Genomic DNA, 230,686 nt, shown 5'->3' on the forward strand with positions numbered 1-230,686 from the left:
TACCTTCAGAAGCGGAAATTACTTATCTTCCTGGGCATATTGTTACCTATTCAAAAGATGGTCAGCAACTTGATAAATTCAAAGTAGATGCTCATGGATTTAATCTAGATTTTATTTCCGAGGACAGGGCTATTGTTCATTTTGCTTCTGATAGAGGGGAGAAGTCTGTTTCTGGTATGTTCGAGATCAACGGCAAAGGAAAGTGGAGACTAAAGATATCTGAATCCGATGTCGAAAGTGAAAAACGGAATGTGTTCGGCGCAGGATTAAACGATGTAAGTCTACCTAACTTCAGATTAAAAAGAACAGACAAGAAAAAATATGAATTGGAAAATCGAAATAGTAAAATAGAATTAAAGTTTTCGGCGGCTATTTATGAAGCTTATGAAACACCGGAACATAATTTGGTATTGCGAATAGGAACAAGATTGGTATCGTTCTATAACATGAATTTAGAGAAAACCCTTGAAGTTAAAGAACAAGAAAGTATTCAATCTATGACATTGGGATCGAGTAGCTTAGTGGTTGTCACAAAAACAGAAGTAAAAAGTTACAATTATCAAGGTGAAGTCTTGTGGAGGTATAGCCCTCTTCCAAAAGCGTTTGAATCGAGGGTAATATGGATTCCGAATAAGAACATTTACCTATGGGTAGTATCAAATAATTTGGAAACGATAGTCGCGGCTATACATGAGAATGGGAACGTGCTAAAAAGTCATTCTTTTAACAAGAATAGCTATCATCATTCTATCTTGGTCTATCCTGAAGAGTGTTGTTTTGTAGCTCAAACAAATGAAGTTATTAAAGGATACAGTATTTAATAATTAATATGGATACATCACTTGTTTAATTTTTTGGTTCTGTTATTGTTGGATATTGATTTATTGAGGTAACAGGCAGGGTAATTAAGAAAAGTCAATTTACCATAATTTACATTTGAGTTAAAATAAGAATTGTTGAAACAAGGGCACTACTTATATTTAGAACTAGAATTTTAAAATTAGGAAAATGGAGGGCTGGTTATGCAAATTAATGAAGAAGGTAAATTAGCGGATTGGAACTTAATCGTCCAGGGTAATATAAGTTTATTATGGATACAAGAATGTTTGAAACCAGAAAATCAGAATAAGAAAGTGAATGAATTACTTAGAGAATTTCTAAAAAAAAATGAGAATATTAATTTACTTAACCCTAGTGTTTTACTCATGGCATCTTATTTATTATTTGTATACACAAAAGAAAAAGATTTTAATGATGGGGATTATTCGTTTGTTGATATATCAAAGTTCAATGTAATTGCTAGCAGAAAAAGAAGACCTGACGGCAATTATATTTGTAGAAGGGTAAGAAATGCTTTAGCACATTCGAGAGTTCATATTGATGAAAGTCTGCAAATCACTTTTGAAGACAGCAAACCTGATGGAACGGATTACTTCAAGTGCGTAATTTCATGTGTCGATTTTGGGAATTTTATTAATAACTTTATGTTTACCCTTAAAGATAGTTATTTCAGCAATAGGGTTTAATGCAAAAGAAAAGTTATTTAGATAACGGGACTCGATAGTTCAATAAAATAAAAAAATCACAATTTGTTATGTGGGTTTTTTGGTGAGAAGAGTAGGAAGAAATGTGATTTCTGTTTGCAATCACTACACATCTCAAACGCAATGCAAAAGCTAGGGGTTAAAGGACGTTCACAAGCAGTTGTTGAGCTTCTTCGTATGGGAGAGCTCGAGTTATAAAAAGAAAGCCGACTTATATAAAAGAGTCGGCTATTTTTTTGTTTCATGCGTTATATGAATGATAAGAACACTCCATACATAAATAAGTAGTAAGGAGGGGATATGTTGAAAAGGATATTGTTAGTTTCAACAAGCGCTCATGATATGAATGGACACCCGACTGGTTTGTGGCTGGAAGAGCTCGCAGCTCCTTATAACTTGTTTAAAAAGGCTAAGTTTGATGTTGATATTGTGTCGATACAGGGCGGTAGAGTGCCGATTGATAGAGTTTCTATTCCGAACGGGATACCTCGTGAATTTAAGCATGTCGCTTCTTTATTGCAAAATACGAAACCAATCTCAAATGTTCATTTTTCGGATTATGATGCGGTTTTATTTGGTGGTGGACACGGGGCGATTGTAGATTTTCCAGGTAATCCATATGTTGCAAATTTAATTGTGAATATGTACAACAACAACCGAATTGTAGCGGCTGTTTGTCACGGAGTAAGTTCTTTAGTCGGTGTGAAAAATAAGGACGGCTCGTTTTTTAGTGCGGGTAAGCATATAACAGGTTATACAAATGATGAGGAAAAAGCTGTGCATTTAGAAAAGCGAGTGCCGTTTTTGTTAGAAAATAAATTGAAAGAAGAAGGGGCTTTGTTTTATGTTGCTCCAAATTTTACGCCGCACGTCGTAGTAGATGGGCGTTTAATTACAGGGCAAAATCCGCAGTCTAGTATGGAAATAGGGAAAGCTATAAGAAGAGCTGTAAATAAAGTATAGAAAAAGTGCTCGTTACTCATAAAGGTAGCGGGCACTTTTTTTATAGGATAAATGACCCCTTAAACTAAAAAGATGTATTGAGTATAGTGACTTCATTTATAATTAATCGTGAATTTGCTATACTATTTTGTATGGACAAAAGGGGAGGCTCTTTTAATGAGAAAAGTTGCGTGTGCAAATACTTATATTAATAAAATAAAGCCCGTTATTAGAAAAACGAGTTTTAGTCAATTGAAAATAGATGAAATTGCGAAGTATATGGATATTAGTAAAGCTACTTTATATAAACGTTTTTCTTCAAAAGATGAGATTATTGAAGCTGTGGTAGAAGATTTTATGAACTATCTTCTTGAAGGGGATGCGGATAATCAAGATGAAAGTATGTCTTTTGCAGAACGTTTCCAAAAGACGTTTATTCACTCTTTAAAATGTGTGACATACATTTCAGATGTCTTTTTACAAGATTTGAAAGAGGCATATCCGCACTTATCTGATCGGTTAGTCGCTGCACAACAAAATCGTAATCATAATTTGCAAATGTTTTTTGAAGCTGGTATGGAACAAGGTTACTTTAATAAAATGAACGCACAATTATTTATGGTGCAAGATGATGTGATGTTAAGACGTATAATAGATCATTCTTTTTGTATTCAGTACGATATTACGTTAAAGAAAGCGATACTTGATTTTTATCAACTAAAGAAGTATCAACTGTTTAAACCGGAGTATATAGAAGCAATTGATGATTCGGAAATTGAAAAAGAAGTTATGGCTATTTTGCAAATGATTTCGTAAAAAAAGCAGATTTTCCTATAGTAATGGAAAATCTGCTTTTTTTATTACATGTTATTTGTTTATGTGTTGTAATACTAATTCAGCTACTAGACCGCCTGAAGCTGGGTTTTGACCAGTGATAACACGATTATCTTCTACAGCAAAAGCTTCCCAAGGCTGTGCAGCTTTTTCGTAAAGTCCTCCATTTTTAATGAGTTCATCTTCTGTTAAAAATGGAACGAATTGATCTAATTCAGCTAGTTTTTCCTCTTCATTTGAGAATCCTGTTACTTTTTTACCGCTAATTAAGCGTTCCCCATTACTTAATGTGATATGAAATAAACCGGCAGCTCCGTGACAAACAGAGGAAACAATTCCGCCATTTTCATAAATGCTACGGCTAATCATTTGGAGTTCTTTATTTTCAGGGAAGTCCCAAATTACACCGTGACCGCCTGCGTAATAAATCGCAGCGTAGTCTTCCTGATTTACTTCACTCGGTTTCATTGTAGAACCGAGACGATTCATAAATTCTTTCTTTTGATACCATTCCCAATCGATGTTCTCCGCCATTGCTAAACTATGCGGATCAATCGGTGTATAACCACCTTGTGGGCTAACATAATCTACTTCGTAACCAGCTTCTTCAACTTTTTTAACGAAATGAACAGCTTCACCAAGCCAAAGGCCAGTAGCTCGATTTAAATTTGGATATTTTTCAACGCTCGTTAATACAACTAACATTTTTTTCTTCATCATAATCCTCCTGTAATGTTTCTTCCGTATACAAGTTCATTATTTTATTAAGTTAGAAATTGCAAATTTGAATAACCGTGTTAGTCCTCCTTATATCGGATTCGAAATTAGTGTATAACAATTTTTGAACAAAGTAAACTAAAAACACTAAATTAGTTTACTTTGTATATTTTTCGTTGACAAACTGTAATGCTGAAACTATGATAGTTCCATGAATATCGAACAACGTACATGTTTCGTTTCGAATTCAATTTGTCGCGCGATAAATGTATACATTTGATGAAGTTGTCTAGTGATAATAGAAGAGCTAAACAACTTCATTTTTCGTTTTCAATTACTACAATCAGGAGAGGTGTTACACATGGGGGAAGATATAAACAATCATTCAAAATGGTTTGTTTTCACATTATGTTTTATCGTTTTATTAGGACCGATGAATGCGGTTTTATTTAATGTTGCGTTAGAGGATATTGCTCATGATTTATCTATTAGTCAATCGAAAGTAAGTTGGGTTGTAGTAGGTTATTCTTTAGTTGTCGGTATTGGTTCAATGATATATGGGAAGCTTGCTGATCGTTACAGTGTAAAAAAACTATTAATTATTTCGATTATCATATTTGTAGTGGGTTCTATTATTGGATTTATGAATCAATCTTATGTGATTACCATTCTTGCAAGATTAGTGCAAGCGAGCGGGGGTGCAGCGTTTATTGCGCTTAGTATGATTGCAGTGGCCAAATTAGTTATTCCTCATAAGAAGCCTGGTGCGTTAGCGATGATTAGTTCTTCTATTGCATTAGCGGTAGGTATTGGCCCTTTAGTTGGCGGGGCTATTACAAATACACTAGGGTGGCCATATTTATTTTTATTTATGGTTATTTCAGTGGTGGGGATTTTCTTGCTTATAAAATTTATGCCAGAAGAAATGCAGCATACGGATGAAACGTTTCATTTTGATTATATTGGAGCGGCGTTACTATTTGCATTCATTACGACTGTTTTACTAGGTATCGATATGAATCGTTGGCTATTTGTGTTATCGATAATTTCTTTATTTTTATTCACGGTTCGTATGAAGAAAGCGGAGCATCCATTTATCGATATTGAGTTGTTTTCGAACAAAGCATTTCTTCGTTTAATAACAGTCGGATTTATAATTAATGTGGCGTTATGTGCTAATTTATTATTGTTGCCATTACTGTTAGGAAGAGAGCACGGATTGTCTCCATTTGTTATCGGAATTGTATTATTTGTTGCATCACTCTTTGGTATTGTGTCTAGTTTTATTACTGGAAAGATTGTCCCTTCGTTTGGAAATGTGAATATGATTTATGTAGCGTCTGTCATTATGATTGTTGGCTTTTTAATTTTAGGGTTTATTCCGAATGGAAGTATAGTCGTTATTGTATTGGCGATTATTTTGACATTTATGAGTTATTCTGCCATTCAAGTATCATTGAACACATTTATACCGAAAACATTACATGCAGCTAAAGTTGGAGTCGGTCTTGGCTTATATAATTTAATTAACTTTTTCGGTATGGCATTTGGACCAGCTGTTGCGAGCAAAATTATGGAATCTACAAATAGTTATCGTTTCAATTTTATTTTAATCGTCATGTTAATTTCTGCTCATTTCTTCTTATTAATAGGAATGTCTTCTTTCCAAAAAAAGATGGAGCATTAAAGATGTACTTTATTATAGAAGAAACCGACTTTCATATAGAAGGTCGGTTGTTTTTCTGTCTTGCAAATTATGAAAAAAAGGAGCAAAATAAAAAAGGTCCTAGTCTATACAGGTACAAATGAAAATTTTCATATAGAAGCAGTTTAAGTGAGCGAACTTAAAGTGTGAAAAATATAATGATAAAATAAGATGATGAATGAGAAAACGGGTGATGAAGTTGAATAGAGCAATCGGTGTTATCGATTCAGGAGTTGGCGGTTTAACAGTGGCGAAGGAATTAATTCGTCAGTTGCCGAAAGAGCGCATTATATATTTAGGGGATACAGCACGTTGCCCTTATGGTCCACGTTCTCGAGAAGAAGTGCGTCAATTTACGTGGGAAATGACGGAGCATTTACTAGATTTAAATATCAAAATGTTAGTTATTGCATGTAATACAGCAACTGCAGTTGTATTAGAAGAGATGCAGAAACAATTACCAATTCCAGTGGTAGGAGTTATTCACCCAGGATCACGTACAGCTTTAAAAATGACAAACACGTATCATGTTGGGATTATTGGAACGATTGGAACGGTGAAAAGTGGTGCATACGAAGAAGCGTTAAAGTCTATTAATAATCGTGTTATGGTAGAAAGTTTAGCGTGTCCACCTTTTGTTGAGCTTGTAGAGAGCGGTAATTTCGAAAGTGAAATGGCGTATGAAGTTGTAAGAGAAACGTTGCAACCGCTGAAAAACACTGATATTGATACGCTTATTTTAGGCTGTACACATTATCCAATTTTAGGTCCTGTTATTAAACAAGTAATGGGAGATAAAGTGCAACTCATTAGTTCTGGTGATGAAACGGCACGTGAAGTAAGTACCATTTTATACCATAGTAAAATGTTGAATGAGGGAGAGGAACAAAGTGATCATCTCTTCTTAACAACAGGAAAAATAGGCCTATTTAAAGAAATTGCATCAAAATGGTTCGGTCAACCGATTGAAAATGTAAAACATATTTATTTAGAAAAAGAATAATAATAGAATTCATATAAGTGAACTCCTGAGAAATCAGGAGTTTTTTTGTTTATAGGGAGCACAGCTTGTTCTAAAACATGAAACAGCTCGTATACATAATAGTACAAACTTAGATTTTAGGGGGGAATGGCATGCCTAAATCCACTTTTAAATGGGTTGTTGGTGCTACTGTGAGCGCTGTTTTACTAACAGGGTGTGGCTTTATAAATCAAGAGAAAGCAACGGAGCAAATTGATCCGCCAAAACAAGTTACGTATACAGAGGGTGGAAAGAAAGAAGTATCTAAGAAAGATAAGCAAGGACAAACGGTGAATAGAGAACTATACCTTGTTGATAAAAATGGCTATGTTGTACCGCAAACGTTAGCTATACCTACTCCGAAAGCAAATGAGGTTATTCAGCAAACGTTAGAGTACCTTGTGAAAGATGGACCGGTAACGAATTTGTTACCGAATGGGTTCCGTGCAGTCATTCCGGCGAATACATCGATGACCCTAAACTTGAAAAAAGATGGGACGGCAGTCATTGATTTTTCTAAAGAAATGAAAAACTATGCAAAAGAGGAAGAACGTCAAATCGTTGAATCTATTGCATGGACGTTGACGCAATTTAAAGAAATAAAACAAGTGCAGTTCCAAATAAATGGTGAAAAATTAGCGAAGATGCCTGTTGGTGGTACACCGCTTGGTGAAGGGGTGAGCCGTGCGAACGGTATTAACTTCGATGATGAGCAAGTAGCGGATGTAACAAATACAAAACCAGTAACACTTTATTTTATGGCACAAAATAATAATAAACAGCAATACTACGTACCAGTAACACGCCGAGTTGTAGAAGGAAAAGAAAATGATTATGCAGCAATTGTAGATGAACTTGTAAAAGGGCCGATTCATCAATCTCTTCTGAACGATTTCAATCCAGGAGTTAAGCTCATTACGAATCCGAAATTACAAGATGGAAATCTTACATTAAACTTTAATGAAAATATATTTATAAACCCAGATAAAAATATGATTTCAAATTACGTATTGAAGTCATTAGTTTTATCTTTAACAGAAAAGAAAGGCGTGAAAAGCGTTTCTATTGAAGTAAATGGTAAAGCAAATCTTATAGATGAAAAGGGCGGAAAGTTAATAAAACCTGTAGATCGTCCAGAAAACGTGAATACAGGTAGTTTTTAATCGCCAATAATTTGATATACTTAAGTAAGAAAGGGGAATTGCTTTTTGGGTTCCTCTTCTTTTATTGTATACATATCATACATTTAAATTTGGCTATACTAACAAGTAGTTATGAGGAGGTTATTTTTATGCGAGTAGATGGTAGAGAAAAAACAGAATTACGCCATATACATATTCATACGAATTATTTAAAACATCCAGAAGGATCAGTGTTAATTGAGGTTGGGGATACAAAGGTAATTTGCTCAGCGACAATTGAAGAGCGCGTCCCGCCATTTATGCGTGGAGAAGGAAAGGGCTGGGTAACAGCTGAATATGCGATGATTCCACGTGCGACAGAACAACGTACAATTAGGGAGTCAAGTAAAGGGAAAGTAACAGGACGTACAATGGAAATCCAGCGCTTAATTGGACGAGCATTACGTGCGGTAGTTGACTTAGAAGCGCTTGGTGAGAGAACGGTTTGGATTGATTGTGATGTTATTCAAGCGGATGGTGGAACGCGAACTGCTTCTATTACAGGTGCATACGTAGCGATGGTATTAGCGTTTGAGAAGTTATTACAAGCAGAAAAAGTATCTAAAATTCCAGTAAAAGATTATTTAGCAGCAACGTCAGTAGGGATTGTTGAAGAGCAAGGTGTTGTTTTAGATTTGAACTATGCAGAAGATTCTAAAGCAGACGTTGATATGAACGTAATTATGACTGGAAAAGGTCAGTTCGTTGAAGTGCAAGGAACTGGAGAAGAAGCGACGTTTAGTAGAGCGCAGTTAAATGAATTACTTGATGCTGCAGAACAAGGCATTTTCCAACTGATCGATATGCAAAAAGAAGCGTTAGGTGACATCGTATCTCATATAGAGTAGAGGTGGAAAAAATGAAACAAGTTGTTGTAGCGACAAAAAATATGGGGAAAGTACGTGAATTTGCTGAGTTATTTGAGCGATTTGATTTAGAAGTGAAATCATTACACGATTTTCCTCATATTGAAGAAGTCGAAGAAACTGGTGAAACATTTGAAGAAAATGCAATCTTAAAAGCGGACAGTTTGAGTAGACAATTGAATGCAATTGTAATTGCGGATGATTCAGGTCTTATTGTAGATGCTTTAAACGGGAAACCAGGCGTGTATTCAGCACGTTTTGCTGGAGAGCCGAAAGATGATCAAGCAAATATTGATAAAGTTTTACAAGAATTAAATGACGTAGCGTTTGAAAAGCGTAAAGCTCGTTTCTACTGTGCATTAGCAGTGGCTTTCCCTGAAGGGGATAAAAAGCCTGTCATTGTAAATGGGACGTGCGAAGGTTTTATTTTAGAACAACGCCGCGGGGAAAACGGTTTTGGATATGATCCGATTTTTTATGTGGAAGAATATAAAAAAGCGATGGCGGAACTAAGTTCAGATGAGAAAAATGCTATTAGTCACCGCGGACGTGCTCTACGTAAGCTAGAAGAAAAAATCCCTGAATGGTTTTTAGGAGAATAAGGGAGAGAGATTGATGAAAGCTTTAATCGTAAGCGATAGTCATAGCTCTGTGAAGGAATTACAGCAGTTAAAAGAGAAGTATGAAGGGAAAGTAGATATCATGATTCATTGCGGTGATTCAGAGCTAACGCCTGCTCATGAAGAGTTGCAAGGTTTCCATGTTGTAAAAGGGAATTGTGATTATGCTAACTTTCAAGACGAAATTGTAACTGATGTAGATGGTGTTCGTTTCATAGTTGTGCACGGACATCGTCATAACGTGAAAATGACGTTACAAACATTAGCGTACCATGCTGAAGAGGTAGGGGCGCAAGTTGCATGCTTCGGACACTCTCACGTATTAGGTGCGGAATTAATCGACGGCGTTTTATTTATTAATCCAGGCAGTATTTTATTACCGCGTCAGCGTGTAGAAAAAACATTTGCTTTATTAGAAATGGATGAAAATCAAATGGAAGTTCGTTTTGAAACACTAGACGGACAGCTAGTTGAACAAGCAGTTTTTAAAAGAGGATAAGAAAAATTATCCTCTTTTAAAAAAGGTGTTGACTTTATGTATGGTTATACATATAATAAATATTGTCGATAGGGAAACGGCGCTAACGAATAAAAATAAAATAACATATGCGGGTGTAGTTTAGTGGTAAAACAAGAGCCTTCCAAGCTCTGGTCGAGAGTTCGATTCTCTTCACCCGCTCCATGTCCCAGTAGCTCAGCAGGATAGAGCAACGGCCTTCAAGAAAAATAGGAGCCTTTATAGGGAAACAAGAACCTATAAAGTGGACGACACTATATCGGTGAAGCCTTAACAGTTCGGCTGATGGTAATACCGAGGAAACTTACGATCTTGAAAAAGATTAAGGAGTTTTGAATGATTAAGTGAAACTTAATGGTAAAGACTCTGAAGTATGATGAAAATCATCGTGAGGTTCCGTAGAGACTACACGTGTCGCACCTGAAATGGTGAAGATATAGTCCAGACTACAAACAGTAATTGCTGGTAGCGAAAGCTATGGTGGTAAGCTAAGCCGTCGGTCGGGAGTTCGAATCTCTCCTGGGACGCTAAAAAAAACCTTGTTATCTTTTGATAACAAGGTTTTTTGTTTGTCTACAAATTGATGTATGTGCAAAAGGTGTAAAAAATATGACGTAATATATGGTAATTATTATGTGTAACGGATTAAAGTGCATGAAGAAAAGAGCGCCATTTATGCGCCCTATTCCTCTTATTTCATTTCAAGAATCAATAGGTTTATGATGGAACTCAAATCCATATCCAGATTCTCCTAACTGTTCACTTACAATATTATAAAACTTTTTACCGCCCTCGTACGATTGAGCAACCGTTATCGAAACTTATCCCCGTTAGTGTGTTACAATGAATAGAAGCGGAAAACGAGAATCTCCAATTGACTAGACCTGTGATTGGTTAGACAGTTTAAGAAGGTTGTATAAAAAAGGGAGATGGCGCAAAGATGGCGAGATCAAATGAGAACGATTTAACGGAGAAATTGGCAGAAGGTCACCGAAAATATGGTGATGGCAACTTTACAGTACAGAACATCGGTGATGAAACCAACCCGGATTGGACTATCGTAAAAAATGTGAGGAAAGGATCGGCAGGTATTCGAGAAGAGGAAGATATATTAAGACTGCGATCAAAATATATAAAATAGTACGGAAATGGGCAGGCCGAGAGTTTGAACATCTTCTAGGACGCTGAAAAACCCTTGTTATCTTTTGATAACAAGGGTTTCTTGTTTAGTTATTAATAAACTTCTCAAATACAAAACCATAATCTTTCACATTATATTGTTTCTTCGTATCAACAAGCCAGTTAAAGGCAATCTCATTCATTTCTTTAAACTGCTCTGCTAAATTTACTTGTGCGTTTGAAATACGGCTAAAAGCGTTAGATGCCATATCTAAACTTTTATGTGCATACTGCAATGTAATGTCGTTGTCGTATGAAATTTCTTCGATTTTAAGTAAAGCTTTATATAAATCTTTTAATTCCTCGATATGTTTTTTATGAACATCAATTGAATAATGTTCATCTCCCATTTGAAATTTAATTTCTACATCTAAATCAATCGTTCCCGCAGTTTCAAGCAATACGTTTTTAATTTGATATTTACTATAGCTAAAGCGGCGTAGTGTACGTTTTTTGCTTGTCGCACTTGTACCATCTAGGTGAAGTAATCCTTTGTTTGTGAAGCAATATTCATCTGATTTCGATTTAATTAGAAAATAAATTTTCTCTCCATCTTCATGCATTACGTAATCATCAGCATCAACCTTGTCATAATCTTTTGGTGTAATGACAGAACCTACATCACTTAACCCTAAAACATCAGCAGCTACTTTTTTGAACATATATAATCCCCCTTGTAAATTAAATTCTTAATTATACAAAAATATATTAACATGGTTTTAACAAAGAGTTTTCTTTTAATGAGAAAATGTTGGGAGGTAAGTTAAGAAAAGGAACGAATATTATTTTGAAAATATGTAAAAAGGTGCTGAGAAAAAGTGTACCATCATACAAAAACAAAAGGAGATTTAGCTGTTTTAAAGGCACAAGTTGATTTGTATGAAAAAGGATATATGATTTTAATACCACAAACAGAGCATTCGCCCTTTGATCTTGTAGTATATAAGGGCGGGGGATTTAAAAGGGTGCAAGTGAAATATAGAGAGTTGAATGCAAGAGGGATACTGGAAGTAAGATTCCGATCTAGTTATTCTACAGCAAGCGGAGTCGCTACAAAAGAAGTGAATAAAGAAGAAATAGATGTGTATTGTGTATATTGTCCTCAAACGGATTTTTGCTATTATTTCAATCCGAAATTATTTAGTAAATCTATTAGTTTAAGAGTGGATTCTCCGAAAAATAAACAAGAGAAAAAAAGTTAATTTTGCAAGTGATTATAGAGAAATTCCGTGAAAGCACCTCAAGCGATATGGGGTGTTTTTCAATCTCTCTTTGAAATCTTACAATTCTGTAAGGTAACTGTAAGGTAGTTCGATGGTAACAAATTGTTAATCCTCTATAATGAAGGTAACAACGATAAAACGAGGAGGAAGAAATAATGAAGGGATTAATCGTAACGGGTTTAACAGTTGCTTTTGGATTTGTAGCGTATGAGAAATTAACGTATGTAGTTGATGTTGTAAAACATTTAATCGCTTAGAGGAAACTACCATGAGAGGGAAAGGGAATGAGTGAATGAATGGAATGGTTATTTGGAATTATAGGTACTTGTAGTGTAGTGTTATTGTTCTTTGTCCCGAGTGGTATACTTAGTTCGACAACGAGTTTGTTCTTCTTAAGTTTGTTTGCTTGTACGATGCTTATCATTATGTTTTTAATGAAGCGAAGTAAACCAATCTTCTACTTTAGCATGATTGTTATGGCAATTATTGTTCTCCAAATTATTACCCTTGTTATATACCCCACTATTATAAAAGCTTTCCATTAATGATGAATCCTCTGCTTGAATTGCTGAGGGTTTTTATTTGCATATTTTTAATTTTGAGTAGGAATTCACTTGTATTGAAATATAAAAATTAAATATTTCTATATTTCAAACAAAGGGTTTCGGGATGTTGTGTTCTCATTACTCATTTGATATATTTACTTTAAAGATAATTAAAATCTAGAAAAAGAGGCGGACGTATGGATAAAAAAGAAAATACGGTCGTATTGTTTCCGCAACTATCAGAGCGCTATATTGATGAAGGTTTTTTAGCGCTGAAAGAGCGGAAATTCGAAGATGCATTGCGCTGCTTTGAAATATTACGTCAGTATAATGCAGAAACGGAACAAACGGAACTAGCTTCGGTTATTTGTTTGTTAGAATTAAAACATATGGAAGAAGCGAAAGAGAAATGTGAACAGTTACTGGAAACAGGAGCGGTCTTATTTGGTGATATTCTTGAAACGTATGTGACAATTTTAGTTCAAACAAATGATTATGAAGGCGTTATTGAAACTGTTGAAAAAGTTTTGCAAACGAAAGATGTAATGCCTGAGCAAAAGGAAAAATTAGCACAGCTCGCTTTATTTGCAGAAGGTATGTTACATGAAGTAGATACATCACGAGTTGATTCGAATTTTGAGTTAGATGAATTTACTAATGAAATATTTGGAGAAAACTTTGGGCAAAAGCTAAGAGCGATTCAGCAACTTTCGTTAAAAGACTTGGATCTTGCATTACCTATTTTAAAGAAATTTTTAATAGACGAAAAACAGCACCCTTATTTGAAAACTTCTATTTTATATAAAATGATAGAAAATCAAATAGAAGAAGAGATAGAGGTAGAAAAGTTTGGGAATACGATCAAGGTAATTCCGGCATTTACAGGTCATAATGAGGAGCAATCCGATAACATTATACATAGATTATCAAGTCGATTAGAGCAAAATTATCCTGATATATTTGATGCGATGGTTACATATTGGAAAGAATTGCAAATTAGCATTTTCCCATTCGCTCTATTAATGGATAAAGTGGAGATTTGGGCTGCTGTTTTAGAGAGAATTGGTAGAAAGCGTTTCGGGTTGACTATTGATGAAGAAGAGCTTATGACAGCGTATAATATTGAATTAGAAGAGTTTCATATTGCCTATCAATGGTTATTACGTGTCGAAAGAGAAGGATATTTGCCCGTATAATTATGAAAAAGAATCGTTCGGTTCTTGAAACGAGCATATTCTATGTTATAATGTAAGGGTTGCAAAAGGCAGAAATCTGCCTGTTTGTAAGAGAAGAGAAGTGTAATTCTCTTACTTAATATGTTTCATATTATTCTCGAACAAAATATACCGTAGTTGTCTTTTAGGCAATTAGTAGATTGGAACATTATATCTGAAAGCTTTTGCTAGAGGATTATTTGTACTTTTGTTATTTCAAAAAAGAGATAATGAAGATCTTAATCTATAGAGGTATGTGCATACATTATTATAGTTGGAGGGAAAGAATAAATGGCTGCAAAATGGGAAAAATTAGAAGGTAACGTAGGCGTTTTAACAATCGAAGTTGATGCTAAAGAAGTAAACAACTCTATCGACGCTGCGTTCAAAAAAGTAGTAAAAACAATCAACGTACCAGGTTTCCGTAAAGGAAAAATGCCTCGTCCGTTATTCGAACAACGCTTTGGTGTTGAATCTTTATACCAAGATGCTTTAGATATCATCTTACCAAAAGCATACGGTGAAGCAATCGATGAAGCTGGTATCTTCCCAGTTGCTCATCCTGAAATCGACATTGAGAAGTTCGAAAAAAATGCTAACCTTATCTTCACTGCAAAAGTTACAGTGAAACCTGAAGTTAAATTAGGTGAGTACAAAGGTTTAGCAGTAGAAAAAGTTGAAACAACTGTAACTGACGAAGATGTAGAGAACGAATTAAAATCTTTACAAGAGCGTCAAGCTGAGCTAGTTGTTAAAGAAGAAGGAACTGTTGAAAACGGTGATACAGCTGTAATCGACTTCGAAGGTTTCGTTGATGGCGAAGCATTTGAAGGCGGAAAAGGCGAAAACTACTCTCTAGCAATCGGTTCTGGTACATTCATCCCAGGTTTCGAAGAGCAATTAATTGGTCTTAAATCTGGTGAGTCTAAAGACGTTGAAGTATCATTCCCAGAAGAGTACCATGCTGCTGAATTAGCTGGCAAACCAGCAACATTCAAAGTAACAGTTCACGAAATCAAAACAAAAGAACTTCCTGAGTTAAACGACGAGTTCGCTAAAGAAGCTGACGAAGCGGTTGCAACTCTTGATGAATTAAAAGCAAAACTTCGCACAAACTTAGAAGAAGGCAAAAAGCACGAAGCTGAGCACAAAGTACGTGACGAAGTAGTAGAATTAGCTGCTGCTAACGCTGAAATCGACATTCCAGAAGCTATGATCGACACTGAGTTAGATCGTATGGTTCGTGAATTCGAGCAACGTTTAAGCCAACAAGGTATGAACCTTGAGCTTTACTACCAATTCACAGGTACTGATGCTGACAAGTTAAAAGAGCAAATGAAAGAAGACGCTCAAAAACGCGTAAGAATCAACCTTGTTCTTGAAGCTATCATTGAAGCTGAAAACATCGAAGTTACTGAAGAAGAAGTAACTGCAGAAGTTGAAAAAATGGCTGAAATGTACGGTATGCCAGTAGACGCTATCAAGCAAGCTCTTGGAAGCGTAGACGCTTTAGCTGAAGATCTTAAAGTTCGTAAAGCTGTAGACTTCTTAGTAGAAAACGCTGCATAATAAAATAACAAGGCGCGATTTTAATCGTGCCTTGTTTTATAAATATAGAAATATATTTATAAAACTTTTCGATGAAGAAGGAAAACTTCCTTAATAAGTCGAATATACATATTTCAAAAGTTTTAAAAACTTTTTATTTGTACATAACTAGTCATATTATTTGTATTTCTCGCCACGTAGTGACATAATATGTATTTACATACGATACATTTATCGTGTACATACGAAGGCAAGAGGTTAGCACTTTGTAAGGGGTGTGAAAATATGTTTAAATTTAATGATGAAAAAGGGCAATTAAAATGTTCTTTCTGTGGTAAAACACAAACGCAAGTCCGAAAGTTAGTTGCAGGTCCAGGTGTTTACATTTGTGACGAGTGTATCGAACTTTGTACTGAAATTGTACAAGAGGAGCTTGCGAAAGACGAAGAAGTAGAATTCAAAGATGTACCGAAACCGGTAGAAATTCGTGAAATTTTAGATGAGTATGTCATCGGACAAGATAACGCGAAAAAAGCACTAGCGGTAGCGGTATATAACCATTACAAACGCATTAATTCTAACAGCAAAATTGATGATGTAGAATTAGCGAAGAGTAATATCGCACTTATCGGGCCAACAGGTAGTGGTAAAACATTACTGGCACAAACGTTAGCGCGTATTTTAAATGTTCCATTTGCAATCGCGGACGCAACATCTTTAACTGAAGCTGGGTACGTTGGGGAAGATGTAGAAAACATCTTACTTAAATTAATCCAAGCAGCTGATTATGATGTAGAGAAAGCGGAAAAAGGAATCATTTATATTGATGAGATTGATAAAGTGGCACGTAAGTCCGAAAATCCATCAATTACACGTGATGTATCTGGTGAAGGTGTGCAGCAGGCACTTCTGAAAATTTTAGAAGGTACTGTAGCAAGCGTTCCACCTCAAGGTGGCCGTAAGCATCCGCATCAAGAGTTTATTCAAATTGATACAACGAATATCTTATTCATTTGTGGTGGAGCGTTTGATGGCATCGAGCCAATTATTAAACGTCGTCTTGGTGAAAAAGTAATTGGATTTGGTTCTGAGAAGAAAAATGCTGATGTAAATGAGAAGCATGTTTTATCTCACGTATTACCAGAGGACCTTTTAAGATTTGGTTTAATTCCAGAGTTTATCGGTCGTCTTCCAGTTATTGCGAACCTAGAGCCGCTTGATGAAGATGCTCTTGTTGATATTTTAACGAAACCGAAAAATGCACTTGTTAAGCAATTCCAAAAACTATTGGAGCTTGACGATGTTGAGTTAGAGTTTGAAGAAGGCGCACTAATTGAGATTGCGAAAAAAGCAATTGAACGTAAAACAGGTGCTCGTGGACTTCGTTCTATTATTGAAGGCTTAATGCTTGAGGTAATGTTCGAGCTACCATCTCGCAAAGATATCGAGAAGTGTATTCTTACAAAAGAAACAGTAGCTGATAATGCAGCACCAAAATTGGTGTTACAAGACGGTACTGTACTTGATACAAAAACATCTGCATAATGCGAAGGAGAAACAGCAATTTTTATAATTGCTGTTTTTCTTTATGTTTAGCTATGTTCCTCCGCGGAAATACTAAGAGATAAAACATTGCGGGAGGAAATAAATGATGAGCTGGACAAATATATTTTTACTTGTTCAACTTGTTTTTGGTGTAATTGTCGGATTGTATTTTTGGCATTTACTTCGAAATCAGCGAACACAAAAAGTTTCAATTGATCGAGAATCGAAAAAAGAATTAGAACAGCTTCGTAAAATGCGCGAGATTTCTTTAACAGAGCCGCTTGCGGAAAAGGTGCGTCCTACATCCTTTTTAGATATTGTAGGGCAAGAGGACGGGATTAAGTCGTTAAAAGCGGCTCTTTGTGGTCCAAACCCGCAACATGTGATTATATATGGTCCGCCAGGTGTCGGAAAGACAGCGGCAGCGCGTCTCGTATTAGAAGAAGCAAAACGAAATCCAAAATCTCCATTTCGCACAAATGCAACATTTATTGAACTGGATGCGACGACAGCTCGGTTTGATGAACGTGGTATTGCAGACCCTTTAATTGGTTCGGTGCATGATCCAATTTATCAAGGTGCTGGTGCGATGGGGCAAGCAGGTATTCCGCAACCGAAAAAAGGTGCGGTAACAGATGCTCACGGTGGTATTTTGTTTATTGATGAGATAGGTGAACTACATCCGATTCAAATGAACAAAATGTTAAAGGTGCTAGAAGATCGAAAAGTGTTTTTGGAAAGTGCATACTACAGTGAAGAAAATACGATGATTCCAACGTATATACATGATATTTTTCAAAAAGGTTTACCAGCCGATTTTCGCTTAGTTGGAGCGACGACACGTTCGCCAGATGAGATACCTCCTGCTATTCGGTCGCGCTGTTTAGAAGTGTTCTTCCGTGAGTTAGATACAGAAGAAATTCAAAAAGTAGCGAAGAATGCGGCTGACAAAGTGGAAATGCAAATCGGTGAAAATGGTATTGAAATGATCGGGATGTATGCAAGAAATGGGCGAGAAGCGATTAATCTTGTACAAATTTCTGCTGGAATGGCAATAAATGAAGAACGTCCTTTCATTAAAGATGAAGATATAGAGTGGGTTGTTCACTCTAGTCAACTTACACCGAAGTATGAAAAACGCATTTACCCTATTCCGAGAATCGGTCTTGTAAATGGACTTGCTGTATACGGACCAAATACAGGCGCGTTATTAGAAATTGAAGTAACAGCAATCAAGGCGAAAGATAAAGGATCGGTAAATGTTACTGGAATTGTTGAAGAGGAAAGTATTGGTAGTCAAACGAAATCCATTCGTCGTAAAAGTATGGCGAAAGGTTCTGTAGATAATGTATTAACAGTGCTTCGATCTCTAGATGTATTGCCAGAAGGGTACGATATACATATTAATTTTCCAGGTGGTATCCCGATTGATGGGCCTTCGGCGGGAATTGCTATGGCAACAGGTGTGTATTCAGCAGTGCATCATACGTATGTGAATAATGAAGTAGCGATGACTGGTGAGGTAAGTATACACGGGGAAGTGAAACCTATCGGTGGTGTGTACGCAAAAATAAAAGCTGCGAAAAAGGCAGGAGCTAAGAAAGTTATCATTCCTGCTGAAAACATGCAACCATTTTTGTATACAATAAAAGGAATTGAAATTATTCCTGTTCGGAAGTTGAAGGAAGTATTTGAGCTAACGTTTATACAGGAAAATATACATCGAGAGCTCGATGTACATACTACGATAGACGAAACAGATGCACAATCAATGTGAGAATGAACGATAATAGTATTTGCCAGACTTCGTTTAAGTTTGTATGCTTAAGCGGAGTCTTTTTTCTTTTATAAGGGAGAAAAAACGAGGGATTTACAGTTGCGGAGAATCTCTGCAATTGCATCTAGATGTATTGTAATATAAAATAGTTGAACAGGAGTTTAATTTATTATGGAGGTGCTATGTCTAGTATGAATACGAATGAAAGAATCGTGCCCCTCCTACCATTAAGAGGCGTTCTCGTATATCCAACGATGGTTCTGCATCTTGATGTAGGACGTGATAAATCGATACAAGCACTAGAGCAGGCGGCAATGGATGAAAATATCATCTTTTTAGCAATGCAAAAAGAAATGAATATCGATGATCCGAAAGAAGATGACATATATAGTGTAGGTACAGTGGCGAAAGTGAAGCAAATGTTAAAATTGCCGAACGGTACGCTTCGTGTCCTTGTAGAAGGTTTACATAGAGCAGAAGTAGTAGAGTTTATCGAAGAAGAAAATGTAGTGCAAGTTTCTATTAAAACGATAACGGAAGAAGTGGAAGCTGATTTAGAAGAGAAAGCTCTTATGCGCACATTACTGGAGCATTTCGAACAATATATTAAAGTTTCGAAAAAAGTTTCAAATGAAACATTTGCAACGGTAGCTGATGTAGAAGAGCCAGGAAGATTAGCGGATTTAATTGCTTCTCACTTGCCAATTAAAACGAAGCAGAAACAAGAGATTTTAGAAATCATATCTGTGAAAGAACGATTACATACACTTATTTCAATTATTCAAGATGAACAAGAATTACTTAGTTTAGAAAAGAAAATTGGACAAAAAGTGAAACGTTCAATGGAGCGCACGCAAAAAGAATATTTTTTACGTGAGCAAATGAAGGCGATTCAAACTGAACTTGGCGATAAAGAAGGTAAGGGCGGGGAAGTTGAAGAACTTCGTGAGAAAATTGAACAGTCAGGAATGCCTGAAGAAACAATGAAGGCCGCACTGAAAGAATTAGATCGTTATGAAAAGTTACCAGCAAGTTCTGCGGAGAGCGGTGTTATTCGCAATTATATCGATTGGTTATTAGCACTTCCGTGGACAGAGGCAACAGAAGATATGATTGATCTTGCTCATTCTGAAGAGATTTTAAACAAAGATCATTACGGTCTTGAGAAAGTGAAAGAGCGCGTACTTGAATATTTAGCGGTACAGAAGTTAACGAATTCATTAAAAGGGCCTATCCTTTGTTTAGTAGGACCACCTGGGGTCGGAAAAACTTCGTTAGCGCGTTCTATTGCAACATCATTAAATCGTAATTTTGTCCGTGTATCCCTTGGTGGTGTGCGTGATGAATCTGAAATTCGTGGTCACCGTCGTACGTACGTTGGAGCAATGCCAGGACGTATTATTCAAGGTATGAAAAAGGCGAAATCAGTTAATCCAGTCTTCTTATTAGATGAAATTGATAAAATGTCTAACGATTTCCGTGGAGATCCTTCAGCAGCATTACTTGAAGTGTTAGACCCAGAACAAAACCATAACTTCAGTGATCATTATATTGAAGAACCATATGATCTATCGAAAGTTATGTTTGTAGCAACTGCGAATACACTTTCCAGTATTCCAGGTCCGTTACTTGACCGTATGGAAATTATTTCGATTGCTGGCTATACAGAGCTTGAAAAGGTTCACATTGCTCGTGAACATTTATTGCCGAAACAATTAAAAGAGCATGGCTTACGAAAAGGTAATTTACAAGTACGTGATGAAGCGCTTCTTGAAATTATCCGCTATTATACACGTGAGGCTGGTGTTCGTACATTAGAGCGCCAAATTGCAAAGGTTTGTCGTAAAGCAGCAAAGATTATCGTTACAGCAGAACGTAAGCGTATTGTAGTAACAGAGAAAAACGTTGTTGATTCACTTGGTAAGCACATATTCCGTTATGGGCAAGCTGAAAAAACAGACCAAGTTGGTATGGCGACAGGTTTAGCGTATACGGCAGCAGGTGGCGATACACTGGCGATCGAAGTGTCCGTAGCGCCAGGTAAAGGGAAATTAATTTTAACAGGGAAACTTGGGGATGTTATGAAAGAATCCGCACAAGCAGCGTTTAGCTATATTCGTTCTCGTGCAGAAGAGCTTCAGATTGATCCTGATTTCCATGAGAAAAATGATATTCATATTCATGTTCCAGAAGGAGCAGTTCCAAAGGATGGACCGTCAGCAGGTATTACGATGGCAACGGCACTTATTTCTGCGCTAACAGGTATTCCTGTAAGTAAAGAAGTGGGGATGACAGGTGAAATTACACTTCGTGGTCGTGTATTACCGATTGGTGGTTTAAAAGAAAAAACATTAAGTGCTCACCGCGCAGGTTTAACAAAGATTATTTTACCAGCGGAAAATGAGAAAGATTTAGATGATATTCCAGAGAGCGTAAAAGAAAACCTTACGTTTGTGCTTGCATCTCATTTAGATGAAGTATTGGAGCACGCATTAGTAGGAGTGAAACAATGAAAGTAACAAAAGCAGACATTGTAATTAGTGCTGTTAAACCAGAACAATATCCAGACGGTGACTTACCAGAAATTGCATTAGCAGGTCGTTCAAATGTCGGGAAGTCTTCCTTTATTAATAAAATTTTAAATCGTAAAAAGTTAGTACGTATTTCTTCTAAACCAGGAAAAACACAAACATTAAACTTCTTCTTAATTAATGAGATGATGCACTTTGTGGACGTTCCAGGTTACGGATATGCGAAAGTATCTAAAACAGAGCGCGCGGCTTGGGGTAAAATGATTGAAACGTATTTTACAACACGTGAGCAATTAGATGCAGCTGTATTAGTAGTTGATTTACGTCACAAACCAACAAATGATGATGTAATGATGTATGATTTCTTAAAGCATTATGACATTCCAACCATTATTATTGCAACGAAAGCCGATAAAATTCCGAAAGGGAAATGGCAAAAGCATTTAAAAGTTGTAAAAGAAACGCTTGATATTGAAAGTGGCGATGAAGTCGTTCTATTCTCTTCTGAAACAGGACTTGGGAAAGAAGAAGCATGGAAAGCAATTCATAAATTTACAAAAACAAAAAACGCGTGACGAATGTCGCGCGTTTTTTTCTTTATACACTTTTAGCGTACGTTTAATGTAACCTCAATATTTCCTCGTGTTGCTTTAGAGTAAGGACATACACCGTGAGCGGCTTCTACAAGTTCTTGTGCTTCGCTATGTGAAACGCCAGCGACATGTACATCAAGTACAGCAGATAGGCCGAAACCACCATCTGTATCTTTTCCGATAGAAACGTGAGCAGTTACTTCTGTACTTTCTACTTTCACACGTTTCGTACGAATGACAAGTTGTAATGCACTATCAAAACAAGCAGCGTAACCAGCAGCAAATAGTTGTTCTGGATTTGTTGCCTCTCCGCCTGCACCACCTAGTGCTTTCGGCATTTTCACATCAAGATTTAATATGCCATCATCTGATACTACTTTCCCATTTCTTCCACCTGTAGCAGTTACTGAAGCAGTATATAATTTATCCATGTTTATTCCCCTTTTCTATCATTAATTGTTTTCATTGTTTCAATTAGTTTATTTAATTGAATTAATAAAGAACGATATTCTTGTTCTGTAATTCCTAAATTTGTTGCCATCGTTGTCGGCAATGAACAAGCCTTATCTTGTAAATCTTTTCCTTGTTCTGTTAATTCAATACACACTTTTCGCTCATCTTCTTTGGAACGAACGCGTTTTACAAGGTTTAATGATTCCATTCGTTTTAACATAGGTGTTAACGTACCGGAATCTAAAAATAGACGTTCTCCAATTTCTTTTACTGTTAATCCATCTTGCTCCCATAGTACGAGTAAAGTAATGTACTGTGGATACGTAATGCCCATTTCTTCTAAATATGGTCGGTAAAAGCGTGTAACCTCTCTAGAACAAGCATAAATAGAAAAACAAAGTTGATTATCTAGATGCAAAGAATCTTCTGTCATGAATGACTCCTTTCTAATTAAGTTGTGCACAATTTAATTTTGTAAAATCAATATAACGAAAAAGAAATACAATGTCAAATACATTGTATTGAGAAAGTTTGTGCTACAATTTGGAACAATCATACATATTTTCCTTCATGATGAAAGAAGATAGGAAAGATGATGTTATAATTTATATGGAATAGTTTCCATCACTTGATTATGAGGGCTTTTTTTGGTAACGTACAAATAGAGTTATTAATTTATAATCATTATAAAGTAGAAAAATTTTATTCATTTTACTGAATCTCCTTTCTTACATATGGAGAATAAATAAAAAAATAATCGGTTGTTCACACGATTGTCAGATTCATAAGAGGAAAGTTGTATTATGATAGTAGATAAAGTGATAAAACGGGTGAAGGGGGACATGCTGCGTGCATATTCTTGTTGTTAGTGTAAATTATCGAACAGCCCCTGTAGAATTTCGTGAGAAACTCACATTTCAGGCAGCAGAGCTAGAGCAAGCAATGACTACATTACAAAATCAAAAGAGCGTGTTAGAGAATGTTATTGTATCAACTTGTAATCGCACTGAGGTTTATGCTGTTGTCGATCAATTACACACGGGACGGTATTATATTAAGAAGTTTTTAGCTGATTGGTTTCAGCTTGAAATAGAAGAAGTCGCACCATATTTAACTATTTTTGAACAAGATGGTGCAATCGATCATTTATTCCGCGTAACGTGCGGTTTAGATTCTATGGTAGTTGGAGAGACGCAAATTTTAGGTCAAATAAAAGATAGCTTTTTAGAAGCGCAACAAGTAAAAGCAACAGGGACAATTTTTAATGAATTGTTTAAGCAAGTTATTACATTGGCGAAACGTGCTCACTCAGAAACGACAATTGGTGAAAGCGCGATGTCTGTTAGTTATGCTGCTGTTGAGCTTGGGAAGAAAATATTTGGCGAGTTAACAGATTGTCACGTACTTATTCTTGGTGCTGGTAAAATGGGTGAACTTGCACTACAAAACTTATATGGAAGTGGTGCTCGTAAAGTAACAGTCATGAATAGAACGCTTTCAAAAGCAGAAATAATGGCTGAGAAATATATGGGACACGCAAAACCTTTAAGTGAATTACAATGTGCATTATTAGAAGCTGATATTTTAATTAGTTCAACTGGTGCATCGGATTATGTCATTACGAAAGAGATGATGACAAAGGTAGAGAAAATGCGCTCTGGTCGTCCATTATTTATGGTTGATATTGCAGTGCCGCGTGATATTGATCCAGCAATTGATGAGCTAGAAGGTTCTTTCTTGTATGACATTGATGATTTGCAAGGAGTAGTGGAAGCGAACCGTGCTGAGCGTTTGAAAGAAGCAGAGAAAATTCAATTTATGATTGAAGAGGAAATTGTTGTATTTAAAACGTGGTTAAGTACACTTGGTGTCGTTCCGTTAATATCAGCCCTTCGTGATAAGGCACTTGCTATCCAAAGTGAAACGATGGAAAGTCTGGAACGAAAAATACCGAATCTTAGTGATCGTGAGAGAAAAGTAATTAGTAAGCATACGAAAAGTATTATTAATCAATTATTAAAAGACCCAATTTTAGTAGCGAAAGAAATAGCTGCTGAAGAGGGAGCAGACGAAAAATTAGCGTTATTTGCAAAGATTTTCGATTTAGAAATGGAAGACGTAGAGAGTCGTGCGGAAGAAGTAGAACATAAAAGAGCGTGGACACCATCCGTTCCATCTTTATAATTTGGAAGGATGATCGGATGAGTTTTTTAAATAACAGTATTATTTATCATATTGCAATTATTTTATATGCTTGTAGCATTAGTTTATATTTTATAGATTATTTCCAAAGTAACCGAAAGGCGAACCGATTTGCTTTTTGGTTACTTTCGATTGTATGGGTTCTGCATTCTATTTTTATGTTGCTTAGAGCTACAGATTCAGAAACGAACCCCCTTTTAACCTTATTATCAGGTATTTATTTTTATGTTTGGCTATTGATTACGATGTCGTTAGTCATTAATCGATTTATGAGAATCGATTTTTTAGTCTTTTTTACAAATGTTGTTGCATTTGGCGTAAGCGCTTTTTCTATTTTTACGCCGCTTGGAAAGATGTCGCCGATACTTGCAGAGCAATTAGTTTCGGAGCTTGTATATGTACATGTCGGTATGGCTATTATTTCTTATGCAACTTTTACTGTATCGTTCATTTTTTCTATTATGTATTTATTGCAATATCGCCTATTAAAAAAGAAAAAATGGAATGCCAGATTAAGAAGGTTAGGGAATTTACCGAAGCTAGAATCGATGTCTTACGGATTAAATTTATTTTCTGTTCCATTTTTCTTACTAGCTATTTTATTAGGATGCATATGGGGATATACAAAATTGGACAATTTCCATTGGTATGATACGAAAGTAATCGGGTCCTTTGTCGTTCTATTTGTATATTGTGCTGGCCTATATTTACGAGCGGCAGATGTGTTGCAAGGGAAGAAAATCGTGCAGTGGAACATCGGAGCATTTCTCGTAATGCTAATTAATATTTTTCTATTAAGCAGTTTATCCAACTTCCACTTTTGGTATTTATAATGAGGAGAGAAAATTATGCGCAAAATTATTGTAGGGTCACGAAAGAGTAAATTAGCATTAACGCAAACAAATTGGTTTATTGATCAGTTAAAAGCGCTAGGTTTACCATATGAATTTGAAGTGAAAGAAATCGTCACAAAAGGCGATGTAATTTTAGATGTTACTCTTTCAAAAGTAGGTGGCAAAGGCTTGTTTGTGAAGGAGATTGAACATGCGCTACTTACGAAAGAAATTGATATGGCTGTACATAGTATGAAAGATATGCCGGCCGTACTTCCAGAAGGATTAATGATTGGTTGTACACCAAAGCGTGTTGACCCTCGTGATGCTTTTATCTCAAAAAACGGAGCGTCGTTTAAAGAGTTAGCAGAAGGCGCTATTTTAGGTACGAGTAGTTTAAGACGTAGTGCACAGCTACTCGCTGCGAGACCAGACTTACAAGTGAAGTGGATTCGCGGAAATATCGACACACGTTTACGCAAATTAAAAGAAGAAGATTACGATGCAATTATTTTAGCGACAGCGGGATTACAAAGAATGGGCTGGGATAATGAAGTTATTACAGAACATTTAGATGAGACGTTATGTGTACCTGCTGTAGGACAAGGTGCATTAGCGATTGAGTGTCGTGAGGATGATAAAGATTTACTGCAGTTGTTAGCTCATATGAATGATGGAGTAACAGAAAAAACAGTGGCAGCAGAACGCGTATTTCTTCATAAACTTGAAGGTGGATGCCAAGTTCCAATCGCTGGATATGCAACTCTTACGGAAAACGATGCAATCGAATTAACAGCTCTTGTCGGGTCTATGGACGGTTCGGTTTTATTGAAAGAGACAGTAGTAGGAACTGATCCAGAGAAAGTAGGATTAGAGGCTGCGGACCGTTTAATTAACCAAGGCGCAAAAGAACTCATTCTTGCTGCAAATAAGGGGCAACAATAAATATGAACGCTCTCGCTGGCAAAACGGTATTGATTACACGTGCCCAGCATCAAGCAAAACAAATGAGTGTAGCGGTGAAAAAAAAGAGCGGAATTCCATTGGAAATTCCGCTTTTGCGTATGGAAGGTATGTCTCATAGGCAAATTCAACATATAGCAGGGCAGTTACATTCGTATGACTGGGTTATTTTTACGAGTAAAAATGGGGTAGCTTTTTTTCTAGATCGTTTGAGACAGAAGCTACCTGTAACGACTAAAATTGCTGCAGTAGGTGTGAAAACAAAGTTAGAGTTAGAAAAGCGAGGCTATCGAGTGGATTTTGTTCCAACTTCATTTGTTGCAGAAGTATTTGCAGAAGAGTTTGTAAAAAGATTAAGTGGAAACGAACGTATTTTATTTCCGAAAGGGAATTTAGCAAGAGACGTAATTCCAGTTGCGCTTCGTGAAATGGGTGTTTCTCTAGATGAGCTTATCGTATATGGTACGAAAGAAAATGTAGAGAAAAAGCAAGAGCTTATAGAAGCGTTAGAAGTAGGGAAAGTAGATATTATTACATTTACGAGCCCTTCCACTGTTACTAGTTTTGTTCGTTTACTTGAGGATACAAACTGGAGAGAATGGACAAAAAAATGTACAATTGCTTGTATAGGGCCTATTACGGAAAAAGAGGCGAGCCTTTATTTTCCGCATATTATTATGCCGAAAGAGTACACTGTAGAAGCATTACTACAATGTGTTTGTGAATCTATAAAATAAAAGAATGGGGATAGAAATCTATGAACTCTTTACAATTTAATCGTCATCGTCGCTTAAGACAAAGTGGAGGCATGCGTGCGCTTGTGCGTGAAACGTTTTTACATACGGAAGATTTTATTTACCCTATTTTTGTATTAGAAGGAGAGAATGTTCGTAATGAAGTGCCTTCTATGCCAGGCGTATATCAAATATCTTTAGATTTATTGCAAGCTGAAATGCAAGAAGTTGTTGATTTAGGTATTCGTTCTGTTATTGTATTTGGTTTACCTGCTGAAAAAGATGAAGTTGGATCATCAGCATATTGTGATCATGGAATTGTGCAACGTGCGATTCAGCAAATTAAAGGTGAATTCCCTGATCTAGTAGTAGTTGCGGATACATGTTTATGCCAATTCACAAGCCATGGTCATTGCGGTGTAATTGAAGATGGTATTATTTTAAATGACGAGTCTCTTGCAGTTCTTGCAAAAACAGCTGTAAGCCAAGCGAAAGCAGGAGCGGACATTATTGCGCCATCAAACATGATGGATGGATTCGTAACAGCAATTCGCCACGCATTAGATGAAAATGGTTTTGGACATGTACCAGTTATGTCGTACGCTGTTAAATATTCATCAGCATTTTACGGACCATTCCGTGATGCGGCGCATGGTGCACCGCAATTTGGTGATCGTAAAACATATCAAATGGACCCAGCGAACCGCATGGAAGCATTCCGTGAAGCAGAATCAGATGTAATGGAAGGGGCAGATTTCTTAATTGTAAAGCCAGCTCTTTCTTACTTAGATATCGTTCGTGATGTGAAAAATAACTTTAATTTACCAGTCGTTGCTTATAACGTAAGCGGTGAATATTCAATGATTAAAGCGGCAGCGCAAAATGGCTGGATTAATGAAAAAGAAGTTGTACTTGAAAAATTAATTAGTATGAAACGCGCAGGAGCAGATTTAATTATTACGTATCATGCGAAAGATGCAGCAAGATGGTTACAAGAAGGAGGCGCTAAATAATGAAAAAGTTTGATAAGTCGATTGCAGCGTTTGAAGAGGCTCAAGATTTAATGCCTGGTGGCGTAAATAGCCCAGTTCGTGCTTTTAAGTCTGTCGGTATGAATCCGTTGTTTATGGAGCGTGGAAAAGGCTCTAAAGTATATGATATCGATGGAAATGAATACATCGATTACGTATTATCATGGGGTCCATTAATTCATGGTCATGCAAATGATCGTGTTGTTGAGGCTTTAAAAGCTGTTGCTGAAAAAGGTACGAGCTTCGGTGCTCCAACGGAAATTGAAAATAAATTAGCGAAACTTGTTATTGAGCGTGTTCCATCAATTGAGATTGTGCGTATGGTTAACTCTGGAACAGAAGCGACAATGAGTGCGCTACGTTTAGCTCGTGGTTATACAGGGCGTAACAAAATTTTGAAATTTATCGGTTGTTATCACGGTCATGGTGACTCGTTATTAATTAAAGCGGGTTCTGGTGTAGCAACGCTAGGTTTACCAGATAGCCCTGGTGTACCAGAAGGTGTAGCGAAAAATACGATTACAGTAGCGTATAACGATTTAGAAAGTGTGAAATACGCTTTCGAACAATTCGGTGATGATATTGCTTGTGTCATTGTAGAACCAGTAGCAGGGAATATGGGTGTTGTTCCTCCGCAACCAGGATTTTTAGAAGGTCTTCGTGAAGTAACAGAGCAAAATGGCGCATTGCTTATTTTTGATGAAGTAATGACAGGATTCCGTGTTGCTTATAATTGTGGACAAGGTTATTACGGTGTAACACCTGATTTAACTTGTTTAGGTAAAGTAATCGGTGGTGGATTACCGGTAGGAGCATACGGTGGTAAAGCAGAAATTATGCGCCAAGTTGCACCGAGCGGACCGATTTATCAAGCAGGTACTTTATCAGGTAACCCACTAGCAATGGCAGCAGGTTATGAAACGTTAGTACAGTTAACGCCAGAATCGTATGTAGAATTTGAGCGTAAAGCTGAAATGTTAGAAGCTGGCTTACGTAAAGCGGCTGAAAAACATGGCATTCCACATCATATCAATCGTGCGGGTTCTATGATTGGTATCTTCTTTACAGATGAACCAGTTATTAATTACGATGCAGCAAAATCTTCAAACTTAGAGTTCTTTGCGGCTTACTATCGTGAAATGGTAGAACAAGGGGTATTTTTACCGCCATCTCAATTCGAAGGTTTATTCTTATCGACAGCACATGGTGATGCTGATATTGAAGCGACGATTGCAGCGGCTGAAATTGCAATGTCAAAATTAAAAGCTTAATTGAATAAAGAAAATCGCTCTCCGTAAGGAGAGCGATTTTTTTTTATTCATAAAGTCAGCTTTCCGTACATAAATCTGTAATGACATATAGTTTGGGAGGGGGAAAAGAAGTGGCAACAGATCATTCATTACGTTTTTCATTAAAAGAATCTGTTTGGTTCCAAAAAGGACAGGAAGTCGAAGAACTTTTGTCAATTTCGTTAGATCCAGACGTTGAGATAGAAGAGCTTGATCATGAGGTTATTGTGAGAGGGCAATTAGATTTAACGGGAGAGTATGTTGCAAGGCAAGATGATTCAGCTTATTCATTAAGAGATTTATCGCCAGCGAAGTCAATTGATTATGTAGAAACGAGAGAAGATGGGGTTAATGAACTTGTTCATTCCTTTCCGCTTGAAATATCGATCCCAAGAAACCGTGTGAAAGTAATTGAAGAACTATATGTATCCATCGAGGAATTTGATTATGAATTAAAGGAAAATGGTTGCTTACAATTATTAGCGGATATATCTATTACAGGATTATGTGATGAAGAACGCATCGAGGATGAAGAGGAAGAGAAAGAAACGGCGTATGCTGAGTTGGAAGTTGATTCAGCGCAAGAGGATGAAAATAGACCGACGCCGCAAGTAGAAGAACCAGCTTATAAGGAATCAGATGAGTGGGAAGATTACGCGTTTGAACCGTTCCAACTAGAAGAAAGAAAAGAGCAGGAAGTAGAAGAAGAGGAAATAGAAGAACATGAATTTGTAGAGCGTGAAGAGGAGAAAGAAACAACGCCGCAATTTGAATTGTTCGGACGAAAAGATTTCAAGAAAGAAAAAGCGAAAAAACAAGAAGAGCAAGAAGAAGAAACGTATTCACAGCGAGATGAAAATGCGCTTTATTTAACGAAATTATTTACGAAAGAACCGGAAGAAGAATTTACAAAGTTAAGAATGTATTTCGTGCAAGAAGGAGATACGATCGAATCTGTTGCAGAACGTTATGAAACATCTGTACAAAACTTATACCGTGTCAATCAAACAGAAGATATATATTTAACTACAGGACAAATTATTTATATTCCTGTTTCAAGAGCAAAAGCGAAATAAGTGAGTGTTTTCACTCACTTATTTTTCTAAAGGCTATGTTTTGAATAGAAAGGGTTATTCGTATGGATATGGAATTACGAAATCGTTATGAACCCATTGTAAGGCAATATAGATTGGATACGCAGCATATGGAAGAGCACGGAAGTGTGACGAAAATTTATACGAATCAAGGTCCATATGCGCTCAAGAAAATAGAAGGCAGGAAGTTAGAGCGGAATAACTTTTTGCATCATATTCAATATTTAAAGGAGAAAGGTTTTTCAAATTATGTACCTATATATCATGCGACGGACGGAAATTATATTTTAAGTGACGGTACGTATAATTATTATTTAATGCCTTGGTTAGAGCGTGCGGAAGGGAACGGCGAGGATAATGATCAATACCATAAAATGTTTCAGACTCTCGGAACGTTGCATCAAAAAACGGTAAAAGAAGAAACGTATACAGAAGAGGATTTAGAAAAACATTATACAAATATATCCGATCGCTGGGAAAGTGATGGAGAGATGTTAGAAGAGTTTCTTGTAGAATCGGAAGCGAAGTGGTATATGTCTCCGTTTGAATTGCAATATTGTACGTACTATCATCATGTAATGAGGGCGCGTGAGTTTGCGACGAAGCAATTAAATGAGTGGAACGATGCAATGAAAGAAAAAGAAACAACGCGCATTACTTTTGTACATGGTAACGTATCGCTTAATCATTTTTTATTTGATTATGAACGGAATGGCTATTTTATTAGTTTAGAAAAATCGAAGTTTGCAACACCTGTGCAAGATATTGTAGGGTTTTATTCTCGGTCTTTAAACACATATCCAATTGCGCGAAGTGATCGGTTTGAATGGTATCAAATGTATCAAAAAAATTTCCCTTTTACGAAAGAAGAGCAACTACTCATGTTTGCGTATATGACGTATCCATCGCAATTTATTCGGCAAATCCAGTCTTATAAGAAAAGAAGAGAGCGTCGTAATGAGGAAAATGAACTTCTCGGAGTAAAGAGTTTGCAACAAGCGCATTGGCTCGTTAGTAATATAGAATATTTCCTTTCGCAATTACAAGCTGCCCAGCAAGGGAACGGATAAAGAAGGTAAGTAGAGGATGTTACTTATCTTCTTTTTTTTACTCAAAAAGCTGTAGTATTAAATTTATCTTGACGAATAAGGTTTCGTTTTTTACACTATTGTATATAATAATTAACAATCATATAAATGCCTTGAAGGGGAAGAGTATAACAAGAAACGTCTTCAGAGAGGAGAATCATTAGCTGGGAGATTCTCTAGATAGTTATGTTAGAAGGTAGCCCTGGAGCATCTTTTCTGAACGGAATAGTTCTCATTAGGAAAAGACGGATTTGTCCGTTATCAAATTAAGAGTATAAGCAAATTCCTGAATTTGTTTGTAAATAAAGGTGGTACCGCGATGTCCCTCGTCCTTTTTTGGATGAGGGGCATTTTTTATTTTAAGGAGGGAAAATAATGTCAAACACGGAAAAGAATTTACCAACTAAATATGATCATATGTCCGTTGAAGAAGGCCTTTATCAGTGGTGGTTAGAAGGCAAATATTTTGAAGCAACAGGAGACGAGAAGAAACAACCGTATACAATTGTAATTCCACCTCCGAACGTAACTGGTAAGTTACACTTAGGTCATGCTTGGGATACAACTCTTCAAGATATTTTAACTCGTACGAAGCGTATGCAAGGTTACGATGTATTGTGGCTTCCAGGAATGGACCATGCGGGTATCGCAACACAAGCGAAAGTAGAAGGAAAACTTCGTGAAGAAGGTATTTCACGTTACGATCTTGGCCGTGAGAAATTCCTTGAAAAGGCTTGGGAATGGAAAGAAGAATACGCTTCTCACATTCGTCAACAATGGGGGAAAGTTGGTTTAGGACTAGACTATTCTCGCGAACGTTTCACATTAGACGAAGGTTTATCTGATGCGGTTAATAAAGTATTCGTTCAATTATACGAAAAAGGCTTAATTTACCGCGGTGAATATATTATCAACTGGGACCCGGCAACACGCACAGCTCTTTCTGATATTGAAGTAATTCATAAAGAAGTTCAAGGTGCATTCTACCATATGAACTATCCGTTAACAGATGGATCTGGCCACATTCGTCTTGCAACAACTCGTCCAGAAACGATGCTTGGTGATACAGCGGTAGCGGTTCATCCAGAAGACGATCGTTACAAGCATTTAATCGGAAAAACAGTTACACTTCCAATCGTAGGCCGTGAGATTCCGATTATTGCTGATGAGTATGTAGAAAAAGATTTCGGAACAGGTGTTGTAAAAATTACGCCAGCTCATGACCCGAATGACTTTGAAGTAGGTAACCGTCATGACTTACCACGTATCTTAGTAATGAACGAAGATGGAACGATGAACGAAAAAGCTGGTAAGTATAACGGTATGGATCGTTTCGAGTGCCGTAAAGCGTTAGTAAAAGATTTACAAGAAGCGGGCGTATTAGTAGAAATCGAGCCTCATATGCATTCAGTAGGTCATAGTGAGCGTAGTGGTGCAGTTGTTGAGCCTTACTTATCAACACAATGGTTCGTAAAAATGGCTCCACTTGCTGAGAAGGCAGTAGCGCTTCAGCAAAAAGAAGAAGAGAAAGTAACGTTCGTACCAGAGCGTTTCGAAAACACATATTTACGTTGGATGGAAAATATTCACGACTGGTGTATTTCTCGTCAATTATGGTGGGGACACCGCATTCCAGCTTGGTATCATAAAGAAACTGGTGAAGTATACGTAGGTACAGAAGCACCAGCAGATATTGAAAACTGGAATCAAGATAACGACGTACTTGATACATGGTTCAGTTCAGCACTATGGCCATTCTCAACACTTGGTTGGCCAAATGAAGATGCAGCAGACTTCAAGCGTTACTATTCAACAGATGCACTAGTAACTGGTTATGACATCATCTTCTTCTGGGTATCTCGTATGATTTTCCAAGGTTTAGAGTTTACAGGCGAGCGTCCATTTAAAGATGTATTAATTCACGGTTTAGTTCGTGATGAGCAAGGACGTAAAATGAGTAAATCTCTTGGTAACGGTATTGACCCAATGGAAGTTATCGAGAAGTACGGTGCAGATGCAATGCGTTTCTTCTTATCAACGGGAAGTGCACCAGGTCAAGATTTACGCTTCAGCATGGAGAAAGTAGAATCTACTTGGAACTTCATTAATAAAATTTGGAATGCATCACGTTTCGTATTAATGAACATGGATGACATGAAATATGAAGAAATCGATTTAACTGGTGAAAAATCAGTTGCAGATAAGTGGATTTTAACTCGCTTAAATGAAACAATCGAAAGCGTAACACGTAACATGGATAAATATGAGTTCGGTGAAGCTGGTCGCTCATTATACAACTTTATTTGGGATGATTTCTGTGACTGGTACATTGAAATGGCGAAACTTCCTCTATACGGTGAAGATGAAGCAGCTAAGAAAACAACTCGTTCTATTTTAGCTTACGTATTAGACCAAACAATGCGTCTATTACACCCATTCATGCCATTCGTAACAGAGAAGATTTGGCAACATTTACCGCACGAAGGCGAATCTATTACAGTAGCAGCGTGGCCAACAGTACGCGAAGATTTACAAGATGCAGAAGCTGCAGCAGAAATGCACCTTCTAGTTGATATCATTCGTTCTGTTCGTAATATCCGTGCAGAAGTTAATACGCCAATGAGCAAAAAAGTTCAAATGCAAATTAAAGCAAAAGACGAGGCTGTACTTGCTCAACTTACGAAAAACAGCTCTTACATTGAGCGTTTCTGTAACCCAAGCGAATTAACAATTCAAACGGACTTACAAGCGCCAGAAAAAGCAATGACTGCAATCGTAACAGGTGCAGAGTTATTCTTACCGTTAGCTGATCTTATCAATCTTGATGAAGAGAGAGCGCGTCTTGAGAAAGAGCTTGAGAAGTTCGACAAAGAAGTAGAACGTGTACAGAAGAAACTTTCAAACCAAGGTTTCGTAGCGAAAGCTCCTGCAGCAGTTATTGAAGGAGAGCGTGCGAAAGAGCAAGATTACCTAGAAAAACGCGAAGCAGTTCGCCAACGTCTAGCAGATCTTGAGAAATAAAATGCTTTTTAGAGACTCACTATATTGGTGAGTCTCTTTTCTTTGCGTATAATAGGGTTATGAAGGTTGTTTTTTGAAAGGGGAAAGCATACGTGATACATACATACGAAGAAGCGATAGGGTGGATTCATAGCCGATTGAAGTTTGGTATTAAACCGGGATTAGAAAGAATGAGATGGATGCTAGAAGAGCTCGGAAATCCGGAGCGTCACATAAAATGTGTTCACCTTGCTGGTACAAATGGAAAAGGTTCAACGTTAACATATATGCGCTACATGTTAGAAAATGCAAAATATAAGGTAGGAACATTTACCTCCCCTTATATTGAAACATTTAACGAGCGTATTAGTGTGAATGGAACACCAATTGCAGATGAAGAGATTACTGAACTTGTAAAGATGGTAAAGCCAGTCGTTGAAAAACTAGATGAAACGGATTTAGGGGAAGCGACTGAGTTTGAAATTATTACTGTTATGGCAATTTGTTACTTCGGTAAAGTTAATTTCTGTGATGTTGTTTTATTTGAAACAGGGCTTGGAGGGCGCTTTGATTCTACGAATGTGATTCATCCAGTTCTCACGATTATTACGAATATCGGTCACGATCATATGCATATTTTAGGTAATACATTAGGAGAAATTGCATATGAAAAGGCGGGAATTATTAAGTCTGGTGTTCCGGTTATTACTGGTGTGCAAGATGAGGAAGCGTTGCAAGTCATTCAAAAAGTTGCAAAGGAAAATCAGGCAAACTTATACGAGATGGGCAACCATTTTACAGCGTTACATAAACAGTCTAGTGAAGATGGAGAACAGTTCGATTTCACTTGTCCTTTCGCCTCTTTTGAAGATGTGCGAATCACAATGAAAGGCAGCCATCAAGTAGGAAACGCAGCACTTGCACTTATGGCAGTCATGTATGTAAAAACATACTTATCATTTTTAATTGAGGAAGAAGAAATAAGAACGGGATTACAGGAAGCGTATTGGGTGGGGCGCTTTGAAAAACTGCAAAGTAATCCGGATATTATTATAGATGGTGCTCATAACCCAGAAGGTATTGAAAGTCTTGTGAAAACGGTAGAATCACATTACAAAGATAAAAATGTAATAGTTTTATTTACTGCCCTTGGTGATAAACAATTGCACAATATGGTAGGTCAATTAGAAAGCATCGCCGATGAAATTATTTTTACAACATTCGCCTTTGATCGTGCTATTTCAGCAGGCGAGCTTGCATCGTATGCAAAGGAAGAGTCAAAATTAGTTTTTGAAAATTGGAAAGAGGCAATTGATACGAAGGTTGAAATGCTTGGAGAAAATGATGTTTTTATCATAACAGGTTCTCTTTATTTCATTTCGGAAGTTCGAAAATATATTCGCGAAAAAAACTAGATAGTCTGTACTATCTAGTTTTTTTGTTCTACAAATGAAGTCAAATGCATACATATAAGATAAATATATAGGGTTATTTGGCGAATTCCTCTGACAAATATCTCGTTTTTTTGTGAAATGAATATGATATGATGCGGACAACGATAAGAGGTGAGGTGTGAGTGTATGGACAAGCAATCACGAACGATCTCAGTGAAAGTGAATGGAACAGAAGCGAAGTATGAGGAGAAGAAGAAAGATGAATTTGACTGGATGGTAGTAGAAAGTGAAAGGCCAAAAAACGTTGTTCCGTTTCAAAAATCAAAAGTAGCGTCTACGGAAAAAAATCGAAAGAAGTGGAGCAATACGTTAATTGCAATCGTTGCAACTGCAATTATTATTGGTACGGCGTTTGGGATGGGGATGCTACAGTTACTGAAAGGACAAGGTGCGACAGGAGGAAGTGAAGTAACAGCTTCGAAGCAGATGCGAAAGGAAGAATCAAAGGTGGGTGGAACGGCAGAACAAACACCAGCACCAAAAGAGGGAAAAACAAAAGCACAGACAGGAACGTCATTAGATCCAATGAAATTATTTTTTGTTCAAGGAGGAATCTATTCTTCTGAAGAAAAGGGACAGGCCGCTCTTGAAGAGTGGAAAGGTAATGGAGGTGTAGCAGCCTTAAAACCGAGCGGTGATAAGTATGCATTAGTTGTTGGTATTGCTAGCGATGAACAAGGCATAAACCAATTAATGACGCAGTATAAAAAAGATAATGTCTCCGTATTGAAAAAGGACTGGAATATAACAGATAAAGCGTTACTTAAAGATGATAAAGAAATCGGGGCGTTTTTAACAAAAGTACAGCCATTATATACTCATTTAGCAAAATATGCTTCTAGCGTACAAGCTAGTGAAAAAAGTAATGCAAAAGATATAAGTGCAATCGAAAAAGAGTGGAAAGCGATTGAAAAAGAAGGGAAAAGTATGAAGCAGGAAGAAGCGAAGAAATTGTATATGTATACGTCGGTAGCTGTGCAAACAGTGAAGGATGGAAAAGATGATAAGGAATCATTAGCGAAATTAAATCAAGTTATCATTGATGGTATACTTTCATACGAAAAAATTGTTTCACAAAAGGTGAAATAATAGGATAATGAAATGACGAAGGAAGAAGTGTAGAGGCTTCTTTCTTTTCTTTTGAATTTAGAGTAAAGTGCTTTCTCTATGACAGGAATATAATCGTGTTTTGGTAAGGAAGTATTATTTTGTTTAGAGAAAATAATATTTCTTTTATTTGTGGACAAACTATTCCTTTGATACGATTGATATAAATGATTCTGCTTCATGTGAGAAAGGAAGGAGAAAATATGAAAAAAATTATTTTAGCTTCAGGATCACCTCGCAGGAAGGAATTGCTTGAGTTAGCGGGTGTACCATTTGAAATTGTTGTAAGTGAAGTAGAAGAAACGATTGGTGCGTATTCATCGCCTTCTGATATTGTTATGTCCCTTGCCCTGCAAAAAGCATCTGCGGTAGCAGAAAATAACAGTGATTATATTGTGTTAGGTGCAGACACAATTGTTACATATGAGTCGCGTATTCTTGGAAAGCCATCTAATGGGGCTGAGGCGAAAGAAATGTTGCAATTATTATCAGGGAAAACACATGAGGTGTATACAGGTGTTGCAATTATAGCAAAGGACAAAACAGTCACTTTTTACGAGCGTACAGAAGTTACGTTTTGGGAATTAACAGAAGAGGAAATTGACACATACATTGCATCAAAAGAGCCTTTGGATAAAGCAGGAAGTTATGGGATTCAAGGTAAAGGATCTATTTTTGTTCAACATATTCAAGGGGACTACTATAGTGTAGTTGGGTTACCAATTTCACGTCTTGTTCGGGAATTAAAACAATTTAATATTGATGTAACCCATGCGTAAAACTGCATGGGATTTTCTTTGAGAGAACAAATAAAGGGGTGGAGAAATGAACGGTATTCGTGATGTTGTCAAAGAAGAACAGCCACGGGAGCGTTTATTGTTAGAAGGGGCTGGAAGTTTATCCAATCGGGAGCTTCTTGCAGTGTTACTCAGAACAGGTTCTAAAGAAGAAACAGTTTTAAAGTTATCGGATAAAATTTTGCATCATTTTGATGGTTTACGTATGTTGAAAGACGCAACGCTAGAAGAGTTAGTGAGTATACATGGTGTTGGAGTTGCGAAGGCATCACAGCTCATCGCTGCTTTTGAACTCGGTAGAAGAATGGTGCGTTTAGAATATCAAAATAGATACAGCATTCGAAGCCCGGAAGATTGCGCCAGATATATGATGGAAGAAATGCGCTTCTTGCAACAGGAGCATTTTGTATGTCTCTATTTGAACACAAAGAATCAAGTTATACATAGGCAAACGATTTTTATTGGAAGTTTAAACTCTTCAATTGTACATCCCAGGGAAGTTTTTAAAGAAGCATTTCGCCGTGCAGCAGCCTCTATCATATGTCTTCATAACCATCCCTCAGGAGACCCTGCGCCGAGCCGAGAAGATATTGAAGTAACAAAACGCTTAGTAGAATGCGGTCGGATTATCGGAATTGAAGTGCTCGATCATATTATAATAGGTGACCATAAATTCGTGAGTTTAAAGGAAAAAGGTCATATTTAAGACTATGCTTTTTACTTATTTTGTTTTATAATGTGATTTATGAGTTTTTTGTAGAAAATTATCTACAAAAAGGATAAAGATATAAAAAACGTACTGTTTTTATAATATAAAGTAAGAAAAAATGAGTCCGTGAAAACAAGAAAGGAAGATAAATAATATGTTTGGATTTGGTGGCTTTACTCGCGATCTTGGAATAGACTTAGGAACTGCGAACACGCTTGTATATGTAAAGGGAAAAGGTGTAGTTTTACGTGAACCTTCAGTAGTAGCGTTACAAACTGATACGAAACAAATCGTTGCTGTAGGTAGCGATGCAAAACAAATGATTGGTCGTACACCAGGAAACGTTGTGGCACTTCGCCCGATGAAAGACGGTGTAATTGCTGATTACGAAACAACAGCAACAATGATGAAATATTACATTCAACAAGCTCAAAAATCAAATGGATTCTTCTCACGTAAGCCTTATGTAATGGTATGTGTACCATCTGGTATTACAGCTGTAGAAAGACGTGCAGTAATCGATGCGACTCGTCAAGCTGGTGCTCGTGATGCTTATCCTATCGAAGAACCATTTGCAGCAGCAATTGGTGCAAACTTACCTGTTTGGGAACCAACTGGTAGCATGGTTGTTGATATTGGTGGCGGTACAACAGAAGTTGCAATCATTTCTTTAGGTGGTATTGTAACAAGTCAATCAGTTCGTGTTGCTGGTGATGATATGGATGATTCAATCATTCAGTACATTAAGAAAAGCTACAACTTAATGATCGGTGAAAGAACAGCTGAAGCATTAAAATTAGAAATCGGTTCTGCAGGCGAGCCAGAAGGTATCGAGCCTATGGAAATTCGCGGTCGTGATTTAGTAAGTGGTTTACCAAAAACAGTACTAATTCAGCCAGAAGAAATTGCAGATGCATTAAAAGATACAGTAGATGCCATTGTAGAATCTGTTAAAAATACGTTAGAGAAAACTCCACCTGAATTAGCGGCAGACATTATGGACCGTGGTATCGTATTAACAGGTGGCGGAGCATTACTACGTAACTTAGATAAAGTAATTAGTGAAGAAACAAATATGCCAGTTCTTGTTGCAGAAGACCCATTAGATTGCGTAGCAATTGGAACGGGTAAAGCATTAGACAATATCGATCTTTTCAAAACTGCTGCTCGATAATATTGCAAAATAAAAATCAATGAAATTAAGAGGGTGTGAACGTGCCACAGTTTTTCTTAAACAAAAGATTAATTGTTTTGTTAGTTAGTATTATTCTTCTCGTGGCATTGATTGGAATCTCATTGAAAGAACGGAACAGTTTAACATGGCCAGAGCAGTTTGTTAAAGACACTGTCGGTGTTGTAGAACGTGTATTCCAAAAGCCAGCGAAATACGTAGCTGGATTCTTCGAAAATGTAGAGGATGTAAAGCGCACGTATGAAGAGAATAAAGAATTAAAAGCAAAATTAGACAATTATGCAGGTCTATCAGGGAAAGTAAAACAATTAGAAGATGATAACAAGAAGTTACAAGAGTTAACGGGTAAAGATAAGTTAAATAGCGGTTATACTGAAATTCCAGCGACTGTTGTTTCTCGTAATCCAGATAAATGGTACGATTTAGTTGGACTTGATAAAGGGGCACAGCAAGGAATAAAAAAAGATATGGCTGTATTAACTCCACAAGGTTTAGTGGGACGAGTGAAAAGTGTATCTCAGTTTACATCATCAGTAGAATTGTTAAGTTCTATGAGCCGAACAAATCGTGTTTCTGCTATCGTACAAGGGAATGAGAAAATCTTTGGATTGATTGAAGGTTACGATAAAGAAAAGCACTTACTTCTTTTCACAAAGATTGGTTCTGATGCACCGGTAGATAAGGATCAACTAGTTGTAACATCTGGGCTCGGTGATATTTTCCCGAAAGGTCTTGTAATTGGAAAAATCGTTGAAGTTCAGCAGGATCCATACGGTTTAACAAAAACAGCTTATGTAAAGCCAGCCGCTGATTTAAATGACGTAGAGCATGTTGTAGTTGCGAAACGTGAAACGCCTTCAGCGCCATTAGAATAGGAGGGGGAGAAGAGATGATGAAGATTTTAAAAAGAGCAGCTCTTCCTCTTTTGCTCCTTTTTGCTTTTTTATTTGAAAATATGTTTGCTACTATTGTTCCAACAGAGGTTTTTTGGAAAGACAGTATAGCATCACCTCATTTCTTTATCATTGTGTTATGTTTTATTACTGTGTACTATAGTCCGGTCCAAGGGATTTATTACGGACTATTATTTGGTTTCTTATTTGATACCGTATACACGGAACTTGTTGGTATATATATTTTTGCGTATCCGATTTTAGTTTATTTAGTTTATAGTGTGATGAAGGTACTACAATTGAATTTATTTATTGTTACTTCTATCGTACTAGCTAGCATAGTAGCATTAGAGTATTATGTGTATGGATTTTTAACTTTGTTAGGACGTACTCATATGTCGGCGTATGTCTTTTTCACAGATCGTCTCCTGTCTACTTTATTGCTAAATGCAATTTTCTTATTGATAGTTTGTTTCCCACTGAGACGATATTTAGTGCGTCTTTCAAAAGCGATGGAAGAAAAAGAAAAAAGGATTTTCTAATTTTATGTCGAATTGAATCGGTGGGGTGAACTTTAGTGGAAGAAAAAAAGCAACAAAATGTAACAATAAAAGGGACAAAAGACGGAATAACCCTTCATTTAGATGATTGTTGTTCATTCTCTGAATTATTGAAGGAATTGGATGAAAAGCTTTCTACACATTACTATGATGGTGATGGACGCTCTTTAATTGAAGTGCATGTGAAAGTAGGAAACCGTTATTTAACAGAAGTCCAACAAGAAGAGATTCGTACGTTAATTCGTAATAAAAAGAATCTCGTTGTGGATTCGATTGAAAGTGATGTTATAACGAAAGAGGAAGCAATAGCTTGGAAAGAAGAAACAGAAATCGTCCCTATTTCCAAAATTGTTCGCTCTGGACAAGTTTTACATGTAAAAGGAAATTTATTGTTAATTGGTGATGTTAATCCAGGCGGAACGGTTATCGCTGGGGGGAATATTTTTGTCGTAGGATCATTAAGAGGAATTGCACATGCGGGCTATTATGGGGATTCAGATGCTGTAATCGCTGCATCTGTTATGAACCCGATGCAACTTCGAATTAGTGATGTGGCAATGCGGGCTCCGGAAGAGAAAGAAGACGGAGCGGAGGCGGCAGAATGTGCGTATATTAATGAGAACAATCACATTGTTGTCGATCGACTGCAACTTCTCACTCATCTTAGACCTAATTTAACAAAGTTAGAAAGGGGAATTGTATAGCTGTGGGAGAGGCAATAGTAATTACATCTGGAAAAGGCGGTGTAGGTAAAACTACAACGTCTGCGAACATTGGGACAGCCCTAGCGTTATCTGGAAAGAAAGTGTGCTTAATTGACACAGATATCGGTCTTCGAAACTTAGACGTAGTAATGGGGCTGGAAAATCGTATTGTATTTGATCTTGTTGATGTCGTTGAAGGGCGTTGCCGTTTACCTCAGGCTCTTATTAAAGATAAACGTTTTGATGATCTTTATTTATTACCTGCAGCACAAACGAGTGATAAATCAGCGGTAACACCTGAACAAATGGATGAATTAATACAAGTATTACGTCAAGATTATGATTACATATTAATTGATTGTCCTGCGGGGATTGAGCAGGGATTTAAAAACGCGGTAGCTGGTGCGGATAAAGCAATTGTTGTTACGACGCCAGAAGTATCCTCAATGCGCGATGCGGATCGTATTATCGGGCTTTTAGAAAAAGAGGATATTGAACCACCGAAACTTGTTATTAATCGTGTGCGTAGTCATATGCTTCATGAACAGGATATGTTAGATGTTGATGAAATCGTACGTACATTGTCAATCGAGCTTCTTGGTGTTGTCGAAGATGATGATGAAGTTATTCGTGCTACAAATACAGGTGAGCCTGTAGCGTTGCAACCGAGCGGAAAAGCAGCGTTAGCTTATCGTAATATTGCAAGACGTTTGTTGGGTGAGAATGTCCCATTACAAGCATTTGAACAAGAAAAGGTATCGGTATTTACAAAGGTGAAAAACTTCTTTGGAATCCGTTAAAAGCACTTCGCATATTTGCGGAGTGCTTTCTTTTTTCTTCACACGAATATCTTCCATACCTAGCTCATACATATGTACAAACTGTATACAACTGTTTCTATGTACATTAGCTTAACGAAAGAAAGGAGACAGTATGAAGAATAGACGTGTAGAAGAAATTAAAAAACGGATTGCGAAGAGGAAGGCAGAGCAAGAAAGGATGGAGGAAGAGCAGTATTTTGCTGGAGGGAATTTTGATAGTGAAACAGTATTTATTGAAGATGGAGAAAAGGAAATTCATCCTTTATTTCGAAAAGAAGTGTTTTTCTTCAAAGTATTGTTATCAGTAATATTAGTTCTTTCTGTCGCTATTTTATATAAGAATGCACCAGCTTCTTTTGACGGTGCTAAAGCTGTTACAGAAAAAGTGATGAAAGAAGAATTTCAGTTTGCTACTGTAGCGAAATGGTACGAAAAACAGTTTGGAAAACCGCTCGTGTTCTATTCGCCTAATGAGAAAAAAGAAGAAAAGATTCAGCAAAAAGATTATGCCATTCCTGCTTCCGGAAAGGTAATGCAAGGGTTTCAAAAAAATGGCCAAGGTGTATTTGTACAAACAGCTACAAATGCAACTGTTGAGTCAGTGAATGAAGGGCTAGTAGTTTTTGCGGGCAAGAAAGAGGAACTTGGTAATACAGTTCAAATTCAGCATGCAGATGGTACGGAGTCATGGTATGCAAATTTAAATGATATGTCAGTGAAATTATATGATTACGTTTCAAAGAAACAAAAAATTGGAACAGTGAATAATGATGCGAATAATAAAAATGGTAAGTTTTATTTCGCAATAAAAAAGGATGAAAAATTTATTGATCCGATTCAGGTGATTTCATTTGATTAAATATAGAGATGTTTTAACAAAGATTTCAGTACATCCGTTGTTTTGGGTTATTATTGTCATTGGTATTTTCACGGCACGTTTTAAAGAGTTACTACTGTTATTTTGTATCGTTCTCATCCATGAACTTGGGCATGCTTTTGCAGCGGCACATTATAATTGGCGTATTAAGAAGATTCAACTTTTGCCGTTTGGTGGTGTGGCTGAGCTTGAGGAACATGGGAATAAATCATTGAAAGAGGAACTAGTTGTTGTAATTGCAGGACCTATTCAACATATTTGGATGATGGCGGTAGGCTATATGTTGTTTGAAGCTGGTTGGCTTCATGCGGAATTATATTATTTCTTTATGTGGAATAATATAATTATTTTAGCGTTTAATTTACTACCTATTTGGCCTCTTGATGGTGGAAAAGTATTGTTTAACGTACTATCATATCGTTTTCCTTATTTACAAGCACATGAAAAGATGATGAAATTATCATGTGTTTTTTTTAGTGTCATACTAGGATGGCAGTTACTTTGGAATAGTAACAATATTATGATGTGGGTACTACTCATATTTTTAGCGGTGTCGTTATATCAAGAATGGAAGCAAAGACGGTATGCCTTTATGCGTTTTTTATTAGAACGTTATTATGGGAACAAAAGAGGAATTGAAAAGATTGCACCGATTGAGGTGCAATCAGAAGATCATTTATATAAGATATTCACAAAATTTCGTAGAGGCTATAAGCATTCTATTATCGTCCGCGGAAAATATAAAGAACATTACACATTGGATGAAAATGAATTGCTTTATGCGTATTTTACTGAAAAACGAACAACTTCATCTGTTGAAGAATTAATCGGTTAGTGTTGACGTTAGCACTAACCTTTTATTATTGTAAAAGCAAAGAAGATTATAAAGTGAGGAAAGTATTTTGAAAACGTTATATATGAACTACGCTGGATCGGAAAAACGCGTTGCAATTGAAGAGAATAAGAAAATTGTTGAGTTTTTATGGAAACGAAATGAAGAACAAGAGATTGTTGGGCATATTTATGTTGGACGTATCGTAAGAACGATTGCTGGAATGAACGCAGCTTTTGTAAATATCGGTTTAGAAAAACATGCGTATCTTTCGTACGATGATGTACCATCTTCTTATCGAATACATGAAGGACAAGCGGTACTCGTACAAGTTGTGAAAGAGGCAATTGATACGAAAGGGCCAAAATTGACAGCGAACATAGAATTTACCGGGAAATATGTCGTTTATATGCCATATGATGAAATGCGCGCGGTTTCTCGGAAAATAAAAAACAATAAAAGAAGGCAACAACTACTCCAAATTGAAGTGGAAGGGACAGGAGGTTATATTTTCCGCTCTGCTTCTGAAAAAGGAGAAATTGAAGAAATACAAGCTGAAATGCAAAGGTTACAGCAGTTATATGAAGAGTTAAAAAGAAAAGAGGGCCAAGGAAAGGCACCGTTACTACTTCATCGACCGGCGACTTTTTTAGATCGTGTATTTCAAGAGAATCCGATTGAAACGATTGAAAAAGTAATTGTAGATACAAGAAGTATAGTAAAAGAGTTAGAAGAAAAAGTTGGTAAAGAGAAAGTGTCCTTTTATAATGAAAAATCTTCAATGTTTAACCATTTTGGAATAGAGCGTGAAATTGAGAAAGCACTTCAAAAAATTGTGTGGCTCCCGAATGGCGCTTATTTAATTGTGGAGCAAATGGAGACGATGACTGTAATTGATGTGAATACGGGTAAGTTTACTGGAAAACAGAATTTACAAGATACAGTCCTTCGTACAAATGAAGTGGCAGCTGAAGAGATAGCGCGTCAATTAAGACTGCGTGATATTGGTGGTATGATATTAATTGACTTTATTAATATGAAAAGAAGAGAAGATAAAGAAAAAATAAGAGAATGTCTCATCGCTGCTATGCAACATGATCGTACATATACAAGGGTGCTTGGGTTTACAGAGTTAGGGATTTTAGAGATGACGCGTAAACGTAAAAAACATTCTTTACGTGACGTATTACTTGAAGAGTGTGCACCGTGTAAAGCGACAGGGTATGTGATGTCATATGAAACGATTGCGTATGAGCTAGAGAGAGAGCTAATTACATATGGAAATATAGAAGATGAGGCGGTATTAATCTCTGCACCTAAAGAACTGCAAAAACAATTTTTGCAAAAAGAATTACAAAAAAATATTCCATTTGAAATTTATTTCAAAGATGATATGATCGAAAAGTACGCTATTATCCGTTTTGGAAGTAAAAAAGAAATTATAGAACGGAAAAAATAGTTATTAGAACTTTCATTGACAATAGTCTATGATTCATGATAACATCTTTATGTTATAGTTTATAGCACCTAAACGGCTATATGCTACAACCGCACAAGACAGGTTCCTTAAAGGCATTTATGTCTACCTCGTTTTTGGCGAGTCTTAGTAATTAAGAGGAGGTGCAAGTATGTACGCAATTATCGAAACAGGTGGAAAACAAATCAAAGTTGAAGCTGGTCAAGAAATCTACATTGAAAAATTAGATGTTGAAGCTGGTGAAACTGTTACTTTTGACAAAGTTCTTTTCGTTGGTGGCGAAAACGTGAAAGTTGGTAGCCCAGTTGTAGAAGGTGCAACAGTTACTGCGAAAGTTGAAAAACACGGTCGCGCTAAGAAAATCATCGTTTTCAAATACAAAGCGAAAAAGAACAATCGTAAGAAACAAGGTCATCGTCAACCTTACACTAAGCTAGTTGTTGAAGCTATCAACGCTTAATTCTGGTTAACATGATTAAAATTACGATAAGTCGCACGAAATTAGGAAGTATCCAATCATTTAAAATGACTGGACATGCCGATTATGCGCCACATGGACAAGATCTTGTCTGTGCTGGAACTACAGCGGTTGTGTTTGGTTCCATAAATGCTGTGGAAGAACTTTGTAATGTGCAGGCAACTATTGAACTCGGAAGTGATGGTGGATTCTTAACGTATGAATTGCCTAATGATTTAGACGTTCATACAGCAGAAAAAGCACAGATACTTTTAGAAGGATTGGTTGTTTCGCTTAAGACGATCGAACTTGATTACGGAAAGTATATCCGTTTAATAGAAAAAGTGCAGGAGGTGTAACGTATGTTAAGATTAGATCTTCAGTTTTTCGCATCTAAGAAAGGTGTAGGTAGTACAAAGAACGGTCGTGACTCTCAGTCAAAACGTCTTGGTGCTAAACGCGCAGATGGTCAAACGGTTACAGGTGGTTCAATTCTTTACCGTCAACGCGGTACAAAAATTTATCCAGGTGTTAACGTTGGTCGTGGTGGCGATGACACTTTATACGCGAAAGTTGACGGCGTAGTACGCTTCGAGCGTCTTGGCCGTGACCGCAAACAAGTGAGCGTATATCCTGTTGCTCAAGAAGCATAAGAACTCACGGAAAACTCTAACCTGAGTGCAGGTTAGAGTTTTTCTATATTAAGGAGTATCTAAATGAATAAAAAATGGACAATTATAGATGCATTGCGCCATTCAAGACATGATTGGCTCAATCGTATGCAGATGGTGAAAGGAAACCTTTCCCTTGGAAAAGTGGAAGAAATTCATAGTCTCATCGATCGTTTTGTCCAAGAAGCGAGACAAGAATCCAATCTGATGGGGCTATCAATGCCTTTATTTTCAGAGTGGATTTTAACATATAATTGGAAACAGCAGCCGTGCTTATTGGAGTACGAAGTATTAGGGAATTTACATAACTTATCTCACTTAGATGAGACTGTATGTACATGGACGAATCAATTTTTCTCAATGCTTCAGCATAGTTTAGACGTATATGTTGAAAATTATGTTTGTATCACAATTGAATGTGACGCGGAGAATGCTCGTTTCTTTTTTGATTTTCGTGGTAAGCTAACGAGTGTAGAAGAACTACAGAATTGGCTTGCGAACCAAAACAATAAATGGTATTCCATTTCTTATACAGTAAGAGACGAAGAAGTCTCAGTTATATTACAACCAATTGAAAAAAGTGTGGTGAAATAATGTTTGTAGATCAGGTCAAGATATATGTAAAAGGCGGCGACGGTGGTAACGGAATGGTTGCGTATCGTCGTGAGAAGTATGTTCCAAAAGGTGGTCCAGCAGGTGGCGACGGTGGTAAAGGTGCAGATGTTGTTTTCGTTGTTGAAGAAGGCTTACGTACATTAATGGACTTCCGCTACCAACGTCATTTCAAAGCTGATCGTGGTCAGCACGGAATGAGTAAAGGGCAGCACGGTCGTAAAGCTGAAGATTTAATCGTTAAAGTTCCGCCAGGAACGGTAGTAAAAGATGAAAAAACAGGTCAAATTCTTGCGGATTTAGTAACACATGGACAAACAGCTGTAATTGCAAAAGGTGGCCGCGGTGGCCGTGGTAACTCACGTTTCGCAACAGCTACGAACCCAGCGCCAGAAATTGCTGAGAATGGGGAACCAGGTCAAGAACGTGATGTCATTCTAGAACTTAAAGTACTAGCAGACGTTGGACTTGTTGGATTCCCAAGTGTAGGTAAATCTACATTATTATCTGTCGTATCATCAGCACGTCCGAAAATTGCAGAGTATCACTTTACAACAATCGTTCCAAACCTTGGTGTTGTTGAAACAGGTGATAACCGCAGCTTCGTTATGGCTGATCTTCCTGGACTAATTGAAGGCGCACATGCCGGCGTTGGACTTGGTCATCAATTCCTGCGTCATATTGAGCGTACACGTGTAATCGTGCATGTAATTGATATGTCTGGTTTAGAAGGCCGTGATCCATATGAAGATTACGTAACGATTAATAATGAATTAAAAGAATACAATCTTCGCTTAACGGAGCGTCCACAAGTTGTTGTTGCAAACAAAATGGATATGCCAGATGCAGAAGAAAACTTACAAGCATTTAAAGAGAAAGTGGGAGACGAAGTAAAAATCTTCCCAATCTCAGCTGTAACGAAACAAGGTGTTCGTGATTTATTATTTGAAGTAGCGAACTTATTAGAAACAACACCTGAATTCCCAATACATGAAGTTGCGGATGAGTCTGATACAAGTGTAATGTACAAACTTGAGACTGAAGGTGTTAAATTTGACATTACACGTGAAAGTGATGGCACGTTTGTTATCTCTGGTTACGATATCGAGAAAACATTTAAGATGACAGACTTCTCACGTGATGAATCTGTACGTCGTTTCGCTCGCCAAATGCGCGGAATGGGTATTGATGAAGCGCTTCGTGCACGTGGTGCAAAAGACGGAGATATTGTAAAAATTCTTGAATATGAATTTGAATTTATCGACTAAGACTGCCGAAATATGGCAGTCTTTTTTTATATCGTAAAAGTCTGATTTATACAGGAAAAAATCCCCACTAATTAAATTTTCAATTTATAATAGAAAAAGAAGTGGTTTTATAAGAACTTTTTATGGGGAGAAAGTGAACATGTATAAAATATTAATTGTAGAAGACGATGAAAAAATCGCGGGGATATTAGAGGAGCATTTAGAAAGGTATGGCTATCAGTCATTTCGAGCAAGTGATTTACGACATATAAAAGATGAGTTTGTAAAAGTAAATCCACATCTCGTGTTACTTGATATTAATTTACCGTATTTTGATGGTTTCTATTGGTGTCGTCAAATCCGCACTGTATCGAATGCACCAATTATTTTTGTTTCTGCAAGAACGGGGGAAATGGATCAAGTAATGGCAATTGAAAATGGCGGAGATGATTACATTACGAAGCCATTCCATTTAGACATTGTAATGGCTAAGGTAAAAAGTGCACTTCGTCGTGGGTATGGTGAATATGCTTCCACGGCAGAAAGCGATTGTTTAGGTGTAAATGGACTGTTGTTATTCCCATCTCAGCACGTTGTTGAGTGGCAAGGGCAACAAACAGAACTGACAAAAAATGAATTTTACTTATTAGAGTGTTTAATGAAACAAGCAGATCAATATGTAACGCGCGAAGAATTGTTAGAAGCCCTCTGGGATGAGGTAGCTTTTGTTGATGATAATACATTAACCGTAAATGTAAAACGTGTAAGAAAGAAACTAGAGGAGCTAGGCATTAAAAATGCAATTGTAACGAAACGTGGATACGGTTATGCGCTTCTTACAGAGTGGGGAGAAGGACATGAAGGTTAAAGATTACCTCATGGACCGCTTTTCTTTAATTCTTTCTTACATTGTTAGCCTCTGTTTATTTGGGCTCGTTTTGCAGTTGCAAAGTCTTTTAGAAAAGCGATCTATTGATTGGAATACGTGGTTATACGGACTTTTATTAGGGACAGTTGTTTTTACTGTATATCTCATTTACGATTACCGAAAACGGAGTGTGTTTTTAAAGAGGATTAAAAAGTATGTTACTGGCGGAAATACATTACATGATTCCTTACTTATTGATACTTCTTATACGGCAGAGCAAGAGATGGTCGTTGAATCGTTTACGCTATTAAGACAGCAATATATGAATGAAGTTCATAAACAACATGCAAAAGAACAACAGCAAATGATATTTATGAACCAATGGATTCATCAAATGAAAACACCGGTATCTGTTATTGAGTTACTATTACAGAAGTTTGGTAAAGAGCATCGTGAAGCAAGGGCAACAGTTGAAAGTATTCGTGAAGAAAATAATCGCATACTAAATGGTTTAGATTTAGCGTTACATATGGCAAGGTTAGAGCAGTTTGCGAAAGATTATAAAGTAGAAGTAGTAAATGTGATAGATATTATTAGAGGTATTATTAATGAAAATAGAAAGTCCTTCATTCAATCGTCTGTATTTCCGAAAGTGATGTTTGAGGAAGATACTTGTATGGTTGCCTCTGATAGAAAATGGCTCAGTATTGCTATAGGACAAATTGTTGTAAATGCAATTAAGTATACAAAAATTTCGGAAGCAGAGAAAAAGGAAATTCAATTTCGAATTGAAGAGAAAGATCAAAAGGTGTTATTACATATTAAGGACAATGGAATCGGTATTCCAGAGCAAGATGTAAAGCGTATATTTGATCCATTCTTTACAGGGGTAAATGGCCGGAAAACGAGAGAAGCGACTGGAATGGGTTTATATATTACGAAGGAAATTTGTGATAATTTACATCACGGTATGTATGTGCAATCGGCTGAAGGGGAAGGGACAACATTCACGTTCCAATTTGCAAAAGATGAAGAATATCATACATTAATGAGAAAAATGACAAAACTGTAAGATAACAAAACGTTTTGTAAGGGAAATCACTCGTTTCTTTTTCTTATTTTTCTTATAGTAAATGTAAGAAGAAAACACATAGGGGGATTAGAAATGAGTGTTCTTGAAGTAAAAGGATTAACGAAGGTGTACCAATCGAAAGGTTCAGTAGCAACGACTGCTTTAAATGATATAAATTTTAAAATAGAAGAAGGCGAATTTGTAGGGATTATGGGTCCTTCAGGGAGCGGAAAAACAACGCTTTTAAATTTATTAGCAACAATTGATAAGCAAACTTCAGGTCATGTGCTTGTAAATGGGGAAGAAATTAATCAAATGCGTGCTGCAAAATTGGCGGAGTTTCGCCGTACACATTTAGGATTCATTTTCCAAGATTTTAACTTACTTGATACGTTATCGATTAAAGAAAATATCATTTTACCACTTGTAATGGCGAAGAAATCTGTAAATGAAATCGATGCAAAAGTGCTTGAGATTGCAAAGTTTTTAAATATCGAGGGCATTTTAAATAAAAAGGTATATGAAGTATCCGGTGGCCAACAACAACGTGCAGCAGCTGCGAGAGCGATTATTCATGAACCGACGCTAATTTTAGCAGATGAGCCAACTGGAAACTTAGATTCTAAGTCGGCAAAATCATTAATGAGCGCGTTGCAAGATTTGCATGAACAAAAGAAAGTAACAATTGCAATGGTAACGCATGATCCAGTAGCGGCGAGTTATTGCGAACGTATTCTTTTCATACGTGATGGAGAGATTTTCTCAGAAATACATAAGGGAAGAACGAAACAAGCCTTTTTCCAAGAAATTCTGGACGTACTTGCGATGCTAGGAGGGGAATATCATGAACTTTCGCCAGCTCGCGCTTAATAATGTAAAAGGAAATTGGCGTAATTATAAAGCGTTTCTTATAAGTAGTTGTTTATCGATAGTCGTATTTTTCATGTATGCTTCCTTCATTTATCATCCAGATGTTGTAGGCGGTAATATTAGTATGAGGGAGATGATTTCAAAAGGGTTAGAATCGATGAATTATATTGTCGTCATCTTCTCAGCACTCTTTATTTTATATGCAAATTCAACGTTTTTACGAGCAAGAAAAAAAGAGTTTGGTCTACTAACATTAATAGGCGGAACGAAATCGCAGCTCGGCCGAATGATTATATTAGAGCAGCTTATGTTAGGTAGTATTGCAATTGTAGTAGGTATTGGACTTGGTATGCTTTGTTCAAAATTATTCTTCCAAGCATTAAGCGTAATATTGAAAATAGATAAAACACTTCCACTCGTATGGAATAGTAAAGCGGTTTTGATTACAGCAGGTGTATACTTTATTCTATTTTTAATCCTATCATTGTTTAGCGTTTGGACAGTAGGACGCTTGCAAATTATCGATTTATTAAGAGAAGCAAGAAAACAAAAAGTAGAGCCTTTTGCATTTACATGGTTATGCGTAGTTGGTATAGGATGTATTATTGTTGCATATGTACTTAGCTTCCAAGTAACATTTATGAATTTTATCATTCTGTTTTTACCGATTGTAGGGCTGACGATAGGCGGAACTTATTTGCTGTTTACACAAGGTAGTACAGTTGTATTAAAGGCGTTACAAAAACGAAAAAAATCTTTTTATACATATCCAAATATGTTTGTACTTAGCAATCTTATTTATAAAATGAAAGATAATGCTCGTTTTTTATTTGTAATTTCTATCATTACGGCGGTAGTATCTTCAGCAGTTGGTACGCTGTACGTATTTTTTGAGGATATGAGTTATAAGGCAGTAACTAGTACCCCGCATGCTATTTCGTATGAGGAAAAGGGAATATATACGCATAATGTCATCAAAGAAGGAAAAGCAAAACAATTAATAAAAAAACACGGATTTGAAGAAGCGCGAGAAGTAACGTACGTAAAACTTCCTGGAACTCAAAAAATCACGATGTTTAACAGTGAACATGAAATGCCAATGGCGATTGTTTCAGAAAAAGAATATAACGCTGAAGTACGTAAACAAAAAAGAGAGCAAGTTAGAGAAGTTCATAATGCACCAGGTAGTGCAACGATGGTCATAACGGATATGGCGAACGATATGATGAAGATAGATCGTACGAAACCGCATGAAATTAAAATTAACGGACAAACGCAGTCTGTTCAATTAAATAAGCCAACTCCTTTTTCTGTTTTTAATGATAGTGAATATCTCATTGTAAATGATCAAGATTTTGAGAAATACGCAAAGCTCGTACCGGATGAAGAAAAGACGAAATATTACGGTTATTATATAGAAGACTGGAAAAGTACAGAAGATCTTGTGTTAGATTTGAAAAAGGAAATTGTACCAGATAAACAAGGAGAACTAAACAACTCGGTGCTCGCTTATAAAAATATAAGGGAATCAGGGGCAATTACAATGTTTATCGGTTTCTTCGTAGTAGTACTATTCTTCTTCTTCGCTTGTAGTATGACATACTTTAAATGGTTTAACGATAAAGAACAAGATCGTATTCAATTTAAATCGTTAAAGAGAATCGGTATGACAGATAAAGAAATTCGTAAAATTGCAATTCGACAAATGGGCGTTATCTTCTTTATCCCAATTGTCATCGGCGCTATTCATAGTGGATTTGCTCTTCATACGTTAGGAAAAATGCTTTATCTCGATTTATGGAAATCAGGTGCGCTTGTAATTGGAGCATACATTTTAGCTTCTGCGATTTACTTTATGATCGCGCAAAGAGGATATTTAAAACACGTAAAAAGCTAGGGGAACCTCTAGCTTTTTGCCTATGTAGTAAGTTACAGGAGGACGATAGATGAACATTCGGCAACTAGCGCTGCAAAATATAAAAGGAAATTGGCGTAATTATAAAGTATTTTTCTTAAGTAGTTGTTTTGCGATATTTGCGTCTTTTGCATACATGTCCGTCATTGTACATCCGTATATGCAAGAGACGATGTGGTATCAAAACGTACGCTGGGGACTGATCATATGTAATGTTATTATCATTTCTTTTTTCGTCATATTTATTTTGTATTCTACTTCTATTTTCATAGAGGCACGTAAGAAAGAATTAGGATTATATATGTTAATGGGAGCAACGAAATCTAACGTAATTGGCGTAATTATGACCGAGCAAATGTTGATCGGGGTATTTGCTAATATTTTTGGTATTGGGCTTGGCATGATTTTTTTAAAGCTCTTCTTTATGGTGTTTAGTATGTTACTGGGGCTTCCGAAAGAACTCCCTGTCATATTTGACTTGAGAGCAATTGGGGGAACATTTATTGCGTATATGGTCGTATTTGTTGTCTTATCATTTATAAGTGCTTTACGTATATGGAATATAAAAATCATTCGGTTATTGAAAGAATTTCGAGCAGATAAAAAAGAGAAGAAAACATCAATGTGGCTTTGTATATTTGGATTTATTTGTTTAGGTATAGGATATACGTTAGCGTTACAAGCGACCATACTAACGATAGCGGTCTATTTTTTCCCTGTGTCTATACTTGTCTCTTTCGGAACGTATTTTTCTTTTACACACGGCACTGCTCAAATATTAGAAATAATAAAACGAAATAAAAAGATTATGTATACATATCCGTATTTATTTATAGTGAATCAATTGTCACATCGAATGAAGGAAAATGGTCGCTTTTTCTTTCTGATGTCTATGGCAACGAGGTTTGTAGTTACAGCAACAGGTACGGTGTTTTTATATTTTTCTAGCATGCAAGATATGTGGCGAGATGGGGGCGCACACTCATTTTCATACATAGAAAAAGGTGTTTCTACCCATGAAGTCTTTGAGGAAGGTACGGTTGAACAATTACTGCACCAATATAGATATGATGACTTTCAATCTATGAGTTTTGTTGGAGTGTATGCATCTTTTCAGACCAATAAGGGAGAAACAGAAGTAGCGCCACTCATTAAACAAAGTGAATACAATCAAGAGGCGAGAAAACAAAAACAGAAAACGTATCATCCTAAAAAAGGAACAGTCACACTTGTTTATTATAATAAATACAATCATCCGAATGTATATGATCAAAAAGAGATTCAACTACAAGTAATGAATCAAACTTATTCCTTCGTATTTAACGGTCAAAAGGAAGGGGTCCAATTTAACTATCATCCTTCGCACATTAACGGTCTGTTCTTCGTCATGAATGATAAAGACTTTGACAGTATAGCAAATCAGGTTCCTGATTCTGAAAAAATGATATATAGAGGCTATACATTACCAAGTATCGAAAATACGAAAGAATTAAATGAAGATTTACGGAAACATATGAAACAAGATAAAGATCATGCATTTCGAAGTAATATGGAATTTTATGTAACTATGAAAAAGGGCGGCGATATTACTCTATTTGTAGGCTCATTCATTAGTATATTATTTTTCCTTACATCGTGTAGTATCGTATACTTTAAATGGTTTCATAATATTGCATCGGATCGAAAGCAGTACGGGGCGCTTTCTAAGCTTGGAATGACGAAAGAAGAAGTGTGGAAGATTTCTCGCTGGCAATTATGTATGCTATTTTTTGCGCCAATTATAGTAGGAAGTATGCATAGTGCGGTTGCGTTATATACATTTCATAATACAATCTTTATGGATGGTTCATTACGAAAAGTAGGCTTGTTTATTCTATTTTATATTGTTGCATGCATCGTTTATTTCTTTTTTGCTCAAAGAGAATATAGGAAACATTTAGACTAGCAAATGCTAGTCTTTTTTTAATATTCGAAATTTACATAGAAGAATATAAAAAAGTATGGTATAACAGTAAGAAAACGAAAAAGAGGGGAAAAGACGATGATTCGAGTAGGATATTTAGGACCAGAAGCAACATTTACAAATATGGCGGTGAGTCGTTTTTTTCCGGAAGCAGAGCATGTACCGTATCGAACGATCCCAGATTGTATGGATGCAGCTGCAAATGGAAATGTAGATTATGCAGTGGTACCACTAGAAAATGCCATAGAAGGTTCAGTGAATATAACGGTTGATTATCTTGTACATGAGCAACCACTTTCTATTGTAGGAGAAATTACAGTGCCCATTCAGCAACATTTACTTGTACATCCGCAGTATGCAGAAGTGTGGGAAGAAGTATATGCAGTGCATTCTCATCCACACGCTATTGCCCAATGTCATAAGTTTTTAAATGAAGAATTAAAAGGGATAACTGCTCGAGATATGACATCAACAAGTGCTGCTGCGCAATATGTGAAAGAACATCCTGAAGAAAAAATTGCTGCCATTGCAAATGAAGCAGCTGCAGAGAAATACGGATTAACGATTGTAAGACGAAGCATTCATACACATAAAAATAATCATACACGTTTCCTAGTGCTCCATAAGAAAAAGAAAGCAATACTCTCAAATAATGGAGAAAACCGCGGAGAGAAAACGACGCTTATGATAACGTTACCTGCTGATTATGCAGGGGCACTATATCAAGTGTTATCAGCTTTCGCATGGAGAAAATTAAACTTATCAAAAATTGAATCGCGCCCGATGAAAACAGGACTTGGAAATTACTTTTTCTTGATTGATGTCGATAAAGCATATGATGATGTATTATTGCCAGGCGTAACGATGGAACTTGAAGCACTCGGTTTTTCTGTTACGGTACTGGGGAGTTATTCTTCTTATTGGTTATAAGGGGGAGTTAGGTTATACCGTGTGATAGATCAATAAAATCCCACCTATAAATGGTGGGATTCTTTATTTTAACTTCGCAAGACGCTCTTCTAATTGACCACGCCAAACGTCAGCTAGTTCTGGAACAGCAAGAATCTTTTCGATGCCATCTCTATCTTTTCTATTATGAAAATAAATTTCGTTAGAGAACAAGACAGAAAAATTGCTCGGTTGACGTTTTAGTAATGTGATTTTTGAATCTTTACGTACAGTACCTTCTTGAAGAACGCGGCATAGATAGCCAGTAAATCCAGTTGCTACAATGCGCGGCAGTATGCCAGGAATACCGAGGCGTTTTGAAATCGTGCTACAAGGTACTCTTGCTTGTGTCACCTGAATGATTGCTTCACCTAATTTGTATGTATCTCCGATGCAAACATCACGCTCTAACATATTTGTTACGGTAATGTTTTCGCCAAATGCAGAAGTGGGGAGTGTTGTTTGGAATTCTTCTTCCCATAGTGCGTAATGCTCGTGTGGGTACACACAAACTGCACGATCAGGTCCCCCATGGTGTTTTAAATCAGCTACGTCATCACCAAGGAAGCCATCTTTTGAGAGAAAAGCTTCTTCCGTAGAATCTTTACATATACCTGTTATCATTTCTTTATCTTCGCCATATTTCATTTGTTTCGGTTTGCCAATGCTAAAGTGAACGAGTTCAATTCTCATATTTGATCTCCTTTACAATTGATTACAATATTATAGCATTAAAAAAGCACAGAGAATTATAAAAACTCTGTGCTTTACATTAATAAACGAGAAATCCTGCTTTATCTAAAGCCTCGCAAGCAGCATCTAATTTTTCTTTTGAATCTGCCTCAATAGTATGTAAGTGAATACCGTCTGTTAATTGCGATAGATAGGAAGCATTTGTGTTTTCGATTTTTTGTAAATATTGCTCTACATCAAAGCGATTGCTTACCATGATAGATGCTGTTAAGTCACCGTATACAGGATGCTCAACTTTTACATCTTTAATTGTAACGCCGTGGTCAACAAGCATTGTAAGTTCTTGACGTACTTCTGCTGGCTTATGTTGGCATACAATTACGCGTTCGAAAGCTTGCTGTTTTTCTTGTGGTTTTAAATATAAATAGCCTTGAGCAGTCGCAATGATCGGTTCGTTTCGTGCTTTAAGCAAGGAAATATCTTGCACGATAACTTGTCTACTTACGTTTGTCTTTTTCGATAGTTCATTTCCGGATAACGGTTCATTTGCAGCGAGAAGCCACTGAAGGATAAGCTGTCGTCTTTCTTCACCTAAAATCTTTTTTTGTTCATTTTGTTTCATTATGATTTAACACCTCTATAAAATTGATTTCCAATTGTGTGTAGTGCATGAATAGTAGTATCAATTTGATCTTTCGTTGTTTGTTGTCCGAAAGAGAAGCGGACATATTGTTTTGCCTCTTCATACGTTTTTCCAATTGCAAGCATTGTTTTCGAAGGTTCTTGTTTACCAACTTGGCAAGCACTTCCGGTAGAAATGGCAATACCGCGGCGATTACATTCTAGCATTGTATATTGGCCTTCTATTCCTTTTATTGTAACCCCAATAATATGTGGTAAACAAGAAGTAGAATGACCTTCTACTTCAATTTTTAGCGGAAGTGTTCGTATTTGCTCTAAAAAGTAAGATCGTAACCCTTTAAAACGTAAACTTTCTTCTTGTTGATTTTTTAATATATTCTCAGCAGCTGTTAAAAAAGCTGCGATGCCAGGAACGTTCACTGTACCTGGACGAAATCCTTTTTCGTGAGAAGTCCCCGGAAATATTTGTGTCCAGCGAACTTGCGGATTGATATAGCAAGCGCCAACACCCTTCGGTCCGTATATCTTATGTGCTGAAACAGAAAGACTATCAATCCCCATCTCAAAAACATGGATAGGAAGTTTACCAAAGGTTTGTACACAATCTGAATGAAATAAAACGTTATATTTTTTTAAAAGTGCCCCAATCTCTGCGATATTTTGAACGGTTCCGATTTCAGAGTTTCCGTGCTGTATACTTGCTAGAATAGTATCTTCTGTAATAGCTTCTTCTAAATCTATTAAACGAATGAGTCCATTTTTATCAACAGGAATTTCAGTAATTGTATACCCTTTTGATTGTAAGGATTGAAAATAACTTCGAATGGATGCATGTTCCATAGGTGTCGTAATAATATGCTTCTTATTTTGGGCATTGAGAAGGGACTGAATCGCAAGGTAGTTCGATTCTGACCCACCGCTCGTGAAGAATATCCCTTGTTCCTTTCCGCCAATCATTTCGGCAAATGTTTTTCTACAAACTTGTAGTAAAGAAGAGGCCGTTCCTCCAATATCGTGTAAACTTTGTTCATTTCCGAAGTATTGCGATGCTGCTTTCGTATATGTTTGTAATGCTTCCGCGCTCATAGGTGTAGTAGCTGCATAATCAAGATATATCATCATGTAAGTTCCTCTCTCTAGTAAGAGTTACATTTCTTTTATTTTTTTAAATGGTAGTGAAAATAAGAATTATAAAAAAACTCTTGTCATTATTTTAAAACTATGTAAATATAGGTGTCAAGACAGTTGAAAAGTGTAAAGTAGGAGGCAACAATTATGCCAAGTGCAGATGTCTTAATTATTGGAAGTGGCGTTGCGGCACTTCGTGTTGCAAAAGAGATTTGTCACGAAAAGAATGTGATTATTATCACAAAGGAAACAAATCGTAATAATAATACATATTTAGCACAAGGTGGAATTGCCGCAGCCGTAGCTACATATGACAATCCAAATGATCATTTTGAAGATACGTTAGTAGCAGGATGTCATTATAACAATGAAGATACGGTTCGTTATTTAGTTGAAGAAGGGCCGAAAGAAATGAATCATCTCATTGAAAATGGAATGAAATTTGATGGAGATGAAACGGGCCCTCACCTTGGAAAAGAAGGTGCACATCGGAAGCGGCGTATTTTACATGCAGGTGGCGATGCAACAGGAAAGAATTTATTAGAGCATTTCATTCAAGAAGTAGTTCCGCATGTTACGGTAGTGGAACAGGAAATGGTGCTTGATTTTATTATAGAAAACGAAAAATGTGCTGGAGTTTTAACGCGAGATAGTGAAGGGAAGTTGAAGCGTTATGATGCAGATTATACGGTGTTAGCCTCAGGCGGGATTGGTGGTTTGTATGCTTTTACTTCTAATGACAAAACAATTACGGGTGATGGACTTGCGATGGTGTACCGCGCGGGTGGGGAGCTTGTAGATTTAGAATTTGTACAATTCCATCCAACGATGTTATATGCGGGCGGGCGATGCTGCGGTCTCGTCTCTGAAGCAGTCCGCGGTGAAGGAGCTGTCCTTATAAACGGAAAAGGGCAGCGTTTTATGATGGATATACATCCAGATCATGATCTCGCACCGCGTGATGTAGTGGCAAGAGCGATTCATGAACAGCTTTTGGCGGGTGAAAAAGTGTATTTGAATATCGAGTCTATTCAAAATTTCGAAGAACGTTTTCCAACTGTATCAGCATTGTGTAAAAAGAATGGTGTTGATATTACTAAAAAACGCATTCCAGTCGTACCCGGTGCTCATTTTCATATGGGTGGCGTGAAAACAAACATTGATGGGGAGACGTCTATTCCAAATTTATATGCAGTCGGTGAAGTAGCTTGTAACGGTGTTCATGGAGCAAATAGATTAGCGAGTAATTCATTATTAGAAGGTCTTGTGTTTGGAAAAAGAATAGGACAGCATCTTTTAACGAAAGCGACAAAAGACAGATTGAACAACTTTGCTGAGAAGGAAAAGAAGTTTATCGTTTTGAATCATTTGCCGACGAAAGAAGAAATACAAGAATGCATGATGAAATATGTTGGGATTGTGCGAACAGAGCAAAGTTTATCTTATGCAAAGAGATGGCTTAGTAAGTACGGTGTTCGAAATATGATATTACAACATGATGTTCTTACAAATGAAGAGATAACGCTTATGAATATGTTAACAGTTTGTGAGCTTATCGTCGTATCAGCTTTGCAAAGAGAAGAAAGCATTGGTGGCCATTATCGAAGTGATTACCCACATAGAAATAGCGTAAAAAAAGAAATCGTTCGAGTGAAAAGAAAACTACAACTTGTGTAATGAGGGGAAGAGGGGCTTTATGAATACGATAAAGGTTAAAGAAGCATTAAATCGATTTTTTCTAGAAGATATAGGAGAAAGAGATGTAACATCTCAGCTTATTTTTCCAGATAATTTACTTTCAAAAGGAACGTTTCTTGCAAAGGATACAGGAGTCTTTGCGGGACGTTTAGTCATTGAAGAAGGGTTTAAATTAATTGATGAGAGAATTAAAGTGGAGCTTCATAAAAAAGATGGAGATCTTGTAGAAAAAGGCGAAATAATTGCAACTGTCCAAGGACCAATCGCATCGTTATTAACGGCAGAGCGCGTTATATTAAACGTTATCCAGCGTATGAGTGGGATAGCGACAATGACATACGAGGCTGTTCGTGCCTTAGATAGCAGCCATACACGCATTTGTGATACGCGAAAAACGATGCCAGGGCTACGTATGTTTGATAAGTATGCAGTTGTATGCGGAGGCGGATTTAATCACCGTTTCGGCTTATATGACGGTGTCATGATCAAAGACAATCATATTGCTTTTGCTGGTTCTATTACGAAAGCTGTTACATCGGTGAAAGAAAAATTAGGACATATGGTGAAAGTAGAAGTAGAAACAGAAACTGAGGAACAAGTGAGAGAGGCTGTAGCTGCTGGTGCGGATATTATTATGTTTGATAACCGTACGCCAGATGAGATTCGAGAGTTTTCAAAGATTGTACCAAGTGCCATTGTTACAGAAGCTTCAGGAGGTATTACCATTGAAGATTTATCGAAATACGGAAAAACAGGGGTAGATTATATTTCACTTGGAGCGTTAACACATTCAGTGAAAGCACTTGATATTAGTTTCAATATTGAGGCGTAAGGAAAGTGGCTTAGAGGGGGAGAAAGAAATATGAGTATTTTAGAAAAAGTACAACCGATTGAAACGATGTTACCAGAGCGTTATTACACGATGTCAACAGAAAATATGGAAAAGCGGGTTCGTGAAATTAAAGAAAAAATGGGGGAAACGCTATTTATTCCAGGACATCATTACCAAAAAGATGAAGTGGTACAATTTTCTGATGCAGCAGGAGATTCACTTCAGCTTGCGCAAGTTGCAGCGAGCAATAAAGAGGCGAAATATATTGTATTTTGCGGTGTACACTTTATGGCAGAAACAGCAGATATGTTAACGACAGATGATCAAATTGTTATTTTGCCAGATATGCGTGCAGGGTGTTCGATGGCAGATATGGCAGATATAGAACAAACAGAAAGAGCGTGGAAAGAGCTCACAAAATTATTTGGAGATACGATGATTCCGTTAACGTATGTGAACTCTACGGCTGCAATTAAAGCGTTTTGTGGTCGTAATGGCGGAGCAACAGTAACTTCTTCTAATGCAAAACAAATGGTATCATGGGCGTTTACGCAAAAAGAGCGTCTCGTTTTTTTACCGGATCAACATTTAGGAAGAAATACAGCGTACGATTTAGGTATCCCGTTAGATAAAATGGCAGTATGGGATCCACATACTGATTCATTAGAGTACGATGGAGATATAGAAGAAATTCAAGTGATTTTATGGAAAGGGCATTGTTCAGTTCATCAAAACTTTACAGTGAAAAACATTGAGAACGTACGGAAAAATCATCCGGACATGAATATTATTGTACATCCGGAATGTTGCTACGAAGTTGTAGCTGCTTCGGATTATGCAGGTTCAACGAAATACATTATTGATATGATTGAAGCGGCTCCATCCGGAAGTAAATGGGCGATTGGTACAGAAATGAATTTAGTGAACCGAATTATTCAACAACATCCAGATAAAGAAATTGTTTCACTTAACCCCTTTATGTGTCCGTGTTTAACGATGAACCGAATTGATTTGCCGCACTTATTATGGGCACTTGAAACGATAGAAAAAGGAGAAGAAATTAACGTCATTAGCGTAGATAAACAAGTAACTGAAGAAGCGGTTCTTGCATTAAATCGTATGTTAGAGCGTGTGTAAAGCAGCGGATTCCCGTTGCTTTTTTTCGTACATATAATCATAACGAGAACAAAATGGGCATACATTGTTTTGAAGAAATCATTGCGATTATCTTATACTTATTCCGCTTCTAATGATATCGAAAATCGAAGAAGTGATACAAGTGAAAAGAGGTTAACGTTATTTAGAAAGGGTTACTTCATGAGATTTGTTACTTATAGATAAGTTATACAGGAGGGGGAAAATTTGAAAATTCATATCGTGCAAAAAGGGGATACCCTTTGGAAAATTGCGAAAAAGTACGGAGTGGATTTTGATACGTTGAAAAAAACAAATACACAACTTAGCAATCCAGATTTAATTATGCCAGGTATGAAAATTAAAGTACCATCAAACAGTGTACACGTAAAACAGCATGCTGGAGCAGGTTCAGCACCTCCAAAACAATATGTAAAAGAAGTGCAACAAAAAGAATTTGCAGCAACGCCAACGCCGCTTGGAATAGAAGACGAGGAAGAAGTTACGTATCAATCAGCACCAATTACACAAGAGCCTGCCATGCAACAAACACAAAAAGAAGTGCAAGTAAAACCACAGAAGGAAATGCAAGTGAAATCACAAAAAGAAGTGCAAGTAAAACCACAGAAGGAAATGCAAGTGAAACCACAAAAAGAAGTACAGGTAAAACCACAGAAGGAAATACAGGTGAAACCGCAAAAAGAGGTGCAAAAAGAACAGCCAATTCAAAAAGAAAAACCAGTTGAAAAACCGTCAGTGATTCAAAAACCACCTATTATAGAAAAACAAAAACCAGCGGAAAAAGAAAATACGAAGTTTTCGGTAAATGTGTTACCGCAGCCGCCGCAACCACCAATAAAAACGAAAAAAGAATATAAAATTTCAGATGTAATTAAAAAAGGAAGCGAGTTAATTGCTCCTCAAATTACTAAAATGAAACCTAATAACATTATTTCTCCGCAAACGAAAAAAGATAATATAATATCACCGCAAGTAAAGAAAGAAAATGTAGGGAATATCGTATCACCACAAGTGAAGAAAGAAAACGTAGGAAATATAGTATCACCGCAAGTAAAAAAAGAAAATGTAGGAAACATAGTATCACCGCAAGTAAAGAAAGAAAATGTAGGAAACATAGTGTCGCCAAATGTATCGAAAGAAAATGTAGTGATTCCACAAGTAATACCACCAAATATTCAAGTGCCAAATATAATGCCAATTATGGATAACAATCAGCCACCAAACATCATGCCAATCATGGATAATAATCAGCCACCAAACATGATGCCGATAATGGATAACAATCAACCACCAAACATGATGCCGATCATGGATAACAATCAACCACCAAACATGATGCCAATCATGGATAACAATCAACCGCCAAATATAATGCCAATTATGGATAATAATCAAATGCCAAATATGATGCCGATAATGGATAACAACCAAATGCCGAATATGATGCCAATTATGGATAACAATCAAATGCCAAATATGATGCCAATCATGGATAACAATCAACCACCGAATATGATGCCATATCAAATGCCGTACCAACAGCCTATGATGCCGCCGAATCCGTATTATCAACAACAAAATCCATATCAAATGCCATATCAGCAAGGAGCACCGTTTGGACCGCAATATACGTCTATGCCAAATCCAAATATGATGCCGATAGATAATAATATGCCGCCGCTCGTGCAAGGAGAGGAAGATTGTGGATGCGGAGGAGAGAGTAGGCTATATAGTCCGCAACCTGGAGGGCCACAATACGCGAATCCTTTATATTATCAACCAACTCAATCCGCATATGCACCACAGCCAGGAACGATGTATTATCAACCAGATCCACCAAATGTATTTGGGGAGCCAGTTTCAGAAGAAGAGGATGAAGAAGAAGTTTAAAAAAGGTGGGATGATTCCCACCTTTTTTGTATGTAGATTCGTTCTGGAAACGGAAGATTTACACCAAATGTTAGAAAATCCCCAGTGAAATATTAACAGTGTAAAAACCTTCTCTGTTACTCATCATAAGAGGGAGCTTTTCAGAAGAGAAGTTCATTCTAACAGAGGGGGTTTTTGTATTGAATACGAAAGTAAAAGTGATTGCTGCTTCTTTGTTAGTTACTAGTGCATTAGCTGCATGTGGTACACCAAAAAACAATGCAATGGATGGACGTAACTACAATTACGAGCGTACATCTTATAATGATACACACCAGTATCGTGATAATGTGACGCGTAACGATCGTTATACAGACTATGTAACATATAGAAATGGTCGTAACGATACAGGATATAACTATTACCGTGATGTAAATTACAACGGTCAAATTGCTAATCCGCATCCAACACGTAATATTACAATGAACAATTCATACATTAACAATGATGGTAAAACTGCAGAAAGAATTACAAATCGTGTGAAACGTATGAATAACGTAGACCGTGTGTCTACAGTTGTATATGGAAACGATGTGGCGATTGCGGTAAAACCACGTAACACAGTGACAAATGAAACGGCAATGGCGAACGAAATTCGTCAAGCGGTTTCAAATGAAGTTGGAAACAGAAACGTATATGTATCTGTAAGAAATGACATGTTTACTCGTGTCGATGCAATGAGTACACGCTTGCGTAACGGTACAGTTACAAACGATTTTAATCGTGACATAGTGAATATGTTCCGAGACATTCGTTACGGTTTAACTGGTACAGTGCGATAACAAAAGAGGAAGGGCTACCCCTTCCTCTTTATTCATCGTCATCTTGTAAACGACGCTTTTTAATAAAATAACTAATGGAATAAGAACCTAAAAAGCAAATGAAGAGAATGCCACCTGTTAAAATAGCTTCAAAGAGAGGTCTTTCTGGACTGAAAATAATATAAATAATAGCCATAATAATTCCAACGATAAGGGAGCGAAAGACAAGTTTATAGTAAGGAGTTAATTGGATGTCCTTTTTGCTTTCTTCTACATCAATTGAAACGCTTAACTGTAAATAACTAAGCACAATACTCGTAAGAATAAATAATAGCCATAATGGAGATTTCGTAATTTGATCTAGTCCTTCAGTGAATCCGATATAGCCTAAAATTCCAATTATACCAAGTGATTGAAAAAGAAAGGCAATACGTATATTTTTTAATGTTTGCAGAATGAGACGTTCATCTTTTATTTTTTTCACAATATCCATCTCCTGTTTATGATGATTTCGCTGTTATATTAATTGTAACATATATATTGCATTTATCAATTTATAATTTACATATAATTTGTTTGGATGAAAGAGGAAATAAAATATTTTTATAAACATGTTGCACTTATACTTTATTAATGTTATATTAGCAAAGCGATGAGCTAATTTACGTAAGACGAGAGATATGCTTAAGTGCTAAACACGCGAATGTGGTCGCCTGGTCTCTCGCCGTAAACGCATCAAGACGCCTGCTTTGCAGGCGTCTTTCATTTTATATGAATGTAATGGGAAGAGTGGAGGAATCCAATCTTCCCTTTTTTATTTGAATAAAAGTCAGAATATAAATAGGAATAATTGAACTCTATAATTCTTGATGTGAGTAATCTATGAATTAGGGATAAAACCCCCATTTCCGGAAAAACTACTAATGAAAGTATGATCTTGCCTAAAAGAGGTGAACGGAAATGAAATGGATACTGATTGCGATGCAAGCTTTCGTTATGATGTTTTGTTTCGTTTATGGAACGAATGCGAAGGCGGAAGGGCCAGTACCAGAAGTAACAGAGAAAGACCCTCAAGTTACAATTTTATTAGAGCGAATGTATGTTGATGGAGAAGTAAGTGAGGAAATCTTTACAGAAAAAGTAGCAGACTTAGAAAAGTTTTTACAGCAATATAAAGAATGGCAGCTCGTTGATCGTGATGATGTACAAATCGTATTACAAAAGAAAGTTGACGATATTTCTCCGTTATTAAAAACGAGCGGTTATTTTGGAGTGTCAGAGGAAGGGATATTACAAATTTTCAAAGGTGTACCGAAAAGCGATAATGCGATTCATTCCTTCTTTCAAATTGATATGAAAAAGCTTGAGAGTTATGAGCGTGCGAAATTGAAACGTGGTATTCGTATTAAATCAAAAGAAGGTTTTGTGAAGACGATTGAAAAAATGAAACAATATGCAGTGCAAAATAAGAAAAAAAGCAGCTCATGGTGAGCTGCTTTTTTTCTTATTTATTTTTATCTAAAATTTGTTTTGCGATTTCATCGATTAGCATATCTTTTCCGATTGGATTGAAAGCTTTCGTATTGAAGATTTCGTTTGATACTTCATATACGTGATTGTTTTTTACAGCTCTATTGTCTTTCCAAACGGCACTGTTTTTGTAGTCTTCGTAAACTTTATCAGCTTCACCGCCAAAGTTTACAATAAACATTTGGTCAGGTTGGAATGCAACAAGACCCTCTAGCGATACTTGCGCCATCGTTTGTTTTAAATCTGTACCTTTTGTTGCTGGAAGTTTTAAGTCGTTAAAGATGATGTCACCGTACCCGAAGCTACCGTATACACGGAAGTTTTGTGGTGTAACTGCGATGAACATAAAGCTCTCATCTTTTGTTTTCTCTTTAATCTTTTTAGATAAAGAGTCGGCTTTTTTATCGTAGTCTGCAATCCATTTGTCGGCTTTCTTTTCTTCGTCAAATAGTTTACCTACTTCTTTAAACTTACCGCGCCAGTCTTCTAAGTTTGTTTCTAGAACAACTGTCGGTGCTACTTTTTCTAGTTGATCATAAATTTTTAATTGACGATTGTTCAAAATAATTAAGTCTGGTTTTAAAGCAGTAACAGCTTCTAAATCAACTTTAGGTGCCCAATACCAACCTACTGCTTTTACTCCGTCTAGCTTTTCTGTCAAATGCTTTTGGATTTTATCTTTATATGTATTTGCTGTACCAACAGGTTTGTGTCCAAGAAGTAATAATTCTTCTGTTGAGCCCGATAAATCAACAATTCTCTTTGGATTTACTGGAATTGTAGCTTCCCCTTTAGCATGTTTTACAACTTTTGTTTTCGGTTGTTCTTTTGCTTTTGATTCTTCTTTTTGAGAAGAACAGCCAACGATAGAAAGAACAACTAGCATAATAGTAAATAAAATAAATAGCTTACGTTTCATCCTGATGTAACTCCTTTAATTAGTATTGATAATCATTATCGACCTCTGTATATTAATGTGCTTTAACCTTTCTGTCAATGAAAATAACAGAAGTTTCAAATAGAGAACATTTGTTGGGGCAGTCTCGCTTTTCTATCATTAAATATGTTAAAATGGAATACATGATTTAAGAGGGAGAGATCGTATTTTGTTTGAATATGTTACAGGTTACGTGGAGTATGTAGGACCGGAATATGTCGTAATTGATCATAATGGAATTGGTTATCAAATTTTCACACCGAATCCGTATGTATTTCAAAGAAGTAAGCAAGAAATCCGTGTCTATACATATCATTATGTGAGAGAAGATATTATGGCGCTTTACGGGTTTAAAACACGTGAAGAGCGTTTATTATTTACAAAGTTGTTAGGTGTGTCTGGTATTGGACCAAAAGGCGCTCTTGCAATATTAGCTTCTGGTCAAACAGGACAGGTCGTTCAAGCAATTGAACATGAGGACGAGAAGTTTTTAGTGAAGTTCCCGGGCGTAGGAAAGAAAACAGCGCGCCAAATGATTTTAGATTTAAAAGGAAAACTAGCAGACGTTGTACCAGATGCATTTGTTGATTTATTCTCAGACGAAGAACGTTTTGATGAGAAGAAAGGTTCGTCAGCTGAGCTTGATGAGGCGCTGGAAGCTCTGCGCGCACTTGGATACGCGGAACGAGAAGTTTCTCGCGTTGTACCAGAGTTATTAAAAGAATCATTAACGACGGATCAGTATATTAAAAAGGCACTTAGTCTTTTACTAAATGGTAAGAGGTGAGTATAATGGACGAACGTCTCCTTTCAGGGGAATCTGCATATGAAGATGCGGATTTAGAATATTCATTACGGCCACAGACGCTCCGTCAGTATATTGGCCAAGATAAAGCGAAACATAATTTAGAGGTGTTTATTGAAGCGGCGAAAATGCGTGAAGAGACGCTAGATCACGTGCTTTTATATGGACCACCAGGTCTTGGTAAAACGACGCTTGCGAATATTATTGCCAATGAAATGGGCGTAAATGTTAGAACAACTTCAGGACCGGCAATTGAAAGGCCAGGTGATTTAGCGGCTGTTTTAACAGCACTTCAGCCAGGGGATGTATTATTTATTGATGAAATTCATCGTTTGCATAGATCAATTGAAGAAGTACTATATCCTGCAATGGAAGATTTTTGCCTTGATATTGTAATTGGAAAAGGACCGTCAGCAAGGTCTGTACGTTTAGATTTACCGCCATTTACATTAGTTGGAGCAACGACGCGTGCAGGAGCATTATCAGCGCCATTACGTGACCGTTTCGGTGTACTTTCAAGATTAGAGTATTACACAGTAGATCAGCTTTCTGCGATTGTGGAACGTACAGGAGAAGTATTTGAAGTTGAAATTGATTCATTAGCTGCACTAGAAATTGCAAGACGTGCTCGTGGTACACCTCGTATTGCGAATCGTTTATTACGACGTGTACGAGATTTCGCACAAGTTCGGGGTAACGGAACGGTTACGATGGAAATTACACAAATGGCGTTAGAACTACTGCAAGTAGATAAATTAGGTCTAGATCATATTGACCATAAATTATTGCTTGGTATTATTGAGAAGTTCCGTGGTGGTCCAGTTGGATTAGAAACGGTTTCGGCAACGATTGGAGAAGAATCTCATACGATTGAAGATGTGTATGAGCCGTATTTATTACAAATTGGCTTTTTACAACGAACGCCAAGGGGGCGAATTGTAACGCCACTTGCATATGAGCATTTCGGAATGGAGATGCCAAAAGTATGACGGAGATGCCAAAATTGCTTATTACAGCAGGGATCTTACTTATCGTTGTTGGCTTAGCTTGGAAGTTCATTGGAAGACTTCCAGGCGATATTTTTGTGAAAAAAGGAAACGTTACCTTTTATTTTCCTATCATTACATGTATTGTGTTAAGTATTGTATTATCTTTTATTATGTATATAATAAATCGATTCAAATAAGAAATAGGTGGATATAGTTATGGATATTAATCTGTTTGATTTTCATTTACCAGAAGAACTTATTGCACAAGTCCCATTAGAAGAGCGTGAAACATCAAGATTAATGGTGTTAGACCGTGAAACAGGCGATATTGAGCATAAACATTTTACAGACATTCTTTCTTACTTACATGAGGGGGATTGCTTAGTTTTAAATGAAACGAAAGTAATGCCTGCTCGTCTGCATGGTGTGAAAGAAGATACAGGCGCACACATTGAAGTACTTCTTTTAAAACAAGAAGAAGGCGATAAGTGGGAGACGCTTGTTAAGCCAGCGAAACGTGTAAAAGAAGGAACTGTTATCTCTTTTGGCGAAGGAAAATTAAAAGCAACTTGCACAGGAACTGCAGATCAAGGTGGACGTCAGCTTGAATTTTCATATGACGGCATCTTCTATGAAATTTTAGATGAACTTGGAGAAATGCCACTTCCTCCATATATTAAAGAGACGCTAGAAGATCGTGATCGCTATCAAACAGTATATGCGAAAGAAATCGGTTCAGCAGCAGCGCCGACTGCAGGACTTCATTTTACAGAAGAGTTACTGGAGAAGTTAAAACAAAAAGGCGTTGAGTTAGCATTTATTACACTTCACGTAGGGCTTGGAACATTTAGACCCGTTTCTGCTGATACGATTGAAGAACACCATATGCACGCAGAATATTACTATATGTCTGAAGAGACGGCGGCATTATTAAACCGTGTAAAAGAGAATGGTGGACGTATCATTACGGTAGGTACGACTTCAACTCGTACGTTAGAAACAATTGCGACAGATCATGACGGCAAGCTTTGTGCTGCTTCTGGCTGGACAGACATTTTTATGTACCCAGGTTACGAATTTAAAGCAATTGATGGTTTAATTACAAACTTCCATTTACCGAAGTCAACATTAATTATGCTTGTAAGTGCATTTGCAAACAGAGATAATGTACTTCATGCTTATAATGAAGCAGTAAAAGAAAAATATCGTTTCTTTAGCTTTGGTGATGCAATGTTCGTTGCCTCTCACGCTAAAATGGGAAACAAATAAAAGGAGTAAATTATGACAGCAATTCGTTATGAATTTATTAAAACTTGTAAACAAACAGGTGCCCGTTTAGGACGTGTACATACGCCACACGGTTCATTTGATACACCAACATTTATGCCAGTTGGTACGCTTGCAACAGTTAAGACAATGTCACCAGAAGAATTAAAAGCAATGGATTCTGGCATTATTTTAAGTAATACGTATCATTTATGGCTACGTCCAGGTCACGAAATCATTCGTGAAGCAGGCGGTTTGCATAAATTTATGAACTGGGATCGTGCAATCTTAACGGACTCTGGTGGTTTCCAAGTATTCAGTTTAAGTGACTTCCGTCGCATTGAAGAGGAAGGCGTTCATTTCCGTAACCACTTAAATGGAGATAAATTATTCTTATCACCAGAAAAAGCGATGGAAATTCAAAATGCATTAGGTTCAGATATTATGATGGCATTTGATGAGTGTCCACCATTCCCAGCTACTTTTGAATATATGAAGAAATCTGTAGAGCGTACAAGCCGCTGGGCAGAGCGTTGCTTAAAAGCACATGAACGTCCACAAGATCAAGGTTTATTCGGTATTGTACAGGGAGGGGAGTTCGAAGAGCTTCGTCGCCAAAGTGCAAAAGACCTTGTTTCAATGGACTTCCCTGGTTACGCGGTAGGTGGTTTATCTGTAGGTGAGCCGAAAGATATTATGAACCGTGTACTTGAGTTTACAACGCCGCTTCTTCCAGATAATAAGCCACGTTACTTAATGGGAGTAGGTTCCCCTGACTCGTTAATCGATGGTGCAATTCGTGGTATTGATATGTTTGACTGCGTACTTCCAACTCGTATCGCTCGAAATGGTACATGTATGACAAGTGAAGGCCGCCTTGTTGTCAAAAATGCGAAATTCGCAAGAGATTTCGGTCCGCTTGATCCAAACTGTGATTGCTATACATGTAAAAATTACTCTCGTGCGTACATTCGTCACTTAATGAAATGTGATGAAACGTTCGGAATTCGTTTAACGTCTTATCACAACCTTCATTTTCTGTTAAACTTAATGGAGCAGGTGAGACAAGCTATTCGTGAAGACCGTCTTGGCGATTTCCGCGAAGAATTCTTTGAACAGTATGGCTTTAATAAACCGAATGCTAAAAACTTCTAATACATAATTTAAAAGGAGGAACAAAAGATGAATCCAGGTATGATGAATATCGTTATGATCGTTGCGATGTTTGCGATTTTCTATTTCTTATTAATTCGCCCGCAACAAAAACGTCAAAAAGCAGTTGCTCAAATGCAAAGTGAGTTAAAAAAAGGTGATGCTATCGTAACAATCGGTGGTTTACACGGTACAATTGAATCAGTAGATGAGACGAAAATCGTTATTAAATCTGGCGGTTCACACTTAACTTTCGATCGTAATGCGATTCGTGAAGTTGTGAAAAACTAATGAGGAAGGCCCTGCATGAAATGTGCAGGGCCTTTTTTTAGTTATTTTGTTTGGACATATTTACACCGAAAATGCCACCAAGTGTACTCGCGCCCATTAATGCTAATTGGTAAAGTAACTGCGAGTTCGATAAAGTTTGAGAGAAGCCTAAATAGTTAACTAGAAAAACAAGTATAGTGAATGTAAGTCCTGTTGAGAAGCCTACTAGCCAACCTTTCCCTTGTGCTTTTTTGCCGGCAGTAAACCCAGATATAAGCATAGATAAAAGTGCTAGTATAAAAATAGTAACAGCTAATGTTCCTTCATTCATATCTGTAAATTTTAATAAAAGAGCCATAATCATGCTAGTAACTGTTGCGAGAATTAATAGGATAACGATACCGAAGCCGATTGCAGTTGATAATTTTTTCGTTCCATCCATTTATACATTCCCCCTTTTTAATACAAGCATATTTTCCTTTTGCCTAAGTTAGACTATTTTCTTTTTTATAGGGGAGTCTATACGTAAAAAGGAGATGTAAAAATGGAATGGGTATCAGTAATTGGCCGGACGATGCTGTTGTATATTATCATCTTAATTATTTTTCGTCTTATGGGTAAACGTGAGATAGGAGAATTAAGTGTATTAGATTTAGTCGTATTCATTATGCTTGGTGAAATGGCTGTAGTCGCAATTGAAAATACGGATAAATCACTTTGGCATCAATTAGTTCCGATGGTCTTTCTTATGTGTATACAGATCATTTTGTCTGTCATTTCTTTAAAGTTTCAACGATTTCGGCATTTAATAGAAGGAGAACCAGCAATCATTATTAATGCTGGAAAAATTGATGGGAAAAAGATGAGAAACCAGCGATATAATATAGATGATTTAATGATGCAATTAAGAGAGCAGGGAGTCGGAGATATTAGGGATGTAGAATACGCTATTTTAGAACCATCTGGGAAGTTATCTGTCTTTCAAAAACAAAAAGGCGGGCAGGATGCATTGCAGTTTACTCTTCCCCTTATTATCGATGGAGAAATTCAATCGAATCATTTACAAATGATTGAACATACAGACGAGTGGCTTGTTGAAAAATTAAAAAACTTAGGCTATAACGATGTAACACAAATTTTATACTGTAGTTTTCAAAATGGAAAATTTTTTGTTGATTTGAAAGAAAACTAGAGGCTTACTATATGGAATAGTAAGCCTATTTACTTCAAAAATGAAAGTTTTCGAATGATAGGGAGACGACTTAACTCTTCTTTTCGAATGAGCTTGAAAATGAAGAGGAGCACAATATAAACGAGTGTTGTTAAAGTGATTTCCCATAATGTTTGTACGCCAAGTGAATGAGAGAAAACTATATACTTATGAAGGTAAAAACCGAAGGAGCCTGCGATACCGATGGCAAGTCCGCCAAAAATATAGTCTTTTGCGTAAATGGTAAATGTAATTTTCTTTAAAACAGTAGCATAATGAAGAAATGTTACTGTTACGATATTTGCTGCAATTGCAAGGGCAACCCCCATCATTTGAAACTCTGGCCTTGAAGCTAGTACAAAAATAACGATTAATTTCACGATTGCACCAATAAATGTATTCATCATGGCCGCACGTGCTAAGTTTAAAGCTTGTAAGACAGAGGTAAGTGGACTTTGAAAATAATGAAATAAAAAGCAAGGTGCAAGAAGCTGGATGAACGCTGTTGCACTATCCGACCCATACATAAGAGTTAAAACAGGAGAAGCAAATACGTATAATATAACGACTGACCACCCGCCAGTAATGAGTGAGATTCGAAGAGCTTGTTGTAAGCGGTGTTCTACTAATTTATGTTGTCTTTTTGCCATTGCCTCGCTAATAGATGGAACGAGTGCTGTCGAAAGAGCGTATGTAATAAAGGCTGGTAGTGAAAGAAGCGGGAATGCATACCCGTTTAATATACCGTATTGCTGAGTTGCGACGGAGGCAGCAACGCCGGCAATCGCTAAGCTTTGCATAACGACGATAGGTTCAAAAAAATAGGAAACGGAACCGATTAAACGACTTCCTGTAGTTGGAAGTGCAATATCCATAAGAGAATAAAATGTCCCCTTGCTTTCCTTTACAGTAGTGAAAAATCCAGAGCGTATAGATAAATGTTTTTCACGCTGGAATAAAGTGAGTAAAAATAATAACGATGCCACTTCACCGAGAACGGCTGATAACATAGCACCAGCTGCAGCATATTCTACGCCGTAAGGTAAAAATAATTGAATACATATAGCGATAATGGTAATGCGGACAATTTGTTCTATCACTTGGGCGTAAGCGCTAGGTTTCATATTTTGTTTCCCTTGGAAATAGCCACGTAAAACAGAAGAAACAGCAATAACAGGAACGACAGGCAAAATGGCCATTAATGGATAGTACGTTCGTTCATCAGTTAATAATGTTTTTGCTAAAATAGGTGTGAGGAGCATAATTCCAATTGTTAAAATGATACTAATAACAGATGTAACAGCTAATGATACTGTTAATATTTTTTTAACCTTTTGTTTATCATTCACAGCTTCTGCTTCTGCTACAAATTTTGCGATTGCGACAGGAAGACCGATTTGTGTTAATGTAATTGCTAGAATAAATGTAGGGACGGCCATCATATAAAGGCCAACGCCTTCTTCTCCTAAAATACGTGCCATTACAATACGATTAATAAATCCTAGAATTTTGGTAATAAAGCCGGCTATCATTAAAATAAATGCGCCTTTTAAAAAGCTTTGTCTCGTCATGGTCTTCTCCTACCTTCTCAAAATCAGTGGAATGATTTACAATAATTTATATGCACGTACGAGACAAGAATGACAAGCATTTAAGAGAGTACTCTTGAAAGTAGTTATTGCTGTCCATTAGAGCGGGATTAAAAGCGACTTTTCGTGCTGAAATAAGAAGGAGATGTTATATATGTTAGATAGAGAGGCTTTGGTAGAATCATACCGCGGACAGTTACAAGTCGTTTTAGAAAGTAAAGTAGAAGAGTTCCAAATGTTCGGCTACGACCGAGTAACAGATGATGACATTTGGAAGTTTCTTAAAGTGAAAAAGTGGAAGAAGATAGACAGTGACGTTAGATTGTATGAATTAGTTAATGACGTATTAACAGTAACAGCTAATGAATATATGACGTATTTAACTGTTGAAGCATATCAAGCCCCGCTTTGGTCATTTGATGAATATGAAAATAAATAACCGACTGCAATTGGTTTGTTCTTCCTTTTGCAGTATAATGATAGGTATTGATAATGAGGAAATAATTATGTCTAAGATCATATATAAAGGAGGTAGTGAAGAGAGAAAACAAATAATGAAAGTGTAGGTAATGTGAAAAACTTACCGACACAGCTGGTGAGGAACTAGCAAAATTATAGAAAGGAAGTCTACTAACTAGGCGTATGCACACGTGTAAAAGTGAATCGTAAAAGATTTATTTGAAGTGTTAGTAGCGGAAAGAGGGTACATATGGCAAAGCGTGGTACAAGAATTGCCGCCTTTTTCCTCATCGTTTTATTAATCGGTGGAGTAATTGGTGCGGCAGGAAAAGACATAGCAAAAGGAATTAGTCTAGGACTAGACCTTCGCGGTGGTTTTGAAATTCTGTATGAAGTAAAACCAGCCAAAAAAGGTGATAAAATCGATCGAGATGTACTTGTAAGTACAGTAGGTGCTCTTGAAAATCGTGTCAATGTTCTCGGTGTAAGTGAGCCGAACATTCAAATCGAAGGGCAAGATCGAATTCGTGTACAGCTTGCTGGTGTACAAGATCAGCAAAAAGCACGTGAAATGTTATCAACACAAGCGAAATTAACATTTCGTGATGTAGATGACAATCTTCTTATGGATGGAACGGATTTAAAAGGCGGCGGAGCGAAGCAAACATTTGATGAGCAAGGCCGTGCGAGTGTAGGTCTTACACTAAAAAGCGCTGAAAAATTCCGTGAAGTAACTGAGAAAATTTCAAAAATGCCACCACCAACGAATTTAATGGTAATTTGGCTTGATTTTGAAGAAGGAAAAGATTCGTATAAAGCAGAATCTGCAAAACCGAATCCGAAATTCTTATCAGCAGCAACAGTAAGTCAAGTATTTAACCAAGCTGAAGTATCTATCGTAGGTGGAAACTTCACTGTTGAAAGTGCAAAACAACTTTCATCTTTATTAAACGCAGGTGCACTGCCGGTTGATTTAAAAGAAATGTATTCAACATCTGTTGGAGCGAAATTTGGTCAACAAGCGTTAGAGCAAACGATTTTCGCTAGTGCGATTGGTATCGCTCTTATTTTCTTATTTATGCTTGTATTCTACCGTTTACCAGGACTTGTAGCGGTTATTATGTTAGGTTTATACATTTTCGTTACATTACTTGTCTTTAACTGGATGCATGCAGTTCTGACGTTGCCAGGTATTGCAGCGTTAGTGCTCGGGGTAGGTATCGCAGTTGATGCGAATATTATTACGTACGAGAGACTAAAAGAAGAACTGAAAATTGGTAAGTCAATGATGTCAGCATTCCGTGCTGGTAACCATCGTTCATTAGCAACAATTTTAGATGCGAACATTACAACACTTGCAGCAGCTGGTGTATTATTCGTTTACGGTAATAGCTCTGTAAAAGGATTCGCAACAAGTTTAATTGTAAGTATTTTAGTCGGTTTTATTACGAACGTATTCGGTACTCGTTTCTTACTAAGTTTACTTGTAAAGAGCCGTTACTTCGATAAAAAACCAGGATACTTTGGTGTGAAACAAAAGGATATTATTCCGTTAACAAAAGGTGTAGTACATCCACCAACGAAATTTGATCGTATTAACTTTGTAAATGTCGGTCATAAATTCCTTATCTTCTCGATTGTAGTTGTAATTGCAGGTGCAATTATTTTACCAATTTTCAAAATGAATCTTGGTATTGACTTTGCGAGTGGTACACGTATCGACCTGCAATCAAAACAATCAGTTACTGTGTCTGATGTTCATAAAGATTTTAAAGAATTGAACATTGACGTGAAGGAAGAAAACATTGTACCGACTGGAGATGACAATAAGGGATTCGCAGTTCGTACATTAGGTGTTCTATCAAAAGATGAAATTGCGAAAACAAAAACATTCTTCCACGATAAATATGGTACAGATCCAAACGTAAGTACAGTTTCGCCGACAATTGGTAAAGAAATTGCAAGAAATGCATTTATCGCAGTATTAATTGCTTCTGCAGTTATCATTTTATACGTAAGTATTCGATTCCGATTTACGTACGCATTATCTGCAGTGCTTGCATTATTACATGATGCATTCGTTATGATTGTTATATTTAGTATTTTCCAATTGGAGGTAGACTTAACGTTTATCGCTGCCGTGTTAACAATCATCGGTTATTCTATTAATGACTCAATTGTTACGTTTGATAGAAACCGTGAATTATACAAACAGAAAAAACGAGTTCGCGATATAAAAGACTTAGAAGAAATCGTAAATGCAAGTATTCGCCAAACGCTTGGTCGTTCGATTAACACCGTATTAACAGTGTTATTCCCAGTAATTGCACTGCTTATCTTCGGTAGTGAGTCACTACGTAACTTCTCGTTTGCGTTACTTGTTGGACTAGTTGTAGGTACGTATTCTTCTGTTTTCGTTGCTTCTCAAATTTGGTTAATGCTTGAAAACCGTCGTTTGAAAAAGGGCAAAAACAAGAAAAAGGTTGAGAAAGTAGAATCTGAACCGCAAGTATAAAAAAGATGATGTCTCTTTATGAGGCATCTCTTTTTTCGTTTGTGGATACAATAAGATAGTTACTTTGAAATGATGAAATGGAAGAAAGTGGTGATGTTATCGCTGTTTTTGTTACAATAAAGTGAAACTTTAATCAGTGGGGGTTTTCTTCATCCCCCACTGATTATTAGTTGAACCAATCGGACTTTTATGGGCAGCCCGACCCCCACATAAATTTTTTTCTTTCACTGAATTTTGAGGTAGGGGTCTTACTGCCCATTAAAGTGGGATAAAAAGATAGGTTAAGAAAAGAAGGGATTTTAATGATGGAAAAAGATGAACGTTTTAAACAGGCCGAGTTTGGTGCTATTGTCGGGATCGTTGGTAATATTATATTAGCGATTATAAAGGCGGTAATTGGTTATATTGGGAACAGTAAAGCGCTATTAGCAGATGCGGTGCATTCTGCATCAGATGTAATTGGTTCGCTAGCTGTACTGTTTGGGTTACGAGCAGCAAAGCAGCCGCCCGATGAAGATCATCCGTATGGTCATGGTAAAGCGGAATCGATTTCAGCGATTATTGTTGCAGTATTATTATTTATTGTGGGAATCGAGATAGCGATTTCGTCCATAAAAGCTTTTTCACAGGAACTAGAACCGCCGAAAGGGATTACAATTTTTGCTGTCGTTCTTTCAATTATCGTGAAAGAAGGAATGTTTCAATATAAATTCCGATTAGGGAAAAGGGTAAATAGTGATGCAATTATTGCAAATGCATATGAGCACCGTTCAGATGTGTTTTCTTCAATTGCAGCTTTAATCGGTATTTGTGCAGCGATTATTGGTGGTAAGTTCGGGTTAGATTGGCTTGTGTATGCCGATCCAATTGCAGGATTATTTGTTTCACTTCTCGTTGCAAAAATGGCATGGAGTATTGGGGCAGAAGCAATTCATGCAACGCTTGATCATGTTCTTCATGAGGAAGATGTTATTCCGCTTAGAGAAGCAGTACTTCAAATAGATGGTGTAAAAAAAATTGGTTCTTTATACGCAAGGGAACATGGTCATTATGTTATTGTTGATATTAAAGTTTCTGTAGATCCATACATTACTGTAGAAGAAGGGCATCGCATTGGAAAGCATGTGAAAGAAACGCTTATGAAACAAGATAACGTACAAAATGTGTTTGTACATATAAATCCGTATTCTCCAAATTAAACATTATTAACATTTTAGTATATAGATATTGCATCGTAGTTTGCATGATATTGTCACCCCTTAATCTGTCTTGTATAATGAACAGGTTAAGGGGTGATTTCGTGTTACAACCGAAGACGCGTTGGAAAGAAAAAGAATATAATGGCGAGCGAGTGAGTGAATTAGCAAGTAAATTACAATTATCACCACTTGTCGTTTCGTTATTCCTCGGTAGAGGATTAGATACAGAAGATAAGATTTTAGATTTTTTAAATACAGAAAATCAAGAATTTCATGATCCATTTTTATTAGAAGGAATGGATAGAACGGTAGAACGTGTAAATAAGGCGATTCAAAATGGAGAGCAAATATTAATATTTGGTGACTACGATGCGGACGGAGTAAGTAGTACGACTGTATTATATCTTGCCTTACAAGAATTAGGTGCAGACGTAGAATTTTATATCCCAAACCGTTTTACAGAAGGTTATGGACCAAACGAAGAAGCATTCCGTTGGGCGCATAGCGCGGGATTCTCACTTATTATTACTGTTGATACTGGTATCGCAGCTGTACATGAAGCGAAAGTAGCGAAGGAACTTGGGATAGATCTTATTATTACAGATCACCATGAGCCGCCACCAGAATTGCCAGAAGCACTTGCGATTATTCATCCGAAATTAGATGGCGGTGTGTATCCGTTTCACTATTTAGCGGGCGTTGGTGTTGCGTTTAAAGTTGCGCATGCACTACTGGGCCGTGTACCAGAACATTTATTAGAAATTGCAGTAATTGGTACAGTAGCCGATTTAGTATCACTTCACGGTGAAAATAGATTGCTAGTGAAGCGCGGTTTAAAACATATGCGCATGACGAAAAATATTGGACTAAAGGCGCTATTTAAAGTAGCTAATGTTTCGCAAAGTGAAATTACAGAAGAGAGTATTGGCTTCTCAATCGCACCTCGTATTAATGCAGTTGGACGTTTAGAAGATGCTACGCCGGCTGTACATCTTTTATTATCAGAGGATCCGGAAGAAGCGAAAGAGCTGGCTGAAGAAATTGATGAACTGAACAAACTGCGAAAAGATATTGTAAAGCAAATTACAGAAGAAGCTATCGCTGAGGTGGAAAATAATTTCCCGCCTGAAGACAATAAAGTATTAGTGCTTGCAAAAGAAGGATGGAATCCAGGTGTAATTGGAATTGTTGCTTCTAAATTAGTTGAACGTTTTTATCGTCCAACGATTGTATTATGCATTGATCCTGTAAAAGAAACTGCAAAAGGTTCAGCGCGTAGTATTGCAGGATTTGATTTGTTTGCAAATTTGTCAGATTGTAGAGAGTTATTGCCACACTTCGGAGGACATCCGATGGCAGCGGGAATGACGCTACATATGAATGATGTAGATGAATTACGCCGCCGTTTAAATGAACAGGCAGATACAATTTTAACGGAAGAAGATTTTATTCCAATTACAGCTGTCGATGCTTTTTGCAAAGTGGAGGACGTAACACTTGCAGCAATTGAAGATATGCAAAAGTTAGCGCCATTTGGTGTTGGAAATCCAAAGCCACGTATTGCAGTGAAAGATGCGGAGTTAGAAAGTATTCGTGCAATCGGATCAGACGGTTCTCATTTAAAGATGTCTCTTCGTGATGGACAAGCAACATTGGATACAATTGGATTCGGTTTTGGTGCGTATGCGAAAGAAATTTCTCCAGTTGCAAAAGTATCTGTAATAGGAGAAGCGTCTATCAATGAATGGAATAATTTTAAGAAGCCGCAATTAATGGTGCAAGATATTGCTGTAGAGGCATGGCAATTATTTGATTGGCGTAGTATGCGTAACGTAGAAGCAAATTTAGCAGAACTTCCGAAAGAAAAAATCACGATGTTGTATTTTTCTAAAGAGGTATTGAATAAATTTTCTTTAGAAGACTATAAAGAGCATATGATGCATGCATCAGAAGTAACCGAGTTAGATGAGCAATACATCGTGTTACTTGATTTACCAAAAGGAACAGATGAATTACGAGATCTATTTAAAGTTGGGTTCCCGTCGCGAATTTATACGCTATTTTATCAAGAGAATAATCATTTATTTAGCACTGTTCCAACGAGGGATCACTTTAAATGGTACTATTCATTCTTGAGCCAAAAATCACCATTTTCTTTAAGGCAATATGGAGAACAACTATGTCAACATAAAGGTTGGTCAAAAGATACAGTAAATTTCATGACACAGGTGTTTTTTGAGTTAGAATTTGTTACAATAAAAGATGGCGTCATTTTTATGGCAGACAAAAAACAAAAGCGTGATTTAATTGAATCGAACACATATCGTGAGAAAATGAACCACTTACAATTAGAAAAAGAATTGGTTTATAGCACATATCAGCAACTATATACATGGTTTGAAACGATTCGTAATCATAAAGAAGTAGAACAGTTAGGGTAAAGGATTTGTATTTACAAACCTTTTAGATCTGAGGAGGATTCAGAAATATGGATTTCAAGCAACATATCGCAATTGTACCGGACTATCCAAAAGAAGGTATTGTGTTTAAAGACATTACACCGTTAATGAACGACGGTAAAGCATACAAAGCAGCAACAGATGCAATCGTTGAGTATGCAAAAGAGAGAGACATCGACCTTGTAGTAGGTCCAGAAGCTCGTGGCTTTATTATTGGTTGCCCAGTTTCTTACGCATTAGAAGTAGGATTTGCGCCAGTTCGTAAATTAGGAAAATTACCACGTGAAGTAATTACAGTTGACTACGGTAAAGAATATGGTAAAGATGTTTTAACAATCCATAAAGATGCAATTAAGCCAGGCCAACGCGTATTAATTACAGATGATCTATTAGCTACAGGTGGAACAATCGAAGCGACAATTAAGCTAGTTGAAGAGCTAGGCGGAGTTGTAGCAGGAATTGCATTCTTAGTAGAACTTACTTACTTAGATGGTCGTAAAATGTTAGATGGTTACGATGTATTAGTATTAGAAAAATACTAATCGCTATATAGGTAAAACTACGGTGATAAGAAGTACCCGTGAATCTCTTGGAGAGGAGCGGGTACTTTTGTATAATTGAACAAAAAATTATGGTGAAATGTCAGTAAAATCTTTTCCTTTTCACAATTCACAATCATTGGGTTATAATGATAGAATATAATTTATTCTATTTAATAAAGATAAAGTCAATTTTCAATAAAAGGTGATTCGATGGCAAATGAGCAGGTACTAACAGCTGAACAGGTACTCGAGAAAGCAAGTCAATATTTAGTGGATGAAGATATTGAGCTAGTAGCACGTGCCTATGAATATGCACGCGATGCGCATAGCGAACAATACAGAAAATCGGGTGAACCATACATTATTCATCCAATTCAAGTTGCAGGTATTTTAGTTGATTTACACATGGATCCAGCTACAGTATCAGCAGGTTTCTTACATGATGTAGTAGAAGATACAGAGATTACATTAGAAGATATTGAACGGGAATTTAATAAAGAAATTGCTATGCTTGTTGATGGTGTGACAAAGCTTGGAAAGATTAAATATAAATCTCATGAGCAACAACAAGCAGAAAACCATCGCAAAATGTTTATTGCAATGGCTCAAGATATTCGAGTTATTTTAATTAAACTAGCTGATCGTCTTCATAACATGCGTACATTGAAACATTTGCCTCAAGAGAAGCAGCGTCGCATTGCGAATGAAACGTTAGAAATCTTTGCGCCTTTAGCACATAGACTCGGAATTAGTACTATTAAATGGGAGCTAGAGGATACGTCACTTCGCTACTTAAATCCACAGCAATATTATCGTATTGTAAATTTAATGAAGCGTAAACGTGCAGAACGTGAAGAGTATTTAGACGAAGTAATGACTGGTATTCGTGAGAAATTAGACGAAGTTGCAATTCAACCTGAAATTTCTGGAAGACCAAAACATATTTACAGTATTTATCGTAAAATGGCACTGCAAAATAAACAATTCAATGAAATTTACGATTTATTAGCTGTACGTGTCGTTGTAAATAGTATTAAAGATTGTTATGCAGTACTTGGAATTATTCATACGTGCTGGAAGCCGATGCCAGGTCGTTTTAAAGATTATATTGCAATGCCGAAAGCAAATCTATATCAATCTCTTCATACGACTGTAATTGGACCGAAAGGTGATCCGCTTGAAGTGCAAATTCGTACGAAAGAAATGCATGAGATTGCAGAATTCGGGATCGCGGCACACTGGGCGTATAAAGAAGGAAAAACAGCAGAAACAACAGGTACATTAGAGAAGAAACTTACATGGTTCCGTCAAATATTAGAATGGCAAAATGAAGCTTCTAATGCAGAAGAGTTTATGGAGTCGTTAAAAATTGATTTATTCTCTGACATGGTATTCGTCTTTACACCGAAAGGCGATGTAATGGAATTACCACTTGGATCTGTTCCAATTGACTTTGCATATCGTGTGCATTCAGAGATTGGGAATAAAACAATTGGTGCAAAAGTAAACGGGAAAATGGTGACACTTGACTATAAATTAAAAACAGGTGACATCATTGAGATTTTAACATCGAAACATTCGTATGGACCAAGTCAAGATTGGGTGAAACTTGCTCAAACATCTCATGCAAAAAACAAAATACGTCAGTTCTTTAAGAAACAACGTAGAGATGAAAATATTGAAAAAGGCCGTGAACTTGTTGAGAAAGAAGTGCGTAGCCTAGAGTATGAGATGAAAGAAGTGTTAGCGCCTGACAATTTAAAACGAGTTGCTGAAAAATTCAACTTTGCAAATGAAGAAGATATGTTTGCGGCAGTTGGATATAATGGTATCACTGCATCGCAAATTGTTACGCGACTAACGGACAAGTTCCGTAAGCAACGTGAAGAAGAAGAGATTGTTGAAGTTAAAGAAGTTCGTAAACCGATGAAAATTCGAAAATGGGATTCTGGCGTTAAAGTAAGTGGTGCAGATAATTTATTAATTCGTTTATCAAAATGCTGTAACCCAGTACCTGGTGATGATATCGTTGGGTATATTACGAAAGGCCGAGGCGTATCGATTCACCGCCGTGACTGTGTAAATGTTCATACAGAAGAAGCTATAGAACGTTTATTAGAAGTAGAGTGGGAAGGTAGCCCTGAAAAAGAAATTGAGTATAACGTTGATATTGAAATTTCAGGTTACGATCGCCGTGGTTTATTAAACGAAGTATTACAAGCTGTTACAGAGACGAAAACGTACATTTCAGCAGTTTCTGGTAGAAGTGACCGTAATAAGATGGCAACAATTAATATGTCAATCTCTATTCGTAACTTACAGCACTTGAAAAAAGTAGTAGAACGCATTAAACGTGTTCCAGAAATTTATGCAGTACGACGCATGATGCATTAATAGGGAGTGTAGAAAAGATGAGAGTTGTTTTACAACGATCAAAAGAAGCGTCTGTCACAGTAGACGGTGAGATCGTAGGACAAATTCCGTTCGGTTTAACATTACTAGTTGGCATTACGCATGAAGATACAGAAAAAGATGCAACTTACATTGCAGAAAAAATTGCGAACTTACGTATTTTTGAAGATGAGAGCGGAAAGATGAACCATTCTGTACTTGATGTAGAAGGACAAGTTCTATCCATTTCGCAATTCACATTATACGGAGATTGCCGCAAGGGAAGACGTCCAAACTTTATGGATGCAGCTAAACCTGACTATGCAGAGCGTTTATATGATTTCTTTAATGAAGAAGTACGTAAGCAAGGATTGCATGTAGAAACAGGGAAGTTCGGAGCAATGATGGATGTTTCTTTAATCAATGATGGTCCGGTTACCTTAATTGTGGAAAGTAAATAGTGTTACTTAAAAAGAGAGGATGATATCATCCTCTCTTTTTTTATACATTGTTGTATGTTTTGTTCATTTATCCCACTATTTGGATTCCTATTTTTAGAATTAATAGCTGTTTCAGTTATGTATAACTCTCTAATCAATATGGAACAATAAAAAGTAAAACATCCATATTGAATGTGAGGGATATACGTATGCGTATGAATGAAAAAGGGCATTCTGTTACAAATGGTGCAAATCAACTGTTTAACGTAAATTTTCATGATTTTATTTCAAAAGAGCAAAACAATACTTCAATGGAGCTGGCTTCTGAGTTTGGCATTTCTCTTCAAGATGTAAAGCGTCTAAAGAAGCAGATTGAACGCTCTTAGAGCACTTGACAATCCTACTGAACAAACGTATAGTAATTTTATATTTACATATGAATATAACCTTTGATAGAGAAGAGTAAATGAGACACACATGGAAAGAGAAGAAATGTCTTAGGCTGAAAACATTTCTACATGATGACTGATTGAATGACACTCTAGAGGTTTCAACTTGAACGGCGTATACGCTTAGTAGGGATGAACGCACATTTAAGCGTTATTAAAAAAGTGGAAGCATACGTGCTTCAATTAGGGTGGCACCACGGGTATAATACTCTCGTCCCTACTGTTCAAACAGTAGAGGCGGGAGTTTTTTTATTTTTATTAAGATTAAAACAATTTGAGGAGGAACTGAATATGTCTATTCAAATCCCACGCGGAACGCAAGATATTCTTCCAGGTACTGTTGAGTTATGGCAGTATATCGAAGGGCAAGCACGCGAAATTTGCCGTCGTTACAATTACAAAGAAATTCGTACACCAATTTTTGAACACACTGAGCTATTTTTACGTGGTGTTGGTGATACGACAGATATCGTGCAAAAAGAAATGTACTCATTCCAAGATCGTGGAGAGCGTAGTTTAACATTACGTCCAGAAGGTACTGCACCTGTTGTACGTTCTTACGTTGAAAATAAAATGTTCGGTGACGCAACACAACCGACGAAATTATACTATATCGGCCAAATGTTCCGTTACGAAAGACCACAAGCAGGTCGCTATCGTCAATTCGTACAATTTGGTATTGAAGCAATCGGCAGTAACGATCCTGCAATTGATGCAGAAGTAATTGCACTTGCTGTAGAGTTTTACCGCGGCATGGGCTTAAAAAATATTAAAGTTGTATTAAACAGCTTAGGTGATGCAGCAAGCCGTCAAGCACACCGTGATGCATTAATCGCACACTTCGAGCCACGTATCGGCGAATTCTGTTCTGACTGTCAATCTCGTTTAGAAAAGAACCCTCTTCGTATTTTAGATTGTAAGAAGGACCGTAACCATGAATTAATGGGAACAGCACCATCTATTACAGAATACTTAAACGAAGATTCAGCAGTATACTACGAAAAAGTTCAAGAACTATTAACGATGATGGATGTTCCATTTGAAAAAGATCCGAACTTAGTACGTGGTTTAGACTACTACCAACACACTGTATTTGAAATTATGAGTGAGGCAGAAGGTTTCGGTGCTATTACTACATTAAGCGGTGGTGGACGTTACAACGGACTTGTACAAGAAATCGGTGGACCAGAAATGCCAGGTATCGGTTTTGCGATGAGTATTGAACGTTTAATTATGGCACTAAAAGCTGAAAACATTGAATTGCCAATCGAACATAGCATTGATTGTTACGTTGTAGCGCTTGGTGAAAAAGCAAAAGACCATGCTGCAAAAGTTGCATTTGATCTTCGTAAAGCTGGATTATCAGTTGAAAAAGATTATTTAGATCGCAAAATGAAGGCACAATTTAAATCAGCAGATCGTCTAAAAGCGAAATTTGTAGCTGTATTAGGGGAAGATGAGCTAGATAAAGGCATCATTAACTTAAAAGATATGGCAACAGGCGAACAAGAAGAAGTAGCATTAGATGTATTTGCTTCATACGTAGCAGAGAAATTAATATAGGGGGAACTTACAGTGGCTGAAAGAACGCATGCATGTGGAAAAGTAACAGTAGAAGCAGTTGGACAAACAGTTCAATTAAAAGGTTGGGTACAAAAACGCCGTGATTTAGGTGGATTAATCTTTATCGACTTACGTGACCGTACAGGTATCGTACAAGTTGTATTTAACCCAGAAACATCAAAAGAGGCGCTAGAAGTAGCAGAAACAATTCGTAGCGAATACGTATTACACGTAGAAGGTACAGTTGTTGAGCGTGGTGAAGGCGCAATTAATGACAATATGGCAACGGGTCGTATTGAAGTACAAGCAACGAAAGTAAACGTATTAAATGCAGCGAAAACAACGCCAATCATTATTGCTGATGATACAGATGCATCAGAAGATGTGCGTTTAAAATATCGTTACTTAGACTTACGTCGTCCTGTAATGTTCAATACATTCAAAATGCGTCATGACGTAACAAAAACAATTCGTAACTTCTTAGACACAGAAGAGTTCCTAGAAGTGGAAACACCAATTTTAACGAAGAGCACGCCAGAAGGAGCTCGTGATTATTTAGTACCAAGTCGTGTACATGATGGTGAGTTTTATGCATTACCACAATCTCCACAGCTATTTAAACAGCTTCTTATGGTCGGCGGATTTGAGCGTTACTATCAAGTAGCACGCTGTTTCCGTGATGAAGATTTACGTGCGGACCGTCAGCCAGAATTTACGCAAATCGATATTGAAGCTTCATTCTTAACACAAGAAGAAATTTTAGATATGATGGAGCGCATGATGACGAAAGTTATGAAGGATGCGAAAGGTGTAGAGATTAGTGCACCATTCCCTCGTATGACTTACGCTGATGCAATGGCTCGTTACGGTTCTGATAAGCCAGATACACGCTTTGAAATGGAACTAACAGACTTATCTGAGTTTGCAGCAGGTTGTGGATTTAAAGTATTTACAAGTGCTGTAGAAAGCGGCGGACAAGTAAAAGCAATTAATGCAAAAGGTGCTGCGAGCAAATACTCTCGTAAAGACATCGATGCATTAACTGAATTCGTAAAAGTATACGGTGCAAAAGGTTTAGCTTGGCTTAAAGTGGAAGAAGACGGCTTAAAAGGACCGATCGCGAAATTCTTCGGTGAAGAAGATGCAAACGTGTTAATGAATACATTAGAAGCTACTGCTGGTGACTTATTACTATTCGTAGCAGATAAGAAGAGCGTTGTTGCAGATAGCTTAGGTGCACTTCGTTTACGTCTAGGTAAAGAGCTTGAGTTAATTGACGAAAGTAAATTTAACTTCCTATGGGTAACGGATTGGCCGCTTCTTGAGTACGATGAAGATGCAGATCGTTACTTCGCAGCTCACCACCCATTCACAATGCCATTCCGTGAAGATGTTGAGCTATTAGAAACAGCACCAGAAAAAGCACGTGCGCAAGCATATGACCTTGTATTAAACGGTTATGAGCTTGGTGGTGGATCACTTCGTATTTACGAGCGTGACGTACAAGAAAAAATGTTCAAAGCACTTGGATTCTCACAAGAAGAAGCGCAAGAGCAATTCGGATTCTTATTAGAAGCATTCGAATACGGTACTCCACCACACGGTGGTATTGCATTAGGTTTAGACCGTCTTGTTATGTTACTTGCAGGTCGTACGAACCTTCGTGATACAATTGCATTCCCGAAAACAGCAAGCGCAAGCTGCTTATTAACAGAAGCTCCAAGCCCAGTTGCAGAAGCACAGCTTGAAGAGTTAAACTTAAAATTAAGCTTAAAAGAAGAGAAGTAAGAATAGGGTCTAGATGGTTATACTAATACCATCTAGGCTTTTTTTGAGAGGTTGTTTAAAAAGTCCGGTTCAGATAACTGTCGCATCTCGTCGTTACGTATGCTAGTCCGGTGCTCGAGTAGTAAAGCTACACTGCGCTCCTCCTGGCTTCAGCGCCTCGATCTGCTCGGTTCTCTAAATCCTCCTTTTTAAACGTGTATTTAGGAAGAAACAAAATCCCGGTTTACACTATGTTTTTATTTTCGAAATATGTATTTTTAGGAATTCTATAACTTTTTCTATACAAATAGTCGGAAAAACGCTAGAATACATGGTAGACCATTTTTGTAATAGGAGTGTAGAGCTGAATGTTACATCAATTTTCACGTAATGAATTAGCCTTCGGTAAAGAAGGACTTGAAATATTAAAAAATAGTACAGTCGGTATTTTAGGAATTGGCGGCGTAGGTTCTTTTGCAGCTGAAGCGTTAGCACGTTCTGGAGTTGGGCGTCTCGTATTAGTAGATAAAGATGTTGTAGATATTACAAACGTAAACCGTCAAATTCACGCTTTAGTATCTACTGTAGGACGTTCAAAAGTAGAATTAATGAAAGAGCGTATTGCAGACATTAACCCAGAGTGTGAAGTAATTGGACTAGAAATGTTTTACACAGATGAAACATATGAAGAGTTCTTTAAGTACGGTTTAGACTTTGTAGTGGATGCATCTGATACGATTACGTTCAAAATTCATTTAATTAAACAATGCTTACGTCGTAAAATTAAAATTATCTCAAGTATGGGTGCAGCAAATAAAATGGACCCAACTCGTTTCCGTATTGCGGACATCTCTAAAACACATACAGATCCAATTGCGAAAGTCATTCGTACGAAGCTTCGTAAAGAGGGCATTAAAAAAGGTGTAAAAGTTGTCTTCTCTGACGAAAATCCAATCGTAATTCGTGAAGAAGTACGTAAAGAAATTGTACCAGACGAAAATGCAAAAATTCGTAAAGCGAAATTACCACCTTCATCAAATGCATTCGTACCATCTGTGGCAGGCTTAATTATGGCAAGTCACGTTGTACGTGAACGTATTAAAAACGTAGAAGTGAAGCGTGTAGGGCAAGAATAAAGTGAAAGCATATATCCATTTTTGGATATATGCTTTTTTAGATGTGCTAAAGAAATAGGGGTATTTGCATTGCTACTAGTTCAAATGCAAGCAAGGTCAGTAAGTAATAATCATATTTGTCTGATTTATAACCTCAGGTCTTTTTTAAACTGTGAATGGTAAAAAGGCCTAACGTTAGAACGAGAATACCGAGTGTTATTTTGAAGGCTACTAATGAAATGGCAATCAGCTCCTTTCAATCGTATATGTTTATAGTAACATTTAAGTAAAAAATATCCAGTTGATTCAGGGAGTTCTTTGTATAGCGGGTTTGCTTATTTTGTAAATATTTGTCGGTAAATCGATATTCCTTGTCGAATAGTCGATATAATTAAAAAATCGTTGATATATTGTAAGTTACGATAGATATATTCGAAAAATCGTCGATATAATTTCATTTACCAATATGCTATCCACCGAAGAGACAAAAAAAGGATGTCACTTAGCCGGAAAATTGGGCTAGGTGACATCCTTTTTTAATTCTCTGCAGAATAAATAATATCTAAATTTCCATTTTGATCTGTCTTGAAAATGGGAGCGATCTGCTCTTCTTGTTCTTCAACTGAAACGAGTTTTCGAGCACGATCCATAATTCTAACGAGCATTGCATAATCTTCTTCGATTGCTTGTTGTTTTTTTGTGAGTGCGGCTAATTTAGTTTCAAGCTCATCATTCGTTTTTTGCAAGGAAGTGAGCTGAGTTTGTAATACTTCATTTTCAGTTTGTAACTTTGCGAGTGAAGGATTATTGTGCTCTAAGTTTTGCAAAAACGAGATGACATTTTGCATTGTAAGTTCTTGTTTACTTGGTACAATATCTTCTGAAAACTCAGCATCGATTACCAGTTGTTTCGTTTTTGTGAACTGATCTTTTTCTATTTTAGCTTCAGAACGCTTTAATTCTTTACGTTGTTTTTTCGCAAGCTGCACCGCATCTTCATAATTTGGCCTTACTTCAGCATTCCATCTAAAGCCGCAAGCTGCGGAAGTGCGGTTTAAAGCATCGCCGATTTCATCGAATGCTTTTATTTGTGTACTGCCGCTGCGAATATGTCGTAAAACAGTTTCTGCTAAAAGGAGATCGTCTTCTTTTGTCCATGCATCTTGACGTGTTTTCATAAGCGAAGCCTCCATAATGGTGACGTTTTCGCTTATGTTACCCTTTATTTTTCGTTTTATTCGAACTTTGTAATCTTTCATATACAGTAGAAAGTGCTTGCTCAAATTTCCCTGTCGTTTTCGGTTTATAATATTGTTTGTTTTTTATTTTATCAGGTAAGTATTGTTGCTGTACCCAACCATTTGGATGGTCGTGTGGATATAAGTATCCAATGCCTCTTCCAAGTGCCTCTGCGCCTTTGTAATGACTATCTTTTAAATGACTTGGAATATCGCCTGTTTGACCGTTCCGTAAATCGTGTAAGGCAGCGTCAAGTGCTTTATAAGCTGAGTTTGATTTTGGTGATAGGCAAAGCTCAATAACGGCATTTGCAAGTGGTATGCGTGCTTCTGGGAATCCAACTCGTTCCGCTGATTCTATAGCTGCTAGCGTACGCGGTCCAGCTTGCGGGCTAGCAAGTCCAATATCTTCATATGCCATAATAAGAAGACGTCTACCGATGCTTTGTAGGTCACCAGCTTCAATAAGACGTGCTAAATAGTGAAGTGCTGCATTTACATCACTTCCGCGCACCGATTTTTGAAATGCCGATAATACGTCATAATGAGCATCTCCGCCTTTGTCATGAACGAAGCTCTTTTTTTGTAAGCATTCTTCGGCGATTTCTAGCGTAATTTCCGCAGCTTTGTCATCAGTTGTAAAGCTAGATAAAACAGCTAGTTCCAGTGCATTATAAGCGGAACGCATATCTCCGCCTGATGCATTTGCGAAGTGATGTAATGCTTCAGGCGTAACAGTTACATCATATTCCCCAAGACCTTTTTCTTTATCTTCAAGTGCTCGTTTTAAGCCAATTAAAAGATCATCTTCTGTTAATGCGTGTAATTCGAAGATTTGACACCGACTTCGAATAGCAGAATTAATAGCATGGAACGGATTACTCGTCGTCGCACCAATTAAGGTAAGGAGTCCACTTTCTAAATGAGGTAATAGAAAATCCTGTTTTGCTTTATCTAGACGGTGTACTTCATCTAAAATTAAAACGAGGTGTCGATGCATCTTTGCCTCTTGTACGACAACTTCCATATCTTTTTTATTATGAGTAACAGCGTTTAATAGGCGAAAAGGGGTTCCGGTACTTCCTGCAATTGCGCTCGCGATGGATGTTTTTCCAGTGCCTGGAGGGCCATATAAAATCATAGATTGAAAATGATTTGCTTGGACCATTCGCCATAAAATTTTTCCTTCACCAACTAAATGTTGTTGTCCGATAATTTCTTGAATATTTGTAGGGCGCATTCGATGTGCGAGTGGTTGTTTCATTTTTAGCGTCTCCCTTAATGTATAATCTCTTTCTATCGTATCATTTTTTTTAGTGGAATTTGAAATAGGATGCTGTTTTGTGGGAAAAATGAATATGAATATTTTCATTTTTCTTTCAATTGTAATAATTTCCGAGTTTTTCAATGTGATTTTATGTTATCATTTTGATACACAAGTTGAAATTTCTTATAATACTATATTATGCTATAATTTCATAGGATTTTAAATTGTGTTCTTTTACAAATAAGATATAACCAATAGAAGTGAAAATTTGAAAAGAGGTGCAAAATAGATGAAGATTTCAACGAAAGGCCGCTACGGCTTAACAATTATGATCGATCTTGCAAAAAAGTTTGGTGAAGGTCCGATTTCATTAAAATCAATTGCGCAGGCACATGACTTATCTGAGCATTACTTAGAGCAATTAATTTCACCACTTCGTAACGCGCGTCTAGTAAAGAGTACACGCGGGGCATATGGCGGATATGTATTATCAGATCAGCCGGCTAATATTACAGCTGGGGATGTAATCCGTGTATTAGAGGGTCCGATTAGTGTTGTAGAAATGATAGAAGAAGAAGAACCAGCACAACGCCAATTATGGATGCGTGTTCGTGATGCGGTGCAAGAAGTGTTAGATAGTACAACATTAGAAGATTTAGTACGTTATGAGGAAGAAAATCACGGGGGCTATATGTTTTACATTTAATTCCTTGTGAAACGATTTGGAAAGAAGGAGATTTAATGGAACGCATTTACTTAGATCATGCTGCGACATCTCCGACTCACCCGGAAGTGGTCGAAAAGATGATTCCATATATGACAGAAACATTCGGAAACCCGTCTAGTATTCACTTTTATGGACGTCAAACGCGCCATGCAGTAGATGAGGCGAGACGCGCATGTGCACGTAGCATTCATGCGAATCCGAATGAAATCATATTTACGAGCGGTGGTACGGAAGCTGATAATTTAGCGCTTATCGGTGTAGCGCGTGCGAACCGTCATAAAGGTAACCATATTATAACGACGCAAATTGAACATCATGCAATTTTGCATACGTGTGAATTGTTAGAGCGTGAAGGATTTGAAGTGACATATTTACCTGTTGATGAAACAGGACGCGTTCAAGTTTCTGACATACAAAAGGCATTGACAGAAGAGACAATTCTTGTATCTATTATGTTTGGGAATAATGAAGTTGGGACGATGCAACCAATTGCGGAAATAGGTAAGCTGCTAAAAGAGCATCAAGCTTATTTCCATACAGATGCGGTACAAGCTTACGGTTTAGTAGAAATTGATGTGAAAGAGTTTTGTATTGATTTATTATCAATTTCGGCTCATAAAATTAACGGGCCAAAAGGTGTCGGGTTCCTATACGCTGGTGCAGACGTGAAATTTGAACCGTTATTAATAGGCGGGGAGCAAGAAAGAAAACGCCGTGCTGGTACGGAAAATGTGCCGAGCATCGTTGGGTTGCAACATGCAATTTTGCTAGCTGAAAAAACTCGTGAGCAAAAAAATGCCCAATATGAAGAGTTTAAAGATATAATGGTATCTGTCTTCAAAAATGAAGACATTACTTTCGAGGTAAACGGAAACTTAGAATATCGATTACCACATGTGCTTAATATTAGTTTTACAGGAATGAACATTGAACCGTTTCTTGTGAACTTAGACTTAGCTGGCATTGCAGTATCAAGTGGTTCGGCTTGTACAGCTGGTTCGATTGATCCATCACATGTATTAGTGGCGATGTTCGGAAAAGACTCCGATCAAATACGTTCATCCGTACGTTTTAGTTTCGGACTTGGAAATACGAAAGAGCAAGTTGAGAAAGCGGCGTACGAAACAGTGAAAATCGTGAAGCGATTAACACAAAATTAGCATGGGAGGTGACATGATGAACAAACTACCTCACGAAACACGCGTTGTCATCGGGATGTCCGGTGGCGTCGATTCATCTGTAGCGGCTCTTTTATTAAAAGAGCAAGGTTATGATGTAATCGGAATTTTTATGAAAAACTGGGATGATACAGATGAGAATGGTGTCTGCACAGCAACAGAAGATTACAATGATGTAATCGAAGTGTGTAACCAAATTGGTATTCCGTATTATGCAGTAAACTTTGAAAAACAATACTGGGATAAAGTATTTACGTACTTCTTAGATGAATACCGAGCTGGTCGTACACCAAACCCAGATGTAATGTGTAATAAAGAAATTAAATTTAAAGCATTTTTAGAGCATGCAATAGCGCTTGGTGCTGATTATGTAGCGACAGGTCATTATGCACGCGTTGCTTATATGGACGGCGAATATAAAATGCTTCGCGGCGTTGATGACAATAAAGACCAAACGTATTTCTTAAATCAATTAAGCCAAGAGCAATTATCAAAAACAATGTTCCCGCTTGGTGAACTGAAGAAACCACAAATTCGTGAAATGGCGAAAGAAGCTGGTTTAGCGACAGCGGCGAAGAAAGATAGTACTGGTATTTGCTTCATTGGTGAGCGTAACTTTAAAGATTTCTTAAGTAACTATTTACCAGCACAACCAGGTGTGATGCAAACGTTATCTGGCGAAGTGAAAGGAAAGCATGACGGTTTAATGTACTACACAATTGGACAACGTCATGGCCTTGGTATTGGTGGTAACGGTGATCCGTGGTTTGCTGTTGGGAAAAACTTGAAAGAAAACATTTTATATGTTGATCAAGGATTCCATAACGAACTTCTATATGGCGACGAAGTTATTGCTACAAATGTTGGCTGGGTAAGTAATAAAGCGAAAGAGAAAGAATTTAAGTGCACAGCGAAATTCCGTTATCGTCAAGAAGACAATAAAGTAACGGTTCAAATCGTTGATGAAAATACAGTTCGTATTCTTTGTGACGAGCCAATTCGTGCAATTACACCAGGACAAGCAGTTGTTTTCTATGATGGAGATGAGTGTTTAGGCGGTGCTACAATTGATGAAGTGTACCGTAGCGGTAAGAAATTGGATTATTTAGGATAAAAGAGAAGCCTCTACCGATTCGCGGTTAGAGGTTTCTTTTACATAAGGCGAATTTTCGTTCGCTTGGAAAATACATTCTTTGTTATAATTTGTTGTAGAGGTGAAGGACATGTCAAACAAACTTGAAACAGGTATTCAATATATGCAAGAAGGAAACTGGGAAGAAGCTGCTAAAAATTTCACAGAAGCAATCGAAGAAAATCCGAAAGATGCGCTTGGATATATTAATTTTGCAAACTTATTAGATGTACTAGGTGACAGTGAGAGAGCAATTTTATTTTATAAACGTGCATTGGAGTTAGATGATAAATCTGCGGCTGCTTATTATGGATTAGGAAACGTATATTACGGTCAAGAGCAATTTGCAGAGGCGAAAGCTGTATTTGAACAAGCGATGCAAGCTGGATTACAATCAGCTGATGTAACGTTTATGTTAGGTATTACACATGTGCAACTTGGAAATGATCGTCTTGCACTGCCGTTTTTACAAAGAGCAACAGAATTAGATGAAAACGATGTAGAAGCTTTGTTCCAGTGCGGACTTTGCTTTGCACGACTAGAACATATTCAAGAGGCGAAACCTTATTTTGAAAAGGTATTAGAAATGGATGAAGAGCATGCAGATGCGTATTATAATTTAGGTGTTGCCTACGTATTTGAGGAAAAAAATGAGAAGGCTCTCGCTTTATTTAAGAAAGCAACTGAAATTCAGCCAGATCACTTTTTAGCGGGTAATGGTGTTCGTTTATTAGAGCAAGAAGCTGAATAAGATGAAAATATAGTTAATGAGTAGTTATCCCTCATCTAAATAGGTGGGGGATGTACTGCTCATTAAAGTGAAACGAAACCGGAAAGGAGAGGAAAGATGGGAAATCAACATGCAATGGATTTGTTTGAGGAAGAGAAAAAGTTTATAAAAGCGCAAGTTCTTCATACCATTTTCCACAACGAAGAAAACCTCTATTCCGTTGTCAGTATGAAAGTCATTGAAACGAATGAAACGTACGACGAAAAGAAAGTAATGATAAACGGTCATTTTCCTCGCATGCATGAAGATGAAGTGTTCACGTTGACAGGTCATTTTAAAGACCATCCGAAGTATGGAAAACAATATATGGTCGAAACGTTTAAGAAAGAATTGCCGCAAACAAAAGCCGGTATGGTGCAATATTTAGCGAGTGATTTATTTAAAGGGATAGGAAAGCGTACAGCTGAAAAAATTGTAGATCATCTCGGAGAACATGCTATTTCTAAAATTATGGATGACCCTGAGGCATTAAATGGTGTTGTTAATAAACAAAAGGCTCAGGAGATATATGAGACAATTGTTGAACATCAAGGATTAGAGAAAGTAATGAGCTTTTTAAATGGCTACGGTTTTGGAACGAAACTTTCTATTAAGATTTACCAGCAATATAAAGAGATGACATTAGAAGTGATTCGTAATAACCCGTATCAACTTATCGAAGAAGTGGACGGGATTGGTTTTGGAAGAGCGGATGATATAGGGCGTGCGTTAGGGATATCAGGTAATCACGACGACCGTGTGCGCGCAGGATGTTTTTACACGTTAGAGAATGTCTCATTACAACTTGGTCACGTTTATATGAGGAAAGACCAACTTGTAAGAGAAACGATGTCACTTTTAAACAATCAAGAAGGAAGAGTGACTGAGGAAGATATTGTAGGCTGTATTGAAACGATGCAAAGTGAAGGGAAAGTCATCATAGAAGAAGAGCGAGTGTATTTAGCAACGTTATTCTACTCTGAAAAAGGTGTTGTAAAGTCCATTCGCAGGCTTATGAATCAAGAAGAAACACCTTCATTTCCAGAGGCAGAAGTGTTAAAAACATTAGGTGAAATTGAAGAACAACTGAACGTACAATATGCACCGTTTCAGCAAGAAGCAATTCAAACGGCACTTCATAAACCGATGATGTTATTGACAGGTGGACCAGGAACAGGGAAAACAACAGTTATTAAAGGAATTGTTGAAATGTATGCGTCACTTCACGGGCTATCGTTAAATCCGAATGAATACAGTGATGATAATCCATTTCCGATATTATTAACGGCTCCAACAGGAAGGGCAGCGAAGCGAATGAGTGAATCAACAGGGCTTCCAGCTTGTACAATTCACCGTTTACTTGGATGGACGCCAGAAGGGTCTTTCCAGCGTAATGAAACAGATCCGGTACAAGGGAAATTACTCATTATTGATGAATTTTCAATGGTTGATATTTGGCTTGCAAATCAGCTGTTTAAGTCATTGCCAACTAACATTCAAGTTATCGTTGTAGGCGATGAAGATCAATTACCATCTGTAGGACCCGGACAAGTGCTGAAAGATTTATTGAATGCAGGTGCAGTTCCGACAGTAAAGCTTACTGAAATTTATCGTCAAGCGGAAGGTTCATCAGTAATTCAACTTGCTCATGCGATAAAAAATGGAACACTCCCACCAGATTTAGCGCAAAATCAAAAAGATCGTTCATTTATCGGGTGCACAGGAGCTCAAATTGTTGAGGTTGTTAAGAAGGTTTGTGAAAATGCGAAGACAAAAGGTTTTAGCGCAAGAGATGTACAAGTATTGGCCCCGATGTATCGTGGACCGGCCGGTATTAATGTACTAAACGAAGCGTTGCAAGAAGTGTTTAATCCGAAAAGGGAAAAGAGTAAAGAAATTGCTTACGGTGATGTTGTATATCGAAGAGGCGATAAAGTCTTGCAACTCGTTAATCAGCCGGAGAGTCAAGTTTTTAATGGTGATATCGGAGAAATTGTTTCGGTGTTTTATGCGAAAGAAAACGTTGAGCAACAAGATATGATTATCGTTTCATTTGATGGAATTGAGGTAACATATACAAAACCAGATTTAAATCAAATTACACATGCGTATTGTTGTTCCATTCATAAATCGCAAGGTAGTGAGTTTCCGATTGTAATTATGCCGATAGTAAAAAGTTATAATCGTATGTTACGTCGTAATTTAATTTATACTGGTATTACAAGAAGTAAGAAGTTCCTTATTATTTGCGGGGAGGAAGCTGCTTTTCAGTCTGGTGTAAATCGCCTTGATGATGCAATGCGTCAAACGACTTTAGCTAGCCGATTGCAAGAATCACAAGGAGAAGTACAGATGGTAACGGTTAATGGCGAAGAAATGGACGTGGAAAACATTTCACCGTATGATTTCATGTAACAAGGTAAAATTATATAGTGAAACTTTCAAACGTATAACGTTGAAAGGCTCCAGCAATGTATAAATGAATGCAGTTTGGAAATAATGGCGAATAGAATCCGGGAGACTGTAAGGAGATGAACGCCATATGTTTATTTGTCCAAATTGCAAAGGAAAAGACATTGGGAAAATAGGTGTCAACCAATTTTATTGCTGGAATTGTTATATCGAATTATCGGTTTCAAAGGGGAAAATCCATACGCATCAAGTAGAAGAAGATGGTTCGTTAAGTTCTCTTGATGATTTATTTGATGAGAATGAAAGAACGATCGGATAACGAAAAGGGGGATTTACTTTGAATCTACGCAATTCATTAATCGCATTAGGTGTTGGAGCGGCAGCATATCAATATGCTCGCAAACAAGATGTCTTTTCAAAACGCAATATGAAAAAAGCACGTAAGATGATTAAATCTTATTTATAAGCGTAAAAAACTCCCTTCATCAACAAGGGAGTTTTTTTATGCATTTGTATGCAAATATAAAAGTCCAATTTCAGAGAAGAGATAAGATAGGCCGTAACATCCAACGCCAAGCATGCCGTAATGAAATAATTGCTTCGCCCTTTCTTTTCGTGAGGAACGAACAAAGAAGCCTTTCCAAATACCAAACCCAATACAAATCCATTCAAGAATCATAAAAAGTGCAGATAATATGAGCATAAATAAAACCATTATGAGCCCTCCTGATTATATTGTTTCATGCCGCGTTCTCAGGGGTGGTTGTCCTTGTTATGTATATATATGTGCGTCTTTACAAAACAGTATGGTCTGCACAAAAAGATTTTAAAACTTTTGCACATAACCTACCCTATTTATTTTCACAATAAAGGTGGAGGAGGTTTTTCGTGTGAAGAATCTTAAAATCATTTGGATATACCGTTTAGGATTATTGTTACTTGTCTTTCTTTGTTTGCTCGTCTTTTTAAAAATTAAGCCGCTATGGGCACCGATTATTTTTGTATGTAAAGTGGCCATTACACCGTTTCTTATTGCATGTTTCATTGCGTATTTATTGCATCCTTTAATTGAAAAAATTCATAAGGAAGGGATGCCGCGTACACTCGCTATTTTGCTTATTTACATCCTTTTCTTTGGCGGGATTGGTTATGGAATTTATAAAGGAACGCCGGTTGTGATTAAGCAATTACAAGAAATCAATGAACAATTCCCGCAGTTTACAAAAATGTATGATTCTTGGATGGATGGTGTTACAGAACAAACAGCGAATTTCCCGTCATTTATTCATGAAAAGGTGAAACAAATTTTTGTCGGAGTAGAGACGAAGATACAAGCACTTTTAAATAAAGTGATGAGCACAGCTCGTGGTGTACTAGATTCGTTACTCATTATTTTCTTAATTCCGTTCATTGTATTTTACATATTAAAAGATTACGGCGAGTTTTATCATATCTTTTGGAAACTAGTTCCGAGTAAGTGGCGTAGTACGGGGCAAATGCTGGCGAAAGAAATTGATAAGTCACTTGGAAGTTATATTCGAGGACAGTTATTTGTTTGTTTAGTATTAGGGGGAGTATCGGTTCTTTCTTTTTGGTTTATCGGTATGAAATATCCATTATTACTTGGCATCATCATCGGGATAACAGATATAATCCCATACTTTGGTCCTATTTTAGGAGCGATTCCAGCGTTGATGATTGCAGCAACGGTATCAACAAGTTTACTCATTAAAGCGGGGATTACGATTGCTATTTTGCAATTCGTAGAAAGTAACATTTTATCCCCTTACATCGTTGGTAAGTCGCTTCGCATGCATCCTGTCATTATTATGCTTGCACTACTAGTTGGGGGAGAAGTGGCAGGAATTGTAGGGTTATTACTATCAGTTCCTGTTTTAGCGGTCATTCGCACAGTGATCGTTCATGTAAGGCCTCTTTGGAAAAAAGAAGATGTGTAATAGGAAGGCCCTCTACTTATAAAAGTAGAGGGCTATCATTATTTAGAGAGTTGCTCGTTTATTTTTTGAACGAGAGAGCTTACATCATTTGTTTGAATATGTTTTATTTTTTTCCATTCATTATCGTACATAAATACAATTTGATTGCTGAAAAGCCGCTTTTGTTCTTTTAAATTTGAAATTTTTGCGAAAGCGTACTCTTCAAATAAAGGGTTCTTACTTACATCTGGTCCATAAAAGAAGAGCCGTTTGTCTGTTAAAATTAGCAATCCTGGCCTTGCGACGGAACGATAAATAAATATGTCTAGTGAACAGGCTACGTAAAACAATATTGTTTCATCAGTCGTTAACATATTTTTAGCTTCGTTCAATAAGGTTGTCATTATAATCGCTCCTTTATTATTAATAATTTAATTATAACAAAAATAAAATATTCAGAAAAGTGCGTGGGAGTAGTACAATTTGTTAATACATGCATAATATATGAAAAGGCTGTTAAGAATGAATAGTAGAATAGCTATGATTAATAAGTAATTGATATAATATAAATGATTATCTACATTGACAAACTTAAGAGAATTCTATTATATTTAGTCATATAATACATTAAATCAATGACGGAACAAGTACGTTACAGTCCATTTATAGAGAGAAGCTTCCATATGGCTGAAAGAAGCTTTAAATGAAGGGTAACAGAAAGCTAATCCTGAGAGCAGCTAATCACTGCCGTCTTGCCACGTTACGGCACCATGAGGTGATGAATTGATTCGTATAGCAATCAATTCATAATTAGGGTGGTATCGCGAGTTAACTCTCGTCCCTTTTATAGGGGCGGGAGTTTTTTATATTTAAGGAGGAAAATACAATGAAACAACTAACAGGCGCACAAATTCGTCAAATGTTTTTAGACTTTTTCCAAGAAAAAGGACATGCAGTAGAACCTAGTGCATCACTAGTTCCACATGAAGATCCATCTCTTCTATGGATTAACAGTGGTGTAGCAACATTAAAAAAATATTTTGATGGACGTGTAATCCCGCAAAATCCACGTATTACAAATGCTCAAAAATCAATTCGTACAAACGATATTGAAAACGTAGGGAAAACAGCTCGTCACCATACATTCTTTGAAATGTTAGGAAACTTCTCAATCGGTGATTACTTCAAAGAAGAAGCAATTACTTGGGCTTGGGAATTTTTAACGAGCGACAAATGGATCGGATTCGATAAAGAATTACTATCCGTTACAATTCATCCAGAAGATGAAGAAGCATTCACAATTTGGAATGAGAAAATGGGCGTTCCAAAAGAGCGCATCATCCGCTTAGAAGAAAACTTCTGGGATATCGGTGAAGGACCAAGTGGACCGAATACAGAGATTTTCTATGACCGCGGAGAAGCTTACGGTAATGACTTTAGTGACCCGGAATTATATCCAGGCGGAGAAAACGAGCGTTACTTAGAAGTATGGAACCTTGTATTCTCTCAATTTAACCATAATCCAGACGGTTCATATACACCACTTCCTAAGAAAAACATCGATACAGGGATGGGTCTAGAGCGTATGACATCTATCGTTCAAGATGTGCCTACAAACTTTGACACAGACTTATTCATGCCAATGATTGGTGCAACAGAAACAATCTCTGGTGAGAAATATCGTAATGGTGACTTAGAAAAAGATATGGCGTTTAAAGTAATTGCTGACCATATCCGTACAGTAACATTCGCTGTTGGTGACGGTGCTCTTCCATCTAACGAAGGCCGTGGTTATGTATTACGTCGTTTATTACGCCGTGCGGTTCGTTATTCGAAGAAATTAAACATCAACCGTCCATTCATGTTTGAATTAGTACCGGTTGTTGGAGAAGTAATGAAAGACTTCTATCCAGAAGTACTTGAAAAGAAAGATTTCATTGCAAAAGTTGTGAAAAATGAAGAAGAGCGTTTCCACGAAACACTTCATGATGGTGAAGCAATTTTAGCTGAAGTTATCGCAAAAGCTAAAGAAGAAAAAACAACGGTTATTTCTGGAGTAGATGCGTTCCGTCTATATGACACATACGGTTTCCCAATTGAATTAACAGAAGAATATGCAGAAGAAGCTGGTATGACTGTTGATCATGAAGGTTTTGAAAATGAAATGGAAAAACAACGTGAGCGCGCACGTGCTGCTCGTCAAGATGTTGATTCTATGCAAGTTCAAGGCGGTGTCCTTGGAGAAGTGAAAGTAGCGAGCGAGTTCGTTGGTTACGGTACAGTTGCAACAGAAAGTAACGTTGTTGCACTTGTGAAAAACGGTGAATACACAGACAGCTTACAAGTTGGTGAAGAAGGACAATTAATGCTTGATGTAACACCATTCTATGCTGAGAGCGGTGGACAAATTGCAGACCGTGGTTATCTTCTTGCTGATGGCGTGAAAGTTCTTGTAAAAGACGTACAAAAAGCACCAAACGGCCAAAACTTGCACAAAGTTGTAGTTGAAGAAGGTACATTAACGAAAGATGCGGCTGTAAAAGCTATTATCGATACGAAAAACCGTAGTAGCGTTGTGAAGAACCATACAGCAACTCACTTACTACACCAAGCATTAAAAGACGTACTTGGAACACATGTTAACCAAGCAGGTTCTCTTGTAACTTCTGAACGTCTACGCTTTGACTTCTCTCACTTCGGTCAAGTACAAACTGACGAATTAGAAAAAATTGAGCGTATCGTAAACGAGAAAATTTGGGAAAGTATTGATGTTGAGATTTCTCAAAAAGCAATCGAAGAAGCGAAAGAAATGGGCGCAATGGCATTATTCGGTGAAAAATACGGAGATGTTGTACGCGTTGTACAAGTTGGCGATTACAGCTTAGAGCTTTGTGGTGGTTGTCACGTTGATAATACAGCTTCTATCGGTATTTTCAAAATCGTTGCTGAGTCTGGTATCGGTGCAGGAACTCGTCGTATTGAAGCAGTAACTGGTAAGTCTGCTTATGAATTAATGAACGATCAAGTAGGTTTATTAAAAGAAGCAGCTGGAAAAATGAAAACAAATCCAAAAGACATTTTAACAAGAGTTGATGGTCTATTTGCTGAAGTGAAACAATTGCAAAAAGAAAATGAATCTCTTGCTGCGAAATTAAGCAATATCGAAGCTGGAAACTTAACTGATTCTGTAATGACAGTTGATGGCGTGAACGTATTAGCAGCGAAAGTAAATGTTGCAGATATGAATAACTTACGTACGATGATGGATGATCTGAAGAATAAATTAGAATCTGCGGTTGTCGTATTAGCGTCTGTAAATGATGACAAAGTAAACATCTTAGCTGGCGTAACGAAAGATTTAATTAGCCAAGGTTACCATGCTGGTAAACTTGTGAAAGAAGTAGCTTCTCGTTGTGGCGGTGGCGGTGGTGGCCGTCCTGATATGGCACAAGCAGGCGGTAAAAACCCAGCGCAAGTTGAGGAAGCTTTAGCATTTGTACAAGAGTACGTTAAATCTGTTTCAAAATAAAGAGATAGTAGTGTACAATGGTAGGGAGAGGAGAAGTTCTTCTCCCTATACTTACTATATAAGTGAGGTGCTTAAAATGGACGGTTTTGATAAAACAATGAAGTTTAGCATTCAAGATGAAAAACAGAGTGTCCATGTAAATGATGTACTTTTAACTGTGTATGATGCACTTCAAGAAAAAGGCTATAATCCGATTAACCAAATCGTCGGTTATTTATTAAGTGGAGACCCAGCATACATACCTCGCCATAAAGATGCACGTAGCATCATTCGCAAGCTTGAACGTGATGAATTAATTGAAGAGCTTGTGAAGTCTTACTTGAAACATCATCGTGAGGAGTAGTTTATGCGGATATTAGGTTTAGATGTAGGTACAAAAACAGTCGGAGTTGCAATTAGCGACGAAATGGGCTGGACAGCACAAGGGTTAGAAACAATTAAGATTAACGAAGAACGAGGTCACTTTGGTTTTGATCGTATTTCTGAGTTAGTAAAGCAGTATGATGTGGACAAGATAGTAGTAGGTTTACCTAAAAATATGAATGGTACAATTGGCCCGCGTGGTGAAGCGTGCCAACAATTTGCAGAAAACCTACGAGAGCTGTTACAATTAGACGTTGTAATGTGGGACGAGCGTTTGTCAACGATGGCAGCGGAACGTCTACTCATTTCAGCCGATGTAAGCCGTAAGAAGCGAAAGCAAGTAATTGATAAGATGGCTGCAGTCGTAATCTTACAAGGATTTTTAGATAGTAAATAAGAGGTGACCAAAATGGAAGAAAATCAAATTACAATTGTAGACGAAAAAGGTAACGAACATTTATGTGAAATTATTTTCACTTTTGACGCTGAAAAATTTGGTAAAAAATCATACGTAGTCTTCTCTCCAATCGGTGAAGTAGACGAAGATGGAGACCAAATTTACGATGCAATGGCTTATGAGCAAAATGAAGAAGAGGGCGGAACTTTACTTCCAATCGAATCTGAAGAAGAGTGGGAAATGGTACAAGAAATGTTCAACACTCTAGCTGATGAGCAAGAAGCTGAATAATAAGTACTGAAAAGGTGGACGATATATAGTCCACCTTTTTTATATGTAAAATGAAAGATTTTTTGTCGAAACTGCGTAATCCTTTGTAGTATAATGAGACGGATTGTAGAAAAATAAAGTATCTGTCAAAAATGATAGGTAAGTTTATTGTGATTTTTCATCGTTTTGTATAGAAAGATGTACATATGGCCTACAATTGAATAAGGAGGAAGAGTTTTGGTAGAGAATCAAGTGAAAAAGAAGCGTAGACGCATTTTTTTATTCTCGATAATTGCACTGCTTTTAGTTTGTGGTTCAGTCTATGCGTATATTTCATCCGCATTAGGACCGGTTGATAGCGGGAATAAAAAAGAGATTGAAGTAGAAATTCCAAAGGGATCATCTACTAGTAAAATTGGTGAGATTTTAGAAGAAAAAGGTGCTGTGAAAAACGGTACAGTTTTTAGTTTTTATACAAAGGCTAAATCTAAAAATTTACAAGCGGGTACATATTTATTAAATCCTTCAATGAGTGCAAAAGATGTTATTGAGCAAATGTCATCTGGTAATGTACATCGTCCAGCTCTTTATAAAGTGACGGTAAAAGAAGGGGCACAAGTAACTGAAATTGCAGAAACGGTTGCAAACGAATTAAAGTGGAATAAAGATGATGTTGTACGTCAATTAAACGATAAAGCATTTATTCAAAAAATGCAGCAAAAGTATCCCAAGCTGTTAACGGATAAAATCTTTGATAGCAATATTAAATATCCATTAGAAGGTTATTTATATCCTGCGACGTACTCTTTCTATAAAAAAGATACAACTTTGGAAGAAATTGTTATCCAAATGCTTGAGAAAACGAATGCAATCATTGTTCAAAACGAAGCAAAAATGAAAGCGAAAAACTGGGATGTGCATCAGCTTTTAACATTGTCTTCACTTATTGAAGAAGAGGCAACAGGCTTTACAGATCGTCAAAAGATCTCTAGTGTCTTTTATAATCGTTTAGCAAAAGGTATGCCGCTTCAAACGGATCCAACGGTATTATATGCACTTGGAAAGCATAAACAACGTGTATTATACGAAGATTTAAAGATAAACTCACCGTACAATACGTACGTTGTGAAAGGATTGCCGGTGGGCCCGATTGCAAACTCTGGTAAACATTCAGTGGAAGCAGCGCTAGAGCCTGCGCAAACAGATTATTATTATTTCTTAGCTGCACCAACTGGTGAAGTGTACTATGCGAAAACATTGGAAGAGCATAATGCACTAAAGCAAAAATATATTACGAAAAAGCAGTGAAATGGAGAGGGATAGCGAAAAAGGTCGCACATCCCTCTTTTTTGTGGTAAAATATATCGGGTTAAAAACTGGCAGAAGAATCGTTTTTAATATCAAAACGGGACGTACAAGCTAAGGATAAAGCTGGCTTGTATTTTTATTGCATTCTATGTGTGAAAAGACGTCATAGAGGCACTTCTCCATGTAAATAAGGAGGACCATTATGGAGGATGCAGTTAACGAGTACCTATTATCATTTATTGATCCGAAAGATAAATTAATTCTTGAAATGGAAGACTATGCGAAAGAAAATCATGTGCCAATTATGGATCGACTTGGAATGGAATTTATGTTGCAATTTTTACGTTTAATTGGACCGAAGAGCATTTTAGAGCTAGGTACAGCAATTGGCTATTCTAGTATTCGTATGATGCAAGCTATTCCAAATTCTCGCATTGTGACAGTTGAGCGCAATCGCGATCGATATGAAAAAGCACTTGAATATATAGAACGTTCACCAGTTAAAGAACGTATTTCCGTTATTTACGGTGATGCGTTAGAAACAGGCGAGCAAGTAGAAGAACATGGAACATTTGACGTTATTTTTATTGACGCAGCAAAAGGACAATATCGTCGCTTTTTTGACTTATATGAACCGTTATTAAATCCTGGTGGCGTAATTATTTCAGATAATGTTATGTACCATGGCCTTGTAACGACGAAAGAGAAAATTGAAAACAGACGTACACGTGGTTTAATCCGTCGTATTAAGACGTACAATGAATGGCTTATGAACCATGAAGGATATGATACAACGATTTTCCCAATTGGTGATGGAGTAGCTGTTAGTAAAAAGAAAGGGTGACCAAGGTATGAAGAAACCAGAATTGTTAGTAACACCAAAAGCAGTGGCGGATATTGAACCTCTTGCGAAAGCAGGAGCAGATGCGGTAATGATCGGTGAGCAAAAGTTTGGTTTACGTTTAGCAGGGGAATTTTCACGTGAAGATGTGAAACAAGCTGTGAAGATTGCACATGAAAATGGTGTAAAAGTATACGTAGCAATGAACGCTATGTTCCACAACGATAAAGTAGAAGAATTAACAGACTATGTTGCATTTTTAAACGAAGTACATGTAGATGCAATTGTTTTCGGAGATCCAGCAGTATTAATGGCGGTTCGCGAAGTAGCGCCAAATATGCAATTGCACTGGAATACAGAAACAACAGCAACAAACTGGTTTACTTGTAACTACTGGGGACAAAGAGGAGCAAAACGTGCTGTATTAGCTCGCGAGCTTAGCTTAGATGAAATTGTTGAATTAAAAGAAAATGCTGAAGTGGAACTTGAAGTGCAAATTCACGGTATGACTTGTATGTTCCAGTCGAAGCGTTCGTTAGTAGGAAACTACTTTGAGTATCAAGGACGTCATCTTGACATTGAAAAGAAAAAATATGAAGAGAATATGTTCTTATATGACCCAGAGCGTAACAATAAATATCCAATTTATGAAGATGAAAATGGTACTCACATTATGAGTCCAAATGATATTTGTTTCATTGATGAGTTAGAAGAGCTAATTGATGCTGAAATTGATAGCTTAAAAGTTGATGGTGTACTAAAAAGCTCTGCATACATTATTGAGGTAACGAAGAAATATCGTAAAGCAATTGATTTATGTGTAGAAGATCGTGATGCGTATTACGACGTGAAAGACGACTTATATAAAGAGATAGAAGAAATGCAACCGGTGAATCGTCCGTTAGATACAGGATTCTTCTTTAAAGAGACGGTTTACTAAACGAGGAGGGTGTAGGAAATGACTGTACAAGAAATTTCACGAGTGATCGATGGCAAACGCGTTATTGTGAAGAAACCTGAACTGTTAATCCCTGCGGGTAACTTAGAAAAATTAAAAGTAGCTATCCATTACGGGGCAGATGCTGTATATTTAGGTGGACAAGAATTTGGTCTTCGTTCGAATGCAGGTAACTTTACACTGGAAGAAATGGCAGAAGGTGTGGAATTTGCAAAGAAATATGGAGCAAAAATATATGTAACAACAAATATCTTTGCACATAATGAAAATATGGACGGGCTAGAGGAATATTTAAAAGGGATTGAAAAAGCTGGCGTAACGGGAATTATCGTTGCTGATCCGCTTATCATTGAGACTTGTAAACGTGTAGCGCCTTCTGTTGAGGTGCATTTAAGCACACAGCAATCACTATCCAACTGGAAAGCAGCACAGTATTGGAAAGAAGAAGGTTTACATCGTCTTGTATTAGCTCGTGAAGCAAGCTATGAAGAAATGAAAGAGATTAAAGAAAAAGTGGATATTGAAATTGAAGCATTCGTCCATGGTGCAATGTGTATCGCATATTCAGGAAGATGTACGCTAAGTAACCATATGACAGCGCGTGACTCTAACCGTGGTGGTTGTTGTCAATCTTGTCGCTGGGACTATGATTTAGTTCAAACAGTATCACAACATAAAGATGCAAAAGAGCTTCCTCTATTCCAAGAAGAAGATGCTCACTTTGCAATGAGTCCAAAAGACTTAAATTTAATTTTATCAATTCCGAAAATGATTGAAATTGGAATTGATAGCTTAAAAGTTGAAGGACGTATGAAATCAATCCATTACGTAGCTACTGTAGCGACAGTATATCGTAAAGTAATTGATGCATATTGTGCGGATCCTGATAACTTTGAGTTTAAACAAGAATGGTTAGATGAGCTTGATAAATGTGCAAATCGCGATACAGCTCCTGCATTCTTTGAAGGGGTTCCAGGACATCAAGAGCAAATGTTTGGAAATCATAGTAAGAAAACAACGTATGATTTCGCTGGTTTAGTGTTAGATTATAATGAAGAAACGGGCATCGTAACGATTGAGCAACGTAATCATTTCAAACCAGGACATGAAGTGGAGTTCTTTGGACCAGAAATAGAAAACTTTACGCAGACGGTGGAGAAAATTTGGGATGAGGATGGAAACGAATTAGATGCAGCGAGACATCCGTTGCAGATCGTGAAATTCAAAGTGGATCAACCAGTGTATGTGAATAATATGATGCGCAAAAGCATACTTCAATAAGAAAGAGTGATAGTCGAATGGGGACGAATAAGCCTGTTGTAATTGGAATTGCTGGTGGTTCAGGGTCAGGTAAGACAAGTGTAACGAAAGCGATTTTTGACCATTTTAAAGGTCATTCCATTTTAATCTTAGAGCAAGATTATTATTACAAAGATCAAAGCCATTTACCAATGGAAGAACGTTTAAAAACAAATTATGATCATCCATTAGCGTTTGATAATGATTTGTTAATTGAACATTTGCAGCAGTTGCTTGCATATAAACAAGTAGAGAAACCTGTATATGACTATACATTGCATACGCGTTCAGATGAAATTATTCCAGTTGAGCCGAAAGATGTAATCATTTTAGAAGGAATTCTTATTTTAGAAGACCCACGTCTTTGTGAGTTAATGGACATTAAGTTATTCGTTGATACAGATGCTGACCTTCGTATCCTGCGCCGCATGCAACGTGATATTAAAGAACGTGGTCGTACGATGGATTCAGTTATTGATCAATATGTAAATGTTGTACGTCCAATGCACAATCAATTTATTGAGCCTTCTAAGAAATTTGCGGATATTATTATCCCTGAAGGTGGACAAAACCACGTTGCAATTGATATTATGGTTACAAAAATTGCAACAATTCTTGAACAAAAAGTAAATTTGTAATAGCATAGTAAAAGATATACGGTAGGAAGGGATTTTTTCCCTTCCTATCGAATACAATGAAACATGCAACCTCATCTATATATAGGTGAGGGCATATTTATATCAACTTTCCATACATATCTTCTTTATATAAAGAAGAATTGGGAATACGGGGTTGTATGTGACAACTCCGCTAGTACAGGCGTGCTAGAAACCTCCGCTTTACATATAAGCGGGGGAGTTTTCATATGGAACTCCTCTTTTTTTCGGGGGATTGGTATATAAAAGGAGTGGAAAATATGGCAACAGAAAAAACATACCCTATGACGCAAGAGGGTAAGCAAAAGCTAGAGAATGAACTTGAGGATTTAAAAACGGTAAAACGTAAAGAAGTTGTAGAGCGCATTAAGATTGCACGTAGCTTCGGAGATCTTTCTGAGAACTCTGAGTATGATGCAGCGAAAGATGAGCAAGCGTTCGTAGAAGGACGTATTACACAATTAGAAAACATGATTCGTAACGCAGTTATCATCACAGATAACGGTGAAGAATCTACAGTTGTTACATTAGGTAAAACAGTAACATTTAAAGAACTACCAGATGGAGATGAAGAAGCTTACACAATCGTAGGTAGCGCAGAAGCAGATCCATTTGAAGGAAGAATTTCTAACGATTCTCCAATCGCAAAAAGCTTATTAGGTAAGCAAATTGGCGAGAAGGTAGCAATCCAAACTCCAGGTGGAGAAATGCAAGTAGAGATTATCTCTGTAAAATAATTAAAAATCACTCGTGTAAAAGCGAGTGATTTTTTTATTTGTATAAAAGATGAAACACTCCGTCCAAACTATACTAGACGAGGTGTTTTTTTATGGAAATAAAACGGAGAATTACAATTGTTTTAATTTGTTTTATATGTGTCATGTTTATGTTACTTTGTCGTTTAATTCAAATACAAATTATCGATACGGAATCATTTACGGATCGTAAGATTAACTTAATTGAAAAAAGTGTTACACAACGGACGCAATCCATTACGGTAGATGATGGACGCGGCCATTTTATAGATCGTAATGGTAAGGAGATAGGTGAGAAAAAGTATCCTGTTTTAATTGTTTTTCCATTTCTACAATTAAAAAATAACATGTTGGAGAAAATTGCGCATATCATTGGTATGTCGAGACAAGAGATTGAAAGTCAAATGAAACATAAGAAAAGTGCATTTATCCTGCAAAGAGGAAATGAACCACTTCGCTTGGAACGAGAGCAGATGGAGAAGGTGAATCAATTAAATGTATTAGGCATTGTAGCAGCTGAAGTTCGTTTGCGGCAAACTAGCGTGGTGAATCATTTAATTGGTGATGTGGGTGAGAATGAACGAGAATTTCAAAAACGATACGGAGAAGTTAGAAAAATTTCAAAACAAACACCGATTGGCATTTCAGGATTGCAGCAATCATTTGATGAATTTCTTTTGACCGATGGAGAGGCAAAAGTATTGTATCAAGTGGACCGGCAAGGAGAACCGATTTTTGGAAAACAAGCGAAATATACATCGCCTGGAAATCCGTTTTATCCAGTGACGATTCAAACTACTTTACATAACGAGTTACAGAAAAAAGCAGAAGAAGTAGTTGAAGCAAGTGAAATAAAGAAGGGAGGAGTAGTGCTACTTGATGTAAAGAAAAATGAAATTTTAGCAATGGTTAGCAAACCATCTGTACAGGTGAAAGATGAGAGTTTATATAAAACTACACTTGAAAATCAAATGTTAACACCACACTTTCCCGGTTCTGTTTTTAAAACAATAATTGCGGCCGCAGCGATTGATCAAAATGAAAATGTTTTTAATCGCGTATTTAATTGTAATAAAGATTTATATGGTGAAGATCACCCACAAGTTAGGATGGGGACACTTAGTTTTAAAGAGAGCTTTGCTAGAAGCTGTAACAGGACATTTTCAGAGTTAGGAAATGAGCTAATACAAAAGGATAAGATGGTGTTAGAAACTTATGTAGAGGCTTTAGGAGGCGCTGAGAAGGTTGGATGGAGAGGTTCTGTATTTCATACAACTCATTTTGAGCAAATGCCAGAGGAGAAAAGTGTTACGATTTGGGAGAGTGAAGGAAATAAGAATAGTAAAAAAGCGGTAGCGCAAACAGCAATTGGACAGAAAGATGTACGTATGTCACCTCTAGCGATTGCAAATATGATGGCGACGATTGCTAGAGGTGGAGAAAAGATGGAAGTGAAAGCTGTTGAAAAAATAATGTACAAAAATGGAACGGATTTTTATACATTTGAAGACCATACATTAGGTGGGAAACAGCTTTCATATGAAACAGTGAAAACATTACAACAGTTATTAAGGAGCGTTGTAACAACGGAGAAAGGCACAGGAGCAGCATTCAAGTCGTTACCACTAAGTGTCGCTGGAAAATCTGGGACAGCACAAACAGGAAAAGGAACGAAAGAGAATCGTTGGTTTGCAGGTTATTTTCCATATGAAAATCCAAGATATGCTTTAGTTGTCGTGGATATAGAAACGAGTAGCAATGTAAATGCAGTTACACCTATTTTTAAAGCAATCGTAGAATCAATCTATCGATTAGAGAATGAAAAGTAATCTTGCAATTCATAGTAAAATGTTTTCATTTCATGAAAATATTATTGTAAATGTTCAACCTTTCTAGATTTAATGTTACAATAGCAAGTATGAAAAACTGCATGGAGGTTTGAAGAATGGCAGGAGGATCTAGATTCCAACAGAAACAACAAAAACGTCGTCAAAACGGTGTTTTAAATATTGCAATCGCTATTGTACTAGTAGCAGTAGCTATTGTAGCATATCAATTGTTTGTTCCTGACACGAAAGAGCAAGCGTCTTCTAGCGATAAAAAGGTAGCTCAGCAAACAACGAAAGAGAATAAGTCTGAGAAAGCTAAAGGCAAAGAAGAGACGAAGAAGAATGAACAAGAGAAAACAGAGGCTAAGAAGAAAGAAGAAGAAGAGAAGCTAAAGGCTGAAGAAGAACAGAAAAAAGCTGAAGAAGAAGCAAAAGCTAACGAGAAAGTACCAGCTGAAAAAACACAGCCAAAGGCAACTGACGCTTATACGAAACCTTCTTGGAAGCCAGTAGGCACAGAGCAAGGTGCAACACCTGCGATGACGTTTAAAAAAGGTACAGCAGATTGGAATGAGATGAATCAAGCGATTTCAGCTGCAATTGACGTTCCAGTAGAGCAATTAATTATTCATCGAATCGGAAATAACGGTAAGAATAAAGCTTACGGTAACGTACAAGATAAACAAACAGGTAAAAGATATTATGTAAATATTGATTGGGTAGACAATGAAGGCTGGAAACCAGTACTTGTTCAAACTCTAAACTAAAAAAGAGAAGCTCCTTAGGAGCTTCTCTTTTTTAGTTAGCGTAATTTCTTTAATTTAAAATGAACAACCGCGCTATAATATGGTCTTTTACTTTCAGGATCCATAACCATTTGATGCGAGATGTGATGAACTTCAAGCATAAGTGCTTTATTATTATCGATTTGTTCACTGATTTTACGTTCTAAAGAAGCTAAGTCTCCCGCTTCAAAAAATTCTACTTTATCTTCTAACATTTCAAAGGTAAATGACATGAAGACGGCCCCTCTCCTATGTAATCAACTATAGTGTAACAAAGAAAAGAAGGAAATACCATGTACATTTCAATTGACATTTTTAGAAAGAGGGAATATCATACTGATAAAACCGATAAGAAAAAGGGGAATTTTTATGGGTACAGAATTTAATGGTTTATTTGATGAGTGGGCTCATACGTACGACTCATTTGTACAAGGCGAAGATATACAATATAAAGAAGTTTTCGCCCATTATGAGGACATTCTAGAGGATGTAGTTAACAAGTCATTTGGTAACGTATTAGAATTTGGTGTCGGTACAGGTAATTTAACAAATAAATTATTACTTGCTGGCCGCACAGTTTACGGTATAGAACCGTCACGTGAAATGCGCATGATTGCAAAAGAGAAATTGCCAAAAGAGAAATTGCCAAAAGAGTTTTCCATTACAGAAGGTGATTTTCTTTCGTTTGAAGTCCCGAATTCCATTGATACCATAGTAAGCACCTATGCATTTCATCATTTAACAGATGATGAAAAAAATGTAGCGATTGCGAAGTATAGTCAATTGCTAAACAAAGGTGGTAAAATAGTGTTTGCTGATACGATATTTGCAGATCAAGATGCATATGATAAAACTGTTGAAGCAGCAAAACAAAGAGGTTTTCATCAGTTAGCAAACGATTTGCAAACGGAATACTATACACGTATTCCAGTTATGCAGACTATTTTTGAAAACAATGGCTTCCATGTAACGTTTACGAGATTAAATCATTTCGTGTGGGTAATGGAGGCAACTAAGCAATAGAAAGAGGGATTAGATTGAGAATTGCTGTAATTGGAGCAATGGAAGAAGAAGTACGTATTTTACGTGATAAATTAGAACAAGCAGAAACAGAAACGGTTGCGGGTTGTGAATTTACGAAAGGGCAATTAGCAGGACATGAAGTAATCTTGTTAAAGTCTGGTATTGGTAAAGTAAATGCAGCGATGTCAACGACAATTTTATTAGAAAGATATAAGCCTGAAAAAGTCATTAATACTGGTTCAGCTGGTGGATTCCATCATTCTCTAAATGTTGGGGATGTCGTTATTTCAACAGAAGTTCGTCACCATGACGTAGATGTAACAGCATTTAACTATGAGTATGGTCAAGTACCAGGAATGCCGCCTGGATTTAAAGCTGATGAAGCATTAGTTGCATTAGCTGAAAAATGTATGCAGGCAGAAGAAAATATTCAAGTTGTAAAAGGTATGATTGCAACAGGTGATTCATTTATGAGTGATCCGAACCGAGTTGCAGCCATTCGTGATAAATTTGAAAACCTTTATGCAGTAGAAATGGAAGCAGCAGCTGTTGCACAAGTATGCCACCAATATGAAGTTCCGTTTGTTATCATTCGTGCACTTTCTGATATTGCTGGTAAAGAATCAAATGTTTCATTTGATCAATTTTTAGATCAAGCAGCTCTTCATTCTACAAACTTTATCGTAAAAGTATTAGAAGAGTTAAAGTAATGTAACAAAAAGGCAACTGTCTCATATAAAGAAAATACATACAGTTGCCTTTTCTTTATTGGCAAATAAGGGGGAGAACACGATGAATGTATATCGTGGAGTTCATGAGTTAATTGGTCATACACCAATTGTGGAAATTACTCGTTTTTCACTTCCAGAAGGGGTCCGTTTATTTGCAAAGCTTGAATTTTATAACCCAGGCGGAAGCGTTAAGGACCGATTAGGAAGAGAATTAATCGAAGATGCGCTAGAAAAAGGGCTTGTTACAGAGGGCGGAACAATTATTGAACCGACAGCTGGAAATACTGGTATTGGACTGGCACTCGCAGCGTTACAACATGATTTACACGTTATCGTTTGTGTACCAGAGAAATTTAGCATTGAAAAACAAGAATTAATGAAAGCACTAGGCGCAACGGTCGTGCATACGCCGACTGAGCAAGGAATGACCGGTGCAATTGCAAAAGCAAAAGAGTTAGTAAATGAGATACCGAATTCATACTCTCCAAGTCAGTTCGCAAATGAGGCAAATCCTCGTGCATATTTTAAAACATTAGGACCTGAACTTTGGTCGGCACTTAATGGAGAGATTAACATATTTGTTGCTGGAGCAGGAACTGGCGGTACGTTTATGGGGACTGCATCTTATTTAAAAGAAAAAAATGTAGATATAAAAACGGTTATTGTGGAACCAGAAGGATCTATTTTAAATGGTGGTAAAGCTGGCTCACATGAAACAGAAGGGATTGGCCTTGAATTCATCCCGCCATTTTTGAAAACATCTTATTTTGATGAAATTCATACGATTTCTGATCAAAATGCATTTTTACGAGTGAAAGAATTAGCGCAAAAAGAAGGACTTCTTGTTGGGAGCTCTTCAGGAGCAGCATTTCATGCAAGTTTACTTGAAGCAGAGAAAGCGGCGCCAGGTACAAATATCGTAACGATTTTTCCTGATAGTAGTGAGCGCTATTTAAGTAAAGACATATACAAAGGATGGGAATAAAAAATGAGAGCAAAGACAAAGTTAATTCATGGTATTCGCATAGGAGAACCTTCAACTGGATCTGTAAATGTACCGATTTATCAAACGAGTACGTACAAACAAGAAGCAGTTGGTAAGCATCAAGGATATGAATATTCACGTACAGGAAACCCAACACGTGCAGCTTTAGAAGAAATGATTGCGGTATTAGAAAACGGCCATGCTGGTTTCGCATTTGGTTCAGGAATGGCGGCTATTACAGCTACAATTATGTTGTTTTCAAAAGGTGACCACGTTATTTTAACAGATGATGTGTATGGCGGAACGTACCGCGTGATTACGAAAGTGTTAAACCGCTTCGGTATTGAGCATACATTTGTAGATACAACAAACTTAGAGGAAGTTGAAGAAGCGATTCGTCCAAATACGAAAGCGATTTATGTAGAAACACCAACGAATCCGTTACTAAAAATTACTGATATTAAAAAAATATCTACTCTTGCTAAAGAGAAAGATTTATTAACAATTATTGATAACACATTCATGACGCCATATTGGCAGTCGCCGATTTCTTTAGGAGCAGACATTGTACTTCATAGTGCAACGAAATATTTAGGAGGTCATAGTGACGTAGTTGCAGGTTTAGTAGTTGTAAATAGTCCGCAATTAGCAGAAGACCTTCACTTCGTACAAAACTCAACAGGAGGCATTCTTGGCCCGCAAGATAGTTTCTTACTACTTCGTGGTTTAAAAACATTAGGAATTCGAATGGAAGAGCATGAAACGAATTCACGCGCAATTGCTGAGTTTTTAAATAATCATCCAAAAGTGAATAAAGTATATTATCCAGGCCTTGAGTCACATCAAAACCATGAACTGGCAACAGAACAGGCAAATGGATTTGGTGCTATTATCTCATTTGATGTAGATAGCGAAGAAACATTAAATAAAGTACTTGAGAGATTACAATACTTTACGCTGGCTGAAAGTTTAGGAGCAGTAGAAAGTTTAATTTCTATCCCATCTCAAATGACGCATGCATCAATCCCAGCAGATCGTCGCAAAGAATTAGGAATTACAGATACATTAATTCGAATTTCTGTCGGTATTGAAGACGGAGAAGATTTAATTGAAGATTTAGCACAAGCGTTAGCATAGTAAAAATGCACTGCTAGTATAGGCAGTGCATTTTTACTATATTAATTTGTGAAATATTTCACAAATTAGACAAACACAAATAAAATAAATTCATGTATATTAAGTTCATGAAGTGTTACCCACGAACAAACTTGTGAAATGTTTCACAAACAATGAGGTTCATGTAGGAAAGCAATTCTATTTTTTTGCGCTAATCAGGACTAATTATGACCTGTAGGGTCTTATTTAGTCCAAGATAGCAGAATAGGAGGAATTTACATGGTAGTCAAAGAGAAAGTTGTAAATGAAATGCAGGAAGTAAAAGAGATGATTGATACGTTAGTGAATAACGGTCAGAGAGCTTTACAAGCATTAGAAAGTTTTACACAAGAGCAAATTGACAACATTGTTCATGAAATGGCATTAGCAGGTGTTGATCAACATATGCCGCTTGCGAAGTTGGCTGTTGAAGAAACAGGTCGTGGTGTATACGAAGATAAATGTATTAAAAATATTTTTGCTACTGAATATATTTGGCATAGCATAAAGAAAGATAAAACAGTAGGGATTATTCACGAAGATCCTCATGAAGAAATAATAGAAATTGCGGAGCCCGTCGGTGTAGTAGCTGGGGTAACGCCAGTAACGAATCCAACATCGACAACAATGTTTAAAGCATTAATCGCGATAAAAACGAGAAATCCAATTATTTTCGCATTTCATCCTTCAGCACAAAACTGTTCTGTTGCAGCCGCGAAAACAGTATATGATGCAGCGGTGAAGGCGGGGGCACCAAAATATTGTATTCAGTGGATTGAAAGACCTTCTGTCGAAGCAACGAAACAATTAATGAACCATGAAGGTGTTGCGCTTGTTTTGGCAACTGGAGGGGCTGGTATGGTGAAATCAGCTTATTCTACTGGAAAACCAGCGCTAGGTGTAGGTCCTGGTAATGTACCATGTTATATAGAGAAATCAGCGCATATAAAACGAGCGGTTAATGATTTGATTTTATCAAAAACATTTGATAACGGGATGATTTGTGCATCAGAACAAGCAATCATTGTAGACAAGGAAATTTATAATGATGTGAAAACAGAAATGATTACAAATGATTGTTACTTTGTAACAGAGGAAGAGAGAGGAAAATTAGAAAAGCTTGTTATTAATGAAAATACATGTGCAGTAAATAGTGATATTGTAGGGAAATCTGCACAGTATATTGCCGAATTAGTTGGAATTACTGTACCTAAAAATACAAAAATACTTGTAGCTGAAATACAAGGCATCGGAGCCGCATATCCACTATCTCGTGAGAAGTTAAGTCCAGTATTAGCTTGTGTAAAAGCAAATTCATTAGAAGAAGGATTTACATATTGTGAAGAAATGTTAAACCTCGGTGGTTTAGGGCATTCAGCAGTTATCCATTCTGTAAATAAAGAAGTGCAAAAGCAATTTGGATTACGTATGAAAGCTTGTCGCCTTATTGTAAATGCTCCTTCATCACAAGGTGGGATCGGTGACATATATAATGGATTTATTCCATCACTTACGCTTGGCTGCGGTTCCTACGGGAAAAACTCGGTTTCTCAAAACGTAACAGCGACGCATTTATTAAATATAAAAAGGTTGGCAAATAGAAAAAAGAATATGCAGTGGTTCAAATTACCACCAAAAATTTATTTTGAAAAACATGCGACAGCATATTTAGCAAATATGCCTAACATTTCACGTGCGTTTATTGTAACGGATCCAGGAATGGTTGAGCACGGATATGTAGATACGGTTACGCATTATTTACGTAAACATGCAAATGATGTGAAAGTTGAAGTTTTCTTTGAGGTTGAGCCAGATCCGTCAGATGAAACTGTGTTTAAAGGTGCGGAAATGATGAGAAGTTTTCAGCCTGATGTCATTATTGCACTTGGTGGTGGTTCAGCGATGGATGCAGCGAAAGGAATGTGGCTTTTCTATGAGCACCCAGAAACAACATTCTATGGAATTAAACAGAAGTTTTTAGATATAAGAAAACGTACATGTAAATATCCGGAATTAGGAAGTAAGGCGCAGTTTGTTGCTATTCCAACAACATCTGGAACAGGATCAGAAGTGACACCATTTGCGGTTATTACAGATAAGAAAAATAATATAAAGTATCCACTTGCCGATTATGAATTAACGCCAGATGTAGCAATTGTTGATCCACAATTTGTAATGACAGTACCACCACATGTAACAGCAGACACTGGGATGGACGTATTAACGCATGCAATCGAGGCGTATGTGTCTGTTTTAGCAAATGACTATACAGATGGATTAGCACTAAAGGCAATTGATCTCGTATTTAAATATTTACCAAGAGCATTTAAAGATGGACATGATGAAGAAGCACGAGAAAAAATGCATAATGCTTCTGCAATTGCAGGGATGGCATTTGCAAATGCTTTCCTAGGTATTAATCACAGTTTAGCACATAAAATTGGACCAGAATTTCATATTCCGCATGGGCGTGCGAATGCAATTCTTATGCCGCACGTAGTTCGCTATAATGCTATTAAGCCAAGAAAACACGCATTGTTCCCAAAATATGAGCATTTTGTAGCTGATGAACGCTATGCACATATTGCGAGAATGCTCGGGCTACCAGCAAGTTCGGTGGCAGAAGGTGTAGAATCACTCGTCAAAGCAATTATTGATCTTGGAAAAAGTTTAAATATAAATATGAGTATTGCGGGACAAGGAGTTGCTAAAGACCAATTTGAAGAGGTTGTTGGATTATTAGCAGAAAGAGCTTTTGAAGATCAATGTACAACAGCTAATCCGAAATTACCTCTCATTTCAGAGCTGAAAGAAATTTATATGAAAGCATATAAAGGTGAGTAATGGTTATGAAAGAGTCGCAATAAAGCGGCTCTTTTTCTTTTGGAAAACATCTCCCAGAATGGCTGTATTTACTTGTCTTTAAGTTTAGTAGAATATGATACAGTGAAATGGAGGAGTGAGAATATAATGAAAGAATTACAAGAGAAAATAGAAGATTATACTCGGTTCGGACAAATTCTTCTCGCTGTAAGTACATTGTTAATGGTTGGCTTATTGATTCCAAATGGAGCAAAAGAAACGATACAATTTTTTGTTATGATGGGGAGCATCGTTATATTTTTAAGTTTATCTTTCTTTTTCTTTCAGCGTGTGAAAGTGATGCGAGACAAGTTAGAGGGAAACGAATGTGAATAATATTGATAAATAGTGCGTTACAAAAAGAAGGAATCTTTTTGTAACGCTTTTTGTTTTTTTCTAGAAAATGTATGTGTTTCATATTGACAATGATAATCCTTATCAATTAAAGTAGAATAGTAGTTAATGATTATCATTATCAATTAGAGGTGGAAGAATGAAAAAATCTATTACGCTATTTACAGCGATTTTATCTATTTTTTTCTTATTAATAGGTTGCAGTGCAAAGGGAGACGAAAAAGCAGCGGCAACAAAAACAGAAAAAGGAGAAGAGAAAATAGAAGTTACCGACCTGTCAGGAAGAAAGGTAATATTCGATAAAGTGCCAGAGAGTTTTGCAACATTAAGTATGGGAGACATGAATATTATTCATGCTTTAGGCGGAAAAATAGTGGGTCGTCCGGATGCAAAAATAACTCTTCCAGAGGATATAAAGAAAGTACAAGTAATCGGAAATGCACATCAGCCGAATTTTGAGCAAATTGCCAGCTTAAAGCCCGATGTACTTATTGCTAATAATGGGTTCCAAAAGAATGTTCCAACGGTTGAAGGGCAAGGAACGAAAGTAATGATTTCTTCTACGAATTCTGTACAAGATATTCTAAAGAATATTGAACTATACGGAACGATAATGAAAAAAGAAGATAAAGCAAAAGAACTTAACCAAAAAATTACGAATCAAATGAAGACATATGAGAAAAAGAGTGATGTGAAAGCATTGCTAGTGTATGGAGCACCTGGTACTTATTTAGCAGCATTACCAACTTCTTTATCAGGTGATATTTTAGAGAAAACAGGTGGGAAAAATATTGCCGCTGATTTTCCAGAAATGAAGGAATATCCGCAATATGCACAGCTAAGTGTAGAACGCATTATTGAGGCGAATCCTGATGTGATTTACTTAATTACACATGGAGATCCAAATAGCGTTAAAAAAGCATTTGAAGGTGAAATGATGAAAAATGAAGCGTGGAAAAATTTAGATGCAGTAAAACAAAATCGCGTAGTTATTTTGCCACCAGACTTATTTGGATCAAATCCTGGAACAAAAGTTACAGAAGCGATGGACTTTATGTATAAAAGTATACAAGATGTAAGGAAATGATAAGTATGGAAAGTAGTGAAGTAGTAAGGGAAAAGGAACATCCTTTTGCGAAAAAAAGATGGATCATAGCAGTTACCTTAGTTGTATTAACGGTTTTATGTCTTTTTTACGGTCTTTTCGCAGGAAGCCTATCCTTTTCTTTACGAGATATTGTAACAGGGATACAAGATGAAGGTTCGACAGTTCATCGAATTGTATGGGACCTTCGTATACCAAGAGTGCTCGTTGGATTTATAGTAGGAACATGTTTAGCTGCATCTGGCGCAATGCTGCAAGGGGTGATGAGAAATCCTCTTGCAGACCCTGGTATTATCGGGGTGTCATCTGGAGCAGGCCTTGTTGCAATTGTAATTATGATTTTATTCCCTCAGCATATGGCGTTTTTACCACTCGGTGCGTTTTTAGGAGCTTTCATAACGGCGATGATCATTTATGCTTTATCATGGCAAAAAGGGGCGCCACCTTCAAGAATTGTCTTAGTAGGTGTGTCAATTAATGCATTAATAGGTGCAGCGACGTCAGCATTAATGTTATTACATAGTGACAAAGTACAATCCGTGTTACCGTGGTTAGCGGGTGGTATTGGCGGTGTAAGTTGGGCACATTTACATATGATTATTTATTATGCAATATTCGCTATTATACTGGCCTTCTTCGGTATCAAGCATATTCGAGTATTAATGCTTGGAGATGAAATGGCGAAATTATTAGGTCATAACGTGGAGAGAAGTCGTTTTTATTTAATAGTAGTAAGCACATTATTAGCTGGAATAGCAGTTAGTGTTTCTGGTCTTATTGGATTTGTCGGCCTTGTCGTACCACATATGTTACGTTTATTAGTTGGAAATGACTATAAATATTTACTGCCATTATCATGCCTTGGCGGAGGGATATTACTTGTTTTCGCGGATGCGATAGCTCGAAGTTGGTTTGATCCAATTGAATTGCCTGTCGGTATTTTATTATCCTTCTTAGGCGGTCCGTTCTTCTTATATTTAATTCATAGAGGGGGAAAACAGCGTGATTTCCGTTAATAAAGTGTTTTACGCACATTCTGAAAGATTTCAAATGCAAAATATGAATGTACATATTAAAGCTGGAGAAGTCGTTAGTTTGATTGGACCGAATGGATCTGGGAAATCTACTTTGCTTCGTTTAATAGCAAGACTACTTAAACAAAGCGAAGGGGATATCGTTTTAGATGGAAAAAGTATTCATACGATGAAAAGTGCCGATGTAGCGAAGCAATTAGCGATGTTACCACAAATGCATGATCATCAATTAGATTTAACAGTGAAAGAATTAATCGAATTTGGAAGAGGCCCTCATAAGTTATGGAGAGGTCGCTTAAATAAAGAAGATGAAGAAATTGTTGATTGGGCATTGTCTGTTACAAATCTTGAAGGGTATGAATATCGTCTTTTACAATCTTTATCAGGAGGGGAAAGACAACGCGCTTGGATTGCAATGACGCTAGCACAACGTACGAATGTCTTATTATTGGATGAGCCAACAACTTTTTTAGATATCGTTCATCAGTTGGAAGTAATGGAACTTGTGAAACGACTAAACGAGGAATTTGGCATGACAATTATAATGGTTTTACATGATATTAACCAAGCGGCTCAATATAGTGATCGTTTACTCGTATTAAAGCGAGGGAAGCTTCAGTATGATGGTATACCAGAAGAAGTGTTATGTCATGAAATGTTTCAACATGTATTTGGCATAGAGGTAGATATTTTTCAAGGAAGCGATAAGCCATTTTTTACACCGAAACGAATTTCTAAAAAAGGAGGAGCAAAATGCGAACAGAAGAACGTGTTACCACTGAGTTAGTAAGGGAATTTGTTATGGCAGCTCACGGAGATTTAGAAAAAGTACAAGAACTGTTGGCTGAATCGCCAAGTTTACTTCATGCTTCTTACAATTGGGGTGGATCAGATTGGGAAAGTGCGTTAGGAGCAGCGGCACATGTAGGGCGTAAAGATATTGCTCTTTACTTATTAGAAAAGGGTGCTCGAATGGATATTTTCGCGGCCGCTATGCTGGGGGAATTAGAAGTTGTACAAGCTATTTTAGTAGCACAACCAGAAGCATTACGTGCATCTGGTCCACATGGTATTTCTCTTCTGCAACATGCACGAATGGGTGGAGAAAAAGCACAGCGTGTATTTGACTACTTAACGGTGCTTTCTTACTGACCGCCAAAGTTCTTATGTGCGGTAAACTTTTCACTTTTATATAATTGGAAAGTTTACCGCCCGTTAGAACGGGATAAGTATCTAGTGTATTTGAAAATCCTACACCCCCCTCAATTGTAGTTTTCTTTATGCTAGTTATGATATGGATGCAGTAGACAATATTTGTCTACTGCCTTTTTTAAATTCTTTTGAGATTGAATATTCTGTATTTTAATGTTAGTTCATTTATAATAGATAGTAACATTTAGTATGGATACAAGACGTGAGCGTGTAATGAAGTACAAATTCGTGGGAAGGAGTGCAGAAATGTTTCATACAGATCGTTTACAAATTCGCAAATATACAATGGATGATTTACAGTTCTACGCTTCACTATGGGGAAATGAGAAGGTAATGCGCTATATTGGAAATGGGACGTTAAAAACATATATGCAGTGTAAAAAAAGTTTGGAGGAGTGGGTGATTCCTAGCTATAAAAACGGTCTCGGTTTATTTGTATTGATTGAAAAGGAAACGGGAATACGAATTGGTCATGCAGGATTAGTAAAGCAGCAAATAGATGGAAAAGAGGAAATTGAAATTGGTTATTGGTTATTCCCTCAGTATTGGGGAAAAGGGTATGCGAAAGAAGCAGCGGCAGCATTTCGAGATTATGGCTTCCAAGCGTTACGAATGAATAAATTAATCTCTCTTATTAATCCGGATCACCCCGCCTCAATCTTTGTTGCTAGAAAAACGGGGCTTAGTTATGAGAAAACAACTTCATTTCATGGGATGGATGTTCTCGTTTATTCCATTAGGCGCATTGGATGAAAAAAGGTGAATTGCATCTTTTGAAGAATGGTATATAAAAATAAAGGGGGGATTACATGTACATTTATCATAATGGACTTATTATTCGTGAGGGAACGAATGGTGTACCTGCATATGCAATTAAAACTTTATTCGAAGATGCCGGTTGGAGCAATGATAATATCCCTTCTTGGCAAATTGAAAAATTCACGATAGCATTTGAAAATTCAACATGGGCATTCACAATTTGGGATGAAGAAGAGATGATTGCGATGGTTAGAGTCATTTCTGATGGAATCATGGTCGCCAACATAGTAAATTTAGTTGTGAAATGTGAATATAGAGGGAAGGGATTAGGTAAGAAACTTGTTGCTCTTTGTTTGCAAAAATTGCCACATGGTGACTGGTTTGCGCATACTTCTGCGAGTAATTTTGATTTTTATAGAAGTTGTGGTTTTGAGGTGAGAGAGTTATCGAGAAATGGAACATGTGCGTACTATGGATATCAAATAGCCAAAAAAGAGGGGCACCGATAAGGAGAAAAAGTAGAACAGAAAAAGGCTTACTATTTTAATAATATAAACTGAACTAAGATTCATTTTATGATAAAATGAAAGAAAATTCTGTTTATTATTAGGGGGATAAAAATGAGTATAAAAGTTGGGGATGTATTTAAATATGAAAGAAGATTTACTGAGGAAGAGGTTTTTGAATTTGCAAATATTACAGGGGATAAAGGTAGGCATCATATGGAATATGATGAAAATGGACGTTTAATGGTTCATGGTTTATTGACTGCTAGTATTGGAACGAAAGTAGGCGAAGAATTACATTACATAGCAAGAGAATTAGTAAGTGAGTTTATTAGACCAGTTTTTACAGGAGATACGATCACTTGTGAATTAACTTTAACGAATGTTGAACAGATGGAAGGATACAAAAAGGTTTCAATCGAGTCAGTTTATCGCAATCAACACGAAAAGACTGTACTAGTTGGGACAAGCTATGGAGTTATAAGAGGATAAAAAGAAGCCTGATTTACAGGCTTCTTTTTTTAATAAACACGTTTTCGATTTTCTGCATGACTAGAGATGAGTAATAATGCAGTTTCGTCTCCTATATTACGAACGATATGAGGAACACATGCATTCCAGGAGAAAGAATCTCCTTCTTCTACAATTGCAACATCTTCTCCATGTTGAACTTCTAGTTTTCCGCGTAATACAAGGTGACATTCTTCTCCTTCATGGGCATTTGGTGTGTTTTCTTTCGGAAACCCAGCAGGAATTTCTACGAGATTGAGGCGAAGGCCACCTTGCTCTGCAACATGTTCAATTCTTTGTTCATCTTTTCCGTATACACTATATTTACGCTCTACCTTTTTGACAACTTTCAATCGATCTTTTTGTTCTAACAATAAATAGGGAAGAGGAACGTTTAAAAAATTGGAGATCGTTTCTAAAGTTGAGATAGATGGTGATGTTTTATTATTTTCAACCTGACTCATAAACCCTTTAGAAAGACCTGTTCCTTCACAAATTTGTGCAATTGTTATGCCTCTACGTTGACGAATTTCACGTATTGCAGAACCAATATTCATAAAATCAAGCTCCTTTTTATAAACAACTATTTGTATCATAGCAAAAAAAATATATATTTTCCCAGTGAAAATGAATTGACGAATAAAAAAAATTAGTGTATGTTTTGTAATGTAAATAAAAGTTTTGTATAAGAAAACTATAAAGGAGAGAAAGAAATGAATCAACATATTGGTAACTTAATTATTCGTATCGTGTTAGGGGTAACGTTCTTTATGCACGGTTTAACAAAATTCCAATCGGGAATTGACAATATTGCAGGGTGGTTCACAAGTATTGGTTTACCAGGAGGACTTGCATACGGTGTAGCAACAGTTGAATTAGTTGGCGGTCTATTATTAATTCTAGGTTTAGGTGTAAGATATATTGGATTATTATTTGCACTAGTTATGGTTGGAGCAATTGTAAAAGTAAAATGGTCAGCTGGTTTATTAGGAGATGGAAAAAATCCTGGTTTCGAATTAGAGCTTGCATTGTTAGCAATGGGTGCGTACTTATTTGTTGCGAAAGCGGATGGTTTTGTAGATAATTTCTTAAAAGAGAAAATGTCAAAGAAGAACTAATTTAAATGGGAGGCTAACAAGATGAGTTTTCAACTTCATCCCGATACAACACTTGATGTTGTTCATTTATATGTATCAAATATAAAGAAATCACTAGAGTTTTATACAGAAGTACTACGTATGAAAGTGCTAAAAGAAGATGAAATGGTCGTTACATTTGGGAATGAAAATAACGAACCACTCCTTATCATTGAAGAAAAGAAAGAAGCCTTACCAAAGCAAAGAGGGAGAACGGGTTTATATCATTACGCAATTTTATTACCGAGCAGACAGGATTTAGCGAATATCCTTCGTCATCTTGTAGAAATGGTTTATCCACTGCACGGCGGAGCTGACCATTACTTTAGTGAGGCCCTTTATTTAGCTGATCCAGATGGAAACGGGATTGAAATTTATCATGATCGCCAAAAAGAAGTTTGGCGTGATGAGAATGGAGAGCTACCATTTGTTAGTAACCCGTTAGCTGGTGAAGAATTATTACAGCAAGGAAGTACATGGAGTGGGTTTCCAGCTGGTACTGTGATGGGACATATTCATTTCCATGTAGCTGATTTGGAAGAAGCGAAACGTTTCTATGTGGATGGTCTTGGCTTTGAAGTAACGATTCCAGCCCGTAATGGGGCGCTCTTTGTATCGGCAGGTGGCTACCATCACCATATCGGTTTAAATACGTGGCAAGGTGAAGGAATACTACCGCAAATGCCAAATTCCGTTGGCTTGAAATATTTCACAATTGTATTAGCAAATGAAAAACAAAAAGAGCAAGTATGTGAAAGCTTAAAAAATATTGGCAAGATTGCTACGTACAAAGATGGAATATTACAAGTAGAGGATCCATTTGGACATTGTATCCATTTCAAAATAAAAGGAGAAGCCTAATAAAGGCTTCTCTTTTTTACTTTCTTATAATGGCTTTTTCATTTTGGACAAATAGTTCATCAAATTGCTTCGCAAGCTCAAAATCGAGTTTCGTTAAACCTTTTGCATTCCAAGATGACAAAGTAATAATGACTGCTTTATACTGGATAAGGATAAATGGGTGGTGATTATGTTCTTCTGATAGTTTGGCGGCTTCAGAGACAAATTCGACTCCTTTTAAGTAATCGGAAAACATATATTTTCTTTCAATCCATTTTTCATCTTTTACTACCCATTTATCTAACCTCAATAATTCTTCTTGAACTTCCTCTTCAGTTAATCGTAGCATCATTTTTCACATCCTTTACTGGAAGTAGCGTAAGACCATTGTTAATAAGACGTGTTACAGCTTCATCCGTTGTGAAAGTAGAAAGTTGTTGTAATAATGCTGCTGATGTTTCGTGCCCTTTGTTATGCTCTAAAAGCAATTCTAATATTTCAAGGCGAAGTAACCATTCTTTCGGATACAATTTATTTAATACTTCTTGAATTGCTACTAATTGCTCGATATGCGCGTCGTGTAAAATACCTTCATTTCGGATATCGCGAACTGTTTGATACATACGTTCAAGTTCATTCAGTACAAGTGGAGCAGGAATTTCTTGGATTTCTTCATCCATTGGGAAAAATGCTGCAGCATCTGCGGCACCTGGGAATACCGAAGTGATTGTTGAACCAACAGCCATATCAAATGCGCCCCATGAAGCATCAAATAAAACGCGGTCGTTATAAGTAACTGTACAATTGATAAAGGAAATAAGCGCAATTTTTTTATCGTTTTTTACAATATCTGTTACTGTTCCTTTTACATGAATACCACTTGCAAAAGTAAACTCAGCAACATTTCCAATTGTAATTCCTAATGATTGTAATTGTTCATCTGTACAATTTTCTAATGCAATATTTTCAGTGAGTAATCCAATTGGTGTTCCAAACCCGTCACTGTGTACAGACGTAGAATGATTCGCTAGCTGTTTATTGTGAATTGCTAATGCTGTTGGCGAGCTCGTTCGCATGTAAATCAATTCACCTGCATCGTTTTCAATTGTCTCGGTAAATGTACCTGTAATTTGTAAGCCGCTATTTAATTCAGCAGTTGCATGATTTTCAGAGCGAATTGCTTTTTCTAATCCTTCTTTACCACCTGTTTTAAAGGCCATCGTTTCAGAGAATTTCTCAAGTGCTTCTGTTAATTCTTCAAATGATTCACAAACAAATAGTTGTGGTTGCATTTTTGTTACGTCATAAGTTGTACTTGTACATGCCTCTATAGAGAATGGAACCTTTTCTACAGCGTCTGTTAAGCAATATTTGCTTTCGCCAACAGAAGAAAGGAGACCAGCACCATATATTTTTGGAGCATCTATATTTCCAATTAATCCATATTCTACTGTCCACCAGAAAAGACGTGAAATTTGTTCCGCTTCTGATAAGCCAGAAACTAACTTTTGTTTTTCAAGTACATTATTCTCAGCAGCTGTAACTTCATCAGGAGTAGAAGTAGGGCTTTCTTTTACAATTGTTAATGTACGAACAGCTTCGAATGCATCATGTTCTTCTTTTGTTGAGAAAGCTTTTGCACCAATTTGTCCAAATCGTTTCACATATTTTGCATATGTAGGATCAAGTAAAATAGGTGCGTGTCCTGCAGCTTCGTGTACAATATCTGGAGCTGGTGTATACTCGATATTCTCTACCTTGCGAATATCTGTTGCGATTGGTAGCAATCCGTGCCCTTGAAAATCGAAAAATGCGACGCCAGGAATAAGTCCGTCAATCGTTACAGCGCCCCAGCCGCTTGGCGCCAAACATTCATTCATTTCTTCTACCTTTGGAATTGCATCTATATTAATACCAGATGATTGTAGTCCGTTCACATAGGCTGGATGAGCAACGTCTTTTAAGAAGCTATGATTTTGTCTCATAATGTAACGCCATACAGCGTGGTTCACCGGTGTGTATTGATCATAATGCTGTGTGGATACGAATGGTTTTAAATGCGATGGAATTTCTCTTTTCTTTGTCATTTAGACATCCTCCTTTTTTTAAATAAAATTAAGTATCGGTTTCGTATAGCTTGTATCACCCCCTTTCAAAAATTGTAAGCGCTTATAAAATTTTATCATAAGATTCGGAATTATTTAATATTTGTTTCTGTGAGAAATAGAAAAAGCCCCTATCGGAAAATCCGATAGGGGCGAAAGAATCGGGTTACTACCTTATTTCACATCTAAATCAACATTTAAATTAGATGTATTTCCAGCTGCATCTGTTGCTACAATGTGAATTGTATTTTTACCTTCTTGTAATTGAGTACGATCTAAATAAATGCCGTAATTTTTCTCCCAAGGATTTAGGAATGCACTTTCCCATACACCATTTCCATTGATTTCATACTGTAGTCTCACTGGAATTCCAGGTGCTACCCAACCAGATTCTGTCATCCAATCTAGTAAGATATCATCCACTTTTCCTGTGATTACAAGGTTTTCTTTGTCAATTTCGTATGTTAACTTAGGTGCAGTTCGATCCAGAAATACAGCAGTTGTTTGTTTTGTTTCCCCACCAGAATTAGAGGCAACTGCTTCGATTTGGTATAGACCGTCAGCTAACGGAGTACCATCTGCTTTTGTACCATTCCATTTGAAAGGTTTGTATCCAGCTGTTTCATTTTTAGCTTGATGGAGAATCCCTTGGTACGTTACACGTTCTTTTGTAACTAAATTTGCGTGCAATGTTACATCATCCACAGGTGCAACTAAATAGTAGTTGATGAGATTATCGTCTAATATTTGGTCACCATTTGGACTAAATGTAGAATTAATAATTTCGAGTCCATCTATACGTTTGTAATCTTTAGGATCGATACTAAATGTAAATGGAATGCGAGTTTCTTCCTTCTTACCTTGTTCTTTTATATACACATTTCCAGTATAGACACCTTGGGGTAGCGAACTATCGACAGTGATAGTAAACGGTTTTTCGGTACTACTATTCGGCTGTATGTTAATCGATGAAGGTACAGAAGTTTTTACTTTTGTTTTTGTGTTTGTATCTAGCAATTCCACACGAGTTGAAAAACTTTTCTTTTTACTAGATAGATTTTGTAACGTAATATTTTGCGTCAGTTTTACTTTCCCACTGTTTGGCTTAATAAGACCGAAGCTCACATTGTTAGGTTTGACTAATACATCTGTTTGAGCTGCTTTCGGGATGTTAATTAAACCAGACCCTTGTGTCATAATAGGATATGTATTTTCATTCACATCTTTTAAAGTTTTTGCGGTATTGGCAAGGGATGCTTTTAATTGCTCTGTCGTCCAATCAGGATGCATTTGACGCAAGAGGGCAACCGCTCCAGCTACTTGTGGAGCAGCCATACTTGTACCATTATGAGATTCATAGCCGCCTCTCGGTACTGTACTCGTAATTTGTACGCCAGGTGCAATTATATCTGGTTTTATAAGCCAACTTCCTTGTGACGGACCTCTGGAACTGAAGTTAGCAATCAATTCGGTTGGATTTGGTTGGCCAATTTTTATATTTTTCTTACGCTTTGTAATTAAGTTTTTCAACTCTTCACCGTTTACATTGGATAGTTGCATAACTGGAAGGGCTAGGTTTTCACGTGTAAAGTATTCAGGCATAATATTGATTTCTTTTTCTGTAGAAATGAATAGTACACCAATTGCACCAGCTTGCTTCGCTTGTTCAGCTTTTACTAACGTGCTAGAAGTACCTTGTAAAACAAGTGCAAATTTTCCTTTCACATCTTGTTTTGCATAATCGCTTGGATTACCATAGCCAACATATACAAGTGGAGAATCATTTCCTATTGGGAAATCTGATTTTGATAACGGTAATCCTTGGTATGTTTTGCTGGAACCAGCTACTTGGAATGTTGGAAACGGAATAGAAACTGTAGATGCTCCAACTGATATCACGCTACTTGCATTTCCAGGTGCATCAACAGACCAAGGTTTTGGACCATCATTTCCATTGGAAACGACTGCAGTAACCCCAAGCTTTGCTGCACGTTCTAACGTTAAAGTTACAGGCTGATCAGGTACATTTAAATCTTGTCCAAGGGATAGATTTAACACATCAGCACCATCTTGAATTGCTCGTTCAATACCTTGAATAATATCATCTGTTGTACCAGTACCACCGTCATTCATGACACGATAAGCTAAAATAGAAGCATTCGGAGCAACGCCTTTAATTTTTCCGTTACCAGCAATAATTCCAGCTACATGAGTACCATGTACGTTACCATCCATTGGATCATTATCTTCATCAACTGTGTCATATCCACCGATATAATTTGCTTTTAAGTCAGGATGTGTATAGTCTACACCAGAGTCGATAATCGCTACTTTCATACCTTTTCCATCAAGCGGTTTACCAGATGGGTCTTTTAAATTCCATGCTTCAGTTGCACCAATTGTTGGTCCGCCGATATTTGGTGCTTCTTCATTAGTAGTACTTTTTGATGTTTCATGTAATTTATATGTTAAGTTCGGATAGACTGCTTTTACTTCAGGTAAAGAAGCAAGAGCGGTAATTTGATCTCCAGGAACTGAAATAGAGAATCCAGAAAATAACGTATTATACACTTCTTTAATTTTTGCACCAGGTGCTTTTTCTTTTATTTTCTTAGTTGTACCTTCTTGTGCTTTTTTAAGCTCGGTATGATAAGACTGTGTATGATTATTTTGTAAATCTGGAGCATGCTGAATGTTACTTTGTGAAGCGAGTGGAGCATGTTGCAATTCTACAATGACAGAAATTTCTTTTGATGTTTTTGTTTCAACATTTTGCGCAATTTTGTTTTCTCCCCATTGTTCAATGTTCGCTTTTAACTGTGGACTAAATTGCTTCTCCTTTTGTAGCGATTCAGCATGTGCGCTTAAAGCTCCAAAACTGGAAAAGACGAGCGCCATACTTAATAGTGTAGATGTAGTTTTTTTCATTGAAACTCCCCCTAATAAAAAGTGGTAATATTCCGAAAAATAATCTTACAAATTGATCTCGAATTACATAATCTGATGTTAGCTAAACTATATTTTCGACATAATTCATACCAATCCTCTATGAATTTAAAATTTCTTGGGAAATTTTTTCTGATTATGTCGAATAGGTATTTTTTACATATTGTAGGTGAACATTGAGGAATGCTATGAGGGAAATGGAGGGGTGTTATGAAACGGTTCATAGTAAGCGTTGGTACAATGTTAGTCGTATTTTTATGTTCAACTATTAATAGTAGCGCAGAAAATAATGAATTTAAAATTGCTTTTATTCGTCATCATGACCTCTGGATTAAAGTTGATGGAAAAGAAAAACAACTTACAAAAGGAGAGTATATAACAGGGCCAAAGTGGTCTCATGATGGAGAGTGGCTGGCATATGTAAAAGGAAAGAAACAAAGTAATCTTGAGTTATATCGGCTAAAAGATGGAAAGAAAGTTACGCCGTTTCACTCAGAAGCATCGAATTATCAATGGTCACCAACAGAAAATATAATTGCATTTATATTTACAGGTACATTACATACCTTCGAGGTAGAAAAAAAGAATGCAGATTTTGAAAATGTATCGGCTGGTGTAGGTGATTATGCATGGTACCCGAATGGAAAGAAGTTTCTTGTATCTTCTGAAGCACACTTACTTCCAACTGGATGGACAGGAGCTCAGCTATATGAAGTACAAAAAGATGCACATATGAATCCTCACAAAATGAAGCATTTGTATGCATTGCCAAATGAACATGATGATTTCCTAGCGTTAGTTGCAAGTGGCTTTCAGTGGTCGCCAGATCAAAAGTGGATTTCATTTTTAGCAGTACCGACAGCTTCATGGTCAGCTGATAGCAATACGCTTTGCTTAGTTCGTGCAGATGGTAGTCGTTTTGAAAAGGTAGATCAAATGTTATTAAACACACAATGGTTCAAATGGGCGCCAGCCAACAATATATTGGCCTATATTGAAGGAAGCGGGAGAGTTGCATTAGAGAATAAACATTTGAAAGTAAAAGAATTGCCAGCACTTCAGCAGAACACATTTACACCGAAAGGATATGTCGATTGGGATTTTACATGGAAGAACGATAACGTAATTATCGTCTCTCGAGCAAAAGAGGGAGGATTTGAAACATTGCCAGAAAAAAGGCCACTACCATCTTTATATGAGGTTGATAGTACAAGCAATGTACAGCATCGAATCACAAAGCCACCTCATAAGCAGGGTGATTATCATCCAATCTTTATGAAGAAGAGCAATCAATTAATATGGATACGTTCAGACCGTAAGAAAGCAGATGTATGGCTTGCTCATAGAGATGGAAAGCATGAAATGAAGTGGATTGAAAATATAGATGTACCAGAGTGGTATTATGAGAAATGGAATTGGGGAAATGTTATATCGGTGAAATAACAATAAAAAATCTGCCTAAAAGATAATTTTAAGCAGATTTTTTATTATTATTTATGCGTTTTATTTGGCTTCTTTTTCGCTGGGTTTCCGTTTCCTTGACGTTTTCTATTTTGTTCATCTTTTGCTTGTTTTTCATGCAGTGTATCTAAAAAGTCATTCGAGTTACTCATTTTTCTATCGCTCCTTTCCTTTCATCTTGTCCTAATTACTATAACCATTTTGGAGGATAATCATGAGATAAAAAGTTAAGCGCTTAATTTTCTTCGATAGTATACGTAAAATATGCCATACGTAATAAATAGCATAAATAAAATTTGTAACTCTACATTTTCTTTTAAAATAGTTGCGACAGAAGTTGGTAAGTATGGTGATGTATTACTCGTTTCTATACCTAACCATTTGTTTAAGAGATTAATGGTACAAAACATAAAAACACCGGACCAGCTTGCAATGATTGCCTTTTGCTTAATTTTTGTTTCGCGTTCATCATCTGTAATCCAAGGGTTAGCAGTTTTATCACTGCTAAAAAATCCGTTTATATATCCCCATATAATCATGCCAATTAAGATGGTTAGCCATTTCATATGCATGTTTCTCCTCTCTCTTGTAAAAAGTATTTTACACATACAATTGTAATGTTTTCCAATTTGTTGTGTCAAATATTTTTTACATATCGATGTTTCATATAGCAGGAATAAAGGATGGAATAGGGAAGAAATATGTAAGAGGATTTTATAGTGAGAGGAGGATGGGGATGAAACTCATCTTTGTTCGGCACGGTGAAGGAGAACATACAAAAGATTTGCCATCAAGTTTACAAGTGCCTCATCCACCGTTAACGGATGAGGGAAGGAATCAGGCTAAATTACTTCAATGCAATGTACCCTTGCAAGAAACGGATATATTAATTGCTAGTCCTACAATTAGAACTTTACAAACGGCAACAATATGGAGTGCGAAAGTAGCTTGTCAAAAAATTGTCCACCTATATGTATCCCCACGTATTTTTCCTTATCGAGAAGGAGCGACAACATTACCATGTGATCACATAGTAGATCAGGGGGTAATAACAAATTTATTTCCACATTTTTTGATAGAGAAAAGTACAAATAAACAGCTATGGACGGAAGGTATAAATACTATTCCAGAGAATCGTTTTCAGCAAATCGTAGATGAATTTCTTCTTTGGTGTTGTCAGCTAGGCGCTGAAAGAATTTGTATTGTATCTCACGACGGGACAATTACTGCGTATCGGCAATATTTACAAAAAGTCGTTTTAACTAGAGCTGATTTTTTGCAAGAAACGGGTATATATGAAATGGATGTATCCCTTAAAATTTTGATTGAGGAGATCTAATTATAGGATGGTGGGTGTATGTGGAATGTTGCACTAGTAGTTGGCTTTAATTCTGATTTAGAGGCACAATCAATCCGAGCATCACTTGAATACTTTGGGGCGAAAGTTATAACGTACTGGATTGGTAGACCGAAAGAATTCATCGACATTCTTTCTGGAAAGGGTTTATATAACGATATTAATTATGTCGTCTTTTGCTTTCATGGTGAGGAAGGAAAGTTTGTCATGGAAGAGTTAGGTGAAGATATATATGAACAAGATGAACCGAGAGGATACTTTGGTGCAGAAGAAATTTATAAATATGCAAAATTGCATAATACAAATATTGTAAATAGTGGGTGTACGTTAGGGGAACAAAAACTAGCAGAATCTTTCTTACGTAGTGGTGCGAAATCGTATATTGGATCGATAGATTATGTAGATGGAAATGCAGCACTTATGTTTACAATACGCTTATTTTACGGGCTTATTAACCATGAAAAAACGTTAGGAGAGGTTTTTGAAGAAGCACGGTTAATTGATAAAGAGACACATACATTTCGATTATATAAGTAGTGTGAAACACGTTTATTCTATATTCGAATAAACGTGTTTCACATTTAACTCACATTTTTTTTACATTTTCTTCAATGAAAACCATTATCACTTATGGTATGATATGTTCAAGTTTTTACAGGTAATAAAAGTTACTATATAAACGTTAGTTTTTAATGTTTCATACACATGTCATGAATTATTCATAATTAACGTTTTAAAAATAAGTAACTAATGTTATTTTATAACTTGTAACTAACTTAATTACAAATTTAGGAGGAATATATGGTTATTCAATTTTTAAGAGAAAACAAAGCAGTTTCTTTTGTGTTAGCGGTAATTCGAGTGTATCTTGGTTACACATGGTTAATGGCTGGAATTGGTAAACTACAAGGAAAAGGATTCGATGCAACGGGTTATTTACAAGGTGCAATTGAAAAATCTAAAGGAGCACAACCGGCTGTTCAATCTTGGTGGGCATCATTTTTACAAGATTTCGCAATTCCAAACGTTGATCTATTTAATACACTTGTAACGTGGGGAGAAATTTTAGTCGGAATTGGTTTAATTGTAGGCTGTTTAACAAAAACAGCGGTCTTTTTCGGTCTTGTAATGAACTTTTCCTATATGTTTAGTGGGTCAATTGGTGTGAATCCTGAAATGGTTATTCTATCAATGTTCGTTCTAGTTTCTGGTATGAATGCTGGTAAATTTGGAATAGATGGTTTCGTTATTCCGAAAGTATTAGGTTCAAAAACTCAAAAACGCCAAAAGCAAGCTGCTTAATATATGAAAACGGGTATCTCAAAATGAGATACCCGTTTATTTTTCAGTTATTATAGGGTTTTTGCCAAAGAAATCTTTCACATACCCTACAAACTCCTGTGGTTCCTGACGAAATGGTGCGTGATAGCCTTTCTCGATAATATGGAAAGTGCTATTTTTTAAGAATTGATGATACGTTTCGCCCTCTTTCCAAGAAACGCTACTATCATTTCTTCCCCATATAATTAAAGTTGGTTGTTGTATTTCATGTGCATTGATTTGAAGACGTCTAGGCCATAATTTCATTTTATTGTAATGTTCTTCATCATTACGTTTAAATTTCACTTTGCTCTCATCATAATCTGCAATGGCAGAAACGGTATTTAAATCAGTCGACAACTGTGGTCTTGGTGATCCTTGTTTATTAACGAGTGTATGAGGACCGCCCGTAGCATCAGTTAAAATAAGGTGGGTAACGGATTCTGGATATAAATATGTTAAATTAAGAGAAATTTCTCCGCCCATTGAGTGGCCCAATATTGCAAACGAATCGTAACCTAGTTTTTTCATTAATTTATAATACAAATTTGCATGAGTTGGGAAAGAATAATAAAAATCCATCGGCTTAGATGAGCGCCCGAATCCTAAAGCATCTACAGAAATAATTGTATGATCTTTTGCTAAGTCTGAGTAAATCTTTTGAAAACCATCTGACGATCCTCCAAATCCATGGATCATAAGTAAAGGTGGTTTTTCATTGCCAATCTTTTTGAAGTAAATGGTTTGACCATCTATTTCTACCATTTTTTCCTCGGTAGCTAGTTTTGCTGTAAGTGTATTTTTAACTTGTTTTACTTGTTCTACTGGCTTTTCTGCTGCACTACATCCTACTAATAGTGTAAGAGTAAGACAACCTACCATAAAATAGCTAAATCGCTTCAATTAGGTGTCCCCTTTCTAACATAACGCTGTATCTATCATAGCAAATAGCATATTACGATTTCCAGGAAGTTCGCTACCATTTTTTATCATAAGAGGTGAAAGGAGCGTTTCTTGGAAATTTTCTATTTGAAGAAATTTGCGAAATGAAAATTGTGAATGTGGGACATCAATTCTTACTGTGCCATTCCAACATTCACATATGTTTTGTAGTAATTGAATAGCATCTTCTTCTCGTTTGGCGATAAGTGGATTGATACATAATATACTATCTTTTTGTATGCATAAGGAAAAAGCTTCTATACAGTTATGTCTCTCAATTTTAAAAGAGTGGCTCGTTCTTGGTAATAGTAATGAATAAAGTAAAGAACGATCGGCACCAGTTGTAATTTGATCGAGGGAAATAAGCGATATAAGATCTTTTTCTTTTACTTGTTTTGTATGAGTGATATGTGTCTTAGTAGTTTGTTTTTCAAAACGATGAATCGTCGTTACTGTTTGAAATCCGCATGATGTATAAAGAGGCTCGCCAGCTTTTGTTGCAATAAGTGCAATTGGTTGTTTTGTAAGAGTGTGTTCTAAGCAGTGATCAAGCAAAATACGCCCGATACCTCGTCTTTGAAAATGAGGATGGACGATTAACATGCCAATAGTAGAAAAACTTTCTTTAAAAGGAAATACTCCTCCAGCTGCAATCAGTTTATTTTCATGCATATAACCGACAAGTGTACCGAGAGAAAGATACATTTCGAATTGTTTTTTCATAAATGCTTTATTTTGTAACCATCCAATAGCTTTACAAAGGTCGAGTAAATCAAAAATAAATGATTCATCAAGCTGTATTATTTTCATAAATGCTCACCACATTTCTATTAATTTTCATAAAAGTAGATGGAAAATGTTAAATAAGAGATTTACGTTAAATGAAATCCAACTTGTTTATATTTTGATTGTAAAGGTGAAGATGGTTGATATGAAAAGACAAACTTATACAAATTATAACTGATATTTACATAAGTTAACAAAAAATTTACATATAACTAATTTTCTCTTAATAGTCTTCTATTAAATTTGATAGTGGGAAATGAATAACCTAATTAGGGGGACAAGACAGTGAAAAAGTTTGTGAAAAAAGCATGGCCATTTGCAGTTGTGGCATCATTAGCAGTTACTTCGGTAGCAACATGGAATTTTACACGTTCTAGTGAAGTGAGTGCAGATGAGAACGGAAGCAATGCAAAGATTAAAAATGTCATTGTATTAATTGGGGATGGTATGGGCCCTTCATATATGACAGCTCACCGTTATATGAAAGATAATCCAAAAACTTTTGAGATGGAATCTACAGAGTTTGATAAACATCTTGTAGGAACACAAAAGACATATCCAGAAGATGAACATGAAAATATCACAGACTCTGCATCTGCAGCAACAGCTATGTCAGCAGGAATTAAAACATATAATGCGGCAATTGCAGTTGATAATGATAAAGCAGAAGTGAAAACTGTTCTTGAACAAGCGAAAGAAAAGGGGAAATCAACAGGACTAGTTGCTACTTCTGAAATTACACATGCAACACCAGCTGCTTTCGGTGCGCATGACATTAGTCGTAAAAATATGGACGCAATTGCAAATGATTATTTTGATGAGAAAATTAAAGGGAAGCATAAAGTAGATGTTATGCTTGGCGGCGGCGTAAAAAACTTTGTTAGAAAAGATCGCAATCTTACAGAAGAATTTAAGAAATCTGGTTATAGTTACGTAACAGATCGAGATCAATTGTTAAATGATAAAAATGATCAAATTCTTGGTTTATTTGCACCAGGCGGTTTAGATAAAATGATTGACCGCAATGAGAAGACACCTTCATTAGAAGAAATGACAAATGCAGCAATTGAGCGTTTGAACAAAAATAAAAAAGGTTTCTTCTTAATGGTTGAAGGAAGTCAAATTGACTGGGCAGGACACGATAATGATATCGTTGGTGCAATGAGTGAAATGGAAGACTTTGAAAAAGCATTTAAAGCTGCGATTGAGTTTGCGAAAAAAGATAAAAATACGTTAGTTATTGCAACGGCAGACCACGCTACTGGTGGATTATCTTTAGGTGCAAATGGTGAGTATAACTTTAAAGTAGATCCAATTAAAGCTGCAAAACGCACACCAGACTTTATGGCAAATGAGATTGCAAACGGTGCAAATGTAGAAGAAACATTGAAAAAATATATTGATTTACAATTAACACCTGAAGAAATTAAAGCGGTAAATGATATTGCTCCTTCAAAAGATGTAACAAAGATTGATAATGCGATTGAAGATATTTTCAATAAGCGTTCGGTTACAGGATGGACAACAGGTGGACATACAGGAGAAGATGTAAACGTATATGCATTTGGCCCTGGTAAATACTTGTTCTCTGGCGTTCAAGAGAATACAAATATCGCGAAACGTGTCTTTGATATTGTTGGCGGTGGCGACCCGAATAAAGGAAGACGCTAATTATAAACGAAAGTGAGGCGAAATGCCTCACTTTTCTTTTTAGGAGATGGGAAGATGAGAACTTTTTTCAGGGGGATAGGACTCTTTCTAATAGGTGTATTATTGCTAGTTGGATGTCAATCCAAAGAGAATCAGATAGAACAAAAAGCTACTACAAAAGCTGAAGGAAAGGTACAAATAACGAAAGAAGAAGAGAAAACGATTCAAGGTGTGATAGAGAAATTTGTACGGACGACAAATGAAAAAAATCTTACTGAACATATGGAGTTGTTTTCAAAGAAGATGCCTAGTGCTGAAGACTTAAAAACGCAAAAAGAAGCAGCTTTTCAAAAGGGAAATAAGAAAATTGAATTGGAACATATAGACATAAAAGCTAGTAAAGCAGGGTATGTTGTTGTTGAAACAAAAGAAAAGGAAATAGATGGAGAAATCACTCTTCAGAAAAAAGTACAGTATGCACTTGGAAAAGAAGAGGATGGCTGGAAAATTGAAGAGGTTCGCACGATAGAGAAGAAATAAAGTGAAATTTTCCGTAAATAGCGCAAAAAGGTTCTCATTGGCGAGAACCTTTTTTTATAGTGGTAACATAATTTGATCTGAGCATGCTTCGATATCATCAATATCTTGGCGAATGGTTGCCATTTTATTATCAAGATCCTCAGCTTTCATTGCGGCATCATGTAGTTCATCTTTTAAATAATCAGGTATTTTCCCTTCATATTTATAATAAAGTTTATGTTCTAAACTTGCCCAAAAGTCCATTGCGAGCGTACGTAACTGAATTTCTGCAAAGACTTCTTTTGTACCAGAATTCAGTGATAAAGGATATTTAATAATCATGTGTAAACTTTTATATCCATTTTGTTTTGGATTAGCGATATAATCTTTTACCTCTATGATTTCCATATCTTCACGCTTTTGAATGACTTCTTTCAAATGATAGATATCTTCTACGAAGCAACATGTAATACGAATGCCAATGATGTCTTGTAAATGCGTTTGCGCATTTTCAACTGTCGGTAATAAATTTTTACGCTCAAGTTTTTTAATAATACTTTCAGGTTGTTTTAATCTTGTTTTTATATGTTCAAACGGGTTGTAATCCTCTAAAAATTGGGCTTCCCGGTTCATAATTTCAAATTTAGTTTTTAACTCTTCTAAAGCAAATGTATATGGTAGTACAAAAGCTTTCCAGTAGTTAACTGTTGATTGATTATATTCCATTTATATACACACCTTTTCCTATTTACAAGTGAGGTTGTTATTATACTAAACACCAAATCATGTAGGCGCAAGCAGCAAATGATGAGATCATAAAACGATATTTAGTTTTCATACTTTCAACTCCTTTCAAATAAAATTTTATATAAATAAACGTGATTGTTAATAAGTTCACTATGTACAGTTTCTATAGTAATAGATTCGTGTGAATTTCGTATGAACTAATTGTTTCAGCTTTTTGTCTTTTTTTTGCAAATCATCATTATTCTCGATAATTTAAAGTGTTTTTATTTGATTTATTCATTTGTATAAATTAATGTATATTTGAATTTATAGTTATTAAGGAGGCTATACGGTGAACTTTGAAGAATTAGCAATTGCTAGACGTTCTGCAATGAAATTTGTACAAGGAATAGAAATCCCAGATGAGGACTTTAAAAAAATATTTGAGCTCACAAAGCTTTCTCCATCTTGTTACAATTTGCAACATACACATTATGTTGTAATTCGTGATCAAGAGCGCAAAGAAAGATTAAAAGAGTTAGCCTTCGGACAATATAAAGTATCGAGTGCATCTGCGGTAATACTTGTTTGTGGTGACAAGAGAGCATACCAAAATGTCGAAAATATTTATTTCGGTATGAAGGTTTTAAAGATGATTGATGAATGTGAGTATGAAGATACAATTAAGCAAACGAAAGGGTTATATGAAGGAAAAGGAGAACGCTTCATGGAAGAGGAAGCGATTAGAAATGCTTCGCTAAGTGCGATGACTTTTATGTACGCAGCTAAGTATTATGGATATGATACGTGTCCAATGATCGGTTTTGATGAGAAAGCAGTACAAGGTGAATTGAATATGCCAGAGCATGTAGTACCTGTTTTAATGATTACGATAGGAAAAAGTGATACTACTAAAATTCGCCCACGAGGATATAGAAAACCAATTAGTGAGTTTGTTACATATGAGACATTTTAATACAAGGTATAGATTACTTAAATAAAAGGGTTCTATTTAGATCCCTTTTATTTTGCAATTGACAAATAGAATGAAGTTATATAATATTTAAATCGTAATCATTACGTTTTAGTTTGCGATTTTTAAAAGAAAGGAGAATTACATATGCGTGTAAATATTACATTAGCTTGTACGGAGTGTGGTGATCGTAATTATATTTCTAAAAAGAATAAACGAAACAATCCAGAGCGTATTGAACTAAAAAAATATTGTCCACGATTAAAGCGAGTAACGTTACATCGTGAAACGAAGTAGAAGACTAGAGATATCTCTAGTCTTTTTTCGTTTATCCCGCTATTTGCCGGGCAGTAAGACATTTACCTCAAAATTCAGCGAAAGCAAAGAAGGTAGGTGGGGGTCTTACTGCCCGTAAAATCCCGATTGGTGAGGGCTGATTAAAGTTTCACTTTATATTTCTTTTGTTTGTTATAATTACCTTAAATTGTAATAAAGGGAGTGGTATGATGAATCAAAAAGATAAAGAAAGAAAAGAGCAAGTGGCTCATATTATTAACATTCCAGATGATTATAGGCTTGTTGTAGATGATCAAGAAGGTGTGGATGACCCATATCATCTATTATGGTGGGAGCATAAAGCGGATGGGGAGAGAACGATACAGATTACGTTGAATAGACATACTGGTAATTTAATTGACTTTAGGATAGAGGATGAAAAAGCTTTTTCGAGCGGTAAGGAAGCGATAGAAGAGAATAAAGCAAGAGAGGTTGCAAATACATTCTTAAGAAAATATACAAAAGAAGGATATGAATTTTATACATATGTAACTGTTAAGGATGATTGGCGCGGTTGGAAAAAAGTAAATTATATGCAAGAAGTGAATGGCTATCCATTGCCGAATACGGGGTGTGTTGTGCTAGTACATCCATTAGGTGATGTGATGCATTTTCATTATAATGGACAAAAAGCTATCGAGAAAAAACCGTTATGGCCAAGTGATATTGTTGAGGAGAACGTCGTCTTAGAAAATTTGAAGGCTAGACAAGATATGAGACTTGCATTTGTAGATTTAACACACTCCTCATGTGAGTATGAAAATGGAGAAGAAGTAAAAGGGTACCATCTTGTATATGAACCAGATCCTAGCCATGCATGTATTGATGCAAGTACAGGTAAAGATTTATATGGGCCAGAACATTATAAATTACCGCCAACAGTAGTTGTTGAAAAAATAGAAGAAGGTAACTGGCAAGATGACATATTCGAATTATTTGACTGGGATAAAGAAAGTTTTGCAAAAGTAGATGAGACGGAAAATAATAATGAAATAAGGATGAAATTTGTTCCGAAAGAGGAATTACAAAAACAGAAAGAAGAAAAGAATTCATATTTAATGAATGAATTCTTTAAAAAGCATTTACCGATGCTGAAATATAATAATTTAGTTAGCGTTACAATTGATAAATTAACCAATGAATTAACTGGTTTTATAAAATTGACAGATGATAAAGAAGTAAAGCAAATACTGCCTAGAGAGGAATGTTTAAAAAAAGCACTTCAATTTTTGGAACAAGTTATTCCAGATATCACACAATATCTGCGTCTTTGGGAGGAACGTGAAGAAGCTGAAGATGGGATTGAAAGATTTATTTTTTCTGTATATATAAATGATATTCCGGCAGAGTATAACCAATTTATGATTAACATCAATACGGAAAACGGTGCTGTGATGCACTACTCTGGAGAGTCTAGCAAATTTATAAAAGAATTACTTACATACGAAACAACACCAAAAGTAACGAAAGAAGAAGCGTTAGAAATATACAGAGATGCTATCCGAGTTAAATTAGAATGGTCTATAGATCATGATGTAGAGGAAACGGTATATCAATTGCTGTATAAACAAATAACGGGTGAAAATTATAAAAAATTCTTCGACGGTAGTCGAGAAATTCGTTATATTGATGCGCATACTGGGGAGAAAATTTGGAGCAAGTAAAATAAAAAGAGTTATTTTTATAATTTGCCTGTTCGTTTTTCAAATGTAAATGTGATAGGAAGGTTGGAAGGAGAACTATCACTTTTAAATGTTACTTTCCATTCTTTAGAGTGGGCTTTAATTTCGAAATCAAGAAGATTCATTGCTCTACGTTTATCTATTTCTAAAAACATATTATGAATTTCTGGTTCCTGCTGTAAATTAAGAGCCTTTAGTGTGACTGTTAATGTGAAAAAATCTCGCCCTTCATATACTATTTTTGATATTTTTGTTTTTTGTGTATTTAACAGTATATAAAAACGGTCTGATGGAGTTAATTGTACAGAGTCATCAGTAATTTCATCCTCCATATTATGAAGTTCAACTAAGAAAGATGTACTATGGGAAGAATCTTTTTTGCTTGTAATCTGTAATTCAGTAGGAATCATCGGTATTTCATAAAAATCATTCCTTATTATGTTGTTGTAATCCTCTGAAAATTTACGGACTTCTTTTGGGAAAGAGTCTTCTTCTTGTGTACTTAAAAAAGTTTTATGTTGCTTTGGAATTTTTTCACTAAACTTAAATGTTTCTTTAAAGTAATAATTGGATCCAGTTAAAAATAAAAAACTACAAATTAATAAAAAAATTCGATAGGGATTTTGAAAGTGAAAGAACGATAGTATACATGTAATAAATCCAATTACATAGAAAATAAAGATAAGTAGTTCTAATTTTGAGTGAAAGGAGAAACCATAGTTATGAAAAAATTTCATTCCAATTATAATTTGAGCTCCAAAAAACAAGGAAATTCCAAATTGAAAAAATAATAAATCAGGCCCTCTCTTAATAACAAAAGTAATGAATGAAATGAAAAGTAAAAATACCCCTAAATAAATTGTTACATTTAATAATCGATCTAATGTGAGCATGAATAGTGTCCCCTTTAATAGCATATTCATATATAAATAACAATTTTATATAATTATAATATAACAATAAAATATTTTAAATGTTGGAAGTGTTGAGTTTTATAAATAAACTGTACAGACACAAACAACCTCATGCCCACATACACTTAGTAAAGACCACTATTTTGGCGGAGGTGAAAGGTTTGAGTCTATTCGCCGCAATTGGATATATGGTTCGAGAAGTGTTTGTTTTTGTTTCTTATGTGAAGAACAATGCGTTTCCGCAGCCATTATCATCAGACGATGAGAGAAAGTACTTAGAGTTAATGGAGCAAGGTGATGCTCAAGCGAGGAATCTGTTAATTGAACATAATTTACGGCTTGTAGCTCATATCGTTAAAAAATTTGAAAATACAGGGGAAGATGCAGAAGATTTAATTTCAATTGGTACAATCGGGCTCATTAAAGCAATCGAGAGCTATTCGGCAGGAAAAGGTACAAAACTTGCGACGTACGCAGCACGCTGTATTGAAAATGAAATTTTGATGCATTTACGTGTATTAAAGAAAACGAAAAAGGACGTTTCACTTCATGATCCAATCGGGCAAGATAAAGAGGGGAATGAAATATCGCTTATTGATATATTAAAATCAGAGTCTGAAGATGTAATTGATATGATCCAGCTTAGTATGGAGTTAGAAAAGATTAAAGAGTATATCGATATTTTAGACGAACGAGAGAAAGAAGTAATCGTGAAGCGTTTTGGACTGGGGCTTGATAAGGAGAAGACGCAACGAGAGATTGCGAAGGCACTTGGTATTTCCAGAAGCTACGTATCAAGAATTGAAAAGCGCGCTTTAATGAAAATGTTCCATGAATTTGTAAGAGCAGAGAAAGAGAAAAAAGCAAAAGAATAATGTACATTACAAGCAGCCGTATTTTAAAATGGGCTGCTTTTCTTTTTGGAAATAAGGAAAGAAAAAGAGTTGTGTTCAGAAGAAATCCATGTTCACTGTTGAAAATGACGGATTCTATCTGTAATATTAGAAGGTGCTAAACAATTTAAGAATGATACCGTACTTAGTTTTCTGCATGTATAATATGGCGGTTCTATATGATATGTGGGAATAAGAACTAATTTTACATATGATATAGAAGGAAAAGAAGGGGAAGCTAAAGTTATAGACTGATTAGGAGGTTCCGCAATTTGCGACGTACATTATATCGACTTATGATCGAACTTACAAATGGTCGTTTTACTTCTTATATATTACGTAAATTTGCACAATCTCGTTTGAGCTCTATCATTATTCCATCGTATGCGAAAGTATTTCAAATTAATCAAGATGAGATGGAAAAGGGTTTGAAGGAATATAGAACATTGCATGAATTATTTACACGTAAGCTAAAAGAAGGAAAGCGTAGTATTGATACAGATGCATCGAGTATCGTTAGTCCTGTTGATGGTGTTTTTGCTGATCACGGTCCTATTGAGGACACAAAAACATTTGATATTAAAGGCAAGCGTTATTCGATTGTGGATATGCTAGGTAATGAAGAACGTGCACAGCGATATGCAGGTGGTACATATATGGTTATTTATTTAAGCCCAAGTCATTATCATCGTATTCATAGTCCGCTTTCTGGTTCTGTGACTGAAAGATTTGTACTCGGTAGAAAATCATATCCGGTAAATGCAGCTGGTATGGAATACGGGAAAGAACCATTGTCAAAAAACTATCGCTCCGTTACAGAAGTGAATAGTGACGGTGAACATATGGCGCTTGTAAAAGTAGGAGCTATGTTTGTAAATAGTATTGAGCTGCTGCATGAAAGAGACACTGTTCAAAAAGGTGAAGAAATGGCATACTTTACATTCGGTTCAACAGTTGTGTTATTGTTTGAAAAAGATATGATAGAAGTAGTGCAAGAATTGAAGAGTGGACAAGAGCTTCGCCTTGGTGAAAAGATTGCTACTCGATTGGCTCATAAGTAAAAAAGATTTTATAACTGTAAGCAAGATTTATGGACAAAGATGCGTAATGATGAAATTCCCTAGATGGGAGTACTTGTTTATTCGAGAGCCATCGCAGGATGGCTCTTTTTACAAGTTAGTTAATTAAAATTCCTCTTTATATGTAATCAAGACGATTTGACAAGCTTGTCCTCTAATGAGCGTCTAATAATTTCTTGTTTTATAAGTAAAATGAAGTCGGGATTTAATTTTAGTTCTTTTGCTTTATAATAAGACTCAGTGAGTAACTCAGTAGATAACTGTTCCATATGTTTTGTTTTCAAGGTGAGTCACCTCCTAATAATATAAGGATTGATTCGTTGTTGCATTTAATGTACCAAAAAAATATGACAGTCACAAACGGGTGGTTATCCACATACCTAGGTGGATAAAATGTGTATAGATTGTTAGTAAATTCCAAATTAACTGAAATATTAATGTGGAAAATGTGTACAATTTTATCCACAGGCCATATATCGAAATATGTTGTCGAAAAATTTTTATGAAAACTCCTCAAAGAGGTGAAAGAAATTGAAACTATTTTTACCAAATGAATATGTGAAAAATGTATATCATGTTCAACCAGAAGATTTGAAGAAACGTGGAATTAAAGGTGTTATTACTGATTTAGATAACACTTTAATTGAATGGGATCGTCCAAATGCAACGCCACAACTTGAAGAATGGTTTTTGAAAATGAAAGAGCAAGGCATTCAAGTAACGGTCGTTTCAAATAATAATGAGCAACGAGTGAAAGATTTTGCTGATCCATTAGGCATTCCATTTATTCATAGTGCGCGTAAGCCATTTGTCCGTGCGTTTAAGCGTGCGATACGAGAGATGCAGTTGCAACCAGATGAAGTTGTAGTAATTGGGGATCAGTTACTGACAGATGTGTTAGGTGGAAACCGAGTTGGACTGCATACAATTTTAGTTGTACCAGTAGCACAAACAGACGGATTAGTAACGCGCTTTAATCGAAAAATTGAACGAAGAATTATGAGAAACATGAAGAAAAAAGGTTTAATTAACTGGGAGGAATAAAGTTTGACTGAAACAATTAAATGTATTGGTTGCGGTGTAGAAATTCAAACAGAAGATAAAAATGAAGTAGGATATGCTCCTGCCTCATCTTTAGAAAAAGAACAAGTAATTTGTCAACGCTGTTTTCGATTGAAACATTATAACGAAATTCAAGATGTCTCATTAACAGATGATGATTTCCTACGTATTCTAAACGGTATTGGAAAATCGGATGCGTTAGTAGTTAAAATTGTAGATATTTTCGATTTTAATGGTAGCTGGTTACCTGGCTTACATCGTTTCGTGGGAAATAATAAAGTATTACTTGTTGGGAATAAAGCGGATTTAATTCCTAAGTCAGTAAAACATGATAAAGTAAAGCATTGGATGCGCTATAGTGCAAAGCAGCTAGGATTAAAGCCAGAAGATGTCTTTTTAATTAGTGCAGCGAAAGGACAAGGGATTGCTGAGCTGGCAGATGCGATTGAGTATTACCGCGGCGGAAAAGATGTTTACGTTGTTGGATGTACAAATGTAGGGAAATCAACATTCATTAATCGTATGATTAAAGAATTTAGTGATGAGACTGAAAATGTAATTACAACATCTCATTTCCCAGGAACAACGCTTGATTTAATTGATATCCCGTTAGACGAAGAATCTTCTTTATATGATACGCCAGGTATTATTAACCACCATCAAATGGCTCATTATGTTGGAAAACAAAGCTTAAAGCTTATTACACCAACAAAAGAAATTAAGCCAATGGTATTCCAATTAAATGAAGAACAAACATTGTTCTTTAGCGGATTGGCACGTTTTGATTACGTAAGTGGCGGTCGTCGCGCATTTACTTGTCACTTCTCAAATCGTTTAACAATCCATCGTACAAAGCTTGAGAAAGCAGATGAATTGTATAAAAATCATGCAGGGGATTTACTAAGCCCGCCAACACCAGAAGAATTAGAAAATATGCCAGAGCTAGTGAAATACGAGTTTAATATTCGTGAACCAAAAACGGATGTTGTATTCTCTGGATTAGGATGGGTTACTGTGAACGAACCGGGAGCAAAAATTGTTGCACACGTACCAAAAGGAGTAAGTGTTTCATTGCGTAAATCTTTAATTTAATATGGAGAGGGATTTATGAAACAATTATATGGTGTAATCGGAAATCCAATTGGACATTCATTATCACCCGTTATGCATAACGATGCATTTGAACACTTGAATATGGATGCCCATTATCATGCCTTTCTTGTTAAAGAGGAAGTGCTAGGGGAAGCAGTAAGAGGTTTAAAAGCGTTAGGTATTTCAGGATTTAATGTAACAACTCCGCACAAAGTTGCGATTATGGATTATTTGGATGAGATTGACCCGCTAGCAAAACAAATTGGTGCAGTAAATACGGTGGTTCATAAGGATGGGAAATTGATTGGCTACAATACAGATGGAATTGGTTTTGTCAAAGCGCTACAGTCAATTAGTAGTGAACCACTTCAAGAGAAACGTATTTTATTGCTTGGCGCAGGTGGTGCTAGTCGAGCTATTTATTTTTCACTTGCTGATGTAGGTGTAAAAGAGATTGATGTAGCGAATCGTACAGTAGATAAGGCGAAAGAACTTATTACTGCATGTACGGCTACTGTTCATTCTGTTGCTTTATCGTTAGAGGAAGCAACAGAAGAACAAGAGAATTATGATATTATCATTCAGACGACAACGATAGGTATGCATCCACGTGTCGAACATACGCCGTTACAAATTTCTTCGTTGAAAAAGGGAACGATTGTATCAGATATAATTTATAATCCATTTGAAACGAAAATTTTATGTGAGGCGAAAGAGCAAGGTGCAATCATTCAAAATGGTATTGATATGTTTGTTTATCAAGGAGCGCTTGCATTTGAAATGTGGACAGGTTGCGTACCGAATATTGAACGAATGAAACAATTAGTTATAAGAAAGCTTGGAGGCTAACATATATGTTAACAGGAAAACAAAAAAGATTTTTACGTGCACAAGCACATCATTTAACACCAATTTTTCAAGTAGGAAAAGGCGGAGTAAATGAAAATATGATTAAACAAATTGCAGATACTTTAGAAGCTCGTGAGTTATTTAAAGTAAGTGTGCTACAAAACTGTGAATTCGATCGCCGTGAAGTTGCAGAAGAACTTGCAAAAGGTGCACGTGCGGAAATCGTTCAAGTAATTGGAAGTACAATTGTTTTATACAAAGAATCAAGAGAAAACAAGCAAATTAAACTTCCTCGATAAAAATAACATATGTTATTTTTATCACTAGTAATGGTGTAGAGATCGAAACCAATTGAACTTTTATTAACAGTAAACTCTCTTCGGATGGAAATGAAGAGAGTTGCTGTATGTAAAAGGAAGGGGCGTTTCTTTTGAGAAAAATTGGCATCATTGGCGGTACATTTGATCCGCCACATTATGGACATTTGCTCATTGCAAATGAAGTATATCATGCTTTGAATTTAGAAGAAGTATGGTTCTTACCGAACCAAATTCCGCCGCATAAACAAGGGCGGAATATTACAAGTGTAGAAAGTCGCTTACAAATGTTAGAACTTGCGACTGAGGAAGAGGAACATTTTTCTATTTGTTTAGAAGAGCTAAGCAGGAAGGGCCCATCTTATACGTATGACACTATGCTACAATTAACGAAGAAGCATCCGGATGTGCAGTTTCACTTTATTATTGGTGGAGATATGGTTGAGTATTTACCGAAGTGGTATAACATTGAAGCGTTACTTGATCTTGTAACGTTTGTTGGGGTTGCAAGACCGGGTTATACATTGCATACACCTTATCCTATCACCACTGTGGAAATTCCGGAGTTTGCAGTTTCTTCATCTTTATTACGTGAGAGATATAAAGAGAAGAAAACATGCAAATATTTACTTCCTGAAAAAGTACAGGTATATATCGAGAGGAATGGGTTGTATGAATCGTGAGGAAGCACTTCATATTGTGAAACAACAAATGCATGAAAAACGTTATATACACACAATTGGTGTAATGGAGACGGCAATTGAACTTGCTAAATTATACGGTGTGGATGAAAAAAAGGCTGAAGTTGCAGCTATATTCCATGATTATGCGAAGTGTAGAGCGATTTCAGAGATGGAAGAGATCATTAAAAGTGAAGGTTTGCCGAAAGATTTACTTTGTTATAACAAAGAGTTATGGCATGCACCTGTTGGGGCATACTTAGTAGAAAAAGAAGTAGGTATTACAGATCCTGAAATCCTGCAAGCTATTACATATCATACAAGTGGTCATGAGAAAATGACGATGTTAGATAAAGTAATTTATGTAGCTGATTACATTGAGCCTGGGCGAAAGTTTCCAGGGGTGGAGGAAGCTCGTAAACTCGCATATACGGATATAGATCAAGCTTTATTATTTGCGCTAAAGAGAACAATTCAATTTTTAATGGAAAAAGATCAAACGATTTATCCATTAACATTCCAAACATACAATGCAGTTATCAAGGAGGAAATGAGTAAATGAAAGATAAAGATTTATTAGTATTAGCAGCAAAAGCAGCTGATGATAAGAGAGCAGAAGATATGGTTGTCCTAAATATGCAAGGTATTTCACCAATTGCAGATTATTTCATTATTTGTCACGGTAACTCAGATAAGCAAGTGCAAGCAATTGCACGTGAAATTAAAGCGAAAGCACACGAGTTCCAAATCGACGTACAACGTATGGAAGGTTTTGACGAAGCTCGCTGGGTATTAGTTGACCTTGGAGATGTAGTTGCTCATGTATTCCATAAAGATGAGCGTAATCACTATAATTTAGAGCGTCTATGGGGCGATGTGCCACGTGAAGATATTACAGAAGAGTTAGGCCAATGAACTACGAACAATTTGCGTTGCTGTACGATGAACTAATGAATGATGTCCCTTATGATAAATGGGTGGAATTCACAGAGGAAAGCTTGCAGCAAGCGGATATGAAAGAGGCGAAGATTCTTGATGTAGCATGCGGTACTGGTAATGTAACGCTTCCGCTTGTACAAAAGGGTTACGATGTAATCGGTGTCGATCTTTCGGAAGAAATGTTAGCAGTCGCACAGCAAAAACTAGGCGAGGCAGGATATTTTATTCCTTTTTACCAACAAGATATGCGGGAGCTTGATGTTCCAGGTGAGTTTGACTGTGTAACGATCTTTTGTGATTCATTAAACTATGTATTGCAAGAAGATGGAGTGCAAGAAACATTCCGAAGAGTGTTTCATCATTTACGTCAAGATGGTTTGTTTTTATTTGATGTACATTCTTTATATAAAATACATCATGTATTTCAAAATGAAACATACACAGTGAATGGAGAAGAAATATCTCTTATTTGGAATTGCTTCCCTGGTGAAGATTCAAACAGTGTAGAACATGATTTAACATTCTTTGTTCAAGACCCAGAAGAAGATGTGTACCATCGTTTTGACGAATGTCACGTACAACGTGCATATCCGGTTGAAGAGTTAACGAAATGGCTTGAAGAAGCTGGTTTTACAGTGCTTCGTGTAACTGGTGACTTTGAGCGACTTGAAGTTACAGAACAAACAGAGCGTATTTTCTTCATGGCGAAGAAAAACGGATAAAACAAAAGCAACCGAGAAGGTTGCTTTTGTTTTGTGAAGAAGCTGTAATTTTAGTTCTAGGATAATAAGAAAATGACATACGTGAATTGTGAAAATGCTAGTTTAAGTAAAATGTAATGTGAAAAATTAAGTATTTATAAAAAGGATTTGGAATGACGATGACGTATTTATTATGTGTGTTTATTGAATTGCTGATCAACGCATTTTAAATCTTCATCAAATTTCTCGTGTGTCCGCTCGATTAATTTATGAAACATATCTCCAACATGTTCTTCTAAAACCCGAATACCTTCTCCTGTAACGCCGCCTTTCACACATACTTTTTCTTGTAAAGTAGGCAATGTGAAAATTCCTTTTTCGAGTAGTTTCCCCATTCCAACGACCATTTCACTTACTAAAGTAGTGGCTTCTTCATGTGTAATATTTGTTTTATCTACAGCAGCATTAATGAAACATTGTAATAAATAACTAAAGAATGCAGGGCCGCAGCTTGCTATATCAGATGAAACGCGCGTTATATCTTCTTCTATTACAAGGGGAGTAGAAATGTTTTTGAATAAGCGAAATAGTTTTTGTTGCCATTCTTCAGAGCAGTTACTTCCAAATGTAAATAGTGATGCGCCGGATAGGGCGCGGTTTGTAATGCTCGGAATAATACGAGCAACATGGCAAGGTACAAGTGTCTCTAATTGTGATGGAGATATTGGACTTGTGATAGAAACTAAGCACTTTTCATCAGAAAAATGTTCGGCGTATTTTTGTAAGATTGGGTATATATCTATCGGCTTTACACAAATAAAAATAAGATGCGATCGTTCGATTACCTCATCAATAGTTTTGGCTATATGAACAGAAGGGTGTTTTTCCTTTATATGATATGCTTTGGCGGGCGTCCGATTAATGATCGTAAGGCACGAAGGTTTGACAGCACGGGTTTCTAAAAATGCATCGATTAGTATATTCCCCATGTTTCCTGTCCCTATAATTCCTATGTTCAATGTTTCATCCCTCCTTCGTAACAGCTTTCTCCTAAACAATATGAATGATGTTATAAATTTATGATTAGAGGTGAAAAATGATGTGGGATTTTCCAAAGAAATGGTTAGGATTAGTTGCTATTATTGGAATTGTGCTTTTTCTTATTTTCTGGAAAACGAATGAGCATACAGAGCGATCAGTTATTGCAACGGATGTTCAAGCGAAAGATATAGAGAAGAAAAGTAAACCGAAAATATCGGATACAAAGCAGCAGAAAAAAATAATTGTAATTGATATGAAAGGGGCTGTTGTTAAAGAGGGGGTGTATGAAATGAAAGAAGGGGACCGGGTCAAGGATGCTATTGAAAAAGCAGGTGGTTTTTTGCCTGAGGCAGATAGGATGAAGGTAAATTTAGCACAAATGGTACAAGACCAAATGATTCTTTACGTACCGAATAAAAACGAACAAGTGCAAGAAGTAGCTGCTGTTTCAAAGGGAGAGGGAAAAGTTCAAATAAATGCAGCTTCTAAAGAACAACTTGAAAAAATTACAGGTATTGGTTCTCGGAAAGCAGAAAGTATTTTGAAATATCGAGAGGAACATGGTCCGTTTCAAAAAATAGAAGATTTGTTAGAGATTGATGGGATTGGTGTGAAGTCTTTGGAGAAAATAAAAGATCAAATTATTATTCCGTAAAAGATTGACGAAGTTTTTCTTCATTCGCTACACTACAAGTAGACAAAAAAGTAGGTGAAGAATATGGAACGAATTTCATGGGATCAATATTTTATGACGCAAAGCCATTTGTTATCTTTACGTAGTACATGTACAAGGCTTGCAGTAGGAGCGACAATTGTTCGTGATAAACGAATTATTGCTGGTGGATATAATGGTTCAATTAAAGGTGGCGTACATTGTATAGATGATGGATGCTACGTTATTGACAATCATTGTGTTCGTACAATTCACGCAGAAATGAATGCTTTATTACAATGTGCAAAATTTGGTGTGAAAACGGAGGAAGCGGAAATTTATGTTACGCATTTTCCTTGTTTACAATGTTGTAAGGCGATTATTCAAAGTGGTATTACAGCAGTTTATTATGCACAGGATTATAAAAATCATCCGTATGCCGTAGAGTTATTTGAAAAAGCGAATGTAACGGTGAAACACGTTCCGCTAGAATATGATATTGCAGCATTAGAGGATCAAAAACGTCATATGGAGTTAAAAGAACTATTTGCATCTTTAGAAAAAGAGAACTTATCAATGGAAGAATTACAGCATGTATTCACGAAAGCAAAAATGATGCTATAAGGAGTGGGTATGAGTTGCAAGGACAATGGGGCTATGTTGCAATCTCATTTATAATAGGGATTGCAATTGCCTTCTCCTCTTCAGTTGTATTGCTAACTTGTTGTCTCGTTGTATATGTTTTCTTTTGTTTATATCGTACTTCGCGTAAAACCTTCTTTTATTGTATGATAGCGTGTTTTAGTGGCGCTATGTACACCGCGTATGTTCAAGGGCAAAACAAGCCTCTGAGAGAGTCCTATGAAGCTACAAGAGGAGTGATACATACTACACCTCTTATTAACGGCGATCGCCTCTCATTTCAAGTTGAAGATCAGAATAAAAATATAGTGCAGTTAAGTTACAAAATGAAATCAGCCTCGGAAAAGAAACAAATGCGACAATTACATGCAGGAGTATCATGTGTATTCGAAGGTGAGAGGAAAGAACCACAAATAGCTCGGAATTTTCATGGTTTTAATTATCGTGATTATTTATATAAGCAAAATATTCATTTCATATTGGACGCTACATATATTTCTGAATGCCATAAAATATCGTTGTCACTGGTGCAGTGGATTCTTCTTTTGAGGCAACAAGCAATCTCAGAAGTTACAGAAATGTTTCCAGAACAATCAGGTGCTTTTATGAATGCATTAGTATTTGGTGATAGACAACAAATGACATTTGAAGTTGAAGAGCAATATCAACAATTCGGTCTCGTGCATTTGTTGGCGATTTCAGGATCGCATATCGTATTGTTAATGGTAATCGTGTATTTTATTTTGCTAAGAAGTGGTGTGACAAGGGAGGTAGCGACAGTATGTCTTATCTTCTGCATTCCTCTATATATGATTTTAGCAGGAGCGTCACCATCTGTTATAAGAGCTTCTATAACAGGAGTTTTCATGTTAATTGCTTTTATGTGTTCTATTCGTTTATCTAGCTTAGATGCTTTAAGTATAACAGCTATATGTATGCTTATATTTGATCCATATCTCGTGTTTAATATTGGTTTTCAGTTTTCTTTCGTCGGTAGTTTTGCTTTACTTTTATCTGCCCCGCTTTTACTAGAGAGTGGTAATGGAGTAATTCGAAATTCTATTTATATTTCTCTTATTTCACAGCTCGTTAGTACTCCGATTTTGTTATATCACTTCGGTTATTTTTCTCCATATAGTATTTTCTTAAATATCCTATACGTTCCGTTTTTATCTCTCGTTGTATTGCCGTGCAGTATTGTTATTTTGATATGTATACCGATCATTCCGTTTCTGGCAAAAAGGCTTGGGAATGTATTATCAATAGGTTTGAATCTTTCTAATGATTTTTTAAGTTATTGCGAAAACTTACCATTTACCCGTCTTAATTTCGGACAAACACCTATACTTCTTGTAGCCCTATATTGCGTGAGTATTATTAGTATATTGATGGTTTGGGAAAGGCGAATGACGAAGGGGATTCTGTTTATATCTGCGGGTGTATTTCTTTTTATTAGTACATGCCATTATGTATATCCGTATTTTCGAGAAAGTGGGAGTGTTACCTTTCTCGATGTTGGACAGGGAGATGCAATATTAATTCGCCTCCCGTATGATCAAGAGATTTACCTTATTGATACTGGTGGAACAATTCGTCCAAACAAGGAAGAATGGCAACGTAAAAAGCATGAATTTTCTGTCGGAAATGATATTTTGATTCCTTATTTACAAAAGGAAGGTATTAAAAAGATCGATAAATTAATTATAACGCATGGAGATGCGGACCATATAGGTGCTGCACAAGAGTTGTTATCAAATATAACCGTAAAAGAAGTTGTATTTGGCCGAAAGGAACAAGATGCGGAATTAGAAAAAATAGTAAAGAAACAGGCTTTAGAAAAGGAAGTGAAAATAAGAGAAGTGAGAGAAGGAGAAAGTTGGAGCATAAATGGAGCGGAATTTTTCGTATTAGCGCCAACAGGGAAGAAGAGCAGTGAAAATAACGCTTCAATTGTAATGTTGGCAAAATTAGGAGGACTAACGTGGTTGTTTACAGGTGATTTAGAAGAAGAAGGTGAGAAGTTTTTAGTAGCTACGTATCCAGAGTTGCGAGCGGATGTTTTAAAGGTTGCTCATCATGGGAGTAATACGTCATCTACAACAACTTTTCTGAGCGTCGTACAGCCTAATATAGCCGTTATTTCTGCCGGTGAGCGTAATAGGTATGGGCACCCTCATAAGGACGTTATAGAGCGTTTTGAGAAGAGGGGGATTGAAATATGGCGTACGGATAAGCAAGGGGCTATCTCCTATGTTTTTAAAGGGGAAAACGGAACCTTTCGCAGCAAAATCACATATGATGAAACACATAATAGATAAAAAAGACTGCCAGTAAGCAGCAGTCTTTAAGAACCGATAAATTTAATAACAGTTGCAATGATGAAAAGTGTTGCGAAAAAACCAAATGAGACGATAAATCCTACCCCTGAATCAATAGCGTCATTGCGTTTACTTTGAACGTTTTGTTCAAAATCATTCATTTAGAATCCCTCCCCAACATTCCACTTTAGTATAAAATATTGTCAGAAAAAAATCTACAATTTCCGTGTGAGGAGAAATAGAGCGTTTTTACTACTTTTAGATCATGAAGTAATGTGAATTTTTGTTTCCAAGCATGTTAACAGTTGGCACTTATACTCGAATTTTTATTGCGAATAATAAAGGGAAGGTGATTACCGCACACCAATAAGAAACCCGGGGCTTATTGCGTGGCGTTTAATATAAATAAAGGGACGGGTTATATTGCCTGTTCCTTTGTACTTGTAAAACAAAAGCTAGGGCATTAGTATAAATATATATTGCCAAGTTAGGGAGTAGGAAAAAGTATGAGTGATATACATAAAAAGATTAAAAAGAAGCAGTTTGCTCCGTTATATTTACTGTATGGAACGGAAGCGTTTTTTATAAATGAAACGATAAAGCTTATTACAACAGAAGCGCTTGAAGAGGAAGATCGCGAGTTTAATGTTGTTACATATGATTTAGAAGAAGCGTATTTAGAAGATGTGGTTGAAGATGCACGTACACTTCCTTTTTTCGGAGAACGTAAAGTGTTATTAATAAAATCACCACTCTTTTTAACTTCACAAAAAGAAAAATTGGAACAAAATATAAAAATTTTAGAAGAATATATCGGGGAACCTTCTCCCTTTTCTATTCTTGTTTTTGTTGCGCCTTACGAAAAGCTGGATGAACGAAAAAAAATTACAAAACTATTAAAGAAAACAGCGGATGTAGTAGAAGCGAATGCAATGCAAGTGCAGGATGTTCAGAAGTGGATTGTTGCTCGGGCGGATGAAGTACATGTGCATATTGATCATGCGGCTGTTAGTTTGTTGTTAGAGCTTGTGGGAAGTAATGTAACAATGTTGGCGAAGGAAATGGACAAGTTAACGTTATACGTCGGTATGGGCGGAGAGATTACACCAAAACTCGTTGCAGAGCTTGTACCAAAATCAGTTGAACAAAATGTGTTTGCTTTGACAGAAAAAGTGGTGAAAAAAGATATCGCGGGTGCGATGCAAATTTTGGATGGATTATTTACGCAGCAGGAGGAACCTATTAAATTGCTTGCGTTATTAGTAAGTCAATTCCGTTTACTGCATCAAGTGAAAGAGTTACAGCAGCGTGGTTACGGCCAAAATCAAATCGCGTCTCATATTGGTGTGCATCCATATCGTGTAAAATTAGCGATGAATCAAACGAAGTTTTTCTCTTTTGAAGCATTAAAAAAAGTGATAATGGAATTAGCGGAAGCTGATTATAGTATGAAAACGGGAAAAATGGATAAAAAACTTGTGCTCGAGTTTTTCTTAATGCGGTTAAATCATATGTGATGAAACAAAAAAAGTTCACGTGCTAAGAGCGTGAACTTTTTTGTATATAAAAAAACGATCCGAATGGATCGTTTTTTAAACGCCTTACGCGTTTACTTGTTTCGCTAAGCGAGATTTTTGACGAGCTGCAGCGTTTTGGTGGATAAGACCTTTACGAGCTGCTTTGTCAAGTTTTTTAGAAGCAGTTTTGAAAGCTTCTTTAGCATTTTCAAGATCGTTATTAGTAACTAAAGCTTCTACAGTTTTAACAGCAGAACGCATGTCAGACTTGATAGAAGCGTTATGTGCACGACGCTCTTCGCTAAGTTTAGCGCGTTTGATAGCAGATTTGATGTTTGCCATACTTTTCACCTCCCTGGTGCAATCGAATGACTCGATTCTTAACATAGAACAAGTGATATTCTATCAAACGGTGAAGAGAATTGCAATAGTATATCCATGAAATTTCACGTAAAGGAAAGAATGACCTTATATAACTTTGGGAAATCTAACGATATTTACTATGAATGACGGAGGAGATACGATGAAAGAACCACTAGATTTAAGTAAATATAGTGTTAGAACGGACCTTGCTGTAGAGGCACATCAAATGCTGCAAGAGCGCCAAGAAGAGCAACAAGGGATACAAGGAGTTGTTGTAAAAGAGAGGGAAGAAGAAGGTATTACCATTACAAAAGTAACGATTGATGAAGTTGCCTCGGAATCGATGGGTAAAAAACCTGGAAATTATTTAACGCTTGAAGTACAAGGTATACGTCAACAAGATACGGAGCTGCAACAAAAAGTAGAGCGTATTTTTGCAAAAGAATTTTCGTATTTCTTAGAAGAGGTTGGCGTTACGAAAGAAGCGAGCTGTTTAATTGTTGGTCTTGGGAATTGGAATGTAACACCAGATGCGCTTGGACCGATAGTTGTAGAAAATGTATTGGTAACGAGACATTTATTTCAATTGCAGCCTGAAAGTGTAGAAGAAGGCTTTAGGCCTGTTAGTGCAATTCGGCCCGGGGTAATGGGGATTACAGGAATTGAAACGAGCGATGTCATTTATGGAATCATTGAGAAGACAAAGCCAGACTTTGTCATTGCAATTGATGCATTAGCTGCTCGTTCTATTGAAAGGGTAAATAGTACGATACAAATTTCTGATACAGGAATTCATCCTGGATCGGGTGTTGGGAATAAACGTAAGGAACTCAGTAAAGAAACATTAGGTATTCCTGTTATCGCAATTGGTGTTCCGACTGTGGTGGATGCCGTTTCGATTACAAGCGATACAATTGATTTTATTTTGAAACATTTTGGCCGAGAGATGAAAGAGGGAAACAAACCTTCCCGATCTTTGTTGCCAGCTGGTTTTACATTTGGAGAAAAGAAAAAATTAACAGAAGAGGATATGCCGGATGAAAAGAGCCGGAATATGTTTTTAGGTGCTGTAGGTACACTGGAAGATGAAGAGAAGAGAAAATTAATTTATGAAGTGTTATCTCCTCTTGGTCATAATTTAATGGTGACTCCGAAAGAAGTGGATGCTTTCATAGAGGATATGGCAAATGTAATAGCAAGTGGTTTAAATGCAGCGCTGCATCATCAAATTGACCAAGATAATACAGGAGCATATACACATTGATGGGAAGTGACGATAATCATGTAAGCCGCTTTTCGCTTTTATGTATATGTAGTGTGGCTATATGCTTACTTATGGTAATAGCAGGGGTGGCACTTGCAAATCATGGGTTGAAAAGTATGAAAGGTTATCAGCAAATGTCGTATGAACAAATCGCTCATATGACAGGAACAAAAGGTGAGGCCACTGAATCAGAAACTTTGGAAGGTTCGTTTTCCGCTACTGAAAAACAAAAACAATTAGAAAGCTTAAAAAGTTTTAATATTGTAGAAGGAATGGGTATGGCGATAGCAAGCGTTGCCTATGAAATAACAAAGTTTGGAACAGATATAGTTGTTGGGAAAGTAAAAGGGATTTTTAGTTAAGAGTCAAACGGAGGACGGTTGTTTTACAGGTTTGTAAGACAGCCGTTCTTTAATTTGAAAAAGGTTTGTCTCTTATGGTTTGTTCGCATAAGATATAAATAGAATGATTTGTATTGTAAGCAGCACGAGTTTTCATTGAATCTTTGCTGCTCTATTGATATAATCAGTGCTAGTGTATATTGGCGAGACTATTAGGAGTTGAGAACATAGATGAACAAAGAAGAAAGAGCAAAAAGACAGTCCAAAATTCGTAATTTCTCTATCATTGCTCATATTGACCACGGAAAGTCAACGTTAGCAGACCGTATTTTAGAGAAAACAAACGCGTTAACACAACGTGAAATGAAAGCTCAGTTGCTTGACTCTATGGATTTAGAGCGTGAGCGTGGTATTACAATTAAATTAAACGCAGTACAATTAAACTATAAAGCAAAAGACGGCGAAGAATATATTCTTCACCTAATTGATACACCAGGACACGTCGACTTTACGTACGAAGTATCTCGTAGTTTAGCGGCTTGTGAAGGTGCAATTCTTGTAGTAGATGCAGCGCAAGGTATTGAAGCGCAAACGTTAGCGAACGTATACTTAGCGCTTGATAACAATTTAGAAATTTTACCGGTTATTAATAAAATCGATTTACCAAGTGCAGACCCAGAGCGTGTACGCCAAGAGGTGGAAGATGTAATTGGGTTAGATGCATCAGAAGCTGTACTTGCTTCGGCAAAAGCTGGGATTGGTATTGAAGAGATTTTAGAACAAATCGTTGAAAAAGTGCCAGCACCAACAGGTGATTCAGAAGAACCGTTACAATGTATGATCTTTGACTCTTTATATGATCCATACCGCGGTGTAATTGCGTATATCCGTGTTGTAAATGGAACGGTAAAAGTTGGCGATAAAGTACGTATGATGGCAACTGGAAAAGAATTTGAAGTAACAGAAGTAGGTGTGTTTACACCGAAAACTACGCAACGTGATGAGTTAACAGTAGGTGATGTAGGTTTCTTAGCGGCATCGATTAAAAATGTTGGTGACACACGCGTTGGTGATACGATTACACATGCGAAACGTCCAGCAGCTGAGCCATTACCTGGTTACCGTAAATTAAATCCAATGGTATTCTGTGGTCTGTACCCGATTGACTCTGCACGTTACAACGACTTACGTGATGCGCTAGAGAAATTAGAATTAAACGATTCTGCTCTTGAGTTTGAGCCAGAAACATCTCAAGCGCTAGGATTTGGTTTCCGTTGTGGATTCTTAGGACTTCTTCATATGGAAATCATTCAAGAGCGTATTGAACGTGAATTTAAAATTGATTTAATTACAACAGCGCCAAGTGTTATTTATAAAGTATTCTTAACGAATGGTGAAGACATGATTGTCGATAACCCGTCTAATATGCCGGATCCACAGACAATTGATCGTGTTGAAGAGCCATTTGTTAAAGCAGCAATTATGGTTCCGAATGACTATGTTGGAGCTGTAATGGAAATCTGCCAAGGTAAACGCGGAACGTTTATTGATATGCAATATTTAGATGAAACGCGTGTTACTTTGACATATGAAATCCCATTATCAGAAATCGTATATGACTTCTTCGATCAGTTGAAATCAAATACGAAAGGATATGCATCATTTGATTATGAGTTAATTGGTTACAAGCCATCTAAACTTGTGAAAATGGATATTCTTTTAAATTCTGAGCAAGTCGATGCTCTATCATTTATCGTACACCGTGATTCAGCATATGACCGTGGTAAAGTAATCGTAGAAAAATTAAAAGAATTAATTCCAAGACAGCAGTTCGAAGTGCCAATTCAAGCGACGATCGGAAACAAAGTTGTAGCGCGTTCTACAATTAAAGCGATGCGTAAAAACGTACTTGCGAAATGTTACGGTGGTGACATTTCTCGTAAGCGTAAACTTCTTGATAAGCAAAAAGAAGGTAAAAAACGTATGAAGTCTGTTGGTTCTGTAGAAGTACCGCAAGAAGCATTCATGGCTGTACTGAAAATGGATGACAACTAATAGTTGGAATGAAAAAAGAAGTCGTTTATGCGGCTTCTTTTTTACGTATAATTACTTTTTAGACATCTGAGTAGCTCTCATTTACAATAGTGAGAGAGCTTTTTAGTTCATATAAAGTTAGGAGTTTGTTAATGTCCGAAAATATTCGAAAAGATATTCAAGAAAAAATACAAAATGGCAATTTTAATTGTGAAAAGGAATTGACGCTTTCTATTATTAGTGGAAAGTGGAAAGTTGTGATATTGTGGCATCTTGGTGTGGAAGGGCCTCATCGTTTTAGTGAATTACAGCGATTATTTCCGAGCATTTCTCATAAAGTTTTATCAAACCAATTAAAAGAGTTAATGGAAGATGGGATTGTTGATCGAACAGTATACCCAGAAATTCCACCGCGAGTGGAATATTATATGACGGAATTAGGCATGTCGCTTTTACCAATCGTTGAAATGATGTATGATTGGGGAAAAATGCGAATGGAACAAATTCGTAATACGTTAGAGAAGTAAAAGAAGCCTCCCGAGCGTGGAGGTTTTCTTTTTAGAAAGGTAGGAGTTATTTTTGGTGCAAGCTGCATATATTCATATTCCGTTTTGTCAGCATATTTGTCACTATTGTGATTTTAATAAAGTGTTTATTGAACGCCAGCCGGTCGATCAATATTTAGAGTATTTAGAGAAAGAAATAATAAATACAGTTCAAAAGGTACCGTTTGATAGTATGAAAACGATTTTTGTTGGCGGGGGAACTCCAACAGCATTAAATATGGAACAGACAAAGAAATTATTAAATATTATAAATCGTCGTTTACGTCCGTTTGCCCCGAATTGTGAATTAACATTTGAAGCGAATCCAGGTGATTTGCCGAAAGAGAAATTAAATGTATTGCTAGAAGGTGGAGTGAACCGAATTAGTTTTGGGGTGCAAACATTTCGAGATGAATTGCTTGAGAAAATTGGACGTAAGCATACGAGAGAAGATGCGTTTGTAGCAATTAGAGAAGCGCAGGAAGTAGGCTTTAAAAATATAAATGTAGATATTATTTATGCTCTGCCAGGACAGACGATAGAAGATGTAAAAGAAACATTAGACATTGCTTTTACGCTTGGTGTACAACATTTCTCGGCATATTCATTAATTGTGGAACCGAAAACAGTATTTTATAACTTAATGAATAAAGGGAAATTAAGACTTCCAGGTGAAGACCACGAAGCGAAAATGTACGAAATGGTAATGGATGAAATGGAGAAACATGGCTATACCCAGTATGAAATTAGTAATTTTTCAAAAGGTAATAATGAAAGTAGACATAATCTCACATACTGGAATAATGAAGAGTATTATGGATTTGGAGCTGGAGCGCATAGTTATGTAAATGGAGAACGTATCCAAAATGTAGGGCCGCTCAAGCAATATTTCAATAAAATCGATGAAACCGGATTTCCGTATTTAGATGTTCACGTGGTGACGGAGAAAGAAAAAATGGAAGAAGAATTGTTCTTAGGACTCCGAAAAACAAAAGGTGTATCTAAAATAGCGTTTCAAAAGAAATTTAATATGGAAATGGATCAAGTTTTCGCGAAGCAGTTACAAAACAACCAAGAACAAGGATTGCTTGAAGAGAGCGATGGATATGTTCGTTTAACGCGAAAAGGGAAATTATTAGGGAATGAAGTATTCCAATCATTTTTGATTGACTAATTAAATGTTCCATTAACGTGAAAAAGTTTCATTATTTCGTGACGTTTCCGTTGACAATTGAATGTCAATTTTGGTAAGTTATTAATAGATTTAGCACTCGAAGACAAAGAGTGCTAACAGAGGTGATGATGAGATGCTTACGGAACGTCAGCTCTTAATTTTACAAACAATTATTGATGACTTTATTGGATCAGCGCAACCTGTTGGGTCAAGAACGTTGGCTAAAAAAGATGAAATTACGTTTAGTTCAGCTACTATACGAAATGAAATGGCTGATTTAGAAGAACTAGGATTTATTGAGAAAACGCACAGTTCTTCTGGACGTGTTCCTTCTGAAAAAGGATACCGATTTTATGTAGACCATCTTTTAGCGCCGCAAAATTTACCGAACGATGAAATTGTACAAATTAAAGATTTATTTGCTGAAAGAATTTTTGAAGCGGAAAAGATTGCACAGCAATCGGCTCAAATTTTATCAGAGCTTACAAATTATACGGCCATTGTTCTTGGACCGAAGTTAAGCACAAATAAACTTAAAAACGTACAAATTGTTCCGCTTGATCGTCAAACCGCAGTCGCTATTATTGTAACGGATACAGGGCATGTACAAAGCAAAACGATTACCGTTCCGGAATCTGTTGATTTATCAGATTTAGAAAAAATGGTTAATATTTTAAATGAAAAGCTATCAGGCGTACCAATGTCGGAACTCCATAATAAAATCTTTAAGGAGATTGTTACGGTATTGCGTGGGTATGTTCATAATTACGATAGTGCAATAAAAATATTGGATGGTACATTTCAAGTTCCGTTATCGGAAAAGATATACTTTGGAGGGAAGGCAAATATGCTTTCGCAACCAGAGTTTCATGACATTCAAAAAGTTAGATCTTTACTTACCATGATTGATAACGAAGCTGAGTTTTATGATATTTTGCGTCATAAACAAGTTGGTATTCAAGTGAAAATTGGTAGGGAAAACTCTGCGACAGCCATGGAAGATTGTAGTTTGATTTCTGCAACATATTCGATTGGAGAAGAACAACTTGGAACAATTGCAATTTTAGGTCCAACGAGAATGCAATACTCTCGTGTAATTAGTTTGTTGCAGTTATTTACAAGGCAAATTACAGATGGACTAAAAAAATAAAGAATAAAGAAGAATACATTCGCTCAAGTGATAAGCAATACATCACTGTGTGTAATATATAACTATACTTAGGTAATCATGCTATGCATGATACCTAATACCTTTTAAGGAGGTGAAAATTGTGGAAGAGCGTAACGAACAAGTTGTAGAAGAAGTGAAAGAAGAAGTAAAAGAAGCACAAGTTGAAGAAGCCGTAACATCTGAAGACAGCGAAGAAACTGTTGAAGAAAAAAGTGAGGCTGCTCTTTTACAAGAAAAAGTAGATGGATTGCAAGCGAAACTGACGGAAACGGAAGGCCGTATGCTACGTCTACAAGCTGATTTTGAAAATTATAAGCGTCGTGTTCAAATGGATAAACAGGCTGCTGAAAAATATAGAGCACAAAGTCTTGTTTCAGATATTTTGCCAGCTCTTGATAATTTTGAAAGAGCGATGCAAGTGGAAGCAACTGATGAGCAAATGAAGTCCTTATTACAAGGGATGGAAATGGTATATCGTCAATTGTTAGAAGCGATGACAAAAGAAGGTGTAGAAGCGATTGAAGCTGTTGGTAAACAGTTTGATCCTCATGAACACCAAGCTGTTATGCAAGTAGAAGACAGCGAATTTGAATCAAATGCGGTTGTGGAAGAATTCCAAAAAGGTTATAAATTAAAAGACCGTGTAATTCGCCCATCGATGGTAAAAGTAAATCAATAATTTACATAAAAGTAGGAGGATTCGCCATGAGTAAAATTATCGGTATTGACTTAGGTACAACAAACTCTTGTGTAGCTGTTATGGAAGGTGGAGAACCAAAGGTTATCCCAAATCCAGAAGGAAACCGTACAACACCTTCTGTTGTAGCTTTCAAAAATGAAGAACGTCAAGTTGGGGAAGTAGCAAAGCGTCAAGCAATTACAAACCCAAATACAATCATGTCTGTTAAACGTCATATGGGTACAGACTACAAAGTAGAAATTGAAGGTAAAGAATATACACCTCAAGAAATTTCTGCAATCATTTTACAAAACTTAAAAGCTTCTGCTGAAGCATATTTAGGTGAAACAGTAACGAAAGCTGTTATTACAGTACCTGCATACTTCAACGATGCAGAGCGTCAAGCAACGAAAGATGCTGGTCGTATCGCTGGTTTAGAAGTTGAGCGTATCATTAACGAACCAACAGCAGCAGCGCTTGCTTACGGTTTAGAAAAACAAGATGAAGAGCAAAAAATCTTAGTATATGACTTAGGTGGCGGTACATTTGACGTATCTATCCTTGAGTTAGCAGATGGAACATTTGAAGTTATTTCAACTGCTGGTGACAACCGTCTTGGTGGAGATGACTTTGACCAAGTTATCATTGATCACTTAGTAGCTGAGTTCAAAAAAGAAAATAACATTGATTTAAGCCAAGATAAAATGGCACTTCAACGTTTGAAAGATGCAGCTGAAAAAGCGAAAAAAGATCTTTCAGGTGTAACACAAACACAAATTTCATTGCCATTCATTAGTGCTGGGGCTGCTGGTCCATTACACTTAGAATTAACATTAACAAGAGCGAAATTCGAAGAGCTTTCAGCAAACCTTGTTGAAAGAACATTAGAACCAACTCGTCGTGCTTTAAAAGATGCTGGTCTATCTGCAAGTGAATTAGATCGCGTTATCCTTGTAGGTGGTTCTACTCGTATCCCAGCTGTACAAGAAGCTATTAAACGTGAAACTGGTAAAGAACCATATAAAGGTGTAAACCCGGATGAAGTTGTAGCATTAGGTGCTGCAGTTCAAGGTGGCGTACTTACTGGTGATGTAGAAGGCGTACTATTATTAGATGTAACTCCACTTTCTTTAGGTATTGAAACTATGGGTGGTGTGTTCACGAAATTAATCGAGCGTAACACTACAATTCCAACGAGTAAATCACAAGTATTCTCAACAGCTGCTGATAACCAACCAGCAGTAGACATTCACGTATTACAAGGTGAGCGTCCAATGTCAGCTGACAACAAAACGTTAGGACGTTTCCAATTAACGGATATCCCACCAGCACCACGTGGTATTCCACAAATCGAAGTAACATTCGATATTGATGCGAACGGTATCGTTAACGTACGTGCAAAAGATTTAGGAACAAGCAAAGAACAAGCTATTACAATCCAATCTTCTTCAGGTCTTTCTGATGAAGAAGTAGATCGTATGGTAAAAGAAGCAGAAGCAAACGCTGACGCTGACCAAAAACGTAAGGAAGAAGTTGAACTTCGTAACGAAGCTGACCAACTTGTATTCCAAACAGATAAAGTTGTAAAAGATTTAGAAGGTAAAGTAGATGCAGCTGAAGTTGCAAAAGCAACAGAAGCGAAAGAAGCATTACAAGCTGCGATTGAGAAGAACGAGCTTGAGGAAATCCGTGCGAAAAAAGACGCTTTACAAGAAATCGTACAACAACTAACTGTTAAACTATATGAGCAAGCTCAAGCAGCTGCAGGGCAAGCAGAAGGTGCACAAGGAGCACAAGATGCTGGCGCGAAGAAAGACAATGTAGTAGACGCTGAGTTTGAAGAAGTAAAAGAAGACAAGTAATTCAACTTTAAACATAATAAGTAAGATGACAAAAAGTCAAAGTCAAGCGTGCCTTGGCTTTGGCTTTTTTCACGAATGAGAAGGAATGTGTGAGGGTCTTAAGTTTTTTACTTTGCATACTGTAAGTGAGGAAACTTTGTTGCAAAGCACTTTCTTTCGGTGTTAAAATTACGTTTATGTGAAAGATTCGGGGGTTGTAAATTTATGAGTAAACGAGATTATTATGAGGTCCTTGGACTTAGCAAGGGTGCTTCAAAAGATGAAATAAAAAAAGCGTATCGTCGTTTGGCTAAAAAATACCATCCAGACGTAAGTAAAGAAGAAAATGCAATTGAAAAGTTTAAAGAAGTACAAGAAGCATACGAAGTATTAAGCGACGATCAAAAGCGTGCGCAATATGATCAATTTGGTCATGCTGGTGCTAATCAAGGCTTCGGTGGCTTTGGCGGCGGAGGAGACTTCGGTGGTGGCTTCGGTTTTGAAGATATCTTTAGTTCATTCTTTGGCGGCGGTGGCGGCAGACGTCGTGATCCAAATGCTCCGCGCCAAGGTGCTGACTTACAATATCAAGTCACTTTAGATTTTGAAGAAGCTATTTTTGGTAAAGAGTTAAATGTTGAGATTCCAGTAGAAGATCCATGTGATACTTGTAAAGGTAGCGGGGCAAAACCAGGAACTTCAAAAGAAACATGTAAACATTGCTCAGGATCAGGGCAAGTAAGTGTAGAACAAAATACACCATTTGGTCGTATCGTAAACCGTCAAGCTTGCGGTCATTGTTCAGGAACTGGGCAAATCATTAAAGAAAAATGTACGACATGCCACGGTTCTGGTAAAGTTCGTAAACGTAAAAAAATCAATGTTAAAATTCCAGCAGGTATCGATAATGGTCAACAAATCCGCGTATCTGGAAAAGGTGAAGCGGGCGTAAATGGCGGCCCAGCAGGAGATTTATATGTTGTTGTTCATGTAAGAAATCATGAATTCTTTGAGCGCGAAGGAGATCACATTATTTGCGAAATGCCATTAACATTTGCGCAAATGGCACTTGGTGATGAAGTAGAAGTTCCTACTGTTCATGGTAAAGTGAAGCTGAAAATTCCAGCAGGAACACAAACAGGAACAGAATTCCGCCTAAAAGGAAAGGGTGCTCCGAACGTACGTGGATACGGTCAAGGAGATCAATATGTAGTCGTGCGTGTTGTTGTACCGACGAAATTAACTTCACAGCAAAAAGATTTATTGCGTGAATTTGCAGGACAAGAAGAGCAGGATGATAGTTTATTCGGAAAGCTTAAACGTGCTTTCAAAGGGGAATAATGGAAATAAAAAATGGAGTTGGTAAATTGTGAAATGGTCAGAAATTAGTATTCATACAACAGAAGAAGCAGTAGAAGCTGTCTCTCATATTTTACATGAAGCTGGTGCTAGTGGAGTTGCGATTGAGGACCCAGCGGAGTTGACGAAAGAGCGCGAGCAACAATATGGTGAAATTTATGCATTGAACCCAGATGAGTATCCGGCAGAAGGTGTGTTAATAAAAGCATATTTCCCGCAAACGGATTCTTTACATGAAACAATTGCAGGTGTAAAATCATCTATTGATGTGCTTCCATCTTACGACATCGAAATTGGTACTGGAAATATTACCGTTAACGAAGTCAATGAAGAAGATTGGGCTACTGCTTGGAAAAAATATTACCATCCAGTACAAATTTCTGATACATTCACAATTGTACCGACTTGGGAAGAATATACACCATCTTCTCCGGAAGAAAAAATTATTGAATTAGATCCAGGTATGGCGTTTGGGACAGGAACTCATCCAACAACAACGATGTGTATCCGTGCTTTAGAAAAAACAGTACAGCCAGGTAACACAATCATTGATGTAGGAACAGGTTCTGGTGTGCTGAGTATTGCAGCAGCAAAACTAGGTGCGTCTTCTGTTCAAGCATATGATTTAGATCCGGTTGCGGTTGAAAGTGCAGAAATGAATGTACGTTTAAATAAAACAGATGATATCGTGACTGTTGGACAAAATAGTCTTTTAGAGGGTATTGAAGGTCCTGTTGATTTAATCGTAGCTAACTTATTAGCAGAAATTATTCTTTTATTCCCTGAAGATGCAGCAAGAGTTGTGAAGTCAGGCGGATTATTTATTACATCGGGCATTATTGCTGCAAAGGAAAAAGTAATTTCTGAAGCGCTAGAAAAAGCTGGATTTACAATTGAAGAAGTGTTGCGAATGGAAGATTGGGTAGCAATTATTGCACGAAATGCGTAATATAGATTTTAGTCTATAATGAAAAGGGGAGTCTCTCACTATAAGGTGAGGGACTTGCCGTTTGTTATATGAAAAATGATAACGTTTCGTTCTTTTCGTAAGTATTGGCTTACGAAAGGAACGAAACTCTACTAAGGTGATTATATGCAACGTTATTTTGTAGAAGAGAAATATGTAAATGAGACAAGTATTCGCATTGTAGGTGATGACGTACATCATATAGCAAGAGTGATGCGTATGTCAGCTGGTGATCACATTTATTGCTGTGTAAACGGAAAAACAGCCGTATGTTCAATTGATGAAATTACCAGTGAATTTATTCATACGGCTATTGTAGAATGGGTAGAGACGTCAAGTGAACTTCCTGTTTTCGTGACGATTGCAAGTGGACTGCCGAAAGGAGACAAGCTAGAGTTAATTTTTCAAAAAGGAACTGAGCTTGGGGCAGCTGCATTCTTACCATTTCAAGCATCTCGCTCTATCGTAAAATGGGATGCGAAAAAAGCTGATAAAAAAGTTGAGCGTTTAAGAAAAATTGTGAAAGAAGCTGCGGAACAATCACATAGAAGTGAAATTCCAGAAGTACACACCCCAGCATCGTTTAAACAATTGCTGTCAATGAGTGGTGAGTATGATGTTTGCCTTGTTGCTTACGAAGAGGAAGCGAAACAAGGCGAGAAATCTAATTTTGCGAAAGCTTTAACGATGATGAAACCAGGTCAAAAGCTATTGATTGTATTTGGCCCAGAAGGCGGTTTAGCTGAGGAAGAGATTACAGCGCTTCATGAACATAAATTTGTACCATGTAGTTTAGGACCAAGAATTTTAAGAACAGAAACGGCGCCGTTATACGCGTTAAGTGCTGCTTCGTATCATTTTGAATTGATGGGGTGATGATCAATGTCAACTGTTGCGTTCCATACGTTAGGTTGTAAAGTAAACCACTATGAAACAGAAGCCATTTGGCAATTGTTTAAACAAGGTGGATATGAAAGAACTGAATATGAAAAGAAAGCTGATGTATATGTTATCAATACATGTACAGTAACAAATACGGGAGATAAGAAAAGTCGTCAAGTTATTAGACGTGCTGTTCGTCAAAACCCAGATGCGGTTATTTGTGTAACGGGATGTTATGCACAAACATCTCCAGCGGAAATTATGGCGATTCCAGGTGTAGATATTGTAGTTGGTACACAAGATCGTGAAAAGATGTTAGGATACATCGAAGAATTCCGTAAAGAGCGTCAGCCAATTAATGCTGTCCGCAACATTATGAAAACACGTGTATACGAAGAACTGGATGTACCTTACTTCACGGATCGTACACGTGCATCTTTAAAAATACAAGAAGGTTGTAATAACTTCTGTACATTCTGTATTATTCCTTGGGCGCGTGGTTTAATGCGTTCTCGCGATGGGAAAGAAGTTATTAAACAAGCGCAGCAATTAGTAGATGCAGGCTATAAGGAAATCGTATTAACAGGTATTCATACAGGTGGATACGGTGAAGATATTAAAGATTATAACTTAGCTGGATTACTTCGTGATATGGAAGCGGAAGTAGACGGATTAAAACGTCTTCGTATTTCTTCTATTGAAGCGAGTCAGATTTCAGATGAAGTAATTGAAGTGTTAGATAAGTCTGAAGTAGTTGTACGTCATTTACACATTCCGTTGCAATCTGGATCTAATACTGTATTAAAGCGTATGCGTCGTAAATATACGATGGAATTTTTCCAGGAGCGCTTAGATCGTTTGAAAGAAGCGTTACCAGGTCTTGCGATTACATCAGACGTAATCGTTGGTTTCCCAGGTGAAACAGAAGAAGAATTCATGGAAACATACAATTTCATTAAAGAGAATCGCTTCTCTGAGTTGCACGTATTCCCGTACTCAAAACGTACAGGAACACCTGCAGCGCGTATGGAAGATCAAGTTCCTGAAGATGTGAAGAATGATCGTGTTCACCGTTTAATTGAACTATCTAATCAATTAGCGAAAGAGTATGCATCACAGTTTGAAGGAGAAGTACTTGAAATTATTCCAGAAGAACAATTTAAAGAGGGCGACCGTGAAGGCCTATATGTAGGTTATACAGATAACTACTTGAAAATTGTATTTGAAGGATCAGAAGAATTAATCGGTAAATTAGTGAAAGTAAAAATCACAAAAGCTGGTTATCCATATAACGAAGCGCAATTTGTTCGTGTCCTTGAAGATGATGTGAAAAAGGAATCAGCAAGCGCATAAAGTGAAACTTTAATGAGCGTGGGATTCATTCCCCGCTCATTATTAGCCCGCACCAATCGGGATAAAAAAGCATGCAAACGGAAACGATTTGCATGCTTTCTTTTTTAGTGGAGAAGTTAAGTACTGAAAATGTACGAAATGAGTAGTTTTTCCGTACGTTTCTGCATGAAAAAAGGTATAATGACAAAAATATAGTTGCCTTCAGGGGAAAAGATAACAGCTATCTGCATAGTTTTTGAAAAAGGAAGAGCATCTATTCTTCTTTTATTCTGTCAAATAGTTGACCTGAAGTGATAAAATGTATTATAATCGTAAAAGACATGCTGAAGAAGTGTTTCTTTTTGCATGCTGGAGTTAGTATGTAAGTGTGATGTTTCGGAGGGAGGGAAAGAGAATGTCAAAAACAGTCGTTCGTAAAAACGAGTCTTTGGAGGATGCACTTCGCCGTTTTAAAAGATCGGTTTCTAAAACTGGTACACTTGCTGAAGCAAGAAAGCGCGAGTTTTATGAAAAACCAAGTGTAAAACGTAAGAAGAAATCTGAAGCGGCAAGAAAGCGTAAATTCTAAGAGAGGGTGTAAGTTATGAGTCTTCTCGGTCGTTTAAACGATGATATGAAACAAGCGATGAAGAATAAACAAAAAGAAAAATTAACCGTCATTCGTATGGTTAAGGCTGCTTTACAAAATGAAGGTATTAAACTACAGCATACTCTTACTGAAGAAGAGGAACTAACAGTTTTAGCTCGTGAAGTAAAACAGCATAAGGACTCCCTCCTTGAATTTAAAAAAGCTGGTCGTGAAGACCTTGTTAATAAACTGCAAAGTGAAATTCAGATTTTAAGCGCATATTTGCCGGAGCAATTAACGGAAGAAGAGCTAGTTGATATAATCAAGCAAGTTATTTCTGAAGTTGGTGCGACGTCTAAAGCAGATATGGGTAAGGTGATGACTGCTGTTATGCCGAAAGTAAAAGGTAAAACAGATGGATCGCTTGTGAATAAGCTGGTTATCCAGCTATTAGCATAAAAAAACGTCTCATTTCGTATGAGACGTTTTTTTATGCTTTTTTCAGTTTGGACGTGATATTACAAGCTCTTTTTTCATACATATGGGATGAGAGGGGGTCTTTTGGGATGAAAAAATTAGAACAAATGAAGAATTGGTTAACGAAGCAAATAGACCTACCAGTGGATGTGCTAATGGATCTACCTCGGATCACGCTTGTTGGGCAAGTGCATATCTATATAGAAAATCATCGAGGTTTATTAGTGTTTTCAGATAAAGAAGTAAGATTGTTGTTAAAACATGGTCAGTTATTGATTAAGGGGCAGTCCTTTGTTATTAAAACAATCCTTCCGGAAGAACTTTTGCTTGAAGGGATAATTGAGCAAGTGACGTTTTTAGAAGACGAACAGAAAGAGAAGTAAGGGAAACTTCCGTATGTGAAGTTTTTCTTCTTTATTCTAATGATTTGTCCCTACTATTTAAGTTTATCCCGCTTTAATGGGCAGTAAGCCCCCGCCTCAAAATTCAGCGAAAGCAAAGAAGTTAGGTGGGGGTCGGGCTATCCATTAAAGTCCAATTGGTGAGGGCTGATTAAAGTCTCACTTTATCCCGCTATTTATGGAAAATAAAACTCTTTATTTCATTTTCGTACGAGCTATTTTGCTAATTAAAGTGAAAAGTAGTGTGTCTACTTTTGGAAAGGTAGTGAAGGTAGTAGATGAAAAATAAATGGTTTATAAAGTGGCTTGGATATGTGAAGGTACGAATTGAAGGTAGAGGAGCGGAGCGGTTTGTTAACGAATGTGTGCGTAGAAAATTATTAGTTTGGGACGTTAAGAAAATCGCCGATGAAACGTTAGTCTTTTGTATGCTATTACGAGATGTGAAAAAAATAAAGCCGATTTATAGAAAAAATGAGTGTAAACTATATTTTATTGGGCGTTACGGTTTTCCATTTTGGAATAAGCGCTTAATTAAAAATAGTGGATTCTTAATTGGTTTTTTAATTTTCTTCTTTGGTATGATTGCATTATCGAATATGGTTTGGAAAATTGAAATTACAGGAGCGAAACCTGAAACAGAATATATATTGATGAAAGAATTGGACAAAATGGGTATTAAAAAAGGAAAATTACAATTCCAAATGCCTAGTGTAGAAGATGTACAACGTCATTTGACGGACAATATTAATGCGATTACTTGGGCAGGACTAGAAGTAAGGGGAACGACGTACCATTTTAAAATTGTTGAAAAAAATGAGCCGAAAAAAGAAAAAGAACAAAGGCCGCAAAATTTAGTGGCAAAAAAAGAAGCGATTGTTACAAAAACATTTGTTGAAGTTGGAAAACCAGTCGTTTTAAAAAATGATCATGTAGAAAAAGGGCAGCTTCTCGTATCAGGGATATACGGTAATGAGGAGAGTCCAACCATTGTTTCGGCGAAAGGTATTGTATATGGAGAAACGTGGTACACCTCTGAGGTGAATGTACCACTCAAGACGCAATTTCAAGTATATACTGGTAATACGTATAATGAGCATTACCTTACATTTGGGAGTACAAAAATAAAAATATGGGGATTTCAGCATGATAAGTATAAACGTTCTCGTACGGAAAGTGTAAAACATGATGTGAAATTATTTGGTTTTACACTGCCGATTGCATATGAAAAAGATGTAGTGCGAGAAGAGGAAGAGGCGAACCGAGAATATACAGAAAAACAGGCAATGAAAGTAGCGAAAGAAATGGCCGAAAAAGAACTAAAGAAAAAATTGGATGAACATGCTATGATTGTAAGTGATAAGATTTTGAGTAAAGAGGTTGAGGCGGATCAACTAAAAGTCACTTTGCATTATACTGTGATTGAAAATATTGCAGAGCCACAACCAATATCCGAATCCGATATTCAAGGAGACTGAGTAATGGCAGAACAATTAGTAGAAATGAACCAACAATTGGAAAATACTAACGAAGCAATCGCTCTTTTTGGAGTCAATGATGCTCATTTGAAAGTAATTGAACGGGAACTGAATGTATCAATCGTAACTAGAGGTGAAACTGTTCATGCATCTGGAGCAGTTGAAACTGTGACACTCGTAGAAAAAATCTTACAACAACTACTTGTTGTTATTCGAAAAGGTGTGTCAATTACAGAAAGAGATGTTGCGTATGCAATTCAGCTCGCACAACAAGGGAAAATTGCTCAATTTGAAGAGTTATATGAAGAAGAAATCTTTAAAACGGCAAAAGGTAAATCCATTCGTGTAAAAACGATGGGACAAAGAAGATATATTCATGCAATGAAGAAAAATGATATTGTATTTGGAATAGGACCTGCCGGGACTGGGAAAACATACTTAGCTGTAGTAATGGCTGTAAGAGCTTTAAAGCAAGGGTATGTAAAGAAAATCATTTTAACGAGACCGGCTGTAGAAGCTGGAGAAAGTTTAGGATTTTTACCAGGTGATTTGAAAGAGAAGGTAGATCCGTACTTACGTCCATTGTATGATGCTCTGCACGATATTCTTGGACAAGAATATACGCAGCGTATGATGGAGAGAGGTGTAATTGAAATCGCGCCTCTTGCTTATATGAGAGGACGTACGCTCGATGATTCATTTGTTATTTTAGATGAAGCGCAAAATACAACGGGTGCACAAATAAAAATGTTTTTAACTAGATTAGGTTTTAGTTCTAAAATGGTTATTACGGGGGACCCTTCACAAGTAGACTTACCAAAGGGGGTAAAATCAGGGCTTACGCTAGCCGCTAACATTTTATCTGGTGTATCAGGTCTTTCATTCATTACGTTAGAACAAACGGACGTTGTAAGGCATCCACTGGTACAACGTATTATTGAGGCATATGATAAAATGGAATGATCCTATTTGTCAGGATCATTTCTTTTTGTATTAAGGTTGGCGAACGGCATATTTTTTACTATCATAAAAGATAAGAGAAATAAACTATAGGTACTGGTGTATAAAAATGTTACCTAAAAGTATCGTTGGCTAGAAGAAATGAAAGCTATAAATAGTTTCACTTTATTTCTAGAGAGGAGAAGGTATTGAAATCATGTTAAGATCTCAAGAAATTTCTAAGTGGTTTCGTAATTTACAACATTCGAAAAAACTAAGTTGGATTTCTTACGTTTTATTAGGAGCAGTGCTGTTTTTCGCACTTATGAATAATGTGAAACCAGAGCAATTAGATGTTGATATGTATTCTATTGCGAAAAAAACAATTCATTCTCCTATTAAAATTGAAGATAAGGTTATAACGGAAAGAAAAAAACAAGAGGCCGCTCAAAAAGTCGGGGATCAATATACATATAGAAGTGAATATAAACAAAATAGAGTAGATATTGTAAATGATGTTTTTGCTAAGGTGAATGAAGTAATTCAGGAGATGAAAGCTGCTGGACCTGAAGAGCAAAAAAAGATGACCGATGCGAATAAATTAGAAAAGTTGAAGAAGAAGTTGCCATCTAATTTAACGAAGGAATTATCGGATGAGAATTTATTATACTTTATTAATGCAGAACCGGATCAATTAGAATTAGCAAAGAATGCGGCTTTAACGTCTGTTAGCGTTATCATGGGTGGAAATATTAAAATGTCCGAAGAAATGGCAGCGAAAGAGCGATTTGTTAATGAAATGAAAAGCCTGAATGTGAATAGCGGATTGAAAGAAGCTGTGAATGCGCTAGGATCATATGCGATTACAGCAAATTATTTCTATGACCCGGCTGTAACGAAAGAGAAGAAGAAAGCAGAAGAAGATTTAGTTCCACCTGTTTATATTCTTCAAGGACAAGTTATTGTTAGAGAAGGTGAAACAATTTCAAGTGATATGTATAATCAGTTGAAATTAGTCGGTTTATTAGAAAAAGGTAATAGTTTTCAGCCTTATGTTGGATTAGCGGTGCTCATTGGTGTGTTACTATACTTTATGCATAAACAGTTTGAAGTATTTTTACAGCGGAAAAGAGAAGACAAACCGTACATTTTAGCGTATATTACAATTTTGTCTATCACGATTGTTTTAATGAAAATTATTAGTTTGTTTCAAAAGCTTGAATATGCAGGAATTGCGTATGTTGTCCCAGTTGCGATGGGAACGATACTTGTAAAACTAATGATTGGCGATCGATTTGTATTTTTAACAAGTATGATTTTTTCTGTGTGCGGAAGTATTATGTTTAATGAAGGAGTAACAAGTACACTAAATTATAGTGTAGGCATTTATGTGTTATTAAGTTCATTATCAGTGAGCATTTTCTTAAGAGAAAAAAATCGTCGTACGATGATTTTACAAGCTGGTATACTCGTTTCAATCTTAAATGTAGTCGTCTTGGCGGCGTTATTATTATTACGTAATGGGAATTTTTCGCCTCTTGAAATTGGTACCCAATTATTAATGGCTTCCCTTTCAGGAATTATCTCATCCGTTTTGGCTATGGGGATATTACCATATTTAGAAAGTGGACTTGGAATTGTATCAAGTATGAAGCTTATGGAATTATCAAGTCCGAATCATCCGCTGTTGCGTAGAATTTTATTAGAAGCGCCAGGGACATATCACCATAGTGTAATGGTAGCGAATCTTTCTGAGGCGGCTTGTGAAGCAGTTGGAGCAAATGGTGTATTAGCGCGTGTAGGGGCTTACTATCATGATGTAGGAAAAACAGTACAACCACAATTCTTTATTGAAAACCAGATGGGAATTGAAAATCCGCATGATAAATTAGATCCTGTGACGAGTAAAGATATTATCATTGCTCATGTAACCGATGGAGTAAAGATGCTTGAAGAATACCATATTCCGCAAGAAATTATCGATATTGCTGGACAACACCATGGTACAACGCTCCTGAAATATTTTTATTATAAGGCGATTAAAGAAGATAAAGAAAAATATACAGAAGAGATGTTCCGTTATCCGGGATCAAAAGCAACTTCTAAAGAATCGGCAATCGTTGGTATTGCGGATAGTGTTGAGGCAGCGGTACGTTCTATGAATCACCCAACGCCAGATCAAATTAATAATTTAGTACAAAGTATTATTAAAGATCGCCTGCAGGATGGGCAATTTAGTGAATGTGATTTGACATTTAAGGAACTACAAATCGTTGGAAAAACGTTATGTGAAACGTTAAATGGTATTTTCCATTCGCGTATTACATATCCGGAACCACCGGAAGATAAGGAGAAAGAATGAGTTTATTAATTGATTTCATTGATGAAACAGAAGAAGTGAAAGAAGAGTATGTGAATTTAATTCGTGAGATATTAGGAAAAGCAGCTCAAATGGAAAAAATAGAGGATGGTGCAGAGTTATCAGTAACATTTGTAGATAACGAACGCATTCGCGAGATTAATCGTGATTACCGAGATAAGGATCAGCCTACTGATGTCATTTCTTTTGCTATGGAAGAAATGGGAGAAGGAGAAATGGAAATTGTAGGTGTAGAGATGCCGCGTATGTTAGGTGATCTTATTATTTCTATTCCGAGAGCGAAAGAACAAGCTGAAGAGTATGGACATTCTTTTGATCGTGAACTTGGCTTTTTAGCGTTACATGGCTTTTTACATTTACTTGGTTATGACCACATGACAGAAGAGGATGAAAAAGAAATGTTCGGAAGACAAAAAGAAATTTTAGAAGCATTTGGATTAGGACGATGAAAAAAGGAAAACTTATAGATAGTTTTGGGTATGCTATAGTCGGTATATTCTTTTGTCTTCGTCATGAACGAAATATGAAAATTCATTATTTAGCCGCAGTTGTTGTTATATGCTGCGGCTTTTATTTCCATATTACAAAAGTAGAATGGATGGTATTACTTATTGTAATAGGAATTGTAATGAGTTTAGAGATGGTAAATACGGCTGTGGAAAAAACAGTAGATTTAGCGACTACCGATATACATCCGTTTGCGAAAGTCGCAAAGGATGTCGCGGCGGGAGCGGTTTTATTGTTTGCGATAATAGCCGTTATAATTGGTGCTATTATCTTTTTACCGTATGTGGTATAGTTGCATTCCAAAGCTTTTCTTAAGCTTTGAAGGTGCCGTAAAGGCCTTTAATAAGAGAGTGTATCTATTCACAGCTGTGAACAGGAAGGATGCGGGAATATGAATGGTCAACAATTAATTCAAGAAGCAATCGAAGCGCGTAAACAAGCGTACGTACCATATTCTAAATTTCAAGTAGGTGCAGCATTATTAACGCAGGATGGAAAAGTATATCGTGGATGTAATGTTGAGAATGCTTCATATGGCTTATGTAACTGTGCAGAAAGAACAGCTTTATTTAAGGCGGTTTCTGAAGGAGATAAAGAGTTTGTAGCTATCGCAATTGTGGCGGATACGAAGCGTCCAGTACCTCCTTGTGGAGCATGTCGACAAGTTATGGTAGAATTATGTAAACAGGATACGAAAGTATACCTATCAAATTTACATGGTGACGTTCAAGAGACAACAGTCGGGGAATTGTTACCAGGAGCATTTTTAGCGGAGGATTTACATGAATAGAAAAGGTTATAAATCAGGTTTTGTCTCTATTATTGGCAGACCGAATGTTGGGAAATCTACATTTTTAAATCGTATTATTGGTCAAAAAATTGCTATTATGAGTGACAAGCCACAAACAACTCGTAATAAAATTCAAGGTGTATATACAGAAAATGATTCACAAGTAATTTTTATTGATACACCAGGAATACATAAACCGAAACATAAACTAGGCGACTTCATGGTGAAGATGGCGCAAACGACATTAAAAGAAGTTGATATCGTTCTATTTATGGTGAATGCTGTTGAAGGCTTTGGTCGTGGTGAAGAATTCATCATCGAGAAGTTAAAAGAAACGAAACAACCAGTATTTTTAGTTATTAATAAAATTGACCAAGTTCACCCAGAACAATTATTAGAGCTAATTGATCAATATCGCAAATTACATGACTTTGCAGAAATCGTACCAATTTCTGCATTAGACGGTAATAACGTAGAGGCCCTAATTGGTACAATTAAAAAGTATTTACCGGAAGGACCACAATACTACCCAGATAATCAAGTAACGGATCATCCGGAGAGATTTATTATTGCAGAGCTTATTCGTGAGAAAGTACTACATTTAACACGTGAAGAAGTGCCGCATTCTGTAGCTGTTGTTATCGATGCAATTCAAAAACGTGAGGGCGGGGCAGTTTATATTAATGCAACGATTGTTGTGGAACGTCCGTCGCAAAAAGGGATTATTATCGGAAAACAAGGGAAGATGTTAAAAGAAGTCGGTAAGCGAGCTCGTTTTGATATTGAAGCATTACTTGGTTCTAAAGTATTTTTAGAAGTATGGGTAAAAGTGCAAAAAGATTGGCGTAATAAAATGTCTCAGCTTCGTGACCTTGGTTTCCGCGAAGACGAGTATTAAAATAGAGTAAAGCTGTAATCAGCGGATGTTTTGTTCATCCGCTGATTATTGGTTTTTACGAGTTTTGATAAATTAGGAAAAATTTTTCTCACATGAAAATGGACAAAATGGGTCAATTTAATAACAACAAAGGAAATTGGTTTATAGGCTACGCTTATTGAGAAAGGTGGATTCTTATGCTAGATTTTACCTGGAAGTTTTTCTCCAAAACAGGAAGCATTGAGACGTATTTGCTTTTGAAAGAAATGGAAAAAGACGTAAACGATGAGATGGATCAACATGAAGAGGAGCTAGCGCATCTAGACTCTCCAATTTCTTGACCCGTTTTGTTCAAACCTTGGATGGTGACGAACATGTTTCAAAAAGTTGAGGGCATCGTTATCCGTACGACAGATTACGGAGAAACGAACAAGATTGTTACAATATTCTCAAGAGAATTGGGTAAGGTAAGTGCAATGGCAAGAGGAGCGAAAAAACCGAAAAGCCGGTTAGCATCTGTTTCGCAACTTATGACACATGGTCATTTTCTTATTCAAATGGGATCTGGACTTGGAACTTTGCAACAAGGCGAGATTATTTCAACTATGAAAGAAATTCGCGAGGATATATTTTTAACTGCTTATGCATCATTTATTGTTGAGTTAACTGATAAAGCAACAGAAGATAAAAAACATAATCCATATTTATTTGAAATGTTATATCAAACGTTGCATTATATGTGTGAGGGTGTTGATCCAGAAGTATTATCATTAATTTATCAAACGAAAATGCTTCCGGTATTAGGGATGCGCCCGTACTTTGATACATGTGCGATTTGTCATCAAGAAACAGATTTTGTCGCCTTCTCTGTTAGGGAGGGCGGTTTTCTGTGCTCACGTCATGCTGAGCAAGATCAGTATCGTATACCAGTGGGGGAAGCCGTTCATAAATTATTACGTCTTTTCTACCACTTCGATTTACATAGACTTGGCAATGTATCAGTGAAGGATAGCACAAAAAAACAAATGCGTTTAGTATTGAATACATATTATGATGAATATTGCGGGATTTATTTGAAATCAAGACGTTTCTTAGAACAACTTGATAAGTTTCAAATATAATTTGGGGCCGTATACGGTCCTTTTTACATCCTTTCTTTTTCGAATAGCATATTTAGTATATAATATTTAAGAGATAGTATAACTTTTTTCGTTGTGCATTAAAGGTGGTGATTATCATAGAGCTGAATAAACGGCAAGAACATATCATTCAGATTGTAAAAGATCACGGTCCTATTACAGGGGAGTCAATTGCTGCGCAATTGGGATTAACACGTGCAACGCTAAGACCAGACTTAGCAATTTTAACGATGGCTGGTTATTTAGAAGCACGTCCACGCGTAGGTTATTTTTATACGGGTAAAACTGGGGGGCAGTTATTATCTGAAGCTGTTAAGAAAATTAAAGTACAAGATTATCAATCTAGACCGGTTGTAATTGATAAAAATGTATCGGTATACGATGCGATTTGTACTATGTTTTTAGAGGATGTAGGTACATTATTCGTTGTAGATCAATCGACTCTATTAGTAGGCGTTGTATCTCGTAAAGATTTATTACGAGCTAGCTTAGGGAAGCAGGATTTAACCTCACTTCCGGTTAATATTATCATGACAAGGATGCCAAACATTGCGATGTGTCGTAGAGAAGATTCTTTATATGATATTGCGATGGAATTAATAGAAAGACAGATTGATGCGATGCCAGTTGTAAAAGATACGAAACAAGGTTTAGAAGTGGTTGGACGAATTACAAAAACAAATATTACACGTGCGTTTGTAAACTTAGTAAATAACGAATAAGTGTAATTTGTTTAAAGTGAGGTAATGTAATGGATAATAAAATCGTATATGTCGTATCTGACTCTGTAGGAGAAACGGCTGATTTGGTTGTTCGAGCAGCAATGGGGCAATTCCCATTTGCTCCTGATATTAGACGTGTGCCGTATGTAGAAGATACAGGGACATTAAAAGAAGTGATTTCGATTGCTAAGAGCAATCAAGCACTTATTTGTTTTACGTTAGTAAAGCCTGACATGCGCCAATATTTAGTGACAGAGGCTGCAAAAGAAGGTGTAGAGGCATATGATATTATTGGTCCTCTAATCGATCAAATTGAAGAAATTACCGGGCAAGTGCCTAGATATGAGCCTGGTGTTGTTCGTAGGTTAGATGAAGAATACTTTAAAAAGATTGAAGCGATTGAGTTTGCTGTGAAGTATGATGATGGTAGAGATGCACGGGGTATTTTAAAAGCAGATATCGTGTTAATTGGGATTTCGCGCACATCAAAAACACCACTTTCTCAATATTTAGCTCATAACAAACGTTTGAAAGTTGCCAACGTACCACTAGTACCAGAAGTAGATCCGCCTGAAGAATTATATCAAGTGGCTAAAGAAAAATGCTTTGGTTTGAAAATTACGCCAGAGAAGTTAAATCATATTCGAAAAGAGCGATTGAAATCACTTGGACTAAGTGATGGAGCAACATATGCCAATATTAATCGTATTAAAGAAGAGATTGATCACTTTGAGAATGTAGTTAGTAAAATAAATTGTCAAGTAATTGATGTATCGAACAAAGCGATTGAAGAAACAGCTAACATTATTGTGAATGCAGTGCAAAACCAAAAAATGTTTTAGCACATTTACCAAAGGTGAATGTGCTTTTTTCGCTCGTGAGAAACACAGTGCCTGCTGATTTCGTAATAGATGATAGCGAAGTGGTTATGCTTATATTTTTCGGTCTTTTTATTATGCTAAAGGTAGGGTTTCGCTATCCTGAAATAGAAGATGAAAAAATAAAGGGATATGTAGCGTAGTTGAAGAAAATATATTATAATAAAAAATTGTGATAAAAACCTATATTTTACGTTTAGACTTTAATTTTTCAGAATAAACTAGGGATAGGATTTAAGAAATGACATGTAATTACGTTAAATCGACAAAATCTATACAAGAAAACGCACATTATGGAAGGATTCGCAGAAGGGATGTAGAATACAGAAATATGCAAAACATCAATATGGTATGAGTTGATGCAGATGCATATACTGTGAAGGCTGACAATTGTGCGAGCTGGAACGAAATTTCATGTCAAAATTTTGTTTGTCACATCGTATGCTCATCGTTTAAGGAAGCAGCGAGGGAATTTGGATCTATGTAGATGCTGAATAAGCAAAAGTTGATTTCTTTATATGTATCAACATGCAAAAAACAGATCTCGTGATCACATAGGATATGATGCTTGCTAGTCTTCTTATGAAAAAGTGCATATGTATTGTCTCCATGAGGTACATTTGTAATAGATGAGCAAATGGATACAATTTTATATAGTAGGTACGTATCTGCGAAGTTACGCAGAAAAGGGTCTGCAAAATCGCTTGATAACGTGATCGACAACATTTTCTAATAAGTTTAGAAAAAATATTGTCGAATTATAAAGGAATTTTTTAATTTATATCGAATACAAAATACGACACGGAGATGGAGTTATGGGGAACAGAATTCCTGAAGAAGTTGTTGAACAAATTCGGACATCATCCGATATTGTCGAAGTGATTGGTGAATACGTTCAACTTAGAAAACAGGGACGTAACTATTTTGGCCTTTGTCCGTTTCATGGTGAGAATTCTCCTTCATTCTCTGTTTCATCTGACAAGCAAATTTTTCATTGCTTCGGATGTGGAGAAGGTGGAAATGTATTTTCCTTTCTAATGAAAATGGAAGGACTGGCTTTTACCGAAGCTGTTCAAAAGCTAGGTGAAAGAAATGGAATTGCGGTTGCAGAGTATACATCAGGGCAAGGACAACAAGAAGACATATCTGATGACACTGTCATCATGCAACAGGCTCATGAACTTTTGAAAAAGTATTATCATCATTTATTAGTAAATACAGAAGAAGGAAATGAAGCACTTTCGTATTTGTTAAAACGTGGTATTACAAAAGAGATGATTGAGAAGTTTGAAATTGGTTATGCGTCACCTGCTTGGGATGCAGCAACGAAAATCTTACAAAAAAGAGGTTTATCGCTATCAAGTATGGAACAAGCTGGTCTTCTCATAAGAAGCGAGAAGGATGGTAGTCATTATGATCGCTTCCGTGGAAGAGTTATGTTTCCAATCTATACGTTACAAGGTAAAGTGATAGCGTTTAGTGGAAGGGCATTAGGAGATGACACTCCGAAATATTTAAATAGCCCAGAAACACCAATTTTTCACAAAAGTAAATTGTTGTATAACTTCCACCAAGCGAGGCCGTTTATTAGAAAACGTGGGCAAGTGGTCCTTTTTGAAGGGTATGCTGACGTACTAGCTGCGGTAAAAAGTGGTGTGGAAGAAGCTGTTGCGACAATGGGAACAGCTTTAACTGAAGAACAAGCAAAACTTCTGCGACGTAACGTTGAAACTGTTGTTCTTTGCTATGATGGTGATAAAGCAGGGCGAGAAGCGACGATGAAAGCAGGGCAATTATTGTTGCAAGTTGGTTGCCAAGTGAAAGTTACATCCTTGCCAGATAAGCTTGATCCTGATGAATATGTGCAACAATATGGGACAACTGCTTTTGAAAATCTTGTGAAATCAAGTATAAGTTTTGTTGGTTTTAAAATAAATTATTTGCGTTTAGGGAAAAATTTGCAAGATGAGTCGGGCAAAGAAGAGTATGTGAAAAGTGTTTTAAAAGAGTTATCGTTGTTACAGGATGCGATGCAGGCAGAATCATATTTGAAGTCATTATCGCAAGAATTTTCGTATTCAATGGAAACACTTTTGAATCAATTGCACCAATATCGCAAAGAACAAAAGGTACAGCAAAAACAAGTAAAGCAGGTTTCTAAGCCGTCTCAAATTGTTCAAACAAAACCGAAGTTAACAGGTTTTGAAAGGGCAGAAAGAGAAATTATTTACCATATGTTGCAAAGTCCAGAAGTGGCCGTTCGTATGGAATCCCACATAGAAGATTTTCATACAGAAGAACATAAAGGGATTTTATATGAACTATACGCATATTATGAAAAGGGAAATGAACCTTCAGTCGGAACATTTTTAAGTTGGCTCTCTGATGAAAAGTTGAAAAATATTATTACTGATATTTCGACGGATGAATTTATTAATCCAGAATACACAGAAGAAGTGTTACAAGGCCATTTGGAGACGCTTAGACGTCATCAAGAAAAACTTGAAAAGATGGAAATCATCTTCAAGATAAAACAAATGGAAAAAACAGATCCTGTAGAGGCTGCTAAATATTATGTAGCATATTTACAAAATCAAAAAGCGAGAAAATAGCTTTTTTGATAAATTTTTAGTATAATGAATGTTTGTATCTCGCGTAAGGAGGGGAACAGATGGCTGACAAACCAGCTCGTTCTAAACAAATTGAAACTGAAATGACCCTTGAGCAAGTGAAAGAACAACTCACTGAGCTCGGAAAAAAACGTGGCGTTCTTACATATGAAGAGATTGCAGAACGCATGAATGGATTTGAAATTGAATCCGATCAAATGGATGAATACTATGAATATTTAGGTGAACAAGGGATTGACTTAGTTGGCGACAATGACAACGACGAAGGCCCTAATAATCGCCAAATAGCAAAATCGGAAGAAGAATTCGACCTCAATGATTTAAGTGTACCACCAGGGGTTAAAATCAACGATCCTGTTCGTATGTATTTAAAAGAAATTGGTCGTGTAGATTTACTATCTGCAGAAGAAGAAATTCGACTTGCAACGCGTATTGAAGAAGGCGATGAAGAAGCGAAACGTCGTCTTGCAGAAGCAAACTTACGTCTTGTAGTAAGTATTGCAAAGCGCTACGTGGGCCGTGGTATGCTTTTCTTAGACTTAATCCAAGAAGGGAATATGGGTCTAATTAAAGCGGTTGAAAAGTTCGATTATCGTAAAGGTTTCAAATTTAGTACGTATGCAACTTGGTGGATTCGCCAAGCAATTACACGTGCGATTGCAGACCAAGCAAGAACAATTCGTATCCCAGTTCATATGGTTGAAACGATTAATAAGTTAATTCGTGTACAACGTCAATTATTACAAGATTTAGGACGTGAACCATCTCCTGAAGAGATTGGTGAAGAAATGGATCTTGCTCCAGAAAAAGTACGTGAAATCTTGAAAATTGCACAGGAGCCAGTTTCTCTTGAAACACCGATTGGTGAAGAAGATGACTCCCATTTAGGTGATTTCATTGAAGACCAAGAAGCAACATCGCCTGCGGACCATGCAGCGTATGAATTGCTAAAAGAACAATTAGAAGATGTGTTAGATACACTAACAGATCGTGAAGAAAATGTTCTACGTCTTCGTTTTGGTTTAGATGATGGACGAACTCGTACGCTTGAAGAAGTTGGGAAAGTATTCGGCGTAACGAGAGAACGTATCCGTCAAATTGAAGCAAAAGCACTTCGTAAATTGAGACATCCAAGCCGTAGTAAGCGTCTTAAGGATTTCTTAGAATAGGCTACCTTTAAGTTTACTTCACTTTTGTGAAGTAAACTTTTTTATTTTGTTAATTTTTGTTAAACTTTAGCTGTCAGCAACGATTACAATTTCTTGTAATTTATTTTACAGAATTGTCTTTTGATTTGCAAATGCTCATTTTTCGATTTTTCGATTAATTTTGTTTATTCTATACAAAAATATATGTAGAAAAGTGAAAAATATGATGAGAAACGTTAATAATTATCGAAATAATAAGCGATATAACAATAAAAAACAATAAACTGAATTTATGGAATATTTTTAACGATTAGTAGTTTACTCTTTTCTGATAGAGCGTTTTCAAGTACAATGGAAATGACTGAATCATCTAACTATTTAGGGGTATAGAGGGGGGAGAAGAGATATGAAACGTAATCCGCTGATTCCGTTCGCTCTTATTGCAGCATTGGGTATTATCGTTATGTTTGTATTTTCATTTCAGGGGCTAAATAAATCTAAAGAGTTAGCTGATGCAAAAAATGGCGGGAAGCCAGCACAAACAGCATCCAAGCCAGAGGATATTGTGAAGCAAAGCTGTACGAGCTGCCACGGTGATCAGTTACAAGGGGCGGTAGGACCTAATTTACAAAAAATTGGTGGGAAACTTTCAAAGGATGAAATTAAAGAAATTCTTTCGAAAGGAAAAGGAAATATGCCACCGAATATAGTTCCAGCTGATCAAGCCGCTAAAGTAGCTGATTGGTTATCGAAGAAAAAATAAAGTTCCGTATGACAAGCCTTTTGCTTAAGCAAAAGGCTTGTTTTTCTATATTTTCTAAAATACGATGAATGATAGAGAAGTGAATTGTTGTTATAGGCTTGCAACAACTACTATAAATTCATTATCATGGAGACAGACTGACAAGAGAAGGAGTAATGGAAATACATGAATGAAGTAAAGCTTTCAAAACGATTAGAAGAAGTTGTGCGTGAAATACCAGTAGGATCTACAGTTGCCGATATTGGATCGGATCATGCGTATTTACCGTGTTATACAATTATAAATAATATTGCTACTAAAGCAGTTGCTGGAGAGGTTGTAGATGGACCATTTCGCTCTGCGCAGGCAACTGTAGCTGAAAGTGGCTTACAAGATAAAGTAGATGTGCGTAAAGGGAATGGATTAGCTGTTATCGCGCCAGGAGAAGTAGATGTAATTACGGTTGCCGGAATGGGCGGAGCGTTAATTCGTGATATTTTAGAAAGTGGTAAAGAAAAATTAGAAGGTGTAACACGTTTAATCTTACAGCCGAATATTGCAGCGCATCACATTCGTGAATGGTTTATTGCGAATGGATGGGAGCTTATCCATGAAAAAATCGTAAAAGAAGATGGGAAAATTTACGAGATTTTAGTAGGGGAGCGAGGAAATATCACGGTTCCTTACTCTGAAAATAAACAGGCTGAATTATTTATGGGACCATTTTTAATGAAAGAAAAAAGTGAAGCTTTCGTTGAAAAGTGGGAAGGAGAATTAAAAAACTTCCAAAATATTTTAAAGCAGTTAGAACGTGCGGCTGATTCTGAAGAAACAAAAGCGAAGCGTGCGGAAGTAGAAGCGAAAATGAAAATGATAGGGGAGGTTTTATCATGAGTAAAATTCCAAATGGCCATGAAATTATTTCGTTATTTGAAAGTATGTATCCGAAGCATTTGGCGATGGAAGGAGATAAGATTGGCTTGCAGATTGGAGCGCTTAATAAACCCGTGCAGCACGTATTAATTGCGTTAGATGTAACGGAAGAAGTTGTGGATGAAGCAATTCAATTAGGAGCGAATGTCATTATTGCGCATCATCCTTTAATTTTTAACCCGCTAAAAGCGATTCATACAGATAAGGCATATGGGAAAATTATTGAAAAGTGTATTAAAAATGATATTGCAATCTATGCCGCACATACAAATGTGGATGTTGCTAAGGGCGGGGTAAATGATTTACTTGCTGAGGCGTTAGGATTGCAAAATACAGAAGTTTTGGCACCGACATATGCAGAAGAAATGAAAAAAATTGTTGTGTTTGTGCCTGAAACTCATGCAGAAGAAGTACGAAAAGCATTAGGAGACGCAGGTGCTGGTCATATCGGCAATTATAGTCACTGTACGTTTAATAGCGAGGGTACAGGTACGTTTGTACCTCAAGAGGGGACAAATCCTTATATCGGGGAAACTGGACAGTTAGAGCGCGTAGAAGAAGTGCGGATCGAAACGATTATTCCAGCTTCATTACAACGAAAAGTGATTAAAGCAATGGTAACAGCACATCCATATGAAGAAGTAGCCTATGATGTGTATCCACTTGATAACAAAGGTGAAACGTTAGGGCTTGGAAAAATAGGGTATTTACAAGAAGAAATGACACTTGGACAGTTTGCGGAACATGTAAAGCAATCGTTAGATGTAAAGGGTGCGCGAGTTGTTGGGAAATTAGATGATAAAGTGCGCAAAGTAGCTGTACTTGGTGGCGATGGTAACAAATACATCAATCAAGCTAAATTTAAAGGTGCGGATGTATATGTAACAGGTGACATGTATTATCATGTTGCCCATGATGCGATGATGCTCGGTTTAAATATCGTCGACCCAGGACATAACGTTGAAAAGGTAATGAAGCAAGGTGTACAAAAGCAATTACAAGAAAAAGCAGATGCAAAGAAACTGAATGTACATATTCATGCTTCGCAGTTACATACAGATCCATTTACATTTGTATAAGAAAAATAAAAAACCGTTGCTCATATAGGCAACGGTTTTTATTATTGTTCTTTTTTCACTTTTACACGAGGTAATATTTTTTGTAACGGTACTTTTCGAACTCTTTCCCATGTAGCAGGATTCATTGGGTCATATTGCTCTAAGAAAGCGATAACCTCTTTTGTAATTGGTGTTGGAGTAGAAGCGCCTGCTGTAACAGCTACGTTCTCGACACCTTGTAGCCATTCTAATTTGATTTCACTTACGTCCGCAACGCGGTATGCTTTCGTACCAGCGATTTCTTGCGATACTTGTGCTAAACGGTTTGAGTTATTACTTTTCGGGTCACCAACAACAATTGTTAAGTCTGCAACATCAGCTTGTTTGGCAACCGCTTCTTGGCGAACTTGAGTTGCTAAACAAATTTCCTTATGGAACTCTGCTGTTGGGAATTTCTTCTGAATGTCCTCCATTAAATGTTGAACATCCCATTGACTCATCGTTGTTTGATTTGTAACTAAAATTTTATCCGTTGGAATTTCTAATGTTTTTAAATCATCGGCTCTTTCGATAAGATGAACGATGTCAGGTGCGATACCAACTGCGCCTTCTGGTTCTGGATGATTTTTTTTGCCAATATAAATGACATGGTAACCTTCAGCTTTCTTTGCTTCAATAAGGTCATGTGTTTTTGTAACATCTGGGCAAGTGGCATCGATTGTTGTTAAACCTTTTTCTTTTGCACGTTGTTTAACTTCTGGAGAAACACCGTGTGCAGTGAAAATAACAGTACCAGAATCGATTTTATCTAAAATGTCTAATCGACTTGGACCATCTAGTGTGATGATGCCATCTTCTTCGAACGCATCTGTTACATGTTTGTTGTGAACAATCATACCTAAAATATAAATAGGTCTTGGTAATGATGTATCTAATGCGGCGTTACGTGCAATAACCATCGCGTCCACAACACCGTAGCAATAACCACGAGGGGAAATTTTAACAATTTTCATACGAGTAATCCTCTCCTTCTAAACAAGGGATACTTTTGTGCATAGTCTTTTACATTATAAAGGAGGAGTGGATAGAAAACAAAGGATTGTTACACATATAGTTTTGGTTTTGTTGCTATTTTTTGAACAGGCTCCTCTCGTACTTCTTTTTCTATGACTGGCTCAATCACCATTTTTTTTCTTTTTCTTTTTTTGGATGGAGGATGTGGAGTTGCTACCTCAACCTTTTCTGTTACGTCTTCAGTTTGATCTTCGGTTGGATTTTCTTCCGTACTTTTTCCAGAGGTTAGAATTTTAACAATGCTTGGTAGGTTACGCATAATGGGACCGTACTGTTCGACGACAGGGCTTACAGATTGAACGACTTGTGATACTTTTTCGATATTATTTATCATATTAGTTGGATTCGAAATTAAATTCGAAAAAAAACTACCGATGCCGCTACTTGATGTGTCTGTAGTTGCTGCACCGCCGCGCGTGTCGTTTGATTCATACATTTGAGGAGGGATCATTTGCTCGGGATGCTGCTGCATGTATGGTTGATATTGCTGTTGATATTGTTGCGGGTATTGTTGCTGATATTGCTGTCGATATTGAGGTGGCGGTTGCTGGTGCATCATTGGCGGTCCTTCCATTTGTCGATAAGGCGGAACCATTTGCATGAAAGCTTCGGTTGGATCGTGTTTTTTAAAGAGTTTAGCAAGAAATCCTTTCTTTTTTTGTGCCATCGGTGGTAGTTGTGGAATTGGATATGGTGTATAAGGTTGCTGCCCTGGATTCGGATACATTTGCCTCATGGGGGATTTTGGAAACATGTGAGAAATCCTCCTTTCTTCAGTTAGGTATATACACATACAATATGCAATAAGAGGGAAGAAGGTTAGTTTTTGAAGTAAAAACCTAAACTAAAGATGGATTTTACTTGTAGATTTCGATATAATGTAGACTTGACTGATTTGTGCGCGCAGTAGAAATTTAGAAAGAAGGTGTAACTTATGACACAACAAACTTTTACACAGTATGATTTTAAACCATTTTTAATAGATGCAGTTCGTGAACTACGCTTTACAGAGCCGACAGGAATTCAACAGAAAATTTTCCCGGTCGTGAAAAAAGGTGTAAGTGTAATTGGACAATCCCAAACAGGTTCTGGGAAAACACATGCATACTTACTTCCTACATTGAACAGAATTAACCCAGGTCGTGAAGAAGTACAACTTGTTATTACAGCGCCTACTCGTGAGTTAGCACAACAAATTTACGAAGAAATCGTGAAATTAACAAAGTTCTGTGCGGAAGATCAAATGATTACAGCACGTTGTTTAATTGGTGGAACTGATAAACAACGATCAATTGAAAAGTTGAAAAAACAACCTCATATTGTAGTTGGAACACCAGGACGTATTAAAGACTTAGTAGAAGAACAAGCACTGTTTGTTCATAAAGCAAATACAATTATTGTCGATGAAGCAGACTTAATGCTTGATATGGGATTCATTCATGATGTAGATAAGATTGCAGCACGCATGCCTAAAAACTTGCAAATGTTAGTTTTCTCTGCAACAATTCCTCAAAAACTAAAACCGTTTCTGAAGAAATACATGGAGAATCCAGAGCATATTCATATCAATCCAAAACAAGTTGCGGCTGGAAATATCGAGCATTATTTAGTGCCTTCTAAACATCGTAACAAAATTGATTTAGTGAAAAGAATGTTGCTACAATTTAAGCCGTATTTAGCAGTTGTTTTCACGAATACGAAGAAAATGGCAGATCAAGTTGCTGACGGATTAACGGAACGCGGCTTAAAAGTTGGACGAATTCACGGAGATTTATCACCTCGTGATCGTAAAAAAATGATGAAACAAATTCGTGACCTTGAATTCCAATATATTGTTGCAACTGATTTAGCAGCTCGTGGTATTGATATTGAAGGAATTAGTCATGTTATTAACTACGAACTTCCATCAGATTTAGATTTCTTCGTTCACCGAGTGGGAAGAACAGCACGTGCAGGCTATTCAGGTATTGCAGTGACGATTTATGATCCAGCAAACGAAGAAGCGTTAGATAGTTTAGAAAAACAACGTCATATCGAGTTTAAACATGTAGATTTACGTGGAGATGAGTGGGCAGATTTAGGTGAACGTCGTCGTCGTAAGAGCCGTAAAAAACCGAATGATGAACTTGATGTTATGGCAACGAAAGTTGTTAAAAAACCGAAAAAAGTAAAACCAAACTATAAACGTAAACTTGCAACAGAACGTGACAAAGTGAAAAGAAAATATAGCAATAAAAAAAGATAAGGGATTTCCCTTATCTTTTTTTATCCAGCTATTTGTGAGAGCCGTAATCAATATGGATAGAAAATATTGATTAAAGTTTCGCTTCATCTAGATAATGTAAATGAAGAGTATAGTCTGTTTAAATAGTCGTATAAATTTATGTAGTGCGTTTTTTGTGAACAAACAATTCACTACATATTTCTACAAATTATGCTATCATTATATCTATTGTATATTGAAGAGGTGATTGTATGTTAAAGATTGGATCTCATGTTTCTATGAGTGGTAAGAAAATGTTATTAGCAGCAAGTGAAGAGGCTGTTTCATACGGTGCAACGACGTTTATGATTTATACAGGTGCACCGCAAAATACGAGAAGAAAACCAATTGAAGAATTGAATATAGAAGCAGGAAGAAAACATATGGAACAAAACGGTATCGAAGAGATTATCGTACATGCGCCATATATTATTAATGTTGGAAATACGACGAAGCCAGAAACATTCCAATTAGGTGTAGATTTCCTTCGTATGGAAATTGAAAGAACATCAGCATTAGGTGTGGCAAAACAAATCGTTCTTCACCCAGGTGCGCACGTTGGTGCAGGGGCAGACGCTGGCATTCAACAAATTATTAAAGGACTGAATGAAGTATTAACGCCAGATCAGACGGTGAACATTGCGTTAGAAACGATGGCAGGAAAAGGAACAGAATGCGGCCGTAGCTTTGAAGAAATTGCAAAAATTATTGATGGTGTAACATATAATGAAAAACTATCGGTATGCTTTGACACGTGTCATACGCACGATGCAGGATATGACATTGTAAATGACTTTGACGGTGTATTAAACGAATTTGATAAGATTGTTGGTATCGATCGTTTACAAGTACTTCATATTAATGATAGTAAAAATGTACGCGGCGCAGGAAAGGACCGTCATGAAAATATCGGTTTCGGTCATATCGGTTATAAAGCATTGCATCATATTGTGCATCATCCGCAATTAATGCACGTACCAAAAATTCTGGAAACACCATATGTAGGTGAAGATAAAAAGGACAAGAAGCCGCCATATAAATTGGAAATCGAAATGCTGAAAAATGGTACTTTTGATGAAGGGCTTCTTGAGAAAATTAAAGCGCAATAAGCAATAAGGAGGGGAATATCCCCTCCTTATTTTAGTAGTTGTTGAAATAAAGTATTTACTTGTTGGGCAGTAGCGGGCGAGGTTACTTGAGCTATTTGTTTTAAGAGCGCTAGTCGTTCGTCATTATCGTAAATGTTAATATTCTTTCCTTTCATAAGTCCAACAATTTGATCAGCTTGTGCAGTCGTAATTGGAACATCATATTCTTTACTATATTTCAATAATTCCTTTGTAGAAATATGATTTAATTTTTTATTTACAAGTTGTTTAATGAGGTTCATCGAGTTATCCTCCTTCACACGTTCTTCTATCGAAATATATGAGTACGTAGCTTGTACATATTCATATAGAGCTTCTTTTTTCATGAGAAAAAGAAGCGTATGTTATAATATAAGGACAAAACTATAGAAAAAGAGTATAAGGGAGGACTTATGGAGCAGAAGCAACATCGAAAAGAAAGTGTTATCCATCTTATGTATCGTTTAGTTATGATTATTTTTGGAGCAGCATGCGCAGCGGTAGCGATTGAATTATTTTTAATGCCAAATAAAATTATTGATGGTGGAATTATTGGTATTTCTCTTATATTAGATTATCTTACTCCTAATATTTGGTGGTTAAGTTTCTCTACTTTAGTCGTTATTCTCAATATCCCATTTATGTATTCGGGTTATAAGCAAATTGGAAAAACGTTCATGTTATCTTCGGCGTTCGGTATTGTAGCTTTAGCGTTTATTGAATCAACGTTACATGCTGTTCCGCCATTTACAACAGAGCCAATTTTAGCGACAGTGTTTGGTGGTCTTATTTTAGGGCTTGGTGTAGGGCTTGTTATTCGTCATGGTGGATCAATGGACGGAACAGAAATTATGGGTATTTTATTAACGAAAAAATTACCTTTCTCCGTAGGCGAATTTGTAATGTTTGTGAACTTATTCATTTTTGCATGGGCAGCATTTGTATTTGGTGTGGAACAAGCGATGTATTCTGTTATGACGTACTACATTGCATTCAAAACAATTGATACAGTCATTCAAGGTTTAGATGAAACGAAAGCTGTTTTAATTGTATCAGATCAATATGAGGAAGTATCAAATGCGATTTTGCATCGTCTTGGTCGTGGAACTACAAAGCTTGTAGCGAAAGGCGGTTACACGGATAAAGAAAAAGAAGTTATTTATGCAGTGGTAACACGTCTAGAAGTGACAAAGTTAAAATCAATTGTGTATGAAATTGATGCGAATGCGTTTGTTACGATTATGAGTACACAAGAGACAAATGGTGGTAAGTTTAAATCGGCTATTCACTAAAAAATTAATTATAATATCTTTTGAAAGCAGAGAATTTTTCTCTGCTTTTTGTTATAATAGTAAGGTTTCTTGAAAAAGTAGATATATTTTAGGCAGATTGGTTTACAACTATAATAAGCTGTACTATAATTCAAATAGATATAAATCGGAATCATTCTGAATTAAAATAGGTGAGATGCTATGAACAATATATTAGAAATAGAAGGATTGTCATTTCGATATGAAGATCGAAATGTGTTAGAAGATATAAATTTGCAAGTTCCGAAGGGAGCTTTTTTAGGTTTAGTTGGGCCAAATGGTTCAGGGAAATCCACTTTGCTAAAATGTTTATTAGGCGTTTTAAAGCCAAAACAGGGAAGCATTCGTTTGTTTGGTGTTGATAGTAAGAAGTTTAAAGAATGGAACAAAGTTGGTTATGTGTCGCAAAAGGCAAATAGCTTTAATTCTGGTTTTCCGGCAACTGTGTTTGAAGTTGTGTCAATGGGACTCGTTTCGAAAAAAGGGCTGTTTCGCTTTTTTACGAAAAACGATAAGAAAAAGGTAGAAAAAGCGATTGCTGATGTAGGAATGAGTGAGTTTCAAGGGCGTAATATTGGAGAACTTTCTGGTGGACAACAACAGCGCGTATTTATTGCTCGTGCGCTCGTTAGTGATCCTGAATTACTTATTTTGGACGAGCCCACTGTTGGAATTGATGTGAAGAATGTAGAAAGTTTTTATGAGATATTAGAGGATTTAAACAAAAGGCTAGGAATCACATTAATTCTCGTTACGCATGATATGGGAGCTGTTACCGAGAAAGTAACACATGTTGCATGCTTAAACAAACATTTACATTTCCATGGAAATGTAGAAAAGTTCCGAGAGTTAGAAGATGCAGAAATGTCCGTCTTATATGGACACCATGTTCATCGTTTAGAACACGAGCATGAGCATCACGGGAGGATATAATGATACAAGATTTTTTACAATATGACTTTTTACGTAACTCTTTATATGCAGGAATTTTAATAGGACTTGTTGCGCCGCTTATCGGTGTATTTGTTGTCATTCGCCGCATGTCGCTTATTGCGGATGCATTAAGCCACGTGACATTATCGGGTATTGCTGCAAGTTTACTACTAGAAAAAACAATTTTCACAGGGGGATTTTTAAATCCGTTATATATGGGGATGATTTTTTCTATTGGTGGGGCGTTACTTATTGAAAAACTACGTACTGTATATAAACATTATCAAGAATTAGCAATTCCAATTATTCTTTCAGCAGGAATGGGGATTGGCGTTATTTTTATTTCACTTGCAAATGGGTTTAACACAGATTTATTTAGTTATTTATTTGGTAGTGTAAGTGCTGTAACAAGTACGGATTTAATAATTATCGGCATTGTAGCAATTGTTGTTATCGTAACGATTACTTTATTATACAAAGAGTTATTTTTACTATCGTTTGATGAAGAATACGCTGTATCAACCGGTTTGAGTGCAAAGTGGATTCATTTTATTTTCATTATATTGGTTGCGCTTGTCATTGCGGTATCAATGCGTGTAGTGGGGGTTCTTCTCGTATCATCATTAATGACGTTACCAGTTGCAGCAAGTATTCGTATTGCGAATGGATTTAAACAAACAATTTTCTTCTCCATTTTATTTGGTGAAATTGCAGTAATTGGTGGAATGTTTGCTTCGTATCAACTTGATTTAGCACCAGGTGGTACAATTGTTATGATAGCGGTTCTTATTTTAATTGGTGCGATTTTATGGAAAAAGAAAAAAACTGCATAAAGTAGGGATAGATATGAATCTAACAGAAGCTTTACGCCTAATGAAAGATAAAGGATACAAACATACTGGGAAAAGGGAAGAAATGCTCAGGTTATTTGCAGCTCACAATCGTTATTTAACAGCGAAGGACGTTTTAGAGCATATGAAGGATGATTATCCAGGTCTTAGCTTTGACACGATTTATCGTAACTTAACGGTGTTTGCTGAAATCGGTGTTTTAGAACAAACGGAATTAAACGGTGAAAAACATTTTCGTTTTACATGTTCTATTATGGAACATCATCATCATTTTATTTGTTTAGATTGCGGAGGGACGAAAGAGATTACTTCTTGCCCGATGGATTTTATGAATAAAGATTTTAATGGTTATGAAGTAACAGGTCATAAGTTTGAAATATACGGACGTTGTCCAAAATGTGCAAAGTAAAAGCTCGTTAGTTCTATAACTGACGAGCTTTTTTACGTAGAAAAGAAGGTTGCTCACAAATGTTGTGGGCAACCTTCTTTTTATTGTTCTTGTGTTTCTTTTTCTTTTTCTCGTTCAGCAGCCATTTCAGCAGCAATTACGTCGATTTCTTTTTTCAGTTCTTCTACCATTATTTCTTCTGGTACTTTACGAACGACTTGCCCTTTGCGGAATAATAGTCCTTCTCCGCGCGCGCCGGCAATACCGATATCAGCTTCACGAGCTTCCCCAGGACCATTTACGGCGCAGCCAAGTACTGCAACCTTAATTGGTACTTGTAGTGTAGAAATGTACTCTTCCACTTCGTTAGCGATGCTAATTAAATCAATTTCAATACGACCGCAAGTTGGACAAGAAATAAGTGTTGCTGCATTAGATGCAAGGCCGAATGACTTTAATAGTTCACGCGCAACTTTTACTTCTTCAACTGGGTCAGCACTTAATGAAATACGTAGTGTATTTCCGATGCCTTTACTTAAGATTGCTCCAAGACCAGCGGCACTTTTTACAGTTCCGGCAAATAACGTTCCAGATTCTGTGATACCTAAATGTAGTGGATAATCAAAAGCACGTGCAGCTTTTTCGTATGCTTCAATTGCCAAGTTAACATCAGAGGCTTTCATAGATACGATAATATCATGGAAATCTAAGTCCTCTAAAATTTTAATGTGATGCAGGGCGCTCTCAACCATACCATCTGCAGTTGGGTATCCGTACTTTTCTAAAATGTGACGCTCTAATGAACCTGCGTTTACACCGATACGGATTGGAATACCACGTTCTTTTGCTGCATTTACAACAGCTTCTACTTTATGGCGACGACCAATGTTACCTGGATTGATACGTACTTTATCAATGCCGCCTTCAATTGCTTTTAAAGCAAGGCGATAATCAAAATGAATATCAGCAACAAGTGGAATGTTGATTTGTTTTTTAATATCAGCAATAGCATTTGCTGCGCGTTCGTCTGGAACAGCAACACGCACGACTTGGCAGCCAGCTTCTTCTAAACGTTTAATTTCAGCAACTGTTGCTTCAACATCATGTGTTTTTGTTGTTGTCATACTTTGTATAATTAATTCATTATTACCGCCAATTGTTAAATTACCGACTTTAACTGGACGTGTTTTTGTACGATGAGTCATTTCATTCACGAATAGATCGCTCTCCTTATAAAAGAAGTTTCTTATTTAGTCCCTTATATCAATGATAGTATACGTGATATAGGGCTATAGAAACCGAAGTGCTCGGTTTCACTTTTACTATTGTATCAGCGCCTTTATGTAATTGACAAGGATTAAGTGATTGCTTATTGATATAACGGGAATTTATAAGACTTTCCAAGTTGTATTTTTGTAGCAGGTGTATTTTTATTTAATTGTTTAAAATCATCAATTACTTTTTCGATAGAAGGAATTTTCTTCTTATTAATCGCTTCTGTAATGGAAAGAACCGTATCACCTGTTTTGACTTCAATTGTTTTATAAGTGACATCTGTTTCTTTTTCCGCTTTGTTTTCTTTCTTTTGTTTTGTATTTGTACTTTCTTGTTTTATCGTTTCGGCCGCATTTGTCTTTTTATATGAACTTAACATCGGTAAAGTGCCGATTTTTATATCGTAATAAAATATATAACCAAGAACAAGCACGAATAAGAATATACCTAATCTCTTCATATTCTTCACTCCTTTGCTAGGAATATATGCTTGTCCAAAAAAAAAATGCCTATTTAGGCATTTTTTTCGTTCGGTTTTGGAACTTCTTTAATTGTTAAGTATAGAACAATTAAAACAACTGCGATATAAATGAATGTTGAGCCAGGTACAACGATTTTGAATAAATCCATAATCATAAAGAAGATGGTTGGAATTGTGTAGCTGTAGGCAGTTAACGTCCATACTTGCTTATAAGATAATTTACGTTGACCACTCATAGCAGAACCGATAAACGCAAGTAAAGTAATTCCTAAGAAAGTAATGAACAATTGGAATAGATATACTAACACTCCGATAACAGCTAATAAAATTGGATAAATACTATCGAATACAGAAATGAAATCTTGCAAATCTTTTTTCTCAAGAGATGTCCCTAATAAATCATTGTAGGAGTATGTTTGCGTCTGGCCATTTCCTATAGAAACTACTTTATCTTTTAAAATAAATAAACCAGTTTTATTTTGATACTTTTCGATATCTGTTGTATTTGGATCAAATACGAAAAGAGCATCTCCCTCTTCTTTTTGAATAGGTTGTTCAATATCAGCTTTTAGTTCACCATTTTCGATTTTAAAATCAGGTAAATCTTTTTCAATTGCTTGATTTACCATAGTAACACTATCTTGGATAAAGCTACCGTAAAAGAATGTTCTTGGAATAGTAGTGATTAGACAAAGTAGCATAATATACAAAATGGTTTTTCCGATTTTTTGAAAACGGAATAGCGCCATATCTTTAGGCGAATATACGCTTTTGACTAATTGGGCAAATATGGACATAGATTCACTTCCTTTATGTATGTATAAAATCATTGTAACGTAGGAATCTAGGGAATCTCAAGATATATTATATTTACATATAGTAGCGATAACTAAATTTCTTTTTATTAATTTTCTTCTTTTAAATGAAAAAAATACAATTGACAGTTTTCTTTTCTATATGGTAAATTTATCTTACATTTCTTAAAGGGTATATCCGATAGGAATTCCTTTATTTGATGTATTATTACATACATAATTGTGGACCCTTAGCTCAGCTGGTTAGAGCAGACGGCTCATAACCGTCCGGTCGTAGGTTCGAGTCCTACAGGGTCCATATCCATTTCACCTGTTTATTATGTCAGTAGGAAGCTTCCTTGTAGAAGGGAGCTTTTTTTATGAAATATATGAGCATTTTAATTGAAAAGAAGTGGGAATTTTGCTACTTTAATGATAGCAAGACAATGTGATTTATTTGTTTGCACCCTATGGCAATTAGGGTAGAATGTAGTTGTATGTCACTTAAGTGGCAATACATAAACTGGGAGGAATATAACAATGGCAAAACACGAATTACCAAATTTACCTTATGCGTATGATGCTTTAGAGCCTCACTTTGACAAAGAAACAATGAACATCCATCATACAAAGCACCATAACACGTACATCACAAACTTAAACGCTGCTTTAGAAGGTCATGCAGAATTAGCTGACAAAAGCGTAGAAGAATTAGTTGCAAACTTAAACGAAGTACCAGAAGCAATCCGTACAGCAGTACGTAACAATGGTGGCGGACATGCTAACCACACATTCTTCTGGACAATCTTATCTCCAAACGGCGGCGGACAACCAGTAGGCGAACTTGCAACTGCAATTGAAGCGAAATTCGGTAGCTTCGATGCATTCAAAGAAGAATTCGCAAAAGCTGGCGCAACTCGCTTCGGTTCTGGTTGGGCTTGGTTAGTAGTAAATAATGGTGAGTTAGAAGTAACAAGCACGCCAAACCAAGATTCTCCTCTAACTGAAGGTAAAACTCCAGTTATCGGTTTAGATGTTTGGGAACATGCTTACTACTTAAATTATCAAAACCGTCGTCCAGACTACATCGGTGCATTCTGGAACGTTGTAGATTGGAACGCTGCTGAAAAACGTTACCAAGAAGCAAAATAATTGTAATAACGATAGAAAAAGCTAGGAGAATGCTCCTAGCTTTTTTCTATGCTTTCCTTTTACATAATTGAGCTTGTCTTTGGAAGACTAGAACATGAAGTAAAGGAGAGTTGTGTATGAAGTGGAAACATATAATTGGTGACGTTGAAGTGAATCGGGATTTAGTGTTATTACTCCTTATTGGAGGTTTATACACGCTCGCAATTTCTTTATCGAATACGTTTGTTAACATTTATTTATGGAAACAAACACAAAATTATGTGAATCTCGGCTTGTATAATTTGGCCAGCGTTGTATTGCAGCCCCTCACATTTCTTATAGGTGGGAAATTAGCGAAGCGTATTGATCGCTCGATCTTGTTACGAATAGGCGTAGGCACGTTAGCGATTTTTTTTATCGTTGTTTTAGTAGCGGGGAAAAGCGCTTCTCACTATATTTTATTAATGGGGGCTCTTTTAGGAGTCGGATATGGTTTTTACTGGCTCGCGTTTAACTTATTAACATTTGAGATTACAGAACCAGAAACAAGAGATTTCTTTAATGGGTTTCTTGGGCTTCTTACATCCTTCTCTGGCATGATTGGACCGATAGCAGCTGGATACACAATTTCACGTATGGAGAAGTGGAGTGGTTATACGGTCATATTCTTTCTCTCGTTATTGTTATTTGCAATTGCTGTCGTTTTAAGCTTTTTTGTATCTAAGAGAGAATGTGAAGGTCGTTATGAGGTTACACAAGTTTTGAAAGAGCGACGGATTGATAAAAATTGGGGGAGAATTACACGCGCTCATTTTTTCCAAGGATTGAGAGAGGGGACATTCATTTTTGTTATTTCAGTATATGTGTACTTAGCAACCGATAGTGAGCTTGCATTAGGGAAATATAGCTTAGTAAATTCTGCTGTATCATTTGTATGTTACTATTTAGTCGCCCGTATGTTAAAGAAAGAGTGGCGAAAAAAAGCAATTTTACTTGGAGGCATTATTTTATATGCTGTTGTATTTTTAGTTATATTCAATGTTACATACACAAAATTACTTATTTATGCAGCATGCATTGCGATTGCATACCCTATTTTACTCGTTCCATATGGATCGATGACATATGATGTAATTGGTAGAGCGAAAAATGCGAGAGAGTGGCGTGTAGAGTATGTTGTTGTCCGAGAATTATGGTTAAATGCCGGGAGAATTTGTTCAGTTTTAAGTTTTTTATGTGCTGTATTATTCTTTCCGCCTGAAAAGAGTTTACCTGTCTTACTATGTATTTTAGGTGCTGGACATTTTCTTATTTATTTTGCAGTTAAAAATGTCAAATATGATGAAGGAAATGCAGGGAACACAAGTGTCGTAGCGCAAGGAACCACGCAGAATCAAACAGAACCAGAAGGTTAACTTATCGTTTGTTTTATGCTAGAATAGAAAAAGATGTAAGACAGCAGTGAGGACACCTGTATGAAGGTGTCCCTTTCAAATTACATAGCTGTTGGTAGAGGGGGTTTGTATGGGCAAGAAGCAGAAACAACAAAAGAAAAAGACTCACGTTCCTTTTCGGTTAAACGTGCTGTTTTTCTGCGTGTTTTTAATGTTCTCCGCGGTTATTGTAAGGCTTGGTTATGTACAAATTGTTCGCGGTGAGGAATATAAGAATGAAGTGGAGAGGAAAGAAAACTCGACGATAAGTAATCCTGTACCACGTGGGAAAATATTTGACCGTTATGGGCGAGCTGTAGTAGATAATGCAGCTGTACGTACGATTACATTTACAAAAATGAAAGGATCAACTGCAGAGGCTCGCTTAGAAACAGCGAAAAGATTAGCAGATTTGATTGAAGTACCGACAGATAAATTAACAGATCGCGATAAAAAAGATTATTGGCTTGCTATTCATAAAGAAGAAGCGCAAGAAAAAATTACGAAAAAAGATCGTCAAGAGTTTAAAGATAAAAAAATTGACGATAAAGAATTAGATGAGCGTCAACGAAATCGCGTGACGGAAGAAGAAGTGAATCAATTATCCGCAAAAGATTTAGAAGTGCTAGCGATTAAAAGCAAAATGGACGGCGGATATGCGATGACGCCACAAGTCATTAAAAAGGATGCTACAGATGAAGAATATGCGATTATTAGTGAAAATTTAGCGCAATTGCCGGGAGTAGATACAAGTGTCGATTGGGAACGAAAATATGCATATGATGGCGATTTGTTCCGAAGTGTACTTGGAGGTGTAACAACTTCTGACGAAGGCTTACCGAGAGAAAGACTAGATTACTATCTTGTTCGTGATTATAATCGAAATGACCGCGTAGGGAAAAGTTATCTTGAGCAGCAATATGAAGATAGTTTGCACGGTAATAAAGCGGAAGTGAGAAATATTACGGATAAAAACGGTAATATTTTAGAAACGATTAATGTATCAAAAGGGCAAAGTGGTAACAATCTGAATTTAACAATTGATATGGAATTACAAAAGCGTGTAGAAGAAATTATCACGAAAAATTTATTGAGATATAAAGGGGGACAACCTCTTTTAGATCGCGCATTCGTTGTAATGATGAATCCAAAAAATGGTGAAGTTTTATCTATGGCAGGGAAACAGTTAGTAGAAGAAAATGGCGAAACGAAAGTGCAAGATTTCGCATTAGGAACGATGACAAGTTCTTATCCGATGGGATCAACTGTAAAAGGTGCGACAGTACTTACAGGATATCAAACAAAAGCGATTCAACCGGGTTCCTACCAACTGGATGAACCAATCGTATTGAAAGGAACGCCGAAAAAATCTTCTTGGAAGACGATGGGATCTATTAATGATCTGACAGCATTAAAAATGTCTTCTAACGTATATATGTTTAAAACAGCGATGAATATCGCAGGTGTTCAATATGTGAGAGGTGGTACGTTAGATGTACCAAAAAAAGCATTTGATACGATGCGCTATTATTTCGGACAGTTTGGACTTGGTGTAAAAACAGGTATCGATTTACCAAACGAATCTGCGGGTCAAATAGGTAGAGGAAATCAGCCTGGTTTCTTATTAGATTTATCAATTGGACAGTATGACACATATACACCACTTCAATTAGCACAGTATGTTTCAACAATTGCAAATGGTGGTTACCGTATGCAGCCGCAAGTTGTAAAAGAAATTCGTCAACCGGAAGCGAAACAAGGCGAAGTTGGAAAAGTCGTTCACTCAATGGAACCAAAAGTACTAAACCGTATTGATATGCCTGAATCACAAATTAAACGTGTTCAGGAAGGATTTAGACAAGTATTTAATGAGTCTGGTGGTACAGCTGCGAAATACTTTACAGGCGCATCATATAAAGCTGCTGGTAAAACAGGTACAGCTCAAACTGTGTATGGCGGAGATAAAGAGATTGGTAGAAAAGCAAACGGTGAGCGTAAAGAAACATATAACTTAACATTAGTAGGTTATGCGCCACTTGAAGACCCTGAAGTAGCATTTTCTGTTGTTGTACCTTGGGTAGATGATAAATCAGGTATTAACGGATATATTAGTCGTGACATTATGGACGCGTACTTTGATTTGAAAAAGGTAGAAAATGGCGAAGCTACACAAGAGGAAATAGATAAGAAAAATAAAAAGCAAGATGATGAATAAAAAAGTTGTAAAAAAAGCACACTATCTGAAAAGATAGTGTGCTTTTTTTTTTGATTCATGCATACGTTTTAATAAAGTGGACAAGCAGATCATATCGGAATTTTAAGGGACCTTGCAAATAATACGTATGCATTCACTATGGAAGTTATGGACCAATCCTCAGTGAAGATGAACAGTGGCTACGGATTAATAATTTACCTAATGTTGATTCTTGTGGAACTTTACAAAACTTTTACAAACAATTAAAACCGAATTAATAGTTTAGCAGTATTCTTATATCTGTAATCCTGTTATTTCCGGTTACTTCTAGGAGGAAGAACACGTGAAATGGATAAGTGCATCAATTAAAGTTTTCATACTGTCGACATGTTTCTTTTATGTTGGCACGTCTACTGCATTTGCTGTGAATGAAATGGGAGAAGTGAGAGTTGATGGATCCTCAACGGTTTTTCCTATTATAGAAGCAGTAGCGGAGGAATATACAAAGGTGCATCCAAACGTGAAAATTTCCATCAGTGTTTCTGGGACAGGAGGAGGATTTAATCGTTTCAGTAAAGGAGAAGTAGATATAAATAATGCTTCGAGAGTAATGAAACAAGTGGAAGAAAATGAAATGAAGAAAAACTCCATTCAGTTTACACCGTTTGAAGTCGCTTATGACGGCCTTACGATCGTTGTGAACCGTCAAAATACTTGGGTAGATAATATGACGGTAGACGAGTTACGTCTATTATGGAGTGAAGATGAAAGTGAAAAGCGATGGTCACAAATTCATTCATCATGGCCACGTGAACAGGTAAAGTTTTATGCGCCAGGTGTAGACTCTGGTACGTATGATTATTTTCAAAATGTCATCTTACAAAAAAGTCGCATTGTAAAAAAAGTCTCTTTGTCTGAAGATGATCAAGTTATTATGCAAGGGGTAATGAATGATAAAAATGCCATTGGTTTTGTAGGATATGCTTATTATATGGCCAATCGAGATAAGGTGAGAGCAATAAAAGTGAATGGTGTACTTCCGACGAAAGATACCATCCAATCAGGTGAGTATAAGCCGTTATCTAGGTCGCTATTCGCTTATGTGAATCATGCATCTATCCGAAATAAAATGAATGTAGCAAATTATATTGAGTTTATGATTCAGCATGTTGGTAATCTTGCTGAAGAGGTTGGATATGTAAAATTACCAAAAGAAAAATACAATGAACAGCTGCGGATGTTAACAGAAATAAAAAGGTAATGTCAGGGTGGAAAGGGGTTTTCATCTTTGGCTTATAATGACAAAAGTCAAATTACATTTTCTGTACAACATTTGATTGAAAGAAATACAAAACATAGAAAAAAAACGCAGCGAATCAATCGAATCGTTCCATTATTACTAAAAATAATTGCTAGCGTGTCTATTGCGACGACACTTGGAATTATTTTTACGCTTTCTAATGAAACAATAATGTTTTTTAAAAAAATATCATTGCTCTCCTTTTTGACAGAGAAAGAATGGTTACCTTTTTTTGAAAATCCTAAATTCGGTATATTACCACTTATATGTGGAACGGTACTTGTAACAGCAATCGCTATGTGCGTAGCAGTTCCTATCGGTTTAGCGTGTGCCGTATTTTTAAGTGAATATGCTTCAAACAGTGTAAGAAAAGTATTAAAACCGATGTTAGAACTATTAGCAGGTATCCCGACAATTGTATATGGCTTTTTTGCATTAACAGTTGTTACACCGCTTTTACAACGGATTATACCTGATTTACAGTTTTTTAATGCGATTAGTCCAGGTATTGTTATTGGCTTTATGATGATACCTACAATTGCATCTCTGTCTGAAGATGCAATGAGAGCTGTAGCAAAAGGAACGAAAGAAGCTTCGTTGGCACTTGGAGCAACTCGGTTTGAGATGGTAAAACAAGTCGTGTTTCCTTCAGCTTTCGCAGGGATTATGGCAGCGATTATATTAGCTGCTTCAAGAGCAATCGGTGAAACGATGATCGTTGTAATTGCAGCAGGGTCCACACCGAACGTATCTCTCGATCCGACACACTCTATTCAAACGTTAACAGCTTATATTGTGCAAGTGAGTTTAGGTGATGCTCCGCATGGAACAATTACTTATTACAGCATGTACGCTGTAGGCGCAACGTTATTCTTGTTTACTTTTATAATGAACATCATTTCGCAGTTTATTATGCGCCGCTTTAGGAGGGTGACATAATATGCGCATGTTGAATCATAAAAAAATACAAGAAAATATGGCATCACGTTTTTTTAAAGATCGAATTTACAAATTGTTATTTTATATGGCAATTTTGTTTTCAATAGTAATCCTGCTTATTTTGCTTTTTCAAATTTTTGAAAAAGGTGTCAGTTACCTTTCGTTAGATTTCTTTACAAACTTCGCTTCGCGTAATCCGAAAGAAGCTGGGATTGCTGCAGCTTTGTCAGGAACAATATTATTTATGAGTATTGTTATACCACTCTCCTTTATATTTGGGGTCGGAACTGCTCTTTATTTAGAGCAATATGCGAAGGAATCTATATTTAAAAAGGTAATAGAAATTAATAATCAAACGTTAGCGGGAGTACCTTCCGTCGTATTTGGATTACTCGGCTTAACCATTTTTGTATACGCTCTTCACTTAGGTGAGAGTATTATTGCAGCGGCACTGACGATGAGCTTACTCGTCTTACCGACAGTTGTTGTAGCGAGTCAAGAAGCGATACGATCTGTACCGAGGTCATTATTAGAAGCTTCTTACGGGTTAGGTGCTACGAAGTGGCAAACGATGTATCAAGTTGTATTGCCATATGCGTTCCCAGGAATTATAACAGGTTGTACGTTAGCGATATCAAGAGCGATTGGAGAAGCGGCACCGTTATTAGTTATCGGGGCACTTGCATTTGCAAATTATGTTCCGTTTAGTATGTTTGATAGATTTACAGTTTTACCAATTCAAATTTTTAATTGGATGAGTAGACCACAGGAAGAATTTCAGTATGTAGCAGCTGCTGGGATGATTGTTTTGTTAGGTTTGTTGCTCTTGATCAATATAGTTGTCCTATGGTTACGAAATCGAAAATAAGTTGGAAATGGATGAAAGGGGAATTCAAATGGTAGCAACAGTAGTAAATGTACAGGTGAAAAACGAGGAGAAAATCGAGACTGCGCCAAAGAAAGTAGTATTTGATACGAAAAACTTAAATTTATGGTATGGAGAAGACCATGCTTTAAAAGATATTAACTTAAGTATTCATGAGAATGAAGTTACAGCAATTATCGGGCCAAGTGGTTGTGGTAAATCAACGTACTTAAAAACATTAAATCGTATGGTAGAGTTAGTACCAATCGTGCGAACTACAGGCGTAATTGAATATAGAGAGCGCAATATATTTGATAAATCATATCCAGTTGAAGAATTACGAACACATGTAGGAATGGTGTTCCAAAAACCAAATCCATTTCCAAAATCTATTTATGAAAATGTAGCATATGGCCCGAAAATTCATGGGATTAGCGACAAGAAAACGTTAGATGAAATTGTTGAAAAAAGTTTACGTGGAGCAGCGATTTGGGATGAGTTAAAAGATCGTTTGCATGATAATGCATACGGTTTATCTGGTGGACAGCAACAGCGTCTATGTATTGCACGTTGTTTAGCGATTGAACCAGACGTTATTTTAATGGATGAGCCAACATCAGCACTAGATCCAATTTCAACATTAAAAGTAGAAGAATTAATTCAAGAGTTAAAGAAAGATTTTAGTATCGTTATCGTAACGCATAACATGCAACAAGCTGCGCGTATTTCAGATAAAACTGCTTTCTTCTTAAGTGGAGAAGTTGTGGAGTATACAGATACAAATAAATTATTTACGACACCTTCAGATAAGCGTACAGAAGATTATATTACAGGCCGATTCGGTTGATGTCGCTAGCAAGGCTAAGAGCAAATACCCTCTTAACAGAGGGTATTTCTTATTTTTACCTTAAGATAGGAGAAGTAATACTTCTCCTATCTTAAGGTTTATTATAAGTAGGCTAGGTAGGAGAGTTATATATAGTGGCACATAATATTAAGGGGGAAGAAACAATGGTACGAGAACAATTTCAATGTGATTTAAAAACGTTACAGCAAAAGGTGATTGAGCTTGGTGAACTAGCGAGAGAAGCTTTATTGCTTGCTATGGAAGGGCTTCATAAAAAGGATGTAGAGAAAGCGTTAGAGGTAATAGATGGTGATTATCGTATGGATAATTTAGAAGAAGAAATAAATGATCTTGCGCTTATGCTCATTACGAAGCAGCAACCTGTAGCAAGTGATTTAAGAAGGATTTTCATTTCAATTAAAACAGCGACAGATTTAGAACGGATTGCAGATCATGCTGTTAATATTGCGAAATCAACCATTCGTCTCGGGGAAAAAGACGTGTCTGTTAGTTTGCACAATCTTGATGAGATGTTTGCGATTGCAAATAAGATGTTACAGTTAGCCCTAGATGCATATGAGCAAGAAAATTTAACTTTTGCGAAGCAAATTGCCGAAATGGATGATTCTGTTGATGAAATATATGGGAAAGCGATTCGTGAATTTATATCTTCAGTTCCAGAACAACCAGAAGCAATTACACAAATTACACAATTATCCTTTGTAGCGAGATATATCGAACGTGTAGCAGACCATATTACAAATATTGCTGAAAATGTTTTTTATTTAGTAAAGGGAAAGCATTACTTATTAAATGAATAAAGAAAAAAGCAGGTGAAACATCACCTGCTTTTTTTAGTCAAAACATGACAAAAAAAGCTCGTTGTTTCCTTTAGTTTATGATGATAAGATGTATCATAATATAATGGAAAAAATAGGGCGTATATGTTATTCGCTTATTAAGTAATATTTTAAAAGTTAATAGTAAGCGCTTTCTTCAGTTGTTGAAAGGTGAATGTATATAAGGGGAACTTTACTGCCTGTCGGCCCGATTGGTCAAGGCTAATAATCAGTAGGGGATGAAGAAAACCTCCACTGATTAAAGTTTCACTTTATTTTATACTGCTAGTTAATGCTGGGTAGATAATATACATATCGTATATGAAGTTACTGAACATTATATAAGTGGAGGCTGAAGTATATGAAGGGGGTTATTTTAGCTGGAGGAAAAGGACGACGCCTTAGACCATTAACATGTAATACTCCAAAGCCGATGTTGCCATTATTAGAAAAGCCAGTTTTAGAATACAACATTGAATTATTGCGTCAGCATGGTATACGTGAGATTGCAATTACTGTTCAGTATATGAGTACAGCTATTAAGCAATATTTTGGTGACGGTAGCAAATGGGGTGTTAACTTGTACTACTTTGAAGACTCTCCACCGCTTGGAACTGCAGGGAGTATTAAACAAGCGGAAAAATTTTTGGATGAACCGTTTGTTGTCATAAGTGGGGATGCGTTAACTGATTTTCAATTATCAGAAGGAATTACGTTTCATAAACAAAAGAAAAGAATGGTAACTATGTTTGTAAAGGAAGTAGAAAATCCACTCTCATTTGGTTTAGTTGTAATGAACAAAGAACAAGAGGTTACACGATACATAGAAAAACCGAGTTGGAATGAAGTAGTCTCTAATATTGTGAATACAGGTATATATATTATGGAGCCAGAAATTTTTTCTTACATACCGCCCCGAGAATTTTTTGATTTTAGTCAAGATGTGTTTCCGTTATTGGCAAATAAGAACGCATTATTTGCATATTTGTCAGAAGGTTACTGGTTAGATATCGGTACATTTGATCAATATCGACAAGCACAATTTGATTTGTTAACGAAAAAATTGCAAGTACCTATCCCGTATACGGAAGTATTACCGATGGTATGGATGGGAGAAGGGGTAACGATTGGAAAAGGAACGAAAATTCACGGTCCTTCTTTTATTGGTGAAGGAGTAAGAATTGGTGCTGGATCTGTAATTGAGCCATACTCTATTATCGGGAAAAATAGTGTTGTTTCAAGTTATTCTCATCTTCAAAAGAGTATTGTTTTTGCAAATGTGCACATTGGGAAATATTGTGAGTTACTAGAAACGACAATAGGAGAACATACAATGGTGGAAGATGATGTTACATTGTTTCAAAAAAGCATTGTAGCGGACCATTGTCATATAGGGAAAAGTACGGTAATTAAGCAAAAGGGAAAACTATGGCCATATAAGGCGATTGATAGTCATTCGGTAGTAGGATCGGCTGGTGTTCAAGAAAGTGAGAAGAGTGCAGGATGGTTGCAAAAAAGCCGCATTGTAGGAAGAGGTAATGTGGAGATTACGCCTCAATTTATTGTAAAGGTTGCGATGGCGTACGGATCTCTTTTTACAAAAGGGGAAAGTATATTAATCGGGAGTCAAGAACATATAGAAACGACTTCTTATAAAAATCTTTTTCTTCATGCAATTCATGGTATTGGGATTCATACGATGGAATGCAAAGAAATGAACGAATCACTTTTTCAGTACAGCATTCAAGATTTGCAATGTGCGGGCGGGGTTTTCATTCAAGCGGAAAAAGAAAAAGAGATTGTTATAAAGTTGTATGGTAAGGATGGGGCACAGTTAACGTATAAGCAGCAAAAAGCGATAGAACAAGTGTATATGTCTGAGTCGTTTTATTACGTATGTGAGAAGGAAATGGGGCGGAATAAGCTAGTACACGTTTCTTTACATAATTATATAGAGGCTGTATTAGAGCGTATTGATATTGAGAAAATAAAAAAACAGAAGTTCCATCTTCTTATTAATAAGAGAAATGATATGTTACAACATTTGCTTATGCTCTTTTTGCAAAGACTCGGATGCACAGTTACGTGGATTTATGCTGGTGAACAAAAGGATCATGTGAAAGCTTTAATGAAATCAAGTAAAGCAAATATGGCGCTTATGTTTTCAGAGCAAGGAAATTATTTCGAGTTATATGATAATCATAGTAATATTTACCAAGGGACGGATTTTGAAGAGATTGATATTCCAGATTTATTACTGGAATCGGCAGGAAATATTTACCCAATGTCTTTGAAATTAGGAGAATGTTATCTTCTATTTTATACGCAGGATGAAAAAAAATCGTTTCAAGCGAGATGGAAGCGAGATATTTTATATCGAATTGGAAAATTATTCGAGTTAATAGCATTGCAGGGAAAAACCTTTCTCAGCATAGTAGAGCAATCCCCGCCGCTTTATTTACTTTGTGATGAAGTTGTATGTTCGTGGAATGAAAAAGGGAAGGTGATGAGGAAATTATTGGCTGATATCGAAAGGAAGGAAGAAGGCATATTTGAAGGAGTACAGTTCAAATATACCGAAAAAGAGTGGTCTTATATCGTTTCTGACACAAAACAACCGAAATTTTTAGTGTATTCACATGCTAGAAACCCAGTAATAGCAAGGGAAAACATGAAAAATCTTATAGAAAAAATTAGACAATATCAAAAGGTGTAGAATTTTTATTTTAAAAGTGGTATTATAGTATAGTCTGATTTAAGTTATTAGTACTGGAGGGAAATAAGAATGCGTGTGAATATTACTCTAGCATGTACAGAATGCGGAGATCGTAACTATATCTCAAAGAAAAACAAACGTAACAACGCTGAGCGTATCGAGCTTAAAAAGTATTGCAAGCGTGACAAGAAGTCTACGTTACACCGTGAAACAAAGTAAGCAGTAGGAATATTTTCCTACTGTTTCTTTTTTTATTCGATTCCTCTCTTAAAAGTGATACACTATCATCGTAGAGCAAAGTATCACTGTGAGGGGGAAAATGTGTGAGAGAAGAGAAACTACGTTTACGTAAACAAATAATAGAGCACATGAATTCTTTATCAAAAGAACGGTATACAACTTTATCAGAGCAAATTGCATTTTCGTTGTATGCACAAAAAGAGTGGGCTGAAGCTAAAACAATTGGAATCACTCTTTCAATGGAAAATGAAGTGAATACATATCCTATTATCGAAAAAGCTTGGGAAGAAGGAAAGAAAGTTGTTGTTCCGAAGTGTAATAAAGAAACAAGAACAATGTCCTTTAGGCAAATTAGTAATTTTGATCAATTGGAAACAGTGTATATGAATTTACGTGAGCCAATTCCAGCGCTTACGGAAGAAGTGAATGCAGATGAAATTGACCTTCAAATTGTACCAGGTGTAGCTTATACAGAGCGAGGAGAACGGATTGGATATGGTGGTGGCTATTATGATCGTTATCTCATGCATTATAAAGGGAAAACGCTATCATTAGCTTATAGTTTTCAAATGGTAGACCATATTCCAATAGAGCCGTTTGATAAAAATATAGAAAAAATTATTACAGAAAAAGGAACAATGGTTAAAAATGGGCTTGTATAGACAAATAAAAATTGACGAGACTTTTTCTTCTTGATTATAATAAAATATGTGAACGTTTTCTTATTATAATTTTTTATAGTAAGTGAGCATAGAGGGTGATGAAATGTTATCTATATATGATATTCAGCAATTGCTAAAGAAATTTGGTACGATTATTTATACGGGAGATCGAATTGCAGATTTACAATTAATGCAAGATGAATTGCGTGAATTAAATCAATCACAGCTAATCGATTCACAAGACTATCAAACAGCTTTATTTTTATTGAAGCAAGAAATTCAAAAAGAGCTAAATAAGAATTAGATAAAGGTAGGTAAGTAACATGGAAGAGAAATGGTTAGTTGGTGTTGACCTTGGTGGTACAACGATTAAATTAGCATTTATTAATGTATACGGTGAAATTTTACATAAGTGGGAAATCCCTACGAATATAAATGAGCAAGGAAAACATATTACACTTGATGTAGCGAAAGCTATTGATAAAAAGTTAGAAGAGTTAGGCGAATTAAAAAGTAAGTTAATCGGTATTGGTATGGGAGCTCCTGGCCCTGTACACGTGGCGTCTGGAATGATTTATGAAGCGGTTAACTTAGGATGGAAGAACTATCCGTTAAAAGATTTATTAGAAGTAGAAACAGGATTACCTGTTGTGATTGATAATGATGCGAACTTAGCAGCGCTTGGTGAAATGTGGAAAGGTGCTGGTGAAGGAGCAAAAGATTTAATTTGTATGACGCTTGGCACTGGTGTTGGCGGCGGTGTAATTGCCAATGGAGAGATTGTACACGGCGTAAGCGGTGCTGCTGGTGAAATCGGACACATTACAGTCGTTACAGAGAATGCTTTCCCATGTAATTGCGGGAAGTCTGGTTGCCTAGAAACTGTAGCATCTGCAACAGGTATTGTGCGTGTTGCTATGCAAAAAATACAAGAGACTGATAAAGAAAGTATTCTACGTTCTATGTTAGCAGAAGAAGGACGTATCACATCAAAAGACGTATTTGAAGCACATGGACAAGGTGATGAACTAGCAGGCGAAGTAGTAGAAAAGGTAGCTTCTTATTTAGGATTAGCTGTAGCGAACCTTTCTAGCACGTTGAACCCAGAGAAAATCGTTATTGGCGGAGGCGTTTCTAAAGCTGGAGATGCACTTTTAGAACCAATTCAACGCTATTTTGAGCAATATGCTTTCTCACGTGCTGTAAAGAGCACGAAGTTAGCTATTGCAACACTTGGTAATGATGCAGGTGTTATCGGAGGAGCTTGGCTTGTAAAAAAGCACAAATACGAAGCGAAGATGATATAAGTTGTGAAGTATGAAAAGAGGAAGGGGAAACCCTTCCTCTTTTTGTGCGAAATCTTGATGAAGACGAGCATGTAAATGAATTAAGCTGCTGGTGGGTACCCGTTATATAGAACAGTCATGATTGTAAACCATCCGAAAACGAGTACAGTTGCAATTGCAAAGCCGCCCGCGAGAAAATTCTTTTCGCGAAGTGTTCTAAGCGTAGCAAATACAGCTAACAGAGTGACAAGCGTAAAAATAATAACAAGGCCCATACAATATCCTCCTCTGTCTACCCATTCCTTAATATGAGTTTTTGGAATATTTACTCTTTTATATTGTACATGTTTTAAAAATGATTGTCGAGATAGCATCCTTTCTTTTCCTAAGAGAAAAAAATGTTGTATCATTGAAAGTAAGTTTAATAATTGGAGGAGATTTTCATATGAAATGGATACAAATGCCGTTAGGCCCATTACAAACAAATGCTTATATTTTAACGAATGAGCAAAATGAGTGTATTATCTTTGATCCTGGTCACGAAGGAGAGAAGCTCGTTACATATTTACAAGAAGAACAATTAAAGCCACTGGCTGTTTTATTAACACATGCTCACTTTGATCATATTGGTGCTGTTGATGCGGTAAGAGACGCTTTTCATATTCCTGTGTACGTACATAAAGAAGAAGCAGATTGGTTAGGCGATGCAACTGTAAATGGTTCTCAAATCTTTATGATGAATCGCAGCATTACAGCAAAACCAGCTGATCATATTATTGATGCAGAAGGTGCATTAGCAATTGGTTCATTTAACTTTGAAATTTTTGAGACACCAGGACATTCTCCAGGCAGTATTTCTTATTACTGTAAAGAGGCGAATGCTGTATTTTCTGGAGATGTATTATTCCAAATGAGTATTGGAAGAACAGATTTACCTGGTGGAAGTTTTGCAGAGTTGATTGGAAGTATTGAAGAGAAATTATTTGTATTACCTGATGAAACAGCGGTGTTATGTGGACATGGTCCAGAAACAAGCATTGGTTTTGAAAAAGAAAATAATCCATTTTTACAGTAAGGAGCTAGTATGGGGATGGAGCTCATTTTAAAAGAATGGATGGAAAAAGAAAAGGATTATTCAATTTCATACAGTACATATATGAACCTCGCATTATATGCAGAGGAACATGGATATTATATGAAAGAACGTGAAAAAATAGGAAGACAAGGGGATTTTTTTACAAGTAGCAACGTATCCTCTGTGTTTGCAAAAACTTTTGCTAAGTTTTTTATTCGTCTTGTTGAAAATGGTGAAGTTACTCCACATATTTGTGAGATTGGTGGGGGGACAGGAAGGTTTGCTTATGATGTTTTACAAGAATGGAAGCAATTATCACCGGAAACCTTTATTGATTTAAACTATTCAATGATTGAAATGAGCCCTTTTCATAGAAAATTGCAGCAAAAGACTCTTTGTTCGTTTTCTAATGTGTCATATTATAGATCGCATAATGAAATGGGAGAATCGTTTGAAGGGATTCTTTTTTCGAATGAGTTATTTGATGCATTTCCTGTTGAAGTAATTGAGAAGAGAAATGGAATATTGTATGAAGTACGTGTTACGTACACAGAGGAAGGGAAACTTGCAGAAGTATGTAGGCCATTACATAAAACAATTGGCCGATACTTATTGAAATATAATATTCATCTTGCTGAAGGACAGCGGTTTGAAGTGCCGATTGCGATGGAAGAATATATAAAAGAAATTGCGAAATGGTTTCAACGAGGTGTATGTATTACAGTTGATTATGGATATACAAAAGAAGAATGGATGCATCCTGCACATCAAGAAGGTAGTTTACGAGGATATTATGAGCATAAGTTAATTCGTAATCCTTTAGCGTATCCAGGTGAAATGGATCTTACTACTCATATTCATTGGGACGAACTGAAAGAAATGTTTAGCCTGCAAGGTATGAATATGGTATGGCATAAGAAACAATCTGAGTTTTTGTTAGCAGCAGGAATACTAGAGCTGCTTACGAATCATCAAGATCGGGATCCTTTTTCTGAAATTCAAAAACAAAATCGTGCAGTTCATTCTATGATTTTGAGCGGAGGATTAGGGAGTGCATGTGATGTTGTTATACATACGAAACATATGCAACAGTTACACTTGGATCGGTATTTGAAAATATAAAAAACAAGACACAGCATAGTTCTGTGTCTTGTTTTTTAATACGACTTATGTAGCATCATATATTTCCTCTCATGATATATATTTATATTAAAGATATGAGATGAAAAATATAAAATACATCCTTTTTTTCTGTCTATGAGTCCCTAACCCAATAATACGCGAACGAGTTGAATAATTGTCTCGTTTTCTACTTTGTAATAAATTTCCAATCCTTTTCTTTCACTTGAAACGATTTTAGCACTTTTTAACTTTGCTAAATGCTGTGAAATTGTAGATTGTGGCATGTTTAAGCCAGTGTACATTGTAGAAACGTTGCTTGGACCGCGTTCAATTAATCCTTTTACAATACATAAGCGAACAGGATGAGCAAGTACTTTCAATAATTCTGCATTGCTTTCATATAGTTCTATTTCTTTTTGAAAGGTTTCTAACATGTTCTTTTCCACCTCCGTGTGAGCTGTTATACCATACTATACATACCAAAAAATTAAAGAAAAGAAAACAGTTGTTGCAGAAAAACATTCCTAAAGTAAAGAAATTGTAAGAAAAGAGACCCTGATGTAAATAAAGTAGATAATTTAGCACGGTTTTGTAAAATGACATTTTTGGGTGAAAATTTCGATGCGTTTTAAAAATTGAAAGATATAGATATATTTGTAACACAATTTTATCATGATTTTCTTATTCTTTCAAATGAATATACGAAATTTTTAAAATAATATGACAAAGGAATTATAATGTTATATATAGAATATAAAACAGGTTAAAAGAAAAGAAGCCGAATGTAGTCAGCTTCTTTATGGTGAAAATGAAATGTTTGAATATAGCTGATAAATCTTAGAATTACCAAGATGTTAGTTATGTATTCTAGATTTCATCTTTCATCAATTTTAAAAATCTGTGGTTCCATATATTTTCATAAAAATCAATTGTCTCTTTTGCGGACATAAATGGATTATTTAACGTAGAGGTTGCTTTCTGGAACATGAAGTTTTCGTACCCTAGTCCATGGGCAAATTTAATCGTGGTATCCATACAGTACTCTGTTTGGGCACCACAAAATTCAATACGATGTACAGATAATTGATCTAAAATCTCTTTCAAGTTTGTGTTATAAAAAGAATTGGCATGTGTTTTTCTTACAAAAAAATCTTGTTTTTGAACATCTAAATCTGAATGAATAGCCCAAAGTTCTTTTTCAGGTACTAAATCATCATCACAATGTTGAACGAAAAGAATTGGTTTATTTGATTTTCTGTATGAAGAAATTCTTTTATTTACTTTTGTAAGTAAATTTTGTAAGTCAAATAAATGTTCTTCGCTATAACATACTCCATTTTGTAGATCGATAACGATTAAAATATCTGCACAAGTATCCATTATTTTTGCCCCTTTTTTACTTCTTAATATATCAATTAATTCATTACTTGGAAATGGGTGTACTCTTTCTTTTTTTTTGAACTATACGAAAAGTAAAAAGTATAATCGAAAACATAAAAAGAAGATATGAAAATTTAATTTCATATCTTCTTTTCGCTCTATGCATTTACAGGCTCTTCTACATAAGAAAGGGCATTTTCAAAATCGGATATTAAATCGTCAACATTTTCAAGACCGACGGATAGCCGAAGTAATGAATTTGAAATCCCTCTTTCATCACGAGCTTCTTGCGATAGTGCTGCATGTGACATTTTAGCTGGGTAGGAAAGGATCGATTCGACAGCCCCTAAACTAACCGCAAAGACAGGTAATTTTACTTTTGATAAAAATTGGCGAAGTGCGTCTTCTGATTGTAAAGTGAAAGATAGGACAGCTCCTGCTGATGTAGCTTGAGATTGTTGAATGTTAAATCCAAGATGTGTTTGTAATCCTGGATAATAGACATTTTGAACTTTAGCGTGCTCTTGTAAATAGTGTGCAATTTTATTGGCATTAGCAGCTGAATGCTCAAGACGTACATGCAATGTTTTTAGACCACGAAGTACGAGAGAACAATCTTGCGGGCCTAGAATAGCGCCGAATGAATTTTGTAAAAAGCCAAGTTTTTGAGCGAGATCAGTATTTTTTACAACTGCTAATCCGGCAGTAACATCACTATGACCGGCAATGAATTTTGTGGCACTATGAAGAACGACATCAGCGCCAAGGTCAAGTGGTTTCTGGAATAGTGGTGTCAAAAATGTATTATCAACAAAAGTAAGGGCGCCAATAGATTTTGCAAGTTTAGAAACAGCACGAATATCTGTCACTTTTAAAAGTGGATTGGAAGGTGTTTCTACATAAAAGAGTTTTGTATTTGGCTTAATGTTTTGCTTTATTTCTTCTAAATTGGTCATATCAACAAATGTATGTGAAACACCGTAACGGGAGAGAACTTCAGTTATCATTCGATAAGTTCCTCCGTATACGTCTTCTGAAATGAGTACGTGATCACCTTGTGAAAGGAGGAGGAATGCAGTAGAAATCGCTGCAATTCCTGATGCGAAGGCAAATCCTTTTGTTCCGCCTTCTAATAAAGCAATGATGTCTTCAAGAGCTTCACGAGTTGGATTGCCTGACCTGCTATAGTCATATTTCCCGAACGTATCTACATCAAATTGGTGAAATGTTGATGTGTTATAGATGGGAACGTTAACAGCTCCTGTTTGCGAGTCATGTTTATATTGGTTGTGCAGTAAGAGTGTATCTATAGAATAACTCATATTCTTACACCTTCTTTTACAAGTTTAATGGCTTGCTTTAAGTCTTGAATTAAATCGTTACTATTTTCAATACCAACGGAAAATCGAAGAAGACGATTACATACACCGTTTGCTGTTCTAATTTCTTCAGGAATATCAGCGTGTGTTTGTGTTGCTGGATATGTCATTAAACTTTCAACACCACCAAGACTTTCGGCAAATGTAATTAAGGATAAAGATTGTAAGAATGGATTAATCCATGTTTCATCTTTCAGACGAAACGAGATCATGCCGCCTCTTCCAGGATAAAATACATCTGTCACCCCATCCTCATCATTTAAATAAGCAACAACTGCTTTTGCATTTTCTTCATGTTGTCTCATGCGAAGCGCTAACGTTTTCATACCACGGATTAATAGCCATGAGTCAAATGGACTTAAGACCGCACCAGAGGCATTATGATAATGAGCGATTTCCTCACAAAGTTCCTTTCCTTTTGCAACGACAAGTCCGCTTAGTACATCGTTATGACCACCTAAATATTTCGTTGCGCTATGAAGTACAATATCGGCACCTTCTGTTAATGGCTGCTGTATATAAGGTGTGTAGAATGTGTTGTCTACAATAAGAAGTAGTCCGTGTCTTTTCGCTACAGTTGCAACAGCGGCAATATCGGTAACTTGCATTAATGGATTAGTTGGAGTTTCTATGAAAATAGCCTTCGTTTTCGTTGTGATGGCTTGCTCAATTTGTTTAATAGATTGTGTATTTACGTATCTACATCGAACGTTCCACTTTTTTTCGTGCTCAGAAAATAATCGATAAGTGCCACCGTATAAATCTTCAGAAACAATAAGTTCGTCTCCAGAGCGGAATAGGGAAAGGACAAGAAGAACGGCTGCCATCCCTGAACTACAGGCATAACCTTGTTCACCGCATTCTAAGTCTGCGATTGCCTGTTCTAATAGGCCGCGCGTTGGATTTCCAGTTCGTGAATAATCAAATCCAGTAGATTTACCGATTCCTTCGTGACGATAAGCAGTTGAAAAATAAACAGGTGGATTAACAGTTCCTGTTGTAGTTTCACTCCGGTTTCCGATTTGCGCTAATTTTGTTTCGATAGTTGACATGTGAAAATTCCTCCTTTTTAAATTGAACCATTAGTTGAATATAAAATAAAAAAGCCTTCTAAGAAGAAGGCTTTCGGTTTGAATAGAGTCTTCTTCTCATCTGTCAAATCTTTCACAATTTGCTGGAATTAGCACCTTATTAACAAATGTTAATGGTTGCTGAGGCGTCATAGGGCCAGTCCCTCTACCTCTCTAGATAAGAATGTTCGTATGAAATTTTATTATGTTTTTAACTTTACAACAAAAGATAATTGAATTGCAACTTTATTTTAAATAATTTTTATTTTTCCGCAAGTGTCATTGACTTTTGTATTTGTGCGTGCTAAATTTATAAAAAAATTAACAAACATTGTTAAAAGGGGAACGCATTTCCTTTTAGCTACATAAATAAAATAATAAAGACAAACTCTTATTGAGAGCGGTGGAGGGAAAGGCCCTGTGAAACCCGGCAACCTTCAAACGAAATGTTTGAAACGGTGCTAATACCTGCAAAACGAATGTTTTGCATAATAAGAGGAGGATCGATTATGTCCCCCTCTTCAAAGTGAAGAGGGGGTTTTTATATTGATAGAAATGAGGGAGATTTGTGAAATTACTAGATTTATTATCAAAAGGAATTGTAATAGGTGATGGTGCGGTTGGGACGTTATTACATTCACATGGTTTGCAAAGTAGTTTTGAAGAATTGAATATATCTGATCCAGATTTAATTGTATCGATTCATAAGCAATATGTAGCGGCTGGGGCAGATGTGATTCAAACAAATACGTACGGAGCAAATGAAGCGAAATTACGTATGTATGGATTAGAAAATCAAGTTACTGAAATTAATAGAGCGGCAGTAAAACTGGCGAAAGCATCTGTTACAGACAGAAATGCAATTTTAGGCACAATTGGTGGTATGAAACATATCGGGGCGGTTACGACAACTGATATGGAGCGAGAATTTATGTTACTGGAACAGGCAAGTGCATTATTAGAAGAACAGGTTGATGGACTGCTATTAGAGACTTTTTATGATGAGTTTGAATTACTTCATGCTGTCCAGGTGTTACGAAAAGAAACAAATATTCCAATTGTAGCGCAATTGGCGTTACATGAGGCGGGTACGACTCAAAATGGAAATGATGTAAATGAAATATTAAAACAACTTTTAGATTACGGTGCAAATGTTGTTGGATTGAACTGCCAACTAGGGCCACTTCATATGACGGAAGCTTTTAAAATGATATCGATTCCGAAAAATGGTTACTTGTCAGCATATCCAAATGCAGGTCTCCCAAATTATGTAGAGGGACGATACGTATATGAGGGAAGTCCAGCTTATTTTGAAGCGATGACACCGAAATTTATTGAGCAAGGTATTCGGTTATTGGGCGGTTGTTGTGGCACGACTCCAGAACATATTGAAAGTATGAAACGTGCTACTCTAAATGTTACGCCTGTAATAGAAAAGGATACGGTTCAAAGACCGAAAGTAGTTCATACACATGAGAAACGTTCAAAAGCTCATGTCACTTTAGCAGAGAAAGCAAAAAAACAAACGACCGTAGTAGTGGAATTAGATCCACCAAAAACGTTAGATACGCAGCGGTTTTTTGAAGGTGCAAGAGCATTGAAAAGAGCTGGAGCAGATGCTATTACTCTAGCAGATAATTCATTAGCATCGCCCCGTATCTCGAATATGGCAATGGGAGCATTATTAACGAAGCATGATATTCCGGTATTGACGCACTTAACATGTAGAGACCATAACGTCATCGGACTACAATCTCATTTACTAGGATTATCAGCGTTAGGCATGGAAGAAGTGTTAGCTTTAACTGGAGATCCAGCGCGCGTTGGTGATTTTCCAGGTGCCACTTCTGTATATGATTTGTCCTCTATCGAGCTCATTAAAATGATTAAAGAAATGAACGATGGGCGTTCCGTTTTAGGGAAATCCATTGGACCGGCAACAAGGTTTTCTGTGGGCGGTGCATTTAACCCGCATGTAAGACATTTAAAAGCAGCGGTTAAGCGAATGGAACGGAAAATAGATGCTGGAGCAGAATATTTCTTAACGCAGCCAATCTATGATATCGCGTTAATTGAAGAAGTGTATGAAGCGACAAAGCATTTAGAACAACCTATTTTTATTGGAATTATGCCATTAATAAGTAAACGGAATGCAGATTTTCTTCATTTTGAGGTGCCCGGTATTACTTTACCTGAAGCAGTAAGAGAGAGAATGGATGGACATGAAACGAAAGAGGCAGCAATTGAGGAAGGGATTTGTATTTCTCAAGAATTGATCGATGCGGCGATGAAATACTTTAACGGCATTTATCTTATTACACCATTTTTAAAATATGAAATTACAGAACATCTTGTTAAATATGTGAGAGAAAAGCAAGAAGTGAAAGAAGGTATTAATTGATGAAATGTATAGAAGAAAAATTACAAAATAACATCTTACTATTAGATGGTGCAATGGGAACAATGATCCAGCAAGAGGACTTAACTGCGGAAGATTTCGGAGGAGAGGAGTACGAAGGGTGTAATGAGTATTTAGTAGAAACAAGACCAGATGTTATTTTAAAGATTCATAAAGCCTATATTGAAGCTGGAGCGGATATTATTGAAACAAATACATTTGGGGCAACCAATATTGTACTAAGTGATTATGAGTTATCTCATTTAGACGAGGAGCTAAATGAGAAGGCAGCACGTTTAGCGAAGCAAGCAGTCGAAGAAAGCGGGAAGGAAGTATATGTTGCGGGAGCAATGGGACCGACAACGAAAGCGATTAGTGTTACTGGTGGTGTAACGTTTGAAGAATTAATTGAAGCTTATACACGGCAGGCAAGAGGATTGTTGAAAGGAGAAGTGGATGTATTACTCGTTGAGACGAGTCAAGATATGCGTAACGTGAAGGCTGCTTATATTGGAATTCAAGCGGCTTTTGATGAACTAAATACAGTTGTACCTATCATGATTTCGGGAACGATTGAACCGATGGGAACGACTCTAGCTGGGCAAACAATTGAGGCTTTTTACTTATCGGTAGAACATATGAAGCCATTATCTGTTGGATTAAACTGTGCGACTGGTCCGGAGTTTATGAGAGACCATATTCGTTCTCTATCTGATTTATCGGAGTGTTACATTTCTTGTTATCCAAATGCAGGTCTTCCTGATGAAGATGGACATTATCATGAATCTCCATCCTCGCTTGCCGAGAAAGTGAAGCGATTTGCAGAAGAAGGATGGGTTAATATTATCGGTGGTTGTTGTGGTACAACACCAGAACATATAAAAGCAATGAAATCCGCATTAACGTCTCTTAAACCTCGTGAACAGCAAGAGAGAGCGGGACATGGGGTTAGTGGATTAGAGGCACTGCAATATGATGACTCTATGAGACCGTTATTTGTTGGTGAAAGAACAAATGTTATTGGATCACGTAAATTTAAAAGATTAGTAGCAGAAGGGAAATTTGAAGAGGCTGCTGAAATCGCTAGAGCGCAAGTGAAGAAAAATGCTCATATTATTGATATTTGTATGGCAGACCCGGATCGCGATGAAATAGAAGATATGGAAAACTTCTTGGCAGAGGTTACGAAAGTGTTAAAAGTACCGATTATGATTGACTCAACAGATGAACATGTGATGGAGCGAGCTCTTACTTATATTCAAGGGAAAGCTGTTATTAATTCAATTAATTTAGAAGATGGAGAAGAGCGATTTAAAAAAGTGACACCGCTTCTTCGTAAATATGGTGCTGCAATTGTAGTTGGAACAATCGATGAAGATGGAATGGCAGTAAGTGCGGAAAGAAAACTAGAAATTGCGAAAAGAAGTTATGAGTTATTGACGACGAAATATGGTATACGCCCATCAGATATTATTTTTGATGCACTTGTATTTCCTGTAGGGACAGGTGATGAAGAGTATATTGGCTCGGCGGCTGCGACGATAGAAGGGATTCGCCTTATTAAAGAAGCATTACCAGAGTGTTTAACGATTTTAGGTGTAAGTAACATATCATTTGGTTTACCACCAGCTGGTCGCGAAGTGTTAAATTCCGTCTTTTTATATCATGCAACGAAAGCAGGGTTAGATTACGCGATTGTAAATACGGAAAAATTAGAGCGCTATGCGTCAATTCCTGATGAAGAAAAACGCCTTGCAGATGCATTGCTTTTTGAAACGACGCAAGAGACGTTGGAGAAATTTACAAACTTCTATCGCGTGGCAAAAAAGAAAGATGTTGTTGTCCAAGAAACATTAACACTTGATGAAAGGCTCGCAAATTACATTGTAGAAGGTACGAAACAAGGTTTACACGAAGATTTAAGTCTCGCACTTACAGAAGGAAGAAAACCTTTGGATATTATTAATGGTCCGCTTATGACAGGAATGGATGAGGTAGGACGATTATTTAATAATAATGAATTGATTGTTGCTGAAGTACTGCAAAGTGCTGAAAGTATGAAAGCAGCTGTAAGTTATTTAGAGCCTCATATGGAATCTAGTGACAGTGCGAAAAAAGGGAAAGTATTATTAGCAACTGTAAAAGGTGATGTGCATGATATTGGGAAAAATCTCGTTGAAATTATTTTAGCAAATAACGGATATGAGATTATTAATTTAGGAATTAATGTTCGCTCGGATCGAATTGTGCAAGAAGTACAAGAAAAGAAGCCTGATATTATAGGTCTTTCTGGTTTATTAGTAAAATCGGCTCAACAAATGGTAACGACTGCTGAAGATTTAAAAGCGGCGGATATTGATATTCCAATTGTTGTAGGCGGGGCAGCGTTAACGAGAAAGTTTACAGATAATCGCATTTCGCCATCTTATAAAGGGCTCGTATGTTATGCGAGTGATGCGATGACGGGGCTGGATATTATTAATAAGCTTCAAAAAGAAGAAGAGCGTGAGAAGATGAAGCAGGATAAAAAAGAACGTCATCTTCATATCGTAACAAAAGAAGAGAAGAAAGTAGAAATTCCAGCAGTAATTGAGCCATTGCCGAAGGCTGAGGTTATCGTGCCGGATTCAACAAAACGAATTGTATTAAGAGATGTTCCGGTTTCACATCTCGCGCCATTTCTAAATAGACAAATGCTGCTTGGACATCACCTTGGCCTAAAGGGAAGTGTGAAGAAACTTTTGCGAGAGGGAGATAAAAGAGCGCATGAATTAAATGATTTAATAGATGAATTATTGCAGGAAGGACAATCTTGGTTAAAACCGAAAGCAGTGTATCAATTTTTCCCAGCGCAAAGCGACGGACAGAATATTGTAATATATGATCCAGAAGATCATACGCGTGTTATAGAGCGTTTCACATTCCCAAGACAAGGAAAAGCACCATATCGTACTTTAGGTGACTATTTACGCCCAGTTGGAGATGAGATGGACTATGTTGCTTTCCTATCTGTTACGGTTGGAGAAGGTGTTCGTGACATTGCTGAAGAGTGGAAGGCGAAAGGTGATTATTTACGCAGTCATGCTATTCAATCGTTAGCGCTTGAACTAGCAGAAGGACTTGCTGAAAAAACACATATGCTCATTCGCGATCGCTGGGGGATTCCAGATTCGCCAGAATTGACGATGGAAGAACGCTTCCGTACGAAATATAGAGGGATACGAGTGTCCTTCGGTTATCCAGCATGTCCAGAACTCGCAGATCAAGAAAAGTTATTTCGCTTAATTCATCCAGAGGAAATAGGTATTTTATTAACGGAAGGATTTATGATGGAGCCAGAAGCGTCTGTAACGGCTATGGTATTTTCTCACCCCGAGGCAAGATATTTTAGTGTATTATAGTCTAGAAGGGGGAGACGTATGAAAAAAATAGTCTTTACAGGTGGCGGTTCGGCAGGGCATGTAACACCTAATTTAGCCATCATTCCACATTTACAAGAACAAAATTGGGATATTTCTTATATTGGTTCTCATCAAGGAATTGAGAAAACGATTATAGAAAAGGAAGGCATTCCGTACTATAGTATTGCGAGCGGAAAGCTACGCCGTTATTTTGATTTAAAAAATATAAAAGATCCTTTTCTTGTGATGAAGGGTGTTATGGATGCGTATGTAAGGATTCGAAAACTAAAACCAGATGTAATTTTTTCAAAAGGTGGTTTCGTATCTGTACCAGTCGTAATTGGAGGATGGTTAAACAGGGTACCAGTTTTATTACATGAATCTGATATGACGCCAGGACTAGCAAACAAAATTGCGCTCCGTTTCGCTTCAAAAATATTTGTTACATTTGAAGAAGCTGCGAAACATTTACCGAAAGAAAAAGTAATTTATACAGGATCTCCTGTACGTGAAGAAGTACTAAAGGGAAATCGTGAAAAAGGTTTAGCATTTTTAGGTTTTTCACGTAAAAAGCCAGTTATTACAATCATGGGAGGAAGTTTGGGCGCAAAAAAAATTAATGAAACGGTTCGAGAAGCGTTACCAGAACTTCTGAAAAAATATCAAATTGTTCACCTTTGCGGAAAAGGTAATCTTGATGATAGTTTACAAAATAAAGAAGGATATAAACAATTTGAGTATGTACACGGAGAACTGCCAGATATATTAGCCATAACAGATTTTGTTATTTCACGTGCGGGCTCTAATGCCATTTTTGAGTTTTTAACATTGCAAAAGCCGATGGTTTTAATTCCACTATCGAAATTTGCAAGTCGTGGAGATCAAATACTAAATGCGGAGTCTTTTGAGAGACAAGGATATGCTTCCGTATTGTATGAAGAAGATGTGACTGTGAAATCTCTTATAAGGCATGTCGAAGAATTAAATCAAAATAATGAAGTGTATAGAACAGCTCTAAAAAAATATAATGGAAAAGAAGCAATTCAAACAATCATTCAACATATTTCAGAGGCATGATGAAACAATCATGCCTCTTTTAGTAGGATGAAAGATTCCAAGAAACGGTGTTTTTATGTTACAATAGCAAATGGATTAGTAGGGAAATTCCAATTAATGAAGCGTGAAAATACGAATGGATTAGGAGTGACTGTGTTGGAGCTAAGTCTCTATGAAAATACTGCACTTATTATATGCTTTGTGTTGTACGTTGGTAGTGTTATTGTTTATATTTCAAGGAAGTTTTCGCAAGAAAGAGAGCTTGAAAAATCAGAAATAACAGCAGAACTAGAAATGTTAGCTGATGAAAGTTATAAAAAACAAAAAATAAAAGAAGACCATGAGGCATCCCATCATTTAAACGCAAATAAGTTTTAAAGATGGGGATTTTTTTTGAAGGAGATGCAGCAGAATTTGCATCTTATGTTATGAATCATGTGAAATAATAGTAACTATCTAAAAGGTTATAAAAGTGATCTTTTGGGTACAGTGATGATAAGAAACATATATAAAGGAGTACATAATATGAAATTAGAAAATGGATGGGAAACGAGCTTTTTAGAAGTCGTACAAAATAGCGAATTTAAGAAAGAGGCACTTCTTAGCCAATTACTTTTTGCAGATAGTGAAGAAGTTGAGGAGCTTGTAGATGATTATGGTTATGAAGAAATCATTGACCGCGAACATGATGATGAATTAGCTGATATTTTAGGAGAAGAACTTTTTAGTGAGATGGAACGACACGTATTCTTATCTTCACAGTCAGAAGAAAAACTTATTTCATTCGTAAATGGATTAGGTTTTCATGTGTTAGATTGGATCGTTCTTCTTGAAACAGAATTTGGCATCGATAGTGCACACTTTACGTCGGATGCTGTGAAAATGTTAGAAAAGCGTTTCAGACAATTTCCATACATAGAAGATAAAACAATTTTTGACATGACATTTGGAGAAGCAATGGATGTATTAGAGTCTATTACAGGATTACAACTGAAAGAAAAGATGAATGTATAATGTAAAAAAAGAACGTGATCACCTCACGTTCTTTTTTTACATTATAATAATTTTATCATCTAGTTTCGTTTGTCCGCTAAGAAGTGCGTTTAAATATTCCACTTTTCTTATACAGGCTTGTATATGTCTTTCAACCTCTTGTAACTCTGCTTGGTGATGCGTTTCAATAGGATGAATTTGTACGTTGAATTTTTCAAATTGACTACTATATGTTATTTCTGCATAGCCGCTCATAATATCTGTTTCGTTATGAAATAAAAATTGCTTCGTTTTGTCACAGAATGATACATTCTGAAAGCCATATACTTTTAATGCTTCAATTACTTTTTTTATCATTTTTGTATTCATTTTTTTTAACCCTCTTTACGAAGTTCTACTTATACATTATAACATAAAAAATTACATAGAAAGCGCTTCCAAGTGTATTTTATTATAAACTTTACGTTTCAATCACAAAAATGAAACAAAGAAAAAATAATTGTAAAGAAGGAAGGACTCTTTTATTGTTTCGTCATATATATA

General features: G+C 36.5%; 231 protein-coding genes, 2 tRNA genes, 4 pseudogenes, 2 riboswitches and 4 other annotated features (1 of these 243 cut by a window edge). Of the genes and pseudogenes, 194 read left to right on the plus strand and 43 right to left on the minus strand.

What is annotated here, in order from left to right; genetic code table 11:
* From QCI47_RS05110 to QCI47_RS05130, 5 genes and pseudogenes are all read left to right on the plus strand, one after another.
* Positions 1-821: the 3' portion of a hypothetical protein gene (locus QCI47_RS05110; protein WP_258959474.1), read on the plus strand. 13 nt of this gene lie to the left of the window's left edge; only the last 821 of its 834 coding nucleotides appear in the window; the start codon falls outside the window, past its left edge; it ends in the stop codon at positions 819-821.
* 201 nt (positions 822-1,022) lie between these two features.
* Positions 1,023-1,526, plus strand: coding sequence for a hypothetical protein (locus QCI47_RS05115; RefSeq protein WP_088106402.1), 504 nt, complete (start codon positions 1,023-1,025; stop codon positions 1,524-1,526).
* A 126-nt stretch (positions 1,527-1,652) separates the two neighbouring features.
* Positions 1,653-1,742: pseudogene (gene gerE / locus QCI47_RS05120) on the plus strand (spore germination transcription factor GerE); the annotation flags it as partial.
* A gap of 102 nt (positions 1,743-1,844) precedes the next feature.
* The gene (locus QCI47_RS05125; protein ID WP_000919613.1) at positions 1,845-2,507 is read left to right on the plus strand and encodes a type 1 glutamine amidotransferase domain-containing protein; all 663 of its coding nucleotides are present in this window, start codon (positions 1,845-1,847) and stop codon (positions 2,505-2,507) included.
* 156 nt (positions 2,508-2,663) lie between these two features.
* On the plus strand, positions 2,664-3,302 hold the full coding sequence (locus QCI47_RS05130) for a TetR/AcrR family transcriptional regulator (protein ID WP_001233027.1): 639 nt from the start codon (positions 2,664-2,666) through the stop codon (positions 3,300-3,302).
* 51 nt (positions 3,303-3,353) lie between these two features.
* Here the strand turns inward: QCI47_RS05130 and QCI47_RS05135 are convergent, their stop codons facing one another.
* Positions 3,354-4,037: a type 1 glutamine amidotransferase domain-containing protein gene (locus QCI47_RS05135; RefSeq protein ID WP_071741882.1), complete on the minus strand. Its 684-nt coding sequence runs from the start codon at positions 4,035-4,037 to the stop codon at positions 3,354-3,356.
* Between the two features lie 361 nt (positions 4,038-4,398).
* Between QCI47_RS05135 and QCI47_RS05140 the strand changes: the two genes are divergently transcribed.
* The 7 genes from QCI47_RS05140 to QCI47_RS05170 all read left to right on the plus strand — a co-directional run bounded on the left by QCI47_RS05140 (position 4,399) and on the right by QCI47_RS05170 (position 10,112).
* Entirely contained in the window at positions 4,399-5,724 is a 1,326-nt protein-coding gene (locus QCI47_RS05140) for an MFS transporter (RefSeq protein WP_000503384.1), read from the plus strand.
* A 211-nt stretch (positions 5,725-5,935) separates the two neighbouring features.
* Complete coding sequence (gene racE / locus QCI47_RS05145; protein WP_000773996.1) at positions 5,936-6,745, plus strand: glutamate racemase; 810 nt, start codon at positions 5,936-5,938, stop codon at positions 6,743-6,745.
* Positions 6,746-6,876: 131 nt separating this feature from the next.
* Positions 6,877-7,926 carry a spore germination protein GerM gene (gene gerM, locus QCI47_RS05150; protein ID WP_001126762.1) on the plus strand — a complete coding sequence of 350 codons (1,050 nt, stop codon included), beginning with the start codon at positions 6,877-6,879 and terminating at the stop codon, positions 7,924-7,926.
* Between the two features lie 128 nt (positions 7,927-8,054).
* A complete protein-coding gene (rph, locus tag QCI47_RS05155; protein ID WP_001261765.1) occupies positions 8,055-8,792 on the plus strand; it encodes a ribonuclease PH in 738 nt (245 codons plus the stop codon).
* Between the two features lie 11 nt (positions 8,793-8,803).
* Entirely contained in the window at positions 8,804-9,412 is a 609-nt protein-coding gene (locus tag QCI47_RS05160) for an XTP/dITP diphosphatase (RefSeq protein WP_000815935.1), read from the plus strand.
* Between the two features lie 13 nt (positions 9,413-9,425).
* Complete coding sequence (locus QCI47_RS05165) at positions 9,426-9,929, plus strand: metallophosphoesterase (RefSeq protein ID WP_000645498.1); 504 nt, start codon at positions 9,426-9,428, stop codon at positions 9,927-9,929.
* A 109-nt stretch (positions 9,930-10,038) separates the two neighbouring features.
* Positions 10,039-10,112, plus strand: a tRNA-Gly gene (locus tag QCI47_RS05170).
* A 536-nt stretch (positions 10,113-10,648) separates the two neighbouring features.
* Here QCI47_RS05170 and QCI47_RS30265 read toward each other — a convergent pair.
* Positions 10,649-10,735: pseudogene (locus QCI47_RS30265) on the minus strand (DUF6572 domain-containing protein); the annotation flags it as partial.
* A 152-nt stretch (positions 10,736-10,887) separates the two neighbouring features.
* Here QCI47_RS30265 and QCI47_RS05175 point away from each other — a divergent pair.
* Positions 10,888-11,088 carry a hypothetical protein gene (locus tag QCI47_RS05175; RefSeq protein WP_000124456.1) on the plus strand — a complete coding sequence of 67 codons (201 nt, stop codon included), beginning with the start codon at positions 10,888-10,890 and terminating at the stop codon, positions 11,086-11,088.
* A gap of 85 nt (positions 11,089-11,173) precedes the next feature.
* On the opposite strand, the gene QCI47_RS05180 is transcribed toward QCI47_RS05175, so the two are convergent.
* Positions 11,174-11,788 (minus strand): PH domain-containing protein, encoded by a 615-nt coding sequence (locus QCI47_RS05180; protein ID WP_071741881.1) that lies wholly within the window; start codon positions 11,786-11,788, stop codon positions 11,174-11,176.
* Positions 11,789-11,944: 156 nt separating this feature from the next.
* On the opposite strand from QCI47_RS05180, the pseudogene QCI47_RS05185 reads away from it, so the two are divergent.
* The 8 genes and pseudogenes from QCI47_RS05185 to ysxC all read left to right on the plus strand — a co-directional run bounded on the left by QCI47_RS05185 (position 11,945) and on the right by ysxC (position 22,084).
* A pseudogene (locus QCI47_RS05185) lies at positions 11,945-12,359 on the plus strand (group I intron-associated PD-(D/E)XK endonuclease).
* A gap of 286 nt (positions 12,360-12,645) precedes the next feature.
* Positions 12,646-12,894: a hypothetical protein gene (locus QCI47_RS05190; RefSeq protein WP_001983650.1), complete on the plus strand. Its 249-nt coding sequence runs from the start codon at positions 12,646-12,648 to the stop codon at positions 12,892-12,894.
* A gap of 197 nt (positions 12,895-13,091) precedes the next feature.
* Positions 13,092-14,090 (plus strand): hypothetical protein, encoded by a 999-nt coding sequence (locus tag QCI47_RS05195; protein WP_000358268.1) that lies wholly within the window; start codon positions 13,092-13,094, stop codon positions 14,088-14,090.
* A gap of 309 nt (positions 14,091-14,399) precedes the next feature.
* Positions 14,400-15,677: a trigger factor gene (gene tig, locus QCI47_RS05200; RefSeq protein WP_000729258.1), complete on the plus strand. Its 1,278-nt coding sequence runs from the start codon at positions 14,400-14,402 to the stop codon at positions 15,675-15,677.
* A gap of 264 nt (positions 15,678-15,941) precedes the next feature.
* A complete protein-coding gene (clpX, locus tag QCI47_RS05205) occupies positions 15,942-17,201 on the plus strand; it encodes an ATP-dependent protease ATP-binding subunit ClpX (RefSeq protein ID WP_000472282.1) in 1,260 nt (419 codons plus the stop codon).
* Positions 17,202-17,307: 106 nt separating this feature from the next.
* Positions 17,308-18,978 carry an ATP-dependent protease LonB gene (gene lonB / locus QCI47_RS05210; RefSeq protein ID WP_353811711.1) on the plus strand — a complete coding sequence of 557 codons (1,671 nt, stop codon included), beginning with the start codon at positions 17,308-17,310 and terminating at the stop codon, positions 18,976-18,978.
* Between the two features lie 182 nt (positions 18,979-19,160).
* Entirely contained in the window at positions 19,161-21,491 is a 2,331-nt protein-coding gene (gene lon, locus QCI47_RS05215) for an endopeptidase La (RefSeq protein ID WP_309422289.1), read from the plus strand.
* Positions 21,488-22,084 (plus strand): ribosome biogenesis GTP-binding protein YsxC, encoded by a 597-nt coding sequence (gene ysxC / locus QCI47_RS05220; protein WP_000869113.1) that lies wholly within the window; start codon positions 21,488-21,490, stop codon positions 22,082-22,084. The genes lon and ysxC overlap by 4 nt, the downstream gene beginning before the upstream one ends.
* Positions 22,085-22,116: 32 nt before the next feature.
* On the opposite strand, the gene QCI47_RS05225 is transcribed toward ysxC, so the two are convergent.
* Both QCI47_RS05225 and QCI47_RS05230 read right to left on the minus strand, forming a co-directional pair.
* Positions 22,117-22,533: an organic hydroperoxide resistance protein gene (locus QCI47_RS05225; RefSeq protein ID WP_000359781.1), complete on the minus strand. Its 417-nt coding sequence runs from the start codon at positions 22,531-22,533 to the stop codon at positions 22,117-22,119.
* Between the two features lie 2 nt (positions 22,534-22,535).
* Positions 22,536-22,988: a MarR family winged helix-turn-helix transcriptional regulator gene (locus QCI47_RS05230; protein ID WP_000133920.1), complete on the minus strand. Its 453-nt coding sequence runs from the start codon at positions 22,986-22,988 to the stop codon at positions 22,536-22,538.
* 416 nt (positions 22,989-23,404) lie between these two features.
* Here QCI47_RS05230 and hemA point away from each other — a divergent pair, with 416 nt between their 5' ends.
* The 32 genes from hemA (at position 23,405) to pheA (ending at position 56,817) form a co-directional block, all read left to right on the plus strand.
* Complete coding sequence (gene hemA / locus QCI47_RS05235; RefSeq protein WP_000547851.1) at positions 23,405-24,739, plus strand: glutamyl-tRNA reductase; 1,335 nt, start codon at positions 23,405-23,407, stop codon at positions 24,737-24,739.
* Positions 24,740-24,756: 17 nt separating this feature from the next.
* A complete protein-coding gene (locus tag QCI47_RS05240) occupies positions 24,757-25,590 on the plus strand; it encodes a cytochrome C assembly family protein (protein ID WP_000008993.1) in 834 nt (277 codons plus the stop codon).
* A 15-nt stretch (positions 25,591-25,605) separates the two neighbouring features.
* The gene (hemC, locus tag QCI47_RS05245) at positions 25,606-26,535 is read left to right on the plus strand and encodes a hydroxymethylbilane synthase (protein WP_001226412.1); all 930 of its coding nucleotides are present in this window, start codon (positions 25,606-25,608) and stop codon (positions 26,533-26,535) included.
* Positions 26,536-26,537: 2 nt separating this feature from the next.
* A complete protein-coding gene (gene hemD / locus QCI47_RS05250) occupies positions 26,538-27,290 on the plus strand; it encodes a uroporphyrinogen-III synthase (protein ID WP_061132101.1) in 753 nt (250 codons plus the stop codon).
* Positions 27,291-27,310: 20 nt separating this feature from the next.
* Positions 27,311-28,300, plus strand: a complete 990-nt coding sequence (gene hemB / locus QCI47_RS05255) for a porphobilinogen synthase (protein ID WP_001087058.1) — start codon at positions 27,311-27,313, stop codon at positions 28,298-28,300.
* Positions 28,300-29,589 carry a glutamate-1-semialdehyde 2,1-aminomutase gene (gene hemL, locus QCI47_RS05260; RefSeq protein WP_309422287.1) on the plus strand — a complete coding sequence of 430 codons (1,290 nt, stop codon included), beginning with the start codon at positions 28,300-28,302 and terminating at the stop codon, positions 29,587-29,589. The genes hemB and hemL overlap by 1 nt, the downstream gene beginning before the upstream one ends.
* Before the next feature lie 110 nt (positions 29,590-29,699).
* The gene (gene spoVID / locus QCI47_RS05265) at positions 29,700-30,683 is read left to right on the plus strand and encodes a stage VI sporulation protein D (RefSeq protein WP_000179732.1); all 984 of its coding nucleotides are present in this window, start codon (positions 29,700-29,702) and stop codon (positions 30,681-30,683) included.
* A 62-nt stretch (positions 30,684-30,745) separates the two neighbouring features.
* Positions 30,746-31,771: a spore coat protein YsxE gene (ysxE, locus tag QCI47_RS05270; RefSeq protein WP_000367001.1), complete on the plus strand. Its 1,026-nt coding sequence runs from the start codon at positions 30,746-30,748 to the stop codon at positions 31,769-31,771.
* Between the two features lie 122 nt (positions 31,772-31,893).
* Positions 31,894-32,126 (plus strand) — a binding site (T-box leader).
* Between the two features lie 38 nt (positions 32,127-32,164).
* Positions 32,165-34,810 carry a valine--tRNA ligase gene (locus QCI47_RS05275; protein WP_000072229.1) on the plus strand — a complete coding sequence of 882 codons (2,646 nt, stop codon included), beginning with the start codon at positions 32,165-32,167 and terminating at the stop codon, positions 34,808-34,810.
* A 92-nt stretch (positions 34,811-34,902) separates the two neighbouring features.
* The gene (locus QCI47_RS05280; RefSeq protein WP_000582084.1) at positions 34,903-36,204 is read left to right on the plus strand and encodes a bifunctional folylpolyglutamate synthase/dihydrofolate synthase; all 1,302 of its coding nucleotides are present in this window, start codon (positions 34,903-34,905) and stop codon (positions 36,202-36,204) included.
* Positions 36,205-36,369: 165 nt separating this feature from the next.
* Positions 36,370-37,332, plus strand: coding sequence for a stage II sporulation protein B (locus QCI47_RS05285; RefSeq protein WP_309422285.1), 963 nt, complete (start codon positions 36,370-36,372; stop codon positions 37,330-37,332).
* Between the two features lie 221 nt (positions 37,333-37,553).
* Positions 37,554-38,129, plus strand: coding sequence for a Maf family protein (locus QCI47_RS05290; RefSeq protein ID WP_061132104.1), 576 nt, complete (start codon positions 37,554-37,556; stop codon positions 38,127-38,129).
* 46 nt (positions 38,130-38,175) lie between these two features.
* Entirely contained in the window at positions 38,176-38,853 is a 678-nt protein-coding gene (radC, locus tag QCI47_RS05295) for a DNA repair protein RadC (protein ID WP_001013381.1), read from the plus strand.
* A 157-nt stretch (positions 38,854-39,010) separates the two neighbouring features.
* Positions 39,011-40,030, plus strand: coding sequence for a cell shape-determining protein MreB (gene mreB, locus QCI47_RS05300; protein ID WP_000466737.1), 1,020 nt, complete (start codon positions 39,011-39,013; stop codon positions 40,028-40,030).
* A 41-nt stretch (positions 40,031-40,071) separates the two neighbouring features.
* Positions 40,072-40,923 carry a rod shape-determining protein MreC gene (mreC, locus tag QCI47_RS05305; RefSeq protein WP_001135483.1) on the plus strand — a complete coding sequence of 284 codons (852 nt, stop codon included), beginning with the start codon at positions 40,072-40,074 and terminating at the stop codon, positions 40,921-40,923.
* 14 nt (positions 40,924-40,937) lie between these two features.
* Positions 40,938-41,483 (plus strand): rod shape-determining protein MreD, encoded by a 546-nt coding sequence (gene mreD / locus QCI47_RS05310; RefSeq protein ID WP_000975746.1) that lies wholly within the window; start codon positions 40,938-40,940, stop codon positions 41,481-41,483.
* A gap of 35 nt (positions 41,484-41,518) precedes the next feature.
* Positions 41,519-42,205, plus strand: a complete 687-nt coding sequence (gene minC, locus QCI47_RS05315; protein WP_000391517.1) for a septum site-determining protein MinC — start codon at positions 41,519-41,521, stop codon at positions 42,203-42,205.
* A gap of 2 nt (positions 42,206-42,207) precedes the next feature.
* Positions 42,208-43,005 (plus strand): septum site-determining protein MinD, encoded by a 798-nt coding sequence (minD, locus tag QCI47_RS05320; RefSeq protein WP_000503311.1) that lies wholly within the window; start codon positions 42,208-42,210, stop codon positions 43,003-43,005.
* A 133-nt stretch (positions 43,006-43,138) separates the two neighbouring features.
* Positions 43,139-43,885: a stage IV sporulation protein SpoIVFA gene (spoIVFA, locus tag QCI47_RS05325; RefSeq protein ID WP_061132105.1), complete on the plus strand. Its 747-nt coding sequence runs from the start codon at positions 43,139-43,141 to the stop codon at positions 43,883-43,885.
* Positions 43,878-44,738 (plus strand): stage IV sporulation intramembrane metalloprotease SpoIVFB, encoded by an 861-nt coding sequence (spoIVFB, locus tag QCI47_RS05330; protein WP_000599049.1) that lies wholly within the window; start codon positions 43,878-43,880, stop codon positions 44,736-44,738. The genes spoIVFA and spoIVFB overlap by 8 nt, the downstream gene beginning before the upstream one ends.
* Positions 44,739-44,805: 67 nt before the next feature.
* Positions 44,806-46,194 (plus strand): Rne/Rng family ribonuclease, encoded by a 1,389-nt coding sequence (locus tag QCI47_RS05335; protein WP_000855455.1) that lies wholly within the window; start codon positions 44,806-44,808, stop codon positions 46,192-46,194.
* A gap of 77 nt (positions 46,195-46,271) precedes the next feature.
* Positions 46,272-46,349 (plus strand) — a sequence feature (ribosomal protein L21 leader region).
* Positions 46,350-46,363: 14 nt separating this feature from the next.
* Complete coding sequence (gene rplU / locus QCI47_RS05340; RefSeq protein WP_000270908.1) at positions 46,364-46,672, plus strand: 50S ribosomal protein L21; 309 nt, start codon at positions 46,364-46,366, stop codon at positions 46,670-46,672.
* A gap of 11 nt (positions 46,673-46,683) precedes the next feature.
* A complete protein-coding gene (locus QCI47_RS05345) occupies positions 46,684-47,028 on the plus strand; it encodes a ribosomal-processing cysteine protease Prp (protein ID WP_001993153.1) in 345 nt (114 codons plus the stop codon).
* A 3-nt stretch (positions 47,029-47,031) separates the two neighbouring features.
* Positions 47,032-47,322, plus strand: coding sequence for a 50S ribosomal protein L27 (rpmA, locus tag QCI47_RS05350; protein WP_000944958.1), 291 nt, complete (start codon positions 47,032-47,034; stop codon positions 47,320-47,322).
* Between the two features lie 63 nt (positions 47,323-47,385).
* The gene (locus QCI47_RS05355; RefSeq protein ID WP_001037006.1) at positions 47,386-47,934 is read left to right on the plus strand and encodes a sporulation initiation phosphotransferase B; all 549 of its coding nucleotides are present in this window, start codon (positions 47,386-47,388) and stop codon (positions 47,932-47,934) included.
* Positions 47,934-49,220: a GTPase ObgE gene (obgE, locus tag QCI47_RS05360; RefSeq protein WP_000497115.1), complete on the plus strand. Its 1,287-nt coding sequence runs from the start codon at positions 47,934-47,936 to the stop codon at positions 49,218-49,220. The genes QCI47_RS05355 and obgE overlap by 1 nt, the downstream gene beginning before the upstream one ends.
* Positions 49,221-49,359: 139 nt before the next feature.
* Positions 49,360-50,067 (plus strand): response regulator transcription factor, encoded by a 708-nt coding sequence (locus QCI47_RS05365; protein WP_000276718.1) that lies wholly within the window; start codon positions 49,360-49,362, stop codon positions 50,065-50,067.
* On the plus strand, positions 50,057-51,139 hold the full coding sequence (locus QCI47_RS05370) for a HAMP domain-containing histidine kinase (protein ID WP_353811712.1): 1,083 nt from the start codon (positions 50,057-50,059) through the stop codon (positions 51,137-51,139). The genes QCI47_RS05365 and QCI47_RS05370 overlap by 11 nt, the downstream gene beginning before the upstream one ends.
* A gap of 93 nt (positions 51,140-51,232) precedes the next feature.
* Positions 51,233-52,009, plus strand: coding sequence for an ABC transporter ATP-binding protein (locus QCI47_RS05375; protein WP_000114533.1), 777 nt, complete (start codon positions 51,233-51,235; stop codon positions 52,007-52,009).
* Positions 51,984-53,906, plus strand: a complete 1,923-nt coding sequence (locus QCI47_RS05380) for an ABC transporter permease (RefSeq protein WP_001011382.1) — start codon at positions 51,984-51,986, stop codon at positions 53,904-53,906. The genes QCI47_RS05375 and QCI47_RS05380 overlap by 26 nt, the downstream gene beginning before the upstream one ends.
* 49 nt (positions 53,907-53,955) lie before the next feature.
* On the plus strand, positions 53,956-55,869 hold the full coding sequence (locus QCI47_RS05385; protein ID WP_353811713.1) for an ABC transporter permease: 1,914 nt from the start codon (positions 53,956-53,958) through the stop codon (positions 55,867-55,869).
* Positions 55,870-55,965: 96 nt separating this feature from the next.
* On the plus strand, positions 55,966-56,817 hold the full coding sequence (gene pheA / locus QCI47_RS05390) for a prephenate dehydratase (RefSeq protein WP_000621725.1): 852 nt from the start codon (positions 55,966-55,968) through the stop codon (positions 56,815-56,817).
* Positions 56,818-56,880: 63 nt separating this feature from the next.
* On the opposite strand, the gene QCI47_RS05395 is transcribed toward pheA, so the two are convergent.
* The 3 genes from QCI47_RS05395 to QCI47_RS05405 all read right to left on the minus strand — a co-directional run bounded on the left by QCI47_RS05395 (position 56,881) and on the right by QCI47_RS05405 (position 59,292).
* Positions 56,881-57,528, minus strand: coding sequence for an MOSC domain-containing protein (locus QCI47_RS05395; protein WP_309422281.1), 648 nt, complete (start codon positions 57,526-57,528; stop codon positions 56,881-56,883).
* 79 nt (positions 57,529-57,607) lie between these two features.
* A complete protein-coding gene (locus QCI47_RS05400; RefSeq protein WP_000812272.1) occupies positions 57,608-58,150 on the minus strand; it encodes a transcription repressor NadR in 543 nt (180 codons plus the stop codon).
* On the minus strand, positions 58,150-59,292 hold the full coding sequence (locus QCI47_RS05405; protein WP_098671538.1) for an IscS subfamily cysteine desulfurase: 1,143 nt from the start codon (positions 59,290-59,292) through the stop codon (positions 58,150-58,152). The genes QCI47_RS05400 and QCI47_RS05405 overlap by 1 nt, the downstream gene beginning before the upstream one ends.
* Before the next feature lie 153 nt (positions 59,293-59,445).
* On the opposite strand from QCI47_RS05405, the gene nadB reads away from it, so the two are divergent.
* From nadB to QCI47_RS05430, 5 genes and pseudogenes are all read left to right on the plus strand, one after another.
* Positions 59,446-60,975, plus strand: coding sequence for an L-aspartate oxidase (gene nadB / locus QCI47_RS05410; protein WP_309422279.1), 1,530 nt, complete (start codon positions 59,446-59,448; stop codon positions 60,973-60,975).
* A gap of 19 nt (positions 60,976-60,994) precedes the next feature.
* Positions 60,995-61,828: a carboxylating nicotinate-nucleotide diphosphorylase gene (gene nadC, locus QCI47_RS05415; RefSeq protein WP_001092219.1), complete on the plus strand. Its 834-nt coding sequence runs from the start codon at positions 60,995-60,997 to the stop codon at positions 61,826-61,828.
* Between the two features lie 30 nt (positions 61,829-61,858).
* The gene (gene nadA / locus QCI47_RS05420; protein WP_000025314.1) at positions 61,859-62,965 is read left to right on the plus strand and encodes a quinolinate synthase NadA; all 1,107 of its coding nucleotides are present in this window, start codon (positions 61,859-61,861) and stop codon (positions 62,963-62,965) included.
* A gap of 225 nt (positions 62,966-63,190) precedes the next feature.
* Positions 63,191-63,347: pseudogene (safA, locus tag QCI47_RS30270) on the plus strand (SafA/ExsA family spore coat assembly protein); the annotation flags it as partial.
* A 1,705-nt stretch (positions 63,348-65,052) separates the two neighbouring features.
* Complete coding sequence (locus tag QCI47_RS05430) at positions 65,053-65,694, plus strand: YhcN/YlaJ family sporulation lipoprotein (RefSeq protein WP_001093544.1); 642 nt, start codon at positions 65,053-65,055, stop codon at positions 65,692-65,694.
* A 28-nt stretch (positions 65,695-65,722) separates the two neighbouring features.
* Here the strand turns inward: QCI47_RS05430 and QCI47_RS05435 are convergent, their stop codons facing one another.
* Positions 65,723-66,157 carry a branched-chain amino acid ABC transporter substrate-binding protein gene (locus tag QCI47_RS05435; RefSeq protein ID WP_071741864.1) on the minus strand — a complete coding sequence of 145 codons (435 nt, stop codon included), beginning with the start codon at positions 66,155-66,157 and terminating at the stop codon, positions 65,723-65,725.
* A 476-nt stretch (positions 66,158-66,633) separates the two neighbouring features.
* Between QCI47_RS05435 and QCI47_RS05440 the strand changes: the two genes are divergently transcribed.
* Positions 66,634-67,164: a BofC C-terminal domain-containing protein gene (locus QCI47_RS05440; protein ID WP_000871180.1), complete on the plus strand. Its 531-nt coding sequence runs from the start codon at positions 66,634-66,636 to the stop codon at positions 67,162-67,164.
* A gap of 13 nt (positions 67,165-67,177) precedes the next feature.
* Here QCI47_RS05440 and QCI47_RS05445 read toward each other — a convergent pair whose 3' ends face one another.
* On the minus strand, positions 67,178-68,122 hold the full coding sequence (locus tag QCI47_RS05445; protein ID WP_000823601.1) for an iron-hydroxamate ABC transporter substrate-binding protein: 945 nt from the start codon (positions 68,120-68,122) through the stop codon (positions 67,178-67,180).
* A gap of 187 nt (positions 68,123-68,309) precedes the next feature.
* Here QCI47_RS05445 and ruvA point away from each other — a divergent pair, with 187 nt between their 5' ends.
* Genes ruvA through yajC form a run of 6 tightly spaced genes read left to right on the plus strand, consistent with a single transcriptional unit; the run spans position 68,310 to position 72,643 of the window.
* Positions 68,310-68,927 (plus strand): Holliday junction DNA helicase RuvA, encoded by a 618-nt coding sequence (gene ruvA, locus QCI47_RS05450; protein ID WP_000464508.1) that lies wholly within the window; start codon positions 68,310-68,312, stop codon positions 68,925-68,927.
* A 5-nt stretch (positions 68,928-68,932) separates the two neighbouring features.
* Positions 68,933-69,934 (plus strand): Holliday junction branch migration DNA helicase RuvB, encoded by a 1,002-nt coding sequence (gene ruvB, locus QCI47_RS05455; RefSeq protein WP_000344452.1) that lies wholly within the window; start codon positions 68,933-68,935, stop codon positions 69,932-69,934.
* Positions 69,931-70,131 (plus strand): DUF2905 domain-containing protein, encoded by a 201-nt coding sequence (locus QCI47_RS05460; protein ID WP_000138162.1) that lies wholly within the window; start codon positions 69,931-69,933, stop codon positions 70,129-70,131. Before ruvB ends, QCI47_RS05460 begins: the two co-directional genes overlap by 4 nt.
* A 19-nt stretch (positions 70,132-70,150) precedes the next feature.
* Positions 70,151-71,203, plus strand: coding sequence for a tRNA preQ1(34) S-adenosylmethionine ribosyltransferase-isomerase QueA (gene queA / locus QCI47_RS05465; RefSeq protein ID WP_000354032.1), 1,053 nt, complete (start codon positions 70,151-70,153; stop codon positions 71,201-71,203).
* A 12-nt stretch (positions 71,204-71,215) separates the two neighbouring features.
* Positions 71,216-72,355 carry a tRNA guanosine(34) transglycosylase Tgt gene (gene tgt / locus QCI47_RS05470; protein ID WP_000125362.1) on the plus strand — a complete coding sequence of 380 codons (1,140 nt, stop codon included), beginning with the start codon at positions 71,216-71,218 and terminating at the stop codon, positions 72,353-72,355.
* Between the two features lie 27 nt (positions 72,356-72,382).
* Positions 72,383-72,643 (plus strand): preprotein translocase subunit YajC, encoded by a 261-nt coding sequence (gene yajC / locus QCI47_RS05475; RefSeq protein WP_001068066.1) that lies wholly within the window; start codon positions 72,383-72,385, stop codon positions 72,641-72,643.
* 37 nt (positions 72,644-72,680) lie between these two features.
* Here yajC and QCI47_RS05480 read toward each other — a convergent pair whose 3' ends face one another.
* Entirely contained in the window at positions 72,681-73,064 is a 384-nt protein-coding gene (locus tag QCI47_RS05480) for a TIGR04086 family membrane protein (RefSeq protein ID WP_000349147.1), read from the minus strand.
* A gap of 102 nt (positions 73,065-73,166) precedes the next feature.
* Here QCI47_RS05480 and QCI47_RS05485 point away from each other — a divergent pair, with 102 nt between their 5' ends.
* Positions 73,167-73,814 (plus strand): DUF421 domain-containing protein, encoded by a 648-nt coding sequence (locus tag QCI47_RS05485; RefSeq protein ID WP_000455393.1) that lies wholly within the window; start codon positions 73,167-73,169, stop codon positions 73,812-73,814.
* A gap of 29 nt (positions 73,815-73,843) precedes the next feature.
* Here the strand turns inward: QCI47_RS05485 and spoVB are convergent, their stop codons facing one another.
* Complete coding sequence (gene spoVB / locus QCI47_RS05490) at positions 73,844-75,403, minus strand: stage V sporulation protein B (protein WP_000198282.1); 1,560 nt, start codon at positions 75,401-75,403, stop codon at positions 73,844-73,846.
* A 172-nt stretch (positions 75,404-75,575) separates the two neighbouring features.
* Between spoVB and QCI47_RS05495 the strand changes: the two genes are divergently transcribed.
* The 11 genes from QCI47_RS05495 (at position 75,576) to QCI47_RS05545 (ending at position 90,341) form a co-directional block, all read left to right on the plus strand.
* Entirely contained in the window at positions 75,576-75,860 is a 285-nt protein-coding gene (locus tag QCI47_RS05495) for a post-transcriptional regulator (RefSeq protein ID WP_000886980.1), read from the plus strand.
* 270 nt (positions 75,861-76,130) lie between these two features.
* Positions 76,131-78,395: a protein translocase subunit SecDF gene (secDF, locus tag QCI47_RS05500; protein ID WP_001119080.1), complete on the plus strand. Its 2,265-nt coding sequence runs from the start codon at positions 76,131-76,133 to the stop codon at positions 78,393-78,395.
* A 305-nt stretch (positions 78,396-78,700) separates the two neighbouring features.
* Complete coding sequence (locus tag QCI47_RS05505) at positions 78,701-79,594, plus strand: cation diffusion facilitator family transporter (protein WP_033674155.1); 894 nt, start codon at positions 78,701-78,703, stop codon at positions 79,592-79,594.
* 101 nt (positions 79,595-79,695) lie between these two features.
* Positions 79,696-82,035 carry a single-stranded-DNA-specific exonuclease RecJ gene (gene recJ, locus QCI47_RS05510; RefSeq protein WP_061132116.1) on the plus strand — a complete coding sequence of 780 codons (2,340 nt, stop codon included), beginning with the start codon at positions 79,696-79,698 and terminating at the stop codon, positions 82,033-82,035.
* A gap of 47 nt (positions 82,036-82,082) precedes the next feature.
* On the plus strand, positions 82,083-82,595 hold the full coding sequence (locus tag QCI47_RS05515; RefSeq protein ID WP_000346214.1) for an adenine phosphoribosyltransferase: 513 nt from the start codon (positions 82,083-82,085) through the stop codon (positions 82,593-82,595).
* A gap of 210 nt (positions 82,596-82,805) precedes the next feature.
* Positions 82,806-84,989, plus strand: a complete 2,184-nt coding sequence (gene relA, locus QCI47_RS05520) for a GTP diphosphokinase (protein WP_001262809.1) — start codon at positions 82,806-82,808, stop codon at positions 84,987-84,989.
* A 17-nt stretch (positions 84,990-85,006) separates the two neighbouring features.
* Positions 85,007-85,447, plus strand: coding sequence for a D-tyrosyl-tRNA(Tyr) deacylase (locus tag QCI47_RS05525; protein WP_001266956.1), 441 nt, complete (start codon positions 85,007-85,009; stop codon positions 85,445-85,447).
* Between the two features lie 188 nt (positions 85,448-85,635).
* Positions 85,636-85,812 (plus strand): hypothetical protein, encoded by a 177-nt coding sequence (locus tag QCI47_RS05530; protein ID WP_001242605.1) that lies wholly within the window; start codon positions 85,636-85,638, stop codon positions 85,810-85,812.
* Positions 85,813-85,866: 54 nt separating this feature from the next.
* Positions 85,867-86,097 (plus strand) — a binding site (T-box leader).
* A gap of 69 nt (positions 86,098-86,166) precedes the next feature.
* Complete coding sequence (hisS, locus tag QCI47_RS05535) at positions 86,167-87,438, plus strand: histidine--tRNA ligase (RefSeq protein ID WP_000027087.1); 1,272 nt, start codon at positions 86,167-86,169, stop codon at positions 87,436-87,438.
* Between the two features lie 12 nt (positions 87,439-87,450).
* Positions 87,451-89,226 (plus strand): aspartate--tRNA ligase, encoded by a 1,776-nt coding sequence (gene aspS, locus QCI47_RS05540; protein ID WP_000840908.1) that lies wholly within the window; start codon positions 87,451-87,453, stop codon positions 89,224-89,226.
* A 347-nt stretch (positions 89,227-89,573) separates the two neighbouring features.
* Entirely contained in the window at positions 89,574-90,341 is a 768-nt protein-coding gene (locus QCI47_RS05545) for a tRNA threonylcarbamoyladenosine dehydratase (RefSeq protein WP_000903179.1), read from the plus strand.
* 515 nt (positions 90,342-90,856) lie between these two features.
* On the opposite strand, the gene QCI47_RS05550 is transcribed toward QCI47_RS05545, so the two are convergent.
* Both QCI47_RS05550 and QCI47_RS05555 read right to left on the minus strand, forming a co-directional pair.
* Positions 90,857-91,498, minus strand: coding sequence for an RsfA family transcriptional regulator (locus tag QCI47_RS05550; RefSeq protein ID WP_309422276.1), 642 nt, complete (start codon positions 91,496-91,498; stop codon positions 90,857-90,859).
* 37 nt (positions 91,499-91,535) lie between these two features.
* Positions 91,536-92,822, minus strand: coding sequence for a replication-associated recombination protein A (locus QCI47_RS05555; RefSeq protein ID WP_000812933.1), 1,287 nt, complete (start codon positions 92,820-92,822; stop codon positions 91,536-91,538).
* Between the two features lie 292 nt (positions 92,823-93,114).
* Here QCI47_RS05555 and cymR point away from each other — a divergent pair, with 292 nt between their 5' ends.
* The 7 genes from cymR (at position 93,115) to QCI47_RS05590 (ending at position 99,509) form a co-directional block, all read left to right on the plus strand.
* Entirely contained in the window at positions 93,115-93,531 is a 417-nt protein-coding gene (gene cymR, locus QCI47_RS05560; RefSeq protein ID WP_000704116.1) for a cysteine metabolism transcriptional regulator CymR, read from the plus strand.
* A gap of 35 nt (positions 93,532-93,566) precedes the next feature.
* Positions 93,567-94,712 (plus strand): cysteine desulfurase family protein, encoded by a 1,146-nt coding sequence (locus QCI47_RS05565; protein WP_048557574.1) that lies wholly within the window; start codon positions 93,567-93,569, stop codon positions 94,710-94,712.
* Positions 94,713-94,728: 16 nt separating this feature from the next.
* Positions 94,729-95,844 (plus strand): tRNA 2-thiouridine(34) synthase MnmA, encoded by a 1,116-nt coding sequence (gene mnmA / locus QCI47_RS05570; RefSeq protein WP_001038008.1) that lies wholly within the window; start codon positions 94,729-94,731, stop codon positions 95,842-95,844.
* A 109-nt stretch (positions 95,845-95,953) separates the two neighbouring features.
* Positions 95,954-96,613, plus strand: a complete 660-nt coding sequence (locus QCI47_RS05575) for a tetratricopeptide repeat protein (protein WP_000066391.1) — start codon at positions 95,954-95,956, stop codon at positions 96,611-96,613.
* 96 nt (positions 96,614-96,709) lie between these two features.
* A complete protein-coding gene (recD2, locus tag QCI47_RS05580; RefSeq protein WP_001973606.1) occupies positions 96,710-99,046 on the plus strand; it encodes an SF1B family DNA helicase RecD2 in 2,337 nt (778 codons plus the stop codon).
* Between the two features lie 127 nt (positions 99,047-99,173).
* A complete protein-coding gene (locus tag QCI47_RS05585; protein ID WP_000469281.1) occupies positions 99,174-99,362 on the plus strand; it encodes a hypothetical protein in 189 nt (62 codons plus the stop codon).
* An 18-nt stretch (positions 99,363-99,380) separates the two neighbouring features.
* The gene (locus QCI47_RS05590) at positions 99,381-99,509 is read left to right on the plus strand and encodes a YrzQ family protein (protein ID WP_001053553.1); all 129 of its coding nucleotides are present in this window, start codon (positions 99,381-99,383) and stop codon (positions 99,507-99,509) included.
* Between the two features lie 36 nt (positions 99,510-99,545).
* Here the strand turns inward: QCI47_RS05590 and QCI47_RS05595 are convergent, their stop codons facing one another.
* The gene (locus tag QCI47_RS05595; protein WP_000242547.1) at positions 99,546-99,758 is read right to left on the minus strand and encodes a hypothetical protein; all 213 of its coding nucleotides are present in this window, start codon (positions 99,756-99,758) and stop codon (positions 99,546-99,548) included.
* Positions 99,759-99,933: 175 nt separating this feature from the next.
* On the opposite strand from QCI47_RS05595, the gene QCI47_RS05600 reads away from it, so the two are divergent.
* Positions 99,934-101,001, plus strand: a complete 1,068-nt coding sequence (locus QCI47_RS05600; RefSeq protein WP_071741863.1) for an AI-2E family transporter — start codon at positions 99,934-99,936, stop codon at positions 100,999-101,001.
* A gap of 38 nt (positions 101,002-101,039) precedes the next feature.
* Here QCI47_RS05600 and QCI47_RS05605 read toward each other — a convergent pair whose 3' ends face one another.
* Positions 101,040-101,384 carry a PH domain-containing protein gene (locus tag QCI47_RS05605; RefSeq protein ID WP_061132122.1) on the minus strand — a complete coding sequence of 115 codons (345 nt, stop codon included), beginning with the start codon at positions 101,382-101,384 and terminating at the stop codon, positions 101,040-101,042.
* A 222-nt stretch (positions 101,385-101,606) separates the two neighbouring features.
* Positions 101,607-101,826: a binding site (T-box leader), on the plus strand.
* Between the two features lie 40 nt (positions 101,827-101,866).
* On the opposite strand from QCI47_RS05605, the gene alaS reads away from it, so the two are divergent.
* The 12 genes from alaS (at position 101,867) to QCI47_RS05665 (ending at position 113,952) form a co-directional block, all read left to right on the plus strand.
* The gene (alaS, locus tag QCI47_RS05610; RefSeq protein ID WP_000811837.1) at positions 101,867-104,509 is read left to right on the plus strand and encodes an alanine--tRNA ligase; all 2,643 of its coding nucleotides are present in this window, start codon (positions 101,867-101,869) and stop codon (positions 104,507-104,509) included.
* Positions 104,510-104,585: 76 nt separating this feature from the next.
* The gene (locus QCI47_RS05615; protein WP_000348590.1) at positions 104,586-104,852 is read left to right on the plus strand and encodes an IreB family regulatory phosphoprotein; all 267 of its coding nucleotides are present in this window, start codon (positions 104,586-104,588) and stop codon (positions 104,850-104,852) included.
* Positions 104,853-104,855: 3 nt separating this feature from the next.
* Positions 104,856-105,269 carry a Holliday junction resolvase RuvX gene (gene ruvX, locus QCI47_RS05620; protein WP_001221191.1) on the plus strand — a complete coding sequence of 138 codons (414 nt, stop codon included), beginning with the start codon at positions 104,856-104,858 and terminating at the stop codon, positions 105,267-105,269.
* Between the two features lie 12 nt (positions 105,270-105,281).
* On the plus strand, positions 105,282-105,560 hold the full coding sequence (locus QCI47_RS05625; RefSeq protein ID WP_000392247.1) for a DUF1292 domain-containing protein: 279 nt from the start codon (positions 105,282-105,284) through the stop codon (positions 105,558-105,560).
* Positions 105,561-105,776: 216 nt separating this feature from the next.
* Positions 105,777-106,847, plus strand: a complete 1,071-nt coding sequence (mltG, locus tag QCI47_RS05630; protein ID WP_000230081.1) for an endolytic transglycosylase MltG — start codon at positions 105,777-105,779, stop codon at positions 106,845-106,847.
* A 202-nt stretch (positions 106,848-107,049) separates the two neighbouring features.
* Positions 107,050-107,691: an O-methyltransferase gene (locus QCI47_RS05635; protein ID WP_000389089.1), complete on the plus strand. Its 642-nt coding sequence runs from the start codon at positions 107,050-107,052 to the stop codon at positions 107,689-107,691.
* Between the two features lie 7 nt (positions 107,692-107,698).
* Positions 107,699-108,628 carry a peptidase U32 family protein gene (locus tag QCI47_RS05640; RefSeq protein ID WP_000742781.1) on the plus strand — a complete coding sequence of 310 codons (930 nt, stop codon included), beginning with the start codon at positions 107,699-107,701 and terminating at the stop codon, positions 108,626-108,628.
* 18 nt (positions 108,629-108,646) lie between these two features.
* Positions 108,647-109,927, plus strand: a complete 1,281-nt coding sequence (locus QCI47_RS05645; RefSeq protein WP_000217969.1) for a peptidase U32 family protein — start codon at positions 108,647-108,649, stop codon at positions 109,925-109,927.
* 17 nt (positions 109,928-109,944) lie between these two features.
* Entirely contained in the window at positions 109,945-110,583 is a 639-nt protein-coding gene (udk, locus tag QCI47_RS05650; RefSeq protein ID WP_000537087.1) for a uridine kinase, read from the plus strand.
* A gap of 278 nt (positions 110,584-110,861) precedes the next feature.
* Positions 110,862-111,338 (plus strand): transcription elongation factor GreA, encoded by a 477-nt coding sequence (gene greA, locus QCI47_RS05655; protein ID WP_000179963.1) that lies wholly within the window; start codon positions 110,862-110,864, stop codon positions 111,336-111,338.
* A 92-nt stretch (positions 111,339-111,430) separates the two neighbouring features.
* Positions 111,431-113,185: a peptidoglycan D,D-transpeptidase FtsI family protein gene (locus QCI47_RS05660; RefSeq protein ID WP_000403943.1), complete on the plus strand. Its 1,755-nt coding sequence runs from the start codon at positions 111,431-111,433 to the stop codon at positions 113,183-113,185.
* Positions 113,186-113,301: 116 nt separating this feature from the next.
* On the plus strand, positions 113,302-113,952 hold the full coding sequence (locus tag QCI47_RS05665; protein WP_000897107.1) for a YrrS family protein: 651 nt from the start codon (positions 113,302-113,304) through the stop codon (positions 113,950-113,952).
* A gap of 35 nt (positions 113,953-113,987) precedes the next feature.
* Here QCI47_RS05665 and QCI47_RS05670 read toward each other — a convergent pair whose 3' ends face one another.
* The gene (locus QCI47_RS05670; protein ID WP_000010984.1) at positions 113,988-114,203 is read right to left on the minus strand and encodes a YrzA family protein; all 216 of its coding nucleotides are present in this window, start codon (positions 114,201-114,203) and stop codon (positions 113,988-113,990) included.
* 136 nt (positions 114,204-114,339) lie between these two features.
* Between QCI47_RS05670 and QCI47_RS05675 the strand changes: the two genes are divergently transcribed.
* The 13 genes from QCI47_RS05675 (at position 114,340) to QCI47_RS05735 (ending at position 126,188) form a co-directional block, all read left to right on the plus strand.
* Positions 114,340-114,993 (plus strand): class I SAM-dependent methyltransferase, encoded by a 654-nt coding sequence (locus QCI47_RS05675; protein ID WP_353811716.1) that lies wholly within the window; start codon positions 114,340-114,342, stop codon positions 114,991-114,993.
* Between the two features lie 14 nt (positions 114,994-115,007).
* Entirely contained in the window at positions 115,008-115,703 is a 696-nt protein-coding gene (gene mtnN, locus QCI47_RS05680) for a 5'-methylthioadenosine/S-adenosylhomocysteine nucleosidase (RefSeq protein ID WP_001217039.1), read from the plus strand.
* 82 nt (positions 115,704-115,785) lie between these two features.
* Positions 115,786-116,709: an O-acetylserine dependent cystathionine beta-synthase gene (locus QCI47_RS05685; protein ID WP_001103856.1), complete on the plus strand. Its 924-nt coding sequence runs from the start codon at positions 115,786-115,788 to the stop codon at positions 116,707-116,709.
* Between the two features lie 3 nt (positions 116,710-116,712).
* Entirely contained in the window at positions 116,713-117,846 is a 1,134-nt protein-coding gene (locus QCI47_RS05690) for a bifunctional cystathionine gamma-lyase/homocysteine desulfhydrase (RefSeq protein ID WP_001201909.1), read from the plus strand.
* A gap of 258 nt (positions 117,847-118,104) precedes the next feature.
* Positions 118,105-120,708 carry a bifunctional acetaldehyde-CoA/alcohol dehydrogenase gene (gene adhE, locus QCI47_RS05695; protein WP_353811717.1) on the plus strand — a complete coding sequence of 868 codons (2,604 nt, stop codon included), beginning with the start codon at positions 118,105-118,107 and terminating at the stop codon, positions 120,706-120,708.
* Between the two features lie 126 nt (positions 120,709-120,834).
* Positions 120,835-121,062, plus strand: a complete 228-nt coding sequence (locus tag QCI47_RS05700) for a YrhC family protein (protein WP_000661441.1) — start codon at positions 120,835-120,837, stop codon at positions 121,060-121,062.
* Positions 121,063-121,219: 157 nt separating this feature from the next.
* A complete protein-coding gene (locus QCI47_RS05705; RefSeq protein ID WP_309422275.1) occupies positions 121,220-122,167 on the plus strand; it encodes a helical backbone metal receptor in 948 nt (315 codons plus the stop codon).
* Positions 122,168-122,172: 5 nt separating this feature from the next.
* The gene (locus tag QCI47_RS05710) at positions 122,173-123,201 is read left to right on the plus strand and encodes a FecCD family ABC transporter permease (protein WP_061185420.1); all 1,029 of its coding nucleotides are present in this window, start codon (positions 122,173-122,175) and stop codon (positions 123,199-123,201) included.
* Positions 123,188-124,006, plus strand: a complete 819-nt coding sequence (locus QCI47_RS05715) for an ABC transporter ATP-binding protein (RefSeq protein ID WP_000626533.1) — start codon at positions 123,188-123,190, stop codon at positions 124,004-124,006. Before QCI47_RS05710 ends, QCI47_RS05715 begins: the two co-directional genes overlap by 14 nt.
* A complete protein-coding gene (locus QCI47_RS05720) occupies positions 123,973-124,371 on the plus strand; it encodes an ankyrin repeat domain-containing protein (protein ID WP_001258470.1) in 399 nt (132 codons plus the stop codon). The genes QCI47_RS05715 and QCI47_RS05720 overlap by 34 nt, the downstream gene beginning before the upstream one ends.
* A 273-nt stretch (positions 124,372-124,644) precedes the next feature.
* A complete protein-coding gene (locus QCI47_RS05725) occupies positions 124,645-125,184 on the plus strand; it encodes a GNAT family N-acetyltransferase (protein ID WP_483299109.1) in 540 nt (179 codons plus the stop codon).
* A 56-nt stretch (positions 125,185-125,240) separates the two neighbouring features.
* Positions 125,241-125,699 (plus strand): GNAT family N-acetyltransferase, encoded by a 459-nt coding sequence (locus QCI47_RS05730; RefSeq protein WP_000276116.1) that lies wholly within the window; start codon positions 125,241-125,243, stop codon positions 125,697-125,699.
* A gap of 111 nt (positions 125,700-125,810) precedes the next feature.
* On the plus strand, positions 125,811-126,188 hold the full coding sequence (locus QCI47_RS05735) for a hotdog family protein (protein ID WP_000025011.1): 378 nt from the start codon (positions 125,811-125,813) through the stop codon (positions 126,186-126,188).
* A 29-nt stretch (positions 126,189-126,217) separates the two neighbouring features.
* Here the strand turns inward: QCI47_RS05735 and QCI47_RS05740 are convergent, their stop codons facing one another.
* Positions 126,218-126,763, minus strand: a complete 546-nt coding sequence (locus QCI47_RS05740) for a helix-turn-helix domain-containing protein (protein ID WP_061132126.1) — start codon at positions 126,761-126,763, stop codon at positions 126,218-126,220.
* A gap of 156 nt (positions 126,764-126,919) precedes the next feature.
* Here QCI47_RS05740 and QCI47_RS05745 point away from each other — a divergent pair, with 156 nt between their 5' ends.
* The gene (locus QCI47_RS05745) at positions 126,920-127,324 is read left to right on the plus strand and encodes a DoxX family protein (RefSeq protein ID WP_001071557.1); all 405 of its coding nucleotides are present in this window, start codon (positions 126,920-126,922) and stop codon (positions 127,322-127,324) included.
* A gap of 21 nt (positions 127,325-127,345) precedes the next feature.
* Positions 127,346-128,203 (plus strand): VOC family protein, encoded by an 858-nt coding sequence (locus QCI47_RS05750; RefSeq protein WP_071741859.1) that lies wholly within the window; start codon positions 127,346-127,348, stop codon positions 128,201-128,203.
* Between the two features lie 16 nt (positions 128,204-128,219).
* Here the strand turns inward: QCI47_RS05750 and QCI47_RS05755 are convergent, their stop codons facing one another.
* From QCI47_RS05755 to QCI47_RS05765, 3 genes are all read right to left on the minus strand, one after another.
* On the minus strand, positions 128,220-128,534 hold the full coding sequence (locus tag QCI47_RS05755) for a 4a-hydroxytetrahydrobiopterin dehydratase (protein ID WP_000979545.1): 315 nt from the start codon (positions 128,532-128,534) through the stop codon (positions 128,220-128,222).
* Positions 128,515-130,269, minus strand: a complete 1,755-nt coding sequence (locus tag QCI47_RS05760; RefSeq protein WP_071741858.1) for an aromatic amino acid hydroxylase — start codon at positions 130,267-130,269, stop codon at positions 128,515-128,517. The genes QCI47_RS05755 and QCI47_RS05760 overlap by 20 nt, the downstream gene beginning before the upstream one ends.
* A 192-nt stretch (positions 130,270-130,461) precedes the next feature.
* The gene (locus tag QCI47_RS05765; protein ID WP_309422272.1) at positions 130,462-133,215 is read right to left on the minus strand and encodes a S8 family serine peptidase; all 2,754 of its coding nucleotides are present in this window, start codon (positions 133,213-133,215) and stop codon (positions 130,462-130,464) included.
* 228 nt (positions 133,216-133,443) lie between these two features.
* On the opposite strand from QCI47_RS05765, the gene QCI47_RS05770 reads away from it, so the two are divergent.
* Positions 133,444-134,676 carry an eIF2A-related protein gene (locus tag QCI47_RS05770; protein ID WP_309422270.1) on the plus strand — a complete coding sequence of 411 codons (1,233 nt, stop codon included), beginning with the start codon at positions 133,444-133,446 and terminating at the stop codon, positions 134,674-134,676.
* 47 nt (positions 134,677-134,723) lie between these two features.
* On the opposite strand, the gene QCI47_RS05775 is transcribed toward QCI47_RS05770, so the two are convergent.
* Both QCI47_RS05775 and QCI47_RS05780 read right to left on the minus strand, forming a co-directional pair.
* Complete coding sequence (locus QCI47_RS05775) at positions 134,724-134,846, minus strand: DUF4023 domain-containing protein (RefSeq protein ID WP_000071861.1); 123 nt, start codon at positions 134,844-134,846, stop codon at positions 134,724-134,726.
* Positions 134,847-134,921: 75 nt separating this feature from the next.
* Positions 134,922-135,260 carry a hypothetical protein gene (locus tag QCI47_RS05780; protein WP_000871756.1) on the minus strand — a complete coding sequence of 113 codons (339 nt, stop codon included), beginning with the start codon at positions 135,258-135,260 and terminating at the stop codon, positions 134,922-134,924.
* Positions 135,261-135,430: 170 nt separating this feature from the next.
* Here QCI47_RS05780 and QCI47_RS05785 point away from each other — a divergent pair, with 170 nt between their 5' ends.
* The 3 genes from QCI47_RS05785 (at position 135,431) to QCI47_RS05795 (ending at position 137,353) form a co-directional block, all read left to right on the plus strand.
* Complete coding sequence (locus QCI47_RS05785) at positions 135,431-136,033, plus strand: histidine phosphatase family protein (protein ID WP_353811719.1); 603 nt, start codon at positions 135,431-135,433, stop codon at positions 136,031-136,033.
* A gap of 18 nt (positions 136,034-136,051) precedes the next feature.
* On the plus strand, positions 136,052-136,588 hold the full coding sequence (locus QCI47_RS05790; protein ID WP_000267385.1) for a hypothetical protein: 537 nt from the start codon (positions 136,052-136,054) through the stop codon (positions 136,586-136,588).
* 264 nt (positions 136,589-136,852) lie between these two features.
* A complete protein-coding gene (locus QCI47_RS05795) occupies positions 136,853-137,353 on the plus strand; it encodes a DoxX family protein (protein WP_000236600.1) in 501 nt (166 codons plus the stop codon).
* A 36-nt stretch (positions 137,354-137,389) separates the two neighbouring features.
* Here the strand turns inward: QCI47_RS05795 and QCI47_RS05800 are convergent, their stop codons facing one another.
* Together QCI47_RS05800 and QCI47_RS05805 are read right to left on the minus strand one after the other, a co-directional pair.
* A complete protein-coding gene (locus QCI47_RS05800) occupies positions 137,390-138,274 on the minus strand; it encodes an alpha/beta fold hydrolase (protein WP_061132132.1) in 885 nt (294 codons plus the stop codon).
* A 15-nt stretch (positions 138,275-138,289) separates the two neighbouring features.
* Positions 138,290-139,123 (minus strand): GNAT family N-acetyltransferase, encoded by an 834-nt coding sequence (locus QCI47_RS05805; RefSeq protein ID WP_061132133.1) that lies wholly within the window; start codon positions 139,121-139,123, stop codon positions 138,290-138,292.
* 261 nt (positions 139,124-139,384) lie between these two features.
* Here QCI47_RS05805 and QCI47_RS05810 point away from each other — a divergent pair, with 261 nt between their 5' ends.
* Together QCI47_RS05810 and QCI47_RS05815 are read left to right on the plus strand one after the other, a co-directional pair.
* Entirely contained in the window at positions 139,385-140,770 is a 1,386-nt protein-coding gene (locus QCI47_RS05810; protein ID WP_000714927.1) for an alkaline phosphatase, read from the plus strand.
* Positions 140,771-140,824: 54 nt separating this feature from the next.
* On the plus strand, positions 140,825-141,289 hold the full coding sequence (locus QCI47_RS05815; RefSeq protein WP_061132134.1) for a hypothetical protein: 465 nt from the start codon (positions 140,825-140,827) through the stop codon (positions 141,287-141,289).
* Positions 141,290-141,343: 54 nt separating this feature from the next.
* Here QCI47_RS05815 and QCI47_RS05820 read toward each other — a convergent pair whose 3' ends face one another.
* Positions 141,344-141,994 (minus strand): GTP pyrophosphokinase, encoded by a 651-nt coding sequence (locus tag QCI47_RS05820; protein WP_000456216.1) that lies wholly within the window; start codon positions 141,992-141,994, stop codon positions 141,344-141,346.
* A gap of 352 nt (positions 141,995-142,346) precedes the next feature.
* On the opposite strand from QCI47_RS05820, the gene QCI47_RS05825 reads away from it, so the two are divergent.
* From QCI47_RS05825 to QCI47_RS05835, 3 genes are all read left to right on the plus strand, one after another.
* Positions 142,347-142,970: a nitroreductase family protein gene (locus QCI47_RS05825; protein ID WP_001008505.1), complete on the plus strand. Its 624-nt coding sequence runs from the start codon at positions 142,347-142,349 to the stop codon at positions 142,968-142,970.
* A 144-nt stretch (positions 142,971-143,114) separates the two neighbouring features.
* Positions 143,115-143,264 carry a 50S ribosomal protein L33 gene (gene rpmG, locus QCI47_RS05830; protein WP_001265617.1) on the plus strand — a complete coding sequence of 50 codons (150 nt, stop codon included), beginning with the start codon at positions 143,115-143,117 and terminating at the stop codon, positions 143,262-143,264.
* 209 nt (positions 143,265-143,473) lie between these two features.
* A complete protein-coding gene (locus tag QCI47_RS05835) occupies positions 143,474-144,967 on the plus strand; it encodes a YcdB/YcdC domain-containing protein (RefSeq protein ID WP_309422268.1) in 1,494 nt (497 codons plus the stop codon).
* 17 nt (positions 144,968-144,984) lie between these two features.
* Here the strand turns inward: QCI47_RS05835 and QCI47_RS05840 are convergent, their stop codons facing one another.
* A complete protein-coding gene (locus QCI47_RS05840; RefSeq protein WP_061132136.1) occupies positions 144,985-145,878 on the minus strand; it encodes a hypothetical protein in 894 nt (297 codons plus the stop codon).
* Positions 145,879-146,060: 182 nt separating this feature from the next.
* Here QCI47_RS05840 and sigK point away from each other — a divergent pair, with 182 nt between their 5' ends.
* Entirely contained in the window at positions 146,061-146,774 is a 714-nt protein-coding gene (gene sigK / locus QCI47_RS05845) for an RNA polymerase sporulation sigma factor SigK (RefSeq protein ID WP_000051382.1), read from the plus strand.
* A gap of 290 nt (positions 146,775-147,064) precedes the next feature.
* The gene (locus QCI47_RS05850; RefSeq protein ID WP_001254997.1) at positions 147,065-147,853 is read left to right on the plus strand and encodes a phosphatidylserine decarboxylase; all 789 of its coding nucleotides are present in this window, start codon (positions 147,065-147,067) and stop codon (positions 147,851-147,853) included.
* Positions 147,854-147,999: 146 nt separating this feature from the next.
* On the opposite strand, the gene sda is transcribed toward QCI47_RS05850, so the two are convergent.
* On the minus strand, positions 148,000-148,155 hold the full coding sequence (gene sda, locus QCI47_RS05855; protein ID WP_000850094.1) for a sporulation histidine kinase inhibitor Sda: 156 nt from the start codon (positions 148,153-148,155) through the stop codon (positions 148,000-148,002).
* 247 nt (positions 148,156-148,402) lie between these two features.
* Between sda and QCI47_RS05860 the strand changes: the two genes are divergently transcribed.
* The 8 genes from QCI47_RS05860 (at position 148,403) to QCI47_RS05895 (ending at position 153,532) form a co-directional block, all read left to right on the plus strand.
* Positions 148,403-148,915, plus strand: coding sequence for a YqeG family HAD IIIA-type phosphatase (locus QCI47_RS05860; RefSeq protein WP_000765311.1), 513 nt, complete (start codon positions 148,403-148,405; stop codon positions 148,913-148,915).
* Between the two features lie 3 nt (positions 148,916-148,918).
* Positions 148,919-150,025 (plus strand): ribosome biogenesis GTPase YqeH, encoded by a 1,107-nt coding sequence (gene yqeH, locus QCI47_RS05865; protein ID WP_000140795.1) that lies wholly within the window; start codon positions 148,919-148,921, stop codon positions 150,023-150,025.
* A 15-nt stretch (positions 150,026-150,040) separates the two neighbouring features.
* The gene (gene aroE / locus QCI47_RS05870; RefSeq protein ID WP_061132137.1) at positions 150,041-150,874 is read left to right on the plus strand and encodes a shikimate dehydrogenase; all 834 of its coding nucleotides are present in this window, start codon (positions 150,041-150,043) and stop codon (positions 150,872-150,874) included.
* A gap of 5 nt (positions 150,875-150,879) precedes the next feature.
* Complete coding sequence (gene yhbY, locus QCI47_RS05875; protein ID WP_000955224.1) at positions 150,880-151,173, plus strand: ribosome assembly RNA-binding protein YhbY; 294 nt, start codon at positions 150,880-150,882, stop codon at positions 151,171-151,173.
* 131 nt (positions 151,174-151,304) lie between these two features.
* The gene (gene nadD / locus QCI47_RS05880; protein WP_001226058.1) at positions 151,305-151,874 is read left to right on the plus strand and encodes a nicotinate-nucleotide adenylyltransferase; all 570 of its coding nucleotides are present in this window, start codon (positions 151,305-151,307) and stop codon (positions 151,872-151,874) included.
* The gene (yqeK, locus tag QCI47_RS05885) at positions 151,864-152,433 is read left to right on the plus strand and encodes a bis(5'-nucleosyl)-tetraphosphatase (symmetrical) YqeK (RefSeq protein WP_001078246.1); all 570 of its coding nucleotides are present in this window, start codon (positions 151,864-151,866) and stop codon (positions 152,431-152,433) included. The genes nadD and yqeK overlap by 11 nt, the downstream gene beginning before the upstream one ends.
* The gene (gene rsfS / locus QCI47_RS05890) at positions 152,430-152,786 is read left to right on the plus strand and encodes a ribosome silencing factor (RefSeq protein WP_000653200.1); all 357 of its coding nucleotides are present in this window, start codon (positions 152,430-152,432) and stop codon (positions 152,784-152,786) included. The genes yqeK and rsfS overlap by 4 nt, the downstream gene beginning before the upstream one ends.
* Entirely contained in the window at positions 152,783-153,532 is a 750-nt protein-coding gene (locus QCI47_RS05895) for a class I SAM-dependent DNA methyltransferase (RefSeq protein WP_001105568.1), read from the plus strand. Before rsfS ends, QCI47_RS05895 begins: the two co-directional genes overlap by 4 nt.
* 170 nt (positions 153,533-153,702) lie before the next feature.
* Here the strand turns inward: QCI47_RS05895 and comER are convergent, their stop codons facing one another.
* Positions 153,703-154,530, minus strand: a complete 828-nt coding sequence (comER, locus tag QCI47_RS05900; RefSeq protein ID WP_001020541.1) for a late competence protein ComER — start codon at positions 154,528-154,530, stop codon at positions 153,703-153,705.
* Positions 154,531-154,607: 77 nt separating this feature from the next.
* Here comER and comEA point away from each other — a divergent pair, with 77 nt between their 5' ends.
* The 3 genes from comEA (at position 154,608) to QCI47_RS05915 (ending at position 158,164) form a co-directional block, all read left to right on the plus strand.
* A complete protein-coding gene (gene comEA / locus QCI47_RS05905; protein ID WP_074543043.1) occupies positions 154,608-155,207 on the plus strand; it encodes a competence protein ComEA in 600 nt (199 codons plus the stop codon).
* 63 nt (positions 155,208-155,270) lie between these two features.
* Positions 155,271-155,828, plus strand: a complete 558-nt coding sequence (locus tag QCI47_RS05910) for a ComE operon protein 2 (RefSeq protein WP_000439783.1) — start codon at positions 155,271-155,273, stop codon at positions 155,826-155,828.
* 14 nt (positions 155,829-155,842) lie between these two features.
* Complete coding sequence (locus tag QCI47_RS05915; RefSeq protein WP_061185414.1) at positions 155,843-158,164, plus strand: DNA internalization-related competence protein ComEC/Rec2; 2,322 nt, start codon at positions 155,843-155,845, stop codon at positions 158,162-158,164.
* 26 nt (positions 158,165-158,190) lie between these two features.
* On the opposite strand, the gene QCI47_RS05920 is transcribed toward QCI47_RS05915, so the two are convergent.
* Positions 158,191-158,325, minus strand: coding sequence for a YqzM family protein (locus tag QCI47_RS05920; RefSeq protein ID WP_000997609.1), 135 nt, complete (start codon positions 158,323-158,325; stop codon positions 158,191-158,193).
* 345 nt (positions 158,326-158,670) lie between these two features.
* Between QCI47_RS05920 and holA the strand changes: the two genes are divergently transcribed.
* Positions 158,671-159,681, plus strand: a complete 1,011-nt coding sequence (gene holA / locus QCI47_RS05925) for a DNA polymerase III subunit delta (RefSeq protein WP_001279919.1) — start codon at positions 158,671-158,673, stop codon at positions 159,679-159,681.
* 84 nt (positions 159,682-159,765) lie between these two features.
* Here holA and rpsT read toward each other — a convergent pair whose 3' ends face one another.
* Positions 159,766-160,023, minus strand: coding sequence for a 30S ribosomal protein S20 (gene rpsT, locus QCI47_RS05930; protein WP_001274011.1), 258 nt, complete (start codon positions 160,021-160,023; stop codon positions 159,766-159,768).
* Positions 160,024-160,204: 181 nt separating this feature from the next.
* Here rpsT and gpr point away from each other — a divergent pair, with 181 nt between their 5' ends.
* The 32 genes from gpr (at position 160,205) to QCI47_RS06090 (ending at position 191,342) form a co-directional block, all read left to right on the plus strand.
* Positions 160,205-161,308: a GPR endopeptidase gene (gpr, locus tag QCI47_RS05935; protein WP_000662638.1), complete on the plus strand. Its 1,104-nt coding sequence runs from the start codon at positions 160,205-160,207 to the stop codon at positions 161,306-161,308.
* Complete coding sequence (locus tag QCI47_RS05940; RefSeq protein ID WP_000534316.1) at positions 161,308-161,670, plus strand: YqxA family protein; 363 nt, start codon at positions 161,308-161,310, stop codon at positions 161,668-161,670. Before gpr ends, QCI47_RS05940 begins: the two co-directional genes overlap by 1 nt.
* A gap of 210 nt (positions 161,671-161,880) precedes the next feature.
* A complete protein-coding gene (lepA, locus tag QCI47_RS05945; RefSeq protein ID WP_001030957.1) occupies positions 161,881-163,704 on the plus strand; it encodes an elongation factor 4 in 1,824 nt (607 codons plus the stop codon).
* Between the two features lie 131 nt (positions 163,705-163,835).
* A complete protein-coding gene (locus QCI47_RS05950; protein WP_001293546.1) occupies positions 163,836-164,210 on the plus strand; it encodes a winged helix-turn-helix transcriptional regulator in 375 nt (124 codons plus the stop codon).
* A 52-nt stretch (positions 164,211-164,262) separates the two neighbouring features.
* A complete protein-coding gene (gene hemW, locus QCI47_RS05955; RefSeq protein WP_025991619.1) occupies positions 164,263-165,402 on the plus strand; it encodes a radical SAM family heme chaperone HemW in 1,140 nt (379 codons plus the stop codon).
* 133 nt (positions 165,403-165,535) lie between these two features.
* Complete coding sequence (hrcA, locus tag QCI47_RS05960) at positions 165,536-166,552, plus strand: heat-inducible transcriptional repressor HrcA (RefSeq protein ID WP_000954950.1); 1,017 nt, start codon at positions 165,536-165,538, stop codon at positions 166,550-166,552.
* Positions 166,553-166,673: 121 nt separating this feature from the next.
* The gene (gene grpE, locus QCI47_RS05965) at positions 166,674-167,252 is read left to right on the plus strand and encodes a nucleotide exchange factor GrpE (RefSeq protein WP_309422265.1); all 579 of its coding nucleotides are present in this window, start codon (positions 166,674-166,676) and stop codon (positions 167,250-167,252) included.
* 26 nt (positions 167,253-167,278) lie between these two features.
* Positions 167,279-169,114, plus strand: coding sequence for a chaperone protein DnaK (dnaK, locus tag QCI47_RS05970; protein WP_000034690.1), 1,836 nt, complete (start codon positions 167,279-167,281; stop codon positions 169,112-169,114).
* 204 nt (positions 169,115-169,318) lie between these two features.
* On the plus strand, positions 169,319-170,434 hold the full coding sequence (dnaJ, locus tag QCI47_RS05975) for a chaperone protein DnaJ (protein ID WP_000043935.1): 1,116 nt from the start codon (positions 169,319-169,321) through the stop codon (positions 170,432-170,434).
* 28 nt (positions 170,435-170,462) lie between these two features.
* Positions 170,463-171,401 carry a 50S ribosomal protein L11 methyltransferase gene (prmA, locus tag QCI47_RS05980; RefSeq protein ID WP_000872108.1) on the plus strand — a complete coding sequence of 313 codons (939 nt, stop codon included), beginning with the start codon at positions 170,463-170,465 and terminating at the stop codon, positions 171,399-171,401.
* Positions 171,402-171,545: 144 nt separating this feature from the next.
* On the plus strand, positions 171,546-172,295 hold the full coding sequence (locus tag QCI47_RS05985; protein ID WP_309422263.1) for a 16S rRNA (uracil(1498)-N(3))-methyltransferase: 750 nt from the start codon (positions 171,546-171,548) through the stop codon (positions 172,293-172,295).
* 6 nt (positions 172,296-172,301) lie between these two features.
* On the plus strand, positions 172,302-173,654 hold the full coding sequence (mtaB, locus tag QCI47_RS05990) for a tRNA (N(6)-L-threonylcarbamoyladenosine(37)-C(2))-methylthiotransferase MtaB (RefSeq protein ID WP_000108677.1): 1,353 nt from the start codon (positions 172,302-172,304) through the stop codon (positions 173,652-173,654).
* A 394-nt stretch (positions 173,655-174,048) separates the two neighbouring features.
* Positions 174,049-174,222: a 30S ribosomal protein S21 gene (rpsU, locus tag QCI47_RS05995; RefSeq protein ID WP_000048061.1), complete on the plus strand. Its 174-nt coding sequence runs from the start codon at positions 174,049-174,051 to the stop codon at positions 174,220-174,222.
* 15 nt (positions 174,223-174,237) lie between these two features.
* The gene (locus QCI47_RS06000; RefSeq protein WP_000054571.1) at positions 174,238-174,681 is read left to right on the plus strand and encodes a GatB/YqeY domain-containing protein; all 444 of its coding nucleotides are present in this window, start codon (positions 174,238-174,240) and stop codon (positions 174,679-174,681) included.
* A gap of 107 nt (positions 174,682-174,788) precedes the next feature.
* A complete protein-coding gene (yqfC, locus tag QCI47_RS06005) occupies positions 174,789-175,082 on the plus strand; it encodes a sporulation protein YqfC (protein WP_000732266.1) in 294 nt (97 codons plus the stop codon).
* A 296-nt stretch (positions 175,083-175,378) separates the two neighbouring features.
* On the plus strand, positions 175,379-176,578 hold the full coding sequence (gene yqfD / locus QCI47_RS06010; protein WP_000792485.1) for a sporulation protein YqfD: 1,200 nt from the start codon (positions 175,379-175,381) through the stop codon (positions 176,576-176,578).
* 3 nt (positions 176,579-176,581) lie between these two features.
* Complete coding sequence (locus QCI47_RS06015; protein WP_000840516.1) at positions 176,582-177,541, plus strand: PhoH family protein; 960 nt, start codon at positions 176,582-176,584, stop codon at positions 177,539-177,541.
* 193 nt (positions 177,542-177,734) lie between these two features.
* On the plus strand, positions 177,735-179,879 hold the full coding sequence (locus tag QCI47_RS06020) for an HD family phosphohydrolase (protein WP_000946450.1): 2,145 nt from the start codon (positions 177,735-177,737) through the stop codon (positions 179,877-179,879).
* A complete protein-coding gene (gene ybeY, locus QCI47_RS06025) occupies positions 179,876-180,346 on the plus strand; it encodes an rRNA maturation RNase YbeY (protein ID WP_000054692.1) in 471 nt (156 codons plus the stop codon). Before QCI47_RS06020 ends, ybeY begins: the two co-directional genes overlap by 4 nt.
* Complete coding sequence (locus tag QCI47_RS06030) at positions 180,343-180,696, plus strand: diacylglycerol kinase family protein (protein ID WP_000715482.1); 354 nt, start codon at positions 180,343-180,345, stop codon at positions 180,694-180,696. The genes ybeY and QCI47_RS06030 overlap by 4 nt, the downstream gene beginning before the upstream one ends.
* A gap of 99 nt (positions 180,697-180,795) precedes the next feature.
* On the plus strand, positions 180,796-181,194 hold the full coding sequence (locus QCI47_RS06035; protein ID WP_001014347.1) for a cytidine deaminase: 399 nt from the start codon (positions 180,796-180,798) through the stop codon (positions 181,192-181,194).
* Positions 181,187-182,092 (plus strand): GTPase Era, encoded by a 906-nt coding sequence (gene era, locus QCI47_RS06040; protein WP_001080241.1) that lies wholly within the window; start codon positions 181,187-181,189, stop codon positions 182,090-182,092. The genes QCI47_RS06035 and era overlap by 8 nt, the downstream gene beginning before the upstream one ends.
* 176 nt (positions 182,093-182,268) lie before the next feature.
* On the plus strand, positions 182,269-182,412 hold the full coding sequence (locus tag QCI47_RS06045; RefSeq protein WP_000883924.1) for a YqzL family protein: 144 nt from the start codon (positions 182,269-182,271) through the stop codon (positions 182,410-182,412).
* Between the two features lie 33 nt (positions 182,413-182,445).
* A complete protein-coding gene (gene recO / locus QCI47_RS06050) occupies positions 182,446-183,192 on the plus strand; it encodes a DNA repair protein RecO (protein ID WP_000487010.1) in 747 nt (248 codons plus the stop codon).
* 107 nt (positions 183,193-183,299) lie between these two features.
* A complete protein-coding gene (gene ccpN, locus QCI47_RS06055) occupies positions 183,300-183,932 on the plus strand; it encodes a transcriptional regulator CcpN (protein ID WP_000583759.1) in 633 nt (210 codons plus the stop codon).
* Positions 183,933-183,961: 29 nt separating this feature from the next.
* Positions 183,962-184,774, plus strand: coding sequence for a pyruvate, water dikinase regulatory protein (locus tag QCI47_RS06060; protein WP_000368943.1), 813 nt, complete (start codon positions 183,962-183,964; stop codon positions 184,772-184,774).
* Positions 184,775-184,809: 35 nt separating this feature from the next.
* Positions 184,810-184,953 carry a hypothetical protein gene (locus tag QCI47_RS06065; RefSeq protein WP_154644226.1) on the plus strand — a complete coding sequence of 48 codons (144 nt, stop codon included), beginning with the start codon at positions 184,810-184,812 and terminating at the stop codon, positions 184,951-184,953.
* 672 nt (positions 184,954-185,625) lie between these two features.
* On the plus strand, positions 185,626-187,422 hold the full coding sequence (gene dnaG, locus QCI47_RS06070; RefSeq protein WP_000528216.1) for a DNA primase: 1,797 nt from the start codon (positions 185,626-185,628) through the stop codon (positions 187,420-187,422).
* Between the two features lie 59 nt (positions 187,423-187,481).
* The gene (gene rpoD / locus QCI47_RS06075; RefSeq protein ID WP_000764060.1) at positions 187,482-188,609 is read left to right on the plus strand and encodes an RNA polymerase sigma factor RpoD; all 1,128 of its coding nucleotides are present in this window, start codon (positions 187,482-187,484) and stop codon (positions 188,607-188,609) included.
* A 385-nt stretch (positions 188,610-188,994) separates the two neighbouring features.
* Complete coding sequence (cccA, locus tag QCI47_RS06080; RefSeq protein WP_000828145.1) at positions 188,995-189,351, plus strand: cytochrome c550; 357 nt, start codon at positions 188,995-188,997, stop codon at positions 189,349-189,351.
* Positions 189,352-189,516: 165 nt separating this feature from the next.
* Positions 189,517-190,224 (plus strand): tRNA (adenine(22)-N(1))-methyltransferase, encoded by a 708-nt coding sequence (locus QCI47_RS06085; protein ID WP_001006536.1) that lies wholly within the window; start codon positions 189,517-189,519, stop codon positions 190,222-190,224.
* Positions 190,221-191,342, plus strand: coding sequence for a Nif3-like dinuclear metal center hexameric protein (locus QCI47_RS06090; RefSeq protein ID WP_000036211.1), 1,122 nt, complete (start codon positions 190,221-190,223; stop codon positions 191,340-191,342). The genes QCI47_RS06085 and QCI47_RS06090 overlap by 4 nt, the downstream gene beginning before the upstream one ends.
* 41 nt (positions 191,343-191,383) lie before the next feature.
* On the opposite strand, the gene QCI47_RS06095 is transcribed toward QCI47_RS06090, so the two are convergent.
* Both QCI47_RS06095 and vrrA read right to left on the minus strand, forming a co-directional pair.
* Positions 191,384-192,334 (minus strand): 4-hydroxy-3-methylbut-2-enyl diphosphate reductase, encoded by a 951-nt coding sequence (locus QCI47_RS06095; protein WP_000706669.1) that lies wholly within the window; start codon positions 192,332-192,334, stop codon positions 191,384-191,386.
* Between the two features lie 89 nt (positions 192,335-192,423).
* Positions 192,424-193,149, minus strand: a complete 726-nt coding sequence (vrrA, locus tag QCI47_RS06100; protein WP_353811720.1) for a VrrA/YqfQ family protein — start codon at positions 193,147-193,149, stop codon at positions 192,424-192,426.
* A 180-nt stretch (positions 193,150-193,329) separates the two neighbouring features.
* On the opposite strand from vrrA, the gene QCI47_RS06105 reads away from it, so the two are divergent.
* Together QCI47_RS06105 and QCI47_RS06110 are read left to right on the plus strand one after the other, a co-directional pair.
* Entirely contained in the window at positions 193,330-194,640 is a 1,311-nt protein-coding gene (locus QCI47_RS06105; protein WP_000194027.1) for a DEAD/DEAH box helicase, read from the plus strand.
* Positions 194,641-194,870: 230 nt separating this feature from the next.
* Positions 194,871-195,767, plus strand: a complete 897-nt coding sequence (locus QCI47_RS06110) for a deoxyribonuclease IV (protein ID WP_000912469.1) — start codon at positions 194,871-194,873, stop codon at positions 195,765-195,767.
* Positions 195,768-195,793: 26 nt separating this feature from the next.
* On the opposite strand, the gene QCI47_RS06115 is transcribed toward QCI47_RS06110, so the two are convergent.
* Positions 195,794-196,048, minus strand: coding sequence for a DUF2624 domain-containing protein (locus QCI47_RS06115; RefSeq protein WP_001048963.1), 255 nt, complete (start codon positions 196,046-196,048; stop codon positions 195,794-195,796).
* Positions 196,049-196,198: 150 nt separating this feature from the next.
* On the opposite strand from QCI47_RS06115, the gene QCI47_RS06120 reads away from it, so the two are divergent.
* The 4 genes from QCI47_RS06120 (at position 196,199) to QCI47_RS06135 (ending at position 199,288) form a co-directional block, all read left to right on the plus strand.
* Positions 196,199-197,077: a YitT family protein gene (locus tag QCI47_RS06120; protein WP_000435966.1), complete on the plus strand. Its 879-nt coding sequence runs from the start codon at positions 196,199-196,201 to the stop codon at positions 197,075-197,077.
* 180 nt (positions 197,078-197,257) lie between these two features.
* Complete coding sequence (locus tag QCI47_RS06125) at positions 197,258-198,028, plus strand: metal ABC transporter ATP-binding protein (protein WP_001059652.1); 771 nt, start codon at positions 197,258-197,260, stop codon at positions 198,026-198,028.
* Positions 198,028-198,861 (plus strand): metal ABC transporter permease, encoded by an 834-nt coding sequence (locus tag QCI47_RS06130; RefSeq protein ID WP_000613823.1) that lies wholly within the window; start codon positions 198,028-198,030, stop codon positions 198,859-198,861. The genes QCI47_RS06125 and QCI47_RS06130 overlap by 1 nt, the downstream gene beginning before the upstream one ends.
* 13 nt (positions 198,862-198,874) lie before the next feature.
* A complete protein-coding gene (locus QCI47_RS06135; RefSeq protein ID WP_001054512.1) occupies positions 198,875-199,288 on the plus strand; it encodes a Fur family transcriptional regulator in 414 nt (137 codons plus the stop codon).
* An 80-nt stretch (positions 199,289-199,368) separates the two neighbouring features.
* Here the strand turns inward: QCI47_RS06135 and ispG are convergent, their stop codons facing one another.
* From ispG to QCI47_RS06150, 3 genes are all read right to left on the minus strand, one after another.
* Positions 199,369-200,472, minus strand: a complete 1,104-nt coding sequence (gene ispG, locus QCI47_RS06140; protein ID WP_011040674.1) for a flavodoxin-dependent (E)-4-hydroxy-3-methylbut-2-enyl-diphosphate synthase — start codon at positions 200,470-200,472, stop codon at positions 199,369-199,371.
* 164 nt (positions 200,473-200,636) lie between these two features.
* Complete coding sequence (locus tag QCI47_RS06145) at positions 200,637-201,002, minus strand: hypothetical protein (protein ID WP_000825406.1); 366 nt, start codon at positions 201,000-201,002, stop codon at positions 200,637-200,639.
* 53 nt (positions 201,003-201,055) lie between these two features.
* Positions 201,056-201,820 carry a DUF1189 domain-containing protein gene (locus QCI47_RS06150; protein ID WP_071741844.1) on the minus strand — a complete coding sequence of 255 codons (765 nt, stop codon included), beginning with the start codon at positions 201,818-201,820 and terminating at the stop codon, positions 201,056-201,058.
* 242 nt (positions 201,821-202,062) lie between these two features.
* Between QCI47_RS06150 and QCI47_RS06155 the strand changes: the two genes are divergently transcribed.
* The 14 genes from QCI47_RS06155 to glcK all read left to right on the plus strand — a co-directional run bounded on the left by QCI47_RS06155 (position 202,063) and on the right by glcK (position 216,290).
* Positions 202,063-202,136 (plus strand) — tRNA-Ile (locus tag QCI47_RS06155).
* Between the two features lie 221 nt (positions 202,137-202,357).
* Positions 202,358-202,969: a superoxide dismutase [Mn] gene (gene sodA / locus QCI47_RS06160; RefSeq protein ID WP_001052031.1), complete on the plus strand. Its 612-nt coding sequence runs from the start codon at positions 202,358-202,360 to the stop codon at positions 202,967-202,969.
* 116 nt (positions 202,970-203,085) lie between these two features.
* A complete protein-coding gene (locus QCI47_RS06165; RefSeq protein WP_000871368.1) occupies positions 203,086-204,363 on the plus strand; it encodes an MFS transporter in 1,278 nt (425 codons plus the stop codon).
* 109 nt (positions 204,364-204,472) lie between these two features.
* Complete coding sequence (locus QCI47_RS06170; RefSeq protein WP_071741842.1) at positions 204,473-206,596, plus strand: peptidoglycan D,D-transpeptidase FtsI family protein; 2,124 nt, start codon at positions 204,473-204,475, stop codon at positions 206,594-206,596.
* A 322-nt stretch (positions 206,597-206,918) separates the two neighbouring features.
* Entirely contained in the window at positions 206,919-207,836 is a 918-nt protein-coding gene (gene phoX, locus QCI47_RS06175; RefSeq protein WP_000871259.1) for a phosphate ABC transporter substrate-binding protein PhoX, read from the plus strand.
* A gap of 27 nt (positions 207,837-207,863) precedes the next feature.
* Positions 207,864-208,814 carry a phosphate ABC transporter permease subunit PstC gene (gene pstC, locus QCI47_RS06180; protein ID WP_000323875.1) on the plus strand — a complete coding sequence of 317 codons (951 nt, stop codon included), beginning with the start codon at positions 207,864-207,866 and terminating at the stop codon, positions 208,812-208,814.
* Between the two features lies 1 nt (position 208,815).
* Positions 208,816-209,682: a phosphate ABC transporter permease PstA gene (gene pstA / locus QCI47_RS06185; protein WP_001242539.1), complete on the plus strand. Its 867-nt coding sequence runs from the start codon at positions 208,816-208,818 to the stop codon at positions 209,680-209,682.
* 28 nt (positions 209,683-209,710) lie between these two features.
* A complete protein-coding gene (gene pstB / locus QCI47_RS06190) occupies positions 209,711-210,526 on the plus strand; it encodes a phosphate ABC transporter ATP-binding protein (protein ID WP_000226683.1) in 816 nt (271 codons plus the stop codon).
* Between the two features lie 164 nt (positions 210,527-210,690).
* Positions 210,691-211,347, plus strand: a complete 657-nt coding sequence (gene phoU / locus QCI47_RS06195) for a phosphate signaling complex protein PhoU (protein WP_000251231.1) — start codon at positions 210,691-210,693, stop codon at positions 211,345-211,347.
* Positions 211,348-211,726: 379 nt separating this feature from the next.
* Positions 211,727-214,081: a sugar phosphate nucleotidyltransferase gene (locus QCI47_RS06200; RefSeq protein ID WP_270691439.1), complete on the plus strand. Its 2,355-nt coding sequence runs from the start codon at positions 211,727-211,729 to the stop codon at positions 214,079-214,081.
* Between the two features lie 69 nt (positions 214,082-214,150).
* Positions 214,151-214,300 (plus strand): 50S ribosomal protein L33, encoded by a 150-nt coding sequence (gene rpmG / locus QCI47_RS06205; protein WP_001265616.1) that lies wholly within the window; start codon positions 214,151-214,153, stop codon positions 214,298-214,300.
* A 104-nt stretch (positions 214,301-214,404) separates the two neighbouring features.
* Positions 214,405-214,983, plus strand: coding sequence for a 5-formyltetrahydrofolate cyclo-ligase (locus QCI47_RS06210; protein ID WP_061132151.1), 579 nt, complete (start codon positions 214,405-214,407; stop codon positions 214,981-214,983).
* A gap of 103 nt (positions 214,984-215,086) precedes the next feature.
* Entirely contained in the window at positions 215,087-215,287 is a 201-nt protein-coding gene (locus tag QCI47_RS06215; RefSeq protein WP_000949156.1) for a YqgQ family protein, read from the plus strand.
* A 19-nt stretch (positions 215,288-215,306) separates the two neighbouring features.
* The gene (gene glcK, locus QCI47_RS06220) at positions 215,307-216,290 is read left to right on the plus strand and encodes a glucokinase (protein WP_061132152.1); all 984 of its coding nucleotides are present in this window, start codon (positions 215,307-215,309) and stop codon (positions 216,288-216,290) included.
* Between the two features lie 80 nt (positions 216,291-216,370).
* Here the strand turns inward: glcK and QCI47_RS06225 are convergent, their stop codons facing one another.
* Entirely contained in the window at positions 216,371-216,544 is a 174-nt protein-coding gene (locus QCI47_RS06225) for a DUF2759 domain-containing protein (protein ID WP_000524853.1), read from the minus strand.
* A 170-nt stretch (positions 216,545-216,714) separates the two neighbouring features.
* Here QCI47_RS06225 and QCI47_RS06230 point away from each other — a divergent pair, with 170 nt between their 5' ends.
* Together QCI47_RS06230 and QCI47_RS06235 are read left to right on the plus strand one after the other, a co-directional pair.
* Positions 216,715-217,344: an MBL fold metallo-hydrolase gene (locus QCI47_RS06230; protein ID WP_000871248.1), complete on the plus strand. Its 630-nt coding sequence runs from the start codon at positions 216,715-216,717 to the stop codon at positions 217,342-217,344.
* Between the two features lie 9 nt (positions 217,345-217,353).
* Positions 217,354-218,466, plus strand: a complete 1,113-nt coding sequence (locus QCI47_RS06235; RefSeq protein ID WP_061132153.1) for a class I SAM-dependent methyltransferase — start codon at positions 217,354-217,356, stop codon at positions 218,464-218,466.
* 143 nt (positions 218,467-218,609) lie between these two features.
* Here the strand turns inward: QCI47_RS06235 and QCI47_RS06240 are convergent, their stop codons facing one another.
* The 4 genes from QCI47_RS06240 to metI form a co-directional block, all read right to left on the minus strand.
* Positions 218,610-218,900, minus strand: a complete 291-nt coding sequence (locus QCI47_RS06240) for an ArsR/SmtB family transcription factor (RefSeq protein ID WP_000894375.1) — start codon at positions 218,898-218,900, stop codon at positions 218,610-218,612.
* Between the two features lie 433 nt (positions 218,901-219,333).
* Positions 219,334-219,846: a cysteine hydrolase family protein gene (locus tag QCI47_RS06245; RefSeq protein WP_000379161.1), complete on the minus strand. Its 513-nt coding sequence runs from the start codon at positions 219,844-219,846 to the stop codon at positions 219,334-219,336.
* 158 nt (positions 219,847-220,004) lie between these two features.
* A complete protein-coding gene (metC, locus tag QCI47_RS06250) occupies positions 220,005-221,168 on the minus strand; it encodes a cystathionine beta-lyase (RefSeq protein WP_061132154.1) in 1,164 nt (387 codons plus the stop codon).
* Positions 221,165-222,277: a cystathionine gamma-synthase/O-acetylhomoserine thiolyase gene (metI, locus tag QCI47_RS06255; RefSeq protein ID WP_000103875.1), complete on the minus strand. Its 1,113-nt coding sequence runs from the start codon at positions 222,275-222,277 to the stop codon at positions 221,165-221,167. Before metI ends, metC begins: the two co-directional genes overlap by 4 nt.
* 93 nt (positions 222,278-222,370) lie before the next feature.
* A riboswitch (SAM riboswitch) is annotated at positions 222,371-222,480 on the minus strand.
* A 203-nt stretch (positions 222,481-222,683) separates the two neighbouring features.
* A riboswitch (SAM riboswitch) is annotated at positions 222,684-222,793 on the plus strand.
* 70 nt (positions 222,794-222,863) lie between these two features.
* Here metI and QCI47_RS06260 point away from each other — a divergent pair.
* The 5 genes from QCI47_RS06260 to QCI47_RS06280 all read left to right on the plus strand — a co-directional run bounded on the left by QCI47_RS06260 (position 222,864) and on the right by QCI47_RS06280 (position 230,164).
* Positions 222,864-224,696 carry a bifunctional homocysteine S-methyltransferase/methylenetetrahydrofolate reductase gene (locus tag QCI47_RS06260; protein WP_353811721.1) on the plus strand — a complete coding sequence of 611 codons (1,833 nt, stop codon included), beginning with the start codon at positions 222,864-222,866 and terminating at the stop codon, positions 224,694-224,696.
* Positions 224,696-228,094: a methionine synthase gene (gene metH / locus QCI47_RS06265; RefSeq protein WP_309422256.1), complete on the plus strand. Its 3,399-nt coding sequence runs from the start codon at positions 224,696-224,698 to the stop codon at positions 228,092-228,094. Before QCI47_RS06260 ends, metH begins: the two co-directional genes overlap by 1 nt.
* Positions 228,095-228,112: 18 nt before the next feature.
* The gene (gene murG / locus QCI47_RS06270) at positions 228,113-229,171 is read left to right on the plus strand and encodes an undecaprenyldiphospho-muramoylpentapeptide beta-N-acetylglucosaminyltransferase (protein ID WP_071741837.1); all 1,059 of its coding nucleotides are present in this window, start codon (positions 228,113-228,115) and stop codon (positions 229,169-229,171) included.
* A gap of 96 nt (positions 229,172-229,267) precedes the next feature.
* Positions 229,268-229,528 (plus strand): DUF3966 domain-containing protein, encoded by a 261-nt coding sequence (locus QCI47_RS06275; RefSeq protein WP_000817964.1) that lies wholly within the window; start codon positions 229,268-229,270, stop codon positions 229,526-229,528.
* 147 nt (positions 229,529-229,675) lie between these two features.
* Positions 229,676-230,164: a hypothetical protein gene (locus tag QCI47_RS06280; RefSeq protein ID WP_000764271.1), complete on the plus strand. Its 489-nt coding sequence runs from the start codon at positions 229,676-229,678 to the stop codon at positions 230,162-230,164.
* Positions 230,165-230,200: 36 nt separating this feature from the next.
* Here QCI47_RS06280 and QCI47_RS06285 read toward each other — a convergent pair whose 3' ends face one another.
* Positions 230,201-230,512 (minus strand): hypothetical protein, encoded by a 312-nt coding sequence (locus QCI47_RS06285; protein WP_001093243.1) that lies wholly within the window; start codon positions 230,510-230,512, stop codon positions 230,201-230,203.
* Positions 230,513-230,686 lie beyond the last annotated feature (174 nt).

This window comes from Bacillus cereus group sp. RP29, assembly GCF_040459765.1.
Lineage (GTDB): Bacteria > Bacillota > Bacilli > Bacillales > Bacillaceae_G > Bacillus_A > Bacillus_A paranthracis.

Excerpts from the sequence above, each read along its gene's own strand:
- QCI47_RS05115 (WP_088106402.1), top strand. The coding sequence starts at position 1,023 with ATGCAAATTAATGAAGAAGGTAAATTAGCGGATTGGAACTTAATCGTC.
- QCI47_RS05125 (WP_000919613.1), top strand. The coding sequence starts at position 1,845 with ATGTTGAAAAGGATATTGTTAGTTTCAACAAGCGCTCATGATATGAAT.
- QCI47_RS05130 (WP_001233027.1), top strand. The coding sequence starts at position 2,664 with ATGAGAAAAGTTGCGTGTGCAAATACTTATATTAATAAAATAAAGCCC.
- QCI47_RS05135 (WP_071741882.1), bottom strand. The coding sequence starts at position 4,037 with ATGAAGAAAAAAATGTTAGTTGTATTAACGAGCGTTGAAAAATATCCA.
- QCI47_RS05140 (WP_000503384.1), top strand. The coding sequence starts at position 4,399 with ATGGGGGAAGATATAAACAATCATTCAAAATGGTTTGTTTTCACATTA.
- racE (WP_000773996.1), top strand. The coding sequence starts at position 5,936 with ATGAAGTTGAATAGAGCAATCGGTGTTATCGATTCAGGAGTTGGCGGT.
- gerM (WP_001126762.1), top strand. The coding sequence starts at position 6,877 with ATGCCTAAATCCACTTTTAAATGGGTTGTTGGTGCTACTGTGAGCGCT.
- rph (WP_001261765.1), top strand. The coding sequence starts at position 8,055 with ATGCGAGTAGATGGTAGAGAAAAAACAGAATTACGCCATATACATATT.
- QCI47_RS05160 (WP_000815935.1), top strand. The coding sequence starts at position 8,804 with ATGAAACAAGTTGTTGTAGCGACAAAAAATATGGGGAAAGTACGTGAA.
- QCI47_RS05165 (WP_000645498.1), top strand. The coding sequence starts at position 9,426 with ATGAAAGCTTTAATCGTAAGCGATAGTCATAGCTCTGTGAAGGAATTA.
- QCI47_RS05175 (WP_000124456.1), top strand. The coding sequence starts at position 10,888 with ATGGCGAGATCAAATGAGAACGATTTAACGGAGAAATTGGCAGAAGGT.
- QCI47_RS05180 (WP_071741881.1), bottom strand. The coding sequence starts at position 11,788 with ATGTTCAAAAAAGTAGCTGCTGATGTTTTAGGGTTAAGTGATGTAGGT.
- QCI47_RS05190 (WP_001983650.1), top strand. The coding sequence starts at position 12,646 with ATGGAATGGTTATTTGGAATTATAGGTACTTGTAGTGTAGTGTTATTG.
- QCI47_RS05195 (WP_000358268.1), top strand. The coding sequence starts at position 13,092 with ATGGATAAAAAAGAAAATACGGTCGTATTGTTTCCGCAACTATCAGAG.
- tig (WP_000729258.1), top strand. The coding sequence starts at position 14,400 with ATGGCTGCAAAATGGGAAAAATTAGAAGGTAACGTAGGCGTTTTAACA.
- clpX (WP_000472282.1), top strand. The coding sequence starts at position 15,942 with ATGTTTAAATTTAATGATGAAAAAGGGCAATTAAAATGTTCTTTCTGT.
- lonB (WP_353811711.1), top strand. The coding sequence starts at position 17,308 with ATGAGCTGGACAAATATATTTTTACTTGTTCAACTTGTTTTTGGTGTA.
- lon (WP_309422289.1), top strand. The coding sequence starts at position 19,161 with ATGTCTAGTATGAATACGAATGAAAGAATCGTGCCCCTCCTACCATTA.
- ysxC (WP_000869113.1), top strand. The coding sequence starts at position 21,488 with ATGAAAGTAACAAAAGCAGACATTGTAATTAGTGCTGTTAAACCAGAA.
- QCI47_RS05225 (WP_000359781.1), bottom strand. The coding sequence starts at position 22,533 with ATGGATAAATTATATACTGCTTCAGTAACTGCTACAGGTGGAAGAAAT.
- QCI47_RS05230 (WP_000133920.1), bottom strand. The coding sequence starts at position 22,988 with ATGACAGAAGATTCTTTGCATCTAGATAATCAACTTTGTTTTTCTATT.
- QCI47_RS05240 (WP_000008993.1), top strand. The coding sequence starts at position 24,757 with ATGAGTTTTTTAAATAACAGTATTATTTATCATATTGCAATTATTTTA.
- hemC (WP_001226412.1), top strand. The coding sequence starts at position 25,606 with ATGCGCAAAATTATTGTAGGGTCACGAAAGAGTAAATTAGCATTAACG.
- hemD (WP_061132101.1), top strand. The coding sequence starts at position 26,538 with ATGAACGCTCTCGCTGGCAAAACGGTATTGATTACACGTGCCCAGCAT.
- hemB (WP_001087058.1), top strand. The coding sequence starts at position 27,311 with ATGAACTCTTTACAATTTAATCGTCATCGTCGCTTAAGACAAAGTGGA.
- hemL (WP_309422287.1), top strand. The coding sequence starts at position 28,300 with ATGAAAAAGTTTGATAAGTCGATTGCAGCGTTTGAAGAGGCTCAAGAT.
- ysxE (WP_000367001.1), top strand. The coding sequence starts at position 30,746 with ATGGATATGGAATTACGAAATCGTTATGAACCCATTGTAAGGCAATAT.
- QCI47_RS05275 (WP_000072229.1), top strand. The coding sequence starts at position 32,165 with ATGTCAAACACGGAAAAGAATTTACCAACTAAATATGATCATATGTCC.
- QCI47_RS05285 (WP_309422285.1), top strand. The coding sequence starts at position 36,370 with ATGGACAAGCAATCACGAACGATCTCAGTGAAAGTGAATGGAACAGAA.
- QCI47_RS05290 (WP_061132104.1), top strand. The coding sequence starts at position 37,554 with ATGAAAAAAATTATTTTAGCTTCAGGATCACCTCGCAGGAAGGAATTG.
- radC (WP_001013381.1), top strand. The coding sequence starts at position 38,176 with ATGAACGGTATTCGTGATGTTGTCAAAGAAGAACAGCCACGGGAGCGT.
- mreB (WP_000466737.1), top strand. The coding sequence starts at position 39,011 with ATGTTTGGATTTGGTGGCTTTACTCGCGATCTTGGAATAGACTTAGGA.
- mreD (WP_000975746.1), top strand. The coding sequence starts at position 40,938 with ATGATGAAGATTTTAAAAAGAGCAGCTCTTCCTCTTTTGCTCCTTTTT.
- spoIVFA (WP_061132105.1), top strand. The coding sequence starts at position 43,139 with ATGAAGAATAGACGTGTAGAAGAAATTAAAAAACGGATTGCGAAGAGG.
- rplU (WP_000270908.1), top strand. The coding sequence starts at position 46,364 with ATGTACGCAATTATCGAAACAGGTGGAAAACAAATCAAAGTTGAAGCT.
- QCI47_RS05345 (WP_001993153.1), top strand. The coding sequence starts at position 46,684 with ATGATTAAAATTACGATAAGTCGCACGAAATTAGGAAGTATCCAATCA.
- rpmA (WP_000944958.1), top strand. The coding sequence starts at position 47,032 with ATGTTAAGATTAGATCTTCAGTTTTTCGCATCTAAGAAAGGTGTAGGT.
- QCI47_RS05355 (WP_001037006.1), top strand. The coding sequence starts at position 47,386 with ATGAATAAAAAATGGACAATTATAGATGCATTGCGCCATTCAAGACAT.
- obgE (WP_000497115.1), top strand. The coding sequence starts at position 47,934 with ATGTTTGTAGATCAGGTCAAGATATATGTAAAAGGCGGCGACGGTGGT.
- QCI47_RS05365 (WP_000276718.1), top strand. The coding sequence starts at position 49,360 with ATGTATAAAATATTAATTGTAGAAGACGATGAAAAAATCGCGGGGATA.
- QCI47_RS05370 (WP_353811712.1), top strand. The coding sequence starts at position 50,057 with ATGAAGGTTAAAGATTACCTCATGGACCGCTTTTCTTTAATTCTTTCT.
- QCI47_RS05375 (WP_000114533.1), top strand. The coding sequence starts at position 51,233 with ATGAGTGTTCTTGAAGTAAAAGGATTAACGAAGGTGTACCAATCGAAA.
- QCI47_RS05380 (WP_001011382.1), top strand. The coding sequence starts at position 51,984 with ATGAACTTTCGCCAGCTCGCGCTTAATAATGTAAAAGGAAATTGGCGT.
- QCI47_RS05385 (WP_353811713.1), top strand. The coding sequence starts at position 53,956 with ATGAACATTCGGCAACTAGCGCTGCAAAATATAAAAGGAAATTGGCGT.
- pheA (WP_000621725.1), top strand. The coding sequence starts at position 55,966 with ATGATTCGAGTAGGATATTTAGGACCAGAAGCAACATTTACAAATATG.
- QCI47_RS05395 (WP_309422281.1), bottom strand. The coding sequence starts at position 57,528 with ATGAGAATTGAACTCGTTCACTTTAGCATTGGCAAACCGAAACAAATG.
- QCI47_RS05400 (WP_000812272.1), bottom strand. The coding sequence starts at position 58,150 with ATGAAACAAAATGAACAAAAAAAGATTTTAGGTGAAGAAAGACGACAG.
- QCI47_RS05405 (WP_098671538.1), bottom strand. The coding sequence starts at position 59,292 with ATGATGATATATCTTGATTATGCAGCTACTACACCTATGAGCGCGGAA.
- nadB (WP_309422279.1), top strand. The coding sequence starts at position 59,446 with ATGCCAAGTGCAGATGTCTTAATTATTGGAAGTGGCGTTGCGGCACTT.
- nadC (WP_001092219.1), top strand. The coding sequence starts at position 60,995 with ATGAATACGATAAAGGTTAAAGAAGCATTAAATCGATTTTTTCTAGAA.
- nadA (WP_000025314.1), top strand. The coding sequence starts at position 61,859 with ATGAGTATTTTAGAAAAAGTACAACCGATTGAAACGATGTTACCAGAG.
- QCI47_RS05440 (WP_000871180.1), top strand. The coding sequence starts at position 66,634 with ATGAAATGGATACTGATTGCGATGCAAGCTTTCGTTATGATGTTTTGT.
- QCI47_RS05445 (WP_000823601.1), bottom strand. The coding sequence starts at position 68,122 with ATGAAACGTAAGCTATTTATTTTATTTACTATTATGCTAGTTGTTCTT.
- ruvB (WP_000344452.1), top strand. The coding sequence starts at position 68,933 with ATGGACGAACGTCTCCTTTCAGGGGAATCTGCATATGAAGATGCGGAT.
- QCI47_RS05460 (WP_000138162.1), top strand. The coding sequence starts at position 69,931 with ATGACGGAGATGCCAAAATTGCTTATTACAGCAGGGATCTTACTTATC.
- queA (WP_000354032.1), top strand. The coding sequence starts at position 70,151 with ATGGATATTAATCTGTTTGATTTTCATTTACCAGAAGAACTTATTGCA.
- tgt (WP_000125362.1), top strand. The coding sequence starts at position 71,216 with ATGACAGCAATTCGTTATGAATTTATTAAAACTTGTAAACAAACAGGT.
- yajC (WP_001068066.1), top strand. The coding sequence starts at position 72,383 with ATGAATCCAGGTATGATGAATATCGTTATGATCGTTGCGATGTTTGCG.
- QCI47_RS05480 (WP_000349147.1), bottom strand. The coding sequence starts at position 73,064 with ATGGATGGAACGAAAAAATTATCAACTGCAATCGGCTTCGGTATCGTT.
- QCI47_RS05485 (WP_000455393.1), top strand. The coding sequence starts at position 73,167 with ATGGAATGGGTATCAGTAATTGGCCGGACGATGCTGTTGTATATTATC.
- spoVB (WP_000198282.1), bottom strand. The coding sequence starts at position 75,403 with ATGACGAGACAAAGCTTTTTAAAAGGCGCATTTATTTTAATGATAGCC.
- QCI47_RS05495 (WP_000886980.1), top strand. The coding sequence starts at position 75,576 with ATGTTAGATAGAGAGGCTTTGGTAGAATCATACCGCGGACAGTTACAA.
- secDF (WP_001119080.1), top strand. The coding sequence starts at position 76,131 with ATGGCAAAGCGTGGTACAAGAATTGCCGCCTTTTTCCTCATCGTTTTA.
- QCI47_RS05505 (WP_033674155.1), top strand. The coding sequence starts at position 78,701 with ATGGAAAAAGATGAACGTTTTAAACAGGCCGAGTTTGGTGCTATTGTC.
- QCI47_RS05515 (WP_000346214.1), top strand. The coding sequence starts at position 82,083 with ATGGATTTCAAGCAACATATCGCAATTGTACCGGACTATCCAAAAGAA.
- relA (WP_001262809.1), top strand. The coding sequence starts at position 82,806 with ATGGCAAATGAGCAGGTACTAACAGCTGAACAGGTACTCGAGAAAGCA.
- QCI47_RS05525 (WP_001266956.1), top strand. The coding sequence starts at position 85,007 with ATGAGAGTTGTTTTACAACGATCAAAAGAAGCGTCTGTCACAGTAGAC.
- QCI47_RS05530 (WP_001242605.1), top strand. The coding sequence starts at position 85,636 with ATGCGTATGAATGAAAAAGGGCATTCTGTTACAAATGGTGCAAATCAA.
- hisS (WP_000027087.1), top strand. The coding sequence starts at position 86,167 with ATGTCTATTCAAATCCCACGCGGAACGCAAGATATTCTTCCAGGTACT.
- QCI47_RS05545 (WP_000903179.1), top strand. The coding sequence starts at position 89,574 with ATGTTACATCAATTTTCACGTAATGAATTAGCCTTCGGTAAAGAAGGA.
- QCI47_RS05550 (WP_309422276.1), bottom strand. The coding sequence starts at position 91,498 with ATGAAAACACGTCAAGATGCATGGACAAAAGAAGACGATCTCCTTTTA.
- QCI47_RS05555 (WP_000812933.1), bottom strand. The coding sequence starts at position 92,822 with ATGAAACAACCACTCGCACATCGAATGCGCCCTACAAATATTCAAGAA.
- cymR (WP_000704116.1), top strand. The coding sequence starts at position 93,115 with ATGAAGATTTCAACGAAAGGCCGCTACGGCTTAACAATTATGATCGAT.
- QCI47_RS05565 (WP_048557574.1), top strand. The coding sequence starts at position 93,567 with ATGGAACGCATTTACTTAGATCATGCTGCGACATCTCCGACTCACCCG.
- mnmA (WP_001038008.1), top strand. The coding sequence starts at position 94,729 with ATGAACAAACTACCTCACGAAACACGCGTTGTCATCGGGATGTCCGGT.
- QCI47_RS05575 (WP_000066391.1), top strand. The coding sequence starts at position 95,954 with ATGTCAAACAAACTTGAAACAGGTATTCAATATATGCAAGAAGGAAAC.
- recD2 (WP_001973606.1), top strand. The coding sequence starts at position 96,710 with ATGGGAAATCAACATGCAATGGATTTGTTTGAGGAAGAGAAAAAGTTT.
- QCI47_RS05585 (WP_000469281.1), top strand. The coding sequence starts at position 99,174 with ATGTTTATTTGTCCAAATTGCAAAGGAAAAGACATTGGGAAAATAGGT.
- QCI47_RS05595 (WP_000242547.1), bottom strand. The coding sequence starts at position 99,758 with ATGGTTTTATTTATGCTCATATTATCTGCACTTTTTATGATTCTTGAA.
- QCI47_RS05605 (WP_061132122.1), bottom strand. The coding sequence starts at position 101,384 with ATGACAACCTTATTGAACGAAGCTAAAAATATGTTAACGACTGATGAA.
- alaS (WP_000811837.1), top strand. The coding sequence starts at position 101,867 with ATGAAACAACTAACAGGCGCACAAATTCGTCAAATGTTTTTAGACTTT.
- QCI47_RS05615 (WP_000348590.1), top strand. The coding sequence starts at position 104,586 with ATGGACGGTTTTGATAAAACAATGAAGTTTAGCATTCAAGATGAAAAA.
- ruvX (WP_001221191.1), top strand. The coding sequence starts at position 104,856 with ATGCGGATATTAGGTTTAGATGTAGGTACAAAAACAGTCGGAGTTGCA.
- QCI47_RS05625 (WP_000392247.1), top strand. The coding sequence starts at position 105,282 with ATGGAAGAAAATCAAATTACAATTGTAGACGAAAAAGGTAACGAACAT.
- QCI47_RS05635 (WP_000389089.1), top strand. The coding sequence starts at position 107,050 with ATGGAGGATGCAGTTAACGAGTACCTATTATCATTTATTGATCCGAAA.
- QCI47_RS05640 (WP_000742781.1), top strand. The coding sequence starts at position 107,699 with ATGAAGAAACCAGAATTGTTAGTAACACCAAAAGCAGTGGCGGATATT.
- QCI47_RS05645 (WP_000217969.1), top strand. The coding sequence starts at position 108,647 with ATGACTGTACAAGAAATTTCACGAGTGATCGATGGCAAACGCGTTATT.
- udk (WP_000537087.1), top strand. The coding sequence starts at position 109,945 with ATGGGGACGAATAAGCCTGTTGTAATTGGAATTGCTGGTGGTTCAGGG.
- greA (WP_000179963.1), top strand. The coding sequence starts at position 110,862 with ATGGCAACAGAAAAAACATACCCTATGACGCAAGAGGGTAAGCAAAAG.
- QCI47_RS05660 (WP_000403943.1), top strand. The coding sequence starts at position 111,431 with ATGGAAATAAAACGGAGAATTACAATTGTTTTAATTTGTTTTATATGT.
- QCI47_RS05665 (WP_000897107.1), top strand. The coding sequence starts at position 113,302 with ATGGCAGGAGGATCTAGATTCCAACAGAAACAACAAAAACGTCGTCAA.
- QCI47_RS05670 (WP_000010984.1), bottom strand. The coding sequence starts at position 114,203 with ATGTCATTTACCTTTGAAATGTTAGAAGATAAAGTAGAATTTTTTGAA.
- QCI47_RS05675 (WP_353811716.1), top strand. The coding sequence starts at position 114,340 with ATGGGTACAGAATTTAATGGTTTATTTGATGAGTGGGCTCATACGTAC.
- QCI47_RS05685 (WP_001103856.1), top strand. The coding sequence starts at position 115,786 with ATGAATGTATATCGTGGAGTTCATGAGTTAATTGGTCATACACCAATT.
- QCI47_RS05690 (WP_001201909.1), top strand. The coding sequence starts at position 116,713 with ATGAGAGCAAAGACAAAGTTAATTCATGGTATTCGCATAGGAGAACCT.
- adhE (WP_353811717.1), top strand. The coding sequence starts at position 118,105 with ATGGTAGTCAAAGAGAAAGTTGTAAATGAAATGCAGGAAGTAAAAGAG.
- QCI47_RS05700 (WP_000661441.1), top strand. The coding sequence starts at position 120,835 with ATGAAAGAATTACAAGAGAAAATAGAAGATTATACTCGGTTCGGACAA.
- QCI47_RS05705 (WP_309422275.1), top strand. The coding sequence starts at position 121,220 with ATGAAAAAATCTATTACGCTATTTACAGCGATTTTATCTATTTTTTTC.
- QCI47_RS05710 (WP_061185420.1), top strand. The coding sequence starts at position 122,173 with ATGGAAAGTAGTGAAGTAGTAAGGGAAAAGGAACATCCTTTTGCGAAA.
- QCI47_RS05720 (WP_001258470.1), top strand. The coding sequence starts at position 123,973 with ATGCGAACAGAAGAACGTGTTACCACTGAGTTAGTAAGGGAATTTGTT.
- QCI47_RS05725 (WP_483299109.1), top strand. The coding sequence starts at position 124,645 with ATGAAGTACAAATTCGTGGGAAGGAGTGCAGAAATGTTTCATACAGAT.
- QCI47_RS05730 (WP_000276116.1), top strand. The coding sequence starts at position 125,241 with ATGTACATTTATCATAATGGACTTATTATTCGTGAGGGAACGAATGGT.
- QCI47_RS05735 (WP_000025011.1), top strand. The coding sequence starts at position 125,811 with ATGAGTATAAAAGTTGGGGATGTATTTAAATATGAAAGAAGATTTACT.
- QCI47_RS05740 (WP_061132126.1), bottom strand. The coding sequence starts at position 126,763 with ATGAATATTGGTTCTGCAATACGTGAAATTCGTCAACGTAGAGGCATA.
- QCI47_RS05745 (WP_001071557.1), top strand. The coding sequence starts at position 126,920 with ATGAATCAACATATTGGTAACTTAATTATTCGTATCGTGTTAGGGGTA.
- QCI47_RS05750 (WP_071741859.1), top strand. The coding sequence starts at position 127,346 with ATGAGTTTTCAACTTCATCCCGATACAACACTTGATGTTGTTCATTTA.
- QCI47_RS05755 (WP_000979545.1), bottom strand. The coding sequence starts at position 128,534 with ATGATGCTACGATTAACTGAAGAGGAAGTTCAAGAAGAATTATTGAGG.
- QCI47_RS05760 (WP_071741858.1), bottom strand. The coding sequence starts at position 130,269 with ATGACAAAGAAAAGAGAAATTCCATCGCATTTAAAACCATTCGTATCC.
- QCI47_RS05765 (WP_309422272.1), bottom strand. The coding sequence starts at position 133,215 with ATGAAAAAAACTACATCTACACTATTAAGTATGGCGCTCGTCTTTTCC.
- QCI47_RS05770 (WP_309422270.1), top strand. The coding sequence starts at position 133,444 with ATGAAACGGTTCATAGTAAGCGTTGGTACAATGTTAGTCGTATTTTTA.
- QCI47_RS05775 (WP_000071861.1), bottom strand. The coding sequence starts at position 134,846 with ATGAGTAACTCGAATGACTTTTTAGATACACTGCATGAAAAACAAGCA.
- QCI47_RS05780 (WP_000871756.1), bottom strand. The coding sequence starts at position 135,260 with ATGAAATGGCTAACCATCTTAATTGGCATGATTATATGGGGATATATA.
- QCI47_RS05785 (WP_353811719.1), top strand. The coding sequence starts at position 135,431 with ATGAAACTCATCTTTGTTCGGCACGGTGAAGGAGAACATACAAAAGAT.
- QCI47_RS05790 (WP_000267385.1), top strand. The coding sequence starts at position 136,052 with ATGTGGAATGTTGCACTAGTAGTTGGCTTTAATTCTGATTTAGAGGCA.
- QCI47_RS05795 (WP_000236600.1), top strand. The coding sequence starts at position 136,853 with ATGGTTATTCAATTTTTAAGAGAAAACAAAGCAGTTTCTTTTGTGTTA.
- QCI47_RS05805 (WP_061132133.1), bottom strand. The coding sequence starts at position 139,123 with ATGAAAATAATACAGCTTGATGAATCATTTATTTTTGATTTACTCGAC.
- QCI47_RS05815 (WP_061132134.1), top strand. The coding sequence starts at position 140,825 with ATGAGAACTTTTTTCAGGGGGATAGGACTCTTTCTAATAGGTGTATTA.
- QCI47_RS05820 (WP_000456216.1), bottom strand. The coding sequence starts at position 141,994 with ATGGAATATAATCAATCAACAGTTAACTACTGGAAAGCTTTTGTACTA.
- rpmG (WP_001265617.1), top strand. The coding sequence starts at position 143,115 with ATGCGTGTAAATATTACATTAGCTTGTACGGAGTGTGGTGATCGTAAT.
- QCI47_RS05835 (WP_309422268.1), top strand. The coding sequence starts at position 143,474 with ATGAATCAAAAAGATAAAGAAAGAAAAGAGCAAGTGGCTCATATTATT.
- QCI47_RS05840 (WP_061132136.1), bottom strand. The coding sequence starts at position 145,878 with ATGCTCACATTAGATCGATTATTAAATGTAACAATTTATTTAGGGGTA.
- aroE (WP_061132137.1), top strand. The coding sequence starts at position 150,041 with ATGAAACAATTATATGGTGTAATCGGAAATCCAATTGGACATTCATTA.
- yhbY (WP_000955224.1), top strand. The coding sequence starts at position 150,880 with ATGTTAACAGGAAAACAAAAAAGATTTTTACGTGCACAAGCACATCAT.
- yqeK (WP_001078246.1), top strand. The coding sequence starts at position 151,864 with ATGAATCGTGAGGAAGCACTTCATATTGTGAAACAACAAATGCATGAA.
- rsfS (WP_000653200.1), top strand. The coding sequence starts at position 152,430 with ATGAAAGATAAAGATTTATTAGTATTAGCAGCAAAAGCAGCTGATGAT.
- QCI47_RS05895 (WP_001105568.1), top strand. The coding sequence starts at position 152,783 with ATGAACTACGAACAATTTGCGTTGCTGTACGATGAACTAATGAATGAT.
- comEA (WP_074543043.1), top strand. The coding sequence starts at position 154,608 with ATGATGTGGGATTTTCCAAAGAAATGGTTAGGATTAGTTGCTATTATT.
- QCI47_RS05910 (WP_000439783.1), top strand. The coding sequence starts at position 155,271 with ATGGAACGAATTTCATGGGATCAATATTTTATGACGCAAAGCCATTTG.
- QCI47_RS05920 (WP_000997609.1), bottom strand. The coding sequence starts at position 158,325 with ATGAATGATTTTGAACAAAACGTTCAAAGTAAACGCAATGACGCTATT.
- holA (WP_001279919.1), top strand. The coding sequence starts at position 158,671 with ATGAGTGATATACATAAAAAGATTAAAAAGAAGCAGTTTGCTCCGTTA.
- rpsT (WP_001274011.1), bottom strand. The coding sequence starts at position 160,023 with ATGGCAAACATCAAATCTGCTATCAAACGCGCTAAACTTAGCGAAGAG.
- gpr (WP_000662638.1), top strand. The coding sequence starts at position 160,205 with ATGAAAGAACCACTAGATTTAAGTAAATATAGTGTTAGAACGGACCTT.
- QCI47_RS05940 (WP_000534316.1), top strand. The coding sequence starts at position 161,308 with ATGGGAAGTGACGATAATCATGTAAGCCGCTTTTCGCTTTTATGTATA.
- lepA (WP_001030957.1), top strand. The coding sequence starts at position 161,881 with ATGAACAAAGAAGAAAGAGCAAAAAGACAGTCCAAAATTCGTAATTTC.
- QCI47_RS05950 (WP_001293546.1), top strand. The coding sequence starts at position 163,836 with ATGTCCGAAAATATTCGAAAAGATATTCAAGAAAAAATACAAAATGGC.
- hrcA (WP_000954950.1), top strand. The coding sequence starts at position 165,536 with ATGCTTACGGAACGTCAGCTCTTAATTTTACAAACAATTATTGATGAC.
- dnaK (WP_000034690.1), top strand. The coding sequence starts at position 167,279 with ATGAGTAAAATTATCGGTATTGACTTAGGTACAACAAACTCTTGTGTA.
- dnaJ (WP_000043935.1), top strand. The coding sequence starts at position 169,319 with ATGAGTAAACGAGATTATTATGAGGTCCTTGGACTTAGCAAGGGTGCT.
- QCI47_RS05985 (WP_309422263.1), top strand. The coding sequence starts at position 171,546 with ATGCAACGTTATTTTGTAGAAGAGAAATATGTAAATGAGACAAGTATT.
- mtaB (WP_000108677.1), top strand. The coding sequence starts at position 172,302 with ATGTCAACTGTTGCGTTCCATACGTTAGGTTGTAAAGTAAACCACTAT.
- rpsU (WP_000048061.1), top strand. The coding sequence starts at position 174,049 with ATGTCAAAAACAGTCGTTCGTAAAAACGAGTCTTTGGAGGATGCACTT.
- QCI47_RS06000 (WP_000054571.1), top strand. The coding sequence starts at position 174,238 with ATGAGTCTTCTCGGTCGTTTAAACGATGATATGAAACAAGCGATGAAG.
- yqfC (WP_000732266.1), top strand. The coding sequence starts at position 174,789 with ATGAAAAAATTAGAACAAATGAAGAATTGGTTAACGAAGCAAATAGAC.
- yqfD (WP_000792485.1), top strand. The coding sequence starts at position 175,379 with ATGAAAAATAAATGGTTTATAAAGTGGCTTGGATATGTGAAGGTACGA.
- QCI47_RS06015 (WP_000840516.1), top strand. The coding sequence starts at position 176,582 with ATGGCAGAACAATTAGTAGAAATGAACCAACAATTGGAAAATACTAAC.
- QCI47_RS06020 (WP_000946450.1), top strand. The coding sequence starts at position 177,735 with ATGTTAAGATCTCAAGAAATTTCTAAGTGGTTTCGTAATTTACAACAT.
- ybeY (WP_000054692.1), top strand. The coding sequence starts at position 179,876 with ATGAGTTTATTAATTGATTTCATTGATGAAACAGAAGAAGTGAAAGAA.
- QCI47_RS06030 (WP_000715482.1), top strand. The coding sequence starts at position 180,343 with ATGAAAAAAGGAAAACTTATAGATAGTTTTGGGTATGCTATAGTCGGT.
- QCI47_RS06035 (WP_001014347.1), top strand. The coding sequence starts at position 180,796 with ATGAATGGTCAACAATTAATTCAAGAAGCAATCGAAGCGCGTAAACAA.
- era (WP_001080241.1), top strand. The coding sequence starts at position 181,187 with ATGAATAGAAAAGGTTATAAATCAGGTTTTGTCTCTATTATTGGCAGA.
- QCI47_RS06045 (WP_000883924.1), top strand. The coding sequence starts at position 182,269 with ATGCTAGATTTTACCTGGAAGTTTTTCTCCAAAACAGGAAGCATTGAG.
- recO (WP_000487010.1), top strand. The coding sequence starts at position 182,446 with ATGTTTCAAAAAGTTGAGGGCATCGTTATCCGTACGACAGATTACGGA.
- QCI47_RS06060 (WP_000368943.1), top strand. The coding sequence starts at position 183,962 with ATGGATAATAAAATCGTATATGTCGTATCTGACTCTGTAGGAGAAACG.
- dnaG (WP_000528216.1), top strand. The coding sequence starts at position 185,626 with ATGGGGAACAGAATTCCTGAAGAAGTTGTTGAACAAATTCGGACATCA.
- rpoD (WP_000764060.1), top strand. The coding sequence starts at position 187,482 with ATGGCTGACAAACCAGCTCGTTCTAAACAAATTGAAACTGAAATGACC.
- cccA (WP_000828145.1), top strand. The coding sequence starts at position 188,995 with ATGAAACGTAATCCGCTGATTCCGTTCGCTCTTATTGCAGCATTGGGT.
- QCI47_RS06085 (WP_001006536.1), top strand. The coding sequence starts at position 189,517 with ATGAATGAAGTAAAGCTTTCAAAACGATTAGAAGAAGTTGTGCGTGAA.
- QCI47_RS06090 (WP_000036211.1), top strand. The coding sequence starts at position 190,221 with ATGAGTAAAATTCCAAATGGCCATGAAATTATTTCGTTATTTGAAAGT.
- QCI47_RS06095 (WP_000706669.1), bottom strand. The coding sequence starts at position 192,334 with ATGAAAATTGTTAAAATTTCCCCTCGTGGTTATTGCTACGGTGTTGTG.
- vrrA (WP_353811720.1), bottom strand. The coding sequence starts at position 193,149 with ATGTTTCCAAAATCCCCCATGAGGCAAATGTATCCGAATCCAGGGCAG.
- QCI47_RS06105 (WP_000194027.1), top strand. The coding sequence starts at position 193,330 with ATGACACAACAAACTTTTACACAGTATGATTTTAAACCATTTTTAATA.
- QCI47_RS06110 (WP_000912469.1), top strand. The coding sequence starts at position 194,871 with ATGTTAAAGATTGGATCTCATGTTTCTATGAGTGGTAAGAAAATGTTA.
- QCI47_RS06115 (WP_001048963.1), bottom strand. The coding sequence starts at position 196,048 with ATGAACCTCATTAAACAACTTGTAAATAAAAAATTAAATCATATTTCT.
- QCI47_RS06120 (WP_000435966.1), top strand. The coding sequence starts at position 196,199 with ATGGAGCAGAAGCAACATCGAAAAGAAAGTGTTATCCATCTTATGTAT.
- QCI47_RS06125 (WP_001059652.1), top strand. The coding sequence starts at position 197,258 with ATGAACAATATATTAGAAATAGAAGGATTGTCATTTCGATATGAAGAT.
- QCI47_RS06130 (WP_000613823.1), top strand. The coding sequence starts at position 198,028 with ATGATACAAGATTTTTTACAATATGACTTTTTACGTAACTCTTTATAT.
- QCI47_RS06135 (WP_001054512.1), top strand. The coding sequence starts at position 198,875 with ATGAATCTAACAGAAGCTTTACGCCTAATGAAAGATAAAGGATACAAA.
- ispG (WP_011040674.1), bottom strand. The coding sequence starts at position 200,472 with ATGACTCATCGTACAAAAACACGTCCAGTTAAAGTCGGTAATTTAACA.
- QCI47_RS06145 (WP_000825406.1), bottom strand. The coding sequence starts at position 201,002 with ATGAAGAGATTAGGTATATTCTTATTCGTGCTTGTTCTTGGTTATATA.
- QCI47_RS06150 (WP_071741844.1), bottom strand. The coding sequence starts at position 201,820 with ATGTCCATATTTGCCCAATTAGTCAAAAGCGTATATTCGCCTAAAGAT.
- sodA (WP_001052031.1), top strand. The coding sequence starts at position 202,358 with ATGGCAAAACACGAATTACCAAATTTACCTTATGCGTATGATGCTTTA.
- QCI47_RS06165 (WP_000871368.1), top strand. The coding sequence starts at position 203,086 with ATGAAGTGGAAACATATAATTGGTGACGTTGAAGTGAATCGGGATTTA.
- QCI47_RS06170 (WP_071741842.1), top strand. The coding sequence starts at position 204,473 with ATGGGCAAGAAGCAGAAACAACAAAAGAAAAAGACTCACGTTCCTTTT.
- pstA (WP_001242539.1), top strand. The coding sequence starts at position 208,816 with ATGCGCATGTTGAATCATAAAAAAATACAAGAAAATATGGCATCACGT.
- pstB (WP_000226683.1), top strand. The coding sequence starts at position 209,711 with ATGGTAGCAACAGTAGTAAATGTACAGGTGAAAAACGAGGAGAAAATC.
- phoU (WP_000251231.1), top strand. The coding sequence starts at position 210,691 with ATGGTACGAGAACAATTTCAATGTGATTTAAAAACGTTACAGCAAAAG.
- QCI47_RS06200 (WP_270691439.1), top strand. The coding sequence starts at position 211,727 with ATGAAGGGGGTTATTTTAGCTGGAGGAAAAGGACGACGCCTTAGACCA.
- rpmG (WP_001265616.1), top strand. The coding sequence starts at position 214,151 with ATGCGTGTGAATATTACTCTAGCATGTACAGAATGCGGAGATCGTAAC.
- QCI47_RS06215 (WP_000949156.1), top strand. The coding sequence starts at position 215,087 with ATGTTATCTATATATGATATTCAGCAATTGCTAAAGAAATTTGGTACG.
- glcK (WP_061132152.1), top strand. The coding sequence starts at position 215,307 with ATGGAAGAGAAATGGTTAGTTGGTGTTGACCTTGGTGGTACAACGATT.
- QCI47_RS06225 (WP_000524853.1), bottom strand. The coding sequence starts at position 216,544 with ATGGGCCTTGTTATTATTTTTACGCTTGTCACTCTGTTAGCTGTATTT.
- QCI47_RS06230 (WP_000871248.1), top strand. The coding sequence starts at position 216,715 with ATGAAATGGATACAAATGCCGTTAGGCCCATTACAAACAAATGCTTAT.
- QCI47_RS06235 (WP_061132153.1), top strand. The coding sequence starts at position 217,354 with ATGGGGATGGAGCTCATTTTAAAAGAATGGATGGAAAAAGAAAAGGAT.
- QCI47_RS06240 (WP_000894375.1), bottom strand. The coding sequence starts at position 218,900 with ATGTTAGAAACCTTTCAAAAAGAAATAGAACTATATGAAAGCAATGCA.
- QCI47_RS06245 (WP_000379161.1), bottom strand. The coding sequence starts at position 219,846 with ATGGATACTTGTGCAGATATTTTAATCGTTATCGATCTACAAAATGGA.
- metC (WP_061132154.1), bottom strand. The coding sequence starts at position 221,168 with ATGAGTTATTCTATAGATACACTCTTACTGCACAACCAATATAAACAT.
- metI (WP_000103875.1), bottom strand. The coding sequence starts at position 222,277 with ATGTCAACTATCGAAACAAAATTAGCGCAAATCGGAAACCGGAGTGAA.
- metH (WP_309422256.1), top strand. The coding sequence starts at position 224,696 with ATGAAATGTATAGAAGAAAAATTACAAAATAACATCTTACTATTAGAT.
- murG (WP_071741837.1), top strand. The coding sequence starts at position 228,113 with ATGAAAAAAATAGTCTTTACAGGTGGCGGTTCGGCAGGGCATGTAACA.
- QCI47_RS06275 (WP_000817964.1), top strand. The coding sequence starts at position 229,268 with ATGAAGCGTGAAAATACGAATGGATTAGGAGTGACTGTGTTGGAGCTA.
- QCI47_RS06280 (WP_000764271.1), top strand. The coding sequence starts at position 229,676 with ATGAAATTAGAAAATGGATGGGAAACGAGCTTTTTAGAAGTCGTACAA.
- QCI47_RS06285 (WP_001093243.1), bottom strand. The coding sequence starts at position 230,512 with ATGAATACAAAAATGATAAAAAAAGTAATTGAAGCATTAAAAGTATAT.